Here is a 224,568-nt window from a genome sequence, read left to right on the forward strand (position 1 = left end):
CGCTCGAGGGGATCAGCACCGTCATCGCACCGTCTTCCCCGCCGCGCGCATCGCGGCCTTCACGTCGTCGATCGTGCACTGCTGCGAGTGGAAGATGCTCGCGGCGAGCACGGCGTCCGCGCCGGCGTCGACCGCGGGTGCGAAGTGCTCGGGGCCGCCCGCTCCCCCGCTCGCGACGACGGGCACGCCCGTCGCGTCGCGCACGGCGCGGATGAGCTCGAGGTCGAAGCCGGCCTTCGTGCCGTCGGCGTCGATCGAGTTCACGAGCAGCTCGCCAGCACCGCGACGGTCGACCTCGGCAGCCCAGCCGATGGCGTCGATGCCGGTGCGGCGACGGCCGCCGTGCGTCGTGACCTCGAAGCCGCTGGGCGTGTCGGTCGAGCGCAGCACGTCGAGCGACACGACGAGCACCTGCGCGCCGAACGCGGCCGAGATCTCGTCGACGACCTCGGGGCGTGCGATCGCGGCCGAGTTCACGCCGACCTTGTCGGCGCCGTGGGCCAGCAGCCGCGAGACGTCGGCGACCGTGCGCACGCCGCCGCCCACCGTCAGGGGGATGAAGACCTGCTCGGCGCAGCGCTCGACGACCTCGAGGATCGTGTCGGCGCCCTCGACCGTCGCGGTGACGTCGAGGAACGTCAGCTCGTCGGCGCCCTGGCTCGCGTAGCGCGCCGCGAGCTCGACCGGGTCGCCCTGGTCGGCGAGGTCCTGGAAGTTCACGCCCTTCACGACGCGGCCGCCGGCCACGTCGAGGCAGGGGATGACGCGCGTCGTGAGCATCAGACCCTCGCTGCGTGGATGCGCGTGACGATGATCGCCTTCGCGCCTGCGGCCTCGAGGGCATCCATGACGCGGTTCACGTCGTGCGACTCCGTCATGACGCGCACGGCGACCCAGTCGTCGTCGCGCAGCGGCGAGATCGTCGCCGACTCCTTGCCGGGGCACACGCGCACGGCGGCGTCGAGGTCCTCGCGGCGCACGTCGTAGTCGACCATGACGTAGCGGCGAGCCACGAGCACGCCCTCGAGGCGGCGGCGCAGCGTGCGCGCGCCCTCGTGCTCGCCACCCGACGAGATGAGCACGGCCTCCGACGACAGGATCGGGTCGCCGAACGTCTCGAGGCCCTGCTTGCGCAGCGTCGCCCCGGTCTCGACGACGTCGGCGATCGCGTCGGCGACGCCGAGGCGCACGGCCGACTCCACGGCGCCGTCGAGGTGCACGAGCGTCGCGTCGAGGCCTCGGGCGTCGAGCCACGAGCGCACGAGGCCCGTGTAGCTCGAGGCGATGCGCACGCCGGCGAGCTCGTCCTGCGACGAGAACGCGCCGACGGGGCCCGCGAAGCGGAAGGTCGAGCGGCCGAAGCCGAGGCCCTGCACCTCGATGGCGGGCGAGCCCGAGTCGAGCAGCAGGTCGCGGCCCGTGATGCCGACGTCGATGACGCCGGAGCCCACGTACGTCGCGATGTCGCGGGGGCGGAGGTAGAAGAACTCGACGTCGTTCGACGGGTCGGAGACGATGAGCTCCTTGCCGTCGCGGCGGCCGTGGTAGCCGGCCTCCTCGAGCATGCCGGCGGCGGTCTCGGACAGCGCGCCCTTGTTGGGCACGGCGATCTTCAGCATGGCTGGTGGTCTCTCTGGGTCTGCGGGCGAAGGGATGCGAGCGGCAGGCTCAGAGATGTCGGTAGACGTCCTGCAGGGTCAGCCCCTTCGCGAGCATGAGCGTCTGCAGGTGGTACAGCAGCTGCGAGATCTCGAGCGCGGTCTGCTCGTCGCCCTCGTGCTCGGCGGCCATCCACACCTCGGCGGCCTCCTCGACGATCTTCTTGCCGATCGAGTGCACGCCGCCCTCGACGCGCGAGAGCGTGTTGCCCTCGCGACGCTCGGCCACCGCCTGCTCGAGGTCGGCGAACAGGGTGTCGAAGGTCTTCACGATCCCAGGGTATCGGCCGTGGCGAGCACGTCGCGCAGCGCCTGGATGCGCGGAGCCGGGTCGCCGTGCCCGTAGACGGCGCTGCCGGCCACGAACGTGTCGGCGCCGGCCGCTGCCGCCTCGGCGATCGTCGCGGTCGAGATGCCGCCGTCGACCTGCAGCAGCACCTCGACGCCGGCGTCGGCGGCGGCGCGGCGCAGCGTGCCGAGCTTCGGCAGCACCTCGGGCATGAACGACTGGCCGCCGAAGCCGGGCTCGACCGTCATGACCAGCACCATGTCGAACGCGTCGATGCGGTCGGCGAACGGTGCGACGTCGGTGCCGGGCTTGATCGCGACCGACGCGGCGACGCCCGCATCCCGCAGCGTGCGCGCGAGCGCGAACGGGTCGCGGCTCGCCTCGGCGTGGAACGTGACGCTCGTGACGCCCGGCAGCACGTACTGCGGCGCCCAGCGGTCGGCGTCGTCGATCATGAGGTGCACGTCGAGCGGGACGGGCGAGACCTGGCCGATGCGCTCGACGATCGGCAGTCCGAGCGTGAGGTTCGGCACGAAGTGGCCGTCCATGACGTCGACGTGCACGGCGTCGGCCGTCGCGATCGCGTGCAGCTCGCGCTCGAGGTTCGCGAAGTCGGCGGACAGGATGCTCGGGTGGATGCGCACGGACTCGAGGCTATCGAGGCTCGGATGCATCGCCTGCCGCCGCGGGCCGGCGCAGCAGCTGCACGAACATCGCGTCGGTGCCGTTGCGGTGCGGCCACAGCTGCACGGCCGCGCCCGAGCCGCCGAGCGGCGTGCCGGGTGCGACGCGCTCGAGCACCGCGCGGGTGTCGATCGCCTCGGCGCCGTCGGCGATCGCGCCCTGCACGATCGCGCGCGTCTCGGCGAGGTGCGGCGAGCACGTGACGTAGGCGACGATGCCGCCAGGCTTCACGGCACGCATGGCGGCGCGCAGCAGCTCGCCCTGCAGGCGCGCGAGCTCGGGCACGTCGCTCGGCTGCTTGCGCCAGCGCGCCTCGGGACGGCGGCGCAGCGCGCCGAGGCCCGTGCACGGCGCGTCGAGCAGGATGCGGTCGTAGACGCCGTCGCGGTCGCCGTAGCGGCGGCCGTCGCCGACCGACACCTCCACGTCAGGGTCGACGGCGGCGAGCGCCTGGCGCACGAGGCCGGCGCGGGCGGGCACGAGCTCGTTCGCCTCGAGGTGGGCGTCGCCGACGCGCGCCTCGGCCGCGAGCAGGGCGGCCTTGCCGCCGGGGCCGGCGCAGAGGTCGAGCCAGCGCTCCCCCGCCGCGACGGGCGTCGCGCGGGTGAGCGCGAGCGCGGCGAGCTGGCTGCCGGCATCCTGCACGCGGGCACGACCGTCGCGCACCGCGGGGACGCGCCAGGGGTCGCCCGAGGGTGCGAGGCGCCCGACGGGCGACGCCGTGGGCTCGTCGCCGAGCTCCTCGGGCTCCGCGAGGCCGGGCAGCGCGACGAGCTGCACGCGCGGCGCGTCGTTGTCTGCGGCGAGCAGGTCGTCGAGCTCGGCGCCGGCGCCCTCGGCGTCGAGCGAGCGGCGCAGTGCGCGCACGACCCACGTGGGATGCGCGGCGCGCAGCGCGAGCGCGTCGTCGTCGCCCATCGTGCGGGCGATGGCGTCGACCTGGTCGTCGACGGGCGTCGCGGCGACCTTGCGCAGCACGGCGTTGGCGAAGCCGCGACGGCCGCGGTGGTCGCCGAGCAGCTCGATCGACTCGTGCACCGCGGCGTGCGCGGGCACGCGCATGCGGGCGAGCTGGTGCACGGCGACGCGCAGCACCGAGAGCGTCGTCGGGTCGATCTCGTCGATCGGGCGGCCCGCGGCGGCCGACAGGACGGCGTCGAGCTGCCCCTGCCAGCGCAGCGTGCCGTAGGTCAGCTCGGTCGCGAACGCGGCATCCTGCGCGTCGAGGCCCGCCTCGCGGATGCGCGCGGGCAGCAGCAGGTTGGCGTAGGCGTCGTCGACGTCGACGTCGCGCACGACCTCCTGCGCGACGCGACGCGGCGTCGGGCGCTCGTCGATGCGACGACGCTGCGGCGGGCGACCACCGCGCCCGCGCGACTGCTGACGATCAGGCATCGAGCACGACCTCTCCCCCGCGACCGCGCAGCCAGTCGGCTGCCCGCATCGCCTGCTTGCCCGCCGGCTGCACCTCGCCGAGCGCGAGCGCGCCCGTGCCCGTGCCGAGCACGGCATCCTTGCCCACGAGCCGCGCCGTGCCGGCCGGCAGCGGATCGGCGGCGCTGCGCGAGAGCGCGAGCACCTTCACGCGCTCGCCGCCCAGCAGCACGTGCGCGCCGGGCTCGGGCGTCACGCCGCGGAAGCGGTCGAGCACGACGGCGGCGGGCTCGGCGAGCCGCAGCCGTCCGTCGGCGAGCTCGAGCTTCGGTGCGAACGACGGCTCGCCCGTCTGCTCCTCGAACGTGGCCGAGCCATCCGCGATCGCGTCGACGGCATCCACGAGCACGCCGGCGCCGGATGCCGCGAGCTCGGCGAGCAGATCGCCCGCGGTCGCGAGCGGCGGCACCGACGACGCGACCATGCGCACGATCGGGCCGGCGTCGAGCTCGGGCACGAGGCGGAAGACGCTCACGCCCGTGTCGTGCTCGCCCGCGACGAGCGCGCGCTGCACGGGTGCCGCGCCGCGGTAGGCGGGCAGCAGCGAGAAGTGCAGGTTGATCCAGCCGTGCTCGGGCGTCGACAGCAGCGGCTCGCGCACGAGGCCGCCGTAGGCGACGACGACGCCGAGCGACGCGCCGACGGCCGTGATCGCCTCGGTCGCGGCGGCGTCGAGCCGGTTCGCCTCGAGCACGGGCAGGCCCAGGCGCTCGGCGGCGGCGGCGACGGGCGTCGGCGTCAGCACGCGCTTGCGGCCCTGCGGCGACGCGGCGCGCGTGACGACGAGCGCGACCTCGTGCCGACGGCTGAGCGCCTCGAGGCTCGGCACGGCGGCGGCCGGGCTCCCGGCGAAGACGATGCGCATCAGATCCCCTCGAACGGCTCGTGGTCGTCGACGTGCACGCGCACGGGCGCGCCCTTCGCGACGCGCGAGCGCGACTGCGTGGCCGCCCGCACGATCTCGGCGCGCAGGGCGTGCGCCACGTCGACGCCCGCTCCGTAGTCGAAGCGGACGATCGACCGTACCGCGCCGTCGCCCACGTCGACGGGACCCAGCGCATCCGTCGCGCCGATCTCGCCGACGGCGCGCACGACGCGCTCGACCTCGTCGGGGCCGCCGACGACGGAGGCGACGCGCACGGCGGGCGGGAAGCGCAGCGAGCGGCGGTCGGCGAGCTCGGCGGCGGCGAAGCCCGCGGCGTCGCGCGTCGTCATGGCGGCGGCGACGCGGCCGACGGCGCCCGTGAGCACGATCGTCGCGTCGTCGCGCGCGAGCGCACGGGCGCTCGACCAGGCGCGCACGGCGTCCTCGGCGACGCGCAGGCTCTCGCGGGCGAGCAGCCGCTCGCCGTCGAGCAGCAGCACGGCGCGGTATCCGCCGGCCGCGACGGGCTCGGCGCCGCGCGTCGCGACGACGAGGCGCGGCTGGTCGTCAACCTCGAGGCGCTCGTGCTGGCCGTCGGCGACGACGACGGGCACGTTCGGGAACGCGCGGCCCAGCTCGTCGGCCGTGCGCACCGAGCCGCGGCCGAGGTCGGTGAGCCCGCGGCCGCCGCACGACGCGCATGCCCACGCCGCGTGCACGGCACCGCACCACGCGCACGATGGCGAGGCGTCGGCGCGCGCGCGGCGCAGGGGGCCCTGGCAGCGGCGGCAGCGGGCGCGCTCGCCGCAGGTCGAGCACGCGAGCGCCGGCGCATGTCCCGGGCGTGCGACCTGCACGAGCACGGGGCCGTGGGCGATCGCCTCCTTCGCGACCTGGAACGCCATCGCCGGGATGCGGCCCTGCTGCCCCTGCTGCAGCGCCGCCGGCAGCGTGCGCGGCGGGCGGCCGCGCACGACGGCCTCGAGGAAGCCGAGCTCGACGAGGCGCTGCGCCTCGGTCGAGCGCGCGTGCCCCGCGAGCACGAGCGCGCAGCCCGACTGCTGCTGGCGCACGAGCGCGACATCCCTCGTGGTCGCGTACGGCGAGAGCGGCTCGACGTGCAGCGGATCGCCGTCGTCCCACACCGCGAGCAGGCCGAGGTTCGCCGCCGGCGCGTAGACGGCGCTGCGCGGCCCGACGATCGCCACGGGTCCGCCGTCGAGGGCGCGCAGGAAGGCGCGGTACCGGTCGGGGTTCGACTGCCGCGCGTCGAGCTCGACGACGCGGTCGCCGACGACGGCCTCGAGCGCCGCCACCAACTGGCGCTGCTCGCGGTGGTCGGGCACGACGAGGATGGCCTGCTCGCCCCGAGCGAGCGCGTCGCGTGCGAGTCCCGCGAGCTCGACGGCCCAGCGGCCCACCCAGCGCACGTCGTCGCCCTCGCCGACCGCGACGACGCCCGGCTCGGAGCGCAGCGCCACGCGGCCGCGCCGCTCGACGAGATCGGGCAGCACGCTCTCCCCCGCCTCCGGCGGCACCACCGACTCGCGGTCGGCCTTGAGCCAGGCCGTCTCGGGCCTCGCCTGCCTGCCGGGGATCGCGACGCGCAGCACGTCGACCGCCGAGCCCGCGGCACGGTCGGCGACGGCGCGCGCGAGCGCCCACACCTCCGGCTGCAGCACCGGCACGGGCGACAGCATCCGCTCCACGCGGTGCAGCTCGCCGCCGAAGTCGCTCTCGGCGGCGACCTCCACGACGTAGCCGGGCAGCATGCGGCCGCCGAACGGCACGCGCACGCGCACGCCGGGCGTCACGTCGTCGTCGGCGCGGAAGTCGAAGAGACGATCCAGCTGCGGCAGCCGCGACTCGACGACGACGCGGGCGACGCTCATGCCACGCCGGCGGCCTTGCGCAGCGCGTCGACGCGGGGCGTCTGCTCCCACGTGAAGTCGGGCAGCTCTCGACCGAAGTGCCCGTAGGCCGCGGTCTGCGCGTAGATCGGACGGCGCAGGTCGAGGTCGCGGATGATCGCCTCGGGGCGCAGGTCGAACGTGGCGAGGATCGCCTCGGTGAGCGTCGCGTCGTCGACGGTGCCGGTGCCGAACGAGTCGACGTAGAGGCCCACGGGCGTCGCCCGGCCGATCGCGTATGCGACCTGCACCTCGACGCGGCGCGCGAGACCCGCGGCGACGACGTGCTTCGCGACCCAGCGCAGCGCGTACGCCGCCGAGCGGTCGACCTTCGACGGGTCCTTGCCGCTGAAGGCGCCGCCGCCGTGGCGCGACGCGCCGCCGTACGTGTCGACGATGATCTTGCGGCCCGTGAGGCCCGCGTCGCCCTTGGGGCCGCCGACGACGAACGAGCCCGACGGGTTCACGAACGTCGTCATGCCCTCGTGCGGCAGGCCGAGCTGCGCGAGCACCGGGGCGATGACGTGCTGCTCGACGTCGGCGCGCAGCTGCGCCTGGTCGACGTCCTCGGCGTGCTGCGTCGACACGACGACGGCGTCGACGCGCACGGGCTCGTGGTCGACGTACTCGATCGTCACCTGCGTCTTGCCGTCAGGGCGGAGGTACGGGATCGTGCCGTCGCGGCGCACGGCCGTGAGGCGCTCGGCGAGGCGGTGGGCCGCCCACGCCGTCGCAGGCATGAGCGTGGGCGTCTCGTCGGTCGCGTAGCCGAACATGATGCCCTGGTCGCCCGCACCGAGCTGCGACAGCGCATCCGTCTCGCCGCCGCGCGCCTCGAGGCCCGTGTCGACGCCCGTCGCGATCTCGATCGACTGCTCGCCGATCGACACCGTGACGCCGCACGAGTTGCCGTCGAACGACACCTGCGACGAGTCGTAGCCGATGGCGACGATCGTGTCGCGCACGAGCTTCGGGATCTCGACGTAGCCCTCGGTGCGCACCTCGCCCGCCACGTGCACGAGGCCCGTCGTCACGAGCGTCTCGACCGCGACGCGCGACTGCGCGTCCTGGGCGAGCATCGCGTCGAGGATGCGATCCGAGATCTGGTCGCAGATCTTGTCGGGGTGGCCCTCGGTGACGGACTCGGACGTGAACAGCCGGGAGGTCATGCATGCTCCTGCAGGGTGGATCGGACGGAGTCGAGGATGGCGTCGGCCACCGACATCTTGGCGCCGGCGGCGGTCGCGACGACGCCGGAGGGCGCGAGGATCTCGACGGCGGTGTCGACGTCGCCGAAGCCCAGCTGCATGCCCACCTGGTTCAGGACCAGGAGGTCGCAGCCCTTGCGGGCGAGCTTCGCCTGCGCGATGGCGCGGCGGGCGTCGGCGTCGGGCTCGGTCTCGGCGGCGAAGCCCACGACGACGCCGCGCGGGGCGCGCATCGACAGCTCCGCGAGGATGTCGGGGTTCTCGACGAGCTGGAGCGTGGGGTTCGCGCCCCACGCATCCTTCTTGCGCTTGGCGTCGCTCACGTCGGCGACGCGGTAGTCGGCGACGGCGGCGGCCATGATCGTCGCGTGCGCGTCGCGGCTCGCGAGCAGCATGGCGTCGCGCAGCTCGGCGGTCGTCGACACCTCGACGAGGCGCACGCCCGCGGGGGCGGCGACCTGGAGGTTGGCGCCGACGAGCGTCACGTCGGCACCGCGGGCCGCTGCACGCGTCGCCAGGGCGACGCCGTGCGCGCCCGACGAGCGGTTGCCGAGGAAGCGCACGGGGTCGATGGGCTCGCGCGTGCCACCGGCCGAGATCGCGATGCGCATGCCCTCGAGGTCGCGCGTCGGCGCGACGACCGCGTAGGCGGCCTCGATGACGTCGTCGGGCTCGACCATGCGGCCGGGGCCCGAGTCGGTGCCGGTGAGCCGGCCGTCTGCGGGGCCGACGATCGTGACGCCGCGCTCGCGCAGCACGGCGACGTTCGCCTGCGTCGCGGCGTTGCGCCACATCTCGGTGTGCATCGCGGGGGCGACGACGAGCGGCGCCTCGGAGGCGAGGATCGTCGTGCCGAGCAGGTCGTCGGAGATGCCGTGCGCGATGCGCGCGATCGTCGACGCCGTCGCGGGCAGCACGACGATGAGGTCGGCCGACTGGCCGAGCGCCACGTGGCGCACCTCGGCGACGTCGTCGAACAGGTCGGTCGTCACCGGGTTGCGGCTGAGCGCCTCGAACGTCGGGATGCCGACGAACCGCACGGCCGACGCGGTGGGCACGACGTGCACGTCGTGCCCATCCTTGACGAGTCGCCGGATCGCGTGCGCGGCCTTGTAGGCCGCGATCCCGCCGGCGACGCCGACGACGACGCGCACTACGCCGAGGGCTGCGCGGGCTTGAGGAGGAGCTTGTCCTCCTGGATCTCGCGGAGCGCCACCGAGATCGGCTTGTCCTCGAGGGTCGCGTCGACGAGGGGGCCGACGTTGTCGAACATGCTGCCCTCGTGCAGATCCGTGTAGTAGTCGTTGATCTGCCGCGCGCGCTTCGACGCGAAGATCACGAGCTGGTACTTCGAGTCCACCTTCGCGAGCAGGTCGTCGATCGGCGGGTTGATGATGCCCTTGTCGGCCATGGGTCCTCCTCAGGACGAAAAGCTGGTGCGCTCGAGCCTCACGTGGAAGCGGTCCGCGTGAGACCGGCGCAGTGGAACAGTCTAGCGCCCGATGAGGGCCACGACCTCGGCAGCGGCCTCGGCCACGTCGCGATTGATGACGACGGCGTCGAACTCGTCCTGGCTGGCGAGCTCGACCTCGGCGGTCGCGAGGCGGCGCGAGCGCTCCTCCTCGTCCTCCGTGCCGCGGCCGACGAGCCTGCGCACGAGCTCCTCCCACGACGGCGGCGCGAGGAACACGAGCAGCGCCTCCGGCATGCGGTCGCGGATCTGGCGCGCACCCTGCAGGTCGATCTCGAGCAGCACGGAGTCGCCGGTGTCGAGCACCGACTGCACCTGCGCGCGCGGCGTGCCGTAGCGGTGCGAGTTGTGCACCTTCGCCCACTCGAGGAACGCGTCCTCCGACAGGCCCTCGTCGAACTCGGCGTCGGAGACGAACGTGTAGTGCACGCCGTCGATCTCGCCCGGGCGCGGCGCCCTCGTCGTCCACGACACGGAGTGGCGGATCCACGGGTAGTGGTCGCGCACGTGCTGCGCGACCGTGCCCTTGCCCACCGCGGTGGGGCCCGCGAGCACGATGAGGCGTGCGGGTGCCGGGTCGACGTCGAGCCACTCGCGCAGGCGCGTGCGCTGCCGCGAGCCGAGGCCGCCGACGCGCTTGCGCGGCGAGATCTCGAGGCGCTCGAGCACCCGCTCCATGCGGTGCCTCCCGATGCCGGGGATGGCGTCGACGAGCTCGGTGACGCGCAGGCCCGCCTCGACGGAGTCGGGGTGCTCCCACGCGTGCTCCGCGACATGCAGCGCCGAGCGCTCGCGCGCGTGCACCGCGCGCTTGACCTCGGCACGGGCGCGGCGCGCGCGCAGCGCGGCCTCGGCGCCGAGCGCGGGATCGAGCGTCATCGGGCCTCCTCCGTCGCCGCGTCGATCGCGTCGGCGACGCCGTCGCGCGTGCCCGTGACGCTGCGCGACACGTTCGCGAGCACGAGCGTGCCCGCCGGGTAGAGCGTGCGCAGGTCGGCGAGGCGCGCGCCCTGGTGGCCGAAGCCGGGCGCGAGGATCGGCGTGGCCGACGTGAGCGTGACGCCGAAGTCGGCCGCCGTGACGGTCGCGCCCACGACGAGGCCGATCGATCCGGCGCCGTCGGGCGCGTGGTCGACGTTCCAGGCGTCGACGCCGCGGGCGATGGAGGCCGCGACCGACTCCCCCGCCGCGTCGGCGCGCGACTGCAGGCCGGCACCCTCGGGGTTCGACGTCGCGCACAGCACGAAGACGCCCTTCTCGTTGGCCTCGGCGAGCGACAGCGCCGGCTCGAGCGAGCCGAGCCCCAGGTACGGCGACGCCGTGATCGCGTCGACCTCGAGCGGCGCGCCCGGCGTCAGCCACGCCTGCGCGTACGCATCCATCGTCGAGCCCAGGTCGCCGCGCTTCGCGTCGGCGAGCACGAGCAGGCCCTCGGCGCGGGCGACGCGGATGACGTGCTCGAGCGCCGCGAGCCCCGCGGAGCCGTGTCGCTCGTAGAACGCCACCTGCGGCTTCACGACCGCGACGCGTCCAGCGGCCGCCTCGACGACCTCGAGGCCGAACGCCTCGGCACCCGCCGCCGTGTCGGGCAGGCCCCACGCATCCAGCAGATGCGCGTGCGGGTCGATGCCGACGCACACGGGGCCGCGGTCCGCGACCGCCGCGGCGAGGCGGGTGCCGAACGTCATGCCGTCCTCCTGGCGTGGTACTCCTGCAGGCTCGTGACGTCGAACGGCGCGCGCGCCGCCTCGATCGCCGCGACGGCCGCGCCGAGCTGCGACACCGTCGTGAAGAGCGCCTTGTCGGCGCCGACGGTCGCCGCGCGGATCTCGTAGCCGTCGAGACGCGCCGCGGGACCCGTGGGGGTGTTGATGACGATGTCGACCTCGCCGCGGTGGATCGCGCCGACGATCGACGCCTCGACGCCGACCTCGTTGTGCTTCGCGATCGTCTCGACCTCGATGCCGTTGCGGATGAGGATCTCGGCGGTGCCCTCGGTGGCGAGCACGCGGAAGCCGAGCTGCCGCAGGCGGTGGATGGGCAGCACGGCCTGGCGCTTGTCGCGGTCGGACACCGACACGAACACGGTGCCCGACGTCGGCAGCCCGCCGTACGCGGCGACCTGGCTCTTCGCGAACGCGCGCGGGAAGTCGCGGTCGATGCCCATGACCTCGCCCGTCGAGCGCATCTCGGGGCCGAGCAGGCTGTCGACGAGCTCGCCGTCGCGCGTGCGGAAGCGGCGGAACGGCAGCACGGCCTCCTTGACCGCGACCGGCGCATCGAGCGGCAGGCGCGAGCCGTCCTGCTCGGGCAGGAAGCCCTCCGCGAGCAGCTCGGCGATCGTGCGGCCCGCCATCACGAGGGCGTTGGCCTTCGCGATGGGCGAGCCGAGCGCCTTCGCGACGAACGGCACCGTGCGGCTCGCGCGCGGGTTCGCCTCGATGACGTGGAGGCGGCCCGCGGAGATCGCGAACTGCACGTTGATCGGACCGCGCACGTCGAGCCCGCGAGCGATCGCGAGCGTCGCATCCCGCACCTCGTCGATCTGCGAGCGGCCGAGGCCGATGGGCGGCAGCGTGCACGACGAGTCGCCCGAGTGGATGCCCGCCTCCTCGATGTGCTCGAGGATGCCGCCGACGTACAGGTCGGTGCCGTCGAAGATGGCGTCGACGTCGATCTCCACGGCGTCGTCGAGGAAGTGGTCGACGAGCAGCGGCTTGCCGGGACCGATGATGGCCGTGTCGGCCATGCGCTCGAAGTAGCCGTGCAGGCTCTCGCGGTCGTAGACGATCTCCATGCCGCGGCCGCCGAGCACGAACGACGGGCGCACGAGCACGGGGTAGCCGATGCGCTCGGCCGCCTCGAGGGCCGCCTCCTCGGTCGTCGCCGTCGCGTTGCGGGGGGCGACGAGGCCGGCGGCGTCGAGGATCTCCTGGAACAGGCCGCGCTCCTCGGCGCGGTCGATCGCGTCGGGCTGCGTGCCGAGGATCGGGATGCCGGCAGCCTCGAGGCCGCGCGCGAGGCCCAGCGGCGTCTGGCCGCCGAGCTGCACGATGACGCCCACGAGCTCGCCGGAATGCGACTCGGCGTGGATGACCTCGAGCACGTCCTCGAGCGTCAGCGGCTCGAAGTAGAGCCGGTCGCTCGTGTCGTAGTCGGTCGAGACCGTCTCGGGGTTGCAGTTGACCATGATCGTCTCGAACCCGGCGTCGCGCAGCGCGAACGACGCGTGCACGCACGAGTAGTCGAACTCGATGCCCTGGCCGATGCGGTTCGGGCCCGAGCCGAGGATGACGACCTTGCGACGGTCCGACGGGGCGACCTCGGTCTCCTGGTCGTACGACGAGTAGTGGTACGGCGTCTCGGCGGGGAACTCGCCCGCGCACGTGTCGACGGTCTTGAACACGGGGCGCAGGCCGAGCGCCCAGCGCGCCTCGCGCACCTGCTCCTCGTCGAGGCCGCGCAGCTCGCCGATCTGCACGTCGGAGAAGCCGTGCTCCTTCGCGTGGCGCAGGATGTCCTCGTCGAGCTCGGCAGCCTCGCGGATCTCGGCAGCGACCTCCTCGATGAGCACGAGCTGGTCGAGGAACCACGGGTCGATCGCGGTGGCGTCGAACGCCTCCTCGATCGTCGCGCCCGCGCGGATCGCCTGCTGCAGCGTCACGATGCGACCGTCGGTCGGCGTGCGCGACGCCTCGAGCAGCGCAGCCTTGTCGCCGGGCTCGCCCTGCCAGTGGAACGTCGCGCCGCGGCGCTCCTGCGAGCGGAGCGCCTTCTGCAGCGCCTGCGTGTACGTGCGGCCCATGGCCATGGCCTCGCCGACGGACTTCATGGTCGTCGTGAGCGTGGGGTCGGCGGCGGGGAACTTCTCGAACGTGAACCGCGGCACCTTCACGACGACGTAGTCGAGCGTGGGCTCGAACGAGGCCGGCGTCACCTTCGTGATGTCGTTGGGGATCTCGTCGAGGCGGTAGCCGATCGCGAGCTTCGCGGCGATCTTCGCGATCGGGAAGCCCGTCGCCTTCGACGCGAGCGCGCTCGAGCGCGACACGCGCGGGTTCATCTCGATGACGATGACGCGGCCCGTCTTCGGGTCGACGGCGAACTGCACGTTGCAGCCGCCCGTGTCGACGCCGACGGCGCGGATGATGCGGATGCCGATGTCGCGCAGCTCCTGGTACTCACGGTCCGTGAGCGTGAGGGCGGGCGCGACCGTGATCGAGTCGCCCGTGTGGACGCCGACGGGGTCGACGTTCTCGATCGAGCAGATCACGACCGTGTTGTCGGCCGTGTCGCGCATGAGCTCGAGCTCGTACTCCTTCCACCCGAGGATCGACTCCTCGAGCAGCACCTCGCCGATCGTCGACGAGTGGAGGCCGTCGGCGACGATGCGCCGCAGCTCGGGCTCGTCGTGCGCGAAGCCCGAGCCGAGGCCGCCCATCGTGAACGACGGGCGCACGACGACCGGGTAGCCGTACTGGTCGGCGAACGCGATGGCCTCGTCGACGGTCTTCGCGATGACCGACGAGGCGACGTCGCCGCCGATGTCGAGCACGAGCTGCTTGAACAGCTGGCGGTCCTCGGCACGGTGGATCGCGTCGACCTTCGCACCGATGAGCTCGACGCCGTGGCGCTCGAGGATGCCCTGCTCGTGCAGCTCGATCGCGGCGTTGAGCGCCGTCTGGCCGCCGAGCGTCGGCAGGATCGCGTCGGGGCGCTCCTTGACGATGATCGTCTCGAGCACCTCGGGCGTGATGGGCTCGATGTACGTGGCGTCGGCGAAGTCCGGGTCGGTCATGATCGTCGCCGGGTTCGAGTTGACGAGGATGACGCGGATGCCGTCCTCGCGCAGCACGCGACAGGCCTGGGTGCCGGAGTAGTCGAACTCCGCCGCCTGGCCGATGACGATGGGGCCGGAGCCGATCACGAGGACCGACGAGATGTCGTCGCGCTTGGGCATCAGGCGTCCTTCCGCTCGCGCACGAGGGCCGCGAACCGGTCGAAGAGGTACATGGAGTCGTGCGGGCCGGCGGCGGCCTCGGGGTGGTACTGCACGCTGAACGCGGGCAGGTCGAGCGCGCGGAGGCCCTCGACGACCTGGTCGTTGAGCGAGTAGTGGCTCACCTGCACGCGGCCGAACCCGGCGGGGCTCTCGACGATCTCGCCGATGGGCGCGTCGACGGCGAAGCCGTGGTTCTGGCTCGTGATCTCGACGGTGCCGGTGGCGACGTCGAGCACGGGCTGGTTGATGCCGCGGTGGCCGAAGGGCAGCTTGTACGTGCCGAAGCCGAGGGCGCGGCCGAGCAGCTGGTTGCCGAAGCAGATGCCGAAGAAGGGCAGGTTCGCCCGCAGCAGCTCGCGCAGCAGCTCGACGTACTGGTCGGAGGCGGCGGGGTCGCCGGGGCCGTTCGAGTAGAACGCGGCGTCGACGCCGAGCGCGAAGACCTCGTCGGCCGTCACCGAGTGCGGCAGCACCGTGAGGTCGAAGCCCTGGGCCTGCAGGTAGCGCAGCGTGGAGGCCTTGACGCCGAGGTCGAGCACGGCGAGGTGGCCGATGCGCTCCGCCGTCGCGGGCAGCCGGTACGCCTCGGGCGTCGAGACGACGTCGGCGAGGCGCTGGCCAGCCATCTGCGGGCTCTGCAGCACCTGGTCGAGCATCTCGGCCTCGGTGCCCACGGCGTCGCCCGAGAAGATGCCGGCGCGCATGCTGCCCGCATCCCGCAGTCGGCGCGTGAGCGCACGCGTGTCGATCCCCTGGATGCCGACGATGCCGTCGCGCTCGAGGCGCGCGTCGAGCGACTCGGTCGCGCGCCAGCTCGACACGACGCGGCTCGCCTGGCGCACGGCGTAGCCGGCGACCCAGATGCGACGCGACTCGGGGTCCTCGTCGTTGACGCCGGTGTTGCCGATCTGCGGTGCGGTCTGCACGACGATCTGGCCCGCGTACGACGGGTCGGTGATGGTCTCCTGGTAGCCGGTCATGCCGGTGGCGAAGACGGCCTCGCCGAGCGTGCGGCCGGTGGCGCCGTAGGCGCGGCCGCGGTAGATCGTGCCGTCCTCCAGCACGAGGTGGGCGATGGTCATGCTGCTGCTCCTGAGGCGGTCGGGTGCGGCTGGATGTCTTGGATGGCGGCGAGCACGGGCTCGTCGCGCTCCGTGACGCGAAGGTAGGTGTCGAGCTCGCGGTCGCCGAGGCGCCACGTGATGCGGATGAGGCCGCCGGGCTCGACGACGCGGTCGATCGTCCACGTGGCGCGCTCGACGCCGAGGATGTCGGCGACGGGCACGAGCACGGCGGTGCCGGGCAGGTCGAGCACGACGCCCGATGGTCCGACGGCGATGCGCCCGCGGGCGCGGAAGCCGAGGCCGTGCACGGCGACGCGGTCGTACGGGTCGCCCGCCGTCGTCGTGGCGACGTACAGGATGGGCGCGTCGAGCACGGCCTTGAAGCCGTCGGGCGCCTGCGGCGCGACGAGGTCGCGGTGGCGGCGGCGACGCGCGAGCCAGCCGAGGACGCCTGCGCCGAGGAGCACGGCGACGAGCACCGCGCTCAGCAGGATGAAGGTCTCGTAGCTCATGCGACGACTCCATCCAACACCGTCTGGCGGCCCCGGTAGATCGTGTGCACGACGCGGCCGGGCAGCGAGTGGCCGAGGAACGGCGAGTTCGTCGAGCGGCCGTGCAGGTGCTCGGTGCCGATGGGCGCGCGGCCGGCGGGGTCGACGAGCGCGACGTGCGCGGGCGCGCCGACCTCGAGGGCGCCGCCGAAGCCGTCGAGGCGGCCGATCTGCGCGGGCGTGGAGGCCATGACGCGGGCGACGCCCGCCCAGTCGAGCAGGCCCGTCTCGACCATCGACTCCTGCACGACGGCGAGGGCCGTCTCGAGCCCGACCATGCCCATCGCCGCATCCGCCCACGCCGCCTGCTTCGTCTCGATGGGGTGCGGGGCGTGGTCGGTCGCGACGACGTCGATCGTGCCGTCGGCGAGCGCGGCGCGCAGCGCGTCGACGTCGGTCGCGGCGCGCAGCGGCGGGTTGACCTTGAAGCGCGCGTCGTAGCCGCGCACCTCCTCCTCGGTGAGGATGAGGTGGTGCGGCGTGACCTCGGCCGTGACGCGGATGCCGCGGGCCTTCGCCCAGCGCAGCACGTCGACGGTCTCGGCGGTCGAGACGTGGCACACGTGCAGTCGGGCGCCGGTCGCCTCGGCGAGCAGCACGTCGCGCGCGACGATCGCCGACTCGGCGACGGAGGGCCAACCGCCGAGGCCGAGCTCGCCTGCGAGGGGCGACTCGTGCATCTGCGCGCCGACCGTGAGCGACGGCTCCTGCGCGTGCTGCGCGATGACGCCGTCGAACGGCGCGACGTACTCGAGCGCGCGGCGCATGAGCTGCGCGTCGTGCACGCAGTGGCCGTCGTCCGAGAAGACGCGCACCTGCGCGGCCGAGCGGGCCATCATGCCGAGGTCGGCGAGCCGCTTCCCCTCGAGGCCCACGGTCACGGCACCGATGGGCTGCACGTGCGCGAGTCCCGCGCGGCGGCCGAGCTCGGCGACCTGCTCCACGACCGCGACGGTGTCGGCGGCGGGCTTCGTGTTCGCCATGGCGAAGACGGCGGCGTAGCCGCCTGCAGCTGCGGCGCGCACGCCGGTCGCGACGGTCTCGGCCTGCTCGAAGCCCGGCTCGCGCAGATGCGTGTGCAGGTCGACGAGGCCCGGCAGGGCGACGAGGCCGTCGGCGTCGAGCACCGTGGCGTCGGCCGCGGCGGATGCCGTGCCGATGGCCGTGATCGTGCCGTCGACGATCGTGAGGTCTGCGGCGTCGCCGCCGAGGATGCGCGCACCGCGCACGACGAGGGTCGTCACGAGTCGGTCCTTCCTGCCAGGAGTCGGTAGAGCACGGCCATGCGCACCGAGACGCCTGCGCGCACCTGCTCGAGCACGAGCGAGGCCGCGGCGTCGGCGGCGACCGACGAGATCTCGAGGCCGCGGTTCATGGGGCCGGGGTGCATGACGAGGGTGTCGCCGCCGAGGCGCGCGAAGCGCTCGGGCGTGAGCGACCAGCCGCCGATGTACTCGCCGGCGCTCGGCACGAACGCGCCCGTCTGCCGCTCGAGCTGCACGCGCAGCATCATGAGCGCATCCGGTCGGCTGTCGACGACCTCGTCGAAGTCGGTCGTGTGCGACGCGGCCCACGTGCCGATGCCGGGCGGCAGCATCGACGGCGGGCCGACGATCGTCACCTCGGCGCCGAGCGCGGGCAGCAGCAACGCGTTCGATCGTGCGACGCGGCTGTGCAGCACGTCACCGGCGATCGCGACGCGCACGCCGTCGAGGCCCTTGCCGCGCGACGCGTCGCCGTGGATGCGGCGGCGCAGGGCGAACGCATCCAGCAGCGCCTGCGTGGGGTGCTCGTGCGTGCCGTCGCCGGCGTTGACGACGATCTGCGGGATCCAGGAGGCGACGAGGTTCGGCGCGCCCGACGAGCCGTGGCGCATGACGATGCCGTCGACGCCCATGGCCGAGATCGTCGTGACGGTGTCGCGCAGGTCCTCGCCCTTCGAGACGCTCGAGCCCTTGCCCGAGACGTTGATGACGTCGGCCGAGAGCCACTTGCCTGCGATCTCGAACGACGAGCGCGTGCGCGTCGAGTCCTCGAAGAAGAGGTTCACGACCGTGCGGCCGCGCAGCGCGGGCAGCTTCTTCTGGTCGCGGTCGTGGATCTGGTCCATGTCCTCGGCGATGTCGAGCAGCTCGATCGCCTCGTCGCGCGTGAGCGCGGCGGTGAGCAGGTTCCTCATCGGGCGCTGCCCTCCTGGATCGTCACGGCATCCTGCCCGTCGACCTCGGCGAGCAGGATCGAGACGTGCTCGCTCGCGGCGCTCGGCAGGTTCTTCCCGACGTAGTCGGCGCGGATGGGCAGCTGGCGGTGGCCGCGGTCGACGAGCACCGCGAGGCGCACGGCCGCGGGGCGCCCGAGGTCGGTGAGCGCGTCGAGCGCTGCCCGGATGGTGCGGCCCGAGTAGAGCACGTCGTCGACGAGCACCACGGTCTGGCCGTCGATGCCGGAGGCGGGGATGCGCGTCGGCTGCGTCGGACGCGTGCCGGTGCGGGCGAGGTCGTCGCGGTGCATCGTCACGTCGAGCGTGCCGGTGCGGCCCGTGAAGTCGGTGCCGGTGATCTCGCCGAGCCTGGCGGCGATGCGCTCCGCGAGGAGGGCGCCGCGGGTCGGGATCCCGAGGATGACGAGGGACTCCGGGCCGCGATTGGCCTCGAGGATCTCGTGGGCGATGCGCGTGAGCGCGCGGGCGATGTCCGCCTCCTGCAGCACGGTGCGCGCAGGCATGCAGACCCCCTTCCTGCCTCTCTGGGCGTCACTCGCCGCCTCGCAGGACGGCTGATGAAGGATGTCGGTGCCCCAACCCTATCGAACGCCGCGTGCCGCGGCCGACGCGGCGCGCACACGAACGCGGCGCCGCGACGGGGGTCCGTCGCGACGCCGCGTGCGTCGATGCGTGGTGCCTGCTCAGCCGACCTGGCTGGCGACCTTCGCGAGGACGCCGTTCACGAACGGGCCCGAGCGGTCGGTCGAGAGCTCGCCGGCGAGGTGCACGGCCTCGGAGATCGCGACCTCCTGCGGCACGGCCGGGTTGTGCGCGAGCTCCCATGCGCCGACGCGCAGGATCGCGAGGTCGATGCGCGCCATGCGCTCGAGCGACCAGTGCTCGCTCGACTGCTCGACGAGCTCGTCGAGCTCGTCGGCGTGGTGGGCGACGCCCGTCACGAGCTCCTCGCAGTACGCGAACCACGGATGCTTCGCCCAGCCCTGGTCGAGGGCCGTGACGCGGAGCAGCTCGAGGGCGTCGCCGTCGCGCACGATGGCGCTGTAGCCGACCTCGACCGCGTGCTTGCGAGCCTTGCGACGGGAGGGGTAGACCTGCTGCGCCACGTCAGTCGGTGACGCGACCGAGGTACGAGCCGTCAGCCGTGTTGATCTTCACGCGCGTGCCCTGCTCGACGAAGAGCGGCACCTGGATCTCGGCGCCGGTCTCGACCGTCGCGGGCTTCGTGCCCGCGCTCGAACGGTCGCCCTGGAGGCCGGGCTCCGTGTACGTGATCTCGAGCACGACCGAGCCGGGCAGCTCGACCTGGAGCGCCTCCGACTCGTGCATCGTGATCTGCGCCGTCGCGCCGTCGAGCAGGAACTTCGCAGCGTCGCCGACGATCTCGGGGCTCACCTGGAACTGCTCGTACGTGTCGTTGTCCATGAACACGAAGTCGGTGCCGTCGTTGTACAGGAACTGGTAGTCGCGGCGGTCGACCGTCGCGAAGTCCATCTTCGTGCCCGCGTTGAACGTCTTGTCGACGACCTTGAGGCTGCGCACGTTGCGGAGCTTCGTGCGCACGAACGCGCCCCCCTTGCCGGGCTTGACGTGCTGGAACTCGATCACGCTCCAGAGCTGCCCGTCGATGCTGAGCACCGCGCCGTTCTTGATGTCGTTCGTCGTCGCCATGTGTCCCTCGAAAGTGGAAGTCGTCGCGGCCCTTTGGGGGCCGACAGAGCATCCTAGCCGACGGGATGCGGCACGGCCGGGAGCCTCAGGCCGCGCGAGCGAGGATCGCGAGGGCCGCGAGGCGGTAGCCGTCGATGCCGAAGCCTGCGATGACGCCGGTCGCGACGCCCGAGATCGTCGACGTGTGGCGGAACGTCTCGCGCGTGTGCGGGTTCGTGATGTGCACCTCGACGAGCGGGATGCCCGCCTTCGTCACCATGGCGCACGCATCGCGCAGCGCGTACGAGTAGTGGGTGAACGCCGCCGGGTTGAGCACGACGGGCGTGGCCGTGTCGACGGCCTCGTGGATCCAGTGCACGAGCTCGGCCTCGGAGTCCGTCTGACGCAGGTCGACCTCGACGTCGGGTCCGATCGACGCGACGACGCGCTCGACCTCGTCGAGACCCGCGGAGCCGTAGACGTCGGGCTCGCGGGAGCCGAGCCTGCCGAGGTTGGGGCCGTTGAGCACGAGGATGCGCATGGTCACGAGCCTATGCGTCAGTCCGCGAGCGACTGGTACGCCGTGAAGAGCATCGAGTCGTCGGGGCCCTCGAGCACGCGCGGGCGGGCGACGTCGTCGAGCACGATGAAGCGCAGCATCGCGCCGCGCGCCTTCTTGTCTCGCCGCATCGTCGCGAGCAGCGTCTGCCAGCGACCGATCGGGTACGTCGTGGGCAGCTCGAGCGACTCGAGGATCGCGCGGTGACGATCGACGACCGACTCGGGCAGGCGGCCCGCGAGGCGGCCGAGCTCGGCGGCGAACATGAGGCCGATCGCCACGGCAGCGCCGTGGCGCCAGCGGTAGCGCTCGGTGTGCTCGATCGCGTGGCCGAGCGTGTGGCCGTAGTTGAGGATCTCGCGCAGGCCCTGCTCGGTGAAGTCCTCGGCGACGACGTCGGCCTTCACCTGGATCGAGCGCGCGATGATCTCGGCGAACTCGGGCGTCGTCGGGTCGGTCGCAACATCGAGGTGCTCCTCGAGCAGCGTCAGGATGGCCGGGTCGGCGATGAAGCCCGCCTTCACGATCTCGGCGAAGCCCGTGAGCAGCTCGTTGCGCGGCAGCGTGTCGAGCAGCGCGAGGTCGCACACGACGCGCGCCGGGTGGTGGAAGGCGCCGACGAGGTTCTTGCCCTGCTCGGTGTTGATGCCCGTCTTGCCGCCCACGGCCGCGTCGACCATGCCGAGCACGCTCGAGGGGGCGAGCACGACGCCGACGCCGCGCAGCCACGTCGCCGCGACGAAGCCCGCGAGGTCGGTGACGGCGCCGCCGCCGAGCCCCACGACCATGTCGGTGCGGGTGAAGTCGGCCTGGCCCATGATCTGCCACAGGAACTGCGCGACCTCGATGCGCTTCGCCGCCTCGGCGTCGGGAACCTCGGCGAGCAGCACGTGGTCGCCCAGCTCGGCCTTGAGCGCATCCGCCTGCCTCGCCATCGCCGGCTGGTGCACGACGAGCACCTGCGCGGCGCCCGCGACGGCCTCGGCGATCTGCGGCAGCAGGATGTCCCGGCCGACGACGACGTCGTAGGGGCGCTCGGTGCGGACGGGGATGACGGTGGTCACGGCTTGGCCTCCAGCCAGGTGGCGATCTCGGCGACGATGTCGCTCATCTTGCGGCGCGACGCGTCGACCTCGAGGTCGGCGAGCGCGCGGTACGTGGGCTCGCGCTCGGCGAGGATGCGACGCCACGCGTCGATGCCGCCGTCGGAGAGCAGGGGGCGGGCGGAGCCGGCGATGCGCCGCTCTGCCTGCCGGTCGTCGATCATGAGCAGCACGACGTGCGCATCGGCGAGGCGCTCCTGGGTCGCGGCAGCGAGCGGTGCTCCCCCGCCGAGCGACACGACGGCGTCGTCGACGAGCGCCGCAGCGACCGTCTCGGCCTCGATGGCGCGGAACGCCGGCTCGCCCCGAGCCTCGAAGAGGTCGGCGATCGGCCCGTGCGCACGCACGATCTCGCGGTCGGTGTCGACGAACGTCGCGCCGAGGTGGCTCGCGAGCTTGCGGCCGACGCTCGACTTGCCCGCCGCCATCGGCCCGATGAGCGCGACGGGTCTCACGCGGTCGTGACCAGCGTCTCGGGGATCGCGGCGAGGTAGGCCTCGAGGTTGCGGCGCACCTCGGCGACCGAGTCGCCCCCGAGCTTCTCGATCATGGCGTCGGCGAGCACGAGCGCGACCATGGCCTCGGCGACGACGCCCGAGGCGGGCACGGCGCACACGTCGCTGCGCTGGTGATGCGCCTGCGCAGCCTCGCCCGTCGTCGTGTCGATCGTGCGCAGCGCGCGCGGCACGGTCGCGATGGGCTTCATGCCGGCGCGCACGCGCAGCACGGTGCCCGTCGACATGCCGCCCTCGGTGCCGCCTGCGCGGTCGGTGAGGCGCTCGATGCCGTCGGCGCCGGGCACGAGCTCGTCGTGCGCGACGGAGCCGCGACGACGGGTCGTCTCGAAGCCGTCGCCGACCTCGACGCCCTTGATGGCCTGGATGCCCATGAGCGCGCCGGCGAGGCGCGCGTCGAGGCGGCGGTCCCAGTGCACGTACGAGCCGAGCCCCGGCGGGAGGCCGTAGGCGCACACCTCGACGACGCCGCCGAGCGTGTCGCCCGCCGACTTCGCGTCGTCGACCTCGGCGAGCATGCGCGCGCTCGTCTCGGGGTCGTGGCAGCGCAGCGGATCGGCGTCGAGCGCATCCACGTCGTCGGGCGACGGGATGGGTGCGCCGTCGGGCACGCGCACGGGCCCGATCGCGAGCGTGTGGCTCACGAGGCGCACGCCGAGCTCGCCGAGGAACGCCTTCGCGACCGCGCCGAGCGCGACGCGTGCGGCCGTCTCACGGGCCGAGGCGCGCTCGAGCACGGGACGGGCCTCGTCGAAGCCGTACTTCTGCATGCCGACGAGGTCGGCGTGGCCGGGACGCGGTCGCGTGAGCGCCGCCGCACGGGCGCCCGTGGGCGCCTCGTCGAGCGGCGCGGGGCTCATGACGTCGGTCCACTTCGGCCACTCGGTGTTGCCGATGCGCAGCGCGACGGGCGACCCCATCGAGCGGCCGTGGCGCACGCCGCCCGAGATCGAGAGCGCATCCTGCTCGAACTTCATGCGCGCGCCGCGACCGGCGCCGAGCTTGCGGCGCTGCAGGTCGGCCTGGATGGCCTCTGCCGTCACGGGCACGTCGGCGGGGAGTCCCTCGAGGATCGCGAGGAGCTCGGGGCCATGGCTCTCGCCTGCGGTCAGCCATCGAAGCATGGGATCCATCCTTCCATCCCCCGCGGGCGTCGACGCGCACGCACGCGTCGCGCGGGCGTCAGGCGGCGGCGACCATGGCCGCCCAGACCTCGCCCTCGCGGTCGACGGGCGTCTCGGGGTCGCCGTGCACGAAGATGCGCACCTGCCGCAGCGCCTGATGCAGCAGCATCGCGAGCCCCGGCACGAGCGGCGCGACGCCCTCGTAGCGGCTCGCACCCGAGGCGTAGTCGGCGTCGAGGATCGCGCGCGGGCCCGCGAGCGCGGGCGCCGCAGCCGCCTCGGCCGGCAGCGTGCTCACGACGACGTCGCCGACGAGCGGCGGCGCGTCGGGGCCGACGAGGTGCACCGCGACGCCGAGCTCGGCGCCGAGCGTCACGAGCCGCTCGCCCTTCGCGGGCGTGCGGAGCCAGGCGTCGACGCGGATGGCGCCCATGGCGGCGAGCGCGCACACGGCCGAGACCGCCGTCGCTCCCCCGCCCACGATCGCGCCGCGGTCGACGCCGTCGACGCCCACCTCGGCGAACGCGTCGACGATGCCGGCGACGTCGGTGTTCCATGCGGCGCGCAGGTCGACGCGCAACGTGTTCGCCGCACCCGTGCGCGTCACGAGCGGGTCGACGTCGCGCGCCCACGCGGCCGCGGCCTCCTTGAGCGGCGCCGTCACCGACAGGCCGCGCCACTCGGGGCCGAGACCGTCGACGAAGCCCGCGACGGCATCCGCCGTCAGCCGCTCGCGCCCGTACGCCCAGTCGAGCCCGAGCACGGCGTAGGCGGCCGCGTGGATGCGCGGCGACCGCGAGTGCTCGATGGGATCGCCGATCACAGCCAGTCGCATCGAGCACCCTTCCATCCGGCACACGCTGCACGTGTGCCCGTCGACCGGCTTCCGAGCACCGCGAGCCGCGTCATGCGCGGCCCCGCATCAGCTGCCGTACTCGGGGTTCTCGCGCAGCCACGCCTGGAACAGCAGCACGGCCTGGTTGTGCTCCGCGAGCGTGTTCGAGAACACGGTCTCGCCCGTCGACGGGTCGATCGTGACGAAGTAGAGCCAGTCGCCCTCGGCCGGCGCGAGCACCGCATCGATCGCGGCGTCGCCGGGAGCCCCGATCGGTCCGATCGGCAGCCCAGCGTGCACGTACGTGTTGTACGGGTTGCCGGCGTCGCCGCGCTCCTCGTCGGTCGTCGTGATGACGCCGAAGTCGCCGATGCCGTAGTGCACCGTCGCATCGGACTGCATGAGCATGCCGATGTCGAGGCGGTTCTGGAACACGCGCGCGACCTGCGGGAAGTTCGCGACCGGTCCGCCCTCGCGCTCGACGAGCGACGCGAACGTGACCACGGTCTGCCACTGGTCCTCGGGCACGCCGCGCTCGGTCATCGCCTGCCGCATGCGATCGACCATCGTCTGGAGGATCTGCTGCGGCGACTCGCTGCCGTCGAACGTGTACGTGGCAGGGAACAGCCAGCCCTCGAGCGACGAGCCCGTGACGCCGTAGACGCTCGGGTCGCTCGCGGCCTGCACGATGTCGGCCTCGGGGATGCCGGTCTGCTCGGCGAGGCGCGCGTAGACCTGCTGGATGACGAAGCCCTCAGGGATCGTCACCTGGAGCACGACGCGGCTCGCCTCGTCCTGCAGCGCGTCGAGCGCCGCCTGCGACGACATCTCGAGCGCGAGGCGGTAGGAGCCCGGCTGGAAGCCGATGCTCGGGTCGGCCACGAGGAGCGCATAGAACGCCTCCTGGTCGGCGATGACGCCCTCCTCCTCGAGCATCGTCGCGACCTGCGCGCCCGTCCAGCCCGACTCGATGCGCACGACGACCTCGCCGGAGCCCGCACCCGAGAAGTCCTCGGGCTCGGAGAAGCGATCCATGATCGCGGGGCCGAACGCGAGCCAGCCGCCGCCGAAGACGGCCGCGAGGATCGCGACGAGCGCCACGATGATGACGATGCCACCGCGCTTGCCGCTGCGCTGGCGCTTGGGCTTGGCGGACTTCGCGGGTCGCGTCGTCGTGGCCTTCGGCGCACGCTCGCGCGGCGCCTCGGTCGCGGCGGCGCTCGTCGCGGTCGCCCAGGGCGTCTGCGACGTGGAGGCGCCGACGGCGTCGGCGATCGCCTCGATGCCGAGCGCGTCGTCGGGCTGCACGGATGCGACGGGCTCGGCCGGGCGCGACGTCGGCGGCTCGTGCCTGGGCAGGTCGGGCTCGGGCGCGTCGGGGGTCGGCGTGCCGAAGATGTCCTCGAACGTGGGCTCGGGGGCGGGCGGCGTCGGCGGCACGACCGGCTGCTGCACCGTCGGCGGGTCCTGGCGCGCTGGCGTCTGCCGCACGGGCTCGGGCGTCGGCGCCGAGGGCGCGGGCGCCACGGGCTCGCTCGTCGCAGGCTCAGGCGCCGAGGGCGTCGGCGGCACGGTCGGCAACGGCGGCGTCGGCGGCACGGCAGGAGTGTCCGGCGGCAGCGCAGCGTCGTCGAACGGCTGCTCGCTGCCCGGCTCGGGCATGCCCGGCGGTCTCCCCCGACGTCCCATCAGTCCTCCTCGTGGTCCACCATCATGCCGGGAACGCGCCCCGCGCGCTCGGCGTCGAGCGCGTGCTGCAGGATCACGACGGCTGCTGCCTGGTCGATCACGGCCCTCTGGCGACGCGTCGAGCGCCCCGCCTGGCGCATGGCCGACTGCGCCGTCACGGTCGACAGCCGCTCGTCGACGAGCCGCACGGGCGCGACGGTCGCGAGGGCCGCCGCCACGTCGCGCGCGTCCTGCGTGCTGGGGGTGTCGCCGCCCGAGAGCGACAGCGGCAGGCCCACGACCAGCTCGACGACGTCGAGCTCGGCGACGAGCTCGCCGACGCGGCGCACGACGCCGTCGACGTCGACCCGCTGGATCGTCTCGACCGGCGTCGCGAGCAGCCCGTCGCGGTCCGACCGTGCGACGCCGACGCGGACCCTGCCCACGTCGACGCCCAGGCGGACGCCCTGCCGCATCAGGCGAGGCCCTCCGCGATCGCACGCAGCGCCTCGGGCATGCGTGCGGCATCCGTGCCGCCGCCCTGCGCCATGTCGGGCTTGCCGCCGCCACCGCCGCCGAGCACGGCCGAGGCCGCCTTCGCGAGGGGGCCGGCCTGCACGCCTGCGTCGCGCGCCGCCTGGTTCGTCGCCACGACGACGACGGGCTTGTCGCCCACCGTCGCGCCGAGCGCGACCGTCGCGGCGTCGGCGCCGAGGCGCTCGCGCACCTGCAGCGCGAGCGAGCGCACGTCGTCGGCCGATGCGAGCGTGCCGAGGTCGGCCGCGACGAGCCGCGAGCGACCCTCGCGCGACGCGGACTGCGCGAGCTCGGGCACGCGCAGCGCGAGGCGCTGCGCCTCGAACTCGGCGACCTTGCGCTCGGCGACCTTCAGCGACGCGACGAGGTCGTCGATGCGCGCCGGCAGCTGGTCCTTCGGCGTCTTGAGGCTCTGCGAGATCGACTGCACGAGCGCGCGCTCCGCGGCGAGCTCGCGGAACGCGTCCTGGCCGACGATCGCCTCGATGCGGCGGTTCGTCGCACCGACGCTCGACTCGCCCGTGATGGCGACGAGGCCGATCTGGCCCGACGACGCGACGTGCGTGCCCGCGCAGAGCTCGCGCGACCACGGGCCGCCGATGTCGACCATGCGCACGGTGTCGCCGTACTTCTCGCCGAAGAGCGCCATCGCGCCCGCCTCGCGCGCCTCGTCGAGGCCCATGATGCGCGTCTCGACCGCGAGGTCGTCGGCGATCGCCGACGAGGCGATCTCCTCGAGCTCCGAGCGCGTGTCGGCGCTCAGCGGGTTCGACCACGAGAAGTCGAGGCGCATGTAGCCGGCCTTGTTGTACGAGCCCGACTGGTGCGCGTCCTGGCCGAGCACCTGGCGCAGCGCCGCGTGGATGACGTGGGTCGCCGAGTGCGCCTGCGTCGCACCGCGGCGGTAGGCGACGTCGACGATCGAGTGCGCGCGGTCGCCGATGCCGACCTCTCCCGAGACGATCGTGACGGTGTGGCTCGTGAGGCCCGGCACGGGGCGCTGCACGTCGACGACGTCGGCCTCGAACGCGTCGCCCACGAGGCGGCCCTGGTCGGAGTCCTGGCCGCCCGACTCCGCGTAGAGCGCCGTGGCGGTGAGCATGAGCTCGACGGTCTCGCCCGCGGCGGCGCGCTGCACGCTGACGCCGTCCTTGAGGATGCCCACGACGGCGCCGTCGGCCTCGAGCTCCTCGTAGCCGAGGAAGGCCGTCTCGCCCGCCGCGCGGAACTCGCCGTAGACCGACTTGTCGGCGAGCGCGCCGCGCTTCGCCTTCGCATCCGCCTTCGCGCGCGAGCGCTGCTCGCCCATGAGGCGGTCGAACGCGGCGCGGTCGACCGTGAGGCCCTGCTCCTCGGCGATCTCGAGCGTGAGGTCGATGGGGAAGCCGTACGTGTCGTGCAGCAGGAAGGCGGTGTCGCCGGCGAGCTGCACGCGGCCATCGCCCTTCGTCGTCTCGAGCGCGCCGTCGAGCACGGACGAGCCGGCCTCGAGCGTCTTGAGGAAGGTCTCCTCCTCGGCGAACGCGAAGCGCGACAGGCGCGACCACTCGGTGCCGAGCTCGGGGTACGAGGCCTGCATCGCGTCGCGCGACGCGGCGAAGAGCGTCGGGAACGTCGGCTGGTGCACGCCGAGCAGGCGCATGGCGCGGATGGCGCGGCGCATGAGGCGGCGCAGGATGTAGCCGCGACCCTCGTTGCCGGGCGTCACGCCGTCGGAGAGCAGCATGAGCGACGAGCGCACGTGGTCGGCGACGACGCGCATGCGCACGTCGTCCTCGTGGTCGGCGCCGTACTCGCGGCCCGACAGCTGCGCCGCGAGGTCGAGCACGGGACGCACCTGGTCGATCTCGTACATGTTCTCGACGCCCTGCTTGAGGAACGCGATGCGCTCGAGGCCCATGCCGGTGTCGATGTTCTTCGCGGGCAGGTCGCCGACGATGCGGAACTCCGTCTTCGACTTCACGTCGGTGATCTGGTCCTGCATGAAGACGAGGTTCCAGATCTCGACGTAGCGGTCGTCGTCGGTGGCGGGGCCGCCGTCGATGCCGTACGCGGGGCCGCGGTCGAAGAAGATCTCGGAGCAGGGGCCGGCGGGACCGGGCTGGCCCGTCGACCAGTAGTTCGTGTCGCGGCCGAGGCGCTGGATGCGCTCCTCGGGCAGGCCCGCGATCTCCTTCCAGAGCGCGACGGCCTCGTCGTCGGTCTCGAAGACCGTGACCCACAGGTCGTCGGGCGAGAAGCCGAGGTTGCCGTCGGCCTCCGAGCCGGTGAGGAACTCCCACGCGTACTCGATGGCGCCGCGCTTGAAGTAGTCGCCGAACGACCAGTTGCCCGTCATCTGGAAGAAGGTGCCGTGGCGCGGCGTGCGCCCGACCTCCTCGATGTCGTTCGTGCGGATGCACTTCTGCACGTCGGCCGCGCGCGGGTAGGGCGCGGGCTCCTGACCGGTGAGGTACGGGATGAACGGCACCATGCCGGCGATCGTGAACATGATCGTCGGGTCGTCGCTGACGAGCGACGCCGACGGCACGATGGTGTGGTCCTTGCGCTCGAAGAAGCGCAGGAAGCGGTCATGGATCTCGGCGGTCTGCATCTGGATCACGTCTCTCGATGCCCATGCGGGCGCTGCGGCCGCACGCAGGCGGCCGGGTCGTGCTGGTGAGGAGGGCGGCTACTCGCCGCGCAGCTCGCGGTCGCGGCTCGAGTAGCCGTCCTTGACGGCGTCGGTGAACTCGCGCACCCTCGCGTCGGCCGCGTCGAGGATCTCCTTGCCCTTGGGCGTCTGCTGCATGCGCGTGACGACGACGGCGCCGGCGATGGCACCGACGGCGAGCAGGGCGATGGTCCTCATGGCAGGTCTCTCCTCGTGGGAAGTGGACGGCCAGTCTATCGACGGCGCGCGCGGAGACGGACGAAGGCCGCCCGGGAGTCCCGGACGGCCTTCGTGCACCGTGCGATCAGCGCGCGGCGTAGTACTCGACGACGAGCTGCACGTCGCAGACGATGGGCACCTCGGCGCGCTTCGGGCGGCGCAGCAGCACGGCCTGGAGGCGGTCGAGGGTGACCTCGAGGTAGCCGGGGACCGGGGGCAGCACCTGGGCGTGACCGCCGGCCGCTGCGACCTGGAAGGGCTCCATGCCCTCGGAGCGCTCATGCACGCCGATGGTCTGGCCCTCCTTGACGCGGAACGAGGGGCGGTCGACGCGCTGGCCGTCGACGACGATGTGGCGGTGCACGACGAGCTGGCGAGCCTGCGCCATCGAACGGGCGAAGCCCGCGCGCAGCACGAGCGCGTCGAGACGCATCTCGAGCAGCTCGACGAGGTTCTCACCCGTCAGGCCGGCCTGGCGGCGGGCCTCGTTGAACGTGAGGCGCAGCTGCTTCTCGCGGATGCCGTACTGGGCGCGCAGACGCTGCTTCTCGCGGAGGCGGACGGCGTAGTCGCTGTCGGCCTTGCGCTTGGTGCGGCCGTGCTGGCCGGGGCCGTACGGACGCTTCTCGAGGTACTTGGCGGCCTTCGGGGTGAGGGCCACGCCGAGCGCACGCGACTTGCGCGTGATGCTGGTCTTGGTGGTCATGCGTTGCTTCCTTCGCATCGCGGCTGCGCGAGCAGCCAGCCGGTCTCCCGGCAAAAGGATGGGTGGATGGTCCGAGCGGACCGTCGTTCAGGCTACCAGAAGGTCGCGCCGCACCGCTCGCGGCGTCAGTCGCCGCGCAGGATGGCGCGGATGCGCTCGAGCCGCGCAGCGACCTCGCGCTCGTAGCCGTGCGCGCCCGGGTCGTAGTACACGGTGCCCACGAGCTCGTCGGGCAGGTACTGCTGCGTCGCGACGCCGTGCGGCGCGTCGTGCGCGTAGCGGTAGCCCTTGCCGTGGCCGAGGCGCTTGGCCCCCGGGTAGTGCGCGTCGCGCAGGTGCGTCGGCACGCGACCGAACGCACCGCGGCGCACGTCGGCGATCGCCGCATCCACGCCCTTGTACGAGCGGTTCGACTTCGGGGCGGTCGCGAGGTAGACGGTCGCCTCGGCGAGCGGGATGCGGCCCTCGGGCATGCCGATGAGCTGCACGGCCTGCGCGGCGGCGGTCGCGATGACGAGGCCCTGCGGGTCGGCCATGCCGACGTCCTCGGACGCGAGGATGATGAGGCGCCGCCCGATGAAGCGCGCGTCCTCCCCCGCCTCGATCATGCGGGCGAGCCAGTGCAGCGCGCCGTCGGGGTCGGAGCCGCGCACCGACTTGATGAAGGCGCTGATGACGTCGTAGTGCTCGTCGCCCTGCCGGTCGTAGCGCAGCAGCGCGGCGTCGACGCTCTCGGCGACGATCGCGTCGGTGACGACGGGCAGGACGTCGACGTCGAGGTCGGCGTCGACCTCGCTCTCGTCCCCGTCCTCGTCGTCCTCGGACTCCTCCGGTGCCGTCGCCGGCACCGCGAGCACGTGCGACCCCGACGCCTCGAGGATCGTGAGCGCGCGGCGGGCGTCGCCCGACGCGAGCCGCACGATCGACGCCCGCGCGGCGTCGTCGAGCACGACCCGGCCGCCGAAGCCCCGTGGGTCGGCGACGGCGCGATCGAGCAGACCGCCGAGCTCGTCGTCGGGCAGCTGCTCGAGCGTGAGCAGCAGCGAGCGCGACAGCAGCGGGCTGATGACGCTGAACGACGGGTTCTCGGTCGTCGCCGCGATGAGCGTGACCCAGCCGTTCTCGACGCCGGGCAGCAGCGCATCCTGCTGCGCCTTCGTGAAGCGGTGGATCTCGTCGAGGAACAGCACGGTCTGCGAGTCGTAGAGGTCGCGCGTCGAGAGGGCCTCCTCCATGACCTGACGCACGTCCTTCACGCCGGCCGTCACTGCGCTCAGCTCGACGAAGCGACGATCGCTCGACGCGGCGATCGCCTGCGCGATCGTCGTCTTGCCCGTGCCGGGAGGACCCCAGAGGATGACGGACTGCCCGCTCCGCGCACCAGGAGTCGCGAGCCTGCGCAACGGCGAGCCGTCGCGCAGCAGATGCCGCTGCCCCACGACCTCGTCGAGCGAGCGCGGTCGCATGCGCACCGCGAGCGGCGCGGTCGACGATCCGAGCCCCGCATTCGCCATGCCTCGATCGTAGGGCCGACCACCCACGCGCCCGCGCGAGCGCGCGTCCATGAGGCACAGGCGCACGCGTTACGCTCGTGCGAGCATCCAGACGGGAGACGGATCGGTGACGAGCACCAAGGAGCAGCAGCGGCGCGTCCGCGACTACCGCGCACGCCGCACGGTGCACGAGGGCAAGCAGCGCAGGCTCAAGCGCGACAACGTCATCGCCATCGCCGCGGTCGTCGTCGTCGGCACCCTCGCCGGCCTCGGCCAGTGGTGGTACGCCGACTCGCAGCCCACCGACGACGCCGCCAGCGCCTCGGAGTCCCCGGCCCCCACCGACGAGGCCACGGCCTCGGAGGCCGTGCCCGACCCGTCGCTCGCCGAGGGTCGCGAGTGGACGGGCTCCCTCACGATCAACGGCGTCGAGCTCGGCATCCAGCTCGACGGCGCCGCGGCGCCGCAGGCCGTCTCGGCCGTCATCAACGACATCCAGACCGGCTACTACGCCGGCAAGACGTGCCACCGCCTCACGACGGCCGACCGCTTCGAGGTGCTGCAGTGCGGCTCGCTCGACGGCACGGGCGCCGGCGACCCCGACTACCAGTACGGCCCCATCGAGAACGCGCCCGCCGACGACGTCTACGTCGCGGGCACGATCGCGATGGCGCGCGCGGGTGGCGACGCCAACTCGAACGGCCACCAGTTCTTCATCGTCTACGGCGACACCGACATCCCGGCGGACGCCGCGGGCGGCTACACCGTGATCGGCTCCGTCACGAGCGGTCTCGACCAGCTCGTCACCGACGTCATCTCGGCGGGCACGACGCCCGATCCGACCACCGGCGTCGCCCCCGAGGACGGCGCTCCGCTGAACCCGGTGACGATCGATGCCGCGACCGTCGAATGACGGCCGCCGCGTGAAGTAGCCTTAAGGCCATGGACGCGAACCCGTGGGGCCGCGTCGACGAGCATGGCACCGTCTCCGTCCGTGAGGGCGAGCAGTGGCGTGAGGTCGGCCAGTACCCCGACGCGAGCCCCGATGAGGCGCTCGCCTACTTCCAGCGCAAGTACGCAGATCTCGAGGGGCAGGTGCGCCTGCTCGAGCAGCGGTCGCGCGCCGGTGCCTCGGCGACCGACGTGCAGAAGGCCGCGAGGCATCTGCGCGAGTCGGTCACCGGAGCGAACGCCGTCGGCGACCTCGAGGCCCTGCTGACTCGCATCGACGCCCTCGCGGGCAAGCTCGAGGAGCTGAGCGCCGAGCAGAAGGCGGAGGCCGAGCAGCAGTCGCAGGCGGCCATCGCCGACCGCGAGGCCATCGTGGCCGCCGCCGAGGCGCTCGCGGCTCGCGACCCGAAGCAGGTGCAGTGGAAGCAGGCGAGCTCCGAGCTCGACGCCCTCTTCCAGCGCTGGCAGACGGCGCAGAAGGATGGGCCGCGCATCCCCAAGTCGGCAGGCGACGCGCTGTGGAAGCGATTCCGCGACGCGCGTCAGACCGTCGAGCAGGGTCGCCGCGCCTTCTTCTCCGACCTCGACTCGCAGCACAAGGATGCGCGCAGCCGCAAGCAGGCGCTCGTCGAGCGTGCGCAGGCGCTCGCGCCCAAGGGTGCGGACGGCATCCCGGCGTACCGGTCGCTGCTCGACGAGTGGAAGGCCGCCGGCCGCGCGGGCCGCAAGGTCGACGACGCGCTCTGGGCCGACTTCAAGGCCGCCGGCGACGTGCTCTTCCAGGCGAAGTCCGAGGCCAACGCGATCGTCGACGGCGAGCAGGGCGAGAACCTCGCCGCGAAGCGCGCCATCCTCGAGGAGGCGACGCCGCTGCTGCAGGTCACCGACCGTGCGAAGGCTCGCGACGCGCTCACGGCGCTGCAGCGTCGCTGGGACGAGATCGGCCGCGTGCCGCGCGAGGCGCTGCGCGAGGTCGAGGACGGCATGCGCCGCATCGAGGCGCACGTGCGCAAGCTCGACGACGACCACTGGGACCGCACGAACCCCGAGCGCAAGGCGCGCTCCGAGGGGCTCGCGGGCCAGCTCGAGGAGTCGATCGAGCAGCTCGAGGCAGCGCTCGAGGCCGCGAAGGCGTCGAAGGACAAGGGCAAGGTCGCCGGCCTCGAGGCCGAGCTGCAGACGAAGCGCGAGTGGCTCGCGGTCGTCGCCGCCGCCCGCTGACGCTCTCCACAGCCAGACGACGAGGCGCCGCTCTCCACAATCGTGGGGGTCGGCGCCTCGTCGCATGCGCGGCATGCTGCACCCTCGCCGGCATGCTCTCCATCGCAGAACGCTCCGCCATGCGGCTCGACGGCGACCTCGTCGACCTCGCCCACTCCGCCAGGCACGTCGACCGCGTCGACTCCCCCGCCGACCGCCTCCGGTCGCTGCGGCTGCCGCTCACGTCCGCGCACATCGTCTCGGGCCTCGCGGCAGCGTGGGTGCACGGCGCCGCTCCCCTGCCCGACGTCATCGACGTCGCGACGCTGCGACATCGTCGGGCCGAGGTGCCCGCCGGCTGCCGCGCCCTCATCCGTCGCGTGGCGCTGCACACGTGCCTCGACGTCGACGGCGTGCGCGTCACGTCGCCGCTGCGCACGGCCGTCGACCTGCTCGCCGACGACCGCGACGACGACGTGACCCGCACGGCCATCCGGCTGCTCGCCGACGATCCGCGCGAGCTGCGCTGGGCGATCCCGGGATCGGGCCGCAGCCGCATCGAGCGATCGCTCGCGCGACTCGAGGGGCTCGACCTCGTCAGCCGCCGGTGACGCGGTACACGTCGTAGACGGCGTCGATGCGCCGGACGGCGTTGAGCACGCGGTCGAGGTGCGTCGTGTCGCCCATCTCGAAGACGAAGCGGCTGATCGCCAGGCGGTCGGTGCCCGTCTGCACCGACGCCGACAGGATGTTGACGTGGTGCTCGCTGAGCACGCGCGTGACGTCGGAGAGCAGGCCCGAGCGGTCGAGCGCCTCGACCTGGATGTGCACGAGGAAGACGCTCTTCACGTTCTCGGCCCACGTGACCTCGATCATGCGCTCGGGCTCCGCGAGCAGGCCCTGCACGTTCGGGCACGTGCGCTGATGCACGCTCACGCCCTGGCCGCGCGTGACGAAGCCGACGATGTCGTCGCCGGGCACGGGCGTGCAGCACTTCGAGAGCTTCACGAGGATGTCGTCGGCGCCGCGCACGAGCACGCCCGACGACGAGGGGCGCGACTGCACGCCGCGCGACGGGCTCACGGGGATGAACTCGTCCTCGTCGACCGTGCCCTGCAGGCCGGCGACGACCTTCTCGAGCACCGACTGCGTCGACACGTGGCCCTCGCCGACGCCGGCGTAGAGGCCGTTGACGTCGTCGTAGCCCATCGACGAGGCGACCTCGACGAACGACTCCCGGCTCATGAGCTGCTGCAGCGGCAGGTTGTGCCTGCGCATGGCCTTCGCGATCGCGTCTCGACCCTGCTCGATCGCCTCGTCGCGACGCTCGCGCGTGAACCACTGGCGGATCTTGTTGCGGGCGCGCGCGCTCTGCACGAACGACAGCCAGTCCTGGCTCGGCCCCGCATCCGGGTTCTTCGACGTGAAGACCTCGACGACGTCGCCCGTCTGCACCGCGGTGTCGAGGGGCACGAGGCGGCCGTTGACCTTCGACCCCATCGTGCGGTGGCCGACCTCGGTGTGCACCGCGTAGGCGAAGTCGACGGGCGTCGCACCCTTCGGCAGGCCCACGACCTTGCCCTTGGGCGTGAAGACGTAGACCTCCTTCGCGCCGATCTCGAAGCGCAGGGAGTCGAGGAACTCGCCCGGGTCCTGCGTGTCGGCCTGCCAGTCGTTGAGGTGGGCGAGCCACGCCATGTCCTCGCCCGTGACGGCCTGGCCGCCACCCTGCTTGTACTTCCAGTGCGCCGCGACGCCGTACTCGGCACGGCGGTGCATCTCCTCGGTGCGGATCTGGATCTCGACGTGACGACCCTCGGGACCGATGACCGTCGTGTGCAGCGACTGGTAGAGGTTGAACTTCGGCGTCGCGATGTAGTCCTTCATGCGACCCGGCATGGGCTTCCAGCGCGCGTGGATCTGACCGAGCACCGCGTAGCAGTCGCGCACGCTCGGCACGATGACGCGCACGCCCACGAGGTCGTAGATGTCGGAGAACTCGTGGCCCCGCACCTGCATCTTGGTGTAGATCGAGTAGTACTGCTTCGGTCGACCCGTGACGCGGCCCTTGATGCGGGCGCCGCGCATGTCGTCGACGAGCGCCTGCACGACCTCCTCCATGTAGCGGTCGCGCTCGGGCGCCTGCCCCTCGACGAGGTTCTTGATCTCGACGTACACCTTGGGGTTGAGCACGGCGAACGAGAGGTCCTCGAGCTCGGTCTTCATCGCCTGGATGCCGAGGCGGTGCGCGAGCGGCGCGTAGATCTCGATCGTCTCGCGCGCCTTGCGCTGCGCCGACTCGCTCGAGACGAAGCCCCACGTGCGCGCATTGTGCAGGCGGTCGGCGAGCTTGATGACGAGGACGCGGATGTCCTTCGCCATCGCGACGACCATCTTGCGCATCGTCTCGGCCTGCGCGGCGTCGCCGTACTGCAGCTTGTCGAGCTTCGTGACGCCGTCGACGAGCATCGCGACCTCGTCGCCGAAGTCGGCGCGGCACTGGTCGAGCGTGTAGTCGGTGTCCTCGACGGTGTCGTGCAGCAGCGCCGCCGCGATCGTCACTGGACCGATGCCGAGGTCGGCGAGGATCTGCGCGACCGCGACGGGATGCGTGATGTACGGCTCGCCCGACTTGCGGAACTGCCCCTGGTGGGCGCGCTCGGCGACGATGTACGCCCGCTGGATCAGGCCCGTGTCGGCCTTCGGGTGATGGCCCTTGACCGTGCGGATGAGGTCATCGATCGCACCCGCACGGTTCGACCGCGAGAACAGGAAGGGCAGCAGGGTGCGAAACGCGCCGGTGGTCTGCGTCTCGCTCATGCGTCCATCCTGCTCCCGCGGGCGTGCCGTCAGACGACTGCGCCGCGCTCCGAGGGCCGCTTGGCCTTCGCCTCGCCGATCGCGTCGCCCTGGCGCATCTGCGCGTAGAGCGGCGCGGAGACGAAGAGCGTCGCCCACGCGGCGACGACCGTGCCGATGAGCAGCGCGAGCGAGATGTCGCGCAGCGTGCCCGCACCGAGCAGGAACGCGCCGATGAAGAGGATCGCCGCGGTCGGCAGGGCTGCGATCACCGTCGTGTTGATGGAGCGCACGAGCGTCTGGTTCACCGCGAGGTTGATGTTGTCGAGGAACGACCCCGACGTGCCCGGCGCGGTCTGCTCGCGGATCTTGTCGAACACCACGACGACGTCGTACAGCGAGTACGACAGGATCGTGAGGAAGCCGATGACCGCCGCGGGCGTGATCTCGAAGCCGACGGTGCCGTACACGCCGAGCGTCACGACGAGCGTGAAGAACAGCGAGGCGAGCGCCGCGACCGACATCTTCCAGGTGCGGAAGTAGAAGGCCATGACGATCGCCGCGAGCAGCACGAAGGCGATGAGGCCCACGATCGCCTGGCGCGTGATGTCCTGACCCCACGAGGGGCCGACGAACGACGACGTGATCTCGTTCGTCTCGACGTCGAGCGCCGCGGCGAGGGCGTCGCGGATGGCGACGGTGTCGTCGTCGGACAGCTGCTCGGTCTGCACGCGCAGGCCGTCCTGGCCGATCTGCGCCACGTTCGGCACCTGCGCGGCGCCGAGCACGCCCGTCACGGCATCCTGCGCCGCCTGCTCGTCGACCTGCTCGATGCCCGTGACGCGGAACTCGCTGCCGCCGCGGAACTCGATGCCGAACTCGAAGCCACCGCGGAGGATGGGGCCGACGACGCACACCACGAGCACCACGAGGGCGACGAGGAACCACGTCTTGCGACGCGCGACGAACGGGAAGGACGTCTCGCCCGTGTAGAGGCGGTTGCCGAACTGGGTGAGGGATGCCATCACCGCTCCTGCTCTGCCGAGGCGGATGCCTTGCGCTCGGCGATCGACTGGCGGCGCTGCGCCTCGCGCGAGCTCGTCGCGCCCTTGCCTGCTGCGACGGGGTCGCGGAACTGCGCACGACCGCGGTACACGGCTCCGAGCGCCTTCGGGTCGAGACCCGACATGGGGTGCCCGCTCGAGAAGAACCGCGTGCGTGCGACGAGCTGCAGCATCGGATGCGTGAACAGCGCGACGACGATGAGGTCGATGATCGCCGTGATGCCGATCGTGAACGCGAAGCCGCGCACGTTGCCGACCGCGACCAGGTAGAGCACGACGGCGGCGAGCAGGTTGAGGGCCTTCGACGCGAGGATCGTGCGCCAGGCGCGGCGCCAGCCGGCCTCGACGGCGCTCGTGAGCGCGCGTCCGTCGCGCAGCTCGTCGCGCACGCGCTCGAAGTACACGATGAACGAGTCGGCGATGAGGCCGATCGAGATGATGAGGCCCGTGACGCCGGCGAGCGAGAGGCGGTAGCCCTCGGCCGACGACAGCCACGTGATCACGAGGTACGACAGGCCCGCGGCGATGAAGAGCGACGCGATCGTGACCGACGCGAGCGCCCGGTACTGGAAGATCGAGTAGCCGATGACGAGCAGCAGGCCGATGAGGCCGGCGATGATGCCCGCCTGCAGCTGGCTCTCGCCGAGCGTCGCGGCGATGGTCTCCTCGGACTGCACCTCGAAGCCGATCGGCAGCGAGCCGAACTTCAGCTGGTCGGCGAGCGACGATGCGGCGGCCTGCGTGAAGCCGCCGGTGATCGACGCCTCGCCGTTCGTGATGACGGCGTTCGAGGCGGGCGCGATGACGACGGCGCCGTCGAGCACGACGCCGAACTGGTTGCGCGGGCTCTCGAGGCTCGTGATGCGGCTGGTGACCTCGTCGAACGCCTCGGTGCCCTGGCTGTCGAACTGGAGGCGGACCTCCCACTCGCCCGTGGGCGCACCGGTCGACGTCGTCGCCTGGCCGAAGCTGGCGTCGGAGATGTCGGAGCCCTCGACCTCGACGGGGCCGAGGAGGTAGCGGGCGGTGCCGTCCTCCGAGCACGTGATGAGCGGCTCGTCGGTGGGCTGCTCGCCGCGCTCGGGATCCTGCAGCGCTGCGCAGTCGAACGTGTCGTACGCGGCCTGCAGCGTGGGGGTGATCCACGCGAGGTCGGAGGCGTCGGCGGGCGTCGCCGCGGCGGGGTCGTCGACGGGCGGCGTCGCCTCCTGGGCGGCCTGGTTCGTCGCGATCTCGTCGGGCGTGAGGGCTGCCGCGACCGTGAGGACGGGGCGGAACTCCATGCGGGCGCTGGACTGCAGGCGGTCCATCGTGGCGTCGTCGACCTCGCCGGGGATGGCGACGACGATGTTCTGGCCACCCTGCGTCGTGATCTCGGCCTCCGAGACGCCCGACGCGTCGACGCGCTGTCGGATGATCTCGACGGCCTGGTTCAGCTGCTCCTCGGTGACCTGCTCACCCTCCTGCAACTGCGGCTCGAGGATGACCTGCGTGCCGCCCTCGAGGTCGAGGGCCAGGCGCGGGGTCCAGGATCCGCCCTGCGTGGCGACGCTCGCCCAGTTCAGCCCCGCGAAGACGGCGCCGATGGCGACGAGCCAGATGAGTGCGCGCCCCCAGCGCGCCCGCGCCTTCGCCACTACGGGCGCTCGGTGGTGCTGTCGCCGCTGGTCTCGGCGTCGTCGGCGGGCGACTCCTCGGCGGGGGTCTCGTCCTCGACGACGCGTGCGAGCGTCTGGCGGTGCACGCGCAGCGTCACGCCGGGCGAGACCTCGACGAGCGCCTCGTTCTTGTCCTCGTCGATGTGCAGCAGCGTGCCGAACACGCCGAAGTTCGTCATGACCTCGGCGCCGGCGACCATCTTGTCCTGCAGCTCGGCCTGCTGCGCCTTGCGCTTCCTGCTGTTGCGGAACATGAAGAAGATCAGCACCGCGAGGATCAGCAGCATGCCGATCGTCAGCGGGTCGAACGGGATCCCGCCGGTCTGGGCGTTGTCGCTTGCGGACTGGGTGAGGAGATGCATGGTGGAGATCGCTTCAGTCGAAGATCGGGTGGGTCGGCTCGCAGGCGCGCAGGCGCGCGGGCACGAACCCTGCGATCATAGCCGCTCGTCCAATGTCGGATGCACGACGACACCCGCGTGGGCGAGGCCCTCCGGCGTGGCGATGCGACCGCGCGGCGTGCGCGCGAGCAGGCCCTCGCGCACCAGGTAGGGCTCGACGACCGCCTCGATGGTGTCGGCCTCCTCGCCCACCGACGCCGCGAGCGTCGACAGGCCGACGGGGCCGCCGCGGAAGCGGTGGGCGATCGTGTGCAGCACGGCCCGGTCGAGACGGTCGAGGCCGGCCTCGTCGACGTCGTAGAGGCGCAGCGCCTCGCGCACGCCCTCGAGCTCGCCGCTGCCGGGGTGCACGAGCAGCCAGTCGCGCACGCGGCGCAGCAGGCGGTTGGCGATGCGCGGCGTGCCTCGGCTGCGCCGCGCGAGCTCGACGATCGCCTCGTCGGGCAGCGGCACGCCGAGGAGGCTCGCCGAGCGGTGCAGCACGCGCTCGAGGTCGGCGGGGTCGTAGAACTCGAGGTGCGCCGTGAAGCCGAAGCGGTCGCGCAGCGGGCTCGGCAGCATGCCGGAGCGCGTCGTGGCCGCGACGAGCGTGAAGGGCGCGAGCTCGAGCGGGATCGACGTGGCACCGGCGCCCTTGCCGACCATGATGTCGATGCGGAAGTCCTCCATCGCGAGGTAGAGCATCTCCTCGGCGGAGCGCGCCATGCGGTGGATCTCGTCGACGAACAGCACGTCGCCGGGCGTCAGGGCCGAGAGCACGGCCGCGAGGTCGCCCGCGTGCTGGATCGCCGGGCCCGACGAGAGGCGCACGGCGCGGCCCGTCTCGGTGCCGATGATCATGGCGAGCGTCGTCTTGCCGAGGCCCGGAGGGCCCGCGAGCAGGATGTGGTCGGGACTGCGGTCCTGCAGCGCCGCGGCGCGCAGCAGCACCTCGAGCTGCCCGCGCACCTTCGGCTGGCCGACGAACTCGGCGAGCGAGCCGGGACGCAGGGCGCCCTCGAAGGCGATCTCGTCGCCCGTCGCCTCCGGCTGGATGAGGTCGTCGGTCATCCGCGCGGTCCCAGCTCGGCGAGCGCCGCGCGCAGCAGCGAGCCGGCGTCGGGCTGCGCGCCGACGGCGTCGAGGGCGGCGCGGGCCTGCCGCTCGGGCCAGCCGAGGCCCGTGAGCGCGACGAGCACGTCGGCACCCGCATCCGACGGCGTCGCCGCCGAGGGCGCCGAGGCGTGGAGCTTGCCCGCGAGCTGCACGATGATGAGCCTCGCGGTCTTGGGGCCGATGCCGCTCACGGCCTTGAACGCCCGCTCGTCCTCGCGCGCGACGGCGTCGGCGAGCTGGTCGGGCGTCATGTGGCTCAGCACGCCGAGCGCCGACTTCGGGCCCACGCCCGAGACGCTGCGCAGCAGGTCGAACGCGTCGAGCTCCGCCTGCGTCGCGAAGCCGTAGAGCGACAGGTCGTCCTCGCGCACGATGAGCGTCGTGTGCAGCGCGATCGCCGAGCCGACGGCGGCGACGAGCGACTGCTGCGGCGTGACGGCGACGGCGAGGCCGACGCCGCCGACGCCCACGACGAGGCGGCTGCCCGTCGCCCCCAGCACCGTGCCGTCGAGCCTCGCGATCATGGGCTCCAGCCTAGGTTCGACGGGTGACGCGGACCGGCCGCCGCGCCGTCGTGCGGCGCCCGCTCCCCCGTCAGCGCCTGCTGGCGCGCTCGGCGGCCTGCCACGCGCGCTGCGCGGGGGTGAGCGCCGCGGTGGGTGCGGCGCTGCGCGCGCTCCACGCGTGGCAGATCGCGATGGCCAGCGCATCCGCGGCATCCGCCGGCTTCGGCACCGACTCGAGGGCGAGGATGCGCTGCACCATCGCGCCGACCTGCCGCTTGTCGGCCTGGCCGTAGCCCGTCACGGCCGCCTTGACCTCGCTGGGCGTGTGCAGCTCGACGGCGATGCCGTTCGCAGCCGCCGCGCGCAGCACGAGTCCCGAGATCTGCGCCACGCCCATGACGCTGCGCACGTTGTGCTGAGCGAACACGCGCTCGAGCGCCACGGCATCCGGCCGGTGCTCGACGATCGCCGCCTCGACGCCCGACGCGATGCGGTGCAGCCGCTGCTCGAGCGGCTCGTCGGCGGCCGAGCGCAGCACGTCGACCGCGACGAGCCGCACCGCGCGTCCCTCGGCGTCGACGACGCCCACGCCGCAGCGCGTGAGGCCGGGGTCGATGCCGAGGATGCGCACGGTGCGGCTCCTCGCGCTGCCTAGTCCTCGTCCTCGGCGTCGAGCTCGGCCTGCGCCTCGGGCGTCAGGGCGTAGTTCGTGAAGACGTTCTGCACGTCGTCCGAGTCCTCGAGCGCGTCGATGAGGCGCATGACCTTGCGCGCCGTCTCGGCGTCGACCTCGATCTTGAGGTCGGCGACGAACTCGGCCTCGGCCGAGTCGTAGTCGATGCCGGCGTCGACGAGCGCCGAGCGCACGGCGACGAGGTCGGTGGGCTCGGAGAGGATCTCGAAGCCGCCGCCCTGGTCGACGACGTCCTCCGCGCCGGCGTCGAGCACGACGAGCAGGATGTCGTCCTCGGTGACGTCGTCGGTCTTCGTGACCGACACGACGCCCTTGCGGTGGAAGTTGTACGCGACCGAGCCGGGGTCTGCCATCGTGCCGCCGTTGCGGCTCATGGCCGTGCGCACCTCGGCGGCTGCACGGTTCTTGTTGTCGGTGAGGCACTCGACCATGAGCGCGACGCCGCCACCGGCGTAGCCCTCGTACATGATCGTCGTGTACTCGATCGACTCGCCCGAGATGCCGGCGCCGCGCTTGATGGCGCGATCGATGTTGTCGTTCGGCACCGACGTCTTCTTGGCCTTCTGCACGGCGTCGTACAGGGTCGGGTTGCCGGCGAGATCGGCGCCGCCGAGCTTCGCGGCCACCTCGATGTTCTTGATGAGCTTCGCGAACGACTTCGCACGGCGCTGGTCGATGACCGCCTTCTTGTGCTTGGTCGTCGCCCACTTGGAATGTCCGGACATGCTGCCTTCCCGGTTCTGATCGACGATCCAGACTACCGGCGTCCGCTGGGGGCCGCGGCCCCGGCCGGACGCTGCCGCACGCCCGCCGCCGAGAGCTCGAGGCTCGCGAGCGCGTCGAGCACGGCGTCGTCGCCGTCTCGGATCGCGCGCAGCGGGTCGGGCGCGACGGCCTGCAGCTCGGGCAGCGGGCGGGCGACGAGGGCACGCAGCGCGAGCAGGTCGCGGCCGGCGGGCGTCGCGGCGACGCGGGCCGTCTCGGCCGAGCGCAGCGCGAAGCGGATGCGCGGCACGAGCCACACGGCGATCAGCACGAGCGCGGGCACGACCCACACCGCGGCGCCGACGCCTGCGGCGAGCGCGTGGATGGCGCTCTCGAGCGCCGTGCCCGCCGTCGTGAGCCCCTCCGCCGCCGACGCCGCCTCGACGAACGGCGCGCCGAGGCCCGAGCCGACGAGCGGGATGCCCTCGAGCCCGTCGGCGGCGCCGAGGAGCGTGTCCGACAGCGCCGATCCCGTGTCCTGCATCTGCACGCCGAACCGCGCGAGCGAGTCGATCGAACGCGTGACCTCGCCCGAGAGCCAGATGGCGACGACGAGCACGCCGATCGCGACGAGGTCGCCGACGATCTGCCATGCGCGACGGTCGGGACGGGCCGAGTAGAGCTGCATGTCGCGAGGCTACCGGCGGCGCGCATCCAGGACCGGGTGCCACGATGCGTGCATGCCTCGCACCCGCATCCTCGCCATCGCCATCGCCGCCCTCAGCACCGCAGCCCTCTCCGGCTGCATCGTCTCGCCGCCCGCGGCGGCGCCCGTGCAGCCCCAGCCGTCGGCGCCGGCGGCGTCGGACCCCGCGCCGACCGACCCGACGACCGACCCGACGCCGACCGACCCGGCGCCCACCGACGGTGGCAGCGGCGGCACGGACACCGGCTCGACCGTCACGATCGACGGCCAGCCCGCGGGCGCGTGGGCAAGCACGGTCGACTGCTGGATCGCCGGCGACGGCGCGCTGCTGACGAGCACGGCCGACGATGGCAGCGGCAGCCTGCTCGGCACGCTCGCGAACACGGGCGGCACGTGGACCGCCGAGGGCATCCTCGTGACGACCGACACCGAGCTCTACGTGCAGCAGGACGAGTCGGTGCCCGCGACGATGTCGGGCTCGTCGTTCTCGACGGAGTTCGTCGCGACGACGATCTCGGGCGGCACCGTGACGATCGCCGTCACCGCGGAGTGCACGTCCTGACGAGTCCGACGGATGGGCGGCCGGGCATCGCCGGGCTCAGGAGACCCAGCGCTCCGCGAGCTCGGCCCGCACCTCCTCGAGCAGCCGCGGCAGCGCCTTCGTCTGCGCGATGATCGGGAAGAAGTTCGCGTCGGTCGCCCACCTGGGCACGATGTGCTGGTGCAAGTGATCGGCGATGCCGGCCCCCGCGACCCGTCCCTGGTTCATGCCGATGTTCACGCCGTCGTTGTTCGAGACGAGCGAGATCGTGCGCATCGCCTGCTGCGTGAGCAGGGCGATCTCGGCCGTCTCCTCCTCGGTCGCGAGGTCGTACGTCGCGACGTGGCGGTACGGGCAGACCATGACGTGACCCGTGTTGTACGGGTAGAGGTTCATGATCACGAACGCCGTGGTGCCGCGGTGCACGACGAGGCCGTCGGCGTCGGGCAGCGTCGGCGCGACGCAGAACGGGCACGCCGGCTGCTCGGGCTGCTGCCCCTGCTGGATGTACGCCATCCGATACGGCGTCCACAGCCGCTGGTAGCGGTCGGGCACGCCGGCGAGCTCCGACGACATCCACGTCGGTGCCCCGGCCTCGCGCGTCGGGTCGTCGGCCCCTGGGAAGTCCTCGGGGCCGCGACCGTCGGCGCTCGGCATCAGGCGACCAGGTCGGTCTGGCGCGACGCGATGGCGGCGACGATGCGCGCGATGGCGTCGTCGACCGGCACGCCGTTCTCCTGCGTGCCGTCGAGGAAGCGGAACGAGACGCTGCCCGCCTCCGCGTCCTTGCCGCCCGCGATGAGCTGGAACGGCACCTTCGCGAGCGTGTGCGTGCGGATCTTCTTCTGCATGCGCTCGTCGGAGTGGTCGACGTCGATGCGCACGCCCTGCGCGCGCAGGCGGCCGGCGATCTCGTCGAGGTAGTCGCCGAAGTCGGCCGCGACGGGGATGCCGACGACCTGCACGGGCGCGAGCCACGCGGGGAACGCGCCAGCGTAGTGCTCGAGCAGGATGGCGAAGAAGCGCTCGATCGAGCCGAACAGGGCGCGGTGGATCATCACCGGGCGCTGCTTCGAGCCGTCGCGGTCGGTGAACTCGAGGCCGAAGCGCTCGGGCAGGTTGAAGTCGATCTGCACCGTCGACAGCTGCCAGGTGCGGCCGATGGCGTCCTTCGTCTTCAGGTCGATCTTCGGACCGTAGAAGGCGGCCTCGCCGGGCACCTCGGTGAGCGAGAGACCGCTCGACTGCGCGACGCGGCGCAGCGCATCCGTCGCCTCGGCCCACTGCGCCTCGTCGCCGATCCACTTCGACTTCTCGTCGTCGCGCATCGACAGCTCGAGCGAGAAGTCGGTGAGGCCGAAGTCGCGCAGCAGCGACAGCACGAACTCGAGCACCTTGCCCGACTCGGCCTCGAGCTGGTCGGGGGTCACGAACAGGTGCGCGTCGTCCTGCGTGAAGCCGCGCACGCGAGTCAGGCCGTGCAGCGCGCCCGAGAGCTCGTTGCGGTAGACCGTGCCGTTCTCGGCGAGGCGCATCGGCAGGTCGCGGTACGACCGTGCGCGCTCCTTGTAGATGAGCACGTGCATCGGGCAGTTCATGGGCTTGAGGTAGTAGTCGGCGCCCTGCTTCACGATGGCACCGTCGGCGTCGACGACCTCGTCCATGTGGATGGGCGGCCAGATGCCCTCGGCGTAGGTCTGCAGGTGGCCCGAGACCGAGAAGAGGTCGGACTTCGCGATGTGCGGCGTGTAGACGTACGAGTAGCCGCCCTCGAGGTGGCGACGGCGCGCGTGCTGCTCCATCTCCTGACGCACGATGCCGCCGCGCGGGTGCCACACCGACAGGCCTGAGCCGACCTCGTCGGGGAACGAGAACAGGTCGAGGTCCTTGCCGAGGCGACGGTGGTCGCGCTTCGCGGCCTCCTCGAGGCGTGCCTGGTACGCGCGCAGCTCGTCCTTCGTCGGCCACGCGGTGCCGTAGATGCGCTGCAGCTGCGGGTTCGTCTCCTTGCCGCGCCAGTAGGCGGCGGCGATGCGCATGAGCGCGGCGCCGTTGCCGACCATGCGGGTCGACGGCAGGTGCGGGCCGCGGCAGAGGTCCTTCCAGACCGTCTCGCCCTCGCGGTTCACGTTGTCGTAGATCGTCAGCTCGCCGCCGCCGACCTCGACCGACGCCTCGTCGTTCGGACCCTTGAGGCCGATGAGCTCGAGCTTGTACGGCTCGTTCGCGAGCTCGGCGCGCGCCTCGTCCTCCGTGACGACGCGGCGCGTGAAGCGCTGGCCCTCGCGGATGATGCGGTCCATCTCCTTCGAGATGCCCTTGAGGTCCTCGGGGGTGAACGGCTCGGCGACGTCGAAGTCGTAGTAGAAGCCGTCGGTGACGGGCGGGCCGATGCCCAGGCGCGCCTCGGGGTTGATGCGCTGCACCGCCTGCGCGAGCACGTGCGCGGCCGAGTGACGCAGGATGGCGAGGCCATCCTCCGAGTCGATCGTCACGGGCTCGACCGTCTGCGTGTCCGTGATCTCGCGTGCGAGATCCTGGAGCTCGCCGTCGACGCGCATGGCGACGACGGCACGGTCGGAGAAGCGATCGAATCCGGTGGTCACCCATCGATCCTAGGCGCGGTCGGCGCCCACGACCGCACGCGTCAGGCTGCTGCGGCGAGCGGCTGCGCTCGGCGGCTGATCGCGATCGACAGGATCGCCGCGATGGCGCAGAGACCTGCGGCGCCGAACCAGGCGAGCGTGTACTCCCCCGACACGTCGCGGATGGTGCCGGCGACGGTCGCGGCGATCGCCGCGCCGATCTGGTGCGCGGCGAAGACCCAGCCGAAGACGACAGGGCCGTCGGCGCCGAAGAGCTCGCGGCACAGCGCGACCGTGGGCGGCACCGTGGCGACCCAGTCGAGGCCGTAGATGACGACGAAGAGGATGAGCGGCGGGCTCACGGAGTCCGAGAGCAGCAGCGGCAGGATCGCGAGGCCGATGCCGCGGCCCGCGTAGTAGACGCCGAGCAGGATGCGAGGGTTCACGCGGTCGGTGAGCCAGCCCGACGCGATCGTGCCGACGATGTCGAAGATGCCGACGAGCGCGAGCAGGCCCGCGGCGGTCGTCGTGGCCATGCCGTGGTCGTGCGCGCTCGGGATGAAGTGCGTGCCGACGAGGCCGTTCGTCGTGGCACCGCAGATGGCGAAGCCGGCGGCGAGCGCCCAGAACGTGCGGGACCTGCTGGCGCGGCGCAGCGTCGAGAGCGCCGTGCGCACGGCGTTGCCGCTCGAGCGCACGGGCGGCGTCCACCCCTCGGGCGCGCCGTAGGGCGTCGTGCCGAGGTCGGCGGGGCGGTTGCGCAGGAAGAGCAGCACGAGCGGCACGACGACGAGCGCACCCGCGGCGACGAGGAGCGACGCCTGTCGCCAACCTGCGCCCTCGACGAGCAGGGCGATGAACGGCAGGAAGACGAGCTGGCCCGTCGCCGAGCCGGCGGTGAGCACGCCGACGACGAGACCGCGGCTGCGCACGAACCACTGGTCGGCGACGGTCGCGGCGAACACGAGCGCCATCGAGCCCGTGCCGAGCCCGATCATGACGCCCCACGTCGCCACGAGCATCGCCGGCGTCGTCGCGAGCACCGACAGCGCCGCACCGCCGGCGACGAGCAGCAGCGCCACGGTCGTGACGCGACGCATGCCGAAGCGCGCCATGAGCGCGGCCGCGAACGGCGCCGTGAGGCCGAAGAGCACGAGGTTCACGGTGACGGCGAGCGACAGCTCGGTGCGCGTCCAGCCGAACTCCTCCTCGAGCGGCACCATGAGGGCGCTCGGCGCGGCACGGAACCCAGCGGCACCCACGAGCGCCAGGAACGCCACGGCGGCGACGATCCAGGCGGGGTGGATGAGGCGGCGGCGCTGGCCGTCGGAAGTCTGCACGGTGCGAGTCTGCACGCTCGCGCGCGCCGCGCACGCCATCCAGCCGTCGAGATCCGGCCCGGTGCCGTCGAGATGCTGCCGTTCGCTCGCGCCGACCGCGCCCGGGAACGACAGAAGCCCCGGTCCTCGGACCGGGGCTTCTCATGTGGTGGGCGATACTGGGATCGAACCAGTGACCTCTTCCGTGTCAGGGAAGCGCGCTACCGCTGCGCCAATCGCCCTCATGCGAGGTGGAGACGGGATTCGAACCCGCGTAGACGGCTTTGCAGGCCGCTGCCTGACCACTCGGCCACCCCACCCTGTCGGTGGCTCCCGGCGAACCGGGGGCGACCTTCGAGATGATCTCTCGAGCGGATGACGAGATTCGAACTCGCGACCCTCACCTTGGCAAGGTGATGCGCTACCACTGCGCCACATCCGCATGTCTCTCGGGGTCTCCCCCTCGGACTTGACCAACAGTAGCCCACCGTTCGACGCTCGGCAAATCGAGCGACGACACACGGTCACATCGTTGTGATTCCGCGGATCTCGACATGCCGATCGAGGCACATGGGCCTGTTCGAGCGCCACGCACGCGACCCCGCGCACGACGATCGACTCGGATGGCGGCTCGCGCAGATGGTCACGGGACCCCTCCGACCTGTGGCAGGATGGAGCGGTCGAGGGCGATTGGCGCAGTTGGTAGCGCGCTTCCTTCACACGGAAGAGGTCATCAGTTCGAGTCTGGTATCGCCCACCACGCACGAGGCCCCGGTCCCCACGGACCGGGGCCTTCGTCGTTCCCGCACGGATGCCGCGAGCGTCGCCCCGCGCGCCGTAGGCTCGGATGCGAGCGGGACGCGCAGCGGGCGCGGCGATCGCAGGAGGGGGCCGACGTGATCTTGCCCTTCCGTCGCCACCGCGAGGAGCCCGCTCCCCCGCCCACCGACGACGAGCTGGCGACGCAGGTCGACGAGGGTCTGCTCATCGTCATGACGGGCCTGCGCCTCACGACGCGCAACCGCATCGTGCTCGAGGCGCTGCGCGACCGCGACGACTTCGACGAGGATGCCGTCGTCGCCGGCGTGCGCGAGGACGCTGCGGCGATCGTCGCCGAGCAGCGCGCCGCGATCGCCTTCATCGACCGCACGCGCGCGCAGGCGGCCCGCAGGCACGGCCACGCGCTGCACAGCGCCGACTTCCGACGCCGCGACGTCGCACCCCTCGAGCGGCGGGCGCGCATCGCGGCGCTGCTCGTCGAGCGGCTCGAGGAGCGCGTCGCCGACGAGCAGGTCGTGCGCGACCTCGTGCGCGCCGCCCGCCGCAGCGCCATGGACGACATGTTCGACTCCGCGCTGCGCATCCTCGACGTCGCGCCCGACGTCGTCGACCCCGATCGCGACGACCGCCTCGCCTCGCTGCACGAGGAGCTGCGCACGCTCGGGCTCGACCCCGCGCATCCCGACGCTCCCGCGCACGACTGACGCGCCGACGGCACCGGAACGGCGCCCGCGACCCGCGCATGCGGAAGGGCCCGGATCCTCTCGGATCCGGGCCCTCCTGCGTGCTCAGGCGATCGTCGGGACGATCAGACCTTCTCGATCTCGTACGCGTACGCGTCCTCGCCGTGAACGATCGAGTCGACGCCTGCGAGCTCGTCCTCCGACTTCACGCGGAAGCCGATGGTCTTCTCGATCGCGAAGCCGACCACGAAGGCCACGATGAACGCGTAGACCATGGCGCCGAGCGCCGCGATGAGCTGCACGATGAGCTGGCCGATGCCGCCACCGAGGAACAGGCCCGTGTCGGTCGCGAAGAAGCCGAGGTACAGCGTGCCGATGAGGCCGCCGACGAGGTGGATGCCCACGACGTCGAGCGAGTCGTCGAAGCCGAGCTTGAACTTCAGCTCGATCGCGATGGCGCAGACGGCACCGGCGATGACGCCGAGCAGCAGCGCCCAGCCGGGCGTGAGGTTGGCGCAGGCCGGCGTGATGGCGACGAGGCCCGAGACGGCACCCGATGCGGCGCCGACGGCGGTGGGCTTGCCGTCCTTGATCTTCTCGACGACGAGCCATGCGAGCACGGCAGCCGCGGTCGCACCGATCGTGTTGATCGTGATGAGGCCGGCGTTGCCCATCTCATTGAGCCACTCGGCGCCGACGTTGAAGCCGAACCAGCCGAACCACAGGATCGCGGCGCCCAGGAGGACGAACGGGACGTTGTGGGGCTTGTGCGAGCCCTTGGCGAAGCCGACGCGCTTGCCGAGCACGAACGCGAGGGCGAGTGCTGCCGCACCTGCGTTGATGTGCACCGCGGTGCCACCGGCGTAGTCGATGACGCCCGGGAGGCCCATCATGTCGCCGAGGCTGTAGATCCAGCCGCCGCCCCAGACCCACGCTGCGATCGGGAAGTAGCCGAGCGTTGCGAAGACGCCCGCGAAGAGCATCCAGGCACCGAACTTGGCGCGGTCTGCGATGGCACCCGAGATGAGCGCGACCGTGATGATGGCGAACGTCGAGCCGTACGCGACGCCGACGAAGTCCGTGTTCGCGGTCTCACCGGCGGCGAGGCCTGCGAGGCCGAAGTCGGAGAACGGGTTGCCTGCGAAGGCGAACGGGCTGTCGACGGCCGACATGTTGTAGCCGTAGAGGATCCACAGCACGCCGATGAGGCCGAGGGATCCGAACGACATCATCATCATGCTGATGACGCTCTTCGCGCGGACGAGGCCGCCGTAGAAGAACGCGAGGCCGGGCGTCATGAACAGCACGAGGGCCGTCGCTGCGACGCCGAAGGCGATGCTTCCTGCATCCATGGAATGGACTCCTTGGGGGTGTTCCGGTCAGGGATTGCGTTCAGCCTGAGCGAACGTCATTTCGGCAGCCCGCGCGGCGTGTTTCCACGACGTAACGAAACCCGCCGCGATGTTGCGGGGATGTTTCGACGCAAGGGGCTGCCGCGGCGCTGGTTGGATGGATGCCGTGACGTGGATCCGCAACCCGCAGGTGGCCGCAGCGATCCTCCTGGCAGCAGCCGTGCTCGGCCTCGTGGCGGCGAACTCGCCGCTCGCCGCCGGCCTCGACGCCCTCAAGCACTGGCATCCGACGCCGTTCGGCGGCGTCGACCTCTCGGCGGCCCACTGGGTGACCGACGGCCTGCTCGCCATCTTCTTCTTCGTCGCGGCGATCGAGCTGCGCTACGAGCTCACGCAGGGCGAGCTCGCCGATCGTCGCAAGGCGCTCGTGCCCGCCATCGCAGCAGTGGGCGGCGTCGCAGCCCCCGCGCTGCTGTTCGTGGCGCTCGTGCCCGCCGACCTCGCGAGCGGCTGGCCCATCCCCACGGCGACCGACATCGCCTTCGCGCTCGGCGTGCTCGCGATCGTGGGCCGCAACCTGCCCGTGGCCGTGCGCGCGCTGCTGCTCGCGCTCGCGGTGATCGACGACCTCATCGCCATCGGCCTCATCGCCATCCTCTTCACGACCGACCTGCAGGTCTGGGCGCTCGTCGGCGCGGCCGCGATGGTCGTCGTCGTGTGGGCGCTCGGCCGCCTCTACCGCTCGCGCCGCGGCTCGTGGCCGCTGCGCATCGCCATCGCCGTCGCGTGCATCGCGCTGTGGTGGCTCGTGCTGCAGTCGGGCGTGCACGCCACGATCGCGGGCGTCGCCGCCGGCCTCGTGCTCGCGCCGGCACCCGCCGAGTCGGCGCGGCACCGTCTCGAGCCGTTCGTCAACGCGATCGTGCTGCCGCTCTTCGCGTTCGTCGCGGCGAGCGTCGCCATCCCGCAGGTGCCGCTGGGCGAGCTTAGCCCCGTGTTCCTTGCCATCGCGGTCGCGCTGCCCGTCGGCAAGCTCGTGGGCATCACGGCGGCCGGATGGCTCGGGCAGGTCGCGCTGCGCACGCCGCGCGCCGAGCGGATGCCGCTCGGCGACATCGTCACGGTCGCGCTGCTCGGCGGCATCGGCTTCACGGTCTCGCTGCTCATGAACGAGCTCGCGCATCGCGACGCCGAGGAGCTCATCGTCGACGGCACGCTCGGCGTGCTCGTGGGCTCGCTCGTCTCGGTGCTCGTCGGTGGCACCGTCGCGGCCATCCGCAGCGCACGCCTCGCGCCCGTCGATGCCGCGACGCGGCGCGCCGGCGACCTCGAGGACGAGCGCCGCCGCACCGACGGCGAGTGACGTCGCCGAAGGCGGGCGCTACGCCTGGCCGGTCGTGAGCGCGATGAGGCGGGAGATCGCGCGCAGGTACTTCTTGCGGTAGCCGCCGCCGAGCATGTCGTCGGAGAAGACGTGGTTGAGCGGCACGCCCGACGACACGATCTGCACCTGCGCGTCGTAGAGGCGGTCGACGAGCGCCACGAGCCGCAGCGCGGGGCTCTGGTCGGTGAGCGTGCGCACGCCGCGCCAGCCCACGGCGTCGAGGCCCGAGACGAGGTCGACGTAGCGCGAGGGATGCACGGAGGCGAGGTGCGCGACGAGGTCGTCGAAGTCGTCGAGCGCCACCGACTCGCCGCGCTCGGCGAGCGTCGACTCCACGGCGTCGTCGTCGACGACGGGCGCCTCGCCCGTCACGTCGCGCTGACGGTAGTCGTCGCCGTCGATGCGCATGATCTCGAAGCGGTCGGAGATCGCCTGGATCTCGCGCAGGAAGTCCTTGGCGGCGAAGCGGCCGTCGCCGAGCGCGTTCGGCGGGGTGTTGCTGGTCGCGGCGATCTTCGTGCCACCCGCGACGAGCTCGCCCAGCAGGCGCGTCATCACCATCGTGTCGCCCGGGTCGTCGAGCTCGAACTCGTCGATGCAGACGATCGTCGAGCCCGACAGCGCCTTCACGGCGCCCTGGTAGCCGAGCGCGCCGACGAGCGCCGTGTACTCGATGAACGTGCCGAAGTGCTTGCGTCCCGGCATCGTCTTCCACAGCGACGCGAGCAGGTGCGTCTTGCCGACGCCGAACCCGCCGTCGAGGTAGATGCCCGGCTTCACCTGCGGCGCCTTGCGGAACAGCCCCTTGCGCCCGCCGCCGCGCCACACGGTGGCGAGCTCCTGCATCCGCTCGACCGCGTGCTGCTGCGAGGGATGCGACGGGTCGGTCACGTACGACTCGAACGTCGCGCCGTCGAACTGCCGCGGCGGCCGCAGGTTCGCGACGATGCGGGCGGCGTCGGTCGTGGGCTGGCGGTCTGCGATGCGCGTGAGCGTGGGCACGTCGGGAGGCTTTCGAACGAAGGGTGATGCGCTGGCATGGCCGGGCGCACGGGTGGAAGGATCGGCGTCGTCGCCGCGTTCCAGGGTAGACGAGCGGCCGTGCCCCGATCGGCGCGGCCAGGATGAGGAGTCGAGAGATGTCGAGCACGACCGAGCCCGAGGCGCAGTTCGCCGAGTACGCCCACCCCGAGCGGCTCGTGTCGACCGCGTGGCTCGCGGAGCACCGCGGCGACGCCGGCCTCGTCGTCGTGGAGTCCGACGAGGACGTGCTGCTGTACGAGACGGGCCACATCCCCGGCGCCGTGAAGCTCGACTGGCACACCGACCTCAACGACCCCGTCACGCGCGACTACCTCTCCCCCGAGGCGTTCGCCGAGCTCATGCGCCGCAAGGGCATCGGCCGCGACGACACGATCGTGCTCTACGGCGACAAGTCGAACTGGTGGGCGACGTACGCGCTGTGGGTGCTCGCGCTCTACGGCCACCACGACACGCGCATCCTCGACGGCGGCCGCGACCTGTGGGTCGCCGAGGGCCGCGAGATGACGCGGCATGCCACCCAGCGCCCCGCGACCGACTATCCCGTGGTCGAGCGCGACGACTCGACGCTGCGCGCCTTCCGCGACGACGTGCTCGCCCACATCGGCAAGCCGCTCGTCGACGTGCGCAGCCCCGAGGAGTACTCGGGCGAGCGCACGACGGCGCCCGCCTACCCCGAGGAGGGCGCGCTGCGCGCCGGCCACATCCCCACGGCGGCGAACGTGCCGTGGGGCAAGGCCGTGCGCGAGGACGGCACGTTCCGCTCTCGCGCCGAGCTCGAGGCGATCTACCGCGACGGCGCGGGCCTCGGCGACGCCGACGACGTCGTGGCGTACTGCCGCATCGGCGAGCGCTCGAGCCACACGTGGTTCGTGCTCGCCCACCTGCTCGGCTACCCGCACGTGCGCAACTACGACGGCTCGTGGACCGAGTGGGGCTCGCTCGTGCGCGTGCCGATCGCGATCGGCGCCGAGCCGGGCGAGGTGCCCGCTCGATGAGCCTCACGCCCACGCTGCAGGAGTTCGTCGACGACTTCGCCGCCGTCGGCGAGCAGGACCGGCTCATGCTGCTGCTCGACCACGCCGACGCGCTGCCCGGGCTGCCCGCCCGCTACGCCGACCACCCCGACCTGCTCGAGCGCGTGCTCGAGTGCCAGTCCCCCGTCTTCCTCTTCGTCGAGGTCGATGGCGGCGCGGTGCACGTGCACGCGACCGCGCCCGAGGAGGCTCCGACCACGAGAGGCTTCGCGTCGATCCTCGTGCGCGGCCTCGACGGCGCGACGGTCGACGAGGCGCTCGCGGTGCCCGCCGACCTGTCGTCGATGCTCGGCCTCGAGCGCGCGGTGTCGCCGCTGCGGCTGCGGGGCATGTCGGGCATGCTCGGCCGCATCCAGCGGCAGATCCGCGAGCGGACCGCCGGCTAGCTCGCGCCGCCTGGCTTCCCCGCGAGCCCCGTGCGGTCGAGCCAGCCGTGCACGATCTCGCGGTAGCGCGGCTCGTCGAGGTTCCACAGCTTGCAGTGCTTCGCGCCGTGCCACTCGTGGTACTCGACGATGTCGGGGCGCGCCTCGGCGAACGCGCGCGACGCATCCGGCGGCACGAACCCGTCGTCGGCCGAGTGCTGCAGCAGGATCGGCACGGCGTAGGAGTCGGCGTAGGCGATGCCGTCGAGCTCGCCGAAGTCGAGCGCGTCGCCGCCCGCGAGCCGCGCGGCGGGCGACTCGAGCAGCGCCGTCGCCGTGTGCACGAGGGCGACGGGCACGCGCGCGAGGCGCGTGTGGAAGAGCAGCGTCGGCCCCCAGGACACGACGGGAGAGTCGAGCAGGATGCCGACGATGCGGCGGCGGTGCCGCGAGCGGCGCGCGAGCTGCAGCACGATCTGCCCGCCCATCGACCAGCCCATGAGCAGGATGCGCTCGGCGCCGGCTGCCACGGCCACGTCGATCGCGGCATCCACGTCGCGCCACTCGTCGAGCCCGAGTCGGTAGGTGCCGTCGGACGTGCGCGGTGCCTCGCCATCGTTGCGGTACGCGACGCACATCGACGGGATGCCGCGCTCGGCGAGGATCGGCACGGCGCGCAGCGGCTCGCGGCGGTTGACGCCGCGACCGTGCACCTGGATGCACCACGTCGTCGACGACTCGTCGCCGATGATCCACGCGGGCGAGGGGCCGAGCTCGGTGTCGACGATGACCGAGCGGAACGGCAGCTCGAGGTCGCGCGGCCGATAGAGGTGGTAGCCCGAGAAGCGGGCGCTCGCGCGACCGCCGATCCGCACGCGGCCCTTGCCCGTGATCTCGCGCAGCACCGTCGTCTCGTCCTCGTCGACGATCTCGCCGATGCGCACGAGCCGGTCGCCGATCCACAGCGCGTAGCGGCCGGGCAGCTCGGTGTCGGGCGTGCGCACGAGGCGGATGCCCTCGGGCCCGATCGAGACGATCTCGACGTCGTCCTTGTGCCTCGGCGGGGTGATGAGCGTGCGTGCCAGCACGGCTGAGAGGCCCGTGACGATCGCGGCGCCCGCGGCGATGCCGACGGCGGCGAGGGCTGCGGCGCGCCTCGCTGGTCTGCTCACGGCGTCAGCCTAGTCTTTCGACGTGGACACAGGCTCGGAGTCGGCCGAGGCGCCGGCGATCTTCCTCGCCGCCGTCGAGCGGATGCGCAGCGCCGACACGCGCGGCGAGCTCACCGTGCGCGAGATCCCCGCTCCCGGGCGCATCGCGCCCTGGTCGTACGCGGTGGCAGCCGACGTGGGATCGCCCGAGCACGGTCGCGACTCCGACCGCGGCACCGGCCGGTTCATCCTCATGCACGATCCCGAGGAGCCCGAGGCGTGGGGCGGCGCGTTCCGCGTCGTCACGTTCACGCAGGCGACGCAGGACCTCGACATCGCACCCGACCCCATGCTGCCCGAGGTCACGTGGTCGTGGCTGCTCGAGGCGCTCGACCAGCGCGACGCCGGCTACCACTCCGCCTCTGGCACGGCGACGCGCGTGCTGTCGACCGGATTCGGCGAGCTCGCCGAGCAGGGCGAGGGCGCCCAGCTCGAGCTGCGTGCGTCGTGGACGCCGACGTCGCACGACATCGAGCGGCACCTGGCCGCGTGGTGCGACCTCGTGTGCGCCTCCGCCGGCATGCCGCTGCAGCCCGGCGCCATCAGCCTCGACGCACGGAGGCTCCAGCGGTGACCGACGCCACCCAGTCCGTCCCCGAGCAGAGCGACGCTGCGCAGACCGACGCGCCGCAGCGCGAGCTCGTCGACGCCGTGCCCGTCGGCCCGCTCGAGACCGTCGTCGACGACGAGGGCCTCCGCGCCGCGATCCAGCGTCTGCTCGCAGGCACGGGCCCGATCGGCGTCGACGCCGAGCGCGCCAACGGGTTCCGCTACTCATCGCGCGCCTACCTCGTGCAGCTCTACCGCCGCGGCTCCGGCACGGTGCTGCTCGACCCCATCGGCATCACGGCGTGGTCGGAGCTGCAGGATGCGATCGGCGACGAGGAGTGGATCCTCCACGCCGCCTCGCAGGACCTCCCGTGCCTGCGCGAGCTCGGCCTCGAGCCCGGCTCCCTCTTCGACACCGAGCTCGGCGCTCGCCTCGCGGGCTACGAGCGCGTCGGCCTCGCCGCCGTCGTCGAGCGGCTGCTCGGCATCCGGCTCGCGAAGGAGCATGCGGCATCCGACTGGTCGAAGCGACCGATCGAGCCCGCGCTGCTCGCCTACGCCGCGCTCGACGTCGAGCTCATCGTCGACCTGCGCGACGCCATGGCCGCCGACCTCGAGGTCCAGGGCAAGGCGGAGCTCGCGCGCCAGGAGTTCGAGGCGGCGCGCACGCGCCTGCCGAAGCCTCCGGCGGCCGAGCCCTGGCGTCGCCTCTCGGGCCTGCACTCGGTGAAGGACCGCCGCACGCTCGCGATCGCCCGCGCACTGTGGATGGCGAGGGATGCGTACGCGCAGGAGATCGACGGCGCCCCCGGCCGCCTCATCCCCGACTCGGCGCTCATGGCGGCCGCGACGAGCGGCGCGCGCACGAAGGCGCAGCTCGGCTCGACGAGCGGCTTCCACGGCCGCGCGTCGCGCTCGCAGATGGACCGGTGGCTCGCCGCCCTCGAGGAGGGCCGCGCGTCCGAGGACCTGCCCGTGCTGCGCACGCCCGCCGACGGCCCGCCGCCGCCGCGATTCTGGAAGCAGAAGCGCCCGGAGGCCGCCGCGCGGCTGCAGCGCGCCCGCGCAGCGGTGCAGGCGGTCGCCGACGGCTTGACGATGCCGAACGAGCAGCTGCTGACGCCCGACACCCTGCGCCGGCTCACGTGGGGGTTCCGCGGCGAGCCGACCGCCGATGCCGTCGGCGAGGGGCTCGCCGCCCTCGGCGCCCGCCCGTGGCAGGTTGACGCGACCGCACAACGAATCGCCGCTGCATTTGTAGAGGCTGACCAAACGCCCGACGAGGCGTCGGACGCCGACTCGTAGGGAATCCGCAACCGCCTGCCCAGGCGCAGCGACCCTCCCTAGGCTCGTGCTGCACCGTGACGTGCATCCACCCATGCAGGAGGCTTCAGTGGCACACGACGTCGTGTTCGTCGACGGCGTTCGCACCCCGTTCGGGCGTGCGGGCGAGAAGGGCATGTACTGGCAGACGCGGGCCGACGACCTCGCCGTGAAGGCGCTCGTCGGGCTCCTCGAGCGGAACCCGTCGCTGCCGACCGATCGGATCGACGAGGTCGCCATCGCGGCGACGACCCAGACCGGCGACCAGGGGCTCACGCTCGGTCGCACGGTGGGCATGCTCGCCGGCCTGCCGAAGTCGGTCCCCGGCTACGCGATCGACCGCATGTGCGCGGGCGCCATGACGGCCGTGACGGCCGTCGCCGGCGGCATCGCGCTCGGCGGCTACGACGTGGCGATCGCGGGCGGCGTCGAGCACATGGGGCGTCACCCGATGGGCCTCGATGCCGACCCGAACCCGCGCTTCGTCGCGGAGCGCATGGTCTCGGCCGACGCCCTGAACATGGGCAAGACGGCCGAGCGCATCCACGACCGGTTCCCGCACCTCACGAAGGAGCGTGCCGACCGCTACGCGCTGCGCAGCCAGCAGAAGTACGCCGCGGCGCTCGCCGCGGGCGACATCTCCCCCGACCTCGTGCCCGTCGCGCTGCAGACGGCCGAGGGCTGGGGCCTCGCGACCGCCGACGAGGCGCCGCGTCCCGAGACGACGATGGAGGGCCTCAGCACCCTCAAGACGCCGTTCCGCGAGTTCGGCCGCGTCACCGCCGGCAACGCATCCGGCCTCAACGACGGCGCGACGATGTCGATCCTCGCGTCGTCGGATGCTGCGAAGGAGCTGGGCCTGCAGACGCGCATGCGCCTCGTCTCGTTCGGCTTCGCGGGCGTCGACCCCGAGATCATGGGCATCGGCCCCGTGCCGAGCACCGAGAAGGCGCTGCGCAAGGCGGGCCTGTCGATCGACGACATCGGCCTGTTCGAGCTCAACGAGGCCTTCGCGGTGCAGGTGCTGTCGTTCACCGACCACTTCGGCATCGACGACGACGACCCGCGCGTCAACCCGTACGGCGGCGCGATCGCGATCGGCCACCCGCTCGCATCGAGTGGCGTGCGCCTCATGCTGCAGCTCGCGCGCCAGTTCGAGCAGCACCCCGAGGTGCGCTACGGCCTCACCGCCATGTGCGTGGGCCTCGGCCAGGGCGGCACCGTCATCTGGGAGAACCCCCACTTCACCGGAAGGAAGCGCAAGTGAGCATCGCCGACGAGTTCCCGCGCCTCGCAGCCGCGCAGTTCGACGAGGTCGTCACGCACTCGTACGTGCGCGACGTGGCCCTCGCATCCGGTCGCACGATCGCGCTCGTGACGCTCGACAACGGGCGCGACCACACGCGGCCGTCGACGCTCGGCCCCGCGACGCTCTTCGAGCTCGGCGACGTGCTCGAGGCGCAGCGCGGCCGCGCCGCCGCCGGCCAGATCGACGCGATCGCCGTCACGGGCAAGCCGTACTTCCTCGCCGCCGGCGCCGACCTGTCGAACGTCGGGCTGCTGCCCGACCGCGAGACGGGCGCGGAGCTCGGCCGCCTCGGCCACCGCGTGCTGGGCCTGCTGCACGAGGCCGGCGTGCCGACGTTCGTGTTCATCAACGGCCTCGCCCTCGGCGGCGGCCTCGAGATCGGCCTCAACGCCGACTACCGCACGATCAACGCCACGGCCCCAGCCGTCGCGCTGCCCGAGGTCTTCCTCGGCCTCATCCCCGGCTGGGGCGGCGCGTACCTGCTGCCCAACCTCATCGGCATCGAGCACGCCCTCAAGGTCGTCATCGAGAACCCGCTGAAGCAGAACCGCGTGCTGAAGCCCGAGCAGGTGCTCGAGCTCGGCATCGCCGACGCCATGTTCGGCGCGCCCTCGTTCCTCGAGCAGTCGCTCGCGTGGGCGGACGGCGTGCTGGGCGGCGCGAAGGTCGAGCGCCCGAACGTGCCCGGCCGCCTCGAGCGCGCCGTGAAGTGGGACGTGGCGATCGGCATCGCGCGCAAGTCGCTCGAGTCGAAGATCGGCACGGTCGCCCTCGCGCCCTACAAGGCGCTCGAGCTGCTGCAGGGGGCGAAGAAGGCGTCGCGCGCCGAGGCGTTCGCCGCCGAGGACGCCGCGCTCACCGAGCTCATCGCCTCCGACCAGTTCCACGCGTCGATCTACGCGTTCGACCTCGTGCAGAAGCGTGCGAGGCGCCCAGCGGGGGCGCCCGACAAGGAGCTCGCCCGCCCGGTCACGAAGGTCGGCATCATCGGCGCCGGGCTCATGGCGACCCAGTTCGCACTGCTGTTCCTGCGCCGCCTGCAGGTGCCCGTCGTCATCACCGACCTCGACCAGGGTCGCGTGGATGCGGCCCTCGCGGGCATCCGGAAGGAGCTCGCGGGGCTGCAGGAGAAGGGTCGCCTCGACGGCGACACCGCCAACCGCCTCTCGGGGCTGCTGTCGGGCACGGTCGACAAGGCCGACTTCGCCGACTGCGACTGGGTCATCGAGGCCGTCTTCGAGGAGCTGGGCGTCAAGCAGCAGGTCTTCGCCGAGGTCGAGCCGCACCTGAGCCCCGAGGCGATCATCGCGACGAACACGTCGAGCCTCTCGGTCGAGCAGATCGGCGCACGTCTCGCGCATCCCGAGCGCCTCGTCGGCTTCCACTTCTTCAACCCCGTGGCCGTCATGCCGCTCATCGAGGTCGTGCGCACGCCGGCGACCGACGACGCGGCGCTCGCGACGGCGATGCGCGTGGCGAAGGACCTCAGGAAGACCGCCGTCATCACGCGGGACACCCCCGGCTTCGTGGTGAACCGCGTGCTCGCGAAGCTGCTGGGCGAGGCGATGCACGCCGTCGAGCAGGGCACGCCCTTCGAGACGGTCGTCGCGGCGCAGCAGCCGTTCGGCCTGCCGATGGACCCGTTCGTGCTGCTCGACCTCGTGGGCCTCAAGGTCGGCGCGCACGTGCTCGACACGCACCACGGCGCGTTCCCCGACCGCTTCTTCGAGTCGAAGGCGCTGCACGAGCTCGCCGAGGCGAACGTGCTGCTCGAGAAGGACCGCAAGGGCGAGGCGAAGGGCATCGACAAGAAGGCCATCGCGATCGTCAAGCGGCACACGCCGAAGGATGCGACGCCGTACACGGCCGAGCAGCTGCGTGAGCGGCTCGAGGTCGGCCTCGCCGACGAGATCCACCGCATGCTCGACGACGAGGTCGTCGTGGGGGCCGAGGACATCGACCTCTGCATGATCCTCGGCGCCGGCTGGCCGTTCCAGATGGGCGGCATCACCCCGTACCTCGACCGCGTCGGAGCCTCGGAGCGCGCGTTCGGCGCCGCGTTCCACGAGCCGCGCATCGCGGGCCCGGCCGCCTAGGTGGATCGCGCCCTCGTCGACGCCCTCGCCCACGACCTGGCAGCCGCCGGGTACGCGGGCGGGGGCGTCTCCGCGCGCATCGGCGCGGATGCGTCGGATGCGCTCGCGCGCATGGTCGCGACACCGGCGCGCCGCGCGCTCGGCGACGCCACCGATCCGCTCGCGACGCTCGTGCGGCTGCTGTGGCTCGGCGACGCCGTGCGACCCGACGCGCTCGACGCGGCGCTGCCCACCGTCGGCATCGATGGCGCAGCGGCGCTCGGCGTCGTCGAGGTGGCCGACGGCACCGCCCTTCCTCTGCTGACGATCCGTCCGTACGCGTTCCGCGACGCGCTCGGCGCGGGCGAGTGGTGGATCGCGAGCGACCTCGACGAGCTCTCGGGCATGCATCCGCTGCGCCCCGACCACGTGCTCGGCGTCGGCGGCGCCGCACGCACGCTCGCGGCGATCCTGCCGCCCGTGCGCGCCGGGTCGGCCCTCGACCTCGGCTCGGGCTGCGGCATCGTCTCGCTGCACCTCGCGCGCCTCGCCGACCGCGTGGTCGCGACCGACCTCTCCGAGCGCGCGCTGGCCATGACGCGCCTGACGTGCGCGCTCAACGGCGTCGACCACGTCGAGACGCGGCAGGGCGACCTGTGGGCGCCCGTCGCCGGCGAGCGCTTCGACCTCGTGGCGTCGAACCCGCCGTTCGTCATCACGCCGCGCGCCGAGGGCGTGCCCGCCTACGAGTACCGCGACGGGGGCCGCACGGGCGACGCGCTCATGCAGGAGGTCGTCGAGGGCCTGGGCGCGCACCTCGCGCCCGGCGGTGCCGCGCGCCTGCTCGGCAACTGGGAGTCGCTCGCAGGCGGCGCGGGGCTCGACCGCGTGCGCGGCTGGCTCGCCGCCGGCGACGTCGACGGCTGGGTGCTCGAGCGCGAGTCGCTCGACGTCGTGCGCTACGCCGAGCTGTGGCTGCGCGACGGCGGCACGCGACCGGGCGACGCCGACCACGCTCCCCTGCTCACCGCGTGGCTCGACGACTTCGCCGCCCGCGACGTGCGCTCGATCGGGCTCGGCTGGGTCGCGGCACAGGCACGCGAGGGCGATGCTGCGCCGCGCATCCGCGTCGAGCACGTCGGCCACGCGCTGGTGCTCGAGCACGCCGGCGTGCACGTCGCGACGTCGCTCGAGGTGCAGGATCGCGCTGCCGCGCTCGACGACGACGACCTGCGCGGCGTGCATCTCGTGACGCAGGCCGACGTCACCGAGCTGCGGCACCTGCGGCCCGGCGCATCGGGCCCCACGGTCATCGAGCTCACCCAGGGCGGTGCGCTCGGCCGCACGACGCAGGTCGACACCGCCGTCGCCGCCCTCGTGGGCGCGTGCGACGGCGAGCTGTCGGTCGGCGCGATCCTCGATGCCATCGCGTCGCTGCTCGACGTCGACGCCCAGGCGCTCTCGGCCGAGGCGCTGCCCGCCGTGCGCGAGCTGTGGATCCGCGGCTACCTCGTGGAGGCGGGGTCCGAGACCGACTGAGCGTCGGCGAGCACCGTGCGCACGACGCCGGCGACGTGCTCGGCGACCTCGAGCGCGACGAGCGGCCCACCGAGCGACGCCCGCGCGCCGGCCTCGCCGTGCAGCCAGGCGGCCGTCGCGCCGAGGTCGACGAGACATGCGGCGTCGGCGAGCACGGCATCGGCGTGCGCCGCGAGCAGCGCGCCCGCGATCCCCGCGAGCACGTCTCCCGTGCCCGCGGTCGCGAGCCAGTGCGTCGGTGCCTCGACGACGGCGACGCGGTCGCCGTCGGTCACGACGGTGCGGGCGCCCTTGAGCAGCACCGTCGCACCCGTGCGCGTCGCCGCCTCGCGCGCCCATCGCTCGGGATCCGCGGCGATCGCCGCGCGCTCGACGTCGACGCCGAGCGCCGCCAGCAGCGTGCGCAGCTCGCCCGCATGCGGCGTCAGCAGCCGCGGCCCCGCGCCGACGCGCACGAGGTCGAGCGCGCCCGCGTCGAGCACGCCCGGCACGCCCTCGGCGAGCGCGGCGTGCAGCGTCGCGCGCAGCGACGGCGACCGGTGCGACGCATCCGTGCCCGAGCCGAGCGCCCAGGCCTGCACGCGCCCCGTGCCCGCGACCGTCTCGGGGCGCCTGGCGAGCACGTGGTCGGCCGCGCGCCGCGGCCCCACGTACCGCACCATGCCGGCGCCCGCGCGATGCGCGGCCTCGACGCCCAGCACGGCAGCGCCCGGGTAGGCGTCGGAGCCCGTCACGAACCCCACGACGCCACGCGCGTACTTGTCGTCGGTGGCCTGCGGCACCCGCATCCACGCGCGCACGTCGTCGACGCTCCAGCCCACGGTGACCTCCCCGTCGGAGGCTACGGCACGCGGCGCACGCGGATGCGCGGCGCGTCGACGACGTCGCCCTCGATGCGGCGCCGCCTGGTGCCCTTGACCTCGTCGACCTTCACGTCGTCGCCCTGCACCGGCGCGGCAGCGATGTGCGTCTCGTGCTCGAAGACGTGCGTCTTGTCCTGGTTGCGGTAGCGCCGGTAGACGGTCGTGTAGATCGCGATGCCCACGGCCGGTCCCGCCGCGAGGAGCGCGAGCAGGAAGCCCTCGCCGTCCGACGACGCGACGACGGCCGCGACCTGGCCGAGCCCATCCATGCCCATCATCGGACGAATCCCGAGAACAGCACGGCGCCGACGATCGGCACGACGAGCGCCTCCACGAGCAGGCCCACGCCGATCGCGACGGCCAGCAGCTTGCCCTTCGCGAGCGGGATGCTGCCCATCGTCTCGCCCGTGCGCCCGTTGACGGCCACGTAGTGGACCATGCCCTGGCCGCCCTCGACGTGGTGGTACGAGTACAGCCACACCGGCAGGTACATCGCGACCCAGCGCGTGCCGTGCACGTCGAGCGCCTCGGTCTCCCACCGCACGCCGCGGTCGAAGGCGCTCAGCGTGCCGCGCACCTGCGTGCGGCCGATGGACATGAGCTGGTCCTCGAGCCGCGGATGCATCGCCCGCACGTCCTGGTCGCGACGCTCCGACGTGAAGCCCGCGAGATATGCGGCGTTCCAGTCGACGGCGTTCTTCGTGTCGAACGGCAGGATCGAGTTCACGATGTTGTTCGTCGAGCGGTGCACGTCGAGGTTCGAGCGCTCGGCCGACGACTCGAACGTGAGGTCGTCGACGGTGAAGTCGACCGCTCGCCGCACGCGCACGACGTCGGCGTCGTAGTACGTGCGCCGGTTGTTCTTCGTGCCGCGCGTGTAGCGGCGCGTCTCGACCTCGCCGAGCCCCTCGAGCCGCGTCGACGCGTGCGCGTCGACCACCATGTACGGCAGGTAGACGCCGACGACGTTCTCGGGGGCGAACTCCGCCTTGAACTGCGAGTGCGCGAACCCGCGCCGCGCGTCGGCGAACGCGCGGATGCGCGCGACGGCCTCCGCGTGCGGCAGCGCGAACGGCAGCACGGCATCCGGCACGGCGCCGTTCGGGATCTGCCGGTTGACGTCGAGCCGCTGCCTGCACCAGTGGCAGCGCGCGCTCATGGCGTCGTTCGTGTCGATGACGACCTCGGCGCCGCAGCCGGCGCACGCGATCGTGAGGATCGTCGAGACGTCGGGCCGGATGTCCTGCGCACCCGACGCGACGAGCGTGCCGCGCAGGTCGCGGATGCCCTCGCCGAGACCCAGGCGCTCCTCGACCCGCTCCTCCGACCACTCGTTGCGGCAGTAGCCGCAGCGCAGCATGCCGCCCTGCATCGCGAGGCGGATGTCGGTCGAGCCGCACCTCGGGCAGCGGTTGATGCCGTCCTGCAGCCGCTCGTTCTGCGTCTGCGGGCCCTGCGGCGGCAGCGCGAGCTCCGTCGGCACGTGCGGCGCGGCCGCGGCCGCGGCGGGTGCGGACATGCGCTGCTCCGGATTCGGCGGCGGCAGCGGCTGGCGCGGCACGACGGGCACGGCGCGCGGATGCGGTGGATGCGGCTGCGGCGCGCCGCCCGAGGGTCCGGGCGGCGGCGCCTGCGGCGGCGGAGGCAGCGTCATGCGTGGAGGCTGGGCGTCGGAGGGCTCGGCGTCAGAGCCCGAGGGCCTTCGCCTTCGCCGCCTCGTAGTCCTCGGGCGTGATGAGACCGGCGTCGAGCATGGCCTTCGCGCGCGTCAGCACGGCCATGGGGTCCTCGCCGCCGCCCTGCGCCGCCGGCGCGGCGGCCGGTGCCGGCGCCGCCTGCTGCGGCGCCTCCTGCGCGGGCACGGGCTGCTGCAGCCCGCCGAGGCCCGTGGCGCCCGCCGCCATGCCCATGCCGAGGATGCCGGTCGTGCCCGACTGCTCGCCCGCCGACTCGAAGCCCTGCGCGACCGACGCCTGCAGGTTCGAGTTGCCACGCTGGCCCGACAGCGCATCCGCACGCTGCACGTTGCGCAGCAGCTCGCGGGTCTGCGCGTCGTACTCGATCGCGACGATCGCGGTCTTCACGATCGTGATGCCGCGGTCCGACGACCAGCGGTAGCCCTGCTCGACGGCTGCCGAGAGGCTCTGCGCGAAGCCGAGCGAGTCCTGCTGGATGCGGGTGATGCGGTTCCCCTTCGCGGGGTCGTTCGTGTACATCGAGAACGCGGGCGCCAGCGAGGCCACGACCTCGTTGAAGAGCTGCGCCGCGGCGTCGTTGTCGATGTCGGCGAAGTCGAACACGACGCCGGGGCGCAGGTACGAGGCCGGCACGAACGACTTCACGAAGAGGATGGGGTCGACGATCTGCAGCGTGTACGTGCCGCGCGTCACGGCGCCGACCTGCGCGCCCATGTACGCGTCGTCCCAGTAGATCTCCGACTGGGTGCCGAAGCGGTTGTTCGGCAGCTCCTTGAGGCTCACGAAGAACGCCTGCTGCTGCGCGGCCGGACGGCCGCCGAACTTGAAGCGCTCCCACGACGTGCGCACGAGAGAGCCGATGAGGTCGTCGCCGGCGAAGATCGACTGCGACTCCTGCGCGTCGGTGCGCCACTCGTAGCCGCCGGGCATCGAGGCGAAGCCCGTGATGGCGCCCTCCTGCATGAGCAGCAGGCCGTAGCCCTCGGGCACGACGATGCGCGAGCCGTTCGTGATGATGCCGTCGGAGCCCGACGTGTTCGAGCCGCGGCCCGCGTTCTGGCCGCGCGGCACGGCGGCGAAGAGCGCCGCGGTGGGGCTGAGGCCCTCGGGGACGGTGTAGAAGTCCTTCCACTGGTCGGCGAGCACGCCGCCCGCCGCGTCCAGCGCTGCCCTGAAGAGGCCCATGTCGTCTCCCTCGCTCGTGCGCGGCCGTCGCGCACGCCACCACGGTACGACGACGAGACCTCCGCAGGCTGAAAGCCTGCGGAGGTCTCGATCCCATCCGCCTCAGGGCGGGACGACGCTCAGACGAGCGAGCGCAGCACGTACTGCAGGATGCCGCCGTTGCGGTAGTAGTCCGCCTCGCCCGGGGTGTCGATGCGCACGACCGCGTCGAACTCGATCGTCTCCTTGCCGGGAGCCGAGTGCTCGCTCGGGGTGGCCGTGACCTTCACGGTCTTCGGCGTCACGCCCTCGTTGAGCTGCTCGAGGCCCGTGATCGAGACGACCTCGGTGCCGTCGAGGCCCAGCGACTCCCACGACTGGCCGGCGGGGAACTGCAGGGGCACGACGCCCATGCCGATGAGGTTGGAGCGGTGGATGCGCTCGAACGACTCGGTGATGACGGCCTTGACGCCCAGCAGGCGCGTGCCCTTGGCCGCCCAGTCGCGGCTCGAGCCCGAGCCGTACTCCTTGCCGCCGAAGACGACGAGCGGGGTGTCCTGCTCGGCGTACGACTGGCACGCGTCGTAGATGAACGACTGCGGGCCCTCGGGCTGCGTGAAGTCGCGCGTGTAGCCACCCTCGACGGCCTTGCCGTCGTTGACGGCCGCCGTGAGCTGGTTGCGCAGGCGGATGTTCGCGAACGTGCCGCGGATCATCACCTCGTGGTTGCCACGACGCGAGCCGTACGAGTTGAAGTCGCGCTGACCGACGCCGTGCTCCGTGAGGTACTGCGCGGCGGGCGTGCCCGCCTTGATGTTGCCTGCGGGGCTGATGTGGTCGGTCGTGACCGAGTCGCCGAGCGCAGCCATGACGCGGGCGCCGTGGATGTCGGCGACGGGCGTGAGGTCCATCGTCATGCCGTCGAAGTACGGCGCCTTGCGCACGTACGTCGAGTCCTCGTCCCACTCGAAGATGGGGCCCTCGGGCGTCGGCAGGCTCTTCCAGCGCTCGTCGCCGTCGAAGACGGTGGCGTACTGGGTGATGAACTGCTCGCGCGAGATCGACGAGTCGATGATCTCCTGCACCTCGTCGGGCGTCGGCCAGATGTCCTTGAGGAACACCTCGTTGCCCTCGGTGTCGGTGCCGAGCGCATCCGCCTCGAAGTCGAAGTGCATCGAGCCGGCGAGCGCGTAGGCGACGACGAGCGGCGGCGACGCGAGGTAGTTCATCTTGACGTCGGGGCTGATGCGGCCCTCGAAGTTGCGGTTGCCCGAGAGCACGGCCGTGACGGCGAGGTCGTTGGCGTTGATCGCCTCCGAGACCTCCTCGATCATGGGGCCCGAGTTGCCGATGCAGATCGTGCAGCCGTAGCCGACCGTGTAGAAGCCGATGCCCTCGAGGTCCTGGTCGAGGCCGGACTTCTCGTAGTAGTCGGTGACGACCTTCGAGCCCGGGCCGAGCGTCGTCTTGACCCACGGCTTGCGGTTCAGGCCCTTGGCGCGCGCCTTGCGGGCGACGAGGCCCGCGGCGATCATGACCGACGGGTTCGACGTGTTCGTGCACGACGTGATGGCCGCGAGGGTCACGGCGCCGTTGTCGAGCACGTACTGCTGACCGTCGGGCGTCGTGACGTTCGCGGGCGTCGAGGCGCCGTGGAACGAGTTCGACTGCAGCACGGCGACCTTGGCGGGCGCGTGCACGTGCGTGTCCTCCTCGCCGGGGACGCTGCCCGGGTCGGATGCGGGGAACGAGTCCATCGAGGCGACGTCGACGACGTCGGTCGTCTCGCCCGTCGCGACGTAGTTGAGCACGTCGCGCTCGAACTGCGACTTCGACTCCGACAGCAGGATGCGGTCCTGCGGGCGCTTCGGGCCGGCGATCGAGGGCACGACCGTCGACAGGTCGAGCTCCATGAACTCCGAGAAGCGCAGCTCGCGCGACGGGTCGTGCCAGAGCTTCTGCTCCTTGGCGTACGACTCGACGAGCGCGACGGTCTGCTCGTCGCGGCCCGTGAGGCGCAGGTAGTCGAGCGTCACGTCGTCGATGGGGAACATCGCGGCCGTCGAGCCGAACTCGGGGCTCATGTTGCCGATCGTGGCGCGGTTCGCGAGCGGCACCGAGGCGACGCCCTCGCCGTAGAACTCGACGAACTTGCCGACGACGCCGTGCTGGCGCAGCATGTCGGTGATCGTGAGCACGACGTCGGTCGCCGTGACGCCCGCGGGGATGTCGCCCGTGAGCTTGAAGCCGACGACGCGCGGGATGAGCATCGAGACGGGCTGGCCGAGCATGGCCGCCTCGGCCTCGATGCCGCCGACGCCCCAGCCGAGCACGCCGAGGCCGTTGACCATCGTCGTGTGCGAGTCGGTGCCGACGCACGTGTCGGGGTAGGCGCGCAGCACGCCGTCGACCGAGCGGTCGTAGATGACCTTCGCGAGGTGCTCGATGTTCACCTGGTGCACGATGCCGGTGCCCGGGGGCACGACCTTGAAGTCCTGGAAGGCCGTCTGGCCCCAGCGCAGGAACTGGTAGCGCTCGCCGTTGCGCTCGTACTCGATCTCGACGTTGCGCTCGAGGGCGTTCTCGGTGCCGAAGAGGTCGGCGATGACCGAGTGGTCGATGACCATCTCGGCGGGCGAGAGCGGGTTGATCCTGTCGGGGTCGCCGCCGAGCGCCGTCACGGCCTCGCGCATCGTGGCGAGGTCGACGATGCAGGGCACGCCCGTGAAGTCCTGCATCACGACGCGCGCGGGCGTGAACTGGATCTCGGTGTCGGGGTCGGCCTCGGCCTTCCACGCACCGAGCGCCTCGATCTGCGCCTTCGTCACGTTCGCACCGTCCTCGGTGCGCAGGAGGTTCTCGAGGAGGACCTTGAGCGAGAACGGCAGCGACTCGTGCCCCTCGACCTGGTCGATCCTGAAGATCTCGTAGTCCTGGCCGCCCACCTGAAGGGTGCTGCGGGCTCCGAAGCTGTCCACTGCCGACACGGTGACTCCTCACACGATCGTCCTGACGCTGTGCGCGTCCGAGCATAGCCGCGCGCTCGTGGTCGCGGCCGAAAGTATCTTGACGTCAAGACATCCTACGCCGTTCGCGCGCGACCGACGACCTCGCCCGGCGGATGCGGGCGTGTCGCGGGCGCCGAGCGGCGGCCGCGGGCGTCAGGACGACGCGGCGGCGTCGCGCGGCTGCTCGGGCTCGGGCACGGCGCGCACCATGAGCCACGTGACCCACAGGGCCGCGCCGTACAGCGGCACGCCCATGAGCAGCTTCGTCGTGGCGAGGGCCTGCGTGGCCTCGGCCGCGTACAGCGGCACCTGCACCGCGAGGCGTGCGCCGAGCACGCAGATCCACAGGATCGTCGCGCGCACCGCGACGGCCTTGCGCGCCGGCTCGGTGCGCCACGCGTACGGCGTGCCCGTGAGCCCGCCTGCGAGCAGGCCGATGAGCGGGCGACGCGCGATCAGCGAGATCGTCAGCGCGATCACGCCGATGGCGTTGACGATGAAGCCCCAGAGGAAGTTGTCGTTGGCGTTGCCCGTGAAGAGGGCGACCGCCGCCGAGATGCCCACGCCGATGAGCCCGGCGAAGGCCAGCATCGGCTGCCCCTTCGTGAGCACGCGCAGCAGCACCGCGACGACCGAGACCGCCAGCGGCACGAGCACCGAGATCCACACGTCGCGCGTGATCGTGAAGAGCACGAGGAAGAGCAGGCCGGGCAGCAGCGACTCGACGATGCCGCGCACGCCGCCCATCGCCTGCAGGATCGCGCCGCCCGAGGGCGCCTCGCCCGGAGCGATGTGGCCGAGCTTCGACGAGCGGATCGCCTTCGCGATCGCCTCGTCGGCGCGGTCGCGGTCGGCGCCCTCGGCACCCTCCGCCGGCTGCTGCGCGTCGGTCATGCGGGCTTGGGCGCGTGGAGCGGGATGAGCTCGCGCGGCGGCATCGGCGTCTCGCCACGGCACACGACCGTCGAGCGGTAGATCTCGACGATGCCCTCGATCGCGGCGTCGTCGGTCGCTGCCTTGCCGCCGACGATGCCCTGCAGCATCCATCGCGGACCGTCGACGCCCACGACACGCACGGCGCGCGGCTGGCCGTCGGGGCCCGGCTGCAGCGTGCAGCGCAGCTCGGGACCGAGCAGGCCGTCGGCCTCCTCGACCGTCGCGCCCTGCCTCGTGAGCTGCTCCGACACCACGGCGCGCACTGCGCCCCAGATGCCCTCGGAGCGCGGCGCCGCGAACGGCTGCAGCTGCACGGTCGAGCCGTCGTGCTCGAGCGTCACGGCCACGACGCGCTTCGTCGCCTCCTCGACCTCGAGCCGCATCTGCAGACCCTGGCGGGGCACGATGCGCAGACCGCCGAGGTCGATGTACGGGCGCACGGGCGCCTCGGCCTCGTCGAGCGGACCCGCCTCGTCGCGATCCTCGGGCGCGCTCTTCTCGTACGACTCCTCGTCGAGCTGGTCGTCGATCTCGTCAGCCATGCGTCTCCTTCGTCCGTCCGAACCCGCTCGAGCCGAAGCCACCCTCGCCGCGGTCGGAGCCCGGCAGCTCGTCGACCTGCACGAAGCGCGCGCGCTCGATGCGCTGCACGATCACCTGCGCGATGCGGTCGCCGACCGCGATGGCGTGCGGCTCGCTGCCCGTGTTGAGCAGGATGACCTTGATCTCGCCGCGATAGCCCGCATCCACGGTGCCCGGTGCGTTCACGATCGTGATGCCTTGGCGAGCCGCGAGCCCGCTGCGCGGGACCACGAACGCCACGTGGCCGTCGGGCAGCGCGATGCGCACGCCCGTGCCGACCATGGCACGCTCCCCCGGCTGCAACGTGCGCGCCTCCGCGGCGTGCAGGTCGGCGCCTGCGTCGCCAGGATGCGCGTATGCCGGCGGCTCGCCGACGATCAGCACCTCGACCTCGTCCACGGGAGCCAAGGCTAGCGGGCAGGATGGAGGGGTGCGTCATCGTGAGCGACTCCTGCCACCCGTCTGGCTCTTCGCCGTCTGCCTGCTCGTCGTGCCGGCGGCCGTGCTGGTCTTCCTCCCGATCGACCCCGTGTGGGGGTGGATCGTCGCCATCGTGCTCTACCTCGGGGTCGCGGGCGGGCTCGTCGTCGCCGCGCCCGTCGTCGCCGTCGACGACGCCACGCTCTCGGCCGGCCGCGCGCGCATCCCGCTCGCGGCGCTCGGCGAGCCACAGGTGCTCGACCGCGCAGGCTCGTACGCCGTGCTGCACGCCGACTGGGATGCGCGGGCCTTCCACTCGACCGTGCCGTGGACGCCGCTGCTCGTGCGCATCCCCGTCGTCGACGACGCCGACCCGACGACGGCGTGGGTGCTGTCGACGAGGCGGCCGGAGGCGCTCGCCGCCGCGATCCGCGACGCGCGCGCCTGACGGCGCGCCGCCCAAACGCGACGAAGGCCGCCTCCCGTGGGAGGCGGCCTTCACGCTGCGCTGCGCCCGATGCCGTTCGCACGGTGCTGTTCGCTCAGGGCGTCGCGCATGTCCCCGTGCGCTACGCGCACTCCTTGCAGATCGGGCCCAGCTTCGACTCGTGGTCGAACTGCAGGCGGTGCTTCACGAGGAAGCAGCTCACGCAGGTGAACTCGTCCTCCTGCGCCGGCAGCACGATCGTCTCGAGCTCGACGTCCGACAGGTCGGCAGCCGACAGATCGAAGCTGCCGGGGTTGTCGGCATCGTCGTCCGTCGCCGTCTGCGCCTTGGCGGGGACGCGCTCCTTGAGCGCCTCGATCGACTCCGCGTCGTCGTCGTTCTTGCGCGGTGCGTCGTAGTCGGTTGCCATTGCGTGCTCAGCGTTCCTTCGGCCAGTGTTCGGGGGAGTCGGCGCACAGTCTGCACGCTCGATCCGCCGATTGCAACTCGCGGCACGCCACGGTCATTCCCGCGCCCGATCCGACGTCGGTGGGATGCTGGCGGAGACCTGATGGACCGGGACGTGAGGCGCATGGACAAGCTCAGTGTGATCGGGGTCGAGGACGACCTGCTCGTCGTGGAGGCCGCCGACGGCGCACGCTACGCGATCGACGTCGCAGCGCTGCCGGAGCTGCCGCGACCCAAGGCGCAGCCGACGCAGCGCAAGGCCTCGCCGCGCGAGATCCAGTCGGCGCTGCGCGGCGGCCAGACCGCCGAGGAGGTGGCGGCCGAGACGGGCGAGGACCTCGAGTTCGTGCGCCGCTTCGAGGGACCCGTCGTCGCCGAGCGCGACCACGTGCTCGACCAGGCGCTGCAGGTGGCCGTCGCCTCGGGCGACATCGACCCGCTCGCGAAGGAGACGACCTTCGGCGACGCCCTCGAGGCGCGCCTGCAGGACCTCGGCGCGAGCGAGGAGTCGTGGTTCGCGTGGCGCGAGGGCGCCGGCGCGTGGGTCGTGCGCCTGCGCTTCCACGCCCAGGGCATCGACCACGTCGCGACGTGGACGTTCGAGCCGCGGAAGGCCGCGCTCACGCCGCGCGACAAGGAGGCCACGGCGCTCAGCACGCGCGGCGACGCCTCCACGGTGCTCATGCCGCGCCTGCGCGCCGTCGACCACGGGCAGCAGCAGGCACCGGTCGAGCCCGAGGCCGTCGAGCCGACGCCCGCACAGGCGCCCTCGCAGGCGCCGCAGCCGACGAAGCCGCAGCCGCGCGTCGAGGGCGAGCGCTTCGACTCGGGCGCGTTCCGCGTCGGCGAGCAGGGGCCGTCGAAGCCCGTGACGCCGAACCCGGTGCTGCGCGATGCCGCGCAGGGCCAGCCGGCAGCCGTCGTCGAGGCCGCCGTCTCGACCGCCCGCCCCGCGCAGGCGCCCAACCACACCGCCGACCTGCTCGAGGCCCTGCGCCGCCGCCGCGGCGAGCGCGAGGCGGCGCTGCAGCAGGCCGAGACCGGCACGGTGCCCGACCTGCCGAAGAGCCAGGACACGCTCTTCGACGCGCCCGAGACGCCCGCGCAGGACGACGAGCGGCCCGGCGTGCACCACACGAGCCCGCTCTCCGGCTCGCGCCCCAAGCGCGGCAGCCGCCAGTCGATGCCGAGCTGGGACGAGATCGTCTTCGGCGCGCGCGGCGACGACGAGCCCGCCTGACCCGCGCGGCTCCCACCGCCCGCATCCCGACCGATGCCCGCCGCCTCGCGCGGCGGGCATCGTCGCGTGCGGGCACCTGTGCACGCCTCGCCTGACCTGAACGATCGGTCAGGTACGGTGGCTCGCGACCAGCGTTGGCCCTACGAGGAGGTAGGCATGACCGCGTCGACGACGACGACGAACAAGCCCGGTGGACTGCGACGGGTGGTGAGCGCCTCGATGGCGGGCACCGTCGTCGAGTGGTACGAGTTCTTCCTGTACGCGAGCGCAGCGACGCTCGTGTTCAACCTCATCTTCTTCCCGCAGACCGACGATCCGCTCGTGCCGATCCTCTCGGCGTTCGCGACCTACTCCGTGGGCTTCGTCGCCCGCCCGCTCGGCGGCATCGTCTTCGGGCACTTCGGCGACAAGTACGGCCGCAAGCGCCTGCTGCAGCTCGCGATCGTCATGGTCGGCGCCGCGACCTTCCTCATGGGCTGCCTTCCGACCTTCGACCAGGTCGGCTTCCTCGCACCCGCGCTGCTCGTCATCCTGCGCTTCGTCCAGGGCTTCGCCGTCGGCGGCGAGTGGGGCGGCGGCGTGCTGCTCGTGGCCGAGCACTCCCCCGACCGCTCGCGCGGCTTCTGGTCGAGCTTCCCGCAGGCCGCGGTGCCGATCGGCAACCTGCTCGCCACGATCGTGCTGCTCATCCTCTCGAGCACGCTGCCCGAGGATCAGTTCCTCGGCTGGGGCTGGCGCGTCGCGTTCTGGCTGTCGGTCGTGATCGTGATCATCGGCTACTACATCCGCACCCGCATCGACGACGCCCCGATCTTCCAGGAGGTCAAGGCGGAGGTCGCCGAGTCGAAGGCGCAGTCGTACGGCGTCTTCGAGGTGCTGCGCCGCTACCCCCGCGGCGTGCTCACGGCCATGGGCCTGCGGTTCGGCGAGAACATCATGTACTACCTCGTCGTCACGTTCTCGATCACGTACCTCGCGACGCAGCACGGCTACGACACCGCCTCGATCCTGCGCTTCATGCTCGCGGCGCACGTGCTGCACATGCTCGTCGTGCCGTGCGTCGGCTACCTCTCCGACCGCGTCGGCAGGCGACCGCTCTCGGGCATCGGCGCCGTGCTCGCCGCCGGCTGGGGCTTCGTCGCCTTCCCGATGTTCGACACCGAGAACCCGGCGATCATCATCGCCGCCGTGTGCCTCGGCCTCGTCATCCACTCGTTCATGTACGCGCCGCAGCCGGCGATCATGGCCGAGATGTTCCCGACGCGCATGCGCTACTCGGGCGTCTCGTTCGGCTACCAGGTCACGTCGATCCTCGCGGGCTCGCTCGCGCCGATCATCGCCGTCGCGCTGCTGAGCGCGACGGGCAGCTCGGTGTCGATCGCGATCTACCTCGCGTGCGCTGCCGCCGTGACGCTCGTCGCCGTGCTCGTCATGCGCGAGACGAAGGGCACGTCGCTGCGCGACGTCGACGAGGAGGATCGCCAGCGCCTCGTCGCCGAGCGGGGCGAGTCGTGAGCGTCGTCGCCTGGATCGGCCTCGGCGCGATGGGCGGGCGGATGTCCGCCCACCTCGCCGCGGCGGGGCACGACGTGCGCGGCGTCGACGTCGTGCCGGCGCTCGTCGAGGCCGCCGCCGCTCGCGGCGTCGTCGCGGCGGCGTCGGTCGCCGACGCGGTGCGCGACGCCGACGTCGTCATCCTGAGCCTCCCGAAGGGCGAGCACGTGCGGCAGGTGCTCGACGGACCCGACGGCGCGTGGGCGAGCGCCCGGCCCGGCACCCTGCTCCTCGACACCTCCACGGTCGACGTCGCGACGTCGCGCTGGTGCCACGAGCAGTCCGCCGAGCGCGGCCACCGGTTCGTCGACGCCCCGGTGTCGGGCGGCGTGAGCGGCGCCGAGGCCGGCACGCTCACGGTCATGCTCGGCGGCGAGGCGGCCGACGTCGCCGACGCGTCGGGCGTCGTCGCGCCCTTCGCGGGCTCGACGATCGCGGTCGGGCCTGCGACGCACGGCATCGCCGCGAAGCTCGTGAACAACATGATGCTCGGCATCGGCATGCTCGCCGTCTCGGAGGGCTCGCAGCTCGCGCGGCACCTCGGGCTCGACCCGCAGGCGTTCTGGGACGTCGCGCGCGTCTCGTCGGGCGACTCGTGGCCGCTGCGCACCTGGTACCCCGTGCCGGGCATCGTCGACTCGAGCCCCGCGAACCGCGGCTTCGCGCCTGGCTTCTCGACCGACCTCGCCGAGAAGGACCTGTCGCTCGCCGTCGCGGGCGCCGACGAGACGGGCGTGCACGTGCCCGCGGCGCGCATCGTGCTCGAGCAGCTGCGTGCGCTGCAGGCAGAGGGCCTCGGCGGCCTGGACTGCACGCTCGTCGCGCGCTTCGCGTCGCCAGACGGCACGCTCGAGGGCTACGACGCCGGAGGTCAGGACCCCGCGTAGGCGCCGAGCCGCACGAGCGGCACCCGCAGCTCCTCCGACGTGAACGAGCCGTGCTGGCCCACCATGCCGCGCGCCGGATCGTCGTCGCGCACGTAGAGCGCACCGCTGCCGCGCATCGCGACCACGAGGTCGCCGATGCGCGGCAGCACCGCGTCGTCGACCTCGCCGAGCCATCCCGACGCCACGAGCTCGTCGCGCGTCGCGATCCACGCGACGTCGCCGAACGCGGCGCGCCACGCGTCGACCGTCGCCTCCCAGCCGCTGTGCGACGGGTCGCGGTGCAGCTGCAGGCAGCGCGGCTCCCCCGCGACGTGCGCGACGCCCTCGAGCAGCGCGGGCGGCACGATGAGGTGCTTGTGCTCGGGCACGTCGACCATGCCGTGGTCGGCGGTGACGAGGATGCCGGCGCCGGCCGGGATGCGGTCGGCGAGTCGCGCGACGGCGCCGTCGAGGCGCTCGAGCGCGTCGATCCACGCATCCGACTGCCAGCCCTGCTCGTGGCCGATGCGGTCGAGGTCGGGCACGTAGCAGCTCACGATGCCGTCGCGGGCGTGCACGGCATCGATCGCGGCGTCGATGCGGTCGTCGATCGTGCGGGCAGCGACGTAGTCGGCGCCACGCAGGGTGGCGCGCGTGAAGCCGGAGTCGGCGTACCGGGGCTCGTTCACGACGGTGCTCTGCACGTCGGCGAGCAGCGGCGCGCTGCGCTGCCACGTCTCGGGGTCCATGGCGCCGCCCCAGTCGCGCAGCTGGTTGCGCACGCCGACGCCGGGCACGAGCGCGTCGTAGCCGACGATGCCGTGCTGCCCGGGCGTCGTGCCCGTGTAGAGCGACGTCAGCGCGGCAGCCGTCGTGGTCGGGAAGCCCGAGACGATGCCCTTGCGCGGCCCGGCCACGAGCGTGCGCGCGTGCCCAGCACGAGCATTGAGGTTCGCGACCCCGAGGCCGTCGACGACCACGATCACGCTGCGCCGCGCACGGGGCAGGCCGAGGGCGTTGCGAGCGCCGCTCGCCGAGAGGACCTGGGAGGCCAGCACGTCGGCGAGGCGCACGCCGGCAGGGCTGGCCGCAGGTAGCATCTGGACAGCCTATGACCGACATCACCGCACCCTCCGACGGCGAGCGCATCGAGGACGTCGATGTCGCCACCGAGATGCAGGGCTCCTTCCTCGAGTACGCCTACTCCGTCATCTACACGCGCGCCCTGCCCGACGCGCGCGACGGGCTCAAGCCCGTGCAGCGACGCATCCTGTTCCAGATGGCCGAGATGGGGCTCACGCCCGACCGCGGGCACGTGAAGTCGGCGCGCGTCGTCGGCGACGTCATGGGCAAGCTGCACCCGCACGGCGACTCCCCCATCTACGACGCGCTCGTGCGCCTCGCGCAGCCGTTCACGATGCGCGTGCCGCTCGTCGACGGCCACGGCAACTTCGGCTCGCTCGACGACGGCCCCGCCGCGTCGCGCTACACCGAGGCGCGCCTCGACGCCGCGGGCCTCTCGCTCACCGCGGGCCTCGACGAGGACGTCGTCGACTTCGAGCCGAACTACGACGGCGAGTTCCAGCAGCCGGTCGTGCTGCCCGCGTCGTATCCGAACCTCCTCGTGAACGGCGCCGCCGGCATCGCCGTCGGCATGGCGACGAACATGGCGCCGCACAACCTCGTCGAGATCGTGCAGGCGGCGAAGCACCTGCTCGAGCACCCCGACGCGTCGGTCGACGACCTCATGGCGTTCGTGCCCGGCCCCGACCTCCCCGGCGGCGGCATCATCGCGGGCCTCGACGGCGTCCGCGACGCGTATGCGACGGGCCGCGGCTCGTTCAAGACCCGCGCACGCGTGTCGATCGAGCGCAGCGGCCGCAAGTCGCAGCTCGTCTTCACCGAGCTGCCGTACCTCGTCGGCCCCGAGCGCGTCATCGAGAAGATCAAGGACGGCGTGCAGTCGAAGCGCCTCCAGGGCCTCTCCGACGTGCAGGACCTCACCGATCGCAAGCACGGCCTGCGCCTCGTCGTCGACGTCAAGACGGGCTTCAGCCCCGAGGCGGTGCTCGAGCAGCTCTACCGCGTCACGCCCCTCGAGGACGGCTTCTCGATCAACGCCGTCGCGCTCGTCGACGGCACGCCGCGCACGCTCGGCCTCGTCGACCTGCTGCGCGTCTACCTCGACCACCGCCTCCAGGTCGTGCGCCGTCGCAGCGCCTTCCGCCTGAAGAAGGCCAAGGATCGCCTGCACCTCGTCGAGGGCCTGCTCATCGCGATCGTCGACATCGACGAGGTCATCCAGGTCATCCGCACGAGCGAGGACGCCGGTCAGGCACGCACGCGCCTGCAGGACGTCTTCGATCTGTCGGAGGCGCAGGCCGAGTACATCCTCGAGCTGCGCCTGCGTCGTCTCACGCGCTTCTCGCGCATCGAGCTCGAGCAGGAGGCCGAGGAGCTGCGGAACCGGATCGCCGAGCTCGAGCGCATCCTCGCCGACCGCGGCCTGCTGCGCCGCGTCGTCGCCGACGAGCTCGACGACGTCGCGGAGCGCTTCGGCACGCCGCGCCGCACGCTGCTCACGGAGGCGCGTCCCAAGGCGACGACGAAGGCGCAGCAGGCGCAGCTCGAGGTCGCCGACGAGCCGACGGCCGTCGTGCTCTCGGCCACGGGCCGCCTCGTACGCATCGACACGACCGAGCCGCTGCCAGCGCCGGCGCGCCGCTCGCGCCACGACGCCATCCGCGCCGAGGTGCGCACGACGACGCGTGGCTCGTTCGGCGTCGTCACGACGTCGGGGCGCGTGCTGCGCACGACGCCCGTCGACCTGCCGTCGGTGCCCGCGACCTCGATCGGCCTCACCGCCGGCCTCAAGCTCAAGGACCTCGTGGCGCTCGAGCGGGGCGAGGACGTCGTGTCGATCGTGTCGCTCGCCGACGAGCGGCCCATCCTCGTCGCGACGGAGCAGGGCACCGTCAAGCGCACGCTGCCCTCGGCGCTCCCCGATCGCGACGAGACCGAGATCATCGCGCTCAAGCCCAAGGACCGCGTCGTCGGCGTGGGCCACGCGACCGACGACGACTGGGTCGTGCTCGTCGCATCCGACGCGCAGGTGCTGCGCTTCAAGGCGAAGGACGTCAACCCGCAGGGTCCCGGCGCCGCGGGCATGAAGGGCATCTCGCTCAAGGGCGACGCGACCGTGCTATTCGCGGGCGTCGCGACCGACGCCGCCGCGATCGTCACGGTGACCGCGGCCGCCGAGACCCTCGCGGGCCTCGACGACGCGCGCGTGAAGGTCTCGGTGATCGACGAGTTCCCCGCGAAGGGACGCGCGACGGGCGGCGTCGCCGGCCACCGCTTCCTCAAGGGCGAGACGACCCTCGCCGCCGCGTGGGCGGGCACGGCCCCGCTCGCGGTCGGCAGCGACGGCAGCCAGCGCGCGCTGCCCGAGCCGTCGACGCGCACGGGATCGGGGATCGCGATCGAGCAGCCGATCGGCGCGATCGGCACGACGCTCGGCAGCTGACGGCCCGAGTCAGGGCAGGCTCGGGACGCTCGGCTCCCGCGCCTCTCCCCTGGCCCGCGCATCCTGCGCCAGCCGGTGCCGACGCTCGATGGCCTGCCCCGCGTACGACGCCGCGACGATGAGCGCAGCGCCGGCGAGCCCCACGAGCGCGAGCGACTCGCCGCCGAGCGCGACGCCCGCGGCGAGCGCCCACACGGGCTCCGTGCCCATGAGGATGCTCGCGCGCGTCGCCGACGTGCGGCGCACGGCCCACAGCTGCACCACGAAGGCGAACACCGAGCACAGCAGTCCGAGGAACGCGACGCTCGCCCACCCCCTCGGCGAGAGCGACGCTGCCGCATCGACGAGCGGGGCGCCCGCGATCGCGCACGAGGCGACGGCGCAGACGACGAGCTGCACCATGACGACGCCGAGGGTCGAGTCGGAGCGCGTGCGCGTGAGGCGCGCGCTGGCCGTGACGTGCACGGCGCGCACGATCGCCGCGACGATCACGAGCAGGTCGCCGACGGTCGGGGTGCGCAGGCCACCGTCGGACACGAGCATCGCGACGCCGACGACGGCGGCGACCGCGGCGACGAAGTACGTGCGCGGCAGCCACGACCGCGAGGCGACGCTCTCGAGCACGGGCGTGCACACGAGCGCGAGGCTGATGAGCAGCCCGGCGTTCGTCGCCGACGTGAGGTGCACGCCCCACGTCTCGAGCCCGATGACGAGCGCCTGCGTGCAGCCGAGCGCCGCCGCGATCGCGAGACCCCGTCCGTGCGGGAGCCGCTCGCGACGCACGACGCACAGCACGGCGAGGCCGACGACGGCGGCGAGGAAGCGCAGGGCGAGCGTCGAGGCGGCGCCCACCTCCTCGGTCAGCGCCTTGGCGACGAGGAAGCTCGCACCCCACACGGCCGCGACGGCGACGAGCAGCAGGTCGACGATGGGCTCGGGGATGCGGGAGCGGGGCATGCTCCTACGCTCGCCGAGGCGACGCGGTAGAGCAACGGCCAGTGTCTTGCGCATCCCGTAAGGTCAGCCTCATGGATCCGATCCACCTGCGGCTGCTGCGCGAGCTCGCCACCCGCGGCAGCGTCGCGGCGGTCGCCGCCGCCCAGCACGTCTCGGCGTCGGCCGTCTCGCAGCAGCTCGCCGTGCTGCAGTCGCGCTCCCCCGTGCCCCTCACGATGCGCCGCGGACGCGTGCTCGTGCTCACGCCCGCCGGCGAGGCCCTCGCGGCCGCCGGCGTGCGCGTCGAGGAGGCGCTCGTCGGCGCGCGCGAGGCCGTCGGCGCGTTCGTCGACGACGTCGAGCGGCCCGTGCGCGTCTCGGCGTTCCACAGCGCCGGGCTCATGCTCTTCGGCCCCCTGCTGCGCGCCGTCGAGGGCGGCCCGTCGCTGCTGCTCACCGACGCCGACGTCGCGAACCGCGACTTCCCGGCCCTGACGCTCGATCACGACGTCGTCGTGGCGCACCGCCTCTCGCACGACGCCGAGTGGCCGCGCGACCGCGTGGTGACGACGCCGCTGCTGGCCGAGCCGCTCGTGATCGCGATGCCGACGACGCATCGCCTCGCGGGCCGCGACCGGCTGACGGCTGCGGACCTCGCCGACGAGCCCTGGGTGTCGGTGCACGAGGGGTTCCCGCTCGCTGGCGTGATCGCGCACGTCGGCGCCGTCGCGGGGCGACCGCCGCGCATCCTGCACCGCATCAACGACTTCTCGGTGACGGCCGAGGTCGTGCGCGCGGGCGCCGCCATCGCGATCATGCCGAGCGTGGCGGGGCAGCCGCTCGCGACCGACGGGCTCGTGCTGCGACGGCTCGACGACGTCGACCTCGTGCGGCACGTCGACGCCCTGTCGCGGCCCGACGCGCTCGCCTCGGCCGCCGTGCGGCGCACGCTCGAGGCGCTCGTCGACGTCGCGGGACGCGCGCTCGACGCGACGCCAGCGACGACCTGACGGGCGTCAGACGTCGATGCGCTCGCGGTCGAAGCCGGGCGCGTTGACGATGAACTCCTTGCGCGGCGCGACGTCGTTGCCCATGAGCAGCTCGAACACCTGGGTCGCGCGCTCGGTGTCGGTGATCGTGACGCGGCGCAGCGTGCGCTTGCGGCGATCCATCGTCGTCTCGGCCAGCTGGTCGACGTCCATCTCGCCGAGGCCCTTGTAGCGCTGCGGCTTGTCGAACGTGCGGCCCTGCTTCGCGAGCCGTGCCTGCAGCGCCGTGTTCTCGGCGTCGGAGTACGTGTAGACGATCTCGCCGGGCGTGCGCCCCTTCGCCTTGACGACCGTGCGGTGCAGCGGCGGCACGGCGGCGAAGACTCGGCCGCCCTCGATGAGCGGGCGCGCGTAGCGGTGCAGCAGCGTGAGCAGCAGCGTGCGGATGTGCGCGCCGTCGACGTCGGCGTCGGACAGGATGATGACCTTGCCGTAGCGGGCGGCCTCGAGCTCGAACGTGCGGCCCGATCCCGCGCCGATGACCTGCAGGATCGCGGCGCACTCCGCGTTGGCGAGCATGTCGGCCATCGAGGCCTTCTGCACGTTGAGGATCTTGCCGCGGATGGGCAGGATCGCCTGGAACTCGGAGTCGCGCGCGGGCTTGGCGGTGCCGAGCGCCGAGTCGCCCTCGACGATGAACAGCTCGTTCTGCGTCGTGTCCGACGAGCGGCAGTCGGCGAGCTTCGGCGGCAGCGAGGAGGACTCGAGCGCCGTCTTGCGTCGCTGCGTCTCCTTGAGCTGGCGGGCCGAGAGGCGCGCCTTCATCTCCGAGACGACCTTCTCGAGCACGAGTCCCGACTGCGTCTTGTCGTCGCGCTTCGTCGAGGTGAAGCGCTCGAGCAGGCCCTGCGTGAGCACCTTCGAGACGACCTGGCGCACGGCGGGCGTGCCGAGCACCTCCTTCGTCTGGCCCTCGAACTGCGGCTCGGGCAGGCGCACGGTCACGACGGCCGTGAGGCCCGCCGAGATGTCGTCCTTCTCGAGCTTGTCGGTGCCGGCCTTGAGGCGACGGGCGTTGGCGGCGACCTGGTCGCGCAGCACCTTCGTGAGCGCCTGGTCGTAGCCGGTCTGGTGCGTGCCGCCCTTGGGCGTCGCGATGATGTTGACGTACGACTGCACGACGGTCTCGTAGCCGGTGCCCCAGCGCATGGCGATGTCGACCTCGCACGTGCGCTGCACCTCGCGCGAGACCATGTGGCCCGTCTGCTCGTCGAGCACGGGCACGGTCTCCGAGAAGCCGCCCTCGCCCTGGATGCGCCACGTGTCGGTGAGCGACGCGTCGGGGGCGAGGAAGTCGACGAACTCCGAGATGCCACCGTCGTAGCGGAACGTCTGGATGCGGTCGGCCGCGCCCTCGCCCTCGGCGTCGGGCGTGCGGTCGTCGGCGATCTCGAGCTCGAGGCCCGGCACGAGGAACGCGGTCTGGCGAGCGCGGCGCACGAGGCCGTCGAGCTGGAAGGCCGCGTCGCGCGTGAAGATCTGCGGGTCGGCCCAGTAGCGCACGCGCGTGCCGGTGACGCCCTTGGCGACCTTGCCGACCTTGCGCAGGCGGGAGCCGTCGACGAAGGGCACGAACGTCGCGGTCGGCGATGCGCCGTCGGCGCCGTCGAGGAACTCGCCGGGCTCGCCGCGGTGGAAGCTCATGGCCCACGTGGCGCCGTCGCGGTCGACCTCGACGTCGAGGCGCTCGGATAGGGCGTTGACGACCGAGGCGCCGACGCCGTGCAGGCCGCCGGAGGAGGCATAGGCGCCGCCGCCGAACTTGCCGCCCGCGTGGAGCTTCGTGAAGATCACCTCGACGCCCGTGAGGCCCGTGCGGGGCTCGACGTCGATGGGCAGGCCGCGGGCGCGGTCGCGCACCTCGACGGAGCCGTCGGCGTGCAGCTGCACCTCGATGCGGGTGCCGTGGCCGGCGAGCGCCTCGTCGACGGAGTTGTCGATGATCTCCCACAGGCAGTGCATGAGGCCGCGCGAGTCGGTCGACCCGATGTACATGCCGGGGCGCTTGCGCACCGCCTCGAGTCCCTCGAGGACCGACAGGTGCCTGGCGGTGTAGTCGTTCGACGCCAAGGATGCTCCTTCTGCTCGCCATCCAGCCTATGGACCGGCGACGAACACCAGGTGCAGGCACGCGGCGTACGCCGCGCGCGAAACGACGCCAGATGTCACGCGGATGCAACAGACGACGTGGCAGAGTGGATGAACGTCAGGAGAAGGAGGTACCCCGTGAACGACACCATCTCGACCATCGAGTCGGAGGCCACGGCACCGCTCACCGGTCTCGACCGCTGCGACAGCTGCGGTGCGCAGGCCTACGTGCGAGCGACCATGGAGTCCGGCGTCCTCCTGTTCTGCGCCCACCACGCGACGAAGCACCGCGAGAAGCTCGCGCCCCTCGCATCGGTGTGGCACGACGAGAGCGAGCGTCTGCAGCAGGACTGAGTCCGCTGCCACGACGAGGAAGGGCCCGCCGCGAGGCGGGCCCTTCTGCGTGTCTGGACCTGCGTGTCCGGCACCGGCGCGCGCCCAGCATCCGCGCGGGTCCGCGGGCTCAGCCGAGCGGGTCGGTGAGCCGGCGCAGGAACCGCTGCAGGCGCTCGGACTGCGGGTTGTCGAACAGCTGCTCGGGCGTGCCCTGCTCGACGACGACGCCGTGGTCGAAGAACGAGACGGTGTCAGCGACGGCACGCGCGAACGCGAGCTCGTGCGTCACGATCGCCATGGTCCAGCCGTCGTCGGCGAGCTCGCCCACGACCTTCAGCACCTCGCCGACGAGCTCGGGGTCGAGGGCGCTCGTGGGCTCGTCGAAGAGCAGCATCTGGGGCCGCATCGCGAGGGCGCGCACGATGCCGACGCGCTGCTGCTGTCCCCCGGAGAGCTCCGACGGACGGGCGGCGGCCTTCTCGGCGAGCCCGACGCGCTCGAGCAGCGCCATGGCGCGCTCGACGGCCTCCTGCCGCGGCACCCTCTGCACGACCGTCGGCCCGACGATGACGTTGTCGAGCACCGTGAGGTGCGGGAAGAGGTGGTGCTGCTGGAAGACCATCGATGACAGCGCCGCGAGGCGAGCGCGGTCGGCGCGCGAGAGCCCGCTGGCGAGGTCGATCGACCAGTCGGGCGTCGTGAGCGTGCCTTGCTCGGCGACCTCGAGGCCGTTGAGCGAGCGCAGCACCGTCGTCTTGCCGGAGCCCGAGGGCCCGATGAGCGCGTGCACGCGGCCGGGCCACAGGTCGAGGTCGACGCCGTGCAGCACCGTGAGGTCGCCGAACGACTTGACCAGCCCGCGCACGGCGAGCAGTGGCTGGGATGCGGGAGCGACGTCAGACGGCATGGCGATCGAGCCTCCTCTCGAGGGCGTCCTGCCCGAAGGCGAGGATCGTGCAGAGCACCCAGTAGACGGCGGCGGCGACGCCGTACACGAGCAGGAACTCGCCGCTCGGCGCGGCGATCTGCTGCGCGGTGCGGAACAGCTCGGTGACGAGGATCGTCGACGCGAGCGACGAGTCCTTCACGAGCGAGATGAACGTGTTCGACAGCGGCGGCACGGCGACGCGCGCGGCCTGCGGCAGGATGATGCGCTGCAGAGCCTGGCCGCGACGCATGCCGAGCATCGACGACGCCTCCCACTGTCCTCGCGGGATCGAGAGGATCGCGGCGCGCACGACCTCGGCCGCGTAGCCGCCGACGTTGAGCGACAGCGCGATGATCGCGCTCGGCCAGGGGTCGATCGTCAGCCCGATGGACGGCAGGCCGAAGAACACGATGAAGAGCTGCACGAGCAGCGGCGTGCCTCGGATGAGCGAGATGTAGACGCGTGCGATGCCCGAGAGCACGGCGACGCCCGAGATCCGCATGAGCGCGAGCCCGATCGCCAGCGCGAGGCCGATGGCGAACGAGACGAGCGTCAGCGGGATCGTGCCGACCAGCCCGCCGAGGGCGATCGGCCCGATCGACGAGAGGACGAGGTCCCAGTCCATGCTGCGAGCCTAGGGCCGTCGAACGGCTACGACTGCGGGACCGAGACGTCCTCGCCGAAGTAGCGGTCGGAGATCTCGGCGAGCGTGCCGTCGGCGGCGAGCGTCGCGAGAGCCTCGTCGATCGCGGCCTGCAGGTCCTCGCTGCCCTGACGCAGCGTCACGGCCGACTCCGACACATCGTCGGTCTCGGCGACGATGTCGACGCCGATGTCGCCGCCGCCCTGCGACTGCTGGTAGTCGAGGAACGTGAGGCGGTCGTTGATCGTCGCGTCGACGCGTCCGGTGCGCAGCAGCTCGACGGCCTGCGCGAAGCCCTCGACGCCTTCGACCGTCGCACCGTTCTCGGTCGCGACGTCGGCCCAGTTCGACGTGAGCGACTGTGCGCTGGTGGCGCCCTCGAGGTCGTCGAACGACTGGATGTCGGAGTCCGTCGGCACGATGAGCACGCCGGGCGAGTACGTGTACGGCGTCGAGAACAGGTAGCGCTCGGAGCGCTCGGGGTTGATCGACACCTGGTTGGCGATGACGTCCCAGCGGCCCGAGTCGAGGCCCGCGAAGATCGCATCCCACTGCGTCTCCTCGAACTGCACCTCGACGCCGAGCTCCTCGGCGACGGCCGTGATGACCTCGACGTCGTAGCCCGTGAGCTCGCCCGTGCCGCCGTCGGCGTGGAACGAGAACGGCGAGTACGTGCCCTCGGTGCCCACGACGAGCACGCCCGCCTCCTGCACGTCGGCGAGCGTGAGGCCGCCGGCCTCCTCCTCGGTCGAGGCGGACGACGAGCAGCCGGCCAGCGCGAGGGTGGCGACGGCGGCGGTGGCGGCTGCGATGCGCAGCGACTTCGAGATCGACATGGGTATCGGCGTTCCTTCTTGGGGGTAGAGGTCCATCGTATGCCGAAGGGGCGCCACCCGATGACGGGTGACGCCCCATGACGTGTCAGGCGGTCGGCCTACTCGAGGTAGTCGCGCAGCGCCTGCGACCGCGACGGGTGGCGCAGCTTCGCCATCGTCTTCGACTCGATCTGGCGGATGCGCTCGCGCGTGACGCCGAACGTGTCGCCGATCTGGTCGAGGGTCTTCGGCATGCCGTCGCCGAGGCCGAAGCGCATCTTGATGACGCCGGCCTCGCGCTCCGAGAGCGAGTCGAGCAGCGACTCCAGCTGGCGCTGCAGCATCGTGAAGCCGACGGCGTCGGCGGGCACGACGGCCTCGGTGTCCTCGATGAGGTCGCCGAACTCGCTGTCGCCGTCCTCGCCGAGGGGCGTGTGCAGCGAGATGGGCTCACGGCCGTACTTCTGCACCTCGACGACCTTCTCGGGCGTCATGTCGAGCTCGCGAGCGAGCTCCTCGGGCGTGGGCTCGCGACCCAGGTCCTGCAGCATCTGGCGCTGCACGCGGGCGAGCTTGTTGATGACCTCGACCATGTGCACGGGGATGCGGATCGTGCGGGCCTGGTCGGCCATGGCGCGGGTGATGGCCTGACGGATCCACCACGTCGCGTAGGTCGAGAACTTGAAGCCCTTCGTGTAGTCGAACTTCTCGACGGCACGGATGAGGCCCAGGTTGCCCTCCTGGATGAGGTCGAGGAACTGCATGCCTCGACCCGTGTAGCGCTTCGCGAGCGAGACGACGAGACGCAGGTTCGCGCCGAGCAGGTGGCTCTTCGCGCGCTTGCCGTCGCGAGCGATCGACTTCAGCTCACGCGTGAGCTTCGGCGCGATCTTCTCGTCGCCACCGAGACGCTCCTCTGCGAACAGGCCGGCCTCGATGCGCATGGCCAGGTCGACCTCCTCCGCGGCGTTGAGGAGCGGCACCTTGCCGATCTGCTTCAGGTAGTCCTTGACCGGGTCGGCGGTGGCGCCCGTGATGGTCGTCGAGTAGACCGGCACCTCCTCGTCGTCGGTCGTCGACAGCACGAGCGCGCCCGTGGGCAGCTTCTCGTCGTACGAGGTGTCGGCCGACTTCTGACCGGGGCGGCGCGGCGCCGTCTCGTCGTCGTCGTCCTCGACGTCGGGCGTCTCGGGCGCGACCTGGGCGTCCTCGTCGGCGACCTCCTCGGACGCGGCCTTCGTGCGAGCCTTCGCCGTCGTGCGGGCCTTCGCAGGCGCCTTCGCCGCGGGCTTCTTGGCAGCGGCCGTCTTCGCGGCGGTCGTCTTGGTAGCGGCCGTCTTCGTAGCCGTCGTCTTCTTCGCGGCGGTCGTCGTCGTGGCCTCGGCCTCGACGTCGGCCTTCGCCTTCGTGCTGGTGCGGGTCGCCATGGCACCTCCTGGAGGTCTTCGGCGGGCAAGGATGCGGATGCCCGTCGACGACAAGATGCCTCTTGCGCCCGACGGGCCGATGTGTACCATTATAGCGCCGCGCAGGGCTCGAGCATTCCCGCTCGCCCGCACCGGCATCCGCGCACCCTCGGCTGCGCAGCCTCGCGCCTCAGCCGCGGCGCCGCCGCATGGCGTCGAGGAGCGCCGTCCACAATGGTGCCACGGTCACGCCATCCTCCTCCTGCATGCGCCTGCGCGTGCGGTGCCTGGCGTGCAGCAGCATCGCCGAGCCGAGCGCGAGCGCGACGAACTGCACCGACAGCGCGATGCGGAACGCCTCCCAGTCGTAGAGGCCCGCCTGCTCCCCCGCGTCGAGTCGCACGTGGTGGATGACGTCGAGCGCGACGCCGATGAGCGCCATGAGGCAGAACGACGCCGTGAAGCCGCCGACGTTGACGAAGCCGTTCGCCGAGCCGAGCGAGCGCACCGGGTTGAAGGTGCGAGCGAAGTCGAAGCCGATGAGCGAGCCGGGTCCGCCGATGCCGATCGCGATGAGCATCCACACGACGACGCCCGTCGGCGGGATGCCCGGCCACAGCAGCACGACGGCCCACGCGAGCGCCATGTGCGCGACGATCGCCAGCACGAGGTTCGAGCGGCGGCTCGGGAACCGCGCCGTGAGCAGGCCGAGCAGCGGCCCCGACACGATGCCCGTCGCGATGATGACGACCACGAGACCCGACGCCTCGCCGCGCGTGTAGCCCAGGCCCGACACGAGGATCGGGAAGCCCCACAGCAACGAGAACACCGTGCCGGGCGACTGCGTCGAGAAGTGCGCCCAGAAGCCGAGCTGCGTGCCGGGCAGCGAGATCGCCGAGCGCAGCCTGCGCCACCACGACGCCGGCAGCTGGATGCTGTCGGTGCGCGGCGCGTCGACGCCGGGCGGCGCGTTGCGCACGGCGACGAGCACGAGCACGGCCACGAGGGCGCCGGAGCCCGCGATGGTCAGGAACGACGGCGTCCAGCCCAGGTGCTGCAGCATCCACACGAACGGCACGGCCGAGCACAGCTGGCCCAGCTGCCCGATGTTGCCAGTCCACTGCGACAGCTGCGGCAGGCGCGGCCCCGAGAACCACGACGGCAGCAGGCGCAGCACCGAGATGAACGTCGCGGCGTCGCCCATGCCCACCAGGATGCGCGCGACGATCGCGACCGGCACGAGATCGGTGAACGCCAGGAGCGCCTGCCCGGCGGCCATCAGTCCGCCGCCGACGGCGATGAGCGTGCGCGGGCCGTAGCGGTCGACGAGCACGCCCACGGGGATCTGCAGCGCCGCGTAGACGACGAGCTGCACGACCGCGAGGCTCGAGAGCTGCGCGGCCGTGGCGTCGAAGCGCACGATCGCGTCGGGCGCGGCGGCGCCGAGCGACGAGCGGTGCAGCGTCGAGACGAGGTAGGCGACGAGGCAGACGACCCACGTGATCCAGGCCATGCGGCCGTTCATGCGCGTGCTCCGGTCACGAGCGAGCCTCGCCCACGCGCGTCACGGCTGCGTCGGGTCGGCGCGCCTGCGGGCCAGGTAGCGCTCGAGCTCGGCGGCGATCTCGTCGGCGGTCGGCAGCGAGCCGTCCTCGTCGGTGAGCGGCGAGCGCACGCCCGCGTTCTCCATGTAGGCGTCGTAGCGCGCCTCGAGCGTCGCGACGAGCCGCTGCAGCTCCTCGTTCGTCTCCATCTGCTGGGCGACGAGCGACTGGAACTCGCGCTCGGTGCCGCGCAGCTCCTCGGTGCGGAACACGAGCCCCGTCGCGTTCGTGACGCCGTCGAGCGCCGCGAGGGCCGGACCTGCGGTGCCGGACTCGCCGACGTAGTGCGGCACGAGCACCACGAACGAGGCGACGGGCATCTCGGGCGCGAGGCGGTGCTCGAGCAGGTGCATGACCGACGCCGGCACGGTCGACGTGGGCTTCCACACCGAGAACGCCTCGACGAGGTCCTTGCGGTTGCCCGAGACGGTGACGCCGAGCGGGCGCGTGTGCGGCACGGGCATGGGGATCGACAGCACGATCGTCGTCGCCGCGACGTGCAGGCGCTCGGCGACGGTGCGCACGGCGTCGGCGAACCGCTCCCACATCCAGTCGGGCTCGGGGCCCGACAGCAGCAGGAACGGCTTGCCCGCGTCGTCCTCGCACAGCGAGAGCGTGAGCGCGTGCGGTACGTACTCCTCGATGTGGTCCTCGTCGAAGAGGATGTGCGGCCGGCGCGAGCGGTGGTCGACGAGCAGGTCGGTGTCGAACTCGACGACCGACGTGTGCGGCAGCGTCGAGACGATGGTCGCGGCCGCGAGCTCCGCGGCGGCGCCGGCGTCGGCGAACCCGTGCATCGCCACGACGAGGTCGAGGCCCGCGGGCACGGACTCCTCGTCGGAGAACGCGATGAGATCCTCGGGCCTGACCATGCATCCAGCGTAGCCAGCGCTCGAGGCCGTCGACGCCGCGCCCGTGCGCCGCGCATAGGCTCGACGCATGCCCATCCCCGCACTCTCGCTCATCGCCGCCTCGGACGACGCCACCGCGGACGTCCTCGTGCGCGGCGTCCTCGCAGGCGACGCCCCGGCAGCATCCGGCGTCGACCCCGACCTGCTCGTCGCCATCGGCGCGACCGGCAAGCCCGGTCAGGTCGTGCGGGCCGTCGTCGACGGCCGCACCGTCGCGTTCGTCGGTCTCGGCAAGGCCGCGACGACGCGCGCGCTGCGCGACGCCGCCGCCACCGCGACGCGTGCGCTCGCCGGCACCCCGACGGTCGCGATCGCCTTCCCCGTCGCCGACGCCGACGACGTCGCCGCCGTGCTCGAGGGCGCCGCGCTCGGCGCGTACCGCTACGACCGCTACAAGGCCGAGGATGCGGCGTCGACGCCGCCCGCCGAGATCGCGGTCGTCGTCGGCGAGGTGCACGTGACCGACGCCGTCGTGCGCCGCGCCCGCGTCGTGGCGGAGGCCGTCGAGCGCACGCGCGACCTGTCGAACACGCCGCCGCGCGACCTGAGCCCCGCGATCTTCGCCGACCTCGTGCAGGGCGAGGCGGCATCCACGGGACTCACCGTGACGGTGCGCGACGAGGTCGCGCTCGCCGAGGAGGGCTTCGGCGGCCTCGTGGGCGTCGGCCAGGGCTCGTCGCGCCCGCCGCGCCTCGTGACCGTCGAGTGGGCGCCCGCGGGCGCCGAGCGCCACGTCGCGCTCGTCGGCAAGGGCATCACGTACGACACGGGCGGCCTCTCGCTGAAGCCCGCCGCGTCGATGCAGCACATGAAGTTCGACATGACCGGCGCCGCGACCGTCTACGCCGTCGCCGCCGCCGCTGCCGCGCTGCAGCTGCCCGTGCGCGTCACCGCCTACCTGTGCCTCGCCGAGAACATGCCCTCGGGCACCGCCATCCGCCCCGACGACGTGCTCACGATCCGCGGCGGCCGCACCGTCGAGGTCACGAACACCGACGCCGAGGGGCGCCTCGTCATGGCAGACGCCATCGCGTTCGCCTCCGAGACCGGCGCCGACGCGATCATCGACGTCGCGACGCTCACGGGTGCGCAGGTCATCGCGCTCGGCGACCGCTACTCGGGCCTCATGGGCAACGACGACGCGCTCGTCGACGCCATCCGCGCCGCGCACGACGCCGCCGACGAGGACGTGTGGCCCATGCCCCTGCCCGACGACCTGCTGCCGGTGCTCGACTCCCCCGTCGCCGACATCGCGAACGCGAAGATCGGCAACCGCTCGGCCGGCATGCTGCTCGCCGGCGTGTTCCTCTCGACCTTCGTGGGCGAGCGCGACGGCACGCCCATCCCGTGGGCGCACCTCGACATCGCCGGGCCCGCCATGAACACGGGCGCCGCGAAGGGCACGGCGCCGAAGGGCGCGACGGGCGTCGTCGTGCGCGGCCTCATCGGGTCGCTCACGGCCCTGTCGACCGCTGCGCCGGCGGCCGACGCGACCCGCTAGCCGGGTTCGCTGACGGCGCTGTCCAGCGCGACGCGACGGACAGACGCCAGCAGGTAGGGTTGGGAGACGGCGGCGGCGACGCGCCGACGCCTGCCAGCGAGACATCGAGGAGTGCGTGCACGTGGCCGAGAAGTTCGACATCGTCGTGCTGGGAGGTGGCAGCGCCGGCTACGCCGTCGCGCTGCGCGCCATCCAGCTCGGGAAGACCGCCGCGATCATCGAGAAGGACAAGCTCGGTGGCACGTGCCTCCACCGCGGCTGCATCCCCACGAAGGCGATGCTGCACTCGTCCGAGGTCGCCGACGTCGTGCGCGACGCCGCGCACGCGGGCGTCCAGGCCGAGCTCAAGGGCATCGACATCGAGGCCGTGAAGGGCTTCCGCGAGGAGATCGTCGCGAAGAAGTTCAAGGGCCTGCAGGGTCTCATCAAGTCGAAGGGCGTCACGGTCATCGAGGGCGCCGGTCGCCTGACCTCGCCCACGACCGTGCAGGTCGGCGACCAGGTGATCGAGGCCGGCAACGTCGTGCTCGCGACCGGCTCGTTCTCGAAGTCGCTGCCCGGCCTCGCGATCGAAGGCCGTGTGATCACGAGCGAGCAGGCGCTGCAGCTCGACTGGATCCCGCGGCACGTGATCGTGCTCGGCGGCGGCGTCATCGGCGTGGAGTTCGCGAGCGTCTGGCGCGGCTTCGGCGCCGAGGTCACGATCATCGAGGGCCTCCCCCACCTCGTGCCCAACGAGGAGGAGTCGATCTCGAAGCAGCTCGAGCGCCAGTACAAGAAGCGCGGCATCCAGTTCAAGCTGGGCGCGCGCTTCTCGGGCGTCACGCAGGACGACTCCGGCGTGCACGTCTCCCTCGAGTCGGGCGAGACGATCGATGCCGACCTCATGCTCGTCGCCGTCGGCCGCGGCCCGGTCACGCAGGACCTCGGCTTCGAGGAGGTCGGCGTCGCGATGGAACGCGGGTTCGTCACGGTCGACGACCGTCTGCAGACGAGCGTCCCCGGCGTGTACGCCATCGGCGACATCACGCCCGGCCTGCAGCTCGCGCACCGCAGCTACCAGCACGGCATCTTCGTCGCCGAGGAGATCGCGGGTCTCGAGCCGCGCATCGTCGAGGACGTCAACATCCCGAAGGTCACGTACAGCGACCCCGAGATCTCGTCGGTCGGCTACACCGAGGCGAAGGCCAAGGAGAAGTTCGGCGCCGACGCGATCGAGACCTACGAGTACTCGCTCGGCGGCAACGCCAAGTCCGAGATCGTCGGGACGTCGGGCTCGGTGAAGGCCGTGCGCGTCAAGGACGGCCCCGTCGTCGGCATGCACATGATCGGCCGTCGCGTGAGCGAGCTCGTCGGCGAGGCCCAGCTCATCGTGAACTGGGAGGCCTACCCCGAGGACGTCGCATCGCTGCTGCACGCCCACCCGACCCAGGGCGAGTCGCTCGGCGAGACGATGCTGAAGCTCGCCGGCAAGCCGCTCCACGCCATCTAGGAGACCCGCATGGCTGACATCACCCTGCCCGCGCTCGGCGAGAGCGTCACCGAAGGCACCATCACGCGCTGGCTCAAGCAGGTCGGCGACACGGTCGAGGTCGACGAGCCGCTCGTCGAGATCTCGACCGACAAGGTCGACACCGAGGTGCCCTCGCCCATCGCAGGCACCATCACCGAGATCCTGGCCGACGAGGACGACACCGTCGACGTCGGCGCCGTCATCGCCCGCGTGGGCGACGCAGGCGACGCGCCCGCTGGCGACGCTCCCGCAGAGGAGCCCACCGCCGAGGAGCCCGCCCCGGCCGCCGAGGAGGGCACGACGTCGGAGGCCGAGACCGAGGAGCCCGAGGCTCCGTCGACCGAGGCCGAGGAGCCTGCAGCCGCGCCCGCCGCGGGTGCGAGCGACGCCGGTGGCGACGCGACCGACATCACCCTCCCCGCCCTGGGCGAGTCGGTGACCGAGGGCACGATCACGCGTTGGCTCAAGCAGGTCGGCGACACGATCGAGGTCGACGAGCCCCTCGTCGAGATCTCGACCGACAAGGTCGACACCGAGGTGCCGTCGCCCGTCGCCGGCACGATCTCGGAGATCCTCGCCAACGAGGACGACACCGTCGACGTCGGCTCGGTCATCGCGCGCGTCGGTGGCTCCGCAGGCGGCTCGGCTCCGACCGAGGCGCCCGCGCAGGAGGCACCGGCTGAGGAGCCCAAGGCCGAGGAGCCCAAGCAGGAGTCCGCTCCCGCGCAGGCACCGGCCCCCGTGCAGGAGGCTCCGCCCGCGCCGAAGGCTCCCGAGGCTCCGGCTGCTCCGAAGCAGGAGGCACCCGCTGCTCCGGCTGCCGCTCCCGCCGCACCCGCTGCTCCCGCCGCCGCTCCGGCAGCACCCGCCGCTCCCGCGGCGACCTCGGGCGCATCCGCCTACGTCACGCCCATCGTGCGCAAGCTCGCGAACGAGAAGGGCGTCGACCTCGGCACCGTGCAGGGCACGGGCGTCGGCGGTCGCATCCGCAAGGAGGACGTGCTCGCCGCTGCGACGGCAGCTCCCGCCGCGACGTCGGCTCCGGCCGCCGCCGCTGCTCCGGCACCGATCGAGGACTCGCCGCTGCGCGGCACGACCGCGAAGATGTCGCGACTCCGCAAGGTGGTCGCGAAGCGCGCGGTCGAGTCGATGCAGACGACGGCGCAGCTCACGACGGTCGTGGAGGTCGACGTCACGAAGGTCGCGCAGCTGCGCGACCGCGTGAAGGGTCGCTTCCAGGAGACGACGGGCCAGAAGCTCTCGTTCCTGCCGTTCTTCTCGCTCGCCGCGGTCGAGGCGCTCCGTGCGCACCCGATCATCAACGCGACGGACGACGGCGAGGAGATCACCTACCCCGCCGGCGAGCACCTGTCGATGGCGGTCGACACCGAGCGCGGCCTGCTGACCCCGGTCATCAAGGATGCCGGCAAGCTCGACCTGCGCGGGTTCGCCGAGCAGATCGCCGACCTCGCAGGTCGCACGCGCGACAACAAGCTGGGTCCCGACGAGCTCGCGGGCGGCACGTTCACGCTGACCAACACGGGCTCGCGCGGCGCGCTGTTCGACACCCCCGTGGTGTTCCAGCCGCAGCGTGCGATCCTCGGCGTCGGCACGGTCGTGAAGCGTCCCGTCGTCGTCTCGGTCGACGGCCAGGACTCGATCGCGGTGCGCTCGATGGTCTACCTCGCGCTGTCGTACGACCACCGCATCATCGACGGCGCCGACGCGGCCCGCTACCTCACGCAGGTGAAGCAGCGGCTCGAGGCAGGCGACTTCGAGGGGCAGCTGGGCATCTAGTCACGCCGCCCAGGCGTCCCGCAGCATCCAGCCGGCGTCGGTCCTCACCACGAGGACCGACGCCGGCTCGCTGCTGCTGGCGACGTCGACGAGCACGGCGTCGCCGAGCACGGCCACCTCGCGCAGCGCCGCATCGGCCGGCAGGCGCCACGTCGCAGCCGCTGCCCCGCCCGTCGGGTCGAGGATGTCGGCGAGGCACGCGGCATCCGCGGCGTCGAGGCACGCCTCGCGCGCGGCGAGCAGCGCGCCGGCGGCGTCGACCGCCGTCGACTCGGACGAGGGGCGCGTCGTCGCGACCGGCGTCGCGTCGGGCGCATCGGCCACGGCGACCGGCGTCTCGTCGGCGACCGAGGCGCCACCGCCACCGAGCACGAGGGCCACGACGAGCGCCGCAGCGCCCGCACCTGCGGCGATCCACACGGGCCGACGCACCGACGCCACCACGGGCGCCACGCGCTCGAGCGCGGCCTGCAGCCACCGCACGGGCAGCGGAGCGTCGGCATCCGATCGCACGCGCCGCCGCTCGCCTTGCCGCCGCTGGGCGGCGGGCTCCGACCGCGTGCGCTCGATCGGCAGCGCCGGCCACGCCGCGAGCAGCGCCGCCGACGCCGCCGCGACGTCGCGCGCCGCGAGCCCCTCGCGCACGGCCGCGGGCGCGTGCTCGTCGCACGTCGCGAGCAGGTCGTCGACGAGCGCGGCGAGCGCCGCGCAGTCGGCGGCGACGCCCTCCGAGCCGTCCCGCCACGCCGCCGTGGGCCGGGTCGTCTCCTGCACCGCACCCGCCCCGGCGATCGCCGGCGCACCGTCGTCGTCGAGCACGATGGCGTGCAGGTCGACGCGCCCCGCCGTCGCCCCGGCGGCGTGCAGCGTCGCGACGGCGTCGAGCACCGGGGCGACGAGCGTCACGACCTCCCCGGCCCTCGGCACGCCGCGTGCCAGCAGCCACTCCGCGGCCGTCGCCGCCGAGCGCGGACGCACGAGCACGACGGCGCCGTCGTGCGTCGCGACGTCGAGCACGGGCAGCACGTGCGGATGCGCGACGCGCAGCAGCACCTCCGCCTCGCCCGCCAACTCCGCGGCTGCCGTGCCCGTGCCGACGTGCAGCTCGACCGCCGCGTCGCCGTAGCCGGCGAGCACGCGCCGCTCCCCCGCGTCGCGCACGACGCGTACGATCCGATGCCCTGCGATCCGCTCCATGGCGCCCACCGTGCCCCGCACGCGCCCGCCGCGGCACCGCATCCTGCCCGCCTGTGGACGACGTCGGCCTGTGGAGACCGCGCTCGCCCAGCATCGCGTCATCCGCACCCCCGCGCGGGCGATACCCTGGAGCCATGGCGCAGCCGATCGACGCGAGGGAGCCGGGTCGCATCCGGACGATGTGGCGCATCTTCCAGATGACGCGCAAGCAGGACCGACTGGCGCTGCCGCTCATGATCGGCGCCGCGATCCTGCCGATCGTGCTCGCGATCGTGCTCGCCCTGGTCGTCGCACCGGGCGACGTGCTCTTCACGATCCTCTGGATCGTCTCGGGCGTGCTCATCGGCCTCATGCTGCTCATGCTCACGCTCACGTGGCGTGCCGAGAAGCTCGCGTTCTCGCAGATCGAGGGCAAGCCGGGCGCCGTGGGCGCCGTGCTCTCGAACGGCCTGCGCGGCTCGTGGCAGTCGAGCGAGATGCCCGTCGCCGTCAACACGAAGACGCAGGACGCCGTGTACCGCGCCGTCGGCCGCCCCGGCATCGTGCTCATCGCCGAGGGCCCCACCGCGCGCACCGAGCGCCTCGTGCAGGACGAGCAGCGCAAGATCAAGCGCATCGTGCCGAACGTGCCCGTGCACGTGCTGCGCATCGGCCCCGACTCCGAGATCCCCCTGCGTCGCCTCACGCGTCGCATGCGCGGCCTCAAGCGCACGCTCACGCGTGCCGAGGTCGTCGCCGTCGGCAACCGCCTCTCGAGCCTCGGCGGCATGCAGATGCCGATCCCCAAGGGCATCGACCCGCGCCGCATGCGCGCCGGTCGCCCGCGCTGACCGCTCGGCCCCGTTCGCATCCAGCGCAACCGCTCGACCCTCGCCGCCGCGTGCGGGAGGGTGGAGGGCATGACGCCGCACGCCGCGCCGCCCATCGACCCTGGTCGACGGGCGGCGCGGCGTCGTCTGTCCCATGCAGGCATCGCCATGCCGCGTGTGCGTCGTCACCCGCGGCGCGCCACGTAACACGCCGGAAACAATCGCGTCATGTCGGGGCAATCGCCCAGCCATAGCGTCATGAGCACGGCGTGCGCGACGCGCGCCCACCCCCAAGGAGCAAGGAGCGACATGTTCAAGGATTCGTCCGAGGTTCTCGCGTTCATCAAGGAGGAGGACGTCAAGTTCCTCGACATCCGTTTCACGGATCTCCCGGGTGTGCAGCAGCACTTCAACATCCCGGCCGCCACGGTCGACGAGGACTTCTTCACGGTGGGCCAGCTGTTCGACGGCTCGTCGATCCGCGGCTTCCAGGGCATCGCGGAGTCCGACCTCCAGCTGATCCCCGACGTCACGACGTGCTACGTCGACCCCTTCCGCGAGTCGAAGACGCTCATCATGATCTTCGACATCTACAACCCGCGCACCGGCGAGATCTACCACCGCGACCCGCGTCAGGTCGCGCACAAGGCCGAGCAGTACCTCACGTCGACCGGCATCGCCGACACCGCGTTCTTCGCCCCGGAGGCCGAGTTCTACGTCTTCGACGACGTGCGCTACGACGTCAAGCAGAACCAGTCGTTCTACGCCGTCGACTCCGAGGAGGGCGCGTGGAACTCGGGTCGCGTCGAGGAGGGTGGCAACCTCGGCAACAAGACGCCCTACAAGGGCGGCTACTTCCCCGTCTCGCCCGTCGACAAGCAGGCCGACCTGCGTGACGACATGTCGCTGAAGCTCATCGACGCGGGCCTCGAGCTCGAGCGCGCGCACCACGAGGTGGGCACGGGCGGCCAGGCCGAGATCAACTACAAGTTCGACACGCTCGTGAAGTCGGCCGACGACATCCTGAAGTTCAAGTACATCATCAAGAACACGGCCGAGGAGTGGGGCAAGACGGCGACGTTCATGCCGAAGCCGCTCTTCGGCGACAACGGCTCGGGCATGCACACGCACCAGTCGCTGTGGAAGGGCGGCGAGCCGCTGTTCTACGACGGCAACGGCTACGGCGGCCTGTCGGACACGGCTCGCTGGTACATCGGCGGCATCCTGGCGCACGCGCCAGCGCTGCTCGCGTTCACGAACCCCACGCTGAACTCGTACCGTCGCCTCGTCAAGGGCTTCGAGGCTCCCGTGAACCTCGTCTACTCGGCAGGCAACCGCTCGGCTGCGATCCGCATCCCGATCACGGGCACGAACCCCAAGGCGAAGCGCATCGAGTTCCGCGCCCCCGACGCCTCCGGCAACCCGTACCTCGCGTTCGCTGCCCAGCTGATGGCCGGCCTCGACGGCATCAAGAACCGCATCGAGCCGCACGAGCCCGTCGACAAGGACCTCTACGAGCTGCCGCCCGAGGAGGCCAAGAACATCCCGCAGGTGCCCGGCACGCTCGAGGAGGCGCTCGCCGCCCTCGAGGCCGACCACCAGTTCCTGCTGGAGGGCAACGTGTTCACCGAGGACCTCATCCAGACCTGGATCGAGTACAAGCGCGAGAACGAGATCCTTCCCGCCGCGCTGCGTCCCCACCCCTTCGAGTACGAGCTGTACTTCGGGGTCTGATCGACGCGACGTCGATCCGCATCAGACGGGGGCCGGGTTCCTTGGGGGGACCCGGCCCCTTCCCCGTGCCCGGGCGCCTCGTGCGCCCGGGCCTCGTGGCGTCTGGGAGCGATCTCGTCGAACCTGTCGATCGGGGCGGCGCTCGGTCGTCATGAGGGTGGAGGATGCGAACGACGCATCCCGTGACGAGAGGGACGAACCCATGCGATACACGCTGCTGCTCCACTACCCCGAGATGGCCGGCGAGCCCGACGAGGCGACGATGCGGGCCGGGCAGGAGGCGTTCGCCTCGTACGCGGCGACGCTGCACGCCGCGGGCGTGCTCGTGAGCGCCGAGGTGCTCCAGCAGAGCCACGCGTCGACGACCGTGCGGATGGTCGACGGCGCGCTGCGCGTGCAGGATGGGCCGTTCGCCGACTCGAAGGACCAGCTCGGCGGCACCGTCGTGATCGACGTCGCCGACCTCGACGCCGCGATCGGCTGGGCGTCGCAGGCGCCGAACGTGACCTGGGGCGCCGTCGAGGTGCGCCCGGGCGCGACGCACGTCGTCGATGGGCGCTGGGTGCCGAACGCATGACCGATGCGGCCGGCGCCGCCGCGCACGTCGCACGCACGTCGTACGGCAGGCTCGTGAGCCTGCTCGCGGCGTCGACGCGCGACGTGGCCCTCGCCGAGGACGCCCTGCAGGGCGCGCTCGAGGAGGCGCTGCGGCGGTGGCCGGCCGACGGCGTGCCCGACAGCCCGGAGGCATGGATCATGACGGTGGCGAGGAACAGGCAGCGCGACGTGCTCGGCTCGGCCGCGCGCCTCGACGTGGCGCTCGCCGTCGAGCCGCGCATCGACCCGCTCGCGGCGGTCGACGTCGACGCGATCGGCGATCGCAGGCTCGAGCTGCTCTTCGCGTGCGCGCATCCCGCGGTCGACGCCTCGGTGCGCGCGCCGCTCATGCTGCAGACGGTGCTGGGCTTCGAGGCGGCGCAGGTCGCGACGGCGTTCGCGGTGCCGCCCGCGGCGATGGCGCAGCGGCTCGTGCGCGCCAAGCGTCGGCTGCGGGATGCGGGCATCCCGTTCCGCATCCCCGACCGGCGGGCGATGCCCGAGCGGCTGGATGCCGTGCTCGAGGCGATCTACGGCTGCGCGGCGCTCACGTGGCGCGACCCGGCGTCGGGCGTCGACTCGATGGCGGGCGAGGCGCGGCACGTGGCCGTGACGCTCGCGACGCTGCTCGGGTCGGAGCGCGAGGCGTGGGCGCTCGCCGCCCTCGTGACGCTGTCGCTCGCGCGCCGTTCCCCCGCGTTCGTGCCGCTCGACGAGCAGGACCCGCGGGGGTGGGATGCGACGCTGCTCACCGAGGGACGCGCGCTGCTCGCGCGAGCGCAAGGCGAGGGCACGCCCGGTCGGTTCGAGCTCGAGGCCGCGATCCAGGACGTGCACTGCGCGCGCCGCGAGACGGGCAGCACCGACTGGGCAGCGCTCGAGACGCTGTACGACGCGCTGCTCGTCGTCGCGCCGACCGCGGGCGCGCGCGTCGCTCGCGCGGCGGTCGTCGGCCGTCGGCACGGCGCCGCCGCGGGGCTCGACGCCCTCGGCGAGGCGCAGCCGCTGCAGGCGTGGTGGGCCGTGCGCGGTCGGCTGCTCGCCGACGCCGGCCGTGCCGACGAGGCGCGCGACGCATGGCTGCACGCCGCGACGCTCGCCGACGACGACGACGTGCGCGAGCACCTGCTGACGCTCGCGCGCCTGACGCGAGTCGAGCCCGACTAGCCCCAGAAGCGGTCGTCGAAGACCTTGCGGGCGAGCCTCGTCGCGCGCAGGTACTCCTCCTCGAGCGACGCCGCGCCTCCCGCGGCGCGACCCATGAGGCGCGCGACCGTCTCGAGCTGCCCGCGATCGGTCGGCAGCAGGTCGATCGTGCGCGCCTGCGCGAGCGCGAGGGCGTTGCGCAGGCGCGACGCCAGCAACCACGCGCGACGCAGGATCGCGGCGTCGCGCGCCGTGATCGCCTCCGCCTCGACGAGGCCCGAGAGCGCCATGAGCGTCGTCGCGTGCCGCGCGCGGTCGTCTCCCTTCGGCTGCTGCAGCTGCAGCAGCTGCACGAGCCACTCGACGTCGCTCAGCGAGCCGCGGCCCAGCTTGAGGTGGCGTGTGCGGTCGGCGTTCTGCGGCAGCCGCTCGGCCTCGACGCGCGCCTTGATGCGGCGAACCTCGCGCGCATCCGCGTGCGAGAACCCCTTGCGGTCACGTTCGGCCGTCGTGATCGCGAGCAGCTCGTCAGCGAGGTCGGCGTCGCCGGCGAACGGCGCGGCGCGCAGCAGCGCCTGCCGCTCCCACACCTCGCCCCAGCGCTCGTAGTACGTCGCGTACGACGCGAGCGTGCGCACGAGCGGACCCTGCCGGCCCTCGGGCCGCAGGCCTGCATCCAGCTCGAACTTCACGAACGGGTCCTGCACGATGTCGCTCGCCGCGCGCACCGTGCGCATCGCCTGGTCGAGGTCGGCCTCGTCGCGGCACACCCACAGCACGTCGACGTCGGAGCCGAAGCCGATCTCGCGGCCGCCCGTGCGGCCCATGCTCACGACGCCGATCGCCACGTCGCCGCCCGCGAGGTCGAGCGCGGCGTCGATCGCGACACCGGCGATGCCCGTGAGCCGCTCGCCCGTCGCGAGCACGTCGTCGACGCCGAGCGCCGACGCGAGGGCCGCGCGCAGCAGCTCGCGCCGCCGCAGGGTGCGCAGCGCCGTCTGCGCCGTGTCACGGTCGTCGCGGTGCCGCTCGACGATCGCGCGCGCCTCGTCGGCGAGCACGTCGTCGGCGAGCGCCTGCAGCCGCGACTCGTCGGCGAGCCAGTGGGCAGCCTCGGGGATGCGCTCGAGCAGCGTCGCGATGAGCCGCGACGACGACAGCACCGTCATGAGGCGCTGGGCGGCGAGCTCGGAGTCGCGCAGCATGCGCAGGTACCAGGGCGACTCGCCGAGCGCCTCGGACAGCCTGCGGAACGCGAGGAGCCCCATGTCGGGATCGGGTCCCTCGGAGAGCCACTGCAGCAGCACGGGCAGCAGCACGCGCTGGATCTGCGCGCGCCGTGTCACGCCGTTCGTGAGCGCCGCGATCTGGTCGAGCGCGCCCTTGGGGTCGCGCCAGCCGCTCGCCTCGAGACGTGCGCGCGCTGCCTCCGACGTCAGCTGCGTCGAGCCGTCGGGCAGCGACGCCACGGCGGCGAGCAGTGGCCGGTAGAACAGGCGCTCGTGCAGCCTGCGCACCTCGCGCTTCGTCGCGTTCCACCGCTCGAGCATCGCCGCGGCGCTCGGGAACCCCGCCGCGCGGGCGATGGAGCGCTGCGCGTCCTCGTCGGACGGCATGAGGTGCGTGCGCGAGAGCCGCGCGAGCTGCGCCCGATGCTCGAGCACGCGCAGCAGCCGGTAGTCGTCGGCGAACTCGCCCGACTCGATGCGGCCGATCATGCCGGCGTCGTGCAGCGCAGCGATCGCGTCGAGCGTGCCCCGCTGGCGCACGTGCTCGTCGGTCGCGCCGTGCACGAGCTGCAGCAGCTGCACCGTGAACTCGATGTCGCGCAGGCCACCGGGGCCGAGCTTCAGCTGCCAGTCGACCTCGTCGGCCGGGATGTGGTCGGTGACCCGCTCGCGCATCCGCTGCACCGACTCCACGAAGCCGTCGCGCGATGACGACTGCCACACCTTCGACCGCACGGCATCCTCGTATGCCGCGCCGAGCTCGGCGTCGCCCGCGATGGCGCGCGCCTTGAGCAGCGCCTGGAACTCCCACGACTTCGCCCAGCGCTCGTAGTAGGCGACGTGGCTCTCGAGCGTGCGCGTGAGCACGCCGTCCTTGCCCTCCGGCCGCAGGTTGGCGTCGACCTCCCACAGCATCGGCTCGCGCGACGACTCCATGCACCCGGCGGTCGTCTCGCGCGCGAGGGCCTGCGCGACCATCGCCGCGCGTTCCTCCGACAGCCCCTCGTCGCTCGAGTGCACCCAGATGACGTCGACGTCGCTGAGCACGTTGAGCTCGCGCGCGCCCGTCTTGCCCATGCCGATGACCGCGAGGTGCGTCGCCGCGACGTCGTCGGCGCCGAACCGCACCGCGACGGTGCGACGGGCGACGACGAGGCTCGCCTCGAGCGCCGCGGCGGCGACGTCGGCGAGGGCGGCACTCACGGCCTGCACGTGCGCGACGGGATCGTCCTGCGCGAGGTCGAACGCGACGATCTCGACGAGGTGCCAGCGGTACCGGCGGCGCAGCGCCACGATCGCGTCGGCGCGCGGCGCCTCGGCGTCGGCGACGGCGTCGAGCAGGCTCGCGCGCAGCGCCTCCGTCGTCGGCAGCTGCGCGGGCGTCAACGCCTCGAGCGTCTCGGGGGCGCGCTCGATGCACGTCGCGAGCCCCGTGGATGCGCCGAGCACGCGCATGAGGGATGCGCCGGCCTCCGCGTCCGCGAGCGTCGCGGCGAGCGGCACCGCCGACCGATGCAGTCGCGCGAACGACTGCAGCGCGCGGTCGGGATCGGCGGCGAGCCGCAAGTCGTCGACGCGGTCGCCGAGCGCGTCGGCGACCTCGTCGAGCAGCGGCGCCGCCTCGCTCGGCGAGCGGAAGCCCAGCCGCGCGAGGCGCGACGTCGTCGTCTCGGCGCGCATGCGTCAGCGTCCTTCGACGGGGCCGCGCATCAAAGCAGCGTGAGGTTCGCCTCGAGCTCGTACTGCGTCACCTGCGCGCGGTAGCGGCGCCAGTCCTCGCGCTTCGACTGCAGGAAGAACTCGAACACCTGCTCGCCGAGCGTCTCGGCGACGAGCTCGGAGTCCTCCATCTGGCCGAGCGCCCGGTCGAGGCTCGACGGCAGCGGCAGGTAGCCGAGGGCACGACGCTCCTTGTCGGTGAGGCTCCAGACCTCGGTCGTCGCCTCCTCCGGCAGCTCGTAGCCCTCCTCGATGCCCTTGAGGCCCGCGGCGAGCATGACCGAGAACGCGAGGTACGGGTTGGCGGCCGAGTCGATGCCGCGGTACTCGACGCGCGCCGACGACGGCTTGTTCGACAGCGGCACGCGCACGAGCGCCGAGCGGTTGTTGTGGCCCCACGAGATGTGGCTCGGCGCCTCGTCGCCAGCCCACAGGCGCTTGTAGGAGTTGACGAACTGGTTCGTGACGGCCGTGAACTCGGGCGCGTGCTTGAGCAGGCCCGCGACGAACTGCTTGCCGGTCTTCGACAGGCGGTACTGGCCGGCCGGGTCGTGGAACGCGTTCTGCTCGCCCTCGAAGAGCGACATGTGCGTGTGCATGCCCGAGCCGGGCTTCGACTGCAGCGGCTTCGGCATGAAGGTGGCGTGCACGCCCTGGGCGATCGCCACCTCCTTCACGACCGTGCGGAACGTCTGGATGTTGTCGGCCGTCGTGAGCGCATCGGCGTAGCGGAGGTCGATCTCGTTCTGACCGGGGCCGGCCTCGTGGTGGCTGAACTCCACCGAGATGCCGAGGTCCTCGAGCATGCGCACGCTCGCGCGGCGGAAGTCGTTGGCGGTGCCGCCGGGCACGTTGTCGAAGTAGCCGGCCTGGTCGACGGGCACGGGGTTCGCCGGGTCGGCGTCGCGCAGCAGGTAGAACTCGCACTCGGGGTGCGTGTAGAACGAGAACCCACGCTCGGCGGCCTTCGCGAGCGTGCGCTTCAGCACGTTGCGCGGGTCGGCGGCGGCGGCCTCGCCGTCGGGCGTGTGGATGTCGCAGTACATGCGCGCGGTCGGGTCGATCTCGCCGCGGTACGGCAGCACCTGGAAGGTGGCCGGGTCGGGCTTCGCGATGACGTCGGCCTCCGACGCGCTCGTGAGGCCCTCGATCGACGAGCCGTCGATGCCGAGGCCCTCGGCGAAGGCGCTCTCGACCTCCGCGGGGGCGATCGCGACCGACTTCAGCGTGCCGAGCACGTCGGTGAACCACAGGCGCACGAACTTGACGCCGCGCTCCTCGATCGTGCGGAGCACGAAGTCACGCTGCTTGTCCATCGGGTCCCTTCCCTCGCAGGTCTTCAGGCTATCGGGGCGCGGGGCCGTCGGCCGCCGCCGGCAGGGCCGCGTCGAGCTCGGCGAGCCATGCCGCCGCGCTCGCATCCGACGGCATCCGCCAGTCGCCGCGCGGGCTCAGCGAGCCGCCCGCGACGACCTTGGGGCCGTTGGGCAGCGCCGAGCGCTTGAACTGGTGCTGGAAGAAGCGGCGCACGAACACCTCGAGCCAGCGACGGATCGTGGCGAGGTCGTACGCGACGCGCTTGTCGTCGGGGTAGCCGACGGGCCAGGCGCCGGCCGACGCATCCCCCCACGCGTGCATCGCGAGGAACGCGATCTTCGACGGACGGTAGCCGCGGCGCAGCACGTGGAAGAGCGTGAAGTCCTGCAGCGGGTACGGGCCGATCATCGACTCCGTCGACTGCAGCGCGCCCTCCTCGGTCTGCGGCACGAGCTCGGGGCTGATCTCCTGGCCGACGATCGCGGTGAGCACGCGATCGACGTCGGCGCCGAACTGGCCCGTGTCGACGACCCAGCGGATGAGGTGCTGGATGAGGGTCTTGGGGATGCCGCCGTTGACGCCGTAGTGCGACATGTGATCGCCGACGCCGTAGGTGCACCAGCCGAGCGCGAGCTCCGAGAGGTCGCCGGTGCCCAGCACGATGCCGCCGCGCTGGTTGGCGATGCGGAACAGCAGGTCGGTGCGCAGGCCCGCCTGCACGTTCTCGAACGTGACGTCGTACACGGGCTCGCCGTCGCCCGCCGGGTGGCCGATGGCCTGCAGCATGCTCGTGGCGACGGGGCGGATGTCGAGCTCATCCCACGTCACGCCGAGCGCCTCCATGAGCGCGATCGCGTTCGACTTCGTGCCGTCGCTCGTCGCGAAGCCGGGCATCGTGAACGCGAGGATGTCGGTGACGGGGCGACCGAGGCGCTCGAGCGCCTTCGCCGCGACGATGAGCGCGTGCGTCGAGTCGAGGCCGCCCGAGACGCCGATGACGATCGTCGGCGCGTACGTGTCGGTCGTGAGCGCGCGCAGACGCTGCTCGAGGCCCGAGACCTGGATGTTGTACGCCTCGTAGCAGTCGAGCGCGAGGCGGGCGGGGTCGTCGGGCACGAACGGGAAGCGGTCGACCGTGCGCAGCAGCCCGATGTCGGCGGTCGTCGGCTCGAGCTCGACGTGGATCTCGCGCACGCCGGGCACGCCGATCATCGCGCCGTTCTGGTCGAACGACCCCTGCCGCATCCGCTCCTGCCGCAGTCGGTCGAGGTCGACGTCGACGATCGTCTGGGCGGGGCCGGACGGGAACCGCTCGGACTCCCCCAGCAGGTCGCCCATCTCGTAGACCATCGTCATGCCGTCCCACGAGAGGTCGGTCGACGACTCCCCCTCGCTCGCCGCCGCGTACGCGTAGACGGCATTGGCCCGAGCGGATGCGGAGCGGGCCAGCAGGTGGCGATCCTCGGCGCGGCCGACCGTGATGGGCGAGGCCGAGAGGTTGAGCAGCACCGTCGCGCCTGCGAGCGCCGCGAGCGACGACGGCGGCACGGGCACCCACATGTCCTCGCAGATCTCCGCGTGCACCGCGAGCCCCGGCACGTCGTCGGCGACGACCACGAGGTCGGGGCCGCACGGCAGCTCGCCATCCTCGTCGGCGCCCGGCCAGTGCGGACGCTGGATGACGGCGGGTGCGCGCGACCCCTCGGCGAACCAGCGCAGCTCGTAGAACTCGCGGTAGTTCGGCAGCGACATCTTGGGCACGACGCCCAGCACGACGCCGCGGTGCAGCAGCACGGCGCAGTTGAACACCCGGCTCCCGATCGCGAGGGGGGCGCCGACGGCGACGATCGGGGCGCAGTCGGCGGTCGCCTCGGCGAGGTCGACGACGGCGCGGTCGACGGCGTCGAGCAGCACGTCCTGCAGGTGCAGGTCGTCGAGCGCGTAGCCCGACAGCGACAGCTCGGGGAAGACGGCGACGGCCACGCCTTCGGCGTCGAGCGCGCGCACGCGCTCGGCGATGCGCTCGGCGTTGACCGCGGGCTGCGCGAGCGCGACCGGCAGCGTGCACGCGGCGACGCGCGCGAATCCGTGGGCGTAGGCGCTGCGGAACGCATCCATGGGTCGATCCTCGCAGACGAACCCGTCCGCTCCCGAGCAGGCGCGGCCGCGGCGTAGGCTCGTCGGCATGCCAGAGGAGTCGAGCCCCTACGGGGGCGCCCCGCAGTCCGCGCCCACGACCGGTCGCAAGCGGGTTCGCACCCGCCACTTCCGCCAGGCGAAGGCCGACGGCGTGAAGATCACGGGCCTCACGAGCTATGACACGCTCACGGCGCAGATCTTCGATCGGGCGGGCATCGACTTCCTGCTCGTGGGCGACTCGGCGGGCAACACCGTGCTCGGCTACGACACGACCCTGCCGGTCACGGTCGACGAGCTCATCCCCCTCACGCGTGCCGTCGCACGCTCGTGCCAGCGCGCGCTCGTCGTGGCCGACATGCCGTTCGGCTCGTACGAGGTGGATGCGTCGGAGGCGCTGCACACCGCGATCCGCTTCATGAAGGAGACGGGTGCGCACGCGGTGAAGCTCGAGGGCGGCGAGCGCTCGGCCGACAAGATCCGTCGCATCGTCGAGGCTGGCATCCCCGTCATGGGCCACGTCGGCTTCACCCCGCAGTCGGAGCACGGCCTCGGCGGCCACGTCATCCAGGGCCGCGGCGACGACGGTGCCGACCAGCTGCTGCGCGACGCGCTCGCGGTCGAGGCGGCCGGCGCGTTCGCCGTCGTGCTCGAGATGGTGCCGTCGGATGCGGCCGCGAAGGTCACGGCTGCCCTGTCGATCCCGACGCTCTCGGTCGGCGCCGGGCCGCACTGCGACGGCCAGCTGCTCGTGTGGACCGACTGGGCCGGCCTCACGACCGGCCGCACCCCACGGTTCGTGAAGCAGTACGCGCAGCTCGCGCAGACCCTCACCGAGGCGGCGCAGGCGTTCAAGGCCGACGTGGACTCGGGCGCCTACCCGGCGGCCGAGCACGAGTACGAGTAGGCGCATGGCTCGCGTCGTCCTGCTGCTGCGCGGCGTCAACGTCGGCGGCGTCACCGTGCGCTCCGCCGACCTGCGCACGCTGCTGGCCGACGCCGGCCTCGGCGAGGTGCGCACGGTGCTCGCGAGCGGCAACGCCATCGTCGACGCCTCCGACGCGTCGGCTGCGGCCCGCACGGCCGAGGCGGCGCTCGAGGAGCGCTTCGGCCGCCGCATCCGCGTGCACGGGCAGACGATCGAAGCCCTGCAGGCCGTCGTCGACGCGTACCCGTTCGCCGAGGACGACGAGCACACACCGTACGTGGTGTTCGCGCTCGACGACGGCGTGCTCGAGCGCATCGCCGAGACCGAGACGCCCGAGGAGCTGCTGCTCGCCGGCGACGTGCTGCACTGGTCGAACCCCAAGGGCCACACGCTCGACTCCCCCGTCGGCATCGCGGTCGCGCGCATCGGCAAGGAGTCGACGACCACGAGGAACGTGCGCACGCTGCGCCGGGTGCTCGCGGCGGGATGACGCTGCCGTCTGGCGGTCGCGCCGGAGCGGCGCGTCAGAACGGCAGGGCGGGTGGAGGCGGTCCTGGATCGTCGGGGAGCACCTCGACGAACCTCGGGCCGACGGGTGGTGGCAGGTCGACGTAGTCGTGGCCCGACGGCGACTGCCAGTGCAGGACGCCCGGCGTCGGCTGGCTGACTGACCAGGCGGTCGCGTGCTTCAGCGTGTGGTGCCGACGGCAGAGGTGCGCGAGATTCCCGAGGCTGGTCGGGCCGCCGTCTTCCCACGCGATGGTGTGGTCGGCGTCGTCGTCGCGAGCCTTGGCGCCGCAGCCGGGGAACCGGCAGTGCTGGTCGCGGGCGCGCAGGAGGCGCCGCTGCGCCTCGGCCGGCGAGTAGGTGTCGACCTCGACGACCGTGCCGCGGATCGGGTCGGTCAGCAGTCGCTGCCAGGTCGCGGCGACGCCGGCGAGGATGCGGGCGGTCTCCGCGTCGACCGGCTGTGCGCCGTCGAGGGCACCGGGCGCCGCGCTCGTTCCGGTGAGCGTCGTGACAGGCATCGTGACCTGCACGATCGGCTTGATCGTCGCCAACAACCCCGCGTGCTCGACCTCGGCACCGCCGGGCGTGCGCTCGATCGCCGGCTGGCCGGAGCCGGTCAGCAGCAGCTCGCAGAACGCGTCCGCCTGCCACTGCTGCATCGATCGTGGGTCGTCCTTCGACTTCGCCTTCGCGCCGGCCCGGAGCCACGCCGTGATCCCGTGGGCGAGCACCGACGGCACGAGCGCGCCGATCCAGGACATGCCGTCGTCGAGGTCGTCGCACGTCACGCGACGGTCGTCACGGGCTGCGCGATGGCGTTCGACGAGCGGCTCGGTCAGGTGCTTGTCGGCCTCGCGACGGGCGACCTTCTTCACACGGGCAGGCGTGGTGGTCTCGGCGAGCGCGACCATCTGATGCTCGAACTCGGCGCGCTGCTCAGGCGTGACGTCGGTGCTCGACAGCACCCCGCCCGCCTCGGTGATCGCCCGCACGTGCCCGCGCCCGATCCGGCCCTCGGCGAACGCCTCGAGCAGCACGGGCCAGGTGTCGACGAGGGTCATGGCGTCGCCGATCTGCCGCTCGATCGTCAGGTCGGAGACTCGCGCTTGCAGCCCGACCTCGGCGGCGACGGCGCGCATCTCCATCGCGGAACGCTGGCTGCTCCCGCCACCCGCGCGATGCAAGGCGAGGTGACCGAGCGCTGCGAGCACTCGCGTCTCGTGCGCCTCGAGGGCTTGCTTGCCGGAGCGGATCGCGGCGAGCTGACTCATCGCGTTGGCCTGGATGGCGTCGAGCGCGGCAGCGTCGGGACCTTGCCCCGTGCCTGCGATCTCCTGCGCCATGACCTGACTCTGCCAGCAACCACTGACATCGAAAGCGTCGGTCGCGGGCCGATTCGGGAGGGTCAGGTGCCACTTTCGAGGCTCGCTTCGCTCGCACCTCAAGGAGCGGCTGGGGAGACGGCTAGGCAGGCGAGACGAGAGGATTCCCAACAGCTGGTCGAGGAGCGCGCGAGCCCGAAGGGCGAGCACGCGTCACGAGACCACGCGACCACCGCTCCCGCCCAGCCATGCGCGCGGTCGCGTCGAGCAGGCATGTCACGAGGTCTCGTGACGGCTCCTCGCTGCGCTCGGGGCCTCCTCGACCAGCTGGTCGGCGACGACGCCTCGGTGGCAGGTCGCCACCGCGTCAGCGGTCCTCGGCGGCGTCCTCCGCAGCCCACTGCTTCGAGCGCTGCTTGATGATCTCGGGCGCCTTCGCGGCCTCCTCGGCCGACGTGAAGGGACCCGCGCGGTCGTAGCCAGGAGAGACCATGCCCTCCTCGACGGCGCCGGTCTCGAGGTTGTACCAATAGTCGGTCATCATCGTCCCCTTCCCTATGCTGGAGCCTATGCCCAAGGACGCGAGCGGTCACCTGGTGCCCGGCGTCGTCGGGGCTGCTCCGGCGGTGCCCGCGAGCATCGCCAGGCCCGAGTACGTGGGCCGCTCGGGGCCAGCGCAGCACGTCGGCGGCGACGTGTACGACGCGCCCGCCATCGAGCGCATCCGCGCCGCCGGACGCATCGCCGCCGATGCCCTCGAGGCCGTCGGCGCAGCCGTGCGGCCCGGCGTCACGACCGACGAGCTCGACCGCATCGGCCACGCGTACCTCGTCGCGCACCACGCGTATCCCTCGACCCTCGGCTACCGCGGCTACCCGCGCTCGTCGTGCACGAGCGTCAACGAGGTCATCTGCCACGGCATCCCCGACGACACCGTGCTCGCCGAGGGCGACATCGTGAACGTCGACATCACCGCCTACGTCGACGGCGTGCACGGCGACACGAACCGCACGTTCCGCGTCGGCGCCGTCGCGCCCGAGGTCGACGACCTCGTCGACCGCACGCAGGAGGCGCTGCGACGCGCGATCGCCGTGGTCAAGCCTGGCCGCCGCGTCAACGTGATCGGCCGCTCGATCGAGTCGTACGCCGCGCGCTTCGGCTACGGCGTCGTGCGCGACTTCACCGGCCACGGCGTCGGCACGTCGTTCCACTCGGGCCTCGTCATCCCCCACCACGACGCCGACGCGTACACGACCGAGATCGTGCCCGGCATGGTGTTCACGATCGAGCCGATGCTCACGCTCGGCACCGCCGACCACGACCTGTGGGCCGACGGCTGGACCGCCGTGACGCGCGACCGCAGCATCACGGCGCAGTTCGAGCACACGATCGCCGTCACCGACGACGGCGCCGACATCCTCACCCTCCCGACCACGACGACGTAGGAACGCAGGACCCATGAGCAAGGACAAGAAGGACACGACGCCGAAGCAGGCCATCGGCGTCGACATCGGCGGCACCGGCATCAAGGCCGCGCTCGTCGACGTGCGATCGGGCGAGCTGCTGAGCGACCGCATCAAGCTGCCGACGCCGACGGGCGGCGAGCCCGAGGCGATCGCGCAGGTCGTGGTCGAGCTCGTCGAGCAGCTCGACGCCAAGAAGAAGACCCCGATCGGCGTCACCTTCCCCGCCATCGTGAAGCACGGGCGCACGCTCAGCGCCGCCAACGTCTCCGACCAGTGGATCGGCTTCGAGGCCGAGGCGTTCTTCGAGGAGCACCTCGGACGCCCCATCCACTTCGTGAACGACGCGGATGCGGCGGGCATCGCCGAGGACCACTGGGGTGCCGCGAAGGACGTCGACGGCCTCGTGATCCTCACGACGCTCGGCACCGGCATCGGCGGGGCGCTCATCTACAAGGGCGTGCTCGTGCCGAACGCCGAGCTCGGCCACCTCGAGCTCGACGGCCACGACGCCGAGTCGCGCGCGTCGAACAAGGTGCGCGAGACCGAGGAGCTCACCTACGAGCAATGGGCGGAGCGCCTGCAGCGCTACTACGCGCACCTCGAGTTCATCTTCTCTCCCGACCTCTTCGTGGTCGGCGGCGGCGTCTCGAAGTCGGCCGACAAGTTCCTGCCGCTGCTCGACCTGCGCACGCCCATCGTGCCGGCGACGCTGCGCAACAACGCGGGCATCATGGGCGCCGCGGCGCTCGCGGTCGGCATCTAGCCTCCGTACGCACGGCGGCGCCGCATCCCTGCGAGGGATGCGGCGCCGTTCGTCGTGCCCGCCCTACTCGGCGAGGCCCGCGAGCCGCGCGCCGACCTTCGCGACCAGCGCCGTGTCGGCGGCGCCCGTGCGCTCCTCCCACGCGTCCGCGACGCCGAACATGCGGTACATCGCGTGCACGCCGACGAAGCGGATCGGCTCGGGCTCCCACGTGCCGCTGTCGTGGTCGTTCCACGGCAGCGCCGTGAGGGCCGTCGAGCGGCCGCGGATGCGGTCGAGCAGCGTGCGCGCCGCCAGGTTCGTGGCGGTGACGCCGTGGCCCGCGTACCCGTACGCGTGGCCGATGCCCGTCGCGCCGTCGACGTGCACGCGCGCGCACCAGTCGCGCGTCACGCCGATGACGCCGCGCCACGCGTGCGCGACGGGCATGCGGATGCCCGGGAACATCGAACGCAGCCTGCCGTGGAGCTGGCGGATGACGGCCGTCGGCATCGCGCCGTCGCCAGGCAGGCCCGAGCCGAACGCGTAGGGCGAGCCGCGCCCGCCGATCGCGATGCGGCCGTCGTCGGTGCGCTGCGCGTAGATGAACGTGTGGGCGGCGTCGCCGAGGCACTCGCGCGCATCCCAGCCGATCCGCGCCCAGTCCTCGTCGGACAGCGGCGTCGTCACGATGATCGACGAGTTGACGGGGATGAGCGCGCGCTCGCCGACGAGCGGCCCCGAGTACGCCTCGGTGCACGCGATGGCGTGCCTCGTGCGCACGGGCCCGTGGCTCGTGCGCACCACGCCCGACTCGACCGCCTCGGCGCGCACGCCCTCGACGATCGTGCCGCCCCGTGCCTCGACGGCGGCCGCGAGACCGGCGACGAGCGCAGCGGGCTGCACGCGCGCCGTCGACGGCATGAGCATGCCGCCGAGCGCGCCGTCGACCGCGATGCGCGCCCGCGTCGCCGCGGCGTCGAGCATGACGGCGTCGTCGGGCTCGTAGCCGAAGCGCAGGTGCCCTGCGCGATCCGCCTCGAGTCGCGCGAGCCCGGCAGGCGTCGTCGCGACGCGCAGCTGCCCGCCGCGCACGGCGCCGGCGTCGATGCCCTCGCGCTCGACGACCGCGAGGGTCTCGTCGATCGCGCCGAGCATCTCGCGCTGGAACGAGCGCACGGCGTCGATGCCGCGCGTGCGCGCGTAGACGGCCCGGTTGCCCGGCAGCAGCGGCGACAGCCAGCCGCCGTTGCGGCCCGAGCCGCCGTAGCCGACCCGCTCGGCCCCGACGACGAGCACGCGGAGCGTCGGGTCGTCCACGAGCGCGTAGTACGCGAGCCACAGCCCCGTGAGGCCGCCGCCGACCACGACGAGGTCGACCTCGTCGGGCAGCGCCGCCGCGGTGCGCAGCGACGGACGCGGCGTCGTGCGCGCCCAGTGCGAGATCTCGCCGTTGCGGTAGGTCGTCACGGATGCTCCTCGCACGCGGTGGTGGCTTGGGGTCATCCTGCCCGCTGGAGCCCATCCGGCGCGCACCTTGCAAGGCTCGCTGCGCGAAGAATCTGCGTTTGTCTTTGCTTTGCTTTGTTCACCTGCTATCGTCGTGCCCACGACCAAGGAGGCTCGATGCTGGCAGTGCAGCGCCGCGATGCGATCGCAGCGCGGATCCGCGCCGACGGACGCGTGCTCGTCACCGAGCTCGCCACCGACCTCGGCATCACGCAGGAGACCGTGCGTCGCGACCTCGACTCGCTCGAGGTGGCCGGCATCGCCCGCCGCGTGCACGGCGGCGCAGTGAGCGCCGAGCGCGTGAGCCTCGTCGAGTCCGCTGTCGACGAGCGCGTCGGCCGCAACCCCGCAGGCAAGCACCGCATCGCCGATCTCGCCGCACGTCGCCTCGTCGCCCTCGGCGCCACGAGCCTGCTCGTCGACGCCGGCACCACGACCGCCGCCTTCGCCGAGGCGATCGTGCAGCAGTGGCCGCAGCACTTCGGCGCCCGCCTCGTCGTCGCGACGCACGCGCCCGCCGTCGCCGCCATCCTCTCCCGCCACCCCGCGATCGAGGTCCACGTGATCGGCGGCCGCCTGCGCCAGCTCACCGGCGCCTCCGTCGGTGCGCAGACGCTGCTCGCGATCCAGTCGATGAGCCCCGACGTCGTCGTGCTCGGCACCAACGGGCTCGACGCCTCGGGCCTCACGACCCCCGACCCCGAGGAGGCGGCCGTCAAGGCGGCGATCGTCGCGTCGGGCCGCCGCGTCGCGTGTCTCGCCGACGGCTCGAAGGTCGGCGCCTCGACGCTCTGCCGCTTCGCCGAGCTCAGCGCCGTCGACGTCGTCGTCACCGACGCCGAGCCCGACGCCGAGACCGCCGCGGCCCTCGAGGCCGCCGGCACGGAGGTGCACGTCGCATGATCCTCACCATCACCCTCCACCCGTCGATCGACCGCACCGTCGAGCTCGGCGCCGCGCTCGAGGTCGGCGGCGTCGCCCGCGCGCACGGCCGCGCGACCGAGGAGCCCGCGGGCAAGGGCGTCAACGTCACGCGCACGCTGCTCGCCGCGGGCACCGCATCCACCGCGATCGTCGTCGCGGATGCGCACGACCGGCTCGTCGCGTCGCTCGAGGGCCTCGACGTGCCGACGCGCGCGGTCGCCGTGCACGCACCCGTGCGGCAGAACCTCGCGATCGTCGACCCCGACGGCACGACGACGAAGGTCAACGAGTCGGGCGGCGCCGTCGACGCGCGCGTGCTCGACGCGCTGCTCGACGTCGTCGACGAGCTCGCGACGAAGGCCTCGTGGGTCGTCATCGCCGGCAGCCTGCCGCCCGGCACCGACGTCGGCGTCATCGCCGCGATCGTGCGCGCCGTGCGCCAGGCCGACGGCGCGCGCATCGCCGTCGACACGTCGGGCCCCGCCCTCGCCGCCGCGATCGACGCCGGCGTCGACCTCGTGAAGCCCAACGAGACCGAGCTCGCCGAGCTGCTGGGCCTCGACCCGCACGCGCTCGACGAGCCCGCAGCGGCCGTCGCCGCCGCGCACGACCTCACGGCGCGCGTCCCCACGGTGCTGCTGACGCTCGGCGCCGACGGCGCCGCGCTCGTGACCGCCGACGGCGGCTGGCGCGCCGCTCCCCCGCCCACGGTCGTGCGCTCGACCGTCGGCGCCGGCGACGCGACCCTCGCCGGCTACCTGCACGCCGAGCACCGCGGCCACGACCACGCCGCGCGCCTCGCACAGGCCGTCGCCCACGGCTCCGCCGCCGCCGCCCTGCCCGGCACCGGCATCCCGACCCTCGACCAGGCCGACGCCTCCCGCGTCGCCGTCCACCCCATCGGCCACCAGGCCACCACCCACTAGGAGCAACGTTGCCCGTCATCACTCCGCAGCTCGTCTCGTTGGATCGCCCGCTGGGCGCCACGAAGGACGATGTCATCCGCACCATCGCGGGCCTCGTGGCCCAGGCAGGCCGCGCCTCCGACGCCGACGCCCTCGCGACCGACGTGCTCGCCCGCGAGGCGCTCACGCCCACCGGCATGGGCGGCGGCATCGCCATCCCCCACGCCAAGACGGCCGCCGTCACCGAGCCGGGCCTGTTCTTCGCCCGCCTCGCCCCGACGGTCGACTTCGGCGCACCCGACGGCCCCGCCGACATCCTGTTCATGATCCTCGCGCCCGAGGGCGCCGCCGACACGCACCTGCAGGTGCTGTCGCGCCTCGCCGGCTCGCTCGTCGACGACGAGTTCACGGCTGCGCTGCGCAGCGCATCGACGCCCGAGGAGGTCGTCGCGCTCGTCGACGCCGCCGTCGCCGACCGCGAGGAGGCAGCGGCGACCGTCGCCGCCGACGCACGCTCGCTCGTCGCCGTCACCGCCTGCCCCACCGGCATCGCCCACACGTACATGGCGGCGGATGCGCTCAAGGCCGCCGGCGACCGCGCCGGCGTGCGCGTGACGGTCGAGACGCAGGGCTCCGCGGGCTCGAAGCCGCTCGACCCCGCGATCATCGCCGCCGCCGAGGCCGTGATCTTCGCCGTCGACGTCGACGTGCGCGACAAGGGCCGCTTCGCCGGCAAGCCCGTCGTGCAGGTGCCCGTGAAGAAGGGCATCGACGAGGCCGACGCGCTCGTGGTCCGCGCGCTCGCCGCAGCCAACGACCCCTCGGCGCCGCGCGTCGCCGGCGGCGCGGCCGCCGCATCCGCCGCCCCGGCAGCGAACGAGTCGTTCGGCGCGCTGCTCAAGCGCGTGCTGCTCACCGGCGTCAGCTACATGATCCCGTTCGTCGCCGGTGGCGGTCTGCTGCTCGCGCTCGGCTTCCTCATGGGCGGCTTCGAGATCGCGTTCGGCAGCGACGTGCCCGGCCAGAACGTCGCGCAGTTCACGGCGCTGAACTTCCAGCTCTGGAACCTTCCGCCCGAAGGCTTCCTCTACTACCTCGGCTGCGTCGCGTTCACGATCGGTGGCGCATCGATGGCGTTCCTCGTGCCCGCGCTCGCCGGGTACATCGCCTACGGCCTCGCTGACCGCCCCGGCATCGCGCCCGGCTTCGTCGCCGGCTCGATCGCAGGCTTCATGGGCGCCGGCTTCCTCGGCGGCATCGTCGGCGGTCTGCTCGCCGGCGTCGTCGCCCGCTGGATGGGCACGTGGAACGTGCCGCGCTGGCTCGCGGGCCTCATGCCCGTCGTGCTCATCCCGCTGCTCGCGTCGATCGTCGCGTCGGGCCTCATGGTGCTCGTGCTCGGCGGCCCCATCGCCGCGCTCTCGACGGGTCTCGGCGACTTCCTCAACTCCCTCACGGGCACGGGGGTCGTGCTGCTCGGCGTCATCCTCGGCGCCATGATGGCGATCGACCTCGGCGGCCCCATCAACAAGGTCGCGTACTCGTTCGCCGTCGCGAACCTCGCCAACGGCTCGCCCGACAACCCGGGACCGTGGATGATCATGGCCGCCGTCATGGCCGCAGGCATGGTGCCGCCCCTCGCGATGGCGCTCGCGACCGTGCTCGATCGTCGCCTGTTCTCTGCTGCCGAGCGCGAGAACGGCAAGGCCGCCTGGCTGCTGGGCGCGTCGTTCATCTCGGAGGGAGCGATCCCGTTCGCCGCTGCCGACCCGCTGCGCGTCATCGGTGCATCCATCGTCGGCGCGGCTGCGACCGGTGCCATCTCGATGGCGGCCGGGGTCACGAGCCAGGCGCCGCACGGTGGCATCTTCGTGTTCTTCGCCATCGGCAACATCGCGATGTTCATCGTCGCGATCGCCGTCGGCGTCATCATCACGGCGCTGCTCGTCATCGCCCTCAAGCGCTGGGTGCGCCGCACGCCCATCGCCGTCGAGGAGCGCGAGCTCGCGACGGTCTGACGTTCCAGCGGTGCGAGGACGGGCGGGTCGCTAGCGCGGCCCGCCCGTTCGGCGTGCGCGGCGTTGCTCGGTTCGGCGTGCGAACCACTGGCGTGCACGGCGCGTGCGCAGCCGGTCGCGGCTGAACATGTAGGCGCCGCCCATGACGAAGACGTCGCTCGCAGACTCCCGCTCGGGCCAGGTGAGCATGCGCCGCACGCGCTCGGAACCCATCCGCAGCAGCACCGCCGTGACTCCCGACGCGACGCCGACCACCGCGATCACGATCGCGAGCCCGATCGCCCACTCGATCGGCAGCGCGCGGTCGCCGCGCGACGTGAGCCACGCGAATCCGACCGCGGCGATCGGCAGCACGACCGCAGGCACGGCGTGCTGCACGATCACGGTGCGCACCTCGGGCGGCGGCTCGTCGGATCCCCACGCGTCAGGGCTCGTCGCATCCGGTCCGCGGAAGAGCCGCAGGGCCGGATCGTCGGGGTCGGCACCCCGCCCACGCCGCTTCGCCTGCTCGGGATCCATCGTCATGCGAGCACGCTACGCGCCGATGCTGCGCGGCGGTGGTGAGGGGACTGGCCGGCCGATACGCCGGGTTCTGTCGTGGACGGCCATCTCTCTACGACGTACGGCGGCATGCCCGATCGGTGTCAGTCGAAGCCGTTACTTCGGCGAAACTCCGTCATGAACTCGTCCGCCACGCGGTCACCACGCTCGATCGCTCCGATGACCCACTGTAGGAACTGCTCGGTGTCGCAGAGTCGCATGATGCCGTCGAGCGATTCGCGATTGCCAGCCAGCGTCGATCTCGAGTAGCTCGCCATCGCTTCGTCACGCTTCTCGACCATCTCGAAGTGCAGGCCGAACCGATGGTCGATGTTCCTGACTCCAGCCCGGACCGCGGCACCCTTCCATCGCGCAGCCTCGCGATCGTTGCCTCGGTCGGCGAACGCCCACGCCACGAAGACGAGACTTTCGGCATCGCCGTTGAGAGCACCTCGAAGCTGTTGCAGGGCGTCCGCGGCCTCCTCGTTGCCAGCGCTCGAGGCTTGTTCGAACCACGGAAGCGCGGACTCGAGTGTGCCGGTCGCCAGTTCCAGCGCGCCGATGAGGCGCATCGCGTCGTCATCGCCGAGGCCGGCTGCCTTCGCGTACCAAGACTTGGCCGTGGCGAAGTCGCCTTGGTCGCGATGGTGGTTTCCCATGTTGAACATTGCATCCCGCGATCCGGATTCAACAGCGCGGAGGAACCAGTGCACCTTGCCTGCTTCGTCCCCTGCTGCCTCTCGCACCAGTCCCATCCGGACCAAGGCGACTGCGTTCCCCTTCTCAGCGGCGGCCTGGTACCAATGCCAGGCAGCGTCAGCGAGGCCGCGGTGATGCGCCGCGTCGCCCAGCGCCACCATCGCATCAGCGTTTCCAAGCGCGGCAGCGTTCTTCAATCGCATCTCGGCCACTGCCAGGTTGCCATCACGAAGACTCTCTTGCGCAGCTTCGTACGCCTGCTTCGCGATAGCTGAGACATTCTCGTCGAGACCCACGAGGCTGACTATAGGGGGAAGTCCGATCCGAAACTCGGACAGTGGCTGACTTCTCAGGCGCTGCCGACCGGCCGGCACGATACGCGCCGATGCTGCGCGGCGGTGGTGAGGGGACTGGCCGGCCGATACGCCGGGTTCTGTCGTGGACGGCCATCTCTCTACGACGTACGTTGCCGCACGCCTCCAGCGACCTACCCGAAGACGGGACGAGCAGCCCCATGGTCTTCTGTCTGGTCTTGCTCCAGGTGAGGCTTGCCTAGCCGCCGTGCTCGCACACGACGCTGGTGGTCTCTTGCACCACCGTTTCACTCCTGACCGACGTAAGGTCGGCGGACCTGCTCTCTGTTGCGCTTGCTCGCGGGTCACCCCGGGTGGACGTTATCCACCACCTTGCTCTGCGGAGCCCGGACGTTCCTCGGCACCCGAAGGTGACGCGGCCGCCTAGCCGACCAGTCCCGCAGACGATGGTACGGGATGCGGCGGGCCCGGGTGGGATCAGCAGGGGTCACTTCTTGCCGCTTCGTGCGGCGTGTCGCGGCATCAGGTGACCACTCTTCGCAAGGAAGTGACCCCTCCCCGTCAGGAAGTGACCCCTCCACGCGAAGGCGGTCGCGTCAGTGGCGGCGCTCGAACGAGGCGCCGACGTCCATCGCCTCGTTCGCGACCTTGTCGGCGCGCGCGTTCTGCGCGCGTGGCACCCACGTGAAGCGCACCGAGACGCCCGACAGCAGCTGGCGGGCCTCCTGCGCGAGGTCGGCCATCGACGGGTGCTTGATCTTCCAGCGGCCCGACATCTGCTCGACGACGAGCTTCGAGTCCATGCGCACGTCGAGCGCCGCATCCGGATCGATGCTCAGCGCCGTGCGGCAGCCCTCGATCATGCCGCGGTACTCGGCGAGGTTGTTCGTGGCGATGCCGACGAACGTGCCTACCTCGGCGAGCAGCTCGCCCGTCGCGGGGTCGATGACGACGGCGCCCGAGCCCGCGCGGCCGGGGTTGCCGCGCGAGCCGCCGTCGGCCTCGACGATGAGGGTGCGGCTCACAGGCCGGACTCCTCGGTGCGCACGAGGATCGCCGACGACGACGGGCACAGCACGACCGCATCCGGCGCGGCGTTCCGCACCTCGGCGAGCTCCGCCGACGTCAGCTGCACGCCGCTCGCCGTCGAGATGCCGCGCGTGAGGTGGCTCGCGCCGAGGCCGTAGCGGGCGCGCTGGCGCTCGTAGAGGGCGAGGAGGTCGGTGGGGATGCCGGACTCGGCACCCGCGCGGTCGCTGCGCGCCGCCTCGAGCTCGTTGCGCACGCCCTTGAGGCCCTGGTCGCGAGCGGTCGCGAGGCGACCGCGGCGGGCGCGCTCGTCCTCGGCGGCCGTGCGGGCCTCGCCGAGCTCGCCCTCGGCGACCTCGAGCCGTTCCATGACCTCGAGCTCGATGTCCTCGAGGTCGCTGCGGCGCTTGTCGAGGGTCTCGATCTCGTGCTCCATCGCCGATGCCGTCTTCGCATCCGACGTCTGCTGCAGCCGCTCGCGGTTGCGCGTCGCGCGCGCCTCCACGACCTGCACATCGGCCTCGATGCGGCGCACCTCGGCCTGCAGGTCGTCGACGGCGCCCAGGCGCTCGAGCACCGTGCGGTCGAGGCCCACGAGCGCGTCGTCGGACGCGGCGATCTCGGGGTCGTCGAGCAGCGTGCGCTCCTTGTGCTCGAACTGGCGGATGCGCGTGTCGACGTCCTGCAGCGTCAGCAGCCGGCGCTGGTCCTCGGGGCTCGCGGTCAGGGCCATGCGTCCTCCTTCGCGCGACGGGTCGTCGCGGGGCGTGCGGTGGTGAGGGTGGTGCGCATCACTGCGGCACCTGGAAGTCCCACGGGTCGGTGCGCAGGTCGCTCACGGCGACCTCGACGCCCGGCAGCTCGGCGCGCAGCTGCTCGGCCGCGGCGTCGAGCCACAGCCACTCGCTCGCCCAGTGCGACACGTCGATGAGCGCGGGACCGCGGCCGAGCGCGTGGCGCTCGCGGGCATCCGACGCCGGATGGTGGCGCAGGTCGCTCGTCACGTAGACGTCGGCAGCGACCACGGCGGGCTCGGCGAGCAGCGAGTCGCCCGCACCGCCGCAGAGCGCGATGCGCTGCACGGGGCGGTCGAAGGATCCGGCGACGCGGATGCCGCTCGCCGTCGACGGCAGCGCCCGCGCGAGCACCTCGGCGAGGCGGCCGAGCGTGATCGGCTCGGGCAGCAGGCCGACGCGGCCGAGTCCCGTGTCGTCGCCCGACGCGCTCGCGACGATCGGCTGCTGCGCCGTGAGGCCGAGGATGCGCGCGAGCTCGCCCGACGTGCCGCGCTCGACGACGTCGGCGTTCGTGTGCGCAGCGAGCAGCGCGCAGCGGGCGCGCACGAGGTCGGTGACGATGCGGCCCTTGCCGGTGTCGGCCGCGACGGAGGTCACGCCGCGCAGCAGCAGCGGATGGTGCACGAGCAGCAGGTCGGCGCCCGTCGCGACGGCCTCGGCGGCGGTGTCGAGCACGGCGTCGACGGCGAGCAGGATGCGGCGCACCTCGTCGGCGGGATCGCCCGCGATCAGGCCCACGGCATCCCAGCCCTCGGCGCCCGCGCGGGGCCACAGCCGCTCGACGGCGAGCTGCACGTCGGCGACGGAGGTCATGCGCTCCAGTCTAGGTGCGGGTCCTCGGGCGTCCTGCCCGCCAGGGCGAGCACCCAGCGACGTCGGCGAGGATCGGCGAGTGACGACCGACGCCCCCGCCACCACCGCATCCGACCCCGCGAGCGACGCCGCCTTCCCGCGACCCGACGACGCCGATCCGCGGCGCCCCGTGCCGGCCTGGCGCGCACGCCTGCAGGGCGTCGTCGAGCACCGCTGGTTCCAGCGCAGCATCATCACGCTCATCGTCGTCAACGCCATCCTCATCGGCGTCGAGACGTATCCGGGCATGCACGGCATCGGCGGCGGCATCCTCTACGTCGTCGACGCGATCATCCTCACGGTGTTCACGATCGAGGTCGTGCTGCGCATCTCGGCGTACGGCTGGCGCTTCTTCACGAACGGCTGGAACCTCTTCGACCTGTTCGTCGTCGCCGTCTCGTACGTGCCGTCGGGCGGGGCGCTGCAGGTGCTGCGCGTGCTCCGCGTGCTGCGCGTCCTGCGGCTGCTGTCGCAGGTGCCGTCGCTGCGCCGCGTCGTCGGCGCGCTCGGCTCGGCGATCCCCGGCATCTCCGCCATCGGCGGCCTGCTCGTCATCATCATGTACGTCTACGTCGTCGCCTGCACCATGCTCTTCGGCGACATCGCGCCCGAGCTCTTCGGCGACCTCGGCGCATCCACCGTCTCGCTCTTCCGCCTGCTGAACGGCGACGGCTGGGGTGAGATCGTGCCGCCGCTGCAGGCCGAGCTGCCGTGGGCGTGGCCGTTCATGATGGGCTACGGCCTCATCTCGACCTTCGTGATCCTCAACCTCTTCATCGCCGTCACGTGCGAGGCGCTCGAGAACCAGAAGGAGGAGGAGACGCAGCTCACGATCAAGGAGCAGCAGCTCATGGACGAGGTGCTCGAGCTGAAGGCGATGGTGCGGTCGATCGCCGAGGAGCGGCGCGGGGCATGAGGGACTCCGAGAAGGCCGCCTGGCGCTTCCTCGGGTTCGCGGCGCTCTTCGTCGTCGTCGCCGTCGGCGTGCTGGTGCTCGGCACGGCGCTCTTCCCTGGGCAGGGCTGGGTGCCCGGGCTCGTCGGCGCGGGGTCCGTCGGGGTGCTCGTCGTCATCTCGCGTCGCGGCCGCCGAGACGGCGACTCCGTGCTCTAGCGAGCCCCCTGGCCTCAGTCGGGCTGACGGGTCGCGCGGATGCGGCGCAGGCGGGTCGTGGCGCTGAGGATCATCGCGACCGGCGCGCCGAGCATCAACCAGCGCCACGCGTCGCCGGTGCTGGTCGCCAGCGCGACCACCATGAGGGCAGCGAGGATGAGCGCGATGCCGATCACGGCGAACTGCGCGCGCTCCTGGGTCTGGATGGGCTCGTCCATGTCCCCCATCCTCGCGCATGCGACACCGTGCGCCAGCCCCTTGTGCGCATCGGCGGATGCGCCCGGCGAGCCGGGAATGCAGCGTCCGCCCACGGCGCATCGCACTTTCAGGACTCGGTGCAGGAACGTCCTTAAGATCGGCAGGTGACCAGCGCCACCGCAGCATCCGACTCCCCCGCGACCGCATCCGACGACCTGCCGCCCGGCGGACCCACGATCCAGCAGCGTCGCCGCTCGATGCTCGCGTCGGCGGTCGGCAACGGCCTCGAGTGGTTCGACTGGAACATCGCCGTCGTGTTCTCAGGCGCGCTGAGCAGCGCGCTCTTCGACCCGGCCGACCCGACGAGCGCGCTGCTGTCGCTGTTCGCGGTGCTAGGCGTCGGCTTCCTCTTCCGCCCGCTCGGCGGCATCCTGTCGGGCTGGCTCGCCGACCGTTGGGGCCGCCGCACCGTCATGGTGGCGACGATGCTCACGATGAGCGCCGCGTCGCTCGGCATCGCGCTGCTGCCGACGTTCGAGCAGGCGGGCGTGCTCGCGTCGGTCCTGCTGCTGATCGCACGCCTCGCGCAGGGCCTCGCGCACGGCGCGGAGTCGACGGCCGGCTACGCGTACATCGCCGAGATCGCGCCGCGTCGCCGACGTGGTCTCTGGTCGTCGACGCTCGCGATGGGCGTGCTCGTGGGGTCGATCCTCGCGTCGGCGATGGGCTTCGGCCTCAACACCGCGCTCGGCGTGGATGCCGTGGCCGAGTGGGCGTGGCGCATTCCGTTCGCGTTCGGCGCCGTGCTCGCGATCGTGGCGCTCGTGCTGCGCGTCGCGATGATCGAGTCCGACGTGCTGCGCACGGCGCAGGCGGAGGGCGAGGTCGGCGCCGAGGCGTCGTCGCCTGCCACTGCCGCCGACCGCGGCGACGCCGTGCGCTCGGGCGTGAAGGTGTTCTTCTTCGTCGCGCTCATCTCGATCGCGTTCTACACGTGGCTCACGTCGGCGTCGTCGCTCGCGACGGCGCAGCACGGCATGGAGCCGTCGGCGGCCTTCGCGTCGAGCCTCGTCGCGCAGCTCGTGTGCGTCGCGGTCATGCCGTTCGCCGGCATCCTCTCCGATCGCATCGGCCGACGCCCCGTCGCGCTCATCTTCACGGGTGGCTTCGCCCTGCTGACGGCGCCGCTCACGCTGCTCATCTCGAGCGAGGCGTGGACGCTGCTCGTCGCCCAGACGGTCGCGCTCGTGCTCGTCGCGTGCGGCAACGGCATCTACTCGGCGCTGCTCTCCGAGCAGTTCCGCACGCGCCACCGCGCCCGCGGCATCGGCATCGCGAACTCGCTGTCGGTCGCGATCTTCGGCGGCACGGCGCTGTACGTGAACCTGTGGCTGTCGTCGATCGGCGCGTCGTGGCTGTTCATCGTCTACGTGTCGCTCGTCGCCGTGGCCGCGTCGATCGCGGTGCTGCGGATGCGCGAGACGAAGGGCGTGGACCTGACGGCGTAGGCGTCTACGTGGTCGTGGCGCTGCCCCACGCGTCGACGATCGCGGCGACGTGCCGCGCGTCGGTGCCGCAGCATCCGCCGAGGATGCGCACGTGCGGTACGAGCGCGCGCAGCGCGGCGACGTCGGTGCCGAGCTCGGTCGGGTCGCCGGCGTCGAGCTCGTCGGCGGCGTCGAGCTCGGCATGCGACCGACGCGACGCGTTGACGCGGAGTGCGCCGATGCGGTCGCGCACGGCGGGGGTCGCGCGAGCGAGGCCGGGCGCGACGTGGTCGGGATGCGCGCAGTTCACCATCCACGTGAGCGCCGCGCCGTCGGTCTCGGCGTCGACGAGGGCGATGGCGTCGCCGAGCTCGCTGCCGTCGGGCAGGCGTCCATCGGTCTCGACCGTGAACGACGGCACGATCGGGATGCCGGCGGCCGCCGCGGCGCGCACGGCGCCGATCGCCTCGTCGGCGTAGGTGAGCGTCATGGCCGACACCCGGTCGGCGCCGGCATCGCGCAGGCTGCGCACCTGCGCCGAGTGGTACGCCTCGGCCTCGTCGGGCGTCATGCGCTCGCCAACGACGTAGCCGTCGCCGCGCGGGCCGATGGCGCCTTCGACGAGCGCACCTTCCCGCCCGTCGAGGGTCTCGCGCACGAACGCGACCGCGGCGGCGTTGGCCTTGTCGAGTGCGTCGGCGTCGCATCCGAGCCGTGCACCCCAGTCGGCGTTGGCGCGCCAGGTCGGGGTATCGAGCACGACCGGCAGCCCGCGCTCGTCGGCGATGGCCACGAACGCGTCGAAGTAGCGCCGCATCGCCGAGCGACCGTTCGCGTCGTCGAGCAGCGGGAAGGCCGCGAAGTGGGGAAGGGCGATGCCGTCATGGAACAGCAGCACCGTCTCGAGCCCCGCGTCGGTCACCGTGAGCGCATCCGTGGTCATCGTGCACCACCCCGTCCGCGGCCCAGCATCCTCGCGTCGTGCGCGCGACGCACGCGCGGGCACACGCTCGTCCCCCACCGTCGGCCGTATGAGCGCCCAGGATCGCCGCGCGAGTCGCGACTATCGTGGCGCGATGCCCCTGCCCATCGCCGACCGCGCGCCCGCCGTGCTGTTCGACGTCGACGGCACGCTCTGCGACGTGCGCAGCATCCGCCACCACGTCGACGGCACGGGCCGCCGCAACTTCGACGCGTTCCACGCGGAGTCGATCGACTGCCCGCCGCACGCCCCGTCGTCGCGCTGGCGGCGCGTGCCCGCGAGCTGGGCTACCGCGTCGTCGTGGTGTCGGCGCGCAACGCCCGCTGGTCGTTCGTGACGACGGCGTGGCTGCGCGAGCACGGCGTCGAGCACGACGAGCTCGTGCTGCGCGGCCGCACCGACCTGCGCCCCGACCACGAGGTGAAGACCGACATCGGCCGCCTGCTGTCGGCCCGCTACCGCGTCGCGCTCGCGGTCGACGACCGCGAGGACATCCGCGAGGTCTGGTGGTCGTTCGGCATCCCGGTAGCACTCGTCGACGACGAGGGAGCGATCGGTGCGCCGTCGCCCGCGCTCGCGGCGGTGGATGCGGCGCTGGGCGATGTGCTCGCCGAGGCGAGCGCCGTGGGCCCGAGCGGGCTCGAACCGCTGACCCCCTCGGTGTAAACGAGGTGCTCTGACCGACTGAGCTACGGGCCCGGGTCGACGATACGCGAGCCCGACGACGCCGGCGTGCCCCGCCACGCGAGTGCCGCGACCGGAGCCGAGAGCGCGAGCACGACGGCGAGGGCGAGCACGCATCCGAGCCAGCCGAAGCCGAGGAACACTGGGCCGAGCGCGACCGCCGCGACGGCGCCGCCGAGGTAGTAGGCGGTCAGGTAGAGCCCGACCGCCGACGAGCGGGCGACGACGACGTGGCGCGCGACGAAGCCCGTCGCACACGACTGGCCAGCGAAGACCGCGACGCACGTGAGGGCGAGGCCGACGACGATCGCCCACGTCGCTCCCTGGGCGCCGAACGCCGCGATCGCGAGGCCGACGACGCCGATCACGACGGCGGCGAGGAACGTCGGCACGAGGCCGACGCGCGCGATGACGCCGCCGACGCGCGGCGTCACGACGATCGCGAGCAGGAACACGACGAACACGAGCGACACCTGCCACTCCGCCAACCCGTGCGGCGGCGCGACGAGCGCGAGCGATCCGTACGTGAACGAGCCCACCTGCAGCGCGAGCAGCGCCGCGCCGACGAGGCAGGTGGCGAGGATGCGGCCGTCGCGCAAGTGCGATCCGAATCCGCGCACGCCGGCACCGAACGAGGGCGACGGCGAGAAGCCGCGATCGCGCGGCAGCCACGCGACGACAGCCGCCAGCGCAAGCGCGACGACGAGCGCGACCGCCACGAACGACCAGCGCCACCCGAGCGGCGCGGCGAGTCCCGACACGAGCCGGCCGAGGAATCCGCCCATCGCGGTCCCGGCGACCTGCAGCGCGCCGAGCCGCACCGACAGCGACCCCGGCCACGCCTCGGGGATCATCGCGATCGACGTCGAGAACACGAACGGCACGAGCATCCCCTGCAGGATGCGCACGGCCACGAGCGCCCACAGCGTCGGCACGAGCGCGCAGAGCAGCGTCGTCGCGAGCACGCCGACGAGCGCCCACACGATCACGGCACGGCGGCCGAGACGATCCGAGATCGCACCCGCGATCGGTGCGGAGAGGGCGACGCCGAGCGTCGAGCCCGCGATCGTCCACGCCGCGGCGGACTCGGTCGCGCCGAGGTCGCGCGCGAGCGCGTCGAGGATGGGCTGCGTCGCGTAGAGCACCGACAGCCCGCCCACGCCCGAGGCGACGACGGCGAGACGGTCGCGGCCGGACGCGCCGGCGGCGACGTCAGGCAAGCTGCGCGAGCGCCTCGCGGTAGGCGGCGATCGGGCGCGCCTCGCCCGGCTCGGTGCGGAACGCCGCCGCGACGAGGCCCGTGGCGTCGATCAGGTACGTCGCCCTCGTCGCGAAGCCGCGCTCGGGCAGGAAGGCGCCGTAGCGGCTCGCGACCTCGCCGTGCGGCCAGAAGTCCGCGAGCAGGCGGAAGCCGTAGCCCTCGACCTCGGCGAACTTCGCGAGCGTCGCCTTCGAGTCCACGGAGATCGCCAGCAGCTCGACGCCGGCGTCGTCGAAGAGCTCGATGGAGTCGCGCAGCTCGCACAGCTCTCCGGTGCACGTGCCCGTGAACGCCAGCGGGAAGAACACGAGCGCCACCGGCGTGCCGCGCAGCTCCGACAGCGTGACCTCCTCGCCACGGTGGTCGGTGAGCGTGAAGTCGGGGGCGATGTCGCCGATGGTGGGACCCATGGCACCCATCCTGGCACCGCGCTCCTGCGCCGCCGGACGGGGTGTGGATGCCGTCGCAGCATCCGTTCCGGGGTGCGGTTGCTGCACTCAGGTGCGGTTGCAACAGCACCTCAATGCAGCAAGCGCACCTCGCAACGGCGACATCCGCGCGACGACGCGCCGCGACAGGGCGACGACAACCCACGCCCACCCCACCGATTCCGCCACCCGCGCAGCAGCCGCGAGCGGCATCCGCGCCCGGGCTAGAGTGGATAGGTCGGCCGCGCTGGTGACCCCGGTGCAGCAAGACGTCGCAGTCCACGAGCCACGCAGGAGTCAGCAGTGCCGGTGAACGACCAGGATCCCTACTCGGTGAACGCGATGGACCGGGATCCCGAGGAGACCGCGGAGTGGCAGGAGTCGCTCAGCCAGCTCGTCGAGACGCACGGTCACGAGCGCGCTCGCGAGATCATGCTCAGCCTCCTCAAGAAGTCGAAGGACCTGCACCTCGGCGTGCCGATGGTGCCCACGACCGACTACATCAACACGATCGCCGCCGAGGACGAGCCGGAGTTCCCCGGCGACGAAGCCGTCGAGCGCCGCTACCGCCGCTGGATCCGCTGGAACGCGGCCATGACGGTGCACCGCGCGCAGCGTCCCGGCATCGCCGTGGGCGGCCACATCTCGACGTACGCGTCGAGCGCCTCGCTGTACGAGGTCGGCCACAACCACTTCTTCCGCGGCCGCGACCACGAGTCCGGCGGCGACCAGATCTTCTACCAGGGCCACGCCTCCCCCGGCATGTACGCCCGCGCCTACCTCGAGGGCCGACTGAGCACCGATCAGCTCGACGGCTTCCGTCAGGAGAAGAGCCACGCGGGCGGCGGGCTCTCGTCGTACCCGCACCCGCGCCTCATGCCCGAGTTCTGGCAGTTCCCGACCGTGTCGATGGGCCTCGGGCCCATCAACGCGATCTACCAGGCGCAGGCCAACAAGTACCTCACGAACCGCGGCATCCTCGACCGCTCCGACAGCCGCGTCTGGGCGTTCCTCGGCGACGGCGAGATGGATGAGGTCGAGTCGCGCGGTGCGCTGCAGCTCGCGGCCAACGACGGCCTCGACAACCTCACGTTCGTCGTGAACTGCAACCTGCAGCGCCTCGACGGCCCGGTGCGCGGCAACGGCAAGGTCATCCAGGAGCTCGAGTCGTTCTTCCGCGGTGCGGGCTGGAACGTCATCAAGGTCGTCTGGGGCCGCGAGTGGGATGGCCTGCTCGACCGCGACGACGACGGCGCGCTGCGCAACCTCATGAACGTCACGCCCGACGGCGACTTCCAGACGTACAAGACCGAGGACGGCGCCTTCGTGCGCGAGCACTTCTTCGGTCGCGACCCGAAGGCGCTCGAGCTCGTCAAGGACATGTCCGACGACGACGTGTGGAACCTCAAGCGCGGCGGCCACGACTACCGCAAGGTCTACGCGGCCTACAAGGCGGCCGTCGAGCACACGGGCCAGCCGACCGTCATCCTGGCGAAGACCATCAAGGGCTACCAGCTCGGCAAGACCTTCGAGGGTCGCAACGCGACCCACCAGATGAAGAAGATGACGCTCGAGGACCTCAAGGGCTTCCGCGACCAGCTGCAGCTGCCGATCACGGATGCGCAGCTCGAGGAGAACCCCTACCTGCCGCCGTACTACCACCCGGGTGCGGACTCCGACGAGATCCAGTACATGCACGAGCGCCGCAAGGCCCTCGGCGGGTACCTGCCCGAGCGCCGCTCGACGTCGACGACGATCCCGCTGCCCGGCGACTCGGTCTACGCGCTGCCGAAGAAGGGCTCCGGCAAGCAGGAGGTCGCCACGACCATGGCGTTCGTGCGCCTGCTCAAGGACCTGCTGCGCGTCGACGGCTTCGGCAACCGCATCGTGCCGATCATCCCCGACGAGGCCCGCACGTTCGGCATCGACGCCTTCTTCCCGTCGGCGAAGATCTACAACCCGCACGGCCAGAACTACACGTCGGTCGACCGCGACCTGCTGCTGAAGTACCGCGAGGCGCCCGACGGGCAGATCGTGCACGTCGGCATCAACGAGGCCGGCGCCATGGCAGCCTTCACGGCCGCCGGCACGTCGTACTCGACGCACGGCGAGCCGCTCATCCCGATCTACGTCTTCTACTCGATGTTCGGGTTCCAGCGCACGGGCGACGCGATGTGGGCGGCGGGCGACCAGATGGCGCGCGGCTTCATCATCGGCGCGACCGCGGGCCGCACGACGCTGACGGGCGAGGGCCTGCAGCACGCCGACGGCCACTCGCACCTGCTCGCATCCACGAACCCCGCGATGGTCTCGTACGACCCCGCGTACGGCTACGAGATCGCGCACATCATGCGCTCGGGCATCGAGCGGATGTACGGGTCGAGCCCCGAGAACGTCATGTACTACCTGACGGTCTACAACGAGCCGCTCGTGCAGCCTGCCGAGCCCGAGGGCGTCGACGTCGAGGGCATCGTGCGCGGCATCCACAAGGTCTCGACCGGTGGCGACCAGGAGCTGCGCGTGCAGCTGCTCGCGTCGGGCGTCGGCCTGCCGTGGGTCGTCGAGGCGCAGCAGCTGCTGGCCGACGACTGGGGCATCGGCGCCGACGTGTGGTCGGTGACGTCGTGGACCGAGCTGCGTCGCGACGCGCTCGCCGCCGAGGAGCACAACTTCCTGCACCCGCAGGACGAGCAGCGCGTGCCGTTCCTCACGACGCGCCTGTCGGAGGCCGAGGGTCCGTTCATCGCGACGAGCGACCACATGCACGCGGTGTCCGACCAGATCCGCCAGTGGGTGCCGGGCGACTACCTGACGCTGGGTGCCGACGACTTCGGCTTCTCGGACACGCGTGCCGCAGCCCGTCGCTTCTTCCACATCGACAGCCACTCGGTCGTGGTGCGCGCCCTCGAGGCGCTCGCCCGCCAGGGCAAGGTGCCGCTGGGCACCGTGCAGCAGGCGATCGACAAGTACTCGCTCCACGACGTCAACGCCGGCACGTCCGGCTCGGCGGGTGGCGAGTCCTAGTCGGCCGCATTGGATCGCACGAAGGCGCAGCAGCTCGCGTGGCTGCGCCGCATCGCGGGTGACCTGTCGTCGCAGGTCCTGAAGGAGCTCGACGACACCCTGCCGTGGTACCGCACGATGCCGCCGTCGCGGCGGGCCGCGGTGGGGTCGGTCGCGCAGTCCGGCATCACGTCGTTCATCGAGTGGTACGAGGATCCGGATGCGCAGCCGTGGATCGCGGCCGACGTGTTCGGCGCGGCCCCGCGCGAGCTGCTGCGCTCGGTGAGCCTGCAGCAGACGCTGCAGCTCATCCGCGTCGTCGTCGAGGTGTACGAGCGCCGCATCGCGGGCGAGGACACGTCGATGCGCGAGCCGATCCTGCTCTACTCGCGCGACATCGCCTTCGCCGCCGCCGACGTGTACGCACGGGCGGCGGAGTCGCGCGGGCTGTGGGATGCGCGCCTCGAGGCGCTCGTCGTCGACTCGATCCTCACGGGCGAGTACGACGAGGAGCTGCCGTCGCGGTCGGCAGCGCTCGGCTGGGCCGGGCACGGCGACTGCTCGGTGCTCGTGGGCGTCGCGCCGCCGCAGGTCGACGTCGACGTCATCCGCCGCACGGCACGCCACCACGACGCCGACGTGCTCGTGGGCGTGCAGGGCGCGCGCCTCGTGATCGTGATCGGTCGCGTCATCACCGACGAGGAGTCGCCGTACTCGTTCCTCGACATCGCCGGCGCGCTCGAGGGCTCGTTCGGTGCCGGCCACCTCGTGCTCGGCGACCCCGTCGCGAGCGTCGTCGAGGCGTCGCGGTCGGCGAAGACGGCGCTCGCGGGCTTCGCCGTCGCGAAGGCGTGGCGCAGCGCACCACGGCCCGTGCGCGCCGACGACCTGCTGCCCGAGCGGGCGCTCGCCGGCGACCCCATCGCGCGCCAGCAGCTCGTGCGCACCATCTACCGACCGCTGCTCGACCACTCGAGCGACCTGCTCACCACCCTGTGGGCGTACCTCGACAACGGTCGCTCGCTCGAGGCGACCGCGCGCGAGCTCTTCGTGCACCCCAACACCGTGCGCTACCGGCTCAAGCGCATCTCCGAGCTCATCGGCTGGGATGCGACGGGCGCCCGCGAGTCGTTCATGCTGCACGCCGCGCTCATCCTCGGCGCCATCCAGGGCGGCGAGCCGCGCCGATGAGCGTCGTGCATGCCGCTGGCAGGATGCAACCCCTCGGCCATGCCTGCGACGGGTCGCGCGCTGTGGAAGGGTGGATGCCGTGATCGTCGTCGTGGCTCCAGGACAAGGCTCGCAGACCCCGGGGTTCCTCGCCCCGTGGATCGAGGATGCCGCCGCCCGCACCCGGCTCGAGCAGCTGGGCGAGGCCGCAGGCGTCGACCTCGTGACCCACGGCACCGAGTCGGATGCCGAGACCATCAAGGACACGCAGGTCGCGCAGCCGCTCATCGTGGCCGCAGGCATCCTCACGCTCGACGCCCTGCTGGGCGAGGCGGGCCGCCGCGAGGCCGTGGGCGGCATCGCCGGCCACTCCGTCGGCGAGATCACGGCAGCGGTCGGCGCCGGCGTGCTCGAGCCGCTCGACGCCATGGCGCTCGTCGGCGAGCGCGGCCGCGCGATGGCCGACGCCGCGGCGCAGGTCTCCTCGGGCATGGCCGCGGTGCTCGGCGGCGACGCCGACGCGCTCGAGGCACGCCTCGCCCAGACGGGTCTCTCCCCCGCGAACTACAACGGGGGCGGGCAGATCGTCGTCGCCGGCTCCATCGAGGGCATCGAGGCGCTCAAGGCCGAGCCGCCCGCCGGTGCTCGCGTCATCCCGCTGCAGACCGCAGGCGCGTTCCACACGACGTACATGGCCCCCGCCGTCGAGCACCTGCGCGCCAAGGCGGCCGAGACGTCGGCCGCCGTGCCGACGCTGCGGCTCTGGACCAACGCCGACGGCTCCGAGGTCGTCGACGGCCGCGCCTACCTCGACCTCATCGTCGGCCAGGTCGCCAACCCCGTGCGCTGGGACCTGTGCATGGACGCATTCCTCGCCGCCGGCGTCACGGGCGTCATCGAGCTCGCCCCCGCGGGTGCGCTCGTGGGCCTCGCCAAGCGCGGCATGAAGGGCGTGCCCTCGGTCGCCGTGAAGACGCCCGCCGACCTCGCCGCCGCCATCGAGCTGCTGGAGACCGCATGACCACGCTGCACATCCCCGCGACCCGCCCCGGCTCGCGCATCCTCTCGGTCGGCGCCGCCCGCGGCGACCTGAACGTGGTGAACGACGACCTCGTCGGGCCCATCGACTCGTCCGACGAGTGGATCCGCCAGCGCACCGGCATCATCTCGCGCAAGCGCGCCTCGGCCGACGTCACGCTGCTCGACCTGTGCCTCGCCGCTGCGAACGAGGCGATCGAGAAGTCGGGCATCGAGGCGTCGCAGATCGGCGCCGTGCTGCTGTCGACGATCTCGCACCACGTCGCGACGCCGTCGCTCGCATCGCTCATCGCCGACCGCATCGGCGCGACACCCGCCGCCGCCTACGACATCTCGGCCGCGTGCGCCGGATACGCGTACGGCATCGCGCAGGCCGACGCCCTCGTGCGCGCCGGCACGAGCGAGTACGTGCTCGTCATCGGCGCCGAGAAGCTGTCGGAGGTCGTCGACCCCACCGACCGCTCCATCTCGTTCCTGCTCGGCGACGGCGCGGGCGCCGTCGTCGTCGGCCCGTCCGACACGCCCGGCATCTCGAAGTCCATCTGGGGCTCCGACGGGTCGAAGTGGGACACCATCCGCATGACCTCGCCCTACACCGACATCGCGTCGGGGGCGCCGTGGCCCACGCTGCGGCAGGACGGCCAGACCGTCTTCCGCTGGGCCGTGTGGGAGATGGCGAAGGTCGCCAAGCGCGCCCTCGAGGAGGCCGGCGTCACCGCCGACGACCTCGCCGCGTTCATCCCCCACCAGGCGAACATGCGCATCGTCGACGAGTTCGCGAAGCAGCTGAAGCTGCCGGACACCGTGGCGATCGCCCGCGACATCGAGACGACCGGCAACACGTCGGCCGCCTCGATCCCGCTCGCCACCCACCGCCTGCTCGAGGAGCACCCCGAGCTCTCCGGCGGCCTCGCCCTGCAGATCGGCTTCGGAGCCGGTCTCGTGTATGGCGCGCAGGTCGTCGTCCTCCCATAGGCTCTTAGCCGCTACCGCACTGAAGGAGAAGAACGATGGCACTGACCAACGATGAGGTCCTCGCCGGGCTCGCAGAGCTCGTCAACGACGAGACCGGCATCTCGGTCGAGAACGTCCAGCTCGAGAAGTCGTTCACGGACGACCTGGACATCGACTCCATCTCGATGATGACGATCGTCGTCAACGCCGAGGAGAAGTTCGACGTGAAGATCCCCGACGACGAGGTCAAGAACCTCAAGACCGTCGGCGACGCTGTCACGTTCATCACGAACGCGCAGTCCTGAGCACGCGTGGGGCGGCCGCGAGGTCGCCCCACAGCCATGCAGGCGCGATGACGCGCCCCAAGACACGAGAGAGCCCCTGCATGACGAAGAAGATCGTCGTCACCGGCATCGGCGCGACGACGCCGCTGGCCGGGACCATCCACGAGACCTGGGATGCGCTGCTCGCCGGCGCGTCCGGCGCACGCTCGCTCGAGCACCCCTGGGTCGCCGAGCTCGAGCTGCCCGTCACGTTCGCCGCCGAGGCGGCCGTGCGCCCCGACACCGTGCTCGAGCGCCCCGTCGCGAAGCGCCTCGACCCCTCGAGCCAGCTCGCGCTCGTCGCCGCCAAGGAGGCGTGGGAGGACGCGGGATCGCCCGACGTCGCCCCCGAGCGCCTCGGCGTCGACTGGGCCACCGGCATCGGCGGCGTCTGGACGCTGCTCGACGCGTGGGACACGCTGCGCGAGAAGGGCCCCCGCCGGGTCCTCCCCATGACCGTGCCCATGCTCATGCCCAACGCACCGTCGGCTGCCGTCTCGATGCACTTCGAGGCCCGCGCCTACGCCCGCACCGTCGCATCCGCCTGCGCGTCGTCGACCGAGTCGATCGCCATGGCGTACGAGCACCTGCAGGCGGGCGTCGCCGACGTCGTCATCGCCGGCGGCTCGGAGTCGGCCATCCACCCGATCACGATCGCGTCGTTCGCGTCGATGCAGGCGCTGTCGCGCCGCAACGACGACCCGGCGCACGCATCGCGTCCGTACGACGTCAACCGCGACGGCTTCGTCATGGGCGAGGGCGGCGCGGCGCTCGTGCTCGAGACCGAGGAGCACGCGCTCGCACGCGGCGCCCGCATCTACGCGGAGCTCGCGGGCGGCGGCGTCACGGCCGACTCGTACCACATCACCGCTCCCGAGCCCGAGGGCCTCGGCGCCAGCCGCGCCGTGCTCGCCGCGCTCGAGCAGGCGGGCGCGTCGGTCGACGACGTCACGCACATCAACGCCCACGCCACGTCGACGCCCGTCGGCGACGTCGCCGAGGTGAAGGCGCTGCGTCGCGTGTTCGGCGAGCGCGCGCTCGAGATCCCCGTCTCGGCCACGAAGGGCGCCCACGGGCACCTGCTCGGCGGCACGGGTGCGCTCGAGGCCGCGTTCACGGTGCTCGCGCTGCACCACCGCCTCGCTCCCCCGACGATCAACGTCGAGGAGCAGGACCCCGAGGCGCCGCTGTCGATCTCGTCGACGCCCGTCGAGCTCGGCTCGGGCGCGCAGCTGGCGATCTCGAACTCGTTCGGCTTCGGCGGGCACAACGCCGTGGCGGCGTTCCGCTCGATCTGACGCCCAGACGTGCACGAGGGCCCCGCCGTACTCGGCGGGGCCTCGGTGTCCGTGGGGCTGGGTGGCGGCTCAGCCGGCCTTGTGCAGCCAGATGACGGGGCTCGCGTCGCTCGCGTGACGGAACGCCTCGAGCTCGTCGTCCCAGTCGGTGCCGAGCGCACCGCGCAGCTCGCGGTGCAGCGCCGCGAGGTCGCGGCCCGCGAGCTCCATGGCGGCGCGCACGCGGTGCTCGGAGACGAGCACGGTGCCGAGCGCGTCGACCGTCGTGCGGGTCATGCCGAGGCTCGGGGTGTGCATCCATCGCGATCCCTCGACGCCGCCCTCCTCGGTGACCTCGAAGCGCACGTCCGGCCAGCCGCGCAGCGCGCTGGCGATCGCGGCACCCGAGCCCTCGCGGCCCTCCCACGGCACCTCGGCGCGGCGCGCGCCGGGCAGCACCGGCTGGTCCTCCCAGCGGATGGCGGCGGGGTCGCCGAGGGCGCGCCCGATCGCCCACTCGATGTGGGGGCACAGCGCCTTGGGCGCAGCATGGATGAACACCATGCCGCGGACGGCTTCTGCAAGCGCACTCATGTCGACCTCCGTTCGATGCGGCTTCCCCTCCGACCGAACGCGTCGACGGCATCAGTATGCGCCTCGAACCCTGCGAATCACAACCCTGTCATGTGGCTGTGCGCCGGCGATGGCGCTGGGTCGACCGGCCGAGCTGCGTATTGCAGGCGATTCCGGCGTTCAAGGGAACATTCCCCTCGAGAGGCGGAATCGCCTGCAATACGCGAGCGGATGGATGCGGGTGAGCGGCCCGTCAGGCGACGGGCGACTCGGCGAGCAGCGGACGCTGCTCCCCCGCGCGCACCGCGAATGGCAGGCGGTTCTGCGCCGGCGGCAGCGGGCAGTTGAACTGGTCGCTCATCGAGCAGGGCGGCACGACCGCGCGGTTGAAGTCGAGCTCGACCGAGCCGTCGCGGCGCGGGCGCACGAACAGGAACCGGCCGACGCCGTACGTCTCGTCGCCCGTCGTCGCATCCGCGAACACGATCTGCAGCGCATCGCCGTCGGGCAGCGCCAGCAGCGCCACGTCGTGCCCCTCGATCGTCGCGCGCACCGTGCCGGCCATGCGCTCCACGCGCTCGCCGCCCTGGCTGCGGCCGACGCGCGTCTCGACGCCCTCGGCCTCGAACGTGCCCTCGAGCACCCAGGCGGGGTCGTAGTCGTAGGCGGCGAAGCCCTCGAAGCGCTCGATGGCGTCGGACTCCGCATCCCAGATGCGTACGCCCACGCCGCCGGAGCGCGTGAGCACGTAGCCGGTGCGGGTGTCGTCGAAGCGCACGCGGCTCGGCGTCATGCCGTCGTGCGGGTGCACGACGACGGTGCCGTCGACGACGCGGCCGTCGACCGTCACGTCGTCGGCCTCGGTCGCGGTCAGCGCGACGCCGTCGCCCGCGGGCGTCGGCGCCCACGTGCCCGGCACGCCGTCGATCGTGGTGGGCTCGGTGATCCACGCGGTCGTGACGAGCGCGAGCGCGCCCTGTGCCGCCTGCACGCTCTGCTCACGCCGACGGCGGAAGGCTGCGTGGTCCTGCTCGGAGCTCATGCGACCAGCCTATGCACATCGCGGATGCCGTCGGCGCACGTCGCGCCGCGCGTCAGGAGCCGTGCGCCAGCCACAGCGCGACGACCGCGAGCACGACCGTGACGGGCGCGACGACGACGCTCAGCAGCATGTAGCGACCCCACGACAGGCGCACGCCCATCGCGACGAGCCGGTCGTGCCACAGCAGGATCGCGAGCGACGCCCACGGGGTCACGAGGGCGCCGGCGTTGACGCCCACGAGCAGCGCAGCCATGCGCAGCGGATCGGTCGCGAGCGGCTCGAGCGCGAGGTAGGCCGGGAGGTTGTCGACGCCGTTCGCGAGCAGGGCGCCGGAGCCGGCGAGGCGCAGCAGGTCGCCGAGGCCGTCGCTCGTGCCGACGATCGGGGCGAGCACGCTCGCGAGGCCTCGCGCGTGCAGCGTCTCGACGACGAGGAACAGACCGACGGCCAGAGCCACGATCTGCCACGGCACGAGCGACCAGCGCAGCGCCGCGCGGCGACGCACGGCGACGAGCACGAGCAGCAGCAGCGCGGCGGCGGATGCGGGGATCCACACCTCGACGCCGCTCACGAGCGCGGGCACGAGCAGCGCGACGACGACGCCCGCGCCGATCGTCAGCACGCGGTCGGGCTCCGCCTCCACCGGCTGCCGCTCGAAGCGCGCCGCGAGGCTGCGGCGATGCGTGAGCGCGACGGCGACGGCGGGCACGACGATGCCCACGACCGCCGCAGGCGCCATGAGCGCCGCGAACTGCGCGGGCCCGAGGCCCAGCTCGTGCTCGGCGAGCAGGTTCGTGAGGTTCGACACCGGCAGCAGCAGCGAGCCCGTGTTCGCGATCCACACCGTCGTGAGCGCGAACGGCAGCGGATCGAGCCGCAGGTGCCTCGCGAGCAGCACGACGACGGGCGTCAGCAGCACCGCCGTCGTGTCGAGCGACAGCATGATCGTGGCGACGGCCGCGAGGGCCACGACGAGCAGCCACACGACCCACGCCCGCCCGAGGCCGATGGCACCGAGCCGCTCGGCGATCGCGTGGAAGACGCCCGCGACGGCCGCGAGCTCGGCCACGATCGTCGCCGCGACGACGAACAGCAGCACGGGCCACGTGCGCTCGCCGATCGCGGCAGCCGCATCCATCGGCAGCACGCCCGTCGCGAGCAGCACGACGCCGGCGACCACGAGCACGGCGCCCGCGAGGCCGATCCACGGGAGGTCGTGCAGACGCTGCCGCAGGGGCCGTCGTGCCGAGCCGACGTGCTCGACGTCGTCACGCACGATCGCATCGTACGCCCGCGATCATGCGTCGAGGAGCGCCGACGCGCGCGATGCTCAGCGCCGGGGGTCGACCTGCTCGGCCGCCGGCTCGGCGCCCGCACCGTCGGCGACGGAGACCGACTCCGTCTGCCCCTCGTACTGCGCCGAGAGCGTGCGGTACGAGCGCGTGAGGAACGCGCCGACCGCCAGCACCATCGTGAGCAGTCCCGCGACGAGGAACACGAGCGCGATGCCGCGCGCGTCGCCGTCGCCGAGCAGCCAGCCGAACGACGACCGGCCGCGCTCGCTCGCCATGTACGGGATGATCGCGAACTCCGCGATCGGCGCGATGAGGAACGACGTGATGGGTGCCGCGGCAGCCTCGAACGCCTGCGCGAAGCCGAACACGCGACCCTGCCGCTGGAAGGGCACGACCTTCTGGATGACGGTCTGCTCGGCCGCCTCGACGGCCGGCACCATCGCCATCCACGCCCAGATGCCGATCGCGAACAGCAGCCACCACTCGCGGATCGTGAAGAGCGCGCCGAGCAGGCCCATGCCGACGACGATGAGGAGCATCGTGCGGATGGGATTGCGACCGAGGCCCGTCTTGGCGATGATCGCGCCACCGACGATGAAGCCCGTCGACGCGACGCCGAGCACGATGCCCCACAGCTCGACGGGGAACAGCTCGAGGCCGTACGGGTCCATGAGCGCCATGTAGACGCCGCCGAACAGGTTGTTGAACGTCGAGAAGAGGATGAGCGCGAACAGTCCCGGCGCCGCGCGCACGGCCGTGATCGCCCCGCGCAGGTCGACGGCCGGGCGTGCCTCGCCGTCGGCCTCGGGCTGCGCCTCGGGGATGCGCACGAACAGCAGGTGCGCGAGCGCGACGCCCGTCGCGACGGCGGCGATGCCGAGCGTGACGCCCATGCCGAGGAAGCCGATCGCGAGGCCCGAGAAGACGCTCGTGATCATGAACGCGACGCCCTGCACCGTGCCGACGAGGCCGTTGGCGTTGGCGCGGCGATGCTCGGGCACGAGCAGCGTCACCGTGGTCGACAGCGCGATGTTGCGCATGTTCTCGACGACGGCGCCGAAGAGGATGATGCCCGAGAAGATCCAGAACCACGGGCCGCCGAGGTCGAGCAGCGACGACTCGGGGAAGAGCAGGTACAGCACGCCCGCGATCGAGAACGACGCGAGCGTCACGACGCTCGACAGCACCATGACCGTGTGCTTGCGATGCCGGTCGACGATCGTGCCGAAGAGCATCGCGAAGAACGCGATGAGCAGCATGTACGCGCCGCCGATGATGCCGGTCGCGAGCACCGAGCGCGTCTCGAGGTACACCCAGAACGTGAGCGCGAACCAGAGGAAGCTCGTCGTGACGTTGGCGACGAGCGTGTTGACGAGCACGTGGCCGAAGCGGCGCATGCCGTCGACGGGCACGTCGGGGTTGGCCGTGCTGAGCGGCGAGACGGCGTCGCCGGGGGTGGGCTCGCTCATGCCGGAAGCATAGGCGCGCCCTGCGACATCCGCAGGACGGATGCGACGCGTGAGGCGTCGGAGCGTCAGGCGTCGAGGTCGGCGAGCACCCTGCGCGCGACGCGATCGCCCGACGCGAGGGCGCCCTGGATCGAGGCGGTGTCGCGGTGGTCGCCCGCGACGTAGGTGCGCTCCCCGACCCGCGCGCGCGTCGTCGTGCGCAGCGGCGGCGCCTGCGCAGGCAGCGCGTGGCGCACGTCGTCGCGACGCAGCAGACGCCACGTCTCCACCTCCGCGCCCCACACGAGGCGCAGTTGCGCGCGCACGTCGGCCTCGGTCGCCGACCCGAGCAGGCACGTCGCCTCGACGAGGAAGCGGCCGCGCGGCGCGTACGTGGGCGCCGTGCCGGAGACGACGGCCGCGTGCAGCACGGGACCCGAGCGCGTGCCGTCGAGGTGCAGCATGCGCGACCGCGTCGGCGAGGCGGGCGCGTCGAGCCACCACGTCTGCAGGCCGCGCGTCGCGGGCGCACGCACGTCGGCGAGGCTCGCGACGTGCTCGGGGCCGACCGCGACGATCACCGCGTCGGCGTGCACGGGGTCGCCGCCCACGACGTCGACCCGTGCGGCGTCGCTGTCGATCGCGATGCCCTCGGCGCGGTGGCCGAGGCGGACCTCGGCCCCCGCATCCTGCGCCGATGCGGCGAGCTGCTCGGGCAGCGCCTGGATGCCGCCGGCCGGCAGCCCGGGGCGACCGAGCGCGAACATGCGCACGAGCAGGCGCACGAAGGCATCCGACGTCGCGCCGGTGCCCTCGGCGAGCACGCCGGCGAGGAACGGCTCGAGCACCTCGCGGCGCAGCGGGCCGTCGACGCCGAGGCGGTCCCACTCCTCGGCGAGTCGGGCGTCGTCGCCGTCGCGGGCCGCGTGGATCGTGTGCCGAGGGGCTGCGATCGGCGGTGCGGCCCACGCCGCGAGGGCCGCGAGCTCGCGCGGGTCGAGGAGGCCGCTCGCGAGCGTCGCGCGCAGGCGCGAGGGATGCCGCGTCGGATGCGCGAGCTCGACGAGCCCGTGCTCGCGGCGCACGCGCACGCCGATCGGGAACGACCGCAGCCCGAGCGCGTCGACGTCGACCCAGCGTCGCACCGCCGGGTACGCGGGGTTCAGCACCTGGAAGCCGCGGTCGAGCAGGAAGCCGTCGACCGCGTCGGTGCGCTGGCGACCGCCGACGGCATCCTCGGCTTCGAGGATCACGACGTCGAGCCCGGAGGTGGCGAGGCGCGTCGCGGCGCGGAGGCCTGCGAGCCCTGCGCCCAGCACGATGACGTCGTGGCGATCCATGGGTCGACGCTACGGGATGGGGGTGGGCTCGTCGCCCGCGAGCACCAGCGCCAGGCGCACGTACGCGCGAGACGCCGTGCCGAGGTCGACGATGCGCACGTGCTCGTCGGGCTGATGCGCCTGGCCCGTGATGTCGCCGGGGCCGAGGATGATCGTCGGGCAGCCGTGATGCTCGGCCACGAAGCCGCCCTCGCACGCTGCCGTCCACGCCTCGACGGGGCTCGCGTGCCCCTCGTCGGCGAGCGCCGCGACGGCCGCGTCGACGAGCGGATGCGCCGCATCCGTCGTGAACCCGGGCATCGCCATGAGCGTGCGCCCCTCGACGGTGCAGCCGAGCGCCTCGACCGCGGGCCGCGCCGCGGTGAGCAGCGCCTGCAGCACCGCCGACGCATCCTCGCCCGGCATGAGGCGCCGGTCGACGAGCAGCGCGCACCGGTCGGGCACGATCGACGTCGCGTGGCCGCCGTCGATGCGACCGATGCTCCACGAGGCCGAGCCCAGCAGCCCTGACGCCGACGCCCGCAGTCGCGCATGGTCGGCGAGGATCGCCTCGACGACGACCGCCGCGCCCGTGATCGCCGATGCGCCATCCTCGGGTCGGCCGGCATGCGCGGCGCGACCCGACACGACGATCTCGTGGTTCGACGCACCGCGGCACGCGACGACGGTCGCGAGGTCGGTCGGCTCGGCGACGATGCACGCGCGGTACGGCCGCGGCGCGTGCCGCAGGTGCGCCGCCATGCCGATGGCGAGGTCCTCCTCGTCGGCCGTGACGAGCAGCTCGAGCGGCACGTCGGGGCGGATGCGGTGCACGGCCGCGAGCGCCTGCAGCACCGCCGCGAGGCCGCCCTTCATGTCGGTCGAGCCGCGCCCGACGAGCGTGCCGTCGACGACGGTCGGCGAGAACGGGTCGTGCGTCCAGCCCGGCCCGGCCGGCACGACGTCGCTGTGGCCGAGGAAGAGCAACCCCGCCCCGCCTGACGCGTCGGCGTCGGGCCCGAAGCGCACCGACGCGTTCGGCCGATCCGGCGCAGCATCCTCCACCGTGACGCGCCCGCCGAGCCGCGACGCGATCGCGACGAGTGCCCGCGCCGCACGGGCCTCGGTGCCGCCGGGGTTCTCGGACGCGGCGAGGATGAGGCTCGACGCGTCGGCGACGATCGTCGCCTCGTCGACGAGCGCGAGCGCCCGGTCGACGTCGGCGCCGCTCATCGCACCACCAGCTCGCGCGGCACGTGCGTGAGCAGCTCGACGCCCGCATCCGTCACCGCGACCGACTCCGAGAGCTCGCAGCCGAAGCCGGTCATCCACATGCCGGCGATGACGTGCAGCGTGATGCCGGGCTCGAGCACCGTGTCGTCGTCGCCGCGCACCGAGACGGTGTGCTCGCCCCAGTCGGGCGGGTAGCCGATGCCGATCGAGTAGCCGAGCCGCGACGCCTTCTCGTAGCCGGCGCGCGCGAGGTGCGCCTGCCAGACGCCGTGCACCTCGGCGAGCGTCGCGCCCGGCCGCATCGCGTCGAGCACGAGGTCGAGGCCGTCGGCCGCCACCGACGCGAGCGAGCGCAGGTCGGGCGACGGCGGCCCGAGCGACACCGTGCGCGCGAGCGGCGCGTGGTAGCGCTGCGAGACGCCCGCGATCTCGAACGACACCGCCTCGCCCGCCTCGAGCACGCGCCCCGAGTACGTCATGTGCGGGGTGTCGGCCGACTCCCCCGTCGGCAGCATCGGCACGATCGCCGGGTAGTCGCCCGCGACGCCGTCGACGCCCATCGCCTGCGCGTGCGCGACGACCGCCGCGAGCTCGTGCTGTCCCATGCCGGGGCGGATGGCCTCGAAGCCCGCGAGCATCGCGGCCGTGCACACGCGGCCCGCCTCACGCATCCGCTCGAGCTCCGCCGGGCTCTTCACGAGCCTCGCCCAGTTGACGAGCTGCCGATCGTCGACGAGCGTCCACTCGGGCGCAGCCGCCTGCAGCGCGAGGTACGACCGCACCGTGAGGAAGTGCGCCTCGGCCTCCACGCCGACGCGGCCCGGGCGCACGAGCCCCCGCTCGCGCAGCGCATCCACGATCCACGCGAACGGGTGCCGGTCGGGCTGGTGCACCCACGACTCGGGGTAGCCGAGGATGCGCGACGCGGGCAGCTGCGCCGTGCGGTGCGCGCCGTTCGCGTCCATGGCGCGCAGCGCGAGCACCGGATCGTCGTCGTGCGTGACGAGCAGCAGCTGCGGCATGTAGAACGACCACGCGTCGTAGCCCGTGAGGTAGTGGATGTTCGCAGGGTCGGCGACGACGAGCGCGTCGAGGTCGGCGGCCGCCATGCGCTGGCGCACGGCCTCGAGGCGAGCGGCGAGCTCGGCGGGGGCGAAGGGCATGCGACTCCGATCGACGGGTCCGAGCCACGCTACCCGTGCGGATCATCCGCAGGGATGAGGCGGCCCGACCTCGCGGCGGACGCGCGGGCCCCACCCCCGCGGCGATGGTGGGAGCATGCCCACCACCACCCTGCTCGCCGGCCCCGAGCTGCACGTCGACCTCGACGCGCTCGGCGCCAACGTCGCGACGTTCCGGCAGCGCTCGCGCGGTCTCGTCGCGGTCGTGAAGGCGGATGCGTTCGGCCACGGCGACGTGGCGCAGCACCTGCTGGCGCACGGCGCCGACTGGCTCGGCACGACGTCGCTCGCCGAGGCCGTCGCGCTGCGCGAGCGCACGGGCGCGCGCACGCTCGCATGGCTCGCCTCTCCCGCGGCCGACTTCGACCCCGCGGTCGCGGCGGGCGTCGACGTGGCGGTGCCGTCGCTCGCGCACCTGCGTGCGGTCGTCGCGGCGGCGCGGGCGACGGGCGAGCGCGCCCGCGTGCACCTGCACGTCGACCTCGGCATCGCCCGCGATGGCGCGCCGCGCGAGGCGTGGCGCGAGCTCGTGACGTTCGCGGGCGCCCTCGCGCGCATGGGCGTCGTCGAGGCGGTGGGCGTCATGGGGCACCTGAGCCACGCGGCGCATCCCGACGACCCGCGCAACCGCACCGAGCGGATGCTGTTCGACAACGCCGTGCGCACGGCCGCCCGCCGCGGCTTCGTGCCGCAGGTGCGCCACGTCGCGGCGACGGCGTCGGCGCTGCGCGGCGTCGGCACCGAGTACGAGCTCGTGCGCGTCGGCGCCGGACTGTACGGCATCGACCCCGCGGGCGGCGACGCGCTCGCGCCCGTCATCGGCCTCGCCGCGCCGGCGGTCGTCGTGCGCGACGTCGCCGCCGGCACGGGCGTGGGCTACGACCACGCGTGGGTCGCCGACCGGCGCACGCGCCTCGCGACCATCCCCGTGGGCTACGCAGACGGCATCCCGCGCGTCGCCTCCGGCCGCGCCGAGGTGCTCGTGCGCGGGCGGCGTGCGCGCGTCGTGGGCGCCGTGTCGATGGACCAGGTCGTCGTCGACGTGGGCGACGCGGGCGTCGAGCCCGGCGAGCCCATCACGCTCGTCGGCACCGAGCCCGGTGCGCCGACGCTCGGCGAGTGGGCAGGATGGTCGGGCACGATCGCGCACGACATCGTCACGCACCTGGGCGCACGGTGGCAGCGATCGTTCACGGGAGGTGCGGCATGCGCGTGATGGTCGTCGGTGGTGGCGTGTCGAACGAGCACGACGTGTCGCTCGCGAGCGCCGCGGCGGTCGCGGACGCGCTCGCGACGCGTCACGAGGTCGCGCGGGCGACGATCGCGCGCGACGGGTCATGGACGGTCGACGGCGTGGCGCACGCGCATCCCGAGCTCGTGTCCGCGCTCGCGGAGGTCGACGTCGTCTTCCCAGCGCTGCACGGCGCGGGCGGCGAGGACGGCACGCTGCAGGGGTTCCTCACGACGCTCGGCGTGCCGTTCGTGGGCTGCGGCGTCGAAGCGAGCGCCGTCTGCATGCGCAAGGACGTGACGAAGGCCGTGCTCGCCGCGCACGGCGTGGCGACGGTCGAGGGTCGCGTCGTGGCGTCGGCGGCGGATGCGGCAGCGGCGGTCGCGGCGCTCGGATCGCCCGTCGTCGTGAAGCCGCTCGCCGACGGCTCGAGCGTGGGCCTGCTCGTGGCGCAGACGTCGACGGACGTCGCCGAGGCGTGCGCCGAGCAGCCGATGCTCGTCGAGCGGTACGCGGGCGGCATGGAGGTCGACGTCGCGGTCGTCGAGCTCGATGGCGTGGTGCGGGTCGGCTCGCCGCTCGAGATCGTGCGCGAGCCCGGCGGGGTGTTCGACGCGTCGGCGAAGTACGGCGGCGAGCCGCCCTTCGTCGTGCCGGCGCGCCTCTCGCCCGAGGTGCGTGCCCGGCTCGAGGCGGAGTCGCTGCGCGTGTTCGCTGCGCTCGGCTGCCGCGGGCTCGCCCGCGTCGACTGGTTCGTCGACGGCGACGCCCTCATCTGCAACGAGGTCAACACGATGCCCGGCATGACGCGCCTCAGCCAGGTGCCGCGCATGCTCGCGCACGCGGGCGTGCCGTTCGACGACCTCGTCGACGGCCTCGTGCGCGGCGCCGTCGGCGCGCTCGAGACCGTCTAGCCGTTCGCCGTCGGGTCCTCGCGCGCCGGGGCGTCGCGCACGAGCGGCTCGAGCACGGCACGCAGCGCGGCCGGGATCGCCGTCGGCGCACCCGTCGCAGGGTCGACGTACACGTGCACCCAGTGCCCGGCTGCCGCGATGGGCCCGTCGGCATCCCGCTCGGCGAGCGCGAGGCGGTACGTCACCGACGACGAGCCGAGCCGCTCGACCGAGAGCCCGACTGCGAGCGACATGGGATAGCCGAGCTCGCGGAAGTACGCCGTGCCCGACTCCGCCACGACGCCGCGCGCCTCGAGGTCCCACGGCGGTGCGACGCGGTCGTGCACGAGGCGGTTGATCGCCGAGTCGAACAGCGCGAGGTAGACGGCGTTGTTGAGGTGCCCGTATCTGTCGTTGTCGGCCCACCGCGTGTCGACGTCGGTGCGCCACGCGAAGTCGGCGAGCGTCGCGGCCCGCAGGTCGCGCAGGGCCGTCACAGGTCGACGATCTGCCGCAGCGCAGCACCCGACGCGAGCGCATCCATGCCGGCGGCGATCTCGTCGAGGCCGATGCGGCTCGACACGAGCACGTCGACGTCGAGCCTGCCCTCGCGCCACATCTGCGCGTACAGCGGGATGTCGCGCGACGGCACCGCCGAGCCGAGGTAGCTGCCGACGAGCGAGCGGCCCTCTCCGACGAGCGCCGTGGGCGAGAGCGCGAGGCGCGCGTCGGGATGCGGCAGGCCGACCGTGACGGTGCGACCGCCGGGTGCCGTGAGCGCGACGGCGGCCTCGAGCGCCGGGATCGCCCCTGCGGCCTCGACGACGGTCGCGAACCGCTCCCCCGCATCGCTGAGCTCGTCGGCCGTCGCAGCGCGGGCACCGAGGCGCTCGGCGAGCGCACGCTTCTCGGCCACGGGGTCGATCGCCACGACCTCGACGTCGGGCACGCCGAGCGCGACGAGCACCGCGGCCATGCCGACGCCCCCGAGGCCCACGATGCCGATGGTCGAGCCGGGCTCGGGCCGCGCGGCGTTGAGCACGGCACCGCCGCCCGTGAGCACGGCGCAGCCGAGCAGCGACGCGACGTCGGCGGGCACGTCGGCGTCGACGCGAACGACCGAGCGGTGATCGACGACCGCGTGGGTCGCGAAGCCCGAGACGCCGAGGTGGTGATGGATGGGCTCCCCCGCCATCGAGAGGCGGCGCTCGCCCGACAGCAGCGTGCCCGCTGCGTTCGACGCCGACCCGCGCTCGCACGGGCTCGCGCCGTTCGACGCGCAGCCGCGGCACTCGCCGCAGCGCGGCAGGAACGTCATGACGACGCGGTCGCCGACCGCGAGCGCCGGCACGGACGTGCCGACCTCCTCGACGATCCCCGCGGCCTCGTGGCCGAGCAGCATCGGCACGGGCCGCGCCCGATTGCCGTCGACGACCGAGAGATCCGAGTGGCACAGGCCCGCGCACTCGATGCGCACGAGCACCTCCGTCGCACCGGGGCCGGCGAGCTCGAGCGTCTCGACCCGCAGGGGCCGCGACTCGGCGTACGGCCGCTCGGCGCCGATCTCGTGCAGCACGGCACCGCGGATGGTCGTCATGCGCGCGCCGTGATCGCCTCGGAGCCGGCCCAGCCGAGCGTGAGGCCGCCGTCGACGACGAGCTCGAGGCCCGTGACGTAGCGCGCGCGATCGCTCGCGAGGAACACCGCCGCGTTGCCCACGTCCCACCCTTCGCCCATGAAGCCCATGGGGATCTGGCGTGCGCGCTTGGCCCACATCTCCTCGACGTCGCCGCCGGAGTAGTGCGCCGCGAGGCTCGCGTTGCCGCCCACCATCGGGGTCTTCATCATGCCGGGCAGGATCGCGTTCACGCGAACCCCCGCGTGCGCGTGCTCCGCCGCGGTCGTGCGCGTGAGCATGTTCAGCGCCGCCTTGCTCGCGTAGTACGACGCGTACGGCACGCCGGCCCAGCCGAGGCTCGCGGTCGACGAGATGTTGATGATCGATCCGCCGCCCGCATCCGCCATGACGGGGATGACGTGCTTCATCGCGAGCATCGCCGTCGTGAGGTTCACGCGCATGACGGTGTCCCAGTCCTCGACCGTCGTCGCCGTGACGCCGCCCATCATCGTGATGCCGACGTTGTTGTCGAGCACGTCGATGCGGCCGTGGTCGCGCACCGTCGCCGCGACGAGCCCGGCGATCTGCCCCTCGTCGGTCGCGTCGAGCGCGACCGCCGTGGCGTCGAACCCCTCGCCGCGGATGATCGCGACCGTCTCCTCCGCCGCCTCGAGCGAGCGGTCGGCGCACACCACCGTCGCCCCCTCGCGGGCGAAGCAGATCGCCGTCGCCTTGCCGTTGCCGAGCCCGGGTCCGCTGGACCCCGCCCCGATCACGATCGCCACCTTGTCGTCGAGCTCAGCCACGTCGCTGCTCCTCCCGGGACTCGCGCCCCATCTCAGATCCTCCGCGCATGACCGCTCCAGAAGCGCTCGCGGATGTCCTTCTTCAGCACCTTGCCGTTGACGCTGCGGGGCAGCGAGTCGACGAACTCGACCTGCTTCGGCGTGCGCACGCCGCCCAGCCGCTCCTTGCACAGTGCCACGATCTCGTCGGCCGTCGCCGTCTGACCCTCGTTGAGCTCGACGACCGCCGTCACGCGCTCGCCCCAGTCGGGGTCGGGCACGCCCACGACCGCGCAGTCCTGCACGGCCGGATGCGACCAGATCACCTGCTCGACCTCGCTCGGGTACACGTTGAAGCCGCCCGAGATGATCATGTCCTTGCGGCGATCGGTGAGGTGGATGCGGCCCGCCGCATCCACGTGCCCCAGATCGCCCGTGCGCAGCCACCCGTCGATCACGGTCTCGGCGGTGCGCTCGGGGTCGTCGTAGTAGCCGCGCATGACGATGTCGCCGCGCACGCAGATCTCGCCCGTCTCGCCGTCGGCGACCCGCTGCGACGACTCGGGGTCGAGCACGCCGACCTCGACCGACGGGAACGGGCGGCCGCACGAGGCGAGCACGTCGTCGCCGTGCAGCTCGCCGCCGAGCACGCCGTCGACGAAGTGGTCGTGCGGGCTCAGGTAGGTGATGCCGGCAGGCGCCTCCATCTGCCCGTACACCTCGGTCATGACCGGTCCGAGGCGATCGATGGCGACGCGCAGCTTCTCGGTCGACATCGGCGCCGCCGAGTAGATGAGGTACTTGAGGCTCGACGTGTCGGCGCCCCGATGCTCGAGCCGGTCGAGGATGCGGTAGATCACCGTCGGCGGCAGGAAGAGCTCGGTGACGCCGTGCTGCTCGATCGCGTCGAGGATCGCGTCGGCGTGCGCGCGCGGGATGACGACGACGGTGCCGCCGCGCGCCGACACCGGCATGGAGTACATGCCCGACGAGTGCGTCATCGGTGCCGCCGCGAGGCTCACCGCGTGCTCGCCTGCCGTGTAGGGGAAGCCGAGCATCATGTTCGTGAACGACGTCGTGAACGTGCGATGCGTGTTCATGACGCCCTTCGGCAGCCCCGTCGTGCCACCCGTGGGCGCGATGGAGATGACGTCGTCCATCTGCACCGCGACGTGCGGCTTCGCGTCGCTCGCGGCCGCGAGCATCGTCGCGAGCGCGTCGGGCGCCGCGTCGTCGTCGATGCACACGATGCGTCGCAGCGTCGGCACCTGGGCGAGCGCCGCGAGCGCCGCATCCGCCATCGACGAGTGGTACAGCAGCCACTCGGCGTGGAAGCGCGTGAGCAGCGTGAGCGAGTCCTCGACGGGGCTGTCGGGGTTGAGCGGCACCCACGTGGCGCCGGCGCGCCATGTGCCGAGCACGCACAGCCACGCGAGCGGGTCGTTCGGCGAGAGCACGGCGACCTTCGTGTCGCTCGTCGCGCCCGCGTCGAGCAGGGCGTTGGCGACGCGGCACGTCGTGCGGCCCGCCTCCTCGTAGGTCCACGTGCCCGTGGTCGAGACGTACGCGGCGCCCTGCGGGTTGAGGGCCCAGCCGCGGTCGAAGAAGTCGATGACGGCCATGCTCAGGCTCCCAGGATCGTGATGGCGGTGACGGCGTCCTCGCCCTTGTGGAACCCGCCGCCGTTCTCGGCGAGCGCGATGCGCGCGCCCTCGACCTGGCGCGAGCCGGCGCGGCCGCGCAGCTGCTCGGTGAGCTCGAACAGCTGCCCGAGGCCCGTGGCGGCGAGCGGATGCCCCTTCGACTCGAGGCCGCCGGACGTGTTGATGGGCAGGCGGCCGCCGATCGACGACTCCCCCGCCTCCGCGGCGGCGCCACCGGCGCCGCGCTCGAACAGGCCGATCATCTCGGCCTGCAGCACCTCGGCGAACGCCGTCGCGTCGTGCAGCTCGGCGACGTCGACCGCATCGGGTCCGACGCCCGCCTCCTCGAACGCGCGCGCCGAGACGCGGCGCGTGATGTGCGCATCCCAGTCGCCCAGCTCGCGATCGGTGCCCGTGCCGACGACGGTCGCGAGCACGCGGATGGGTGCAGGCAGCGTCGCGGCCACCTCGGCCGAGACGACGAGCGCCGCGGCGGCGCCGTCGGTGACGGGCGAGCACATCGGCACCGTGAGCGGCGGCGCGAGCGGCCGCGCGGCGAGCACCTCGTCGACCGTGAACGGCTTGCGGAAGTGCGAGCGCTCGTTGTCGACCGAGTGCACGTGGTTCTTCGCGGACACCGCCGCGATCTGCCGCGCCGTGAGGCCCGTCTCGGCCATGTACGCGCGAGCGAGCGCCGCGTAGATGTCCATGAAGACGCTGCGGTCGCCGAGGCCGTCGAGGTCGACGTCGCCCCCGAGCTCCCGCAGCGTCTGCTGCAGCAGCTCGGGATGCTTGACGTCGTAGGCGCCGTCGAACACCTGCATCGTGCGGGCGCGGTCGCCCACGTGCATCTGCTCGACGCCGACCGCGAGGGCGACGTCGGCGAGGCCGGCGCGCACGTGCGCCGTCGCGAGGTGGAAGGCGCTCGTGCCCGTCGCGCACGCGTTCTCGACGTTGAACGCCGGGATCGCGCCGATGCCCGCCTCGCGCAGCACGATCTCGCCGCCGATCATGTGCTGTCCGTGCAGCGCGCTGCCCGTCGTGCTGCCGACGAACGCGACCTCGACCCTGTCGGATCCCAGCCCCGCGTCCGCCAGCGCATCCCGGATCGCCTGCCCGGCGAGGGATGCGGGCGTCTCGCCCTCGTGGACGCCGAACCGCGTCATCCCCACGCCACCGATGTGCACGCCCGTGCCGACCATGCCTCGCTCCTTCTCTCGTGTCTCGTGTCGTGTCGGGCGTCAGGGCAGCGGCTTGTGGGCCGTCTCCTTGAGCGTGAGGTACGTGACGGTCGAGATGATCGCGATCGCCGTGAGGTAGTAGCCGAAGTACTCGGGGTTGCCCGCCTGCGCGAACGCCGTCGCGATGTACGGGCCCGTGCCGCCGAAGAGGGCGACGGCCGACGAGTACGGCAGGCCGGCGCCGGCGGCGCGCACGCGGGCAGGCCACAGCTCGGCGAACACCGCATTGAGGATCGACGTCCAGCACGCGAGGAAGCCGGCGCCGAGCATCTGCACGAGCAGCAGGCTCCAGAACGAGTCCTGCAGCAGCGACAGCATCGGCACGGTGCCGAACACGAACGCGCAGCCGAACACGAGCAGCACGGGCTTGCGACCCACCTTGTCGCTGATCGTCGCGACGATCGGCTGCAGGATGAGGAAGAAGACGAGGGTGATCGCCGTCGATCCGAGCCCGAGCCTCGTGTCGAGCCCCGTGACGACGTTGGCGTACGTCGGCATGTACACGGTCCACACGTAGTAGATGAGCGTGCCGGCCGCCGTGATGCCGATCGTCTGCACGACGAGCTTCGGGTGCTTGAGGAACTCGAACGGGCTCGGCTTCTCGACGGCGCCCGACTCCATGTCGGCGAGCAGCGTGTGCGTCTCCTCCGCGTGGCGGCGGATCCAGTAGCCCGAGACCGCGACGACCGCGCCGACGGCGAACGGCACGCGCCAGCCCCACGCCGTCATGTCCTCCGCCGACAGCGTCGTCGACAGCAGCGACGTGAGGCCGATGGCGAAGAGGTTGCCGATGATGGCCGACTGGTAGAAGAACGACGCGAAGAAGCCGCGACGGTGGTTCGGCGCCGACTCCACGAGGAACGCGGCCGCGGCCGCGTACTCGCCGCCCGCCGAGAGCCCCTGCACCATGCGGGCGACGACGAGCGCGATGGGCGCGAGGATGCCGATGGACTCGTACGTCGGGATGACGGCGATGAGCAGGCTGCCTGCGCCCATGCCGATGACGGTGACGTTGAGCGCGGCCTTGCGGCCGACGCGGTCGGCGAACCAGCCGACGAGCAGGCCGCCGATGGGGCGCATGACGAAGCCGACGGCGAAGACCGCGAGGGCCGACAGCAGCGGCACGAGCGTCGACTCGGAGTCGCTGGGGAAGTACTGCGCGGCGAAGTACGCCGCGAGCAGCGAGTAGATGTACCAGTCGTACCACTCGATCGCGTTGCCCACGGCGGCGGCGCTGATCTGCCTCAGCCGCTGCCTCGTGCTCTGCGTCGCCGCGAGAGTCGTCATGTCCACTCCGAATCCGCGAGCCCCGTCGCCCGCATCCGTCCGGTCGTCGTCGTCGACGTCCGAGTGCACTCCACGATGCCGACGCGGAGGCCGTGCGGACAGAGCCGGTCGTCCAAGGGTTCGGGCATCGTTTCGTAGCGGGCTACGAACCGCGGTGCGCCTCGAGCGCCCACGCCGTCTCGACCAGCGCCGTCGTCGACGCGAGATCGGCGCCCGTGAGCTCCTCGAAGCGGCGCAGTCGGTACCGCAGCGTGTTGACGTGCACGTGCACGGATGCCGCGGCCTCGGGGATGCTCCTGCCGTGGTCGAGGTACGCGCCGACCGCCTCGAGCACGGCGTCGCCGAACGCGCCCTCGGCGACGACGGGTGCCACGAGCCGCGCGTCGAGCTCGGCCGTCACGAGCGGCGCCGTCGTGATGCCGATGCGCCAGGTCATGTCCTGCAGCGTGTGCACGCCGTCGCGGCGCGTGCGTCGGGCGGCGTCGAGCACGCCGCGGGCGACGGCGAACGATCGCGCCGCCTCGCCGAGGGACACGGCCGGGCCGACGCCCACGACGGCGCGGAGCCTGCCCGTCGAGGGCACGTCGCTCGCGATGCCGAGGATCTCGGTGCCCGCCGACGCGGCGAGGCGCACGCAGCCGCGCGGCCCCCGATGCAGCTGCCTGCGCAGCTCCTCGGTGCGCTCCTCGTCGAGCGCCCGCGCTCGGAACGCGCGGTACGCGCCGTCGAGCGGCAGGCCGTACCGCGCCGCCGACGCCGCGCGCTCCTCGGCGTCGAGGTCGCCGGACGCGAGGCCCTGCAGGAACCGCAGCACGCGACGCATGTCGGCGAGCGCGCGGTCGACGTCGCGATCGCGGTACACGATGGCGCTGCGCGCCGTGAACGCATCCGAGAGCGCCCACAGCAGGTCGGTGAGCTCGACGAGCCGCGCATCCGACAGCCCCTGCGCGTGCCCGATGGCGATGAGCTGCTCCTGGATGGCGCGGATGCAGACGCGGAAGCCGCGCATGACGTCGACGATCGGCACGCCCTGGTCGACGCGCTGCGTCGACGACGCCTCGGCCGCGCCGATGCTGTCGGTCGCCGGCACCGCGCCCGCCTGCACCGTCGCGACCGTCAGGGCGACGTTCGCGTGCACCGACGTGGCGATGTCGGCGTAGGGCACGTGGTCGTACGACGGCAGCTCGTCGCGGATGCGCGCGTCGACGATCGCCGCGATCTCGTCGGTGCGCTCGACGAGCGCATCGAGGATGCGCTGATACGGATCGGCCACGTCGCCTCCTGTCGCGAGGCGAGCAGCCTCCCTCGCATCGTAGGCGGCGACGAAGCCGGCGCGTCAGAGCCTCGGCGTGCGCGGCGGCTCGGTGCGCCGCTGGCCCGTCGCCTCGAACGCCGCGCCGAGGCGCAGCAGCGCCGCGTCGTCGTACGCGCGACCCGCGAACGTGAGGCCGATCGGCATGCCGATGTCGGCCATGGTGCCCATCGGCACCGTCACGGTCGGGATGCCGAGGTGGCGGATGGCGAGGTTGCCGTTCGCGACCCACACGCCGTTCGCCCAACCCGCATCCGCCGATGCGGGGTTCACGTCCATGTCGGCAGGCCCGACGTCGGCGACGGCGGGGAAGATCACGGCGTCGAGGCCCTGCTCGTCCATCCACTGCTCGAGGTCGACGCGGCGCGTCTCCTCGAGCCCGCGCATCCCCTCCTCGAGCTCGGGCATGTCGCGCCACGAGGCACCGGGGTTCGCGGCGACCCAGCCGGGGTAGTGCGGCAGGTCGTCGTCGAAGCCGTCGTAGCGGTCGGGCAGCGCGCCGGGCGGCTGCGGGAAGATCGTCGCGCCGTCGACGCCCGCGAGCGTCGCGAGCGCAGGGTCGCCGTTGGCGGCGAGGAAGTCGTCCCACGACCACGCCGACAGGTCGACGATCTCGCGCTGCAGGTACGCGGGGCTGACGAGGCCGCGCGTCGCGATCGTGGGCGCGCCCGGGCGGTCGCCCTCGTAGTTGCTCACGACGGGGAAGTCGACCTCGACGACCGTCGCGCCGGCGGCCTCGAGGTCGGCGCGCGCCGCCTCCCAGAGGTCGAGCGACGACGGTCGCGGACGGATCGCCCGCCCCGTCGCGCCGCCGATGCCGCCGTCGGGATTCGTGCCCGCATCGGGGTCGGCGCCGAGGTACATGCGCGGCACGCCCAGGCGCACGCCGTGCAGCGCGCCGACGGCCTCGGCCACGAGGCCCGCGTACGACGCGGGGCGGATGTCGGAGGCGGCCGGGATGGGCACCCACGGCTGCGAGCGCCACAGGTCGCCGCGCGTCTCGGCGTCGTCGGCGACGACGACGTCGAGCACCGCGAGCAGGTCGGCCATGGTGCGGGCGTGCGGCACGACGACGTCCATCGTGGGCACGAGCGGCCAGTTGCCGCGCGTCGAGATGACGCCGCGCGACGGCGTGTACGCGCACAGGGCGTTGTTCGAGGCGGGGCCGCGGCCGCTCGACCACGTCTCCTCGCCGAGCCCGAACGCCGCCATGCTCGCCGCCGTCGCCGTGCCCGAGCCGTTCGACGATCCCGAGCCGAACGGCGCCGTGAGCCAGTCGGCCGAGTACGGCGACTCCGCCCGGCCGTAGACGCCGCGCTGCATGCCGCCGTTGGCCATGGGCGGCATGTTCGTGAGGCCGAGGCAGATCGCGCCGGCAGCGCGCAGGCGCTCGATCGTGAACGCGTCGCGCTGCGCGACGAGGTGCGCGAAGGCGGGGCTGCCCGCCGCGGCCGTGAGGCCGCGCACGAGGTACGAGTCCTTCGCCGTGTACGGGATGCCGTCGAGCGGCCCGTGCGCCTCGCCCGCCGCGCGGCGCGCATCCGACTCGCGCGCCTCGGCCAGCGCCTCCGTGTTGCGCACGACGACGGCGTTGAGGCGGGTCTCGGTGTCGGGGCCGTCGTACGCGTCGATGCGTGCGAGGTACGCCTCGACGAGCTCGACCGCGGTCGTCTCCCCCGCCGCCAGCGCCGCCGCGAGGTCGGCGATCGACGCCTCGGCGACGTCGACGCTCATCGGGCGACCTGCTCGAGCGCGGGCTGCTGCTGCGTGATGCAGTGGATGCCGCCGCCGCGCGCGAAGATCTCGCGCGCATCCACGGTCACGACCCGGCGGCCCGGGTACGCATCCTCGAGGATCGCGCGCGCCTCGGAGTCCGCCCGCTCCTCGCCGAAGCCGCAGGCGATGACGCCGCCGTTCACGACGAGGTGGTTGACGTAGCTCCAGTCGACGAAGCCCTCGTCGTCGCGCAGCGTCGCGGGCGCGGGCAGGTCGACGATCTCGAGGCGGCGCCCGGCGGCGTCGGTCTGCTCGGCGAGCAGCGCGCGCAGCTCGGCGCTCACGGCGTGGTCGGGATGCGCCGCGTCGCGCTGCGCGTGCAGCAGCAGGCGACCGGGCGACGGGATGGTGGCGACGATGTCGACGTGCCCCTTCGTGCCGAAGCGGTCGTAGTCGCGCGTGAGGCCGCGAGGCAGCCAGATCGCCGTCGTGGCGCCGATCGTGCGCAGCATCTCGGCCTCGACGCGGGCCTTGTCGGCGTGCGGGTTGCGTTCGGCGCCCAGCTGCACGGTCTCGGTGAGCAGCACGGTGCCCTCGCCGTCGACGTGGATGCCGCCGCCCTCGTTCACGAGCACCGACGAGACGACCTCGGCCCCCACGAGGCCCGCGACGGTGCGGGCGATCTCGTTGGAGTGCTCGGCGTTCGCCCAGTCGGGCGAGCCCCAGCCGTTGAAGATCCAGTCGACGGCGCCGAGCACGCCGGGCTGCTCGTCGTCGACGACGAACGTCGGGCCGAAGTCGCGCATCCAGAACTCGTCGAGCGGCGCCTCGACGATCTCGACGGCCGAGCCGAGCATGCGGTGCGCGCGGGCGGTCTCCGACGGGTCGACGACCATGGTGACGGGCTCGAACTCGGCGGTCGCGAGCGCGACGTCGGTCCAGGCGCGGTAGCCGGCCTCGCGCTCGGCGTCGGTCTCGCCGAGGGTCACGCCCTCGCACGGGAACGCCATCCAGGTGCGCTCGTGGGGCGCGGTCTCCGAGGGCATCCGCCAGGCCATGGTTCCTCCGTCCGGTGCGCCGTTCGCTATTGAACGTGCGCTCAATGAGGGAGGCTACGCGGGGAAGCCGCCCACGTCAACGATGCTCGGCGGCCTCGACCCCGAGCCACGACTCGACCGCCCGCACGGCATCCTCGACCGACGTGCGCATCGGCGCATCCCGCACGAGCGACTGCGCGTTGAGGCCGTCGACGAACGCGAGCACGCGCCACGCGGCGCGGTCGACGTCGTCGACTCGCAGCTCGCCCACCGCCTCGCCCGCGGCGATCGCGTCGGACACGAGCGCGTGCCACGCATCCATCTGCTCGCGCACCGCCGCGGCGAGCTCGGGATTGCGGCGCCCGAGCGCCCAGCCCTCGACCCACAGCACCGTCACGTCGTCGCGCGAGCCGTCGAGCACGGTCTCGAGCAGCGCGCGGATGCGACCGCGGTGATCGCCGTCGGCCGCGACGACCGCGCGCACCTCCTCGACCTCGGCACCGACGAGGTCGCGGTAGATGCGCGCGACGAGCTCCTGCATCGACGGGAAGTAGTGGGCGACGAGGCCCTGCGTGATGCCGGCGCGGTCGGCGACCGAGCGCACCGTCACGGCCGCGAGGCCCTCGGCGCGCGCGAGATCGGTCGCCGCGGCGAGGATCTCGGCGGCGCGCTCGCCTGGCGACTTGCGCGTGCGCTTGGGGCGGGCGTCCGTTGACATCAGGCGCGAGCCTACCTATGGTTCCTCCTATTGGGCATGCGCTCAACGCCCGACCGCGACGTCGGGACCCTGCCATGGAGGGCGCTCATGAGCGACGCAGCACGCACGACCGTCACGGATGCCGTCGGGCACGTCGAGGCGCGAGGCATCGACGTCATCCCCGACGACGAGCGCCACGGCAGGCCGCGCGCCCTCTTCGGCATCTGGGCGGCGGCGAACGTGCTGTACCTCTACCTCGTCTACGGCGGCCTCCTCGTGATGCTCGGCCTCGGCGTCGTCGAGGCGCTGGTCGTGTGCCTGCTCGGCAACCTGTGGTGGTTCGGCGTCGGCTGGCTCGCGACGAGCGGCCCCGCGTCCGGCACCCCGAGCGTCGTCATCCTGCGCGCCGTGTTCGGCGTGCGCGGCAACCTCGTGTTCGGGTCGGCGCTCGGCGTCGCGATCGGCGTGTTCTTCGCCGTGCTCAACATCACGTTCGCGACGCTCGCGACGCAGTCGCTGCTCGTGCTGCTCGGCTGGCAGGAGGCGGCGGATGCGGGCGTCGCGATCCTCGTGGGCGTGTCCGCCGTCTGCACCGTGCTGAGCATCTTCGGCCACGCGACGATCGAGCGGATCAGCCCCTACCTGTCGATCGTCGTCGGCGCGTGCTTCGTCGTGCTCGGCGCCTACGCGGTCGGCGCGGCCGACTGGTCGTACGCCGCGCCCGAGCTCGGCATGGGCGAGCGCGTGGCGCTGTGGCTGCTGGGCTTCACGATCATCGCGTCGGGGCCGCTGTCATGGGCGGCGAGCGCCGACTTCTCGCGCTACCTGCCCGCATCCTCGTCGCGCCGCGCGATCGTGGGCTGGACGGCGCTCGGCGGCATCGTGCCGTCGGTGCTCATCACCGCCGTCGGCATCGCGCTCGCGACGACGATCGACATGACGGAGCCGCAGGCGTCGATCGCCGCCGTCGTGCCCGGCTGGTTCCACCCCGTGATCCTCGCCGCGATCGTGGTCGGCACCATCGCGAACAACGTGCTCACGCAGTACTCGAACGGCCTCTACGCGCAGTCGCTCGCACCGCGCGTGCCTCGCTGGATGGCCGTGGCCGTCGTGGGCGGCATCGGGCTCGTGCTGTCGGGGTGGCTGCTCTACGGCGCCCCCGACTTCCTCGAGACGCTCGGCTACCTCATCGAGCTCTCGGTCGCGGTCATGGGGCCGCTCATGGCCGTGTACGCCGCCGACATCTGGCTGCGCCGGGGCGCGTTCGACGGCGTCGCCCTCTCGGACACGTCGCCGGGCAGCCGCTTCTGGTACTCGGGCGGCTGGCACGTCGCCGGCGCGGTGGCGATGGTCGTCGCGACGACGGTCGCGGTGCTCATGGTCAACACCACGCTCTACGTCGGACCCATCTCGGCCCTGCTCGGCGGCGCCGACCTGTCGTCGATCGTGGGCCCGCTGCTCGCCGCGGGCATCTACCTGGGGCTCGCGCGAGGCGTGCGGCGCGCGTCGCCCGCGCCCGCGCTCGTGAACGCGCGATGACGCTGCCCGTCGCCGCGTCGTGGTTCGCGCTCGAGGTCGTCGACGACGGCCTCGTGCGCATCGACGAGCCGCACGCCGACGAGCTCGTGCGTGGCAACGTCTGGTGGCGGCGCGGCCGCGACGCCGACCTGCTCGTCGACACGGGCCTCGGCGTGGGTCCGCTGCGCTCGGCGGTGGAGGCGGCTGCCGAGCTCGTGGGCGCCGCGCCGCGCGAGCCGATCGTGGTGCTGACCCACGGGCATCTCGACCACGCGGGCGGCGCGGGCGCGTTCCCCGACGTGCGTGCGCATCCCGCCGACGTGCCCGCCGCCGTCGCCGACCTCGCAGGTGCCGCGTTCGCAGCCGGCATCGGCCTCGCCGAGGGCGTCTACCCGCTGCCACCGCTGCTCGTGGATGCGGCGCCGCACGCGGGGTGGGACGGACGCGCGGCGCAGCCCGCACCGCGCATCACGACGCCGCTCGCCGACGGCGACGCCATCGACCTCGGCGACCGCGTCTACCGCGTGCTGCACCTGCCCGGCCATACCCCCGGCTCCATCGGTCTCGTCGACGACGCCTCCGGCGAGCTCTTCGCCGGCGACGTCGTCTACGACGACGTGCTGCTCGACGACCTGCACGACTCCGAGCCCGCCGCGTATCGCGCATCCCTCGAGCGGCTGCTCGCGCTGCCGATCACGGTCGTGCGGCCCGGGCACGGCGACTCGTTCGGGCGCGAGGACCTGGTGCGGATCGCGCGCGGGTATCTCGCCTGAGGCTCAGCCGCCGTGCGCGACGAGCTGCAGCCCGATGACGGCGAGCCCCAGCACGGCCTCGGCGCCCAGCACGACGAGCCGCTGCCACCACGTGATGCGCGCGCGGCGCACGGCGAGCCAGCCGATGACGACGAGCGCGACGATGAGCGCGACGGCCGAGGCGTGCAGCGCGCGCTCCGCCTCCCAGACGCCTGCGGCGGCGAGGCCGAGGAAGACGAACGGCACGGCGACGCCGCCCAGCGCGCCCACGAGCGTGCCGACGATGTGCCGCATCTCGGTGCGCGTCGGCAGCGACTCGTGCACGACGATGTGCGAGATGACGTCCGCGGTGAACACGGCGAGCACGGTGCCCGCGAGGGTCACGCCGAGCGTCGCGAGCGACTCCCCCGCGGTCGGACGCCCGTGGCCCGCGAGCGCGAGCACGACCGCGAGCGACGCGAACGTGAGGTAGATGCGCTCCTTGAGCACCGCCGCCCGCTCCTCGCGACCGGCGGGTGACTCGTCGCGTGCGCGCATGCGATCACGCTACGCCGGTCGCGCTGGTCAGCGGCGCGCGTCGGCGTCGCGCTCGGCGACGGGCAGCGCCGCGGATGCGAGCAGCGCGAGCCGTTCGGCCGCATCCGTGCCGCGCTGGGCGTGGTAGATCACGAGCATGAGGCCCGGCGTGCCCGCGATGGCGAGCTTCTCGCGGTCGAGGCGCAGCGGCCCGACCTCGGGGTGGTGCAACGTCAGGCTCGCACCCTGGCGCGGGCCGACGTCGTGCCGCGCCCAGAGCCTGCGGAAGTCCTCGCTCGCGAGCGACAGCTCGCCGACGAGCGCGATGCACGCGGGGTCGTCGACGTCGGTGCCGATCGACTGCCGGAAGCCCGCGATGAGCGCGCCCGCCGTGCCCTGCATGACCTGGAACATCGCCTGCTCGGCCGGGTCGAGGAACACGTCGCGCAGACGATTGCGGCCCGGCGCGAGGCGCGGCGACAGCGCCGTCGCGAGCGGATTGGCGGCGAGCACGTCGAGCAGCCTGCCCTCGACGAACGCCGGGAAGGGCAGCTCGGCGACGAGCCGCTGCGTCGACTCGGGCACGACTTCGCGGCGCACCCGCGGGCGACTGCGCCGCGGCTCCCCCGCCGCGAGCCCCAGCAGGTACGCGTCGTCGTCGAGCCGCAGCACGCGCGCGATCGACCGCAGCACCTGCGGCGACGGGTTCGTGTCGCGCCCCTGCTCGAGGCGCAGGTAGTACTCGGCGCTGATGCCCGCGAGCATCGCGACCTCCTCGCGTCGCAGCCCCGGCACGCGCCGCTGGCCGACGACGGGGATGCCGACCTCGTCGGGCGTCACGAGGTCGCGGCGAGCGCGCAGGTACTCGCCGAGCAGGTTCGGGGTCTCGGGCATGCGGCCACGGTACGCCTCGGGCCGTCGGCGCATCCTGTCCCTGCGGGTACCGGTGTGGGCGCGGGGATGGCTGCGGCTCGTGCGTCGGCGCACGATCGACGGTGGCGCCACCAACGACTCGGGCGCCGAGGAGGGTCACCATGGATCGCGTGCTCGTCACCGGCGGCTCGGGCTTCATCGCCGGGCACGTCGTGCTCGCCCCGCTGGCCGCTGGCCACCCCGTGCGCACCACCATCCGCTCGCTCGACGGCGAGGCGGACTGGACGCCGCTCGACGGCCCGGGCGTCGACGCGTACGGGCGCAGCAAGGTGCTCGCCGAGCGCGCCGCGTGGCAGCTCTTCGAGCAGGAGGGCGGCATCGAGCTCGTCACGCTGCTGCCCGTCGCCGTCATGGGTCCCGTGCTCGGCGACTCGGTGTCGGGCTCGAACCACCTGCTGCAGCGACTGCTGTCAGGCGGCATGCCGCGCGCGCCGCGCATGTTCGTGCCGATCGTCGACGTGCGCGACGTCGCCGCGGCCCACGTCGCGGCGATCACGGCCGGCGTCGCCGGTCAGCGCATCCTCGTCGCCACGGGCGAGCCGGCGATCGAGCTCGTCGAGGTCGCGTCCACGCTGCGTGCTGCGCTCGGCGCGGATGCGGCGCGCACGCCGACCGGCCGCATCCCCGACCTCGTCGTGCGCCTGCTGGCGCGGTTCCGCCCCGAGCTGCGCGGCATCGCGGCCGAGGTCGGGTTCGTGAAGCGCATCGACGTCACGCGCATGCGCACGCTGCTCGGCGTCGACCCGAGGCCGCAGCGCGAGGCGGTCGTCGCGGCGGGCGCGTCGCTCGTCGAGAAGGGCCTCGTCGACGCGACGTGACGGCGCAAGCCCTCGACGGCGTGGCCGTCACCCGCGAGGGTGGAGTCATGCCCACCCTGCTCGGCCCCGCGATGCTCGTGCTCTCGATCGGCACGCTCGTCGGGTCCATGACCATGCTGGTCACCCGGGCGGCCGGGCACGACTGGTCGACGGACGGCTGGCGCCTCATGCGCCGGGCGACGCTCGTGCACGCGGTCTCGCTCGGAGTCGGATCCGGGGTCGCTGCCATCCTCGTGTCGCTCGACGGACCACCCACCGTGTACTGGGCGTTGCCCGTCGGCGCCTTCGTCGTCGCGCTCATGGTGGCCGTCGGCGTCGTGGCGTGGCGGCGGCGACCCTTCGATCCTGCGACGCGGGAGCCTCGCGACGACGACGCGGCCCGAGCGCGGCTCGCCGTCGGCGTCGGCGTGTCCGTCGGCGCCGCCGGCCTCGTGCTCGTCGCACTCGGCATCGCGTCGCCGTGGGCGTTCGGACTCGGGCTCGGCCTCGCGCTCGTGCTGGTCGCCGTCCTCTTCGTGGTCCTCGTGCGCTTCGACTGGCCCGCCGCCGCCTTCCGTCGTCGCGCCGAGGCTCGACGCGACGGCTGACCCCTTCCCCGGTGCCCGCGAGGCGACGAGGATGGATGCACCGCCTGCGTGAGGAGCCGACGATGCCCGAGACCGACCGCTACGACGTCGTCGTCATCGGTGCCGGGCCGGGCGGCACTGCTGCCGCGCTGCGCGCCGCCGACCTCGGCGCTCGCGTCGTGGTGCTCGAGGCCGCACGCCTGGGCGGCACGTGCGTGAACGCGGGCTGCGTGCCGACGCGCGTGCTCGCCCGCGCCGCCCGCCTCGTGCGCGATGCGCGGTCGGCGCACGAGCACGGCGTGATCGTCGGCGACGTGTCGGTGGACTGGCGCGGCGTCGTCGACCGCGTGCACGCGCGCGTCGACGAGGTGCGGGCGATGAAGGCCGAGGCCGAGCGCTTCGCCGCCGCGGGCGTCGACCTCGTGCAGGAGGGGCGAGCGCGGTTCGTCGACCCGCACACGCTCGAGCTCGACAGCGGCCGACGCGTCGTGGGCGACAGCATCCTCGTGTGCGTCGGTGGCCACGCACGCCGGCTGCCGATCCCGGGTGCCGAGCTCGCGATCCTGCCCGACGAGGTGCTCGACCTGCCCGCCCTCCCCGATCGCGTCGCCGTGATCGGCGGCGGCAACACGGGCGCGCAGGTCGCGACGGTGCTCGCCGCGTTCGGCTCGCAGGTGACGCTGCTCGACCTCGCGCCGCGCATCCTCATGGCGTCGGATGCCGACATCGCGGCTGAGGTGACGGAGGCCTTCGTCGCGCGGGGCGTCGACGTGCGCTGCGGCATCGACGGCGTCTCGCGGCTCGAGCGGTCGGCGTCGGGCGCGGTCGACCTCGTGCTCGTGGAGGACGGCGCCGAGCGCACCCTCGAGGTCGACGGTGTCGTCATGGCGACGGGCTGGCCGGCCGACGTCGCCGACCTCGGCCTCGAGCATGCGGGCATCGCCGTGGAGCGCGGCGCGATCCCCGCCGACGAGTACCTGCGCACCGTCGTGCCGCACGTCTTCGCCGTGGGCGACGCGAACGGCCGCGACATGCTCGTGCAGGCGGCGCAGTTCGAGGGCGAGGCCGCCGCCGAGAACGCCGTGCTCGGCGCCTCGGTGCGCGCGCCGCACCGACTGCTGCCCGCGGGCGGGTTCACGGATCCCGACTACGCCGGCGTCGGCTTCACCGAGGCGGAGGCGCGCGCACGGGATGCGGAGTGCGTCGTCGCGACCGTGCGGTACGACGCGCTCGACCGCGCCGTCATCGACGACCGCGACGTGGGCTTCCTCAAGCTCGTCGTCGACCGCTCCCGCTCGACCGTGCTCGGCGCGCACGCGGTCGGCGAGCACGCCGTCGAGGTCGTGCAGGCCCTCACGACCGCCATGGCTGCGGGCGTGCGCGTGCAGACGCTCGCGGAGGTGCGCTTCGCCTACCCGACGTACACGGCGATCGTCGGCATGGCGGCGCGGGCGGCGCTCGGCTCGCGCTGACGCGGGTCGGCTAGGCGGACGCCGCGAGCGAGCGGTGCCACACCTGGTACTCGCACTCGACGGCCAGGTGGCCGGCGATCTCGGGGTAGTCGAGCGCGAACGGGCGCGTCGTCGTGATCGCGTAGCCACGCCGGGCGTACCAGGCGCCCAACGCCGCCTTCGAGGCCTGCTCCTGCGCCGTCGGCACCAGCAGCTCGAGCTGCATCCGCGACGCACCGCGCGACTGGGCGATCGACTCGGCGGCGTCGACGAGCGTGCGACCGATGCCGCCGCCCTGCACCGCCGGGTCGGTCGCGAGCATGCCGAACGCCCAGGTCGTCGCATCGACGCGGCGCAGGTGCACGCAGCCCACCGTCCGCCCGTCGATGCCCGCATGCACGATCTCGCCTGCCGCGATGAGCGCGCGCATGCCCTGCGACGTGACGCGCGCGGCGCCGTCGCGCCACATGCCGACCTCGCCGGCCGCGTACGCGTCGTTGACGATGGCCACGAGACGCTCGACGAGCGGGGCGTCGTCGCTGCTGCTCGCAGGGAGCTGGCCGACGTCGACGGTGGTGGTGCGCATACCGCCACCATAGGCGGCGGATGCCCACGCACGCAGTCGTAGGGCGGACGGGACTTGAACCCGTGACCGACGGATTATGAGTCCGCTGCTCTGACCAGCTGAGCTACCGCCCCGCGAAGGAGCCTACCGACGCGCGCTACCGCGACTCGTCGGCCGGCTCGGCCTCGGGATCGAGCGCATCCGCAGCATCCGCATCCGCCGACGAGGGCTCGAGGTGCGGCAGCTCGGTGACGGGGTCGACGACGTCCTCGCCGCGGTACAGCGCCTCGAAGACGTCGAGCGTCGTCTCGATGTCGTGCACCGACACGAGCTCGAGCGACCGGTGCCGCAGCGCCTGCCACTCGTCGTCGCTCGCGCGCAGGACCTTCTCGAGCTGCACAGCGAGGTCCGCGTCGTCGTCGGGGCGGAACAGGTAGCCGTTGCCGTCGACGAGGTGCGGCAGCGCCATGGCGTCGGCTGCGACGACGGGCAGGCCCGACGCCATCGCCTCCATCGTCGAGATCGACTGCAGCTCGGCCGTCGACGGCATGACGAACACCTCGGCGCCCGTGAGGCGCGCGCGCAGCTCCTCCGACGACACGAAGCCCGTCAGCTCCACGCGGTCGCCGACGCCGAGCGACGCCGCGAGCGAGCCCAGCTCGTCGACGAGGTCGCCGCCGCCCACGATCTGGAGCCGCGCGTCGAGCTCCTTCGGCAGGCGCGCGAGCGCTCGCACGGCCGTCTCGATGCGCTTCTCGCTCGTCACGCGACCCACGAACACGATCGTGCCGCGGTTGCGCGTCGGCGAGACCGTGTAGTCGGATGCGCGCAGCCCGCACGAGACGGCGTGCACGTGGTGCAGGCCCGTCATGCGCTCGAGGTAGTCGGCGCTGCGCCTCGTCGGCGTCGTCACCGCGTCGCAGCGGCCGAACACCCGGCCCGCATCCGCCCACAGCGCGTTCGTGATGCGACCCTGCGCGACCTTCGGGATGTTCGAGTGGTCCATGAGGTTCTCGAACATGATGTGGTTCGTGCCGATGAGGCGGATGCCGCGCGCCCGCGCCGCCGACGCGAAGCCGCGACCGACGACGAGGTGCGACTGGAAGTGCACGACGTCGGGCTGCAGCGCATCCAGCAGCGAGCCGGCGTTCTGCACGATGCGCCACGGCTCGGCGAAGCGCAGCCAGTCGTGCCCCGGGTAGCCGAGCGACCGCAGGCGGTGCACCGTGAAGCGCACCCCCTCGTGCTCCTCGACGCGCGTACCCTGTCGACCGCGCGCCGTCGCCGACGCGACGACGTGCACCTCGTGGCCGCGCCTCGCGAGGCCCGCCGCGAGCTGCGTCGCGAACGTCGCCGCGCCGTTGACGTCGGGCGCGAACGTGTCGCCGGTGATCAGGATGCGGAGCGGGTCCGTCACTCGTCGTCCTCCACGAGGGTCTTGGCCTGCAGCTGCGGATGGTGCCTCGCGAGCTGGAACACGCCGAACACGGCGAGCCCACCCGCGAGCACGAAGACGATGAGCGCCCACGGCGGCGTCTGCGCGGCCTCGCCGAGCACCGTGACGCCGATGAGCACGGCGACGAGCGGGTCGACTACCGTGAGGCCCGCGATCACGAGGTCGGGCGGACCCGACGCGTGCGCGAGCTGCACGAAGTAGCCGCCGAACGCGAGCGCGCCCGCGACGCCGAGGAGGCACACGATCGTGAGCCACTCGAAGTTGCCGGTCGTGATGCGGTTCAGCACGACCTTCATGAGCGTCACGACGAAGCCGTAGAGCACGCCGGCGGCGATGACGTAGAAGATGGCGCTCGCCCGATCGCGCCAGCGCCACCACGCGAGGCCCAGGCCGATGCCGACGACGAGCAGCAGGCACAGCACCGTGAGCAGCTGCTGATCGCGGATGGGGTGCTCGACGGCGAAGACCGCCGCGACCGTGACGAAGATGCCGATGCCGAGCAGGCAGAAGAGGATCGAGTTGATCGTGGGCGCATCGAGCCGGTGGCGGGCGACGCGCGCGTTCACGACGGCGGTCACGACGAGCGCGACGGCGCCGAGCGGCTGCACGACGATGAGCGGCGCCAGCGACAGCGCCCACAGCTGCATGAGCGCCGCGACGCCGAGCATCGACGTGCCGACGACCCACGACGGGCGACGGATGAGCAGGCCCAGCTGTCGCAGGTCGAGCTTCGCGCCCGACGCACCCGACGATCCCTCGACGAGCGAGACGCCGCGGTGCTGGAACTGCGTGCCGAGCGACAGCACGACCGCACCCGCGATCGCGATGGGGATGCCGAGCGCCTGCAGCGGCGTCAGCGAGATCTGCTCGGTCAGATCGGTGATGTCAGCCAGCCGCACCATCCGACAGTACCGGCCGCGAACCGTCGATAGCCTTGGCGACATGGCCGTGCTCCCCATCTGCATCACCGGCGAGCCGGTGCTCCACACCGTCGCGTCCGAGGTGTCGACCGTCGACGACGAGCTGCGCACCCTGGTGGCCGACATGGTCGAGACGATGCACGCGGCGCCGGGCGTCGGCCTCGCGGCACCGCAGGTCGGCATCGGCAAGCGCCTCTTCGTGTGGTCGTGGACCGACGAGGATGGCGTGGAGTCGTCGGGCGTCGCGATCAACCCCACGCTGTGGATCGCTCCCCTGCCCATCGACGAGGTCACCGAGGACGACGAGGAGGGCTGCCTCTCGATCCCCGGACCGCGCGAGGCGCTCATCCGCTCGCAGGCCGCGATCCTCGAGGCGACCGGCCTCGACGGCGAGCGCTTCCGCATCGAGGCGACCGGCTGGCTCGCCCGCATCTTCCAGCACGAGTACGACCACCTCGACGGCATCCTCTACGCCGACCGCCTCGACCACCGCGAGTGGAAGTCGATCGAGAAGGCCATCAAGAAGGCCCGCTACGGGCGGCCGGGGCTCACCTGGACGCCCGGCGTCGACGACGTCGACGCGTGACGCCGAAGCCCGGCGTGGTTCGAGGGGCCCTCGGATCGGTGCTAGGCTAGCCGGGCTGTTCCCAGCATTCCTCGATAGCTCAATTGGCAGAGCAGCCGGCTGTTAACCGGCAGGTTGATGGTTCGAGTCCATCTCGGGGAGCAGCAGAAGGCCCCACCGTTCGCGGTGGGGCCTTCGTCGTTGCCGGGCGGCGTCGCTCCCCCGTCGACTGGTCAGAGATGTACGCACACTGGTCGCCATTGCACCGAAGCTGCGACCAGTGTGGTGCAACTGCGACCAGTCACGCGGAAAGGCGTGCGCCGCCGGGCGGTCAGGCCGCGGGGCGCTCCGTGCGCGCGAGCGACTCGACGTAGGGATGCCGCGGGTCGGCGAGCAGCGCGTCGATCGGGCCCGCGCCCACGACGCGGCCGCGGTGCAGCACGACCGAGGTGCCGCCGATCGCGCGCGCCTGGCGCGGCGTACGCACGGCGGCGACCACCGCGCGCGTCTCGGCGAGCGTGCGGAGGCCGTCGAGCACGTCGGGTGCGACGACGGGGTCGAGCCCCGAGATCGGGTCGTCGACGATGAGCGCCTTGGGGTCGAGCACGAGCGCCCGAGCGAGCGACACGCGCTGGCGCTGGCCGCGCGACAGCTCGAAGACGTGCCGGTCGAGCATGCCGAGCGGCAGCCGCACGGCGTCGAGCGCGCCGGCGACGGCGACGCCCGCCTCCTTGCGGTCGAAGCGCGGGTCGCGGTCGAAGATGGGGCTCGCGACGACGTCGCCGACCGTCATGGTGCCCTCGAGCCGCTCGGAGCCGCGCTGCTCGGCGTGGCCGACGAACGCGAGCAGCCGCGTGCGGGCGCGACCGCCGAGGCCGCGCACGTCGTGGCCGAGCACGGCGATCGAGCCGCCGTGCAGCTCGGGGCCCTGCTCCTTGGGCGTCTGCAGCGCGATGGCGTCGAGCAGCGTCGACTTGCCGGCTCCCGTCGGGCCGAGCACCGTCACGGGCGCGCCGGGCTCGGCGACGAACGAGACGCCGCGCACGACGAGCGCCGTGGATCCCGCGTGGGCGAGGGATGCGTCGTGGACCCGGATCGCTGCGTGGGTCGGCTCCGTCATCGCTGCTCCTCCATCCGTGCCCGCTCGGCGTCGAGCTCGTCGATCCGCGTCGCGAGCTGCCTCGCCGCCGCCGGATCGCCCTCGCGAAGCCGGTACAGCTGCCCGAGCAGCTCGCCCTTCTCCCTCAGGATGTCACGCAGGATCAACGTCACGACGACCCCGCGCACGCTCGACTCGACGCCGCGCGGTCCCGCGATCATCGGCGCGATCGCGAGCTCGCGCACGAGCGGGGCGAGCGGCGGTGGCACGGCGGCGGCGACCCGCTCCGAGAATCCGGATGCGGCGATGTGGTCGAGCTCGGCGAGGATGCCGTCGCGCACGATGCGCAGGGTCTCGTCGCCGACGTGGGCGGTGGCACCCCGCACGCGCAGCGCCTCGGGCACGTGCCCGCCCTGCTGCAGCATCGCCACGATGGCCTCGCGCTCGAGGATCGTCGCGGGATCCTTCGGCAGCTGCTGCATCGTCATCTGCGGCTGCACGGGCTCGACGGGCGCGCCGCCGGGAGCACCCGGCCCGCCCTGGCCCGGGCGACCCTGCGGCCGCGCATCCTGCCGCCCCTGCTGCGCACGCCACGCCTGCAGCGCCCGCACCACGTCGCGCGGCTCGACGCCGAGCCAGCCCGACAGCTGCCGCTGGTAGCCCTCGGCGAGCGCGCGGTCGCGGATCGTGGCGAGCACGGGCGCCGCGGCGCGTGTGGCCTGCACGCGGCCCTCGACGGTCTCGAGGTCGAACGCGTCGACGACGCGGCGCAGCATGAACTCGAACATCGGCCTGCGCGTCTCGATCAGGCGGCGCACGGCGTCGTCGCCGCGCTGCAGGCGCAGGTCGCACGGGTCGAGGCCGTCGGGCGCGACGGCCACGAACGTCTGCGCCGCGAAGCGCTGCTCCTCGGCGAACGCGCGGCTCGCGGCCTTCTGCCCGGCCTCGTCGGGGTCGAACGTGAAGACGACCTTCCCGAGCGCCGTCGTGTCCGACGTCGACACGTCGCCGAGCACGCGGCGCAGCACCTTGATGTGGTCGACGCCGAACGCCGTGCCGCACGTCGCGATCGCCGTCGTGACCCCCGCGAGGTGGCACGCCATGACGTCGGTGTAGCCCTCGACGATCACGGCCTCGCGCTGCTTCGAGATGTCGCGCTTCGCGAGGTCGAGCCCGTAGAGCACCTGCGACTTGTGGTAGATCGCGGTCTCGGGCGTGTTGAGGTACTTCGGGCCGGGATCGTCGTCGAGCAGCTTGCGCGCGCCGAAGCCGACCGTCGCACCGGTGACGTCGCGGATGGGCCACACGAGCCGGCCGCGGAAGCGGTCGTAGGGCCCGCGCTGCCCCTCGGACAGCAGGCCGGCGCGCAGCTGCTCGTCGTCGGTGAAGCCCTTGCCGCGCAGGTGCGTGCGCAGCGCCTCGAACGACTGCGGCGCGAACCCGACGCCGAAGCGCTGCGCCGCCGCGAGGTCGAAGCCGCGCTCGCCGAGGAACCGCTGCCCGGGCTCCGCGATCGGCAGCAGCAGCTGCGCCTGGAAGAACTCGGCGGCCGCCTTCGATGCCTCGAGCAGTCGCAGGCGCGAGCCGGCCTCGACCTGCGGCGCGCCGCCATCCTCGTACCGCAGCGTGACGCCGAGCTGGGCGGCGAAGCGCTCGACGGTCTCGGTGAACGACGTGTGGTCCATCGCCATCACGAAGCCGATGACGTCGCCGTCCTCGCCGCAGCCGAAGCAGTGGTACCTGCCGATCGCCGGCCGAACGTGGAACGACGGCGACCGCTCGTCGTGGAAGGGGCACAGGCCCTTGAGGCTGCCGACGCCCGCGGACTTCAACGTCACGTGATCCGACACGACGTCGACGATCGACATGCGGCTGCGCACCTCGTCGATGTCGTCCCTGCGGATGCGGCCGGGCATCAGACCACCTGCTGCGCGTGCCAGGCGACGGCGGTCTGGTCGCTGAGGCTCGCGACCTGGTCGACGACGACGCGCATGCGTGCTGCGTCGTCGGATGCGGCGCGCCAGTCCTCCGCGAACGGACCGTCGAGCGCGCCCTCCCCCACCTCGAGCAGCCGGTCGGCGAGCTCGCCGAGGATGACGCGCTGCTGCTCGTAGATCGGCTGCCGGCTCTCGACGTCCATCACGTAGGCGGCGACGGTGCCCTTGAGCACGGCGATCTCGGCCCGCACCTCGGTCGGCACGACGACGGAGCCGCCGAAGCGCGCGAGCGGCCCCGAGTAGGCGGCGCGGGTCGCGGCGGCGGATGCGGTCGCGAACCGGCCGATCAGCTTGGAGGTGAGGTTCTTGAGGCGCGCCTGGTCGCCGCGACCGCCGTCGAACGACTCGAGCCACGTGTCGAGGTCGTCGAGCCGATCGAAGGCCGCGAGCAGCTCGTCGCGCGGCACGTCGCCGACCCACCGCTTGATGCGATCGACGAGCGCATCGTGGTCGGCGCGCGCCGCGAGCACGCGCGGGTCGATGAACCCGTTGACGATCGCATCCTCGAAGTCGTGCACCGAGTACGCGATGTCGTCGGCGAGGTCCATGACCTCGGCCTCGATGCAGCGCCGGCCCTCTGGCGCGCCCTGGCGCGCCCACTCGAACACGTCGCGGTCGACGGCGTAGAAGCCGAACTTCACGCGGCCCGACCCGGCGTCGAGCACCTCCTGGTCGGCCGGCCACGGGTACTTCGTGGCCGCATCCACGCTCGCGCGCGTGAGGTTGAGGCCGTAGGCGCGATCGGCGACGATCTTCGGCTCGAGGCGAGTGATGACGCGCAGCGTCTGCGCGTTGCCCTCGAACCCGCCGATCGCGGCGGCCCACTCGTTGAGCGCGCGCTCGCCGTTGTGCCCGAACGGCGGATGCCCGATGTCGTGCGCGAGGCACGCCGTGTCGACGACGTCGGGGTCGAGGCCGAGCGCGCCCGCGAGCTCGCGGCCGACCTGCGCGACCTCGAGCGAGTGCGTGAGGCGGTTGCGGGCGAAGTCGAGCCCCGACGTCGGCGAGACGACCTGCGTCTTCTGCGCCAGGCGGCGCAGGGCGCTCGAGTGCAGCAGGCGCGCACGATCGCGCGCGAAGTCGCTGCGCCTGGTCGAGTGCGTCTCGGGCAGCCACCGCTCGCGGTCGTGCCCCACGTAGTCAGCCGCCACGCGTGTCGCTCTCGTCCTCGATGAGCGACGCGCGCTGCGCAGGCGTGAGCTCGGGGCTGGCGAGCCACCCGTCGGGCAGCGCAGGGCGCTTGGGGCTGCCGGCGCGGCCGCGCTGCCCCTCGACGCCCGCGGCGTCGTACGGCGCGTCGGCGAGCGTCGCGACGAGCTCGTCGATCTCGGCGAGGCTCGACACGGCTGCGAGGGCGCGGCGCACGTCGCCGCCCATCGGGTAGCCCTTGCCGTACCAGGCGACGTGCTTGCGGATGTCGCGGCAGGCGCGATCCTCGTCGCCGAAGAACTCGACGAGCAGCTCGGCATGGCGGCGGAACACCGCGAAGACCTCGTGCAGCGACGGCCGGAAGCGATCCTCGCGCCTCTCGAACGCGGCCACGAGGTCGCCGAAGAGCCACGGGCGCCCGAGGCAGCCGCGGCCCACGACGACGCCGTCGCAGCCCGTCTGCTCCATCATGCGCACGGCATCCTCGGCCTGCCAGATGTCGCCGTTGCCCAGCACGGGCACCGTCGTGACGGCCTCCTTGAGGCGCGCGATGGCCTCCCAGTCGGCGAGGCCCGAGTAGTGCTGCGCCGCCGTGCGACCGTGCAGCGCGACGGCGGCGACGCCCGCAGCCTCGGCGGCGCGACCGGCCTCGAGGTACGTGAGGTGGTCGTCGTCGATGCCCTTGCGCATCTTCACCGTGAGCGGGATGTCGCCGGCGGCCTTGACTGCGCGCTCGACGATCGCGCGGAACAGCTCGTGCTTCCACGGCAGCGCCGAGCCGCCGCCGCGACGCGTGACCTTCGGCACGGGGCAGCCGAAGTTCAGGTCGATGTGGTCGGCCCGATCCTCGTCGACGATGATCTGCACCGCCCGCTCGACCGTCGCGGGGTCGACGCCGTAGAGCTGCACCGAGCGCGGCGTCTCGGACTCATGGTGCGACAGGAGGCGGAAGGTCTCCTCGCCGCGCTCGACGAGCGCGCGCGACGTGACCATCTCGGCGACGTACAGCCCGGCGCCGTGCTCGCGGCACAGCCGACGGAACGCCGTGTTCGTGATGCCCGCCATCGGCGCGAGCACCACGGGGGCCTCGAGCTCGATGGGGCCGATCCGCAGCGCCGGCGCCCGCGTCGCGGAAGGGCTCTGCGTGCCGGTCACGTCAGGCCCCGACGAGCGCCTGCGCCAGGAAGCCCTCGAGCTCCGCGATCGGCACGCGCTGCTGCTGCATCGTGTCGCGCTCGCGCACCGTGACCGCCTGGTCCTCGAGCGAGTCGAAGTCGACGGTGATGCAGAACGGCGTGCCCACCTCGTCCTGACGGCGGTAGCGGCGGCCGATGGCGCCGGCGTCGTCGAACTCGATGGCCCAGTGCTTGCGCAGCGACTGCGCGACCTCGCGGGCGAGCGGCGACAGCTGCTCGTTGCGCGACAGCGGCAGCACGGCCGCCTTGACCGGTGCGAGGCGCGGGTCGAGGCGCAGCACGGTGCGGGTGTCGGTGCCGCCCTTCGAGTTCGGCACCTCCTCCTCGTCGTACGCCTCGATGAGGAAGGCCATGAGGCTGCGCGTGAGGCCGAACGACGGCTCGATCACGAACGGCGTGTAGCGCTCGTTCGCAGCCTGGTCGAAGTACTCGAGCTTCTTGCCCGATGCCTCCGAGTGCGTCGAGAGGTCGTAGTCGGTGCGGTTCGCGACGCCCATGAGCTCGCCCCACTCCGAGCCCTGGAAGCCGAAGCGGTACTCGAGGTCGATCGTCCGCGCCGAGTAGTGCGCGCGCTCGCCGTCGGGCACGTCGAGGTGGCGGATGTTCTCGGCCTTGAGGCCGAGGTCGTGGAACCACGCCTCGCAGTCCGCGACCCAGCGGTCGAACCACTCGGGCGCGTCGGCGGGCGGCACGAAGAACTCGATCTCCATCTGCTCGAACTCGCGCGTGCGGAAGATGAAGTTGCCTGGCGTGATCTCGTTGCGGAACGACTTGCCGATCTGCCCGATGCCGAACGGCGGCTTGCGACGGGCGGTCGTCACGACGTTGTTGAAGTTCACGAAGATGCCCTGCGCCGTCTCGGGGCGCAGGTAGTGCAGGCCCTCCTCGTCGTCGACGGGGCCGAGGTACGTCTTCATGAGGCCGGAGAACGAGCGCGGCTCGGTCCACGAGCCGGGCTGGCCGGTCTCGGGGTCCTTGATGTCGGCGAGGCCGTTCTCGGGCGGGTGGCCGTGCTTGGCCTCGTACGCCTCGATGAGGTGGTCGGCGCGATAGCGCTTGTGCGTGTGCAGCGACTCGACGAGCGGGTCGGTGAACGTCGCGACGTGGCCGGAGGCGTGCCACACCTTCTGCGGCAGGATGATCGACGAGTCGAGGCCGACCATGTCGTCGCGGCCCTGCACGAACGTCTTCCACCACTGGCGCTTGATGTTCTCCTTCAGCGCCACGCCGAGGGGTCCGTAGTCCCAGGACGACCGCGAGCCGCCGTAGATCTCACCGGCCTGGAAGACGAATCCGCGACGCTTCGCGAGATTGATGACCTGGTCGAGACGGCTCGTGGGCATGATGCTCCTGGATCATGCGCGCCGGAGTGCGCGCTGGGCTCTGTGGGGACGTTCGATCCTACTCGCGACGGGTGACGCGACGGTGCACGTCGACGCCGCGTCGCGCGTCGGGTCGGCGCTGCTCAGGAGCAGGGGACGCGCACGTGGCCGTCGTCGCCCTCGACCGACAGCGGCCGGTCGCGCAGCACCGTGAGCGGCGGCACGTCGCCGGCCTCGCACATCGCCGCGAAGTCGTCCTCGGACGTCGACTCGACGTACTCGATGTCGACGTGCCGGTCGCCGTAGAGCTCGGCGTAGGCGGCGCACTCCTCGTACTGCCCGCACTCCTCGGTGACGACGAGGTCGAAGCCCGCGCCCGGTCCCGCCTCGCCGGCGTCGAGCGCGTTCTTCTGCGCCGCCCACAGCCCCTCGTCGTGCGCGGCGTCGACGAGCAGGGCGGCGAGCGCCATGTTGCCCTCCATCGTGAGGCCGTCGAAGCGGGTCCACGAGTCGAGGTTGTCGAACTCGACCGCGTCGTAGCCGTCGCTCGCGCACCCGGCGATCCACGGCGTGACGATCGCGGCGATCTGCTCGCGCTGCTCGGGCGTGGAGGTGTCGAGCGCCATCTCGTCGGGCCAGCCCGGGTCGATCGCCGGCTCCCCCGCCGCGTCGCGCAGCACGAGGTCGGGATGCTCCTCGAGCCACCACTCCCCGTCGGCGGGCTGCGTCTGGAACCCGTTGAGGTAGCAGATCGAGAACGCGCCCTCGGCAGGAGGATCGGAGGCGTCGCGCGCGACGATCGTCGTGCCCGGTGCCGGGTCGTAGGCGCCGCCGAGCTGGTAGTCGATCGCGCCCTGCGACGCCTGCGCCCAGCGGTCGGCGACGTCGTCGGCAGTCACCCTCGGCGCGGGATCGGATGCCGTGCAGCCCACGAGCGAGACGCTCGCGGCGAGCACGAGCACGGCAGGTCGGATGCGCATGGACCGCATCCTCGCAGCCGGCACGTCAGCGACGACGACGACGGCTGCGCAGCGCGGCACCGGCACCGACCGCCGCAGCGGCTGCGGCGACGAGGCCCCAGCCGACGACCGCGCCCGTGGGAGGCAGCGACGATCCGATGGGCGGGTCGGTGGGTGCGGGCGTCGGTGCGGGCGCGGAGGGCACGGGCGTCGTGGGCGGCGCCGTGGTCGGCGGATCGGTCGTGGGCGGCGCGGTCGTCGGCGGCACGTTGGCCTCGGCGATCGTGATCGTCACCTGGTGCGTCGCGGCCGGCTCGAGGCCGTTGTCGGCGACGTAGTCGACGACGTACTCCCCCGCCGGACCTTCGGGGATGCCCGTGATCGCGGCCGTCGCGGCGTCGACCTCGAGGCCAGCGGGGAGCCCGGTGGCGACCGCGTCGGCCTCGGGCACGCCGCGGTAGAAGGTCGGCGCGTACGAGAAGGCCTCGCCGATCGTGGCCTCGGCGGTCGCGGGGCCGTCGATCGCGGGCAGCGCGAGCACGTCGATCGTGAAGGTCGCGGGATCCGACGTGCCCTCCTCGTCGGTCGCGGTGGCCTCGAACGCGTACGAGCCGGTCTGCTCGGGCACGCCGGTCACGACGCCCTGCGCATCCACCGCGAGCCCCGCGGGCACGGCGGCCTCGTCGACGACCGCGAGGGTCGAGCCCTCGGGGATGCCCGGGATCTGCGTCTCGTAGTCGCGACCGACGACGCCGTACGGCAGCGCGGCGCCCGGCAGCTCGGGGATGACCCCGACCTCGAACGTCGCAGCCGAGTAGCAGTGGGGCGAGCGCGGGTACATGTCGGCGATCGTGAGGATCCAGTCGCCGGTGGCGAGCTCGCCGTCGAAGGCAGCGAGGGGCTGCGTCGGACGGAAGCTGCCGGTCTCGGGCTCGCCGTCGTTCGTCGAGCCGACGAGCGGCACGGCAGGGTCGTCGAGCAGGAGCACGTCGACGGGGTCGGGCGTCGGGGCGGTGCCGCCGGGCGTGAGCGGGTCGACGAAGCCCGGGTACGAGGCGGTGCCGTTGCCGGGGAAGTCGTCGCCGGCGATGAGCGTCACGGTCGTCCCCGCCGGCGACGTGAGGGTGTACTGGATGTCGGCGAAGTAGATGCCGTAGGTCTCGCCGTCGCCGTCGACGCCGGGCGTGCACGAGTACTGCGCCTGCGTGAAGCGGAGTCCGATCTCCACGCGACCGACGCGTCCACCGCCGTCGACGGTGAAGACCCGCTGGCTCGTCGTCGGCGTCGACGGGCCGCCCGGGAACGGCGCGGTCGCGTCGAGCTCGACGCCCGTCGCATCGCCGTCGTCGTATGAGAGCGCGGATGCGGGCGCGGCGACGCCGAGCAGCACGAAGGCGGCGGCGAGGAGCCCGATGGGTGCGATGCGACGCATGGGCTCAATGTACGGCACGTCCAGGCCCCTGTCAGCAGGCGCTCCGGAAGCGTTCACGGCGTGCAGAGGCGTCGTGCCGGCTCGCTCGATGGCGAGCCGGCACGACGTCGCTCAGGCGCGGCGGCGTCGAAGCAGCATCGCGCCCGCGATGAGCAGCATCGCCGCGAGTGCGCCGAGCCAGCCCACGACCTCGCCGCCCGTCTCGGGCGAGCCGCGTCAGACGGTGGGCGCGTCGATCGCCCCGCCGAAGCGGCGCTCGCGACCGGTGTACACGTCGATCGCGCGCCACAGGTCCGTGCGCGAGAAGTCCGGCCACAGCGTGTCGAGGAACACCATCTCGGCGTATGCACCCTGCCACGTGAGGAAGTTCGAGATGCGCTGCTCCCCCGACGACCGCACGTACAGGTCGACGTCGGGGATGTCGGGCAGGTACATGCGCGAGCGGATGAGCCGCTCGGTCACGCCCGAGGGCTTGAGCCTGCCCGCCGCGACGTCCTCGGCGATCGAGCGCACGGCATCCGCGATCTCGACCGTGCCACCGTAGTTGATGCACATCGTCAGCGTCATGCGCGAGTTGTCGGCCGTGAGGCGCTCGGCGACCTGCAGCTCGTCGATGACCGAGCGCCACAGGCGCGGGCGTCGGCCGGCCCAGCGGATGCGCACGCCCCAGTCGTGCAGCTGGTCGCGGCGGCGGTGCAGCACCTTGCGGTTGAAGCCCATGAGGAAGCGCACCTCGGCGGGGTCGCGCTTCCAGTTCTCGGTCGAGAACGCGTACACCGACAGGTGCTGGACGCCGGCCTGCAGCGCGCCGGCGACGACGTCGAGCAGCACCTCCTCGCCTGCCTGGTGCCCCTCGATGCGCGTCTTGCCCTGCCGGTTGGCCCAGCGGCCGTTGCCGTCCATGATCACGGCGACGTGGGCGGGCACCGAACCCGGCTCGTAGGCGGGCGGCTGCTGGCCCGTCCAGTCGATCGGCTTCGACGCGACGGCGTCGGGGTGCCTCGGGATGCGTCGCTCGCTCATCGGAGTCGAGGCTACTGCTGCGGCGAGCGGTCGACGTGCTCGAGCGACCGCAGGCCGCGCTCGAGGTGCCACTGCACCCACGCGCCGACGATGCCGGATGCGCGCCCGCGGGCGCGTTCGCCCGTCGCGTCGGCCACGGCCCAGTCGCCCGCGAGCAGCGCTCCGAGCAGGCCGACCGTCTCGGGATCGAGCCTCGCGACGCCCGGCGGGGCGTACGCGTCGGCGACCATGCCGCCGAGCTGCGGCACGAACGCCGTGTGCGGGCCGGACTCCCCCGACACGGCGCAGTCGCCGAACGTCGGCGCCCATCCCGCGATCGCCATGGCGCGCAGCAGGTACGAGTCGAGCGTGAGGCCCGGGTCGTGCTCGGCGCGCGACAGCGACCGCAGCGCGCCGACGAGCAGCAGGTACTGCTGCACCGACGCGTCGTGGTCGGTGAGCCGGTCGGCCGTCTCGACCATGGCGGCGGCGGCCGTGTAGCGCGGGTAGTCGACCATGATCTGGTCGGCGTACGAGCCGAGCGTCTCGGCCTGCGTCACGATGTCGAGGCTGCGACCCACGGCGAGCTGCAGGTCGGCGACCATGAACGGCTCGAGGCGTGCGCCGAACCTCGACGAGGTTCGGCGCACGCCCTTCGCGACGGCGCGCACCTTGCCGTGCTCGCGCGTCAGCAGCACCACGATGCGGTCGGCCTCGCCGAGGTGGTGCGTCGTGAGCACCACGCCCTCGTCGCGGTAGACCGGCATCGTGGCGCTCGGCTCAGGCCGAGGCGGCGCTCGCGCCCGCGGCGACGCGCATGCGCAGCCCGCGGTTCACGGCCGACACGATCGCGCGGAGCGACGCGTGCGACGTGGAGTGGTCGATGCCGACGCCCCAGAACCGCTCGCCGCCGAGCTCGAGCTCGACGTACGACGCGGCCTGCGCATCCTGACCCGCGGCGAGCGTGTGCTCGACGTAGTCGAGCAGCGACACCTCGACGCCCTCGGCCTTCAGCAGCGACAGCAGCGCGTCGATCGGGCCGTTGCCCGACGACTCGGCGTCGCGCAGCGTCTGCTCGTCGCGCAGCACCACCGTGAGGCGCGTCTCGCCGCCGAGCGACGACTGCGACGCGACCTCGCGCAGCTCGAAGCGGCCCCACTGGTCCTCGGCCTCGCGCGACGGGTTCGGCAGGTACTCGTCGCCGAAGATCTGCCAGATCGCGTCGCTCGACACCTCTCCACCCTCGGAGTCGGTGCGGGCCTGCACGATGTTCGAGAACTCCACCTGCAGACGGCGCGGCAGGTCGAGCCCGTGGTCGGTCTTCAGCAGGTAGGCGACGCCGCCCTTGCCCGACTGCGAGTTCACGCGGATGACGGCCTCGTACGAGCGGCCGACGTCCTTCGGGTCGATCGGCAGGTACGGCACGGCCCACGGCATCTCGTCGACGCTCTTGCCGGCGGCGGCGGCGTCGGCGGCCATGCGCTCGAAGCCCTTCTTGATCGCATCCTGGTGCGAGCCCGAGAAGGCGGTGTAGACGAGGTCGCCCGCCCACGGCGAGCGCTCGGGCACGCGCAGCTGGTTGCAGTGCTCGGCGGTGCGGCGGATGTGGTCGAGGTCCGAGAAGTCGATCTCGGGGTCGATGCCCTGCGTCAGCAGGTTGAGGCCCAGCGCGACGAGGTCGACGTTGCCGGTGCGCTCGCCGTTGCCGAACAGGCAGCCCTCGATGCGGTCGGCGCCGGCCATGTAGCCGAGCTCGGCGGCGGCGATGCCCGTGCCGCGGTCGTTGTGCGGGTGCAGCGACAGGATGACCGACTCGCGGCGGGCGAGGTGGCGGTGCATCCACTCGATCGAGTCGGCGTACACGTTGGGCGTCGCCATCTCGACGGTCGCGGGCAGGTTGATGATGACGGGGCGCTCGGGGCGCGCATCGAGCACCTCGATGATCGCGTTGCAGACGTCGAGCGCGTAGTCGAGCTCGGTGCCCGTGTACGACTCGGGGCTGTACTCGTAGCGCACCTGCGTGTGCTGCAGCATGCCCTCGAGCTCGAGGCACAGCCTCGCCCCGTCGACGGCGATCTGCTTCACGCCCTCGCGGTCGGAGCGGAAGACGACGTCGCGCTGCAGCACGCTCGTCGAGTTGTAGATGTGCACGATCGCCTGCTTGGCGCCGTCGATCGCCTCGAACGTGCGGCGGATGAGGTGGTCGCGGCACTGCGTCAGCACCTGGATCGTCACGTCGTCGGGGATGAGCCCGTCGTCGATGAGCTGGCGCACGAAGTCGAAGTCGGTCTGGCTCGCCGAGGGGAAGCCGACCTCGATCTCCTTGTAGCCCATGTCGACGAGCAGCTGGAACATGATCCGCTTGCGCTCGGGGGTCATGGGCTCGATGAGCGCCTGGTTGCCGTCGCGCAGGTCGACGGCGCACCAGAGCGGGGCCTTCTCGATGCGCTGGGAGGGCCACGTGCGATCGGGCAGCTCCACCCGGATCTGCTCGTGGTACGGGACGTAGCGATGCGCCGGCATGCCCGACGGCTGCTGCATGCTCTTCATGCTGGATGCTCCTGGGGTCGGATCGACTCCGGGCTGCGCAAGGACTCCGCGGCGAGGAGGCCCGGGTTCTAGGCCTCGCCGCGGCGGCGAAGGAGGAGCAGCGAGGAGCGCATGCGGCAACCCTACTCCCCTTTCGAGGCTCGCACCGCACGCGCTCCGCGCCTGCGTCAGGCGACGCGCAGCGCCTCGACGGGTGCGATGCGGCGCGCCTTCGCCGTCGCGGGCGCTGCGGCGGCGAGCGCCACGATGGCCGCGGCGACGACCGTGCCGGCCAGCAGCAGCGGCGGCACCGTGAGCACGACGGGGCCGATGCCGTACGACGAGGCGAAAAGCGTCCACACGGCGACCCAGCCGAGCGAGGCGCCGAGCAGCACCCCACCCACGAGCGCGACGACCGCGATCGCGACGGTCTCGGCCGTCACCATCCACCGCACCTGCGCGCTCGTCATGCCGAGCGCGCGCAGCAGCCCGATCTCGCGCGTGCGCTGCCGCACGGCCGTGAGCATGCTCGTGACGAAGCCGAGCACGGCGACGATCGCGGAGGCGCCCACGAGCACGCCGAGCGCGAGCACGACGCCGTCGACGAGGCGCGTGATCTCGACGACGTAGACGGGGTCCCGCTCGATGGCGATGAGCGCACCACGCATCGTGGCGCCGGCGGTCGCGAGCAGCACCACGGTGGCGATGCCGACCATGAGCGCGAGCACGAGGCCGCTCGAGCGCTCGCGCGCGTCCTGCGCCGAGCGCACGGCGGCGCGCGCCGGCACCGAGGCGCCGAGGATGCGGCCGACGACGCCGAGCACGGGCACGAGCACCGCGGGAGCGACGCCGATGATGCCGATCGACAGCAGCACGCCGCCGCCGACGGCGACGAGGATCGCGAAGGGGCTCACGGGCGCGATCGCGACGGCGCCGGCGAGCACGACGACCGCGAGGCCGAGCACGACGAGGGATGCGATGGGCCGACGGGCGCGGCGCGGCTGCGCGGCGGAGACGCCGAGCGCCTCGATGGGCGTGACGTCGAGCACGCCGCGCGTGCCCGACCGGGTGACGGCGGCGACGGCGATCGCGATGCCGACGACGGGCGCGATGGCCGTGGGCGGCACGAGCGACGTGTCGGCGCCCTCGACGAGCCCGGAGGCGCCGAGCGCCGCCTGCACGCCGAGCCCGAGCGCTGCGCCGAGCACGGCGCCGCCGAGCGTGCCCGCGATGCCCGCGACGAGCGACGACCGCAGCACGCGCGAGCGCTCCTGCCTGCTCGAGGCCCCGAGCAGGCGGCGCAGCGCGATGAGCGAGCGCTGCTCCTCGACGACGTGCTGCACGGTCGTGCGGGCGACGATCGCCGAGACGAGCACCGACACGACCGTGATGCACACGACGGCGAGGCCCGCGAGCACGGGCGCAGCGCCGGAGGCGAGCAGCTCGGAGGAGAGCACGAGGGTGAAGAGCATCTCGGTGATGCTCGTCAGCAGCACGGCGAAGCAGGCGGCGACGGCCGTGACGGCCACGGTGGGCACGTGCGAGCGGCTCATGCGACGGGCTCCTGCAGCGCGAGCATGCGCGACGCGATCGCGGCGCGGTCGAGGCCGCGCTCGTCGCCGCGGATGCGGCCGTCGGCGAGCAGCACGACGCGGTCGGCGGCCTCGGCGGCGATGGGGTCGTGCGTCACCATGCAGATCGCCTGCCCGTGCTCGCGCGCGGCCTGCTGCAGGATCGCGAGCACGTCGGCGGCCGTGCGCGAGTCGAGGTTGCCCGTCGGCTCGTCGGCGAACACGATCGTCGGCCGGGTGGCGAGGGCGCGGGCGATGGCGACGCGCTGCTGCTGCCCGCCCGAGAGCTCGCCGGGTCGGTGGTCGATGCGGCCCGACAGCCCGAGCCACGACACGAGCAGGTCAATGAGCGCGTCGTCGGCGCGGCGGCCGGCGAGGTCGAACGGCAGACGGATGTTGTCGCGCGCCGACAGCGTGGGCACGAGGTTGAACGCCTGGAAGACGAAGCCGACGCGGTCGCGGCGCAGGCGGGTCAGCGATGCGTCGTCGAGGCCCACGAGCTCGGCGTCGCCGATGCGCACCGAGCCGGTCGTCGGGGCGTCGAGGCCGGCGGCGAGGTGCATGAGCGTCGACTTGCCCGAGCCGGAGGGCCCCATGATGGCGACGAACTCGCCGGGATCGATCGCGAGCGAGACGCCGTCGAGCGCGACGACGGCGGCGTCGCCGACGCCGTAGCGCCGCGTGACGTCGGTGAGCTGGAGTGCCGGGGAGGAGTGCATGCTCCCACTCTCCGTCGCCGGCGCCGGATGCCGCGTCATCCGCGTGTGCGGATCGCGTCCTCCGAGCGGATGAGGTCGCTCAGACGAGGCCGTGCGCGTGCGCGAAGACGACGGCCTGCACGCGGTCGCGCAGCCCGAGCTTCTGCAGCATGCGTGACACGTGCGTCTTCACGGTCGTCTCCGAGACGAACTCCGACTGCGCGATCTCCGAGTTCGACAGGCCGCGTGCGACCTGCAGCAGGATCTCGTGCTCGCGCGGCGTGAGCGTGGCGAGGGATGCGGGCGGCGCCGCGGGCGCCTCGGCGTGGCGGGCGAGCAGCGTGCGCGTCGCCGACGCGGCGACGACCTCGCTGCCGCCGTGCACGGCGCGCACGGTCGCGAGCACGAGCTCGGGGTGCGCATCCTTCAGCAGGAAGCCGCTCGCGCCGGCGCGCAGCGCGCGGGCGACGGCCTCGTCGAGGTCGAACGTCGTGAGCACGACGACGCGCGCGGCGCTCGACGCCGCGACGATCTCGGCCGTCGCGTCGATGCCGTCGAGCACGGGCATGCGCACGTCCATGAGCACGATGTCGGGCTGCAGCCGCAGCGTCTCCCGCACGGCCTCGCGACCGTCGCCCGCCTCGCCCACGACCTCGAGGTCGCGTTGCGAGTCGACGAGCATGCGCATGCCGCTGCGGAACAGGGCCTGGTCGTCGACGAGCAGCACGCGGATCATGCGACGGCCTCCCAGCGCGGCAGCACGGCCCGGACGATCCAGGCGCCGTCGGAGGGTCCGACGTCGACGTGCCCGCCCGCGATCCTTGCACGCTCGCGCATGCCCACGAGCCCGTGGCCCGACTCGCCAGGCGCCTGCCGCAGGGCGTTGCGCACCGTCAGCTCGACCTGCTCGCCGTGCACGATCGACACGAGCACGGGATGCGTGCGGTCGCCGTGCCGCAGCGCGTTCGTGAGCGCCTCCTGCACGATGCGGTACGCGGCGATGTCGGCGTCGCGCGGCAGCGGACCGGGGATGCCGTGCTCGCGCACCTCGACGTCGAGGCCCGCGGCGCGCACGCGCTGCACGAGCGTCGGCAGGGCTGCGAGCGACGCGTCGGGATCGGCGGCCTGCGCGTGGCGCAGTCGCTCGAGCAGGCCGCGCACGTCGCCGAGGGCCGCGGACGCCGTCTGGGCGATCTGCTGCAGGCTCTCGTCCTTCGTCTCGACCGAGTCGGCGTAGCGGGCGCCGTTGGCCTGCGCGATGACGACGGCGAGCGAGTGCGCGACGACGTCGTGCATGTCGCGCGCGATGCCCGTGCGCTCCTGCTCGACCTCCGCGCGCTCGCGCTCGAGCCGCGTCTCCTTGGCGAGCCCCTGGCTGCGCACGATCTCGCCGACGAGGATGCCCGACACGAGCGCAAGGCCGAACAGCAGCGCGAAGCCGAACGTGCCGAGGCCGAACGGCAGCAGGATCTCGACGACCGAGCCCGACGTGCCGACGCCGTAGCCGAAGCGCACGAACCACAGGCCGACGAGCGTCGCGCCCAGCACGGCGACGACGGCGCCGAGGCCGCGCTGCAGGCCGTCGCACCAACGCCCGACCGTGTAGAGCAGCACGAGGATCTGGAACCACAGCGGCGTGAGCGCCGTGAGCTCGGCGCCGACGAACGCGGCGCCCATCGCGAGGGCCGCGAGCAGCGCGAGCATGGGCGCGAGGCGCCGCAGCGCCACGAGCACGCCGAAGCCGAGGCCCACGAGCACGATCCACGGCAGCTCGGGCGACGACAGGCTGATGAGCAGCGACGGCCCGCCGAGCAGGATGCCGAGCACGAGCGCGAGCACGACGTCGAACGTCAGCTGCGCGCGCGTGAGGGATCGGATCACGTCCTCACGCTACGTCCGGCGGGCGTCCGCGCCCGCATCCGACGGCCGGAATCATCCGCTCGGACGACGGCGACGCGCCAGCCGTCCGCGCGTCGGGCACGGCGAAGGGGGCCGGCGATCGCCGACCCCCTTCGCGCGATGCGCGTCAGCCCTGCGCGGACTGGTACGCGCCCTGGATGACGGAGCCCCAGTACGGGCCGTACATCACGCCGGGCTGCGTGTTGTAGCCGAAGCTGTTGACGGAGTTCTGCACGCCGCCCGAGCCCGAGCCGATGAACCACGGTCCGCCCGACGAGCCTCCGGTCATGTCGCACGAGACGCCCTGCGACGTCGTGCCGCCGATGCGGTCGCGCGACGCGGTGCCTGCGCACTGCTGCAGGGTCTCGCCGTTGAACGGGCTCGCCGCCGGGTAGCCGTAGAGCGTGTACGAGAGCCCCGTCGACTGGTTGAACGAGACGCCCGAGGCGCCCACCGTCGCTGCGAGCGTGCGACCGCCCTGGTTCGCGACCACGGCGAAGCCCGTGTCGAAGTTGATGTCGCCGCCGTCGGTCCACTGCGTGGGAGCGACGAGCTCGACGGCCGGCCACTGGCCGTAGGGCGCGGATCCGTTCTCGTAGGCGGGGACGAAGATGAACTCCGACGCGAAGTCGCCGGGGCCCTCGTTGAGGCAGTGGCCAGCGGTCGAGACGGTGTTGCCGTTCGCCGACGTCACGGAGTTGGCCGAGCACACGTAGTCGAGGCCGCCGAGGGTGAAGAAGACCTTGCCGATGTGCGACACCGGGCTGACGCGCGTCGCCTGCAGCACGGGCTGCTCCGCCGCGTACGTCGTCGCCTCGCCATCGGGGGCAGGTGCCGTGTCGAGCTCGCCGATCTGGTCGAGCACGAGCGTGTCGGCCGGGATCGCGGCCTCCATGCGCTCGGGCGTCCAGGCGGTCGTCGCCGCTGCCGTCTCAGCCGCCGGGACGCTGAACGTGTCGACGTCGGCGTCGGCGGGGGCGGGTGCTGCGACCGCCATGCCGCTGCCGAACGCGAGCATCGCTCCTGCGAGTGCTGCGGTCGTGAGGGCCTGGATGCTTCGTCTCATGGGGATCGTGTCCTTCCGTGACTGGTCCGGCGGAGCGCCGGTCCGTCGATCCTGGGCGGCGGCATTCCCTGGCGGACCGGGTTTCGTGGGATCCGACGATCACTCCGTGCGCACCGAGGAATCCCTGCCACCGCCGTGGATCCGCAGATATGGTGAGAAGGACGTCGCAACGGGGTGAGTGAATCTCACAGTTCCCCGAGGGATCGTCGAGTGTTCGCTGGATGCCGCGGCGCGACGACGCCGCGGCGTCACGACGCCGCAGGCCGAGGAGACCTCAGAGCCCGAAGCGTCCCAGCAGCTTCGGGTCGCCCTGCCACTCCTTGGCGATCTTCACGCGCAGGTCGAGGTGCACCTGCTGCCCCACGAGGGCCTCGATCTCGCCGCGCGCATCCTTGCCGATGCGACGCAGGCGCTCGCCGCCGCGGCCGATGACGATGCCCTTCTGGCTGTCGCGCTCGACCCACAGGTTCGCGTACACGTCCGTGATCGGCTTGTCCTCGCGCGCGACGATGTCGTCGATCGTCACGATGATCGAGTGCGGCAGCTCGTCGCGCACGTCCTCGAGCGCCGCTTCGCGGATGAGCTCGGCGACGCGGTCGCTCAGCCGCTCCTCGGTCGACGTCTCGGCGTCGTACAGCGGCGGCGCCTCGGGCAGCAGCTGCGCGAGCTCGTCGAGCAGCACGTCGAGCTGCCTCCCCGTCACCGACGAGAGCGGGATGACGGCATCCCACTCGCGCAGCGTCGCGACCTCGAGCAGCTGCTCGGCGACGCGCTCCTTGCTCGTCGCGTCGACCTTCGTCACGATCGCGACCTTGCGCGCGTTCGGGAAGCCCTCGAGCTGCGCGTCGATGTAGCGGTCGCCGGGGCCGAGGCGCTCGTTCGCCGGCACGCACAGGCAGATGACGTCGACGTCGCCGAGCGTCGTCTGCACGACGGCGTTGAGGCGCTTGCCGAGCAGCGTGCGCGGCTTGTGCATGCCGGGGGTGTCGACGATGACGATCTGCGCCTCGTCGAGGTGCACGATGCCGCGGATGGCGCGGCGCGTCGTCTGCGGCTTCGACGACGTGATGGCGACCTTCTCGCCCACGAGGGCGTTCATGAGCGTCGACTTGCCCGCGTTGGGGCGGCCGACGAACGTCACGAATCCACTGCGATGCGTCATTCCGCCTCCACCTCCGCCGGGGCCAGGCGCTCGACGCGCACGCGGCCCGCCTCGCGTCCTCGGCCGTCGAGCCGCTCGACCGCGAGCCGCAGGCCGTGCGCCTCGACGACGTCGCCGACCTCGGCGATGCGGCCGAGCTCCTTCTGCAGCAGGCCGCCGACCGAGTCGACGTCGTCGTCGTCGAGCTGCATGTCGAACAGGTCGCCGAGCTCGTCGATCTGCAGGCGCGCCGACACGACGAAGGTGCCGTCGGCGAGGGCGACGGCCTCGGCGCCCACGCGGTCGTGCTCGTCGTGGATGTCGCCGATGAGCTCCTCGATGAGGTCCTCGAGCGTCACGAGGCCCGCGATGCCGCCGTACTCGTCGACGACCATCGCGACGTGCACGCGCTCGACCTGCATGTGCGCGAGCGTGTCGTCGGCCTTCTTCGACTCGGGCACGAACAGCGCGACGCGTGCGAGCGATCGTGCCGTCTCGTGCTCGTCGGGTCGCATGGTGCGGCTGCGCACGACGTCGCGCAGGTAGAGGATGCCCTCGATCTCGTCGAGCGACTCCCCCGCGACGGGCATGCGCGACAGGCCGGAGTCGAGGAAGCGGCGCAGCGCCTCGTCGGCCGTCATGTCGTGCTCGGCGACGATCATGTCGGTGCGCGGCACCATGACCTCGCGCACGAACGTCTCGTTGAACTCGAAGATCGAGTGGATGAGCTCGCGGTCGTCCTCCTCGAGCACCGCGCGGGTCGTGGCCTCGTCGACCATCGACAGCAGCTGCTCCTCGCTCGTGAACGCCGTCTCGCGCTGCCTGCCGGGCGTCACGCGGTCGCCCACCGTGACGACGAGCGTCGCGATGGGGCCGAAGATGACGCGGAGGGCGCGGATCGGGCTCGCCGAGAGGCGCAGCAGCGCGCGGGCGTGCGCACGTCCGACGGCGCGGGGGCTCGTGCCGACGAGCACGAACGACGTCACGGCCATGATCGCGACGGCGACGACGAGCGCCCACCACCAGTCGAGCAGGCGCGTGAGGCCGATCGTGAGCAGCACGGCCGCGGTCGTCTCGAAGAGGATGCGGCCGAACTGCACGACCATGACGTGACCCGTGAGGTCGTTGGCGATGCCCTCGAGCGAGCCGGGGCTCCGCGCCTCCCCCGCCATCTCCTGCAGGTCGCGCGTGCTCGTGACCGACAGCGCGGCGTCGCACGCGGCGAGCCAGGCGCCGACGACGACGAGGACGGCGGCGATCGCGAAGAGCGACAGCTCAAGCATCGGCGGCTCGGAAGCGCAGCAGCAGCTCGTCCTGCAGCGCGAACATCTCGTCGCGCTCTGCGGGCTCGGCGTGGTCGAAGCCCAGCAGGTGCAGCATGCCGTGGGTCGTGAGCAGCTCGAGCTCGGCCATGAGCGAGTGCCCGGCCTCGGCGGCCTGCGTCTCGGCGACGGCCGGGCACAGCACGATGTCGCCGAGCAGGCCCGCGGGCGTCGGCTTCTCGGACGTGCCGGGTCGCAGCTCGTCCATGGGGAACGACAGCACGTCGGTGGGACCGGGCTCGTCCATCCACTGCACGTGCAGCTGCTCCATCGCGGCGACCTCGACGAGCACGACGCTCACCTCGGCCTCCGAGTGCACGAACAGCGCCTCGAGGTCGAACGCGACGAGGCGTGCGAGCCTCGCCTCGTCGACGGCGACGCCCGACTCGTTCAGCACGTCGACGCTCATCGTCGGCCCTTCCGCTGCAGATGCTCGCGGCGCTGCTCGCGCGTGCCGCCCTCCTGTGCCATCACGCGCGCCTCGTGCGCCGTGTAGGCGTCGACGATGCGGCCCACGAGCGTGTGCCGCACGACGTCGGCGCTCGTGAGCTGCGAGAAGTGGATGTCGTCGATGCCGCCGAGCACGCGGCTCGCGACCTGCAGGCCGCTCGTGCCCTCCGGCAGGTCGATCTGCGTGATGTCGCCCGTCACGACCATGCGCGAGCCGAAGCCGAGGCGCGTGAGGAACATCTTCATCTGCTCGGGCGTCGTGTTCTGCGCCTCGTCGAGCACGACGAACGCGTCGTTGAGCGTGCGGCCGCGCATGTAGGCGAGCGGCGCGACCTCGACGACGCCCGTCGCGAGCAGCTTCGGCACGAGCTCGGGATCCATCATCTCGTTGAGCGCGTCGTACAGCGGTCGCAGGTACGGGTCGATCTTGTCGGTGAGCGTGCCCGGCAGGAAGCCGAGGCGCTCGCCGGCCTCGACGGCGGGGCGCGTGAGGATGATGCGCTGCACCTCGCGGCGCTGCAGCGCCTGCACGGCCTTCGCCATCGCGAGGTACGTCTTGCCCGTACCTGCGGGGCCGATGCCGAACACGATCGTGTGCTCGCCGATGGCATCGACGTAGGCGCGCTGGCCCTCGGTCTTGGCGCGGATGCTCTTGCGCCCGGTCGTGAGGATCGCGTCGCCCGCGACGTCGGCGAGGGTCTTCGGCGAGTCCTCGCGGATGAGGCGCGCCCCCTCGCCGACCTCGGACTGGCCGAGGTCGGCGCCGTTCGCGACGAGGTCGACGAGCTCGCGCACGAGCCGCTCCGACTGCTCGACCTGCTCGGCGTCGCCGTCGAGCGTCACCTGGTTGCCGCGCACGGCGACGGTGACGTCGGGGTACTCGCGCTCGAGCCGCGTCAGCAGCCGGTCCTGCGGCCCGAGCAGCCGCACCATCTGGATGCCGTCGATCTGGATCTCGGCATGTGCGTCAGGCAAGGGACTCCTCGGTGAGGTCGGCGCCCGCGAGCACGTGGGCGTGGACGTGGAAGACGGTCTGGCCGGCGAGCTCGCCCGTGTTGAACACGAGGCGGAAGTCGCCGTCGGCGCGCTCGAGCGCGATGGCCTTCGCGGCGCGCACCATGGCCGCGAGCAGGTCGGGGTCGCCGGCGGCGAGCTCGACGACGTCGCGATACCGCGCGGTCTTCGGCACGACGAGCACGTGCAGCTCGGCCTTGGGCGCGATGTCGGCGAACGCGATGATCTCGTCGTCCTCGAGCACGATCTCGGCGGGGATCTCACGCGCGACGATGCGCTCGAAGATGGTGGGCTCTGCCATGGCTCCAGCGTACTCGCGGGTCACCAGCGCCACCGGGCCGCGAGGGCCGCGATCGCCGCCGGCCCTGCGGTCGAGGTGCGCACGACGTGCGGTCCCATGCGCACGCGCTCGCCGCCGAGCCGCTCGAGCTCGTCGGGTGCGATGCCGCCCTCTGGCCCGACGACGAGCAGCATGTCGCGGCCGTCGGGCTCGAGCGTCGACAGCGTCGCGTCGCCTGTCGGGTCGAGCACCACGAGGCGCCACGTCGACGCGAGCGCCGCGAGGGCCGTCGTGTCGACGACCTCGAGCACCTCGGGCACGTGGGCGCGCAGCGACTGCTTGCCCGCCTCGCGCACGATGGTGCGCCAGCGCGCGAGCGCCTTCGCGCTCTTGTCGCCCCTCCAGGCGACGATCGACCGCGACGCCTGCCACGGCACGATCGCGTCGACGCCGAGCTCGGTCGCAGCCTGGATCGCGAGCTCGGCGCGGTCGCCCTTCGCGAGCGCCTGCGCGAGGCCGATGCGCGGCGTCGGCGCCGGCTCGTGACGCACCGAGCGCACGACGAGCACGACCTCCGGACGCACCTCGGCGAACTCCGCGTGGCACAGCGTGCCGCGGCCGTCGGCCACGAGCACGCGCTCGCCCACCCGTGCGCGGCTCACCGTCGCGGCATGGCGCGCATCCTCGGGTCCGAGGACCACGCGGTCCCCCGCCTCGACGTCGAGGTCGTCGACGTAGTAGCAATGCGCCATCAGAAGCGCAGGAACCGATCACGGAGCTTCGAGAAGAGGCCCTGCTGGAACTGCGCCATGCGCGGAGCCGGCGGCTTCGTGCGGTCGCGCAGCTGCTCGAGCAGGTCCTGCGCCTTGCGGTCGAGCTTCGTCGGCGTCGCCACCTGCACGCCGAGCTTGAGGTCGCCGCGACCCGAGCCGCGCAGCCTGCCGACGCCGCGGCCGACGACCGTGAGCACGTCGGCGCTCTGCGCGCCCGCCTCGATCGACACCGTCACGGGGCCGTCGATCGACTCGATCGTCGCCTCGGCGCCGAGCGCCGCGTCGATCATCGACACCTCGAGGGTGCCGAGCAGGTCGTCGCCGTCGCGGCTGAAGACGTCGTGGTGCTTGACGTGCACCTCGAGGAAGAGCGTGCCGGGCTCGCCGCCCGCCTCGCCGACCTCGCCCTGGCCGGGCAGCTGGATGCGCAGGCCCGTGTCGACGCCCGCGGGCACGTCGACCGGGATCGTGCGCTCGGCGCGCACGCGACCGTGACCGGCGCACGTGGGGCACGGGATGGGGATGACGGTGCCGTGGCCCTGGCACGAGCCGCACGGCTGGCTCGTCACCATGTTGCCGAGCAGCGAGCGCACCTGGCGCTGCACGTGGCCGGAGCCCTTGCAGATGTCGCAGGTCTCCTCGCGCGTGCCCGGCGCCGTGCAGCGGCCGTCGCACGTCTCGCACAGCACGGCCGTCTGCACGCGCAGGTCGCGGTGCACGCCGAAGACGACGTCGTGCAGGTCGAGCTCGATGCGCAGCAGCGAGTCCTGGCCCGGGCGTCGCCTGGGCCGCGGCCCCTGCTGCCTGCCCGCGCCGCCGAAGAACTGCTCGAAGATGTCGCCGAGGCCGAACCCCGCCTGCTGCGGGCCGCGGTCGTAGTCGGCGCGCGACTGCGGGTCGGACAGCACGTCGTAGGCGTGCGTCACCGACTTGAAGCGCTCGGACGCCTCGTCCGACGGGTTCACGTCGGGATGCAGCTGCCTCGCGAGCTTGCGGTAGGCACGCTTGATCTCGTCCTGGCTGGCCTCGCGGGGCACGCCCAGGACCTCGTAGTGATCGCTCATCGCTCCTCGTCGTCGAGCAGCCGCGTCAGGTACCGCGCGACGGCGCGGACGGCTGCCATGTTCGATGCGTAGTCCATGCGGGTGGGGCCGAGCACGCCGACGCGGCCAGCCTCGTGCCCGCCGGCGCCGTAGGCGCCCGTCACGATCGACGTCTGCTCGAGCCCGTCGGCCATCTCGCGCCCGATGCGGGTCGCGACGGCCGTCGCCTCGGCATCCATCTCGCCGAACAGGCGCAGCAGGGTCACCTGCTCCTCGATGGCCTCGAGCACCATCGTGACCGAGCCCGACAGGTCGGCGCCGCCGCGCACGAGGTGCGAGGCGCCGGCGATGACGAGGCGGTCGCCCGCCGTGGGCGCCAGCACGTCGCCGAGCACGACGACGAGCCGCGCGGTCGCGGTCGCGACGGCAGGCGATGCCGCGTCGACGACGGTGCCGAGCGCCTCCTCGGCGTCGGTCGTGGGCTTGCCGGCGACGGCGACGTCGAGCGCGCGGCCGATGGCCTGCGCCGCCTCGGCGGCGATCTGCTGGCCGGCGTCGACCATGCGCTGCTCGACGCGCCCCGAGTCGAGGATGACGACGAGCAGCAGGCGCGCCTCGGCGACCTGCACGACCTCGACGCGGCGCACGCGCGCCTTCGCGACCGAGGGGTACTGCGCGAGCGCGACCTGGTTCGTGAGCTGCGACAGCAGGCGCACCGAGCGCGCCATGACGTCGTCGAGGTCGGCCGCCTCGTCGAGGAAGCGTGCGATCGCCTGCCGCTGGGCGGGCGACAGCGGCTGCATGCCCTGCAGCCGGTCGACGAAGACGCGGTAGCCCTTGTCGGTCGGGATGCGACCCGACGACGTGTGGGGCGCGACGATGAGCTCGGCCTCCTCGAGCTGCGCCATGTCGCCGCGGATCGTCGCGGCGCTCACCCCGAAGGAGTGGCGCTCGACGATCGACTTCGACCCGACGGGCTCGCTGGAGGCGACGTAGTCCTGCACGATCGCCCGCAGGACCTCGAGGCCGCGATCCGTGACCATCGTTCCCCCCTCGCCTGGCACTCGTCGTTCGTGACTGCCAATCGTACCGCGCTCGACGGGGCTCGATCCGTCTCGACCATGGGTGCGTTCTCAGCCTCCTGCGAGCATGATGGACGCAGCCAGTCCCGGCCCCCGTGATCGAGAGGTTCGACCATGACCGACCCCAACGGCCCCGCGGCCACGCCGGACGAGCCGCAGGCTCCGCAGTTCGGCGCCCCCACCCCGGGCGCAGCCCCGGCGCCGGGCCAGCCCGCGCAGCCCTTCTCCAGCCCCGCACCGGCTCCCGGCTCCGTGCCGCCGGCGCCGCCCGCCTACGGCGCACCCGGCCAGCAGGTGCCGCCGCAGCAGCCGCCCGCCGCTCCCCCGTACGGTGCGCCCGGCCAGCAGGTGCCGCCGCAGCAGCCCTACGGCGCTCCGCAGTACGGCGCCCCCGGCCAGCCGCAGTACGGCGCCCCGGCCGGCGCGCCCATGTCGCCGCAGGATGAGAAGCAGTGGGCGATGCTCGGCCACCTCGGCGGCATCCTCATGTGGCTCGGCCCGCTCATCGTCTTCCTCGTCTACAAGGACCGCAGCGCGTTCGTGCGGCAGGAGTCGAAGGAGGCGCTGAACTTCCAGATCCTCATGACGATCGGGCTCGTGGGTCTGCTCGTCATCGGCACGATCACGAGCGTCATCGGCGTCGGCCTCATCCTGCTCGGCCTCGCCTGGGTGCCGTCGGTCATCGGCATCATCTTCGCGATCATCGGCGCCGTGCGCGTCAACGGCGGCGGCTCGTACCGCTACCCGTTCAACTGGCGCATCATCAAGTAGACGCTGCCGGCGCGAGGCGAAGGGCACCCTGCGGGGTGCCCTTCGTCATGTCGAGGCGGTGAGGCGGCGCACGACCGTGTCGGCGAGTAGCCGGCCGCGATCCGTCGGCACGACGCGACCACGCAGCGCCGAGGCGCCGTCGACGAGCCCCTCGGCGATGAGCCCGGCGACGGCCGCGCGGCCGTCGGCGTCGAGCGCCTCGATCGGCAGCCCGGCGCGGATGCGCGTCTCGAGCAGCACCCGCTCGACGCGGCGCGTGTCGTCGTCGAGCACCTCGCGCGCGAGCGCAGGCGACTCCCCCGCCGCGAGGCGCTGGGCGTAGGCCGCCGGATGCTTGACGTTCCACCAGCGCACGCCGCCGACGTGGCTGTGCGCGCCGGGCCCGATGCCCCACCAGTCGTGGCCGAGCCAGTACGACAGGTTGTGCCGCGACACGGCGCCGCCGCGCGCCCAGTTCGACACCTCGTACCAGTCGTAGCCCGCGGCGCCGAGCGACGCATCCGCAGCCTCGTACATCGCGGCGTGCAGGTCGTCGTCGACGGGTGCGATCTCGCCGCGGCGGATGCGACGGGCGAGGGCCGTGCCGTCCTCGACGATGAGCGCGTAGGCCGACAGGTGGTCGACGTCGTACGACAGCGCGGCGTCGAGCGAGCGCTGCCAGTCGTCGAGCGACTCGCCCGGCGTGCCGTAGATGAGGTCGACGCTCACGTCGAGCCCCGCATCCTTCGCCCACTGCACCACGAGGGGCACGCGGGCGGGGTCGTGCGTGCGGTCGAGGGTCGCGAGCACGTGCGGCACGGCCGACTGCATGCCGAAGCTCACGCGCGTGAAGCCGGCGTCGGCGAGCACGCGCAGGTCATCGGCGTCGACGGAGTCGGGATTCGCCTCCGTCGTCACCTCGGTGCCCTCGGCGAGGCCCCACTCGTCGCGCACGGCCGCGAGCATGCGACCGAGGTCGCCAGGCGGCAGCAGCGTGGGCGTGCCACCGCCGACGAACACCGTCGAGAGGGGGCGCCGCACGGCGGCGTCGTGCGCGGCGAGGTCGTCGAGCACGCGGCCGGCGAGGCGCACCTCGGCGATCGCCTGGTCGGCGTAGTCCGCTTGCTTCGCGCCGCGCAGCTCGGTCGACGTGTACGTGTTGAAGTCGCAGTAGCCGCAGCGCACGCGGCAGAACGGCACGTGCAGGTACGCGCCGAAGCCGCGCTCCGCGGCACCCGGGGCGGCGGATGCGGGCAGCGCGCCGTCGACCGGCGCTGCGTCGCCGTCGGGCAGCTGCCCCATCAGTCGACGCGGATGCGGCGCAGCGCGTCGAGGTAGCGCGCGTGGTACTGCCGCTGGATGCGCTGCGTCACGGGACCGCCCAGCCTCGCCCACCACGCCTGCGGGCGCGAGAGCACGCGCAGGTGGAAGAAGACGGAGTCGTCGTCGGCGAGCTCGACGAGCATCCGCTCCTCGCCCGCCTCCGGGTGGCCCTCGAGCGAGCCGAAGATCACGGCGTGCGTCGTCGCCTCGTCCTCGACCGCGATGACGCGGATGGGCGCGTGGATCTGCAGCAGACCCACGCGGATGCGCTGCATCGCGGAGTCGCCGGGCTGCAGGAACGGCTCGCCGTCGGCCGCGAACACCTGCTGCGCCTCGGTCGACGCCGCCCGTGCCGGATCCTTGCCCTCGAACCCGACGGGCCGGTACGTCGACTGGTCGACGGTCGGCTGCACGTCGACCTCGATGCCGCTGAGACGCTGCACGCGCCACGTGCGCAGGCCTGCGACGGCCGCGTCGTAGCGGGCGCGACCGTGGCCGATGCGCGAGCGCTTCGAGACGAGCTCGTAGCCCTTCGGCGGGAACCGGTCGAAGTCGAAGTGCGCGGTCGCCCCGATGATGCCGTAGTTCGCCGGCCTCCCGGCAAGATCCTGCACTCCGCTGCTCCCACGTCGACTCGCGGCGCACCCGGGTTCGGATGGCCTCAGCGAGGATAGCGCGGCGGCGGCGCTCTCGGCATCCGTGGGGCTGCTCGTCAGGCTCGGCGGCGACGCGTCCGACAGGATGCGACGGTGCCCCTCCGCATCCGCGCGCTCGCCGCCGCCGCCCTCCTCGTCTCGCTCACGGCATGCGCCACGACGACTCCGCAGCCGTCGCCCACGGCCTCGAGCACGCCGTCGGCGTCCGCCGAGGCGTGCGCGACGAGCCCCGAGGCGGCGCCCGGCGACCCCGCCGCGCTCGTGACGCCACGCGCGCTCTGCGACGACGACGGCGAGGCGTGGGCGCGCACCTCGATGCCGGGATCGCTGCCGCTCTTCGCCGCCGAGGGCAGCGACGCCCCCGCGTGCGCTGCGCTCGGCGGGTCGTTCTCGGTCTCGCTGCTCGACGTCGAGCGCCTGCTGCACGCCCTGAGCGCCGAGTCGCTCGACGACGCAGGGCTGCCGCTGCTCGGCGGCGCGACCGTGCAGGCTGCGGTGCTCGACGTGCCCGACCACGCCGCGCACGTCGAGGCGGCGCTCGACGGCATGAGCGCTGCGTGCGCGGGCTCGACGGGTGCCGCGGGCCTCATCGCGGCAGCCGACCAGGACGGCTGGCGCGGCGTGACGGTGACCGCCGACGACGGCACGATCCAGCGCGTCCACTGGCTCGCAGGCGACGCGACGCTCGCGATCGTCGCGACCGACGACGACCTGCAGCCCGCATCCCTCGCCACGGTGCTGCGTGTGCAGCGCGCGCTGCTCGAGGACCCGCCTGCCGCGGACCCGTGGCCGGCGGACTGCGCCGCGAGCCTCCCGTGGGCCGAGGGCGAGCCGCACCTCGCCGCCGACCCCGCCTCGCTGTGCGCTGCCGACGGCGGACCCTGGATCGTCGCGCCGAACGCGATCGTCGAGCGCGTGTCCGGCGCGCGCGACGGCACCTGCCGGGCCGACTCGACGACGAGCAGCGCCGTGAGCGCCGAGCTGCTCGTCGCGCTCCTCGACGACACGTCGACCGTGCGGCTCGGTGACCGCCCCGCGTACGGCGGCACCGTCGTCGTCGCCGTGCTCGACGACGCCGCAGCCGCCGACGCCGCGGCGGTGGCGTTCGACGCCGGGCTCGCGTGCGTCGGCACGACGCTCGAGTCGGGCGTCGCGTGGGACCAGTCCGTCGCGGCCGTGCCCACCGTCGACGGCTGGACGTCGCTCGCGATCACCGAGAGGCCGCGCGCCGACGGGTACCCGGAAGGCACCGCGGTCGTGCAGCACTGGGCCGTGATCGACGGCGCCTTCGTGCTCGTGCAGGTGCCCGCCGACCTCGACGCCGCAGCGACGCAGACGCTGCTCGACGTGCAGCGCGAGCGCCTGAGCGCCTGACGCTCGCGCGCCCGGGGCGCGCGTCGAGGGCTACGACTCCTTGCGCTCGCCCGTCGAGAGCGCGGCGATGAACGCCTCCTGGGGGACCTCGACGCGACCGACCATCTTCATGCGCTTCTTGCCCTCCTTCTGCTTCTCGAGGAGCTTGCGCTTGCGGGTGATGTCGCCGCCGTAGCACTTCGCGAGCACGTCCTTGCGGATGGCTCGGATCGTCTCGCGCGCGATGATGCGCGCGCCGATCGCCGCCTGGATCGGCACCTCGAACTGCTGCCGCGGGATGAGCTCGCGCAGCTTGCCCGCCATGAGCGTGCCGTACGCGTACGCCTTCTCGCGGTGCACGATCGCGCTGAACGCGTCGACCTGCTCGCCCTGCAGCAGGATGTCGACCTTCACGAGGTCGGCCTCCTGCGTGCCGTCGACCTCGTAGTCGAGAGATGCGTAGCCCTGCGTGCGCGACTTCAGCTGGTCGAAGAAGTCGAAGACGATCTCGCCCAGCGGCAGGCGGTAGCGCAGCTCGACGCGGTCCTCCGACAGGTACTCCATGCCCTGCAGCGTGCCGCGACGCGTCTGGCACAGGTCCATGATCGTGCCGACGTAGTCCTTGGGCGCGAGCACCGTCGCGTTCACGACGGGCTCGACGACGCCGTCGATCTTGCCCTCGGGGAACTCCGACGGGTTCGTGACGATCACCGACTGCTTCGCCTCCGTGCGCACCTCGTAGACGACGCTCGGCGCCGTCGCGATGAGGTCGAGGCCGAACTCGCGCTGCAGACGCTCGGAGATGATCTCGAGGTGCAGGAGGCCGAGGAAGCCGACGCGGAAGCCGAATCCGAGCGCGACCGACGTCTCGGGCTCGTACACGAGCGCCGCATCCGAGAGCTTCAGCTTGTCGAGCGCCTCGCGCAGGTCGGGGTAGTCGGAGCCGTCGATCGGGTACAGGCCCGAGAACACCATGGGCTTGGGGTCGGCGTAGCCCTGCAGCGCCTCGGTCGCCGGCTTGCGCGACGTCGTGACCGTGTCGCCGACCTTCGACTGGCGCACGTCCTTCACGCCCGTGATGAGGTAGCCGACCTCGCCGACCGACAGGCCCTTCGACGCGATGGGCTCGGGGCTCGAGACGCCGATCTCGAGCAGCTCGTGCGTCGAGCCCGTCGACATCATCTGGATCTTCTCGCGCGGGCTCAGCGTGCCGTCGACCATGCGGACGTACGTGACGACGCCGCGGTACGAGTCGTAGACGGAGTCGAAGATCATCGCGCGGGCGGGTGCATCCACCTCGCCCTTCGGCGCGGGGATCGTGCCGACGACGCGGTCGAGCAGGGCCTCGACGCCCTCGCCCGTCTTGCCGGAGACGCGCAGCACGTCGGCGGGGTCGCCGCCGATGAGGCCAGCGATCTCGGCCGCGTACTTCTCGGGGTCGGCCGCGGGCAGGTCGATCTTGTTGAGCACGGGGATGATCTCGAGGTCGTTCGACATCGCGAGGTACAGGTTCGCGAGCGTCTGGGCCTCGATGCCCTGCGCGGCGTCGACGAGCAGGATCGCGCCCTCGCACGCGGCGAGCGAACGCGACACCTCGTACGTGAAGTCCACGTGACCGGGGGTGTCGATCATGTTGAGCGCGAAGGTCTCGCCGTCGACGTCCCACGGCATGCGCACGGCCTGCGACTTGATCGTGATGCCGCGCTCGCGCTCGATGTCCATGCGGTCGAGGTACTGCGCCCGCATGGCACGCGCGTCGACGACGCCCGTCAGCTGCAGCATGCGGTCGGCGAGCGTCGACTTGCCGTGGTCGATGTGCGCGATGATGCAGAAGTTGCGGATGCGCTCGGGCGCGGTCGAGGCGGGCTCGAGGGCGGTGGACGAGCGGGGCACGGTGCTCCTGGGGATCACGGGACGAAGCGGACCCTCCATCCTCTCACGCCCCGCGCCCTCGCTCGTGAGGTCGGACGCGCTGCCGCGTGCGCGGTCAGCCCGCGGGGACGAGGCCCACGGCGCCCGACACGGTGCCGGTCGACGCGACCGAGATCGCGACAGGGCCGGGGATCTCGACGGGCGACGACTCCGTGGCGGCCGGGGCGCTCGTGCCCGGCTCCGCCTCCTGCGCGCACGTCGACGTGCCGGTCGCGACCTCGGCGCCCGACGCCGCATCCGTGAGCGTCCACTCGACGCCCGAGCCGTCGACGCTCGCGCACGAGAAGCGCACGACGTGGCTGCCCGCCGGCGCCTCCAGGGTGTAGTCGTGCGTCGCGGGCTGCCCCTCGGGCAGGGTCGCGTAGAACGCGAAGTACGCGACGGGATCGACCGACTGGATCTCGGTGAGGTACGGGTCGAGCTGCTCCTCGTCGGTCGACGGCGACGGCGTGGGCGTCTCGCTCGGCGCGGCGCTCGTGGGCGGCGCGCTCGACGCGGGCGCGTCGTCGTCGGCGGCGGATGCGCAGCCGGCGAGCGCGAGGGCGGCGACGGCGGCGAGCACGGGGGCGACGGAGGCGATGCGCATGCCTCGACGGTATCGGCGGTGCCCATGCGCGCGGGATGCGCGCGGAGTGCGGCCGACGTCCAGGTCGGATCGCTCGCGCTCTCGTAGCGTCGAGTCGTGCACCCCGCCCCACCCCCGGTCGCGACCGCCCGCGTCGTGCCCGGATGGCAGATCGGCATGATCTGGTTCGCACTCGTGCTCTCGGTGCTGCTCATCGTCGGCCCCATCCCGTTCCTGCCGCTGCCCGACGGCCTGCTCGGGCTCACGCTCATGGCGCTCGGCACGCTCCTGACCGCGCTGATGGTGCCGATCGCGCGCGGGCTCGTCGTCGAGCTGCGGCTCGAGCCGCACCGCATCGTCGCGCGCCGGATGCTCGGCGCACCGGTCGTCGTCGCGAGGCACGACGTGCGCGACGTCGTCGTCGCCTCGTCGTTCATGCAGCCGCGTCGCTACGGCGGACCCCTCGAGTCGATGCGCGTCATGCTCGTGGGCCACGAGGGCCGCACCCTCGTGGCGGCGACGTGGTCGACGCTGCGCTTCGACCCGCCCGCGTTCTTCGCACCGTGGGGCATGCGCCCGTTCCTGCTGCCCGAGCCGATGTACGCGCCCGAGCTCGAGCGCCGCGTGCCCGGCGGCACGAGCAGGCTCGAGCGGCTCGGCCCCGCCATGATGATCGTCATCCTCGTGCTGCTCGCGATCGAGGCCGTCGTCGCCGGGGTCGTGCTGCTCCTGGCGCAGGTGCTGCGATGAGGGTGTCGTGGTGAACGACGCGCCCCCGCCTGCGTTGGCGCACCATCCGCGACCCTGGTAAAGTCCTCTGTTGGCTTCCATGCGTCGCGCCCTCTTCGCGATCGCGTGTCCGGGGCCACGAGCCGAGCCGAGTCCCACACTCGCGAGGCCGCCAGCCCCACAGGCAATCACGACCGAAGGAATCACCATGGCGAACATCAAGTCGCAGATCAAGCGCATCCTCACCAACGAGAAGGCGACGCAGCGCAACCGCGCCGTCAAGAGCGAGCTCCGCACGCACGTGCGCGCCACGAAGGCTGCGATCACGGCCGGCGACAAGGCCGCTGCCGAGACCGCCCTCAAGCAGGCGACGCGCAAGCTCGACAAGGCCGTCTCGAAGGGCGTCATCCACGAGAACCAGGCCGCGAACCGCAAGTCGTCGCTCGCGAAGCAGGTCGCCGCGCTCTGATCGAGCACGCACCGAACGCGAGGGCCCGTCCGCGAGGACGGGCCCTTCGTCGTTCTCGGTGCCGAGCGGCTAGGACGCGAGGATGCGCACCATGCGCTCGAGCGCGTGCATGGGGCTGCGCTGCGCGCCCTTGACGGCGTGGTCGGTCTCGGCGATGAGCGCGATGGCGCGGCCGAGCCGGTCGTCGGAGTAGCGCTGCAGATCGCGGCGCGCGTTGCGCACCTGCCACGGCGCCATGCCGAGCGCCTTCGCCGCCTGCCCCTCGGGGCCGTGGTTCGTCGACACCTTCGCGAGCTGCCGGAAGCGCATCGCGAACGCGGCGACCACCGGCACGGGGTCGGCGCCCGACGCGATCGCGTGGCGCAGGCGCACGAGCGCCGCGGCGGCGTCGCCCGCGACGACGGCGTCGGCGACGTCGAACGCCGTCGTCTCGACGTGCCCCGCGTAGTACTCGCGCACGGTCTCGTCGCTGATCTCGCCCTGCGTGTCCTGCACGAGCTGCTTGCACGCGGCGGCGAGCTCGGCGAGGTCCTTCGCGAACGCGCCCGCCAGCGCGCGCAGGGCGCCCTGCGTCACGGTGCGACCCTCGGCCTGGATCTCGGCGCGTGCGAAGGCGATGCGCGCGTCGTCCTTCGTGATCGGCAGGCACGGCACCTCGACGTGCATCTTCCTCACCGCATCCAGCAGCTTCTTGCCACGCACGCTCGAGCCGTCGTGGCGCAGCACGAGGGTCGTGTCGGGCACGGGCTCGGCGATGTACGCCAGCGCCTCCTCGAGGAAGGCGTCGCTCGTGGCCTGCACGCGCGAGACGCGGATGAGCCGCGGCTCGCCGAACAGGGAGGGGCTCGCGAGCTGGATGAGCGTGCCCGGCGCGTACTGGTCGGCCTCGATGTCGCTGATCTCGAGCGACGGATCCTCGTGCGCGAGGATCGAGCGGATGCGCTGGATCGCGCGCTGCGCGAGGTACTCCTCCTTGCCGGCGACGAGCACGACGGGTGCTGGCGCTGCGGCGTCCCACGTCATCTGCCTCGGCATGCCACCAGCGTAGGGCCGACGGGTGACGGCGGCGGTCACCGCTGCGTCGAACTCGCAGTAGCCTCGGCGATGCCCTTACCTGCCCGGAGGCACGCCATGCACGGAGTAGCCAAGCATCCACCCGGAGTGCAAAAGTTCGGACCGGATTGCTGCTTCATTTGCGGTGCAGGTATCCCCCCTGGCTCTCCCGAGCGCACCGTCGAACACGTCTTCCCGAAATGGCTGCTCCACAGCCTCGGTCTCTGGGACGCAAAGATCACCCAACTGAACGATCGGACTCGCGCCTACCGCCAGTTCGTCGTCCCTTGCTGCAGGCGGTGCAACGGGCAGGTCTTCAGCCCAATCGAAGAGCGTGTCAAGCAGGCGGCGGAAACCGGCTTTGACGGATTCGCAGCCCTCGACCGCACGGACCTGTTCCTGTGGTTGGGCAAGATCTATTACGGAATTCTCGTGCGCGAGAGTTTCCTCCCCTTGGACGTAACAGATCACGATGGCCCTCGATTGGTGCCCCAGGCCGCACTGGAGTCGAACAGTCTCCATCACTTGCTCCTTCAAGCAGCGGCGGGCACGACGACATGGCGACCGCTAGAGCCCGGGCCCGCCAGCATTCACTTCTTTCGTTGCCTAGTAGCCGACGATCTTGATCTGAGGTTCGACTACTTGGACGATGTTGCCGTCCCGGTGATCGCCCTCAGGTTCGGCCCCATCGGTGTAGTCGCATGCTTGCAGGATTGGGGCCGATCAGAGGGCGTGCAAGCACCACATTTGGAGGCTGCTAGGTCAATCGAGCTCCATCCCACTCAGTTCCGTGAGGTCTACGCACGACTCTGCTACATCACCCGCAAGTCATGGATTAACGTTTCCGTCCCCGTGCTGGAAGTGGAAGGACAACGTGTTGTCATCGCCCCTGCGTCGATGCCCTTCGAAGGTGAGTTCAATCCCACTGAGTTCGCTCCTGCGCTAGCGAGAGTCTGGGGAGTGGAGACTAGTGCGATCGCGGATGTCAGCGGGGTGCGTTCGACGCTGATGAACGCGGATGGTTCGGGGTTCCAGGTTCCGGACGCGGAGACGTACCTCCGAGCGCCTTTCGCCAACACCGGGCTTTGGCCAGCGCACGAGCTGTCGATGCCGTAGCGGTCACCGCTGCGTCCACGCGACCGCGCCGTCCAAGGCGATCGTGCCGTGCTCGTCGGTGCGGAGCACGAGCATGCCGCGGCGCTCGAGCTCGGCCATGAGGTCGGGTGCCGGATGGCCGTAGTCGTTCGGGCCGACGGGCACGAGCGCGACCTCCGCACCGACGGCGTCGTAGAGCGGCAGGTGCTGGTCGGGCGAGCCGTGGTGCGCCACCACGACGACGTCGGCTGCGGGCACGCCGTCGGCGAGCAGCGCGCGTTGCGCCTCGGCCCCGAGGTCGCCCAGCACGAGCACGCGCTGACCGCCGACGGCCGCAGCGACGACGATCGAGGCGTCGTTGCCCGGCTCGGCATCCGCGTCCTCGGGCCACAGCAGGTCGAGGGCGCCGTCGCCGACGCGCACCGACTCCCCCGCGGTGCCCAGGTGCAGGCGTGCACCGCGCGCGGCGAGGTCGTCGAGCAGCGCGGGCGCGTCGTCGTCGGGCGGGCCGTGCACGACGAGGTCGGCGCGGCCCGCGACGGCATCGACGCCACCGACGTGGTCGGCGTCGAAGTGCGTCAGCACGACGACGTCGAGGCGGCCGATGCCGAGCAGGTCCATGCAGGCGGCGAGCGGCTCGGGCTCGCGGCCCGTGTCGACCAGCACCGTCGCGCCGCCGAGGCGCAGCACCGACGCGGCCCCCTGGCCGACGTCGCACTGCGCGATCGACCAGTCGGGCAGCGTCGCGCGGGCCACGAGCGTCGGCACCTGCACCGTGCCGGTCGCGAGCACGACGACGCACACGGCGGCGGTCGCGCCGCGAGCGATGCGTCGAGCGGCGATGCCCGCACCCACGGCGGCGACGACCGCGACGGCCAGCACGACGCCCGCCCATCCGGCGGGCCAGGGCGGACCGGCGGGCAGCAGCGTCGACGCGTGCGCGAGCCCCGCGATCCACGCCGACGGCAGCCACGCGATCCATGCGACCGCGGCGGCGAGCGCAGGTGCCACGACGGCGACGGCGCACACGACGAGGCCCAGCACCGTCGCGACGGGCGCGGCGGGTGCCGCGAGCACGTTGGCGGGCACGGCGACGAGCGCGATGCGCGGATCGAGCACGACGAGCACCGGCAGGCACCACAGCTGCGCGGCGAGCGGCACGCCGATCGCTGCAGCGACGGGCATGGGCATCCACCGGGCGAGCGCCTCGGCGAGCGGCTGCGCGTGCACGAGCAGCCCCGCCGTCGCGAGGACGGAGAGCGCGAAGCCCGCCGAGCGGGCGAGGGTCGGATCGACGGCGAGCGCCACGAGCACCGCGAGGGCGAGCAGCGCGATGCCGACGCGGCGCACGCCGCGGTGCAGCGCCACGAGCGCGAGTCCGGCCATGATCGACGCACGCACGACGCTCGGCTCGGGGCCGACGAGCACGACGAAGCCCGCGAGCGCCGCGCCCGCGACCGCGACGCGCAGCCAGCGCCGCAGCCCCGCCGCCATCGCGCATCCCAGCGCGAGCGCCACGACGATGGCGCAGTTCGCGCCCGACACCGCCGTGAGGTGCGTCAGGCCCGCCTGCAGCATCGCGGCGTCGAGCCCCGACGACACGAGCGACGTGTCGCCGATCGCGAGGCCCGGCAGCAGCGCGCCGCCGTCGCCAGGCAGGTGCGCCGTCGACTGCCGCAGCCCCTCGCGCACGCCCGCCGACCATCCCGCCCACCACGCCCGGTCGACGCGCTCGACGTCCTCGCACGCCAGGCGCCACGCATCCGCAGGCCCGGCGTCGCCCGCCCACGCGTCGCACGTCGCCGTCACGGTGTCGCCGAGCGCGACCTCGTCGCCCGATGCGTCGAGCACCACGACGACGACGCGGGCGTCGCGCACGACGTCGTCGCCGCACGTCGCCTCGACGATGCGCGCCGGCATCGGCGCCGCGTGGCCGCCGAGCTCGAGCGTCATCTCGGTGCACGACGCCAGGTCGCGCTCGACGGTCGGCACGCTGAGCAGCAGGCCCGCGAGACCGGCGCCGACGGCGACGAGCGTCGCGACCGCACGGATGCGCAGGACGCGGTGGGCGAGCACGACCCCGACGACCGCGACGGCGAGGGCCGCGAGCGCCACGATGCGCTGCGCGTCGCTGCCCCACGCGAGCGCCATCGCCGCCCACGCGATGCCCGCGGGCACGACGAGGCGCGCATCCGTCGACGCGACGAGCCGCATCGATCAGAACGCGACGAGCGGCTCGAGCGCCACGAGCATCGCCGGCCCGATGCCCGAGACGGCGTCGAGGTCGTCGACGCTCGCCCGATCAGAGGCACCGCGCCCGCCGCCACCCGCCTCGCCGGTCGGCTGCCGCACGTCGCCCGCGGCGCCGACGCCGTCCCATCCCAGGAACTGATCCATGGGAGACGACGGTAAGAGCGTTGGATCCCCACGCAGCCACGCGACCTCGCACCTGTGGACAGCAGACGCCTGTGCAGACGAGTGCCGCCGCACCACCCGTGGCCGAGGCCCATGTGCCGTCCGGCTACGCGCACATCCCGGCTCGCACACCGAGACCGTCGTAGGGGGACCACCGCATCTCGATCCTCCGGCGTCCGTGAAGCCTGCCATCCCGGCTGGATCCCAGAGATTTGCTCACATCTGACCCTATGGTTGACCTGTCGGAGCCTCACGCTCCTCGCCCGTCGCTCAGGTCAGACAAGCCGCGCACCATGGCGCGACGTCGATGCCGAGCACATCCAAGGAGATCGAGATGGTGCAGTACACCCGCGAGCAGGCTCGAGCCGAGGTGCTCCGCCTCACGGAACCGAAGGCTGCTTCGGGGGTCATGAACATCACGATGCTGCTCTACATCGGCCCGGTCATCTTCTTCATGGCAGTGATCTTCTTCGCCTCGAGCCAGAACCCGATCACGGAGAGCGACCAGATGTTCTACACCGCCAGCCAGTGGGGCATGGGGCTCGGCGCCACCATGTTCGCCGTCGGTGGGATCAGCATGCTAGTGATGTTCTCGTCAGCCAAGGAGAACGGTCGGCGCGTGAACGAGCTCTGCGAGCAGTACGGCCTCGACAAGGACGAGATCCTCAGGTCGCGTCGCTTCTGATGAGAGCTCCCGCGGAGGACGCCGAGGTCGTCGCCGCGGAGCCGCGGACCGCCATGGATGGTTCGATCGACCCGACGAGCCGCATGCGTCAGAAGGACACGAGCGGCTCGAGCGCCGCGAGCATCGCCGGGCCGATGCCCGAGACGGCGTCGAGATCGTCGATCGTCGCGAACGGGCCGTGCTCCTCGCGGTAGGCGACGATCGCGCCCGCGAGCGTCGGCCCGATGCGCGGCAGCGTGTCGAGCTCGTCGACGCTCGCCTGGTTCACGTTCACGAGGCCGCTCGCGTCGATCGCGCCGGGCGGCGTCTCCCCCACGACCGGCACGCGCACCTGCGACCCGTCGGTGAGCGGCTGCGCGAGGTTGAGCGCCGACGAGTCGGCGTCGGCGGTCGTGCCGCCCGCGCGGGCGATGGCGTCGACGACCCGCGCGCCGTCGGCGAGCGCGTAGACGCCTGGTCGCGCGACCGCGCCCTGCACGTCGACGAGGATCGTCGCCGCCGACGCCACCGCCTGCTCCTCGACGACGGCGGGCGCGACCTGCGGCACCGCCGCCTGCGTCACGACGGCACCCACGACCGCGCCGCCCACCAGCACGGCCGCGGCCCCGACGCCGATGCGCCACCGCAGGGACTGCTCCATGCCGAGCGACGCTAGGTGCGCGGCCGCTGCGGATCGCGGTCGGCCGTGATGCCTGGGGATGCGGGCAGCCTGTGAGGGAGCGACCAGCCGGTCGCCGCGTGCGCGCGCGTCAGCCGCGGCGCGCGACCGACTCGACCTGGCGCAGCGCATCCTCTGCCGTGCGCCGGTCGCCCGCCGTCGCGCGCACGACGCCCGTCGACCGGTCGATCGCGATGCGCGCGCCCGTCGAGCGCTCGAGCGCCTGGATCGTCACCCCGCGCGGGCCGACGACGGCGCCGATCGCGTGGCGCGGGATGCGGCCGATCGCGACGCGCTGCCACGCCGTCGACTTCACGACGACCTCGGCGGCGGGAGGCCACGGCGCGACGACCCACACCTTGAGCACGTCGCCGTCGAGGTCGCGCTCGAGGCGCACGCTGCCCTCCTCCGCATCCACCTCGACGCGGTGCGGTGCTCGCGCCACCAGCGCGACGTCGCGCTCCAGCACGCCGCGCTGCGCCATCCGCTCGCGCGCATGCGTCGTGAGCCGCACGGGCGTCGTCGACGGCAGCGCGTCGATGCGCCCGCGAGCGCGGGACGGCCGCCGTCGCAGCCCGCGCAGCAGCAGCCCCGCGACGACGACGAGCAGCAGCGCGCCGAGCGCGAGGGCGATGACGGGCACGTCCATGACGCTCCTCCGATTCCGTTTCGCAGGCGATTCCGGGTCTGAAGGGAACATTCCCCTCAAGACCCGGAATCGCCTGCAAAACGCAAGCTCAGCAGGTCAGGCGGTCAGCGCACCACGAGGTTCACGAGCTGCGGCGCGCGCACGATCGCCTTCACGATCTGGCCGTTGCCGACCGAGCGCACGACGCCCGGCAGCGAGCGCGCGAGCGCCTCGAGCTCGTCGGCGCCGATCGAGGCGGGCACCTCGACGCGGTCGCGCACCTTGCCGTTGACCTGCACGACCGCAGTCGTCGACTGCTCGACGAGCAGCGTCGCATCGGCCTTGCGCCAGCCGGCGTTCGCGACCGACGGCTCGTGCCCGAGGCGCGCCCACATGTCCTCCGCCGTGTACGGCGCGTAGAGCGACAGGCCGAGCGCGATGGCCTCGACGGCCTCGCGCACGGCTGGGTCCGCCGCACCCGCGTCGCCGTCGACGGCCTTGCGGGCCGCGTTCGTCAGCTCCATGAGGCGCGCGACGACGACGTTGAACTTCAGCGCCTCGATGAGGCCCGGAGCGTCGCGCCAGAACTTGTGGGTCTCGCGGCGCAGCGCGGCGTCGCCGCCCTTCGCATCCGCACCCTTCGGCGCCTTGACCTCGCCCGACAGTCGCCACGCGCGCGCCAGGAACTTCTGCGCGCCGGCGGGGCTGACGTCCTTCCAGTCGATGTCGTCCTCGGGCGGACCCGCGAACGACATCGTGACGCGGATCGCGTCGACGCCGAAGCGGTCGAGCTCCTCGGACAGCGTCACGAGGTTGCCCTTCGACTTCGACATCTTGGCGCCGTCGAGGATGACCATGCCCTGGTTCAGCAGCGACTCGAACGGCTCGGTGAACGAGACGTGGCCGAGGTCGAACAGCACCTTCGTGATGAAGCGCGCATAGAGGAGGTGCAGGATGGCGTGCTCGACGCCGCCGACGTAGCGGTCGACGGGCGCCCAGCGGTCGGCCTGCGCGGGGTCAAAGGCCTTCGTGTCGTCGTTCGGCGACAGGAAGCGCAGGTAGTACCAGGACGAGTCGACGAACGTGTCCATCGTGTCGGGGTCGCGCTGCGCGGGGCTGCCGTCGATCGGCGACGGCACGGCCATCCACTCGGTCGCGGCGCCCAGCGGGCTCGAGCCCTTGGGCTTGAGGTCGAGACCCTCTGCGCTCGGCAGCGTGACGGGCAGCTGCTCGAGCGGCACGGGCACCATCTCGCCGTCGGCGGTGTGCACGATCGGGATGGGCGTGCCCCAGTAGCGCTGGCGCGAGATGAGCCAGTCGCGCAGGCGGTACGTCTTGGCGGCGCCGCCGATGCCGCGCTCCTCGAGCATCGCGATGGCGCGGGCGATGGCGTTCTGCTTCGACAGGCCGTCGAGCGGACCCGACTGGATCATGCGGCCGGAGCCCGTGAGCGCCTCGCCGGTGACTGCGGGGTCGACGGGCTCGTACGACTCGGGCTCGATGGCGTTGCCGTCGTCGTCGATGGGGATCATCGGCATGACGCCCGTGACGGGAGCGTTCGTGTCGACGACGACCTTGACCGGCAGGTCGAAGACGCGCGCGAAGTCGAGGTCGCGCTGATCGTGCGCGGGCACGGCCATGACGGCGCCGTGGCCGTAGTCGGCCAGCACGTAGTCGGCTGCCCACATCGGGATGCGCTCGCCCGTGAACGGGTGGATCGCGTCGCGCCCCAGCGGCACGCCCGTCTTCTCGCGCTCGGTCGACTGGCGGTCGATGTCGGTCATGCGCTGCGTGCGCTGCAGGTACTCGGCGAACGCCGCCTGCGTCGCCTCGTCGGCGCCGGCGACGAGCTCGGACGCCAGGTCGGAGTCGGGTGCGACGACCATGAACGTCACGCCGAACAGCGTGTCGGGGCGCGTCGTGAACACGCGCACGGGCTCGTCACGACCCTCGATCGCGAAGTCGACGTCGGCGCCCTCGGAGCGGCCGATCCAGTTGCGCTGCATGCGCAGCACCTTCTCGGGCCAGCGGCCCTCGAGCTGGTTGAGGTCGTCGAGCAGGCGGTCGGCGTAGTCGGTGATCTTGAAGAACCACTGCGTCAGCTGCTTCTTCTCGACGAGCGCGTCGCAGCGCTCGCAGTGGCCGTCGATGACCTGCTCGTTCGCGAGCACCGTCTGGTCGTTGGGGCACCAGTTGACGTTCGCCGGCTTGCGGTAGGCCAGGCCGGCCTTGAACAGCTCGAGGAACAGCCACTGGTTCCACTTGTAGTAGCCGGGGTCCGACGTGTGCAGGATGCGGTCCCAGTCGAACGCCGTCGCGTAGCGACGCATCGAGCGCTTGTGCTGCTCGATGTTCGCGTTCGTCCAGCCGGCGGGGTCGACGCCGCGCTTGATGGCCGCGTTCTCGGCGGGCAGGCCGAAGGAGTCCCAGCCGATGGGGTGCAGCACGTTGAAGCCCTGCTGGCGCCAGTAGCGCGCGAGCACGTCGCCGTACGCGTACGACTCGGCGTGGCCCATGTGCAGGTCGCCGGAGGGGTACGGGAACATGTCGAGCACGTACTTGCGCGGGCGCGTGTCGGTCTCGTCGTCGGTCGCGAACGGGCGAAGTCGATCCCACTCCTGCAGCCACCGCTCCTGCATCGCGTGGACGTCGTACTCTTCGCTCACCGGTCGTCTCCTGGTCTCCTGCAGCGTGCCGACGCGCGCGCAGACGCGCGCGAGCACCGCATCCGATCCTACGACCCGCGGCGCGCGCTGCCGTGCGCTCGCAGCGGACCGGTGGCAGACTGAGCCCTCGGAAGGGAGCGTGGTGCCCGGGTTCGACAATCCGCCTGCGACGATCGACCTCCATGACCATCGCGTCACGAGGATCGTCACGGTCGACGCGACCCCGGATGCGGTCTGGACGTGCATCACGGAGCCCGAGCACCTCGCGCAGTGGCTCGGCGACATCGCCGCCTTCCCCGAGGGGCTCGTCGCCGGCGCGCAGGGTCGCTTCGCCTGGACGGGCGAGGTCGTGCTCGCCGCACGCGTGCTCGACGTCGTGCCCGCCGAGCGCCTGTCGTTCGAGTGGTCCGAGGGATTCGTCGACCAGAACGCGACGCAGGTGACGTTCGCGATCAAGCCCACCGAGGGCGGCACGCTCGTGCACTTCGAGGAGCGCGGCTTCCAGCTGGGCGGCTCGCAGTCGCAGGTGCGGGCGTCGCTGCGCGCACTCGCGCAGGGGTGGACGGTCGAGCTCGACGAGCTCGTGGCCTACGCGGAGTCGCGCGCGGCCTGAGCGCCGCCGCCGACGCTAGCGAGACCGGGGCACGAGGGCGCGCACGAGCGCCTCGGCCTTGAGCGCGACCTCGTCGAGCTCCTCCTCGGGCACCGACAGGGCCGTGATGCCGCCGCCGACGCCGATCGTCGCGCCGCGGTCGTCGGCGACGATCGAGCGGATGACCATGGCGAGGTCGCACGCGTCGGCCGTGATGGCGCCGAAGCAGCCCGAGTAGATGCCGCGCGGTCCCGTCTCGAGCGCCTGCAGCAGCTCGACGGTGCGGCGCTTCGGCGCGCCCGTCATCGAGCCCGCCGGGAAGGTGGCGCGCAGCACGTCGACGGGGCCGACGCCCTCGCGCACGGTGCCGGCGATCGTCGAGACGAGCTGATGCACCGTCGGGTAGGTCTCGACGGCGAGGAGGCTCGTCACGGCGACGCTGCCCGGCTCGCACACGCGCTGCAGGTCGTTGCGGCAGAGGTCGACGATCATGACGTTCTCGGCGCGCTCCTTCTCGCTCGTGCGCAGCTCCTCGGCGAGCACGGCGTCGTCGGCGCCGGTCCCCCGCCTCCTCGTGCCCTTGATGGGGCTCGTCTGCACGCGGCCGTCCTCGAGCCGCAGGAAGCGCTCGGGGCTCGCGGACGCGAGGGTCGTGCCCGCGATGCGCAGCAGTCCGCCGTGGTGCGCGCGGGCCGTGGCGCGCAGCCGCAGGTAGGTGGCGAGCGGATCGATGGGGCCGGTCTCGAGGGCCGTCGTGAGGCACAGCAGATAGGAGTCGCCGTCGCGGATCGCGCGCTGGCACGCCGCGATGGCAGCGAGGTAGGCCTCGGGGTCGTCGCGCCAGCGCACCGATGCCGGCGCCGCGTCGCCGTACCAGGGCGGCAGCACGGGTGCGGGCAGCGGCTCGGGCGCCGCGCGCCGCGACTGCAGCTGCGCCGTGCGCGTGTCGTCGTCGACGACGATCCACGTCGACAGGCGCATCCACGCGGCGTCGGGATGCGGCGAGGGCGCGGGCTCGAGACCCAGCAGGCGCACGCCGGCCTCGTAGCCGAGCCAGCCGACCCACGCGCCGCCGTCGGCGGTCGCGGCGCCGAGCGCGTCGAGGGCGTCGAGGGCGTCGCCCGGGACAGGATCCCCGTCGCGCGTCGCGACGCCGTCGCGCACCACGAGCGTCGCGTCGCCGACGCCGAGCACGTGCCTGCCGCCCGACGCGGAGTCGAGCCAGACGACGTCGCGTGCGCCGCCGTCCAGGGCCCAGAGCGCCGTCGCGAGCCCCGCGGGGTCGACGTACGGGATGTCCTGCCACGACGCTGCGCCGAGCCAGGGCATGAGGAGCCCATGGGCTGGTGCCATACCCTGCATCCTATGAGCGGGGTGGCAGCGACGACGTCCGCCGCCACCCGTGCGCTCGCGTTCGACGGCGCAGGGTTCGCCCCCGTCGACGCGCCCGCCGGCGACCCGCTCGTGGCCGACTCGTGGCTCGTCGTCGACGGCGGCGTCGTGGGCTGGGCGACGCACGTCGAGCGCTTCGCCGCCTCCGTCGAGCGCCAGGGCGGCGACGCCGAGCTCGCCGCTCGCGCGGCCGCCGCGGTGCCGGATGCGGTGCCGCGCACGGGCGCGTGGTTCCCCCGGCTCGACTGGCCGCAGCCGCACGTGCACGACGGCCCCGTGCTGCACGTCCGGCCCGCGCCGACGCTGCACCGACGCGCGCTCGTGCGCACGGCCTCCCATGATCCGCGCACGACGGCCGACGTGAAGGGGCCCGACCTCACGGCGCTCGGGCTGCTGCGCGAGCAGGCGCGCGCCGAGGGCGCCGACGAGGCGGCGATCGTCGTCGACGGGCACGTCGTCGACGGCGCGACGAGCGCCATCCTGTGGTGGCGCGACGGGGTGCTGCACGCTCCACCCGTGGCGCGCGAGCGCGTCGACTCCGTCACGGCCCGCCAGGTCGCGACCATCGCCTCCGCGCTTGGAGCCCGCGTCGTCGACGAGGATGCGACGCCCGCATCCCTCGCGGGGGCCGAGGTGTGGATCGTCAACGCGCTGCACGGCGTGCGCGGCGTCTCGGCGTGGGCCGACGCCGACGGCACGCATCAGGCCGTCGCCGTGCCGACTCGCGCCGACGCGTTCCAGGCCGCGCTCGAGCGGCTCCGCAGGCCGTGGGGCTGACCGACGTGGACCTGAACGCCTGGATCACGAGCTTCCTCGACGTCGTGCAGTCGGTGGAGCCGTGGCTGCGCACGCTCATCGCGGGCGTCGCGATCATGCTCGAGACGAGCGTGCTGCTGGGGCTCCTCGTGCCCGGCGACACCGTCGTCATCGTCGCGGCGACGGGCATCGAGGATGCCGGCCAGTGGGCTGCGCTCGTCGCGGCATGCATCGCGGGTGCGCTGCTGGGCGAGTCGTTCGGGTTCGCGATCGGGCGCTGGCTCGGCCCGCGCATCGACGGCTGGCTCGGCCGCCGCTGGCCGCGCGCCGCCGACCGCTGGGCGCGCATCGAGCGCTACCTGCAGCGCCGCGGCGGCCCGGCGATCTTCCTGTCGCGCTTCCTGCCCGTCGCCCACTCGCTCGTGCCGCTCGTCGTGGGCGCGAGCGGCATGCGCTACCGGCGCTTCATCGCCTGGACCGTCCCGGCGTGCGTCCTGTGGGCGCTCGCGTACGGCAGCGTCGGCTGGCTCGCCGCCGGCTCGTTCCGCGAGCTCTCCGAGAGCCTCCACGGCGCCGGGTACCTCTTCGTGGCGATCATCGCCGCGTTCCTCGCCGTCGTGTGGCTCGGCAAGCGCTGGCTCGTGCGCCGCGAGGCGCGCCACATGGACTGACGCGGCTCAGGCGGGCACGGCCGGCTGCAGCGTGACCGTGCGGGTCACGAGGTCGGCCGGCAGCGGCGTGTGGCTCGTGACGAGCACGATGCGGCCGGATGCGCGCGCCGCCTCGAGCATGCGGCGCACGAGCGGCAGCGCCACCTCGTCGTCGACGTTGGCGGTCGGCTCGTCGAGCACGAGGATCGGCGGGGCGGCGAGCAGCGCGCGGGCGAGCGCGAGACGCTGCGCCTGCCCGCCGGAGACGAGCGCGGCACGGTCGCCCGGCATGGTGTCGAGGCCGTCGCGCCCGCGCGCCCAGTCGGCGAGGCCGACCTCGTCGAGCGCCGCCCACAGGTCGTCGTCGGTCGCGCCCTCGCGCGCGAAGCGCAGGTTCTCGCGCACGCTCGTGTCGAGCAGGTGCGGCAGCTGCTCGACGAGCACGATCGACGTGCGCACGGCATCCGGGTGCAGCCTGCGCAGGTCGACGCCGCCGACCGTCGCGGTGCCCTCGTGCTCGAGGAAGCGCACGAGCGCCGCCGCGAGCGTCGACTTGCCGACGCCCGAGACTCCGCGGATCGCCACGACGTCGCCCGGCTCGGCCACGAGGTCGACGGGCGCGAACGCGGCGTCGGCGCCGGGCCATGCGGCGGTGACGCCCGCCAGGCGCAGCGCGCCCGACGGCGGCGTCGCGTCGCCGACCTCGGCCGGTACCGCGACGTCGGCCACCGCGGCATCGACGCGGGCGCGGCGGATGCGCGACTCCCGCAGCACGAGCGCGGCGGCGGGCACGGCGCCCCACACCTCGAAGAGCGCGAGCGGCACGAGCGCCACGAGGGCGACGAGCCCGGAGGCCAGCCAGCCGCCGTCGGCGACCGCGGAGCCGTCGAGCAGCGCGACGGATGCGACGACCGCGAGCCCGCCCGCGGCGACGATGACGGCGGACCCTGCGCCGGCGGCGATCGCGAGGCGACGGCTGCGCTCCCCCAGTCGCCGCTCGAGCGCGAGGATGCGCGCGGCCTCCGCCTCCCACGCGTCGAACGCCACGAGCAGGTCGCGGGCGCGCAGCGCCTCGAGCAGCGCGGCGTCGAGCTCGGCGGCGAGCGGCGCGACCTCGTGCTCGGCGCGGGCGGCGACGCGCACGGCGAGCCACGTCGCCAGCGCACCGCTCGCGACGAGCGCCACGAGCAGCGCACCCGCGGCAGCCAGGTCGATCGCGGCGACGACCGCGACGGTCACGACCGCGCAGACGCCGGCGGTGACGAGCGGGCCGACGGCGCGCAGCGGCCGATCCTGCAGGCGGTCGACGTCGGCGACGACGCGCGCGAGCAGCTGCGACGAGCGCGCGCCGACGCCGACGGGCAGCACGGGCCGCAGGCGATCGAACAGGGCGACGCGCTCGCGCGTGAGGTCGCGGAAGGCGGCGTCGTGCGACACGAGTCGCTCGAGGTAGCGCAGCGCCGCTCGTCCGATGGCGAAGGCGCGCACGCCCACGATCGCGATCTGCAGGTGCAGGATGGGCGGCTGCTCCCACGCCGACGCGAGCAGCCAGCCTGCCGTCGCCATGAGCGCGATCGACGCGAGCCCCGTCGCGGCGGCGACGGCGTACCCGAAGCCGCGCGCGCTGCGCACGCTCCACTCGCGGATGGGCCTCATGCGGGCACCTCCGCGTCGGCCGGCACCTCGATGGCCACGGGCTCGACCACGGCGTCGGCTGCCGCGACGACCGCGGCGCGGTGGCTCGCGACCACGACGATGCCGCCCGCGTCGGCGAGCGCGCGCAGGCTCGCCACGACGTGCCGCTCGTGCTCGGCGTCGAGCGCCGACGTCGGCTCGTCGACGAGCAGCACGGGCGCGCCGTCGAGGTGCCTGCGGATGGCGCGGGCGAGCACGACGCGCTGCACCTGGCCACCCGAGGCGCCGTGCACGCCGCCCGTCGCGGGGTCGACGGGCAGGTCGGGGTCGAGGTCGACCCCTGCGAGCGCCATCGCCTCGTCGACGTGGGCGTCGTCGCCCCCGAGCGCGACGTTCGACCGCACGGTGCCCGACACGAGCGCATCCGCAGAGCGCTGCGGCGCCCACGCCAGGTCGGCACGGGCGACGGCGCGACCGTCGAGGCTCGCGGCGCCGTGCGCGTCGACGAGCCCGAGCAGCGCCGCGAGCACGCTCGACTTGCCGACGCCCGACGGCCCATGCAGGCACGCCAGCGTGCCGTGCGGCAGCACGGCCGTCACGGCGCCGCCGCCGTGGCGTGCGCGCAGGCCCGAGAGCACGAGTCCCGAGGCAGCAGCATCCGCATCTGCCGCCGCCGGCGCCTCGGCCGGCTCGCGCTCGAGCAGGTCGAGCACGCGCGTCGTCGCCTCGACGCCCTCGGTCGACGCGTGGAACGCGATGCCCACGAGCCGCACGGGCAGGAAGGCGTCGGGCACGAGGATGAGCACGCTGAACGCGACGGCGAGCGGGATGTCGCCCTCGAGCAGCCGCACGCCCACCGACACCGCGACGATCGCGATCGCGATGGATCCCGCGAGCTCGAGCACGAGGCTCGAGAGGAACGAGATGCGCAGCACCGACATCGTGCGCGTGCCGTGCTCGGCGCTGCGAGCCTCGACGAGCGCGCGGGCGCGTCGATCGCGGCGGAAGAGCTTGAGCGTCGCGAGGCCCTCGAGCGTGTCGAGCGTCGCGGCGGCGAGACGCTCGGTCTCGCGCCACTGCGCTCGCTGCACGCGCTGCGTCGCGAGGCCGATGAGCACCATGAAGACCGGGATGAGCGGCAGGCAGAGCGCTGCGGCCACGCCAGAGAACGGATCCTGCACGAACAGCGCCACGAGCACGATCGGCACCGCGACGACCGTGCGCGCGAGCTGCGGCACGAAGCCCGCGAGGTAGCCGTCGAGCGCGTCGAGGCCCCGGCCGATGCCCGTGGCGGCGACGACGGGATCGGCGACGCCCGTCTCGCCGATGCGCGCGAGGGCGCGAGCGCGCAGCTGCGAGCGCACGCGCACGGAGCCGCGGGTCGCGATCGCCTGGTCGACCCAGCCGAGCGCGCTGCGTGCCACGATCGCGGCGGCCGCGATCGTGAGCGGCTGCCAGAGGTCGCCGTCGGCGCCACCGATCGCGATGGCGATGGCGAGGCTGGCCGACCAGGCGAAGACGACGATCGCGACGGCCTGCACGAGCGCGATGACGCCCGTGCCGGCGAGCAGCGCCCTGGCTGCCGACGCCACGCGGAGGAGGCGGGGATCGAGCGGCCTCACGTGCCCTCCATCCCCTGCTCCGCGCGCTCCGTGGCGCGGCGCGCGGTCGCCGCCATCCTACGGCCGCCGGCTATGAGGCCGGAGGCCGGTAGTACGCCGCGAGCAGCTGGCCGCGGTGCTCGATGACCTCGACAGGCGTGCCGAAGACGCGGCCCAGCACCTCGGGGCGCATGATCTCGGCCGGCGTGCCCGATGCGACGATCTCGCCGTCGGCGAGCGCGACGATGCGGTCGGCGTACGTCGACGCGAAGTTGACGTCGTGGATCACGATCACGATCGTGCGACCCAGCGCATCCGCCGCCTCGCGCAGCTGCCGCATCATCGCCGCCGCGTGCTGCATGTCGAGGCTCGCGAGCGGCTCGTCGAGCAGCACGTAGTCGGTGTCCTGCGCGAGCACCATCGCCACGAACGCCCGCTGCCGCTGCCCGCCGGAGAGCTCGTCGATGAAGCGCTCCTGCAGCGCCTCGAGGTCGAGGAACGCGATCGCCTGGTCGATCGCCTCGTGGTCGGCGGCCGTGAGCCTGCCCTGCGAGTGCGGGAAGCGCCCGAACGCGACGAGCTGCCGCACCGTGAGGCGCGCGACGAAGTGGTTCTCCTGCTTGAGGATCGACACGACCTTCGCGAGCTCGCGCGGCTTCGTCGTCACGACGTCGAGCCCGCCGACCGAGACGCGACCGCTGTCGGCGTGCAGCAGGCGGCCGACGATCGTGAGCATGGTCGACTTGCCCGCGCCGTTGGGGCCGACGAGCGCCGTGATGCCGCCCGCGGCGATCTCGAGGTCGATGGGGCCGAGCGCGCGCGTGCCGGCGTACTGCTTCTCGACGGCGTCGAGGGAGATCATCGAAGGCCCTTCTTCAGGATGACGGCGAGGAACAGCAGGCCGCCCACGAACTCGATGACGATCGAGACGAGGCCGGCGGCGTAGAAGACGTGCTGCAGCACGAAGTAGGCACCCAGGAGCGTCGCGATGCCGGCGAGCACCGCCATCGGCAGCACGCGGGCGTGGCGGTCGGAGTCGACGAGCTGGTACGTCATGGTCGCGACGAGGAACCCGAAGAACGTCATGGGGCCGACCATGGTCGTCGAGATCGAGATGAGGGCCGCGACCAGCACGAGCAGCACCACGATCTCGCGGCGGAAGCGCAGCCCGAGGCTCGTGGCGGCGTCGCGGCCGAGCGCGACGACGTCGAGCACGTGCCGCCGCTGCCACACGACGGCGCACGCGGCGACGACGACGACGAGCGCCCACGGCAGGTAGTCGGGGTTGCCGTTGCCGATCGAGCCGATGAGTCGCGCCGACAGCACGTCGAACTGGCCGGGGGTCAGCAGGCGCTGCATGAACGTCGAGATCGAGCCGAAGCCGATGCCGAGCACGAGGCCCACGAGCAGCAGCACGTGCAGGTTGCGACGCCTGCCCGAGAACAGCCAGCCGTAGAGCAGCGTCGCGAACAGGATCATGAGCAGGCTCTGCGCCACGATCTTGCCGACGCCCTCGACCTGCGTCGCCGCGGTGCCGAGCACGTACACGAGCGTCGTCTGCATGAGCGTGTAGAGCGCGTCGAAGCCGAGCACCGAGGGCGTGAGGATGCGGTTGCCCGTCGCGGTGTGGAACAGCACGGTCGCGACGGCCTGGCACGTCGCGACGAGCGCGATCGTCGCGACGGCGCCGACGCGGCTCTGCACGATGATCCAGAACCCGGGGTGGCCGACGGGCACGGGGATGCCGTAGACGAGCACGCCGATCGCGGCGACGAGCGCGATGCCGCCGACGACCGTCGGCGCGACCCACGGTCGGCGCAGGCGCGTGCGCATCGCCGTGGGCGACGCGATGGCGAGGTCAGCCACGACTCGTCCGCAGCAGCAGGGCGATGAAGGCGACGGCGCCGACGACGCCGAGCACGAGGGCGACGGGCACCTCGAACGGCATGACGATGGTGCGGCCGACGATGTCGCAGAGGATGACGAGGCCCGCGCCGACGACGCACACCCACGGCAGGTTGCCGCGCAGGTCGTCGCCGCGCACCATCGAGACGAGGTTCGGCACGATGATGCCGAGGAACGGCAGGAAGCCGACGACGACCGTCGTGACGGCGGCGGCGATGGCCACGAGGGCGGTGCCGAGCAGGATGACGTGCTCGTAGCGGATGCCGAGCGTCGTCGCGACGTCCTTGCCGAGGCCAGCGGCCGTGAGGCGGTCGGCGACGACGAACACGACGATCAGCACCGCGAGCACGATCCACAGCACCTCGTAGCGGCCGCGCACGACGCTCGTGAACGATCCGGTGAACCACGTGGAGATGAGCTGCAGCGCGTTCGTCGACACCGCGAGGAAGGTGGTGACGGCGCTCACGACGGCGCCGAGCATGATGCCGACGATCGGCACGACGAGCGTCGAGCGGTCCATGACGCGCCGCAGCACCGCCATGAACACGAGCGTGCCGAGGAACGCGGTCACGGATGCCGTGACCATGCGCATCGCGAGGCTCGAGTCGGGCCAGAGCAGCACCGTCACGAGCAGGCCGAGTGCGGCCCACTCGGTGGTGCCCGCGGTCGTGGCGTCGACGAAGCGGTTCTGCGTGAGCATCTGCATCACGAGGCCGCACGCGGCCATGGCGCAGCCCGACAGCACGAGCGCGATCGTGCGCGGGATGCGCGTGATGCCGACGAGCGCTGCGCCCACCTCGTCCTGCGTCACGTCGTAGACGCCAACGGCGAGGGACGCGGCGACGAGCAGCAGCAGCGCGACCACGGCGCCTGGCAGCGCGAGGCGCCGGAGGCGCACCCGCGTGGGGCGCGCCTCCGGCGTCGCGGCGCGAGGCGCCGCAGCTGCGGTGTCGATCAGACGCCTGCGAACGCGTCGGCGAGCTGCTGGTAGGTCGCCGTGTACGTCTGGATGTCCTCGGTGAGGTAGAACGACGGGCTCGTGTAGATCACGGTGCCCTGCTGCACGGCGGTCACGCTCTGCAGCGCCTCCGAGCCCTCGATGAGCTCGGCAGGCGGCACGTAGACCTCGGCGCTCGACTGCATGGCGCCCTCGCGGTCCATGACGACGATCCAGTCGGGGTTCGCCGCGACGATGGCCTCGACGTTGATGTCGTCGCCCATGTGGTCGGTCGAGCCGTCCTGCTCGATCGCCGGCACGAGGTCGAGCGTCGGGTAGAGCATGCCGAGCGAGCGGCCGTTCACGGGAGCGATGTACGAGAGCTCGCCCCCCGACGCCATGAGCGTCATGACGGTCGACTCGCCGTCGTAGGCCTCGGTCGCGGCGGTGAGGCTGTCCTCGTAGGCGCCGACGATCTCGGCCGCCTCGTCCTCGCGGTCGAAGATCTGGCCGAGCGCCTCGGTGACGCGCACGAGCTCGGAGCCGATCTCCTCGCCCTCGCGCGGTGCGAGCTCGATGACGACGGCGTCGGGGTTCTGCGCGACGATGTCGTCGTACGCCTCCGAGAAGCGGTAGCCGCCGATGATGAGGTCGGGCTGCGCCGCGACGATCATCTCGAGGTTCGGCTCGCGGTGGTTGCCCACGTCGAGCACCGACTCCTCCATGTACTCGGGCCATAGGCCCTCGCCCATGACGCCCTTGGGTGCTGCGGCGAGCGGGATGTCCCACGACGACAGCGTCTCGAAGACGTGGTTGTCGAGCGCGACGACGGTCTCGGGGTTCACGGGCACCTCGACGGAGCCGTGGTTGTCCTCGATCGTGACGGTCGCGGGAGCTGCGTCCGCGGACTCCTCCGGCGCTGCCTCGGTCGAGGAGCAGGCGGCGAGCGTCATGGCAGCGACTGCGGCGAGCGCGGCGATCGTCGTGGTGGTGCGAGTTCTGGACATGGTGGAGCGTTCCGCCTTCGTGTGGAGGGAGATGCGCATCGGCGCGCCCCACCAACATAAGTGAGGTTTGCCTTACCTAACAAGTCCGTCACTTCCGGAGCGCGTCCGGGCAAGTCGAGAGACGACTCGGGCGCGCGCCTGCGATGGTGTGGAGGTCGCCGCCTGGAGAATCGAGGAATGGCCCACCTCTCCGGCGTTCGCTTTTCTGGCTACAGAAGCTTCGGTTCGGATCACCCAGTTGCGCTCTCGGGGCTGTCGAACGTCAACCTGCTGGCCGGCCAGAACAACTCCGGCAAGTCCAACGCGCTACGTGTTCTTATGAGCGTTCTCGGCAGCAACAAGCCGAAGACATCAATCTGGGATCGGCCTCAGATGGACTCCGAACATCACTTTCAGTTTTGGATTGCGCTCCCCATCGAAACAGCGCTGCAGCGATTCCTGTCCGAAGCGACACCGCGAGTCCAGAACTGGCAAGTTCCTGACTTCGAGGCGCGGGCTCGCAGGTTCGCTGCCCGAGTCGCCGCTGTAGGCCACGACCAAACCCTCTGGATTCCCATCGACGGCTCAGGCCGCGTGTCGGAGGCAGCCCTCAACCGTACCGTCGAAGCACTCGGGTACGACCCTGACGCGGACACGCTTGGTTCAGTGCTCACCGGCACCCACGGGGGCAGCCAAGAATCCCAGCTCAAACGAGCCCTGCACTCGCTCATCGGGCCCGCACCCGAGCTTCCGACGGCCCACCTCGTTGAAGCCACTCGGGCCATCTCCGACCTGTCTGACTCGGAGCCCGACTTGAATGGCACGAGTATCAAGAAGCGGCTTCTCGCGCTGCAGAATCCAACCTCCACCAACCTCGAGGACCGCGCACAGTTCGGGAAGATCCAAGACTTCGTTCGCGCCGTGCTCGAGGACGAGTCGGTAACGATTGATATCCCCTACGACACGTCGACCATCCACGTGACTCGCAACGGCCGCACTCTGCCTATCGAGCACCTCGGGACTGGGGTTCACGAAGTCGTGATCCTCGCGGCCGCGGCCACTGTCGTCAGCGGCTCAGTGCTGTGCATCGAGGAGCCCGAGGTTCATCTCCACCCGCTGCTCCAAAGGAAGCTGCTTCGCTACCTTGCCAGTCACACCGACAATCAGTACTTCATTGCGACCCACTCCGCACAGATGCTCGACAGTGAGCTGGGGGCGGTCTTTCACTTCACTCACGACAAGACCGTCACCACCGTTCGCCGGGTTGGATCAGCACGCGAACGTGCCGCGGTGTGCGCAGATCTCGGGTATCGGCCGTCCGACCTCGTGCAGTCGAATGCCGTGCTGTGGGTCGAGGGCCCTTCTGACCGGATCTACTTGAAGCACTGGATTGAAAAGTTGGCGCCCTCGGAGTTTGTCGAAGGTGTCCACTACTCGATCATGTTCTATGGCGGGTCCTTGCTGAGCGAACTATCGCCGCTCGACGCGAGCGAAGTCCAAGACTTCATCTCGCTGCGGAATCTGAACCGCTACATGGCCATCCTCATCGACTCGGACAAGCGCAGGCAACGAGCTCCGATCAACGCCACTAAGCGACGAGTGGTCGATGCACTCGAGCGAGACCCGAAGACCGGCATGGCCTGGGTGTCCGCTGGCTACACGATTGAAAACTATGTGCCGTCGGATGTGCTCGAAGCAGCAATCCGGTCGGCGCACCCGTCAGTGTCACGACGAGCCCTCGCGCCGGCAGAAAGGTGGTCCGACCCCCTGAGCAAGGATCGGCTTGGACTGAGAGCCAGCAAGGTGGCGATCGCAAAGGAGGCCGTCACCGGGTGGGGCGATGACTGGCCGTTTGACTTGAAGAAGCAGGTGAATCGGATCCTGAGTCTTATCCGACTCGCCAACCTAGGCGCCTGAGTCTCCTGGCTCAGTGGGCCGCGGCGGCGATCGTCTGCCGCAGCACGCGCTTGCGGAAGACCCAGTACGTCCAGATCTGGTACGCCGCGACGAGCGGCATCGCCGCGACCGCCGCCCACGTCATGACCTGCAGCGTGTACTCCGAGCTCGACGCGTTCCGGATCGTGAGGCCCACGAAGTCGCCGACGGGGTTCGTCGCCGGCATGACGTACGGGCCGCCGTCGCGCAGCGCGAGCGCGAGCAGGATCGTCGCGACGGCCGCGGCGATCGCGACCGCCGTCGCCGCGAACGCGACACCCTCGCGCGTGCGCAGCGCCGCGAGCAGCGCGACGACGAGCGCGATGGCTGCGACCGCAGCGGCGGCGACGACGCCCGCGGCGGGCACGAGCACGACCGTCCACACGAGGAACGCTCCCCCGACGACGATCGCCGCCGGCAGCGCGAGCCGCGACAGGCGGATCGCGCGCTGCTGCAGGTCGCCGTCGGTCTTCAGCGCCGTGAACACCGTGCCGTGCGCGAAGCACAGGGCGACGAGCGCGAGGCCGCCGAGCAGCGCGTACGGGTGCAGCACGCCCAGCAGGCCGTCGGTCATGAGCGCGCCACCGAGGTGCGGCTCGAGGGCGACGCCGTGCGCGAGGTTCGCGAACGCGATGCCCCACAGCAGCGGCGGCAGCACCGAGCCCGCGACGATGCACGCATCCCACGCCCGCTTCCAGCGCGTGTCGTCGTGCTGGTGCCGCCACTCGAACGACACGGCGCGCACGATGAGCGCGAGCAGGATGAGCAGCAACGGCACGTAGAAGCCCGAGAACATCGTCGCGTACCACTCGGGGAACGCCGCGAACAGCGCGGCGCCGCCGATGATGAGCCACGTCTCGTTGAGGTCCCACACGGGCGCGATCGTGTTGATCATGTGGCGGCGGTCGACGTCGTCCTTCGACAGCACCGGCATGGCCATGCCGACGCCGAAGTCGAAGCCGTCGAGCACGAAGTAGGCGACGAACATCACGCCGACGATGCAGAACCAGACGAGCTGCAGATCCATCAGTACACCGTGACCGGCTGCTCGGGGCGACCGTCCTCGTCGAGCGCGGGCGCCTCGGGCGGGCCGGCCTGGGCGGTCTTGCGCATGAGCGTGAAGTTGATGACGCCCAGCACGCCGTAGACGACCGTGAAGGCGACGAGCGACAGCAGCACCTCCCCAGCCGTCGTGCCGGGGCTCACGCCGTCCTCGGTGCGCAGCAACGAGAACACGAGCCAGGGCTGCCTGCCCATCTCGGTGAAGATCCAGCCGACGATCATCGCCAGCAGCGGCAGCGGCAGCGTCCAGATCGCCACGTTCCACGTCCAGCGCGGCACCTCGCGGCCCTTGCGCGTGATCCACAGGCCCACGAGCGCCACGAGGCCCGTGACGGCGCCGAGGCCGATCATCCAGCGGAACGACCAGTACGTGATCCAGATCGTCGGCGTGTAGTCGCCGGGGCCGAACGCCGCGACATACTCGGCCTGCAGGTCGTTGATGCCCTCGACCGTGCCGTTCGGATCGTGCGTCGACAGCAGCGCGAGGAGGTACGGGATGCGGAACGAGAAGATCTCGTCGGAGCCGTCTGGCGTGCCGATCGAGAAGATCGAGAACGACGCATCCGCGCCGGTCGACGTCGCGTAGAGCGCCTCGGCCGCCGCCATCTTCATGGGCTGCGCCTCGACCATCGCGAGCGAGACGGCGTCGCCCGCGACGAACGTGAGGCCCGTCGCGACGAGCGTCGTCCAGAGGCCCACGCGCAGCGCCTTGCGCATGGTGTCCACGTGCTGGCCACGCTTGAGGTGCCACGCGGCGACCGCGACGGCGACGGTGCCTGCGACCATGAACGCGCCGAACATCGTGTGCGGGAACGCCGCGACCGCGACGGGGTTCGTGAGCACGGCCCCGATGTCGGTGAGCTGCGCGCGCTGCAGCTCGTCGTCGATCTCGAAGCCGACGGGGTTCTGCATGAACGCGTTCGCCGCGAGGATGAAGTACGCGGACGCCGCGGTGCCGATGCCGGTCATGTAGATGCACGCGAGGTGCACCTTCGGCGGCAGCTTGTCCCAGCCGAAGATCCACAGGCCGATGAACGTCGCCTCGAACGCGAACGCGATGAGGCCCTCGAACGCGAGCGGCGCGCCGAAGACGTCGCCGACGAAGCGCGAGTAGTCCGACCAGTTCATGCCGAACTGGAACTCCTGCACGATGCCCGTCGCGACGCCGATGGCGAAGTTGATGAGGAAGAGCCTGCCGAAGAGGTGCGTCAGCCGCAGCCACGCCAGCTCGCCGGTCTTGAGCCACACGGTCTGGAAGGCGGCGACGAGCCACACGGTGCCGAGCGTGATCGGCACGAAGAGGAAGTGGTAGATCGTCGTGAGCGCGAACTGCCACCGCGCCAGTGACAGGGGGTCGAGCAGGTCGTCTGCCAAGGTCCACCTCGCGTCGCAGGATGTCCCTCCATCATCCTCCTCCTCGCGCCGAGCGCGCACCTGTGCGACACGGAAGCGGGGGCTGTGCGCCGCCGATGCGACGCACAGCCCCCGCTGCCGGTGGAGGGCGTCAGCCCTCGATGAGACCCTGCTCGACGAGCCAGTCCGCGGCCGCGACCGCGGGGCTCGCCGCCTCGGAGCCCTCGACGCGCGTGCGCAGCGCGATGAGGTCCTCGGTCGTCAGCGCCGCCGACACCGCGTTGAGGATCTCGGCGATCTCGTCGGTCGCGACCGAGTCGGCGATCACGGGCACGATGTTCTGCGCCGCGATGATCTGCTCGGGGTCCTCGAGCACGACGAGGTCGTTCTCGGCGATCGCCGGGCTCGTCGTGTAGATGTCGGCGACGTCGATCGTGCCGTCGAGCAGCGCCTGCACCGTGTCGGGGCCACCGAAGTCGGTGTACTGCGAGAACTCGACGTCGGAGATGCCGTACGCGTCGGCGAGTCCGGGCAGGCCGTACGACAGCTCGGCGAACTCGGGGTTGGCGCCGAGCGTGAACGGCTGCACGCCCTCGAGGTCGGCGATCGACTCGAGGCCGTTCGCCTCGGCGTACTCGCTCGTGACGACGTAGGCGTCCTGATCCTGCGCGGGCGCGAAGTCGTAGGCCTGGATGCCTGTGCCCTCGAGCGCGGCGTCGAGCGCGTCGGCGATCTCGTCCTCGCTCGTCTCGGTCGCGTCCTCGTCGAGGTACGTCAGCAGGTTGCCCGCGTACTCGGGCTGCAGCGTGATGCCGCCGTCCTCGAGCGCCGCGAACGTCTGCTGGCGGGTGCCGATCGAGAGGTTGCGCTCGACCTCGTAGCCGGCGTCCTCGAGCGCCTGCGCGTAGATCTCGGCGAGGATCTCGGCCTCGGGGAACGCGTTCGAGCCGACGACGATCTGGCCGTCGCCCGCGGGCTCGCCGCCGCCGCTGTTGTCGGTGGGGTCGGACGTCGCGCAGCCGGCGAGCGCGACGCCTGCGACGAGCGAGAGCGCGATGGCGCGGAGTGGACGCTGCATGGGGAGCTCCTCAGGTGGAAGGGGCTTCCATGCAAGCATCCGCATCCGACAATCGCATCCGCGACATCGCCCCTTGACGGAATGTGACGCGCGCGACATGCGCGCGGCGCCGCTCAGGCGAGGTGGCGAGCGCGCTGCGCCGCGCGCT

At 72.5% G+C, this 224,568-nt stretch carries 209 protein-coding genes, 7 tRNA genes, 1 other RNA gene and 1 pseudogene (1 of these 218 cut by a window edge); 65 read left to right on the plus strand and 153 right to left on the minus strand.

The window, feature by feature from the left end; genetic code table 11:
- Positions 1-21: 21 nt before the first annotated feature.
- The 31 genes from hisF to BLQ67_RS00405 form a co-directional block, all read right to left on the minus strand.
- Positions 22-783, minus strand: a complete 762-nt coding sequence (gene hisF, locus BLQ67_RS00255; RefSeq protein ID WP_092506686.1) for an imidazole glycerol phosphate synthase subunit HisF — start codon at positions 781-783, stop codon at positions 22-24.
- Positions 780-1,619, minus strand: a complete 840-nt coding sequence (gene hisG, locus BLQ67_RS00260) for an ATP phosphoribosyltransferase (RefSeq protein ID WP_092501458.1) — start codon at positions 1,617-1,619, stop codon at positions 780-782. The genes hisF and hisG overlap by 4 nt, the downstream gene beginning before the upstream one ends.
- Positions 1,620-1,668: 49 nt before the next feature.
- Positions 1,669-1,929 (minus strand): phosphoribosyl-ATP diphosphatase, encoded by a 261-nt coding sequence (locus BLQ67_RS00265; RefSeq protein ID WP_092501459.1) that lies wholly within the window; start codon positions 1,927-1,929, stop codon positions 1,669-1,671.
- Positions 1,926-2,621, minus strand: a complete 696-nt coding sequence (gene rpe, locus BLQ67_RS00270; RefSeq protein ID WP_092501460.1) for a ribulose-phosphate 3-epimerase — start codon at positions 2,619-2,621, stop codon at positions 1,926-1,928. Before rpe ends, BLQ67_RS00265 begins: the two co-directional genes overlap by 4 nt.
- Positions 2,602-4,026 (minus strand): RsmB/NOP family class I SAM-dependent RNA methyltransferase, encoded by a 1,425-nt coding sequence (locus BLQ67_RS00275; protein ID WP_092501461.1) that lies wholly within the window; start codon positions 4,024-4,026, stop codon positions 2,602-2,604. The genes rpe and BLQ67_RS00275 overlap by 20 nt, the downstream gene beginning before the upstream one ends.
- Positions 4,019-4,930: a methionyl-tRNA formyltransferase gene (locus BLQ67_RS00280; protein WP_092501462.1), complete on the minus strand. Its 912-nt coding sequence runs from the start codon at positions 4,928-4,930 to the stop codon at positions 4,019-4,021. Before BLQ67_RS00280 ends, BLQ67_RS00275 begins: the two co-directional genes overlap by 8 nt.
- Positions 4,930-6,822: a primosomal protein N' family DNA-binding protein gene (locus BLQ67_RS00285; protein ID WP_092501463.1), complete on the minus strand. Its 1,893-nt coding sequence runs from the start codon at positions 6,820-6,822 to the stop codon at positions 4,930-4,932. Before BLQ67_RS00285 ends, BLQ67_RS00280 begins: the two co-directional genes overlap by 1 nt.
- On the minus strand, positions 6,819-8,009 hold the full coding sequence (metK, locus tag BLQ67_RS00290) for a methionine adenosyltransferase (RefSeq protein WP_092501464.1): 1,191 nt from the start codon (positions 8,007-8,009) through the stop codon (positions 6,819-6,821). Before metK ends, BLQ67_RS00285 begins: the two co-directional genes overlap by 4 nt.
- Complete coding sequence (gene coaBC, locus BLQ67_RS00295; RefSeq protein ID WP_092501465.1) at positions 8,006-9,202, minus strand: bifunctional phosphopantothenoylcysteine decarboxylase/phosphopantothenate--cysteine ligase CoaBC; 1,197 nt, start codon at positions 9,200-9,202, stop codon at positions 8,006-8,008. Before coaBC ends, metK begins: the two co-directional genes overlap by 4 nt.
- Positions 9,202-9,459, minus strand: coding sequence for a DNA-directed RNA polymerase subunit omega (rpoZ, locus tag BLQ67_RS00300; RefSeq protein WP_092501466.1), 258 nt, complete (start codon positions 9,457-9,459; stop codon positions 9,202-9,204). Before rpoZ ends, coaBC begins: the two co-directional genes overlap by 1 nt.
- An 81-nt stretch (positions 9,460-9,540) precedes the next feature.
- A complete protein-coding gene (gene gmk / locus BLQ67_RS00305) occupies positions 9,541-10,398 on the minus strand; it encodes a guanylate kinase (protein WP_092501467.1) in 858 nt (285 codons plus the stop codon).
- On the minus strand, positions 10,395-11,207 hold the full coding sequence (pyrF, locus tag BLQ67_RS00310; protein ID WP_092501468.1) for an orotidine-5'-phosphate decarboxylase: 813 nt from the start codon (positions 11,205-11,207) through the stop codon (positions 10,395-10,397). The genes gmk and pyrF overlap by 4 nt, the downstream gene beginning before the upstream one ends.
- Positions 11,204-14,479: a carbamoyl-phosphate synthase large subunit gene (carB, locus tag BLQ67_RS00315; RefSeq protein WP_092501469.1), complete on the minus strand. Its 3,276-nt coding sequence runs from the start codon at positions 14,477-14,479 to the stop codon at positions 11,204-11,206. Before carB ends, pyrF begins: the two co-directional genes overlap by 4 nt.
- Positions 14,479-15,603, minus strand: a complete 1,125-nt coding sequence (gene carA / locus BLQ67_RS00320) for a glutamine-hydrolyzing carbamoyl-phosphate synthase small subunit (protein ID WP_092501470.1) — start codon at positions 15,601-15,603, stop codon at positions 14,479-14,481. The genes carB and carA overlap by 1 nt, the downstream gene beginning before the upstream one ends.
- Entirely contained in the window at positions 15,600-16,097 is a 498-nt protein-coding gene (locus BLQ67_RS00325) for a PH-like domain-containing protein (protein WP_092501471.1), read from the minus strand. Before BLQ67_RS00325 ends, carA begins: the two co-directional genes overlap by 4 nt.
- Entirely contained in the window at positions 16,094-17,380 is a 1,287-nt protein-coding gene (locus BLQ67_RS00330; RefSeq protein WP_092501472.1) for a dihydroorotase, read from the minus strand. Before BLQ67_RS00330 ends, BLQ67_RS00325 begins: the two co-directional genes overlap by 4 nt.
- Positions 17,377-18,315, minus strand: a complete 939-nt coding sequence (locus tag BLQ67_RS00335; protein WP_092501473.1) for an aspartate carbamoyltransferase catalytic subunit — start codon at positions 18,313-18,315, stop codon at positions 17,377-17,379. The genes BLQ67_RS00330 and BLQ67_RS00335 overlap by 4 nt, the downstream gene beginning before the upstream one ends.
- On the minus strand, positions 18,312-18,860 hold the full coding sequence (gene pyrR, locus BLQ67_RS00340; protein WP_092501474.1) for a bifunctional pyr operon transcriptional regulator/uracil phosphoribosyltransferase PyrR: 549 nt from the start codon (positions 18,858-18,860) through the stop codon (positions 18,312-18,314). Before pyrR ends, BLQ67_RS00335 begins: the two co-directional genes overlap by 4 nt.
- Positions 18,861-19,040: 180 nt before the next feature.
- Positions 19,041-19,463 (minus strand): transcription antitermination factor NusB, encoded by a 423-nt coding sequence (gene nusB, locus BLQ67_RS00345; RefSeq protein WP_092501475.1) that lies wholly within the window; start codon positions 19,461-19,463, stop codon positions 19,041-19,043.
- A 1-nt stretch (position 19,464) separates the two neighbouring features.
- Positions 19,465-20,028, minus strand: a complete 564-nt coding sequence (gene efp, locus BLQ67_RS00350) for an elongation factor P (protein WP_092501476.1) — start codon at positions 20,026-20,028, stop codon at positions 19,465-19,467.
- Positions 20,029-20,113: 85 nt separating this feature from the next.
- Complete coding sequence (aroQ, locus tag BLQ67_RS00355) at positions 20,114-20,548, minus strand: type II 3-dehydroquinate dehydratase (RefSeq protein WP_092501477.1); 435 nt, start codon at positions 20,546-20,548, stop codon at positions 20,114-20,116.
- 17 nt (positions 20,549-20,565) lie between these two features.
- Positions 20,566-21,630, minus strand: coding sequence for a 3-dehydroquinate synthase (gene aroB, locus BLQ67_RS00360; RefSeq protein ID WP_092501478.1), 1,065 nt, complete (start codon positions 21,628-21,630; stop codon positions 20,566-20,568).
- On the minus strand, positions 21,627-22,124 hold the full coding sequence (locus BLQ67_RS00365; protein ID WP_231945106.1) for a shikimate kinase: 498 nt from the start codon (positions 22,122-22,124) through the stop codon (positions 21,627-21,629). Before BLQ67_RS00365 ends, aroB begins: the two co-directional genes overlap by 4 nt.
- Complete coding sequence (gene aroC, locus BLQ67_RS00370) at positions 22,121-23,308, minus strand: chorismate synthase (protein ID WP_092501479.1); 1,188 nt, start codon at positions 23,306-23,308, stop codon at positions 22,121-22,123. Before aroC ends, BLQ67_RS00365 begins: the two co-directional genes overlap by 4 nt.
- A gap of 58 nt (positions 23,309-23,366) precedes the next feature.
- A complete protein-coding gene (locus BLQ67_RS00375; RefSeq protein ID WP_157674599.1) occupies positions 23,367-24,143 on the minus strand; it encodes a shikimate dehydrogenase family protein in 777 nt (258 codons plus the stop codon).
- An 87-nt stretch (positions 24,144-24,230) separates the two neighbouring features.
- A complete protein-coding gene (mltG, locus tag BLQ67_RS00380) occupies positions 24,231-25,805 on the minus strand; it encodes an endolytic transglycosylase MltG (protein ID WP_157674600.1) in 1,575 nt (524 codons plus the stop codon).
- Positions 25,806-25,831: 26 nt separating this feature from the next.
- Positions 25,832-26,287, minus strand: coding sequence for a Holliday junction resolvase RuvX (ruvX, locus tag BLQ67_RS00385; protein WP_092501482.1), 456 nt, complete (start codon positions 26,285-26,287; stop codon positions 25,832-25,834).
- Positions 26,287-28,941, minus strand: coding sequence for an alanine--tRNA ligase (gene alaS, locus BLQ67_RS00390; RefSeq protein ID WP_092506688.1), 2,655 nt, complete (start codon positions 28,939-28,941; stop codon positions 26,287-26,289). The genes ruvX and alaS overlap by 1 nt, the downstream gene beginning before the upstream one ends.
- A gap of 78 nt (positions 28,942-29,019) precedes the next feature.
- The gene (locus BLQ67_RS00395; RefSeq protein WP_092501483.1) at positions 29,020-29,199 is read right to left on the minus strand and encodes a hypothetical protein; all 180 of its coding nucleotides are present in this window, start codon (positions 29,197-29,199) and stop codon (positions 29,020-29,022) included.
- A gap of 106 nt (positions 29,200-29,305) precedes the next feature.
- Positions 29,306-29,926, minus strand: coding sequence for a 30S ribosomal protein S4 (gene rpsD, locus BLQ67_RS00400; RefSeq protein WP_092501484.1), 621 nt, complete (start codon positions 29,924-29,926; stop codon positions 29,306-29,308).
- 125 nt (positions 29,927-30,051) lie between these two features.
- A complete protein-coding gene (locus BLQ67_RS00405) occupies positions 30,052-31,440 on the minus strand; it encodes a replication-associated recombination protein A (protein ID WP_092501485.1) in 1,389 nt (462 codons plus the stop codon).
- Between the two features lie 106 nt (positions 31,441-31,546).
- On the opposite strand from BLQ67_RS00405, the gene BLQ67_RS00410 reads away from it, so the two are divergent.
- The 3 genes from BLQ67_RS00410 (at position 31,547) to BLQ67_RS00420 (ending at position 34,181) form a co-directional block, all read left to right on the plus strand.
- Complete coding sequence (locus BLQ67_RS00410) at positions 31,547-32,332, plus strand: peptidylprolyl isomerase (protein WP_231945107.1); 786 nt, start codon at positions 31,547-31,549, stop codon at positions 32,330-32,332.
- A gap of 29 nt (positions 32,333-32,361) precedes the next feature.
- The gene (locus BLQ67_RS00415) at positions 32,362-33,591 is read left to right on the plus strand and encodes a DUF349 domain-containing protein (RefSeq protein WP_092501487.1); all 1,230 of its coding nucleotides are present in this window, start codon (positions 32,362-32,364) and stop codon (positions 33,589-33,591) included.
- A gap of 92 nt (positions 33,592-33,683) precedes the next feature.
- Positions 33,684-34,181, plus strand: a complete 498-nt coding sequence (locus BLQ67_RS00420; protein ID WP_157674601.1) for a hypothetical protein — start codon at positions 33,684-33,686, stop codon at positions 34,179-34,181.
- Here the strand turns inward: BLQ67_RS00420 and BLQ67_RS00425 are convergent.
- The 9 genes from BLQ67_RS00425 to BLQ67_RS00465 form a co-directional block, all read right to left on the minus strand.
- Positions 34,168-36,390 carry a RelA/SpoT family protein gene (locus tag BLQ67_RS00425; RefSeq protein WP_092501489.1) on the minus strand — a complete coding sequence of 741 codons (2,223 nt, stop codon included), beginning with the start codon at positions 36,388-36,390 and terminating at the stop codon, positions 34,168-34,170. The two genes, BLQ67_RS00420 and BLQ67_RS00425, sit on opposite strands and share 14 nt — an antisense overlap.
- A gap of 29 nt (positions 36,391-36,419) precedes the next feature.
- The gene (secF, locus tag BLQ67_RS00430) at positions 36,420-37,394 is read right to left on the minus strand and encodes a protein translocase subunit SecF (protein ID WP_092501490.1); all 975 of its coding nucleotides are present in this window, start codon (positions 37,392-37,394) and stop codon (positions 36,420-36,422) included.
- Complete coding sequence (gene secD, locus BLQ67_RS00435) at positions 37,394-39,070, minus strand: protein translocase subunit SecD (RefSeq protein WP_092501491.1); 1,677 nt, start codon at positions 39,068-39,070, stop codon at positions 37,394-37,396. Before secD ends, secF begins: the two co-directional genes overlap by 1 nt.
- Positions 39,070-39,453, minus strand: coding sequence for a preprotein translocase subunit YajC (locus tag BLQ67_RS00440; protein WP_092501492.1), 384 nt, complete (start codon positions 39,451-39,453; stop codon positions 39,070-39,072). The genes secD and BLQ67_RS00440 overlap by 1 nt, the downstream gene beginning before the upstream one ends.
- Before the next feature lie 75 nt (positions 39,454-39,528).
- Entirely contained in the window at positions 39,529-40,542 is a 1,014-nt protein-coding gene (gene ruvB, locus BLQ67_RS00445; RefSeq protein WP_092501493.1) for a Holliday junction branch migration DNA helicase RuvB, read from the minus strand.
- Positions 40,539-41,111, minus strand: coding sequence for a Holliday junction branch migration protein RuvA (gene ruvA, locus BLQ67_RS00450; protein ID WP_092501494.1), 573 nt, complete (start codon positions 41,109-41,111; stop codon positions 40,539-40,541). Before ruvA ends, ruvB begins: the two co-directional genes overlap by 4 nt.
- A gap of 70 nt (positions 41,112-41,181) precedes the next feature.
- A complete protein-coding gene (gene ruvC, locus BLQ67_RS00455) occupies positions 41,182-41,724 on the minus strand; it encodes a crossover junction endodeoxyribonuclease RuvC (RefSeq protein WP_231945108.1) in 543 nt (180 codons plus the stop codon).
- Positions 41,725-41,744: 20 nt separating this feature from the next.
- Entirely contained in the window at positions 41,745-42,512 is a 768-nt protein-coding gene (locus tag BLQ67_RS00460) for a YebC/PmpR family DNA-binding transcriptional regulator (protein ID WP_092501495.1), read from the minus strand.
- 32 nt (positions 42,513-42,544) lie between these two features.
- On the minus strand, positions 42,545-43,180 hold the full coding sequence (locus tag BLQ67_RS00465; protein ID WP_092501496.1) for a hypothetical protein: 636 nt from the start codon (positions 43,178-43,180) through the stop codon (positions 42,545-42,547).
- Positions 43,181-43,232: 52 nt separating this feature from the next.
- Between BLQ67_RS00465 and BLQ67_RS00470 the strand changes: the two genes are divergently transcribed.
- The gene (locus BLQ67_RS00470; RefSeq protein ID WP_092501497.1) at positions 43,233-43,760 is read left to right on the plus strand and encodes a hypothetical protein; all 528 of its coding nucleotides are present in this window, start codon (positions 43,233-43,235) and stop codon (positions 43,758-43,760) included.
- Between the two features lie 36 nt (positions 43,761-43,796).
- On the opposite strand, the gene BLQ67_RS00475 is transcribed toward BLQ67_RS00470, so the two are convergent.
- From BLQ67_RS00475 to BLQ67_RS00500, 6 genes are all read right to left on the minus strand, one after another.
- Positions 43,797-44,315, minus strand: coding sequence for an HIT family protein (locus BLQ67_RS00475; RefSeq protein WP_092506690.1), 519 nt, complete (start codon positions 44,313-44,315; stop codon positions 43,797-43,799).
- An 80-nt stretch (positions 44,316-44,395) separates the two neighbouring features.
- A complete protein-coding gene (gene thrS / locus BLQ67_RS00480; RefSeq protein WP_231945260.1) occupies positions 44,396-46,300 on the minus strand; it encodes a threonine--tRNA ligase in 1,905 nt (634 codons plus the stop codon).
- Positions 46,301-46,386: 86 nt separating this feature from the next.
- A complete protein-coding gene (locus BLQ67_RS00485; protein ID WP_092501499.1) occupies positions 46,387-47,703 on the minus strand; it encodes an MFS transporter in 1,317 nt (438 codons plus the stop codon).
- Positions 47,704-47,810: 107 nt separating this feature from the next.
- Positions 47,811-47,885: transfer RNA gene (locus tag BLQ67_RS00490), tRNA-Val, on the minus strand.
- A 7-nt stretch (positions 47,886-47,892) separates the two neighbouring features.
- Positions 47,893-47,963: transfer RNA gene (locus BLQ67_RS00495), tRNA-Cys, on the minus strand.
- A gap of 50 nt (positions 47,964-48,013) precedes the next feature.
- Positions 48,014-48,085, minus strand: a tRNA-Gly gene (locus tag BLQ67_RS00500).
- A 242-nt stretch (positions 48,086-48,327) separates the two neighbouring features.
- Between BLQ67_RS00500 and BLQ67_RS00505 the strand changes: the two genes are divergently transcribed.
- Positions 48,328-48,403: transfer RNA gene (locus tag BLQ67_RS00505), tRNA-Val, on the plus strand.
- Between the two features lie 136 nt (positions 48,404-48,539).
- Entirely contained in the window at positions 48,540-49,127 is a 588-nt protein-coding gene (locus BLQ67_RS00510) for a hypothetical protein (RefSeq protein ID WP_092501500.1), read from the plus strand.
- Positions 49,128-49,231: 104 nt separating this feature from the next.
- Here the strand turns inward: BLQ67_RS00510 and BLQ67_RS00515 are convergent, their stop codons facing one another.
- On the minus strand, positions 49,232-50,458 hold the full coding sequence (locus tag BLQ67_RS00515) for an ammonium transporter (RefSeq protein ID WP_092501501.1): 1,227 nt from the start codon (positions 50,456-50,458) through the stop codon (positions 49,232-49,234).
- A gap of 157 nt (positions 50,459-50,615) precedes the next feature.
- Between BLQ67_RS00515 and BLQ67_RS00520 the strand changes: the two genes are divergently transcribed.
- Complete coding sequence (locus BLQ67_RS00520; RefSeq protein ID WP_456236360.1) at positions 50,616-51,821, plus strand: Na+/H+ antiporter NhaA; 1,206 nt, start codon at positions 50,616-50,618, stop codon at positions 51,819-51,821.
- Positions 51,822-51,839: 18 nt separating this feature from the next.
- Here the strand turns inward: BLQ67_RS00520 and zapE are convergent, their stop codons facing one another.
- A complete protein-coding gene (zapE, locus tag BLQ67_RS00525) occupies positions 51,840-52,844 on the minus strand; it encodes a cell division protein ZapE (RefSeq protein ID WP_092501503.1) in 1,005 nt (334 codons plus the stop codon).
- Positions 52,845-52,981: 137 nt separating this feature from the next.
- Here zapE and BLQ67_RS00530 point away from each other — a divergent pair, with 137 nt between their 5' ends.
- Both BLQ67_RS00530 and BLQ67_RS00535 read left to right on the plus strand, forming a co-directional pair.
- Positions 52,982-53,881 (plus strand): sulfurtransferase, encoded by a 900-nt coding sequence (locus tag BLQ67_RS00530; protein WP_092501504.1) that lies wholly within the window; start codon positions 52,982-52,984, stop codon positions 53,879-53,881.
- On the plus strand, positions 53,878-54,306 hold the full coding sequence (locus BLQ67_RS00535) for a SufE family protein (RefSeq protein ID WP_092501505.1): 429 nt from the start codon (positions 53,878-53,880) through the stop codon (positions 54,304-54,306). Before BLQ67_RS00530 ends, BLQ67_RS00535 begins: the two co-directional genes overlap by 4 nt.
- Here BLQ67_RS00535 and BLQ67_RS00540 read toward each other — a convergent pair.
- A complete protein-coding gene (locus BLQ67_RS00540; protein ID WP_092501506.1) occupies positions 54,303-55,457 on the minus strand; it encodes an alpha/beta hydrolase family protein in 1,155 nt (384 codons plus the stop codon). The two genes, BLQ67_RS00535 and BLQ67_RS00540, sit on opposite strands and share 4 nt — an antisense overlap.
- A 22-nt stretch (positions 55,458-55,479) precedes the next feature.
- On the opposite strand from BLQ67_RS00540, the gene BLQ67_RS00545 reads away from it, so the two are divergent.
- The 5 genes from BLQ67_RS00545 (at position 55,480) to BLQ67_RS00565 (ending at position 62,291) form a co-directional block, all read left to right on the plus strand.
- Entirely contained in the window at positions 55,480-56,070 is a 591-nt protein-coding gene (locus BLQ67_RS00545) for a DUF3000 domain-containing protein (protein WP_269457095.1), read from the plus strand.
- A complete protein-coding gene (locus tag BLQ67_RS00550) occupies positions 56,067-57,350 on the plus strand; it encodes an HRDC domain-containing protein (RefSeq protein ID WP_092501507.1) in 1,284 nt (427 codons plus the stop codon). Before BLQ67_RS00545 ends, BLQ67_RS00550 begins: the two co-directional genes overlap by 4 nt.
- 103 nt (positions 57,351-57,453) lie before the next feature.
- The gene (locus BLQ67_RS00555) at positions 57,454-58,635 is read left to right on the plus strand and encodes a thiolase family protein (protein ID WP_407922499.1); all 1,182 of its coding nucleotides are present in this window, start codon (positions 57,454-57,456) and stop codon (positions 58,633-58,635) included.
- Positions 58,632-60,773 (plus strand): 3-hydroxyacyl-CoA dehydrogenase NAD-binding domain-containing protein, encoded by a 2,142-nt coding sequence (locus tag BLQ67_RS00560; RefSeq protein ID WP_231945109.1) that lies wholly within the window; start codon positions 58,632-58,634, stop codon positions 60,771-60,773. Before BLQ67_RS00555 ends, BLQ67_RS00560 begins: the two co-directional genes overlap by 4 nt.
- Positions 60,774-62,291, plus strand: a complete 1,518-nt coding sequence (locus BLQ67_RS00565) for a DUF7059 domain-containing protein (protein WP_092501509.1) — start codon at positions 60,774-60,776, stop codon at positions 62,289-62,291. It abuts the gene before it with no gap.
- On the opposite strand, the gene BLQ67_RS00570 is transcribed toward BLQ67_RS00565, so the two are convergent.
- The 8 genes from BLQ67_RS00570 to dut all read right to left on the minus strand — a co-directional run bounded on the left by BLQ67_RS00570 (position 62,258) and on the right by dut (position 70,940).
- Complete coding sequence (locus tag BLQ67_RS00570; protein WP_231945110.1) at positions 62,258-63,112, minus strand: ADP-dependent NAD(P)H-hydrate dehydratase; 855 nt, start codon at positions 63,110-63,112, stop codon at positions 62,258-62,260. The two genes, BLQ67_RS00565 and BLQ67_RS00570, sit on opposite strands and share 34 nt — an antisense overlap.
- A gap of 20 nt (positions 63,113-63,132) precedes the next feature.
- Positions 63,133-63,423 carry a hypothetical protein gene (locus BLQ67_RS00575; protein WP_092501510.1) on the minus strand — a complete coding sequence of 97 codons (291 nt, stop codon included), beginning with the start codon at positions 63,421-63,423 and terminating at the stop codon, positions 63,133-63,135.
- Between the two features lie 5 nt (positions 63,424-63,428).
- Positions 63,429-64,808: a TFIIB-type zinc ribbon-containing protein gene (locus BLQ67_RS00580; RefSeq protein WP_172802224.1), complete on the minus strand. Its 1,380-nt coding sequence runs from the start codon at positions 64,806-64,808 to the stop codon at positions 63,429-63,431.
- Between the two features lie 31 nt (positions 64,809-64,839).
- Positions 64,840-66,036: an SPFH domain-containing protein gene (locus tag BLQ67_RS00585; RefSeq protein WP_092501512.1), complete on the minus strand. Its 1,197-nt coding sequence runs from the start codon at positions 66,034-66,036 to the stop codon at positions 64,840-64,842.
- A 119-nt stretch (positions 66,037-66,155) separates the two neighbouring features.
- Positions 66,156-69,002, minus strand: a complete 2,847-nt coding sequence (locus tag BLQ67_RS00590; RefSeq protein WP_092501513.1) for an aconitate hydratase — start codon at positions 69,000-69,002, stop codon at positions 66,156-66,158.
- Positions 69,003-69,176: 174 nt separating this feature from the next.
- Complete coding sequence (locus tag BLQ67_RS00595; protein ID WP_092501515.1) at positions 69,177-69,917, minus strand: DUF3159 domain-containing protein; 741 nt, start codon at positions 69,915-69,917, stop codon at positions 69,177-69,179.
- Positions 69,914-70,501, minus strand: coding sequence for a DUF3710 domain-containing protein (locus BLQ67_RS00600; protein ID WP_092501517.1), 588 nt, complete (start codon positions 70,499-70,501; stop codon positions 69,914-69,916). The genes BLQ67_RS00595 and BLQ67_RS00600 overlap by 4 nt, the downstream gene beginning before the upstream one ends.
- Positions 70,494-70,940 carry a dUTP diphosphatase gene (gene dut, locus BLQ67_RS00605; RefSeq protein WP_092501519.1) on the minus strand — a complete coding sequence of 149 codons (447 nt, stop codon included), beginning with the start codon at positions 70,938-70,940 and terminating at the stop codon, positions 70,494-70,496. Before dut ends, BLQ67_RS00600 begins: the two co-directional genes overlap by 8 nt.
- A 31-nt stretch (positions 70,941-70,971) precedes the next feature.
- Here dut and BLQ67_RS00610 point away from each other — a divergent pair, with 31 nt between their 5' ends.
- Positions 70,972-71,409 carry a DUF3093 domain-containing protein gene (locus BLQ67_RS00610; RefSeq protein ID WP_157674602.1) on the plus strand — a complete coding sequence of 146 codons (438 nt, stop codon included), beginning with the start codon at positions 70,972-70,974 and terminating at the stop codon, positions 71,407-71,409.
- A gap of 121 nt (positions 71,410-71,530) precedes the next feature.
- On the opposite strand, the gene BLQ67_RS00615 is transcribed toward BLQ67_RS00610, so the two are convergent.
- Entirely contained in the window at positions 71,531-71,818 is a 288-nt protein-coding gene (locus BLQ67_RS00615) for a DUF4193 domain-containing protein (protein ID WP_092501522.1), read from the minus strand.
- Between the two features lie 162 nt (positions 71,819-71,980).
- Here BLQ67_RS00615 and sepH point away from each other — a divergent pair, with 162 nt between their 5' ends.
- From sepH to BLQ67_RS00630, 3 genes are all read left to right on the plus strand, one after another.
- On the plus strand, positions 71,981-73,096 hold the full coding sequence (gene sepH, locus BLQ67_RS00620) for a septation protein SepH (protein ID WP_157674603.1): 1,116 nt from the start codon (positions 71,981-71,983) through the stop codon (positions 73,094-73,096).
- A gap of 156 nt (positions 73,097-73,252) precedes the next feature.
- Entirely contained in the window at positions 73,253-74,611 is a 1,359-nt protein-coding gene (locus BLQ67_RS00625; protein ID WP_157674604.1) for an MFS transporter, read from the plus strand.
- Positions 74,608-75,537, plus strand: coding sequence for an NAD(P)-dependent oxidoreductase (locus BLQ67_RS00630; RefSeq protein WP_092501526.1), 930 nt, complete (start codon positions 74,608-74,610; stop codon positions 75,535-75,537). The genes BLQ67_RS00625 and BLQ67_RS00630 overlap by 4 nt, the downstream gene beginning before the upstream one ends.
- Here BLQ67_RS00630 and BLQ67_RS00635 read toward each other — a convergent pair.
- Entirely contained in the window at positions 75,522-76,616 is a 1,095-nt protein-coding gene (locus BLQ67_RS00635; RefSeq protein ID WP_092501528.1) for an alkaline phosphatase family protein, read from the minus strand. The genes BLQ67_RS00630 and BLQ67_RS00635 overlap by 16 nt on opposite strands.
- 11 nt (positions 76,617-76,627) lie before the next feature.
- Between BLQ67_RS00635 and BLQ67_RS00640 the strand changes: the two genes are divergently transcribed.
- Positions 76,628-79,042 (plus strand): DNA gyrase/topoisomerase IV subunit A, encoded by a 2,415-nt coding sequence (locus BLQ67_RS00640; RefSeq protein ID WP_092501530.1) that lies wholly within the window; start codon positions 76,628-76,630, stop codon positions 79,040-79,042.
- A gap of 9 nt (positions 79,043-79,051) precedes the next feature.
- Here the strand turns inward: BLQ67_RS00640 and BLQ67_RS00645 are convergent, their stop codons facing one another.
- On the minus strand, positions 79,052-79,999 hold the full coding sequence (locus tag BLQ67_RS00645) for a DMT family transporter (RefSeq protein WP_092501532.1): 948 nt from the start codon (positions 79,997-79,999) through the stop codon (positions 79,052-79,054).
- A gap of 71 nt (positions 80,000-80,070) precedes the next feature.
- Here BLQ67_RS00645 and BLQ67_RS00650 point away from each other — a divergent pair, with 71 nt between their 5' ends.
- Positions 80,071-80,988 (plus strand): LysR family transcriptional regulator, encoded by a 918-nt coding sequence (locus tag BLQ67_RS00650; protein ID WP_092501534.1) that lies wholly within the window; start codon positions 80,071-80,073, stop codon positions 80,986-80,988.
- A 6-nt stretch (positions 80,989-80,994) separates the two neighbouring features.
- Here BLQ67_RS00650 and BLQ67_RS00655 read toward each other — a convergent pair whose 3' ends face one another.
- On the minus strand, positions 80,995-83,097 hold the full coding sequence (locus BLQ67_RS00655; protein WP_092501536.1) for a DNA gyrase/topoisomerase IV subunit B: 2,103 nt from the start codon (positions 83,095-83,097) through the stop codon (positions 80,995-80,997).
- Between the two features lie 156 nt (positions 83,098-83,253).
- Between BLQ67_RS00655 and BLQ67_RS00660 the strand changes: the two genes are divergently transcribed.
- Positions 83,254-83,469, plus strand: coding sequence for a DUF7455 domain-containing protein (locus tag BLQ67_RS00660; RefSeq protein ID WP_092501538.1), 216 nt, complete (start codon positions 83,254-83,256; stop codon positions 83,467-83,469).
- A 109-nt stretch (positions 83,470-83,578) separates the two neighbouring features.
- Here BLQ67_RS00660 and BLQ67_RS00665 read toward each other — a convergent pair whose 3' ends face one another.
- The 6 genes from BLQ67_RS00665 to BLQ67_RS00690 form a co-directional block, all read right to left on the minus strand.
- Positions 83,579-84,358, minus strand: coding sequence for an amino acid ABC transporter ATP-binding protein (locus BLQ67_RS00665; RefSeq protein ID WP_092501540.1), 780 nt, complete (start codon positions 84,356-84,358; stop codon positions 83,579-83,581).
- Positions 84,348-85,004 (minus strand): amino acid ABC transporter permease, encoded by a 657-nt coding sequence (locus tag BLQ67_RS00670; RefSeq protein WP_092501542.1) that lies wholly within the window; start codon positions 85,002-85,004, stop codon positions 84,348-84,350. The genes BLQ67_RS00665 and BLQ67_RS00670 overlap by 11 nt, the downstream gene beginning before the upstream one ends.
- A gap of 26 nt (positions 85,005-85,030) precedes the next feature.
- Positions 85,031-85,858, minus strand: coding sequence for an amino acid ABC transporter substrate-binding protein (locus BLQ67_RS00675; protein ID WP_092501544.1), 828 nt, complete (start codon positions 85,856-85,858; stop codon positions 85,031-85,033).
- 98 nt (positions 85,859-85,956) lie between these two features.
- Positions 85,957-87,264: an RNA polymerase sigma factor gene (locus tag BLQ67_RS00680; RefSeq protein WP_092501546.1), complete on the minus strand. Its 1,308-nt coding sequence runs from the start codon at positions 87,262-87,264 to the stop codon at positions 85,957-85,959.
- 169 nt (positions 87,265-87,433) lie between these two features.
- The gene (locus tag BLQ67_RS00685; protein ID WP_331711982.1) at positions 87,434-88,756 is read right to left on the minus strand and encodes an MFS transporter; all 1,323 of its coding nucleotides are present in this window, start codon (positions 88,754-88,756) and stop codon (positions 87,434-87,436) included.
- A gap of 51 nt (positions 88,757-88,807) precedes the next feature.
- Positions 88,808-89,719 (minus strand): PAC2 family protein, encoded by a 912-nt coding sequence (locus BLQ67_RS00690; RefSeq protein WP_092501550.1) that lies wholly within the window; start codon positions 89,717-89,719, stop codon positions 88,808-88,810.
- Positions 89,720-89,786: 67 nt separating this feature from the next.
- Between BLQ67_RS00690 and BLQ67_RS00695 the strand changes: the two genes are divergently transcribed.
- From BLQ67_RS00695 to sucB, 3 genes are all read left to right on the plus strand, one after another.
- Positions 89,787-91,259 carry a leucyl aminopeptidase gene (locus tag BLQ67_RS00695; protein ID WP_092501552.1) on the plus strand — a complete coding sequence of 491 codons (1,473 nt, stop codon included), beginning with the start codon at positions 89,787-89,789 and terminating at the stop codon, positions 91,257-91,259.
- A gap of 121 nt (positions 91,260-91,380) precedes the next feature.
- Positions 91,381-92,751 (plus strand): dihydrolipoyl dehydrogenase, encoded by a 1,371-nt coding sequence (lpdA, locus tag BLQ67_RS00700; RefSeq protein ID WP_092501554.1) that lies wholly within the window; start codon positions 91,381-91,383, stop codon positions 92,749-92,751.
- 9 nt (positions 92,752-92,760) lie between these two features.
- The gene (sucB, locus tag BLQ67_RS00705) at positions 92,761-94,569 is read left to right on the plus strand and encodes a 2-oxoglutarate dehydrogenase, E2 component, dihydrolipoamide succinyltransferase (protein ID WP_092501556.1); all 1,809 of its coding nucleotides are present in this window, start codon (positions 92,761-92,763) and stop codon (positions 94,567-94,569) included.
- On the opposite strand, the gene BLQ67_RS00710 is transcribed toward sucB, so the two are convergent.
- Entirely contained in the window at positions 94,570-95,730 is a 1,161-nt protein-coding gene (locus tag BLQ67_RS00710; protein ID WP_172802225.1) for a protein kinase family protein, read from the minus strand.
- 170 nt (positions 95,731-95,900) lie between these two features.
- Between BLQ67_RS00710 and BLQ67_RS00715 the strand changes: the two genes are divergently transcribed.
- The 4 genes from BLQ67_RS00715 (at position 95,901) to BLQ67_RS00730 (ending at position 100,073) form a co-directional block, all read left to right on the plus strand.
- Positions 95,901-96,596 (plus strand): DUF4191 domain-containing protein, encoded by a 696-nt coding sequence (locus tag BLQ67_RS00715; RefSeq protein WP_092501560.1) that lies wholly within the window; start codon positions 95,901-95,903, stop codon positions 96,594-96,596.
- Between the two features lie 288 nt (positions 96,597-96,884).
- Positions 96,885-98,309: a type I glutamate--ammonia ligase gene (gene glnA / locus BLQ67_RS00720; protein WP_092501562.1), complete on the plus strand. Its 1,425-nt coding sequence runs from the start codon at positions 96,885-96,887 to the stop codon at positions 98,307-98,309.
- Between the two features lie 202 nt (positions 98,310-98,511).
- The gene (locus BLQ67_RS00725) at positions 98,512-98,886 is read left to right on the plus strand and encodes a YciI family protein (protein ID WP_092501564.1); all 375 of its coding nucleotides are present in this window, start codon (positions 98,512-98,514) and stop codon (positions 98,884-98,886) included.
- Positions 98,883-100,073 (plus strand): RNA polymerase sigma factor, encoded by a 1,191-nt coding sequence (locus BLQ67_RS00730; protein WP_092501566.1) that lies wholly within the window; start codon positions 98,883-98,885, stop codon positions 100,071-100,073. Before BLQ67_RS00725 ends, BLQ67_RS00730 begins: the two co-directional genes overlap by 4 nt.
- Here BLQ67_RS00730 and BLQ67_RS00735 read toward each other — a convergent pair.
- From BLQ67_RS00735 to BLQ67_RS00745, 3 genes are read right to left on the minus strand one after another with little or no spacing between them, the layout of a single operon-like run.
- Positions 100,070-102,961 carry a bifunctional [glutamine synthetase] adenylyltransferase/[glutamine synthetase]-adenylyl-L-tyrosine phosphorylase gene (locus tag BLQ67_RS00735; RefSeq protein WP_092501568.1) on the minus strand — a complete coding sequence of 964 codons (2,892 nt, stop codon included), beginning with the start codon at positions 102,959-102,961 and terminating at the stop codon, positions 100,070-100,072. The genes BLQ67_RS00730 and BLQ67_RS00735 overlap by 4 nt on opposite strands.
- Before the next feature lie 29 nt (positions 102,962-102,990).
- Positions 102,991-104,316 carry a glutamine synthetase family protein gene (locus tag BLQ67_RS00740; protein ID WP_092501570.1) on the minus strand — a complete coding sequence of 442 codons (1,326 nt, stop codon included), beginning with the start codon at positions 104,314-104,316 and terminating at the stop codon, positions 102,991-102,993.
- 28 nt (positions 104,317-104,344) lie between these two features.
- Positions 104,345-106,435: an NAD(+) synthase gene (locus BLQ67_RS00745; protein WP_092501572.1), complete on the minus strand. Its 2,091-nt coding sequence runs from the start codon at positions 106,433-106,435 to the stop codon at positions 104,345-104,347.
- 67 nt (positions 106,436-106,502) lie between these two features.
- Between BLQ67_RS00745 and panB the strand changes: the two genes are divergently transcribed.
- Together panB and BLQ67_RS00755 are read left to right on the plus strand one after the other, a co-directional pair.
- Positions 106,503-107,360 carry a 3-methyl-2-oxobutanoate hydroxymethyltransferase gene (gene panB / locus BLQ67_RS00750; RefSeq protein WP_092501574.1) on the plus strand — a complete coding sequence of 286 codons (858 nt, stop codon included), beginning with the start codon at positions 106,503-106,505 and terminating at the stop codon, positions 107,358-107,360.
- A gap of 4 nt (positions 107,361-107,364) precedes the next feature.
- Positions 107,365-107,871, plus strand: a complete 507-nt coding sequence (locus BLQ67_RS00755) for a DUF1697 domain-containing protein (RefSeq protein WP_092501576.1) — start codon at positions 107,365-107,367, stop codon at positions 107,869-107,871.
- A 34-nt stretch (positions 107,872-107,905) separates the two neighbouring features.
- On the opposite strand, the gene BLQ67_RS00760 is transcribed toward BLQ67_RS00755, so the two are convergent.
- Both BLQ67_RS00760 and BLQ67_RS16265 read right to left on the minus strand, forming a co-directional pair.
- Complete coding sequence (locus BLQ67_RS00760; RefSeq protein ID WP_092501578.1) at positions 107,906-109,234, minus strand: HNH endonuclease signature motif containing protein; 1,329 nt, start codon at positions 109,232-109,234, stop codon at positions 107,906-107,908.
- A 346-nt stretch (positions 109,235-109,580) separates the two neighbouring features.
- Positions 109,581-109,754 (minus strand): SPOR domain-containing protein, encoded by a 174-nt coding sequence (locus BLQ67_RS16265; protein ID WP_157674605.1) that lies wholly within the window; start codon positions 109,752-109,754, stop codon positions 109,581-109,583.
- 28 nt (positions 109,755-109,782) lie between these two features.
- Between BLQ67_RS16265 and map the strand changes: the two genes are divergently transcribed.
- Both map and ppgK read left to right on the plus strand, forming a co-directional pair.
- The gene (gene map, locus BLQ67_RS00765; protein WP_092501580.1) at positions 109,783-110,658 is read left to right on the plus strand and encodes a type I methionyl aminopeptidase; all 876 of its coding nucleotides are present in this window, start codon (positions 109,783-109,785) and stop codon (positions 110,656-110,658) included.
- Positions 110,659-110,671: 13 nt separating this feature from the next.
- Entirely contained in the window at positions 110,672-111,442 is a 771-nt protein-coding gene (gene ppgK, locus BLQ67_RS00770) for a polyphosphate--glucose phosphotransferase (protein ID WP_092501582.1), read from the plus strand.
- Between the two features lie 63 nt (positions 111,443-111,505).
- Here ppgK and BLQ67_RS00775 read toward each other — a convergent pair whose 3' ends face one another.
- A complete protein-coding gene (locus tag BLQ67_RS00775) occupies positions 111,506-112,891 on the minus strand; it encodes an NAD(P)/FAD-dependent oxidoreductase (RefSeq protein ID WP_092501584.1) in 1,386 nt (461 codons plus the stop codon).
- A 156-nt stretch (positions 112,892-113,047) separates the two neighbouring features.
- Between BLQ67_RS00775 and BLQ67_RS00780 the strand changes: the two genes are divergently transcribed.
- The 3 genes from BLQ67_RS00780 to BLQ67_RS00790 are packed head-to-tail and all read left to right on the plus strand — an operon-like array spanning position 113,048 to position 116,777.
- Complete coding sequence (locus BLQ67_RS00780) at positions 113,048-113,833, plus strand: DeoR/GlpR family DNA-binding transcription regulator (RefSeq protein WP_092501586.1); 786 nt, start codon at positions 113,048-113,050, stop codon at positions 113,831-113,833.
- On the plus strand, positions 113,830-114,780 hold the full coding sequence (locus tag BLQ67_RS00785; protein WP_092501588.1) for a 1-phosphofructokinase family hexose kinase: 951 nt from the start codon (positions 113,830-113,832) through the stop codon (positions 114,778-114,780). Before BLQ67_RS00780 ends, BLQ67_RS00785 begins: the two co-directional genes overlap by 4 nt.
- Positions 114,781-114,788: 8 nt before the next feature.
- Positions 114,789-116,777 (plus strand): PTS fructose transporter subunit IIABC, encoded by a 1,989-nt coding sequence (locus BLQ67_RS00790; protein ID WP_092501590.1) that lies wholly within the window; start codon positions 114,789-114,791, stop codon positions 116,775-116,777.
- A 30-nt stretch (positions 116,778-116,807) separates the two neighbouring features.
- Here the strand turns inward: BLQ67_RS00790 and BLQ67_RS00795 are convergent, their stop codons facing one another.
- The 6 genes from BLQ67_RS00795 to BLQ67_RS00820 form a co-directional block, all read right to left on the minus strand.
- Positions 116,808-117,302 (minus strand): hypothetical protein, encoded by a 495-nt coding sequence (locus BLQ67_RS00795; RefSeq protein ID WP_092501592.1) that lies wholly within the window; start codon positions 117,300-117,302, stop codon positions 116,808-116,810.
- A gap of 119 nt (positions 117,303-117,421) precedes the next feature.
- Positions 117,422-118,312, minus strand: coding sequence for a tetratricopeptide repeat protein (locus BLQ67_RS00800; RefSeq protein ID WP_157674606.1), 891 nt, complete (start codon positions 118,310-118,312; stop codon positions 117,422-117,424).
- 110 nt (positions 118,313-118,422) lie between these two features.
- Positions 118,423-118,765: RNase P RNA component class A (gene rnpB, locus BLQ67_RS00805), an RNA gene on the minus strand.
- Positions 118,766-118,926: 161 nt separating this feature from the next.
- On the minus strand, positions 118,927-119,355 hold the full coding sequence (locus BLQ67_RS00810; RefSeq protein WP_092501596.1) for a reverse transcriptase-like protein: 429 nt from the start codon (positions 119,353-119,355) through the stop codon (positions 118,927-118,929).
- Complete coding sequence (locus BLQ67_RS00815) at positions 119,352-120,092, minus strand: zinc ribbon domain-containing protein (protein WP_092501597.1); 741 nt, start codon at positions 120,090-120,092, stop codon at positions 119,352-119,354. Before BLQ67_RS00815 ends, BLQ67_RS00810 begins: the two co-directional genes overlap by 4 nt.
- Positions 120,093-120,150: 58 nt before the next feature.
- Positions 120,151-120,969 (minus strand): Nif3-like dinuclear metal center hexameric protein, encoded by an 819-nt coding sequence (locus tag BLQ67_RS00820; RefSeq protein WP_092501599.1) that lies wholly within the window; start codon positions 120,967-120,969, stop codon positions 120,151-120,153.
- 79 nt (positions 120,970-121,048) lie between these two features.
- Between BLQ67_RS00820 and BLQ67_RS00825 the strand changes: the two genes are divergently transcribed.
- A complete protein-coding gene (locus BLQ67_RS00825) occupies positions 121,049-121,924 on the plus strand; it encodes an ion transporter (RefSeq protein WP_157674607.1) in 876 nt (291 codons plus the stop codon).
- On the plus strand, positions 121,921-122,121 hold the full coding sequence (locus BLQ67_RS00830) for a hypothetical protein (RefSeq protein ID WP_092501603.1): 201 nt from the start codon (positions 121,921-121,923) through the stop codon (positions 122,119-122,121). Before BLQ67_RS00825 ends, BLQ67_RS00830 begins: the two co-directional genes overlap by 4 nt.
- Positions 122,122-122,135: 14 nt before the next feature.
- Here the strand turns inward: BLQ67_RS00830 and BLQ67_RS00835 are convergent, their stop codons facing one another.
- The gene (locus BLQ67_RS00835; protein WP_092501605.1) at positions 122,136-122,339 is read right to left on the minus strand and encodes a hypothetical protein; all 204 of its coding nucleotides are present in this window, start codon (positions 122,337-122,339) and stop codon (positions 122,136-122,138) included.
- 144 nt (positions 122,340-122,483) lie between these two features.
- Between BLQ67_RS00835 and BLQ67_RS00840 the strand changes: the two genes are divergently transcribed.
- Entirely contained in the window at positions 122,484-123,827 is a 1,344-nt protein-coding gene (locus tag BLQ67_RS00840; protein WP_231945111.1) for an MFS transporter, read from the plus strand.
- A gap of 4 nt (positions 123,828-123,831) precedes the next feature.
- Here the strand turns inward: BLQ67_RS00840 and BLQ67_RS00845 are convergent, their stop codons facing one another.
- Positions 123,832-124,749 carry a homocysteine S-methyltransferase family protein gene (locus BLQ67_RS00845; protein WP_092501606.1) on the minus strand — a complete coding sequence of 306 codons (918 nt, stop codon included), beginning with the start codon at positions 124,747-124,749 and terminating at the stop codon, positions 123,832-123,834.
- Between the two features lie 133 nt (positions 124,750-124,882).
- Between BLQ67_RS00845 and BLQ67_RS00850 the strand changes: the two genes are divergently transcribed.
- On the plus strand, positions 124,883-125,125 hold the full coding sequence (locus tag BLQ67_RS00850) for a hypothetical protein (protein ID WP_092501608.1): 243 nt from the start codon (positions 124,883-124,885) through the stop codon (positions 125,123-125,125).
- Positions 125,092-125,454 carry a phosphatase domain-containing protein gene (locus BLQ67_RS17040; protein ID WP_456236361.1) on the plus strand — a complete coding sequence of 121 codons (363 nt, stop codon included), beginning with the start codon at positions 125,092-125,094 and terminating at the stop codon, positions 125,452-125,454. The genes BLQ67_RS00850 and BLQ67_RS17040 overlap by 34 nt, the downstream gene beginning before the upstream one ends.
- Here BLQ67_RS17040 and BLQ67_RS00855 read toward each other — a convergent pair.
- From BLQ67_RS00855 to BLQ67_RS00865, 3 genes are all read right to left on the minus strand, one after another.
- Positions 125,414-125,487, minus strand: a tRNA-Val gene (locus BLQ67_RS00855). The genes BLQ67_RS17040 and BLQ67_RS00855 overlap by 41 nt on opposite strands.
- Positions 125,478-126,692 carry an MFS transporter gene (locus BLQ67_RS00860; protein ID WP_092501610.1) on the minus strand — a complete coding sequence of 405 codons (1,215 nt, stop codon included), beginning with the start codon at positions 126,690-126,692 and terminating at the stop codon, positions 125,478-125,480. The genes BLQ67_RS00855 and BLQ67_RS00860 overlap by 10 nt, the downstream gene beginning before the upstream one ends.
- Complete coding sequence (locus tag BLQ67_RS00865) at positions 126,685-127,143, minus strand: peroxiredoxin (RefSeq protein ID WP_231945112.1); 459 nt, start codon at positions 127,141-127,143, stop codon at positions 126,685-126,687. Before BLQ67_RS00865 ends, BLQ67_RS00860 begins: the two co-directional genes overlap by 8 nt.
- Positions 127,144-127,464: 321 nt before the next feature.
- On the opposite strand from BLQ67_RS00865, the gene aceE reads away from it, so the two are divergent.
- The 6 genes from aceE to BLQ67_RS00895 all read left to right on the plus strand — a co-directional run bounded on the left by aceE (position 127,465) and on the right by BLQ67_RS00895 (position 134,947).
- Positions 127,465-130,185 (plus strand): pyruvate dehydrogenase (acetyl-transferring), homodimeric type, encoded by a 2,721-nt coding sequence (gene aceE, locus BLQ67_RS00870; RefSeq protein WP_092501614.1) that lies wholly within the window; start codon positions 127,465-127,467, stop codon positions 130,183-130,185.
- 9 nt (positions 130,186-130,194) lie between these two features.
- Complete coding sequence (locus BLQ67_RS00875) at positions 130,195-131,355, plus strand: PucR family transcriptional regulator (RefSeq protein WP_197674616.1); 1,161 nt, start codon at positions 130,195-130,197, stop codon at positions 131,353-131,355.
- A gap of 79 nt (positions 131,356-131,434) precedes the next feature.
- On the plus strand, positions 131,435-132,355 hold the full coding sequence (locus BLQ67_RS00880) for an ACP S-malonyltransferase (RefSeq protein ID WP_092501616.1): 921 nt from the start codon (positions 131,435-131,437) through the stop codon (positions 132,353-132,355).
- On the plus strand, positions 132,352-133,347 hold the full coding sequence (locus BLQ67_RS00885) for a beta-ketoacyl-ACP synthase III (protein ID WP_092501618.1): 996 nt from the start codon (positions 132,352-132,354) through the stop codon (positions 133,345-133,347). The genes BLQ67_RS00880 and BLQ67_RS00885 overlap by 4 nt, the downstream gene beginning before the upstream one ends.
- 35 nt (positions 133,348-133,382) lie before the next feature.
- Positions 133,383-133,631 (plus strand): acyl carrier protein, encoded by a 249-nt coding sequence (locus BLQ67_RS00890; protein WP_092501620.1) that lies wholly within the window; start codon positions 133,383-133,385, stop codon positions 133,629-133,631.
- An 80-nt stretch (positions 133,632-133,711) separates the two neighbouring features.
- Complete coding sequence (locus tag BLQ67_RS00895; RefSeq protein WP_092501622.1) at positions 133,712-134,947, plus strand: beta-ketoacyl-[acyl-carrier-protein] synthase family protein; 1,236 nt, start codon at positions 133,712-133,714, stop codon at positions 134,945-134,947.
- A gap of 69 nt (positions 134,948-135,016) precedes the next feature.
- Here the strand turns inward: BLQ67_RS00895 and BLQ67_RS00900 are convergent, their stop codons facing one another.
- The 7 genes from BLQ67_RS00900 to BLQ67_RS00930 all read right to left on the minus strand — a co-directional run bounded on the left by BLQ67_RS00900 (position 135,017) and on the right by BLQ67_RS00930 (position 142,999).
- Entirely contained in the window at positions 135,017-135,490 is a 474-nt protein-coding gene (locus tag BLQ67_RS00900; protein ID WP_092501624.1) for a DUF3145 domain-containing protein, read from the minus strand.
- Between the two features lie 262 nt (positions 135,491-135,752).
- Positions 135,753-136,541, minus strand: coding sequence for a DUF1684 domain-containing protein (locus tag BLQ67_RS00905; protein WP_092501626.1), 789 nt, complete (start codon positions 136,539-136,541; stop codon positions 135,753-135,755).
- Between the two features lie 52 nt (positions 136,542-136,593).
- Positions 136,594-137,745: an SLC13 family permease gene (locus tag BLQ67_RS00910; RefSeq protein WP_092506698.1), complete on the minus strand. Its 1,152-nt coding sequence runs from the start codon at positions 137,743-137,745 to the stop codon at positions 136,594-136,596.
- A 126-nt stretch (positions 137,746-137,871) separates the two neighbouring features.
- On the minus strand, positions 137,872-139,233 hold the full coding sequence (locus BLQ67_RS00915) for an MFS transporter (RefSeq protein ID WP_092506699.1): 1,362 nt from the start codon (positions 139,231-139,233) through the stop codon (positions 137,872-137,874).
- Between the two features lie 137 nt (positions 139,234-139,370).
- Positions 139,371-140,624 carry an NAD(P)/FAD-dependent oxidoreductase gene (locus BLQ67_RS00920; protein ID WP_092501628.1) on the minus strand — a complete coding sequence of 418 codons (1,254 nt, stop codon included), beginning with the start codon at positions 140,622-140,624 and terminating at the stop codon, positions 139,371-139,373.
- A gap of 9 nt (positions 140,625-140,633) precedes the next feature.
- A complete protein-coding gene (locus BLQ67_RS00925) occupies positions 140,634-141,836 on the minus strand; it encodes a M20 family metallopeptidase (protein ID WP_092501630.1) in 1,203 nt (400 codons plus the stop codon).
- A complete protein-coding gene (locus tag BLQ67_RS00930; RefSeq protein ID WP_092501632.1) occupies positions 141,833-142,999 on the minus strand; it encodes a M24 family metallopeptidase in 1,167 nt (388 codons plus the stop codon). Before BLQ67_RS00930 ends, BLQ67_RS00925 begins: the two co-directional genes overlap by 4 nt.
- Positions 143,000-143,114: 115 nt before the next feature.
- Here BLQ67_RS00930 and alr point away from each other — a divergent pair, with 115 nt between their 5' ends.
- Both alr and BLQ67_RS00940 read left to right on the plus strand, forming a co-directional pair.
- Positions 143,115-144,233 carry an alanine racemase gene (alr, locus tag BLQ67_RS00935; protein ID WP_092501634.1) on the plus strand — a complete coding sequence of 373 codons (1,119 nt, stop codon included), beginning with the start codon at positions 143,115-143,117 and terminating at the stop codon, positions 144,231-144,233.
- Positions 144,224-145,162, plus strand: coding sequence for a D-alanine--D-alanine ligase family protein (locus BLQ67_RS00940; protein ID WP_092501636.1), 939 nt, complete (start codon positions 144,224-144,226; stop codon positions 145,160-145,162). Before alr ends, BLQ67_RS00940 begins: the two co-directional genes overlap by 10 nt.
- Here BLQ67_RS00940 and BLQ67_RS00945 read toward each other — a convergent pair.
- The 10 genes from BLQ67_RS00945 to BLQ67_RS00990 form a co-directional block, all read right to left on the minus strand.
- Positions 145,159-145,638 (minus strand): acyl-CoA thioesterase, encoded by a 480-nt coding sequence (locus BLQ67_RS00945; RefSeq protein ID WP_231945113.1) that lies wholly within the window; start codon positions 145,636-145,638, stop codon positions 145,159-145,161. The genes BLQ67_RS00940 and BLQ67_RS00945 overlap by 4 nt on opposite strands.
- Positions 145,635-146,738, minus strand: coding sequence for an alcohol dehydrogenase catalytic domain-containing protein (locus tag BLQ67_RS00950; RefSeq protein WP_092501638.1), 1,104 nt, complete (start codon positions 146,736-146,738; stop codon positions 145,635-145,637). Before BLQ67_RS00950 ends, BLQ67_RS00945 begins: the two co-directional genes overlap by 4 nt.
- On the minus strand, positions 146,735-147,565 hold the full coding sequence (locus tag BLQ67_RS00955) for an SDR family NAD(P)-dependent oxidoreductase (RefSeq protein ID WP_092501639.1): 831 nt from the start codon (positions 147,563-147,565) through the stop codon (positions 146,735-146,737). Before BLQ67_RS00955 ends, BLQ67_RS00950 begins: the two co-directional genes overlap by 4 nt.
- 32 nt (positions 147,566-147,597) lie before the next feature.
- A complete protein-coding gene (locus BLQ67_RS00960; RefSeq protein ID WP_092501641.1) occupies positions 147,598-149,166 on the minus strand; it encodes a class I adenylate-forming enzyme family protein in 1,569 nt (522 codons plus the stop codon).
- 2 nt (positions 149,167-149,168) lie between these two features.
- Positions 149,169-150,389: a thiolase family protein gene (locus tag BLQ67_RS00965; RefSeq protein ID WP_092501643.1), complete on the minus strand. Its 1,221-nt coding sequence runs from the start codon at positions 150,387-150,389 to the stop codon at positions 149,169-149,171.
- Positions 150,390-150,428: 39 nt separating this feature from the next.
- Positions 150,429-151,715, minus strand: coding sequence for an MFS transporter (locus BLQ67_RS00970; protein WP_092506701.1), 1,287 nt, complete (start codon positions 151,713-151,715; stop codon positions 150,429-150,431).
- A 142-nt stretch (positions 151,716-151,857) separates the two neighbouring features.
- Positions 151,858-152,988 (minus strand): PucR family transcriptional regulator, encoded by a 1,131-nt coding sequence (locus BLQ67_RS00975; RefSeq protein ID WP_092501645.1) that lies wholly within the window; start codon positions 152,986-152,988, stop codon positions 151,858-151,860.
- A gap of 63 nt (positions 152,989-153,051) precedes the next feature.
- Positions 153,052-154,761 (minus strand): amidase, encoded by a 1,710-nt coding sequence (locus BLQ67_RS00980; protein WP_092501647.1) that lies wholly within the window; start codon positions 154,759-154,761, stop codon positions 153,052-153,054.
- Positions 154,758-155,801, minus strand: a complete 1,044-nt coding sequence (locus tag BLQ67_RS00985; RefSeq protein ID WP_092501649.1) for an agmatine deiminase family protein — start codon at positions 155,799-155,801, stop codon at positions 154,758-154,760. The genes BLQ67_RS00980 and BLQ67_RS00985 overlap by 4 nt, the downstream gene beginning before the upstream one ends.
- A gap of 76 nt (positions 155,802-155,877) precedes the next feature.
- Positions 155,878-156,498, minus strand: coding sequence for a TetR/AcrR family transcriptional regulator (locus BLQ67_RS00990; protein WP_092501651.1), 621 nt, complete (start codon positions 156,496-156,498; stop codon positions 155,878-155,880).
- A gap of 87 nt (positions 156,499-156,585) precedes the next feature.
- Here BLQ67_RS00990 and BLQ67_RS00995 point away from each other — a divergent pair, with 87 nt between their 5' ends.
- Entirely contained in the window at positions 156,586-158,016 is a 1,431-nt protein-coding gene (locus BLQ67_RS00995) for a purine-cytosine permease family protein (protein WP_157674608.1), read from the plus strand.
- Entirely contained in the window at positions 158,013-158,768 is a 756-nt protein-coding gene (locus BLQ67_RS01000) for an MBL fold metallo-hydrolase (protein ID WP_092501655.1), read from the plus strand. The genes BLQ67_RS00995 and BLQ67_RS01000 overlap by 4 nt, the downstream gene beginning before the upstream one ends.
- Before the next feature lie 3 nt (positions 158,769-158,771).
- Here the strand turns inward: BLQ67_RS01000 and BLQ67_RS01005 are convergent, their stop codons facing one another.
- Together BLQ67_RS01005 and BLQ67_RS01010 are read right to left on the minus strand one after the other, a co-directional pair.
- Complete coding sequence (locus BLQ67_RS01005) at positions 158,772-159,284, minus strand: hypothetical protein (RefSeq protein WP_092501656.1); 513 nt, start codon at positions 159,282-159,284, stop codon at positions 158,772-158,774.
- A gap of 27 nt (positions 159,285-159,311) precedes the next feature.
- Complete coding sequence (locus BLQ67_RS01010; protein ID WP_092501658.1) at positions 159,312-160,157, minus strand: helix-turn-helix domain-containing protein; 846 nt, start codon at positions 160,155-160,157, stop codon at positions 159,312-159,314.
- Positions 160,158-160,297: 140 nt separating this feature from the next.
- On the opposite strand from BLQ67_RS01010, the gene BLQ67_RS01015 reads away from it, so the two are divergent.
- The 3 genes from BLQ67_RS01015 to BLQ67_RS01025 all read left to right on the plus strand — a co-directional run bounded on the left by BLQ67_RS01015 (position 160,298) and on the right by BLQ67_RS01025 (position 163,052).
- Entirely contained in the window at positions 160,298-161,014 is a 717-nt protein-coding gene (locus BLQ67_RS01015) for an NAD-dependent epimerase/dehydratase family protein (protein WP_092501660.1), read from the plus strand.
- A 47-nt stretch (positions 161,015-161,061) separates the two neighbouring features.
- Positions 161,062-161,601 carry a hypothetical protein gene (locus tag BLQ67_RS01020; RefSeq protein WP_092501662.1) on the plus strand — a complete coding sequence of 180 codons (540 nt, stop codon included), beginning with the start codon at positions 161,062-161,064 and terminating at the stop codon, positions 161,599-161,601.
- A gap of 62 nt (positions 161,602-161,663) precedes the next feature.
- Complete coding sequence (locus BLQ67_RS01025) at positions 161,664-163,052, plus strand: dihydrolipoyl dehydrogenase family protein (protein WP_197674617.1); 1,389 nt, start codon at positions 161,664-161,666, stop codon at positions 163,050-163,052.
- A 10-nt stretch (positions 163,053-163,062) separates the two neighbouring features.
- Here the strand turns inward: BLQ67_RS01025 and BLQ67_RS01030 are convergent, their stop codons facing one another.
- From BLQ67_RS01030 to BLQ67_RS01045, 4 genes are all read right to left on the minus strand, one after another.
- Positions 163,063-163,617, minus strand: coding sequence for a GNAT family N-acetyltransferase (locus tag BLQ67_RS01030; protein ID WP_092501666.1), 555 nt, complete (start codon positions 163,615-163,617; stop codon positions 163,063-163,065).
- 39 nt (positions 163,618-163,656) lie between these two features.
- Positions 163,657-163,730, minus strand: a tRNA-Ile gene (locus BLQ67_RS01035).
- 23 nt (positions 163,731-163,753) lie between these two features.
- Positions 163,754-165,013: a glycosyltransferase gene (locus BLQ67_RS01040; RefSeq protein WP_231945114.1), complete on the minus strand. Its 1,260-nt coding sequence runs from the start codon at positions 165,011-165,013 to the stop codon at positions 163,754-163,756.
- On the minus strand, positions 165,010-165,951 hold the full coding sequence (locus BLQ67_RS01045; RefSeq protein ID WP_231945115.1) for a DMT family protein: 942 nt from the start codon (positions 165,949-165,951) through the stop codon (positions 165,010-165,012). The genes BLQ67_RS01040 and BLQ67_RS01045 overlap by 4 nt, the downstream gene beginning before the upstream one ends.
- A 43-nt stretch (positions 165,952-165,994) precedes the next feature.
- On the opposite strand from BLQ67_RS01045, the gene def reads away from it, so the two are divergent.
- Together def and BLQ67_RS01055 are read left to right on the plus strand one after the other, a co-directional pair.
- Positions 165,995-166,558 carry a peptide deformylase gene (gene def, locus BLQ67_RS01050; RefSeq protein ID WP_092501670.1) on the plus strand — a complete coding sequence of 188 codons (564 nt, stop codon included), beginning with the start codon at positions 165,995-165,997 and terminating at the stop codon, positions 166,556-166,558.
- A 68-nt stretch (positions 166,559-166,626) separates the two neighbouring features.
- Positions 166,627-166,699: transfer RNA gene (locus BLQ67_RS01055), tRNA-Asn, on the plus strand.
- 169 nt (positions 166,700-166,868) lie between these two features.
- Here the strand turns inward: BLQ67_RS01055 and BLQ67_RS01060 are convergent.
- The 24 genes and pseudogenes from BLQ67_RS01060 to hrcA form a co-directional block, all read right to left on the minus strand.
- The gene (locus tag BLQ67_RS01060; RefSeq protein WP_092501672.1) at positions 166,869-167,657 is read right to left on the minus strand and encodes an ATP-binding cassette domain-containing protein; all 789 of its coding nucleotides are present in this window, start codon (positions 167,655-167,657) and stop codon (positions 166,869-166,871) included.
- Positions 167,654-169,552 carry a DNA primase gene (gene dnaG / locus BLQ67_RS01065; protein ID WP_092501674.1) on the minus strand — a complete coding sequence of 633 codons (1,899 nt, stop codon included), beginning with the start codon at positions 169,550-169,552 and terminating at the stop codon, positions 167,654-167,656. Before dnaG ends, BLQ67_RS01060 begins: the two co-directional genes overlap by 4 nt.
- Positions 169,552-170,784, minus strand: a complete 1,233-nt coding sequence (locus BLQ67_RS01070) for a deoxyguanosinetriphosphate triphosphohydrolase (RefSeq protein ID WP_231945116.1) — start codon at positions 170,782-170,784, stop codon at positions 169,552-169,554. The genes dnaG and BLQ67_RS01070 overlap by 1 nt, the downstream gene beginning before the upstream one ends.
- Positions 170,774-171,937, minus strand: a complete 1,164-nt coding sequence (dusB, locus tag BLQ67_RS16765; protein WP_092501678.1) for a tRNA dihydrouridine synthase DusB — start codon at positions 171,935-171,937, stop codon at positions 170,774-170,776. Before dusB ends, BLQ67_RS01070 begins: the two co-directional genes overlap by 11 nt.
- Position 171,938: 1 nt before the next feature.
- Positions 171,939-173,321, minus strand: a complete 1,383-nt coding sequence (locus BLQ67_RS01080) for a glycine--tRNA ligase (protein ID WP_172802227.1) — start codon at positions 173,319-173,321, stop codon at positions 171,939-171,941.
- Positions 173,322-173,443: 122 nt separating this feature from the next.
- Positions 173,444-174,280 carry an endo alpha-1,4 polygalactosaminidase gene (locus tag BLQ67_RS01085; protein ID WP_092501682.1) on the minus strand — a complete coding sequence of 279 codons (837 nt, stop codon included), beginning with the start codon at positions 174,278-174,280 and terminating at the stop codon, positions 173,444-173,446.
- Positions 174,281-174,305: 25 nt separating this feature from the next.
- On the minus strand, positions 174,306-175,691 hold the full coding sequence (locus BLQ67_RS01090; protein WP_092501683.1) for a putative Ig domain-containing protein: 1,386 nt from the start codon (positions 175,689-175,691) through the stop codon (positions 174,306-174,308).
- Between the two features lie 111 nt (positions 175,692-175,802).
- Positions 175,803-175,886: pseudogene (locus tag BLQ67_RS17025) on the minus strand (MYXO-CTERM sorting domain-containing protein); the annotation flags it as partial.
- A gap of 21 nt (positions 175,887-175,907) precedes the next feature.
- Positions 175,908-176,714: an isoprenyl transferase gene (locus BLQ67_RS01100; RefSeq protein WP_092501685.1), complete on the minus strand. Its 807-nt coding sequence runs from the start codon at positions 176,712-176,714 to the stop codon at positions 175,908-175,910.
- 11 nt (positions 176,715-176,725) lie between these two features.
- Entirely contained in the window at positions 176,726-177,460 is a 735-nt protein-coding gene (gene recO / locus BLQ67_RS01105; RefSeq protein WP_092501687.1) for a DNA repair protein RecO, read from the minus strand.
- Positions 177,461-177,473: 13 nt separating this feature from the next.
- On the minus strand, positions 177,474-179,243 hold the full coding sequence (leuA, locus tag BLQ67_RS01110; RefSeq protein ID WP_092501688.1) for a 2-isopropylmalate synthase: 1,770 nt from the start codon (positions 179,241-179,243) through the stop codon (positions 177,474-177,476).
- A 167-nt stretch (positions 179,244-179,410) separates the two neighbouring features.
- Positions 179,411-180,775 carry an ABC transporter permease gene (locus tag BLQ67_RS01115; protein WP_092501690.1) on the minus strand — a complete coding sequence of 455 codons (1,365 nt, stop codon included), beginning with the start codon at positions 180,773-180,775 and terminating at the stop codon, positions 179,411-179,413.
- Positions 180,772-181,512 (minus strand): ABC transporter ATP-binding protein, encoded by a 741-nt coding sequence (locus BLQ67_RS01120; RefSeq protein ID WP_197674618.1) that lies wholly within the window; start codon positions 181,510-181,512, stop codon positions 180,772-180,774. Before BLQ67_RS01120 ends, BLQ67_RS01115 begins: the two co-directional genes overlap by 4 nt.
- Positions 181,513-181,591: 79 nt before the next feature.
- Positions 181,592-182,227, minus strand: coding sequence for a response regulator (locus BLQ67_RS01125; RefSeq protein WP_092501693.1), 636 nt, complete (start codon positions 182,225-182,227; stop codon positions 181,592-181,594).
- Positions 182,224-183,372, minus strand: coding sequence for a sensor histidine kinase (locus BLQ67_RS01130; RefSeq protein WP_092501695.1), 1,149 nt, complete (start codon positions 183,370-183,372; stop codon positions 182,224-182,226). The genes BLQ67_RS01125 and BLQ67_RS01130 overlap by 4 nt, the downstream gene beginning before the upstream one ends.
- Positions 183,373-183,517: 145 nt before the next feature.
- Positions 183,518-184,456 (minus strand): trypsin-like serine peptidase, encoded by a 939-nt coding sequence (locus tag BLQ67_RS01135; protein ID WP_092501697.1) that lies wholly within the window; start codon positions 184,454-184,456, stop codon positions 183,518-183,520.
- A 274-nt stretch (positions 184,457-184,730) separates the two neighbouring features.
- Positions 184,731-185,618 (minus strand): GTPase Era, encoded by an 888-nt coding sequence (era, locus tag BLQ67_RS01140; protein WP_092501698.1) that lies wholly within the window; start codon positions 185,616-185,618, stop codon positions 184,731-184,733.
- The gene (locus BLQ67_RS01145; protein ID WP_092501700.1) at positions 185,615-186,880 is read right to left on the minus strand and encodes a hemolysin family protein; all 1,266 of its coding nucleotides are present in this window, start codon (positions 186,878-186,880) and stop codon (positions 185,615-185,617) included. The genes era and BLQ67_RS01145 overlap by 4 nt, the downstream gene beginning before the upstream one ends.
- Complete coding sequence (ybeY, locus tag BLQ67_RS01150) at positions 186,873-187,328, minus strand: rRNA maturation RNase YbeY (protein WP_092501702.1); 456 nt, start codon at positions 187,326-187,328, stop codon at positions 186,873-186,875. Before ybeY ends, BLQ67_RS01145 begins: the two co-directional genes overlap by 8 nt.
- Complete coding sequence (locus BLQ67_RS01155; protein ID WP_092506704.1) at positions 187,325-188,302, minus strand: PhoH family protein; 978 nt, start codon at positions 188,300-188,302, stop codon at positions 187,325-187,327. The genes ybeY and BLQ67_RS01155 overlap by 4 nt, the downstream gene beginning before the upstream one ends.
- 34 nt (positions 188,303-188,336) lie before the next feature.
- Positions 188,337-188,684 (minus strand): HIT domain-containing protein, encoded by a 348-nt coding sequence (locus BLQ67_RS01160; protein WP_092501703.1) that lies wholly within the window; start codon positions 188,682-188,684, stop codon positions 188,337-188,339.
- A 20-nt stretch (positions 188,685-188,704) separates the two neighbouring features.
- The gene (locus tag BLQ67_RS01165) at positions 188,705-189,415 is read right to left on the minus strand and encodes a 16S rRNA (uracil(1498)-N(3))-methyltransferase (protein WP_092501705.1); all 711 of its coding nucleotides are present in this window, start codon (positions 189,413-189,415) and stop codon (positions 188,705-188,707) included.
- The gene (locus BLQ67_RS01170) at positions 189,415-190,500 is read right to left on the minus strand and encodes a DnaJ C-terminal domain-containing protein (protein WP_092501707.1); all 1,086 of its coding nucleotides are present in this window, start codon (positions 190,498-190,500) and stop codon (positions 189,415-189,417) included. The genes BLQ67_RS01165 and BLQ67_RS01170 overlap by 1 nt, the downstream gene beginning before the upstream one ends.
- Positions 190,497-191,522 (minus strand): heat-inducible transcriptional repressor HrcA, encoded by a 1,026-nt coding sequence (hrcA, locus tag BLQ67_RS01175; protein WP_092501709.1) that lies wholly within the window; start codon positions 191,520-191,522, stop codon positions 190,497-190,499. Before hrcA ends, BLQ67_RS01170 begins: the two co-directional genes overlap by 4 nt.
- Before the next feature lie 153 nt (positions 191,523-191,675).
- Between hrcA and BLQ67_RS01180 the strand changes: the two genes are divergently transcribed.
- Positions 191,676-192,332, plus strand: coding sequence for a DUF4870 domain-containing protein (locus BLQ67_RS01180; RefSeq protein WP_197674619.1), 657 nt, complete (start codon positions 191,676-191,678; stop codon positions 192,330-192,332).
- A gap of 45 nt (positions 192,333-192,377) precedes the next feature.
- On the opposite strand, the gene hemW is transcribed toward BLQ67_RS01180, so the two are convergent.
- Positions 192,378-193,613: a radical SAM family heme chaperone HemW gene (gene hemW, locus BLQ67_RS01185; RefSeq protein WP_407922476.1), complete on the minus strand. Its 1,236-nt coding sequence runs from the start codon at positions 193,611-193,613 to the stop codon at positions 192,378-192,380.
- The gene (locus BLQ67_RS16560; protein WP_172802228.1) at positions 193,613-194,248 is read right to left on the minus strand and encodes a DUF1990 family protein; all 636 of its coding nucleotides are present in this window, start codon (positions 194,246-194,248) and stop codon (positions 193,613-193,615) included. Before BLQ67_RS16560 ends, hemW begins: the two co-directional genes overlap by 1 nt.
- 135 nt (positions 194,249-194,383) lie before the next feature.
- Between BLQ67_RS16560 and BLQ67_RS16270 the strand changes: the two genes are divergently transcribed.
- On the plus strand, positions 194,384-195,664 hold the full coding sequence (locus tag BLQ67_RS16270; protein ID WP_172802229.1) for a hypothetical protein: 1,281 nt from the start codon (positions 194,384-194,386) through the stop codon (positions 195,662-195,664).
- Positions 195,665-195,694: 30 nt separating this feature from the next.
- On the opposite strand, the gene lepA is transcribed toward BLQ67_RS16270, so the two are convergent.
- Positions 195,695-197,536, minus strand: coding sequence for a translation elongation factor 4 (lepA, locus tag BLQ67_RS01200; protein WP_231945117.1), 1,842 nt, complete (start codon positions 197,534-197,536; stop codon positions 195,695-195,697).
- Between the two features lie 94 nt (positions 197,537-197,630).
- A complete protein-coding gene (locus BLQ67_RS01205; protein WP_092501717.1) occupies positions 197,631-198,161 on the minus strand; it encodes a hypothetical protein in 531 nt (176 codons plus the stop codon).
- A gap of 96 nt (positions 198,162-198,257) precedes the next feature.
- Between BLQ67_RS01205 and BLQ67_RS01210 the strand changes: the two genes are divergently transcribed.
- On the plus strand, positions 198,258-198,890 hold the full coding sequence (locus tag BLQ67_RS01210; RefSeq protein WP_092501719.1) for a hypothetical protein: 633 nt from the start codon (positions 198,258-198,260) through the stop codon (positions 198,888-198,890).
- 187 nt (positions 198,891-199,077) lie between these two features.
- The gene (gene rpsT, locus BLQ67_RS01215; RefSeq protein ID WP_092501721.1) at positions 199,078-199,338 is read left to right on the plus strand and encodes a 30S ribosomal protein S20; all 261 of its coding nucleotides are present in this window, start codon (positions 199,078-199,080) and stop codon (positions 199,336-199,338) included.
- Between the two features lie 69 nt (positions 199,339-199,407).
- Here the strand turns inward: rpsT and holA are convergent, their stop codons facing one another.
- Positions 199,408-200,373: a DNA polymerase III subunit delta gene (holA, locus tag BLQ67_RS01220; protein ID WP_092501723.1), complete on the minus strand. Its 966-nt coding sequence runs from the start codon at positions 200,371-200,373 to the stop codon at positions 199,408-199,410.
- Between the two features lie 126 nt (positions 200,374-200,499).
- Here holA and BLQ67_RS01225 point away from each other — a divergent pair, with 126 nt between their 5' ends.
- On the plus strand, positions 200,500-201,507 hold the full coding sequence (locus BLQ67_RS01225; RefSeq protein ID WP_092501725.1) for a hypothetical protein: 1,008 nt from the start codon (positions 200,500-200,502) through the stop codon (positions 201,505-201,507).
- 3 nt (positions 201,508-201,510) lie between these two features.
- Here BLQ67_RS01225 and BLQ67_RS01230 read toward each other — a convergent pair whose 3' ends face one another.
- The gene (locus tag BLQ67_RS01230; RefSeq protein WP_092501728.1) at positions 201,511-203,700 is read right to left on the minus strand and encodes a ComEC/Rec2 family competence protein; all 2,190 of its coding nucleotides are present in this window, start codon (positions 203,698-203,700) and stop codon (positions 201,511-201,513) included.
- Between the two features lie 3 nt (positions 203,701-203,703).
- The gene (locus tag BLQ67_RS01235) at positions 203,704-203,883 is read right to left on the minus strand and encodes a hypothetical protein (RefSeq protein WP_092501730.1); all 180 of its coding nucleotides are present in this window, start codon (positions 203,881-203,883) and stop codon (positions 203,704-203,706) included.
- Between the two features lie 352 nt (positions 203,884-204,235).
- On the opposite strand from BLQ67_RS01235, the gene BLQ67_RS01240 reads away from it, so the two are divergent.
- Entirely contained in the window at positions 204,236-204,586 is a 351-nt protein-coding gene (locus BLQ67_RS01240) for a hypothetical protein (RefSeq protein WP_157674611.1), read from the plus strand.
- 88 nt (positions 204,587-204,674) lie between these two features.
- Here the strand turns inward: BLQ67_RS01240 and BLQ67_RS01245 are convergent, their stop codons facing one another.
- The 3 genes from BLQ67_RS01245 to leuS form a co-directional block, all read right to left on the minus strand.
- The gene (locus BLQ67_RS01245; RefSeq protein ID WP_197674620.1) at positions 204,675-205,226 is read right to left on the minus strand and encodes a ComEA family DNA-binding protein; all 552 of its coding nucleotides are present in this window, start codon (positions 205,224-205,226) and stop codon (positions 204,675-204,677) included.
- Between the two features lie 109 nt (positions 205,227-205,335).
- The gene (locus tag BLQ67_RS01250; protein WP_157674612.1) at positions 205,336-205,893 is read right to left on the minus strand and encodes a KH domain-containing protein; all 558 of its coding nucleotides are present in this window, start codon (positions 205,891-205,893) and stop codon (positions 205,336-205,338) included.
- 104 nt (positions 205,894-205,997) lie between these two features.
- Complete coding sequence (gene leuS / locus BLQ67_RS01255; RefSeq protein WP_331711983.1) at positions 205,998-208,538, minus strand: leucine--tRNA ligase; 2,541 nt, start codon at positions 208,536-208,538, stop codon at positions 205,998-206,000.
- Positions 208,539-208,680: 142 nt separating this feature from the next.
- On the opposite strand from leuS, the gene BLQ67_RS01260 reads away from it, so the two are divergent.
- Positions 208,681-209,151, plus strand: coding sequence for an SRPBCC domain-containing protein (locus BLQ67_RS01260; RefSeq protein ID WP_157674613.1), 471 nt, complete (start codon positions 208,681-208,683; stop codon positions 209,149-209,151).
- Between the two features lie 15 nt (positions 209,152-209,166).
- Here the strand turns inward: BLQ67_RS01260 and BLQ67_RS01265 are convergent, their stop codons facing one another.
- Complete coding sequence (locus tag BLQ67_RS01265) at positions 209,167-210,483, minus strand: anthranilate synthase component I family protein (RefSeq protein ID WP_231945118.1); 1,317 nt, start codon at positions 210,481-210,483, stop codon at positions 209,167-209,169.
- Positions 210,484-210,495: 12 nt separating this feature from the next.
- Between BLQ67_RS01265 and BLQ67_RS01270 the strand changes: the two genes are divergently transcribed.
- Together BLQ67_RS01270 and BLQ67_RS01275 are read left to right on the plus strand one after the other, a co-directional pair.
- Positions 210,496-211,299, plus strand: a complete 804-nt coding sequence (locus BLQ67_RS01270; protein ID WP_157674614.1) for an aminotransferase class IV — start codon at positions 210,496-210,498, stop codon at positions 211,297-211,299.
- Positions 211,300-211,310: 11 nt separating this feature from the next.
- Positions 211,311-211,949 (plus strand): DedA family protein, encoded by a 639-nt coding sequence (locus BLQ67_RS01275; RefSeq protein ID WP_092506710.1) that lies wholly within the window; start codon positions 211,311-211,313, stop codon positions 211,947-211,949.
- Positions 211,950-211,955: 6 nt separating this feature from the next.
- Here the strand turns inward: BLQ67_RS01275 and cydC are convergent, their stop codons facing one another.
- The 6 genes from cydC to BLQ67_RS16675 all read right to left on the minus strand — a co-directional run bounded on the left by cydC (position 211,956) and on the right by BLQ67_RS16675 (position 219,013).
- Entirely contained in the window at positions 211,956-213,584 is a 1,629-nt protein-coding gene (cydC, locus tag BLQ67_RS01280) for a thiol reductant ABC exporter subunit CydC (RefSeq protein WP_092501739.1), read from the minus strand.
- Positions 213,581-215,185 carry an ABC transporter ATP-binding protein/permease gene (locus BLQ67_RS01285; protein WP_092501741.1) on the minus strand — a complete coding sequence of 535 codons (1,605 nt, stop codon included), beginning with the start codon at positions 215,183-215,185 and terminating at the stop codon, positions 213,581-213,583. Before BLQ67_RS01285 ends, cydC begins: the two co-directional genes overlap by 4 nt.
- Positions 215,186-215,255: 70 nt before the next feature.
- A complete protein-coding gene (locus BLQ67_RS01290) occupies positions 215,256-216,026 on the minus strand; it encodes an iron ABC transporter ATP-binding protein (RefSeq protein ID WP_092501743.1) in 771 nt (256 codons plus the stop codon).
- Positions 216,023-217,030, minus strand: a complete 1,008-nt coding sequence (locus BLQ67_RS01295; protein WP_231945119.1) for an iron chelate uptake ABC transporter family permease subunit — start codon at positions 217,028-217,030, stop codon at positions 216,023-216,025. Before BLQ67_RS01295 ends, BLQ67_RS01290 begins: the two co-directional genes overlap by 4 nt.
- Positions 217,023-217,967: an ABC transporter permease gene (locus BLQ67_RS16670; RefSeq protein WP_231945120.1), complete on the minus strand. Its 945-nt coding sequence runs from the start codon at positions 217,965-217,967 to the stop codon at positions 217,023-217,025. The genes BLQ67_RS01295 and BLQ67_RS16670 overlap by 8 nt, the downstream gene beginning before the upstream one ends.
- Positions 217,968-218,023: 56 nt before the next feature.
- The gene (locus BLQ67_RS16675; RefSeq protein WP_092501744.1) at positions 218,024-219,013 is read right to left on the minus strand and encodes a siderophore ABC transporter substrate-binding protein; all 990 of its coding nucleotides are present in this window, start codon (positions 219,011-219,013) and stop codon (positions 218,024-218,026) included.
- Between the two features lie 177 nt (positions 219,014-219,190).
- Here BLQ67_RS16675 and BLQ67_RS01310 point away from each other — a divergent pair, with 177 nt between their 5' ends.
- Positions 219,191-220,909: an ATP-dependent nuclease gene (locus BLQ67_RS01310; RefSeq protein WP_092501746.1), complete on the plus strand. Its 1,719-nt coding sequence runs from the start codon at positions 219,191-219,193 to the stop codon at positions 220,907-220,909.
- 10 nt (positions 220,910-220,919) lie between these two features.
- On the opposite strand, the gene cydB is transcribed toward BLQ67_RS01310, so the two are convergent.
- From cydB to BLQ67_RS01330, 4 genes are all read right to left on the minus strand, one after another.
- On the minus strand, positions 220,920-221,954 hold the full coding sequence (gene cydB, locus BLQ67_RS01315; protein ID WP_092501748.1) for a cytochrome d ubiquinol oxidase subunit II: 1,035 nt from the start codon (positions 221,952-221,954) through the stop codon (positions 220,920-220,922).
- Entirely contained in the window at positions 221,954-223,363 is a 1,410-nt protein-coding gene (locus tag BLQ67_RS01320) for a cytochrome ubiquinol oxidase subunit I (protein ID WP_092501749.1), read from the minus strand. The genes cydB and BLQ67_RS01320 overlap by 1 nt, the downstream gene beginning before the upstream one ends.
- 130 nt (positions 223,364-223,493) lie before the next feature.
- Positions 223,494-224,420: a glycine betaine ABC transporter substrate-binding protein gene (locus BLQ67_RS01325; RefSeq protein ID WP_157674615.1), complete on the minus strand. Its 927-nt coding sequence runs from the start codon at positions 224,418-224,420 to the stop codon at positions 223,494-223,496.
- 113 nt (positions 224,421-224,533) lie between these two features.
- On the minus strand, positions 224,534-224,568 hold the final stretch of the coding sequence (locus tag BLQ67_RS01330) for an ABC transporter permease (protein ID WP_092501753.1). The gene runs 655 nt beyond the window's last position; the window shows 35 of its 690 coding nt (coding positions 656-690); the start codon falls outside the window, past its right edge — the gene reads right to left on this strand; the stop codon is at positions 224,534-224,536.

The sequence above is a fragment of the Agrococcus jejuensis genome (assembly GCF_900099705.1).
In the GTDB taxonomy this organism is placed as follows: domain Bacteria; phylum Actinomycetota; class Actinomycetes; order Actinomycetales; family Microbacteriaceae; genus Agrococcus; species Agrococcus jejuensis.

What these genes read in the sequence shown, in the direction of transcription:
- BLQ67_RS00670 (WP_092501542.1), bottom strand. Translation starts at nt 85,004, where the DNA reads ATGGACTGGGACCTCGTCCTCTCGTCGATCGGGCCGATCGCCCTCGGC.
- BLQ67_RS01325 (WP_157674615.1), bottom strand. Translation starts at nt 224,420, where the DNA reads ATGCAGCGTCCACTCCGCGCCATCGCGCTCTCGCTCGTCGCAGGCGTC.
- panB (WP_092501574.1), top strand. Translation starts at nt 106,503, where the DNA reads ATGCCAGAGGAGTCGAGCCCCTACGGGGGCGCCCCGCAGTCCGCGCCC.
- BLQ67_RS00375 (WP_157674599.1), bottom strand. Translation starts at nt 24,143, where the DNA reads ATGCGACTGGCTGTGATCGGCGATCCCATCGAGCACTCGCGGTCGCCG.
- BLQ67_RS00335 (WP_092501473.1), bottom strand. Translation starts at nt 18,315, where the DNA reads ATGAGGAACCTGCTCACCGCCGCGCTCACGCGCGACGAGGCGATCGAG.
- hisG (WP_092501458.1), bottom strand. Translation starts at nt 1,619, where the DNA reads ATGCTGAAGATCGCCGTGCCCAACAAGGGCGCGCTGTCCGAGACCGCC.
- ruvA (WP_092501494.1), bottom strand. Translation starts at nt 41,111, where the DNA reads ATGATCGCGAGGCTCGACGGCACGGTGCTGGGGGCGACGGGCAGCCGC.
- BLQ67_RS00595 (WP_092501515.1), bottom strand. Translation starts at nt 69,917, where the DNA reads ATGACCGACGCGCAGCAGCCGGCGGAGGGTGCCGAGGGCGCCGACCGC.
- BLQ67_RS00585 (WP_092501512.1), bottom strand. Translation starts at nt 66,036, where the DNA reads ATGGGCCTCTTCAGGGCAGCGCTGGACGCGGCGGGCGGCGTGCTCGCC.
- BLQ67_RS00995 (WP_157674608.1), top strand. Translation starts at nt 156,586, where the DNA reads ATGAGCGACGCAGCACGCACGACCGTCACGGATGCCGTCGGGCACGTC.
- BLQ67_RS00930 (WP_092501632.1), bottom strand. Translation starts at nt 142,999, where the DNA reads ATGCCCTTCGCCCCCGCCGAGCTCGCCGCTCGCCTCGAGGCCGTGCGC.
- BLQ67_RS00600 (WP_092501517.1), bottom strand. Translation starts at nt 70,501, where the DNA reads ATGGCTGACGAGATCGACGACCAGCTCGACGAGGAGTCGTACGAGAAG.
- BLQ67_RS00755 (WP_092501576.1), top strand. Translation starts at nt 107,365, where the DNA reads ATGGCTCGCGTCGTCCTGCTGCTGCGCGGCGTCAACGTCGGCGGCGTC.
- BLQ67_RS01010 (WP_092501658.1), bottom strand. Translation starts at nt 160,157, where the DNA reads ATGCCCGAGACCCCGAACCTGCTCGGCGAGTACCTGCGCGCTCGCCGC.
- BLQ67_RS01060 (WP_092501672.1), bottom strand. Translation starts at nt 167,657, where the DNA reads ATGACGGAGCCGACCCACGCAGCGATCCGGGTCCACGACGCATCCCTC.
- BLQ67_RS01250 (WP_157674612.1), bottom strand. Translation starts at nt 205,893, where the DNA reads ATGGACGTGCCCGTCATCGCCCTCGCGCTCGGCGCGCTGCTGCTCGTC.
- BLQ67_RS00990 (WP_092501651.1), bottom strand. Translation starts at nt 156,498, where the DNA reads ATGTCAACGGACGCCCGCCCCAAGCGCACGCGCAAGTCGCCAGGCGAG.
- ruvX (WP_092501482.1), bottom strand. Translation starts at nt 26,287, where the DNA reads ATGCGGCAGGGCGTCCGCCTGGGCGTCGACGTGGGCAGGGTCCGCGTC.
- BLQ67_RS00780 (WP_092501586.1), top strand. Translation starts at nt 113,048, where the DNA reads ATGCTGGCAGTGCAGCGCCGCGATGCGATCGCAGCGCGGATCCGCGCC.
- ppgK (WP_092501582.1), top strand. Translation starts at nt 110,672, where the DNA reads ATGAGCAAGGACAAGAAGGACACGACGCCGAAGCAGGCCATCGGCGTC.
- BLQ67_RS01030 (WP_092501666.1), bottom strand. Translation starts at nt 163,617, where the DNA reads ATGCGCACCACCACCGTCGACGTCGGCCAGCTCCCTGCGAGCAGCAGC.
- BLQ67_RS01020 (WP_092501662.1), top strand. Translation starts at nt 161,062, where the DNA reads ATGCCCACCCTGCTCGGCCCCGCGATGCTCGTGCTCTCGATCGGCACG.
- BLQ67_RS01170 (WP_092501707.1), bottom strand. Translation starts at nt 190,500, where the DNA reads ATGAGCGATCACTACGAGGTCCTGGGCGTGCCCCGCGAGGCCAGCCAG.
- rpoZ (WP_092501466.1), bottom strand. Translation starts at nt 9,459, where the DNA reads ATGGCCGACAAGGGCATCATCAACCCGCCGATCGACGACCTGCTCGCG.
- BLQ67_RS00735 (WP_092501568.1), bottom strand. Translation starts at nt 102,961, where the DNA reads ATGCGCGCCGAGACGACGACGTCGCGCCTCGCGCGGCTGGGCTTCCGC.
- BLQ67_RS00850 (WP_092501608.1), top strand. Translation starts at nt 124,883, where the DNA reads ATGCCCCTGCCCATCGCCGACCGCGCGCCCGCCGTGCTGTTCGACGTC.
- alaS (WP_092506688.1), bottom strand. Translation starts at nt 28,941, where the DNA reads ATGCAGACCGCCGAGATCCATGACCGCTTCCTGCGCTTCTTCGAGCGC.
- BLQ67_RS00475 (WP_092506690.1), bottom strand. Translation starts at nt 44,315, where the DNA reads ATGTCGTCGGAGCTCGCCGGCGTGCCCGACCGCTACCAGCGGCTGTGG.
- BLQ67_RS00425 (WP_092501489.1), bottom strand. Translation starts at nt 36,390, where the DNA reads ATGAGCGAGACGCAGACCACCGGCGCGTTTCGCACCCTGCTGCCCTTC.
- recO (WP_092501687.1), bottom strand. Translation starts at nt 177,460, where the DNA reads ATGCCGGTCTACCGCGACGAGGGCGTGGTGCTCACGACGCACCACCTC.
- BLQ67_RS01245 (WP_197674620.1), bottom strand. Translation starts at nt 205,226, where the DNA reads ATGGAGCAGTCCCTGCGGTGGCGCATCGGCGTCGGGGCCGCGGCCGTG.
- ruvB (WP_092501493.1), bottom strand. Translation starts at nt 40,542, where the DNA reads ATGACCGACGACCTCATCCAGCCGGAGGCGACGGGCGACGAGATCGCC.
- BLQ67_RS01005 (WP_092501656.1), bottom strand. Translation starts at nt 159,284, where the DNA reads ATGCGCGCACGCGACGAGTCACCCGCCGGTCGCGAGGAGCGGGCGGCG.
- BLQ67_RS00615 (WP_092501522.1), bottom strand. Translation starts at nt 71,818, where the DNA reads ATGGCAACCGACTACGACGCACCGCGCAAGAACGACGACGACGCGGAG.
- BLQ67_RS00515 (WP_092501501.1), bottom strand. Translation starts at nt 50,458, where the DNA reads ATGGATGCAGGAAGCATCGCCTTCGGCGTCGCAGCGACGGCCCTCGTG.
- leuA (WP_092501688.1), bottom strand. Translation starts at nt 179,243, where the DNA reads ATGAAGAGCATGCAGCAGCCGTCGGGCATGCCGGCGCATCGCTACGTC.
- BLQ67_RS00645 (WP_092501532.1), bottom strand. Translation starts at nt 79,999, where the DNA reads ATGCCCCGCTCCCGCATCCCCGAGCCCATCGTCGACCTGCTGCTCGTC.
- efp (WP_092501476.1), bottom strand. Translation starts at nt 20,028, where the DNA reads ATGGCGACGACGAACGACATCAAGAACGGCGCGGTGCTCAGCATCGAC.
- sepH (WP_157674603.1), top strand. Translation starts at nt 71,981, where the DNA reads ATGGACAAGCTCAGTGTGATCGGGGTCGAGGACGACCTGCTCGTCGTG.
- BLQ67_RS00520 (WP_456236360.1), top strand. Translation starts at nt 50,616, where the DNA reads ATGGATGCCGTGACGTGGATCCGCAACCCGCAGGTGGCCGCAGCGATC.
- carA (WP_092501470.1), bottom strand. Translation starts at nt 15,603, where the DNA reads ATGACCATCGCCCACCTCGTGCTGGAGGACGGCACGATCTACCGCGGC.
- BLQ67_RS01025 (WP_197674617.1), top strand. Translation starts at nt 161,664, where the DNA reads ATGCCCGAGACCGACCGCTACGACGTCGTCGTCATCGGTGCCGGGCCG.
- rpsD (WP_092501484.1), bottom strand. Translation starts at nt 29,926, where the DNA reads ATGACCACCAAGACCAGCATCACGCGCAAGTCGCGTGCGCTCGGCGTG.
- BLQ67_RS01120 (WP_197674618.1), bottom strand. Translation starts at nt 181,512, where the DNA reads ATGCACTCCTCCCCGGCACTCCAGCTCACCGACGTCACGCGGCGCTAC.
- BLQ67_RS00885 (WP_092501618.1), top strand. Translation starts at nt 132,352, where the DNA reads ATGACCACGCTGCACATCCCCGCGACCCGCCCCGGCTCGCGCATCCTC.
- BLQ67_RS00285 (WP_092501463.1), bottom strand. Translation starts at nt 6,822, where the DNA reads ATGAGCGTCGCCCGCGTCGTCGTCGAGTCGCGGCTGCCGCAGCTGGAT.
- alr (WP_092501634.1), top strand. Translation starts at nt 143,115, where the DNA reads ATGCCCACCACCACCCTGCTCGCCGGCCCCGAGCTGCACGTCGACCTC.
- BLQ67_RS00890 (WP_092501620.1), top strand. Translation starts at nt 133,383, where the DNA reads ATGGCACTGACCAACGATGAGGTCCTCGCCGGGCTCGCAGAGCTCGTC.
- BLQ67_RS00440 (WP_092501492.1), bottom strand. Translation starts at nt 39,453, where the DNA reads ATGCATCTCCTCACCCAGTCCGCAAGCGACAACGCCCAGACCGGCGGG.
- BLQ67_RS01125 (WP_092501693.1), bottom strand. Translation starts at nt 182,227, where the DNA reads ATGATCCGCGTGCTGCTCGTCGACGACCAGGCCCTGTTCCGCAGCGGC.
- BLQ67_RS01145 (WP_092501700.1), bottom strand. Translation starts at nt 186,880, where the DNA reads ATGCTTGAGCTGTCGCTCTTCGCGATCGCCGCCGTCCTCGTCGTCGTC.
- BLQ67_RS00715 (WP_092501560.1), top strand. Translation starts at nt 95,901, where the DNA reads ATGGCGCAGCCGATCGACGCGAGGGAGCCGGGTCGCATCCGGACGATG.
- pyrR (WP_092501474.1), bottom strand. Translation starts at nt 18,860, where the DNA reads ATGCCTGCGCGCACCGTGCTGCAGGAGGCGGACATCGCCCGCGCGCTC.
- BLQ67_RS16265 (WP_157674605.1), bottom strand. Translation starts at nt 109,754, where the DNA reads ATGACCGACTATTGGTACAACCTCGAGACCGGCGCCGTCGAGGAGGGC.
- BLQ67_RS00280 (WP_092501462.1), bottom strand. Translation starts at nt 4,930, where the DNA reads ATGCGCATCGTCTTCGCCGGGAGCCCGGCCGCCGCCGTGCCGAGCCTC.
- BLQ67_RS00665 (WP_092501540.1), bottom strand. Translation starts at nt 84,358, where the DNA reads ATGCCGTCTGACGTCGCTCCCGCATCCCAGCCACTGCTCGCCGTGCGC.
- BLQ67_RS00865 (WP_231945112.1), bottom strand. Translation starts at nt 127,143, where the DNA reads ATGGGTCCCACCATCGGCGACATCGCCCCCGACTTCACGCTCACCGAC.
- cydB (WP_092501748.1), bottom strand. Translation starts at nt 221,954, where the DNA reads ATGGATCTGCAGCTCGTCTGGTTCTGCATCGTCGGCGTGATGTTCGTC.
- BLQ67_RS00640 (WP_092501530.1), top strand. Translation starts at nt 76,628, where the DNA reads ATGACCGACATCACCGCACCCTCCGACGGCGAGCGCATCGAGGACGTC.
- BLQ67_RS01290 (WP_092501743.1), bottom strand. Translation starts at nt 216,026, where the DNA reads ATGATCTCCCTCGACGCCGTCGAGAAGCAGTACGCCGGCACGCGCGCG.
- BLQ67_RS01160 (WP_092501703.1), bottom strand. Translation starts at nt 188,684, where the DNA reads ATGGCAGAGCCCACCATCTTCGAGCGCATCGTCGCGCGTGAGATCCCC.
- BLQ67_RS00965 (WP_092501643.1), bottom strand. Translation starts at nt 150,389, where the DNA reads ATGGTCGGCACGGGCGTGCACATCGGTGGCGTGGGGATGACGCGGTTC.
- BLQ67_RS00650 (WP_092501534.1), top strand. Translation starts at nt 80,071, where the DNA reads ATGGATCCGATCCACCTGCGGCTGCTGCGCGAGCTCGCCACCCGCGGC.
- BLQ67_RS01080 (WP_172802227.1), bottom strand. Translation starts at nt 173,321, where the DNA reads ATGCCCACGAGCCGTCTCGACCAGGTCATCAATCTCGCGAAGCGTCGC.
- BLQ67_RS00325 (WP_092501471.1), bottom strand. Translation starts at nt 16,097, where the DNA reads ATGAGCTACGAGACCTTCATCCTGCTGAGCGCGGTGCTCGTCGCCGTG.
- rpsT (WP_092501721.1), top strand. Translation starts at nt 199,078, where the DNA reads ATGGCGAACATCAAGTCGCAGATCAAGCGCATCCTCACCAACGAGAAG.
- BLQ67_RS00970 (WP_092506701.1), bottom strand. Translation starts at nt 151,715, where the DNA reads ATGACGACTCTCGCGGCGACGCAGAGCACGAGGCAGCGGCTGAGGCAG.
- BLQ67_RS00895 (WP_092501622.1), top strand. Translation starts at nt 133,712, where the DNA reads ATGACGAAGAAGATCGTCGTCACCGGCATCGGCGCGACGACGCCGCTG.
- BLQ67_RS00420 (WP_157674601.1), top strand. Translation starts at nt 33,684, where the DNA reads ATGCTCTCCATCGCAGAACGCTCCGCCATGCGGCTCGACGGCGACCTC.
- BLQ67_RS00950 (WP_092501638.1), bottom strand. Translation starts at nt 146,738, where the DNA reads ATGACGACCATCCGCGGTGCCGTGCTGCACGAGATCGGCGCCGAGCGG.
- BLQ67_RS00785 (WP_092501588.1), top strand. Translation starts at nt 113,830, where the DNA reads ATGATCCTCACCATCACCCTCCACCCGTCGATCGACCGCACCGTCGAG.
- hrcA (WP_092501709.1), bottom strand. Translation starts at nt 191,522, where the DNA reads ATGGTCACGGATCGCGGCCTCGAGGTCCTGCGGGCGATCGTGCAGGAC.
- BLQ67_RS01240 (WP_157674611.1), top strand. Translation starts at nt 204,236, where the DNA reads ATGGTGCAGTACACCCGCGAGCAGGCTCGAGCCGAGGTGCTCCGCCTC.
- hemW (WP_407922476.1), bottom strand. Translation starts at nt 193,613, where the DNA reads ATGGGGCAGCTGCCCGACGGCGACGCAGCGCCGGTCGACGGCGCGCTG.
- def (WP_092501670.1), top strand. Translation starts at nt 165,995, where the DNA reads ATGGCCGTGCTCCCCATCTGCATCACCGGCGAGCCGGTGCTCCACACC.
- BLQ67_RS01165 (WP_092501705.1), bottom strand. Translation starts at nt 189,415, where the DNA reads ATGGCGCATTGCTACTACGTCGACGACCTCGACGTCGAGGCGGGGGAC.
- BLQ67_RS01270 (WP_157674614.1), top strand. Translation starts at nt 210,496, where the DNA reads ATGAGCGGGGTGGCAGCGACGACGTCCGCCGCCACCCGTGCGCTCGCG.
- BLQ67_RS00905 (WP_092501626.1), bottom strand. Translation starts at nt 136,541, where the DNA reads ATGAGCTCCGAGCAGGACCACGCAGCCTTCCGCCGTCGGCGTGAGCAG.
- BLQ67_RS00820 (WP_092501599.1), bottom strand. Translation starts at nt 120,969, where the DNA reads ATGACCTCCGTCGCCGACGTGCAGCTCGCCGTCGAGCGGCTGTGGCCC.
- BLQ67_RS00980 (WP_092501647.1), bottom strand. Translation starts at nt 154,761, where the DNA reads ATGAGCGTCGACGTCGCCGAGGCGTCGATCGCCGACCTCGCGGCGGCG.
- BLQ67_RS00845 (WP_092501606.1), bottom strand. Translation starts at nt 124,749, where the DNA reads ATGACCACGGATGCGCTCACGGTGACCGACGCGGGGCTCGAGACGGTG.
- ybeY (WP_092501702.1), bottom strand. Translation starts at nt 187,328, where the DNA reads ATGAGCGTCGACGTGCTGAACGAGTCGGGCGTCGCCGTCGACGAGGCG.
- BLQ67_RS00985 (WP_092501649.1), bottom strand. Translation starts at nt 155,801, where the DNA reads ATGGCCTGGCGGATGCCCTCGGAGACCGCGCCCCACGAGCGCACCTGG.
- BLQ67_RS00395 (WP_092501483.1), bottom strand. Translation starts at nt 29,199, where the DNA reads ATGAGGACCATCGCCCTGCTCGCCGTCGGTGCCATCGCCGGCGCCGTC.
- BLQ67_RS01180 (WP_197674619.1), top strand. Translation starts at nt 191,676, where the DNA reads ATGACCGACCCCAACGGCCCCGCGGCCACGCCGGACGAGCCGCAGGCT.
- rpe (WP_092501460.1), bottom strand. Translation starts at nt 2,621, where the DNA reads ATGCATCCGAGCCTCGATAGCCTCGAGTCCGTGCGCATCCACCCGAGC.
- BLQ67_RS00745 (WP_092501572.1), bottom strand. Translation starts at nt 106,435, where the DNA reads ATGGATGCGTTCCGCAGCGCCTACGCCCACGGATTCGCGCGCGTCGCC.
- BLQ67_RS00900 (WP_092501624.1), bottom strand. Translation starts at nt 135,490, where the DNA reads ATGGTGTTCATCCATGCTGCGCCCAAGGCGCTGTGCCCCCACATCGAG.
- BLQ67_RS00465 (WP_092501496.1), bottom strand. Translation starts at nt 43,180, where the DNA reads ATGCAGCTCTACTCGGCCCGTCCCGACCGTCGCGCATGGCAGATCGTC.
- gmk (WP_092501467.1), bottom strand. Translation starts at nt 10,398, where the DNA reads ATGACGCTCGATCCCGCGCTCGGCGCCGAGGCCGCGCTGCGCGCGCGC.
- mltG (WP_157674600.1), bottom strand. Translation starts at nt 25,805, where the DNA reads ATGCCCGAGCCGGGCAGCGAGCAGCCGTTCGACGACGCTGCGCTGCCG.
- BLQ67_RS01265 (WP_231945118.1), bottom strand. Translation starts at nt 210,483, where the DNA reads ATGGCACCAGCCCATGGGCTCCTCATGCCCTGGCTCGGCGCAGCGTCG.
- BLQ67_RS00835 (WP_092501605.1), bottom strand. Translation starts at nt 122,339, where the DNA reads ATGGACGAGCCCATCCAGACCCAGGAGCGCGCGCAGTTCGCCGTGATC.
- BLQ67_RS00725 (WP_092501564.1), top strand. Translation starts at nt 98,512, where the DNA reads ATGCGATACACGCTGCTGCTCCACTACCCCGAGATGGCCGGCGAGCCC.
- BLQ67_RS00830 (WP_092501603.1), top strand. Translation starts at nt 121,921, where the DNA reads ATGAGGGACTCCGAGAAGGCCGCCTGGCGCTTCCTCGGGTTCGCGGCG.
- metK (WP_092501464.1), bottom strand. Translation starts at nt 8,009, where the DNA reads ATGACCTCCCGGCTGTTCACGTCCGAGTCCGTCACCGAGGGCCACCCC.
- BLQ67_RS01100 (WP_092501685.1), bottom strand. Translation starts at nt 176,714, where the DNA reads ATGAGCGAGCGACGCATCCCGAGGCACCCCGACGCCGTCGCGTCGAAG.
- aroQ (WP_092501477.1), bottom strand. Translation starts at nt 20,548, where the DNA reads ATGCGCATCCTCGTGCTCAACGGCCCCAACCTCGGCAGGCTCGGCTCC.
- map (WP_092501580.1), top strand. Translation starts at nt 109,783, where the DNA reads ATGCCCAAGGACGCGAGCGGTCACCTGGTGCCCGGCGTCGTCGGGGCT.
- BLQ67_RS00760 (WP_092501578.1), bottom strand. Translation starts at nt 109,234, where the DNA reads ATGGCGCAGGAGATCGCAGGCACGGGGCAAGGTCCCGACGCTGCCGCG.
- BLQ67_RS00675 (WP_092501544.1), bottom strand. Translation starts at nt 85,858, where the DNA reads ATGTCGATCTCGAAGTCGCTGCGCATCGCAGCCGCCACCGCCGCCGTC.
- BLQ67_RS00535 (WP_092501505.1), top strand. Translation starts at nt 53,878, where the DNA reads ATGAGCCTCACGCCCACGCTGCAGGAGTTCGTCGACGACTTCGCCGCC.
- BLQ67_RS00275 (WP_092501461.1), bottom strand. Translation starts at nt 4,026, where the DNA reads ATGCCTGATCGTCAGCAGTCGCGCGGGCGCGGTGGTCGCCCGCCGCAG.
- BLQ67_RS00740 (WP_092501570.1), bottom strand. Translation starts at nt 104,316, where the DNA reads ATGGACAAGCAGCGTGACTTCGTGCTCCGCACGATCGAGGAGCGCGGC.
- BLQ67_RS01015 (WP_092501660.1), top strand. Translation starts at nt 160,298, where the DNA reads ATGGATCGCGTGCTCGTCACCGGCGGCTCGGGCTTCATCGCCGGGCAC.
- BLQ67_RS16675 (WP_092501744.1), bottom strand. Translation starts at nt 219,013, where the DNA reads ATGTCCAGAACTCGCACCACCACGACGATCGCCGCGCTCGCCGCAGTC.
- BLQ67_RS00470 (WP_092501497.1), top strand. Translation starts at nt 43,233, where the DNA reads ATGCCTCGCACCCGCATCCTCGCCATCGCCATCGCCGCCCTCAGCACC.
- BLQ67_RS00680 (WP_092501546.1), bottom strand. Translation starts at nt 87,264, where the DNA reads ATGGCGACCCGCACCAGCACGAAGGCGAAGGCCGACGTCGAGGCCGAG.
- BLQ67_RS00685 (WP_331711982.1), bottom strand. Translation starts at nt 88,756, where the DNA reads ATGGCCTGGATCACGTGGGTCGTCTGCCTCGTCGCCTACCTCGTCTCG.
- BLQ67_RS00580 (WP_172802224.1), bottom strand. Translation starts at nt 64,808, where the DNA reads ATGACGCTGCCTCCGCCGCCGCAGGCGCCGCCGCCCGGACCCTCGGGC.
- aroC (WP_092501479.1), bottom strand. Translation starts at nt 23,308, where the DNA reads ATGCTTCGATGGCTGACCGCAGGCGAGAGCCATGGCCCCGAGCTCCTC.
- BLQ67_RS01205 (WP_092501717.1), bottom strand. Translation starts at nt 198,161, where the DNA reads ATGCGCATCGCCTCCGTCGCCCCCGTGCTCGCCGCCGTCGCCGCCCTC.
- BLQ67_RS01310 (WP_092501746.1), top strand. Translation starts at nt 219,191, where the DNA reads ATGGCCCACCTCTCCGGCGTTCGCTTTTCTGGCTACAGAAGCTTCGGT.
- glnA (WP_092501562.1), top strand. Translation starts at nt 96,885, where the DNA reads ATGTTCAAGGATTCGTCCGAGGTTCTCGCGTTCATCAAGGAGGAGGAC.
- BLQ67_RS01090 (WP_092501683.1), bottom strand. Translation starts at nt 175,691, where the DNA reads ATGCGTCGCATCGCACCCATCGGGCTCCTCGCCGCCGCCTTCGTGCTG.
- BLQ67_RS01000 (WP_092501655.1), top strand. Translation starts at nt 158,013, where the DNA reads ATGACGCTGCCCGTCGCCGCGTCGTGGTTCGCGCTCGAGGTCGTCGAC.
- BLQ67_RS00730 (WP_092501566.1), top strand. Translation starts at nt 98,883, where the DNA reads ATGACCGATGCGGCCGGCGCCGCCGCGCACGTCGCACGCACGTCGTAC.
- pyrF (WP_092501468.1), bottom strand. Translation starts at nt 11,207, where the DNA reads ATGACGTTCGGCACCCGCCTCGCCGCGGCGGTCGCGGACCGCGGCCCC.
- BLQ67_RS00460 (WP_092501495.1), bottom strand. Translation starts at nt 42,512, where the DNA reads ATGTCCGGACATTCCAAGTGGGCGACGACCAAGCACAAGAAGGCGGTC.
- BLQ67_RS01135 (WP_092501697.1), bottom strand. Translation starts at nt 184,456, where the DNA reads ATGAGACGAAGCATCCAGGCCCTCACGACCGCAGCACTCGCAGGAGCG.
- BLQ67_RS01230 (WP_092501728.1), bottom strand. Translation starts at nt 203,700, where the DNA reads ATGCGGCTCGTCGCGTCGACGGATGCGCGCCTCGTCGTGCCCGCGGGC.
- BLQ67_RS01155 (WP_092506704.1), bottom strand. Translation starts at nt 188,302, where the DNA reads ATGGTGCGGCTGCTCGGGCCGCAGGACCGGCTGCTGACGCGGCTCGAG.
- BLQ67_RS00920 (WP_092501628.1), bottom strand. Translation starts at nt 140,624, where the DNA reads ATGGATCGCCACGACGTCATCGTGCTGGGCGCAGGGCTCGCAGGCCTC.
- BLQ67_RS00575 (WP_092501510.1), bottom strand. Translation starts at nt 63,423, where the DNA reads ATGGATGGGCTCGGCCAGGTCGCGGCCGTCGTCGCGTCGTCGGACGGC.
- BLQ67_RS00485 (WP_092501499.1), bottom strand. Translation starts at nt 47,703, where the DNA reads ATGGCGTGCGCGGCGCGCGCGAGCGTGCAGACTCGCACCGTGCAGACT.
- BLQ67_RS00695 (WP_092501552.1), top strand. Translation starts at nt 89,787, where the DNA reads ATGCCCATCCCCGCACTCTCGCTCATCGCCGCCTCGGACGACGCCACC.
- BLQ67_RS00625 (WP_157674604.1), top strand. Translation starts at nt 73,253, where the DNA reads ATGACCGCGTCGACGACGACGACGAACAAGCCCGGTGGACTGCGACGG.
- BLQ67_RS00405 (WP_092501485.1), bottom strand. Translation starts at nt 31,440, where the DNA reads ATGGCGAATGCGGGGCTCGGATCGTCGACCGCGCCGCTCGCGGTGCGC.
- thrS (WP_231945260.1), bottom strand. Translation starts at nt 46,300, where the DNA reads ATGCGCGTCGACGGCGAGCTCCAGGATCTCGCACGCGAGATCACGGAC.
- cydC (WP_092501739.1), bottom strand. Translation starts at nt 213,584, where the DNA reads ATGAGGCCCATCCGCGAGTGGAGCGTGCGCAGCGCGCGCGGCTTCGGG.
- BLQ67_RS00795 (WP_092501592.1), bottom strand. Translation starts at nt 117,302, where the DNA reads ATGACGATGGATCCCGAGCAGGCGAAGCGGCGTGGGCGGGGTGCCGAC.
- BLQ67_RS00690 (WP_092501550.1), bottom strand. Translation starts at nt 89,719, where the DNA reads ATGGTCAGGCCCGAGGATCTCATCGCGTTCTCCGACGAGGAGTCCGTG.
- BLQ67_RS00530 (WP_092501504.1), top strand. Translation starts at nt 52,982, where the DNA reads ATGTCGAGCACGACCGAGCCCGAGGCGCAGTTCGCCGAGTACGCCCAC.
- secF (WP_092501490.1), bottom strand. Translation starts at nt 37,394, where the DNA reads ATGGCATCCCTCACCCAGTTCGGCAACCGCCTCTACACGGGCGAGACG.
- BLQ67_RS00915 (WP_092506699.1), bottom strand. Translation starts at nt 139,233, where the DNA reads ATGCGCCGCTTCGGCCACGTGCTCGTCAACACGCTCGTCGCCAACGTC.
- BLQ67_RS00815 (WP_092501597.1), bottom strand. Translation starts at nt 120,092, where the DNA reads ATGGCCCTGACCGCGAGCCCCGAGGACCAGCGCCGGCTGCTGACGCTG.
- BLQ67_RS01085 (WP_092501682.1), bottom strand. Translation starts at nt 174,280, where the DNA reads ATGCGCATCCGACCTGCCGTGCTCGTGCTCGCCGCGAGCGTCTCGCTC.
- BLQ67_RS00960 (WP_092501641.1), bottom strand. Translation starts at nt 149,166, where the DNA reads ATGGCCGTCATCGACTTCTTCGACCGCGGCTGGGCCCTCAACCCGCAG.
- BLQ67_RS00925 (WP_092501630.1), bottom strand. Translation starts at nt 141,836, where the DNA reads ATGAGCGGCGCCGACGTCGACCGGGCGCTCGCGCTCGTCGACGAGGCG.
- BLQ67_RS00635 (WP_092501528.1), bottom strand. Translation starts at nt 76,616, where the DNA reads ATGCTACCTGCGGCCAGCCCTGCCGGCGTGCGCCTCGCCGACGTGCTG.
- BLQ67_RS00940 (WP_092501636.1), top strand. Translation starts at nt 144,224, where the DNA reads ATGCGCGTGATGGTCGTCGGTGGTGGCGTGTCGAACGAGCACGACGTG.
- BLQ67_RS01115 (WP_092501690.1), bottom strand. Translation starts at nt 180,775, where the DNA reads ATGAGCCGCTCGCACGTGCCCACCGTGGCCGTCACGGCCGTCGCCGCC.
- BLQ67_RS01235 (WP_092501730.1), bottom strand. Translation starts at nt 203,883, where the DNA reads ATGGATCAGTTCCTGGGATGGGACGGCGTCGGCGCCGCGGGCGACGTG.
- holA (WP_092501723.1), bottom strand. Translation starts at nt 200,373, where the DNA reads ATGCCGAGGCAGATGACGTGGGACGCCGCAGCGCCAGCACCCGTCGTG.
- carB (WP_092501469.1), bottom strand. Translation starts at nt 14,479, where the DNA reads ATGCCCAAGCGCGACGACATCTCGTCGGTCCTCGTGATCGGCTCCGGC.
- dnaG (WP_092501674.1), bottom strand. Translation starts at nt 169,552, where the DNA reads ATGCCCGGCCGCATCCGCAGGGACGACATCGACGAGGTGCGCAGCCGC.
- sucB (WP_092501556.1), top strand. Translation starts at nt 92,761, where the DNA reads ATGGCTGACATCACCCTGCCCGCGCTCGGCGAGAGCGTCACCGAAGGC.
- BLQ67_RS00415 (WP_092501487.1), top strand. Translation starts at nt 32,362, where the DNA reads ATGGACGCGAACCCGTGGGGCCGCGTCGACGAGCATGGCACCGTCTCC.
- era (WP_092501698.1), bottom strand. Translation starts at nt 185,618, where the DNA reads ATGACGCATCGCAGTGGATTCGTGACGTTCGTCGGCCGCCCCAACGCG.